209 protein-coding genes, 5 tRNA genes and 3 pseudogenes (1 of these 217 cut by a window edge) are annotated in these 230,686 nt (G+C 54.7%); 113 read left to right on the top strand and 104 right to left on the bottom strand.

Annotated features, from left to right (window positions below):
* Positions 1 to 145: 145 nt before the first annotated feature.
* From GVO84_RS14550 to shiA, 3 genes are all read right to left on the bottom strand, one after another.
* A complete protein-coding gene (locus GVO84_RS14550; RefSeq protein ID WP_159514509.1) occupies positions 146 to 1,918 on the bottom strand; it encodes an aminopeptidase P family protein in 1,773 nt (590 codons plus the stop codon).
* Positions 1,919 to 1,936: 18 nt separating this feature from the next.
* Positions 1,937 to 3,391, bottom strand: coding sequence for an AMP nucleosidase (locus GVO84_RS14545; RefSeq protein WP_159514508.1), 1,455 nt, complete (start codon positions 3,389 to 3,391; stop codon positions 1,937 to 1,939).
* Between the two features lie 73 nt (positions 3,392 to 3,464).
* Positions 3,465 to 4,778: a shikimate transporter gene (gene shiA / locus GVO84_RS14540; protein WP_159514507.1), complete on the bottom strand. Its 1,314-nt coding sequence runs from the start codon at positions 4,776 to 4,778 to the stop codon at positions 3,465 to 3,467.
* Between the two features lie 256 nt (positions 4,779 to 5,034).
* On the opposite strand from shiA, the gene pagP reads away from it, so the two are divergent.
* The gene (pagP, locus tag GVO84_RS14535; RefSeq protein ID WP_159514506.1) at positions 5,035 to 5,610 is read left to right on the top strand and encodes a lipid IV(A) palmitoyltransferase PagP; all 576 of its coding nucleotides are present in this window, start codon (positions 5,035 to 5,037) and stop codon (positions 5,608 to 5,610) included.
* On the opposite strand, the gene GVO84_RS14530 is transcribed toward pagP, so the two are convergent.
* From GVO84_RS14530 to GVO84_RS14520, 3 genes are read right to left on the bottom strand one after another with little or no spacing between them, the layout of a single operon-like run.
* Positions 5,607 to 6,572, bottom strand: coding sequence for an acyltransferase (locus GVO84_RS14530; RefSeq protein ID WP_121424352.1), 966 nt, complete (start codon positions 6,570 to 6,572; stop codon positions 5,607 to 5,609). The genes pagP and GVO84_RS14530 overlap by 4 nt on opposite strands.
* Positions 6,569 to 9,631 (bottom strand): efflux RND transporter permease subunit, encoded by a 3,063-nt coding sequence (locus GVO84_RS14525; RefSeq protein ID WP_159514505.1) that lies wholly within the window; start codon positions 9,629 to 9,631, stop codon positions 6,569 to 6,571. Before GVO84_RS14525 ends, GVO84_RS14530 begins: the two co-directional genes overlap by 4 nt.
* Positions 9,631 to 10,716, bottom strand: coding sequence for an efflux RND transporter periplasmic adaptor subunit (locus GVO84_RS14520; RefSeq protein WP_201283068.1), 1,086 nt, complete (start codon positions 10,714 to 10,716; stop codon positions 9,631 to 9,633). Before GVO84_RS14520 ends, GVO84_RS14525 begins: the two co-directional genes overlap by 1 nt.
* Positions 10,717 to 11,111: 395 nt before the next feature.
* Here GVO84_RS14520 and GVO84_RS14515 point away from each other — a divergent pair, with 395 nt between their 5' ends.
* From GVO84_RS14515 to GVO84_RS14480, 8 genes are all read left to right on the top strand, one after another.
* Positions 11,112 to 11,543 (top strand): universal stress protein, encoded by a 432-nt coding sequence (locus GVO84_RS14515; RefSeq protein WP_159514504.1) that lies wholly within the window; start codon positions 11,112 to 11,114, stop codon positions 11,541 to 11,543.
* Positions 11,544 to 11,590: 47 nt separating this feature from the next.
* On the top strand, positions 11,591 to 14,284 hold the full coding sequence (locus tag GVO84_RS14510; protein ID WP_023336221.1) for a cation-transporting P-type ATPase: 2,694 nt from the start codon (positions 11,591 to 11,593) through the stop codon (positions 14,282 to 14,284).
* Positions 14,285 to 14,481: 197 nt separating this feature from the next.
* Positions 14,482 to 15,699 (top strand): multidrug effflux MFS transporter, encoded by a 1,218-nt coding sequence (locus GVO84_RS14505; RefSeq protein ID WP_159514503.1) that lies wholly within the window; start codon positions 14,482 to 14,484, stop codon positions 15,697 to 15,699.
* On the top strand, positions 15,635 to 16,633 hold the full coding sequence (locus GVO84_RS14500) for a 3-hydroxy-3-methylglutaryl-CoA lyase (RefSeq protein WP_236545856.1): 999 nt from the start codon (positions 15,635 to 15,637) through the stop codon (positions 16,631 to 16,633). Before GVO84_RS14505 ends, GVO84_RS14500 begins: the two co-directional genes overlap by 65 nt.
* Positions 16,630 to 17,346: an alpha/beta fold hydrolase gene (locus GVO84_RS14495; RefSeq protein WP_159514502.1), complete on the top strand. Its 717-nt coding sequence runs from the start codon at positions 16,630 to 16,632 to the stop codon at positions 17,344 to 17,346. The genes GVO84_RS14500 and GVO84_RS14495 overlap by 4 nt, the downstream gene beginning before the upstream one ends.
* Positions 17,343 to 19,502: an isocitrate/isopropylmalate dehydrogenase family protein gene (locus GVO84_RS14490; protein WP_236545855.1), complete on the top strand. Its 2,160-nt coding sequence runs from the start codon at positions 17,343 to 17,345 to the stop codon at positions 19,500 to 19,502. Before GVO84_RS14495 ends, GVO84_RS14490 begins: the two co-directional genes overlap by 4 nt.
* Positions 19,503 to 19,509: 7 nt before the next feature.
* Positions 19,510 to 20,178, top strand: coding sequence for an RraA family protein (locus GVO84_RS14485; RefSeq protein ID WP_159514500.1), 669 nt, complete (start codon positions 19,510 to 19,512; stop codon positions 20,176 to 20,178).
* Positions 20,175 to 21,068, top strand: coding sequence for a DUF6282 family protein (locus GVO84_RS14480; RefSeq protein ID WP_159514499.1), 894 nt, complete (start codon positions 20,175 to 20,177; stop codon positions 21,066 to 21,068). The genes GVO84_RS14485 and GVO84_RS14480 overlap by 4 nt, the downstream gene beginning before the upstream one ends.
* On the opposite strand, the gene GVO84_RS14475 is transcribed toward GVO84_RS14480, so the two are convergent.
* Complete coding sequence (locus GVO84_RS14475; protein ID WP_159514498.1) at positions 21,034 to 21,927, bottom strand: LysR family transcriptional regulator; 894 nt, start codon at positions 21,925 to 21,927, stop codon at positions 21,034 to 21,036. The two genes, GVO84_RS14480 and GVO84_RS14475, sit on opposite strands and share 35 nt — an antisense overlap.
* A 166-nt stretch (positions 21,928 to 22,093) precedes the next feature.
* Between GVO84_RS14475 and ldtA the strand changes: the two genes are divergently transcribed.
* The gene (ldtA, locus tag GVO84_RS14470; RefSeq protein WP_159514497.1) at positions 22,094 to 22,990 is read left to right on the top strand and encodes a L,D-transpeptidase; all 897 of its coding nucleotides are present in this window, start codon (positions 22,094 to 22,096) and stop codon (positions 22,988 to 22,990) included.
* 145 nt (positions 22,991 to 23,135) lie between these two features.
* On the opposite strand, the gene GVO84_RS14465 is transcribed toward ldtA, so the two are convergent.
* A tRNA-Asn gene (locus tag GVO84_RS14465) sits at positions 23,136 to 23,211 on the bottom strand.
* A 320-nt stretch (positions 23,212 to 23,531) separates the two neighbouring features.
* Here GVO84_RS14465 and nac point away from each other — a divergent pair.
* Both nac and cbl read left to right on the top strand, forming a co-directional pair.
* The gene (nac, locus tag GVO84_RS14460) at positions 23,532 to 24,449 is read left to right on the top strand and encodes a nitrogen assimilation transcriptional regulator NAC (RefSeq protein WP_008499475.1); all 918 of its coding nucleotides are present in this window, start codon (positions 23,532 to 23,534) and stop codon (positions 24,447 to 24,449) included.
* Positions 24,450 to 24,545: 96 nt separating this feature from the next.
* Positions 24,546 to 25,496, top strand: coding sequence for an HTH-type transcriptional regulator Cbl (gene cbl / locus GVO84_RS14455; RefSeq protein ID WP_159514496.1), 951 nt, complete (start codon positions 24,546 to 24,548; stop codon positions 25,494 to 25,496).
* A gap of 42 nt (positions 25,497 to 25,538) precedes the next feature.
* On the opposite strand, the gene GVO84_RS14450 is transcribed toward cbl, so the two are convergent.
* A complete protein-coding gene (locus GVO84_RS14450) occupies positions 25,539 to 26,147 on the bottom strand; it encodes a glutathione S-transferase family protein (RefSeq protein ID WP_159514495.1) in 609 nt (202 codons plus the stop codon).
* 170 nt (positions 26,148 to 26,317) lie between these two features.
* Between GVO84_RS14450 and GVO84_RS14445 the strand changes: the two genes are divergently transcribed.
* On the top strand, positions 26,318 to 27,211 hold the full coding sequence (locus tag GVO84_RS14445) for a LysR substrate-binding domain-containing protein (protein ID WP_159514494.1): 894 nt from the start codon (positions 26,318 to 26,320) through the stop codon (positions 27,209 to 27,211).
* Between the two features lie 8 nt (positions 27,212 to 27,219).
* Here the strand turns inward: GVO84_RS14445 and GVO84_RS14440 are convergent, their stop codons facing one another.
* The 5 genes from GVO84_RS14440 to GVO84_RS14420 all read right to left on the bottom strand — a co-directional run bounded on the left by GVO84_RS14440 (position 27,220) and on the right by GVO84_RS14420 (position 34,140).
* Positions 27,220 to 28,125 carry a radical SAM protein gene (locus GVO84_RS14440; protein WP_236545853.1) on the bottom strand — a complete coding sequence of 302 codons (906 nt, stop codon included), beginning with the start codon at positions 28,123 to 28,125 and terminating at the stop codon, positions 27,220 to 27,222.
* Between the two features lie 162 nt (positions 28,126 to 28,287).
* A complete protein-coding gene (locus GVO84_RS14435; RefSeq protein WP_159514492.1) occupies positions 28,288 to 29,898 on the bottom strand; it encodes a bifunctional metallophosphatase/5'-nucleotidase in 1,611 nt (536 codons plus the stop codon).
* Between the two features lie 22 nt (positions 29,899 to 29,920).
* Entirely contained in the window at positions 29,921 to 30,802 is an 882-nt protein-coding gene (locus GVO84_RS14430; protein ID WP_159514491.1) for a nucleoside-specific channel-forming protein Tsx, read from the bottom strand.
* A gap of 84 nt (positions 30,803 to 30,886) precedes the next feature.
* Positions 30,887 to 32,449 carry a bifunctional metallophosphatase/5'-nucleotidase gene (locus GVO84_RS14425; protein ID WP_159514490.1) on the bottom strand — a complete coding sequence of 521 codons (1,563 nt, stop codon included), beginning with the start codon at positions 32,447 to 32,449 and terminating at the stop codon, positions 30,887 to 30,889.
* 137 nt (positions 32,450 to 32,586) lie between these two features.
* Positions 32,587 to 34,140 (bottom strand): bifunctional metallophosphatase/5'-nucleotidase, encoded by a 1,554-nt coding sequence (locus GVO84_RS14420; RefSeq protein WP_159515653.1) that lies wholly within the window; start codon positions 34,138 to 34,140, stop codon positions 32,587 to 32,589.
* Between the two features lie 132 nt (positions 34,141 to 34,272).
* Between GVO84_RS14420 and GVO84_RS14415 the strand changes: the two genes are divergently transcribed.
* Positions 34,273 to 35,436: a cytoplasmic protein gene (locus GVO84_RS14415; RefSeq protein ID WP_159515652.1), complete on the top strand. Its 1,164-nt coding sequence runs from the start codon at positions 34,273 to 34,275 to the stop codon at positions 35,434 to 35,436.
* A gap of 124 nt (positions 35,437 to 35,560) precedes the next feature.
* On the opposite strand, the gene GVO84_RS14410 is transcribed toward GVO84_RS14415, so the two are convergent.
* The 4 genes from GVO84_RS14410 to GVO84_RS14395 form a co-directional block, all read right to left on the bottom strand.
* The gene (locus GVO84_RS14410; RefSeq protein ID WP_159514489.1) at positions 35,561 to 37,087 is read right to left on the bottom strand and encodes an aryl-sulfate sulfotransferase; all 1,527 of its coding nucleotides are present in this window, start codon (positions 37,085 to 37,087) and stop codon (positions 35,561 to 35,563) included.
* A 247-nt stretch (positions 37,088 to 37,334) separates the two neighbouring features.
* Positions 37,335 to 37,724 (bottom strand): M15 family metallopeptidase, encoded by a 390-nt coding sequence (locus tag GVO84_RS14405; protein WP_159514488.1) that lies wholly within the window; start codon positions 37,722 to 37,724, stop codon positions 37,335 to 37,337.
* Complete coding sequence (locus tag GVO84_RS14400) at positions 37,711 to 38,022, bottom strand: phage holin family protein (RefSeq protein ID WP_228057695.1); 312 nt, start codon at positions 38,020 to 38,022, stop codon at positions 37,711 to 37,713. Before GVO84_RS14400 ends, GVO84_RS14405 begins: the two co-directional genes overlap by 14 nt.
* A 300-nt stretch (positions 38,023 to 38,322) precedes the next feature.
* On the bottom strand, positions 38,323 to 39,249 hold the full coding sequence (locus tag GVO84_RS14395) for a LysR family transcriptional regulator (RefSeq protein ID WP_159514486.1): 927 nt from the start codon (positions 39,247 to 39,249) through the stop codon (positions 38,323 to 38,325).
* 141 nt (positions 39,250 to 39,390) lie between these two features.
* Here GVO84_RS14395 and GVO84_RS14390 point away from each other — a divergent pair, with 141 nt between their 5' ends.
* Both GVO84_RS14390 and GVO84_RS14385 read left to right on the top strand, forming a co-directional pair.
* Positions 39,391 to 39,780 carry a RidA family protein gene (locus tag GVO84_RS14390; protein ID WP_159514485.1) on the top strand — a complete coding sequence of 130 codons (390 nt, stop codon included), beginning with the start codon at positions 39,391 to 39,393 and terminating at the stop codon, positions 39,778 to 39,780.
* Between the two features lie 45 nt (positions 39,781 to 39,825).
* A complete protein-coding gene (locus tag GVO84_RS14385; RefSeq protein WP_159514484.1) occupies positions 39,826 to 40,785 on the top strand; it encodes a quinone oxidoreductase family protein in 960 nt (319 codons plus the stop codon).
* Between the two features lie 655 nt (positions 40,786 to 41,440).
* Here GVO84_RS14385 and GVO84_RS14380 read toward each other — a convergent pair.
* The 10 genes from GVO84_RS14380 to GVO84_RS14335 all read right to left on the bottom strand — a co-directional run bounded on the left by GVO84_RS14380 (position 41,441) and on the right by GVO84_RS14335 (position 58,938).
* Positions 41,441 to 42,322: a hypothetical protein gene (locus tag GVO84_RS14380; protein ID WP_159514483.1), complete on the bottom strand. Its 882-nt coding sequence runs from the start codon at positions 42,320 to 42,322 to the stop codon at positions 41,441 to 41,443.
* Positions 42,323 to 42,958: 636 nt separating this feature from the next.
* Positions 42,959 to 44,821 (bottom strand): UvrD-helicase domain-containing protein, encoded by a 1,863-nt coding sequence (locus tag GVO84_RS14375; protein WP_159514482.1) that lies wholly within the window; start codon positions 44,819 to 44,821, stop codon positions 42,959 to 42,961.
* Positions 44,811 to 46,682 (bottom strand): ATP-dependent nuclease, encoded by a 1,872-nt coding sequence (locus GVO84_RS14370; RefSeq protein WP_159514481.1) that lies wholly within the window; start codon positions 46,680 to 46,682, stop codon positions 44,811 to 44,813. The genes GVO84_RS14375 and GVO84_RS14370 overlap by 11 nt, the downstream gene beginning before the upstream one ends.
* Before the next feature lie 159 nt (positions 46,683 to 46,841).
* The gene (locus tag GVO84_RS14365) at positions 46,842 to 50,447 is read right to left on the bottom strand and encodes an AAA domain-containing protein (RefSeq protein WP_236545851.1); all 3,606 of its coding nucleotides are present in this window, start codon (positions 50,445 to 50,447) and stop codon (positions 46,842 to 46,844) included.
* A 284-nt stretch (positions 50,448 to 50,731) separates the two neighbouring features.
* Positions 50,732 to 50,807, bottom strand: a tRNA-Asn gene (locus GVO84_RS14360).
* Positions 50,808 to 50,971: 164 nt separating this feature from the next.
* Positions 50,972 to 53,161, bottom strand: coding sequence for a TonB-dependent siderophore receptor (locus tag GVO84_RS14355; RefSeq protein WP_121424334.1), 2,190 nt, complete (start codon positions 53,159 to 53,161; stop codon positions 50,972 to 50,974).
* Positions 53,162 to 53,187: 26 nt separating this feature from the next.
* On the bottom strand, positions 53,188 to 54,513 hold the full coding sequence (locus tag GVO84_RS14350; RefSeq protein WP_121424333.1) for a lysine N(6)-hydroxylase/L-ornithine N(5)-oxygenase family protein: 1,326 nt from the start codon (positions 54,511 to 54,513) through the stop codon (positions 53,188 to 53,190).
* Complete coding sequence (gene iucC, locus GVO84_RS14345) at positions 54,510 to 56,252, bottom strand: IucA/IucC family protein (RefSeq protein ID WP_159514480.1); 1,743 nt, start codon at positions 56,250 to 56,252, stop codon at positions 54,510 to 54,512. The genes GVO84_RS14350 and iucC overlap by 4 nt, the downstream gene beginning before the upstream one ends.
* Entirely contained in the window at positions 56,249 to 57,196 is a 948-nt protein-coding gene (locus GVO84_RS14340; RefSeq protein WP_159514479.1) for a GNAT family N-acetyltransferase, read from the bottom strand. Before GVO84_RS14340 ends, iucC begins: the two co-directional genes overlap by 4 nt.
* Positions 57,196 to 58,938 (bottom strand): IucA/IucC family protein, encoded by a 1,743-nt coding sequence (locus GVO84_RS14335; RefSeq protein ID WP_159514478.1) that lies wholly within the window; start codon positions 58,936 to 58,938, stop codon positions 57,196 to 57,198. Before GVO84_RS14335 ends, GVO84_RS14340 begins: the two co-directional genes overlap by 1 nt.
* Positions 58,939 to 59,076: 138 nt before the next feature.
* Here GVO84_RS14335 and GVO84_RS14330 point away from each other — a divergent pair, with 138 nt between their 5' ends.
* Positions 59,077 to 60,288: an MFS transporter gene (locus GVO84_RS14330; protein ID WP_159514477.1), complete on the top strand. Its 1,212-nt coding sequence runs from the start codon at positions 59,077 to 59,079 to the stop codon at positions 60,286 to 60,288.
* Here GVO84_RS14330 and mtfA read toward each other — a convergent pair.
* Positions 60,285 to 61,082, bottom strand: a complete 798-nt coding sequence (gene mtfA, locus GVO84_RS14325) for a DgsA anti-repressor MtfA (protein WP_032658707.1) — start codon at positions 61,080 to 61,082, stop codon at positions 60,285 to 60,287. The genes GVO84_RS14330 and mtfA overlap by 4 nt on opposite strands.
* Before the next feature lie 345 nt (positions 61,083 to 61,427).
* Between mtfA and GVO84_RS14320 the strand changes: the two genes are divergently transcribed.
* Complete coding sequence (locus tag GVO84_RS14320) at positions 61,428 to 62,327, top strand: LysR family transcriptional regulator (protein WP_121424322.1); 900 nt, start codon at positions 61,428 to 61,430, stop codon at positions 62,325 to 62,327.
* Here the strand turns inward: GVO84_RS14320 and GVO84_RS14315 are convergent.
* The 3 genes from GVO84_RS14315 to GVO84_RS14305 all read right to left on the bottom strand — a co-directional run bounded on the left by GVO84_RS14315 (position 62,302) and on the right by GVO84_RS14305 (position 65,979).
* The gene (locus GVO84_RS14315) at positions 62,302 to 63,090 is read right to left on the bottom strand and encodes a substrate-binding domain-containing protein (protein ID WP_159514476.1); all 789 of its coding nucleotides are present in this window, start codon (positions 63,088 to 63,090) and stop codon (positions 62,302 to 62,304) included. The two genes, GVO84_RS14320 and GVO84_RS14315, sit on opposite strands and share 26 nt — an antisense overlap.
* Positions 63,087 to 64,400, bottom strand: a complete 1,314-nt coding sequence (locus tag GVO84_RS14310; RefSeq protein ID WP_023336204.1) for an MFS transporter — start codon at positions 64,398 to 64,400, stop codon at positions 63,087 to 63,089. Before GVO84_RS14310 ends, GVO84_RS14315 begins: the two co-directional genes overlap by 4 nt.
* Positions 64,401 to 64,680: 280 nt before the next feature.
* Positions 64,681 to 65,979: a serine hydrolase domain-containing protein gene (locus GVO84_RS14305; RefSeq protein WP_159514475.1), complete on the bottom strand. Its 1,299-nt coding sequence runs from the start codon at positions 65,977 to 65,979 to the stop codon at positions 64,681 to 64,683.
* A gap of 101 nt (positions 65,980 to 66,080) precedes the next feature.
* Between GVO84_RS14305 and GVO84_RS14300 the strand changes: the two genes are divergently transcribed.
* A complete protein-coding gene (locus GVO84_RS14300) occupies positions 66,081 to 66,974 on the top strand; it encodes a LysR family transcriptional regulator (protein ID WP_159514474.1) in 894 nt (297 codons plus the stop codon).
* Here the strand turns inward: GVO84_RS14300 and fumA are convergent.
* Entirely contained in the window at positions 66,963 to 68,612 is a 1,650-nt protein-coding gene (gene fumA / locus GVO84_RS14295; RefSeq protein WP_159514473.1) for a class I fumarate hydratase FumA, read from the bottom strand. The two genes, GVO84_RS14300 and fumA, sit on opposite strands and share 12 nt — an antisense overlap.
* Positions 68,613 to 68,793: 181 nt before the next feature.
* Positions 68,794 to 70,302, bottom strand: coding sequence for an anion permease (locus tag GVO84_RS14290; RefSeq protein ID WP_159514472.1), 1,509 nt, complete (start codon positions 70,300 to 70,302; stop codon positions 68,794 to 68,796).
* Between the two features lie 609 nt (positions 70,303 to 70,911).
* Between GVO84_RS14290 and GVO84_RS14285 the strand changes: the two genes are divergently transcribed.
* Positions 70,912 to 73,692 carry a flavocytochrome c gene (locus tag GVO84_RS14285; RefSeq protein WP_159514471.1) on the top strand — a complete coding sequence of 927 codons (2,781 nt, stop codon included), beginning with the start codon at positions 70,912 to 70,914 and terminating at the stop codon, positions 73,690 to 73,692.
* Positions 73,693 to 73,786: 94 nt separating this feature from the next.
* The gene (locus GVO84_RS14280; protein WP_159514470.1) at positions 73,787 to 74,749 is read left to right on the top strand and encodes an FAD:protein FMN transferase; all 963 of its coding nucleotides are present in this window, start codon (positions 73,787 to 73,789) and stop codon (positions 74,747 to 74,749) included.
* Here GVO84_RS14280 and dcuR read toward each other — a convergent pair.
* Together dcuR and GVO84_RS14270 are read right to left on the bottom strand one after the other, a co-directional pair.
* Positions 74,730 to 75,449 (bottom strand): two-component system response regulator DcuR, encoded by a 720-nt coding sequence (gene dcuR, locus GVO84_RS14275; RefSeq protein WP_159514469.1) that lies wholly within the window; start codon positions 75,447 to 75,449, stop codon positions 74,730 to 74,732. The two genes, GVO84_RS14280 and dcuR, sit on opposite strands and share 20 nt — an antisense overlap.
* Positions 75,446 to 77,062, bottom strand: coding sequence for a sensor histidine kinase (locus GVO84_RS14270; protein WP_159514468.1), 1,617 nt, complete (start codon positions 77,060 to 77,062; stop codon positions 75,446 to 75,448). The genes dcuR and GVO84_RS14270 overlap by 4 nt, the downstream gene beginning before the upstream one ends.
* Positions 77,063 to 77,226: 164 nt before the next feature.
* On the opposite strand from GVO84_RS14270, the gene GVO84_RS14265 reads away from it, so the two are divergent.
* Positions 77,227 to 78,090, top strand: a complete 864-nt coding sequence (locus GVO84_RS14265) for an N-acetylmuramic acid 6-phosphate etherase (RefSeq protein WP_159514467.1) — start codon at positions 77,227 to 77,229, stop codon at positions 78,088 to 78,090.
* A gap of 56 nt (positions 78,091 to 78,146) precedes the next feature.
* Here the strand turns inward: GVO84_RS14265 and ompC are convergent, their stop codons facing one another.
* Positions 78,147 to 79,310 carry a porin OmpC gene (gene ompC / locus GVO84_RS14260; RefSeq protein ID WP_159514466.1) on the bottom strand — a complete coding sequence of 388 codons (1,164 nt, stop codon included), beginning with the start codon at positions 79,308 to 79,310 and terminating at the stop codon, positions 78,147 to 78,149.
* Positions 79,311 to 79,594: 284 nt separating this feature from the next.
* Here ompC and GVO84_RS14255 point away from each other — a divergent pair, with 284 nt between their 5' ends.
* The 3 genes from GVO84_RS14255 to GVO84_RS14245 all read left to right on the top strand — a co-directional run bounded on the left by GVO84_RS14255 (position 79,595) and on the right by GVO84_RS14245 (position 82,245).
* A complete protein-coding gene (locus GVO84_RS14255; protein ID WP_159514465.1) occupies positions 79,595 to 80,296 on the top strand; it encodes a phosphohydrolase in 702 nt (233 codons plus the stop codon).
* Between the two features lie 61 nt (positions 80,297 to 80,357).
* Positions 80,358 to 81,773 carry a DNA cytosine methyltransferase gene (locus tag GVO84_RS14250; protein WP_159514464.1) on the top strand — a complete coding sequence of 472 codons (1,416 nt, stop codon included), beginning with the start codon at positions 80,358 to 80,360 and terminating at the stop codon, positions 81,771 to 81,773.
* Positions 81,754 to 82,245: a very short patch repair endonuclease gene (locus GVO84_RS14245; RefSeq protein ID WP_159514463.1), complete on the top strand. Its 492-nt coding sequence runs from the start codon at positions 81,754 to 81,756 to the stop codon at positions 82,243 to 82,245. The genes GVO84_RS14250 and GVO84_RS14245 overlap by 20 nt, the downstream gene beginning before the upstream one ends.
* On the opposite strand, the gene yedA is transcribed toward GVO84_RS14245, so the two are convergent.
* Positions 82,217 to 83,131, bottom strand: a complete 915-nt coding sequence (gene yedA, locus GVO84_RS14240) for a drug/metabolite exporter YedA (RefSeq protein ID WP_159514462.1) — start codon at positions 83,129 to 83,131, stop codon at positions 82,217 to 82,219. The genes GVO84_RS14245 and yedA overlap by 29 nt on opposite strands.
* Before the next feature lie 178 nt (positions 83,132 to 83,309).
* Between yedA and GVO84_RS14235 the strand changes: the two genes are divergently transcribed.
* From GVO84_RS14235 to dgcQ, 3 genes are all read left to right on the top strand, one after another.
* The gene (locus tag GVO84_RS14235; RefSeq protein ID WP_148242020.1) at positions 83,310 to 84,221 is read left to right on the top strand and encodes a DUF808 domain-containing protein; all 912 of its coding nucleotides are present in this window, start codon (positions 83,310 to 83,312) and stop codon (positions 84,219 to 84,221) included.
* 78 nt (positions 84,222 to 84,299) lie between these two features.
* Entirely contained in the window at positions 84,300 to 84,482 is a 183-nt protein-coding gene (locus GVO84_RS14230) for a YodC family protein (protein WP_008500307.1), read from the top strand.
* A gap of 73 nt (positions 84,483 to 84,555) precedes the next feature.
* Positions 84,556 to 86,244, top strand: a complete 1,689-nt coding sequence (gene dgcQ / locus GVO84_RS14225) for a cellulose biosynthesis regulator diguanylate cyclase DgcQ (protein WP_121424292.1) — start codon at positions 84,556 to 84,558, stop codon at positions 86,242 to 86,244.
* Here the strand turns inward: dgcQ and GVO84_RS14220 are convergent.
* Both GVO84_RS14220 and yodD read right to left on the bottom strand, forming a co-directional pair.
* Complete coding sequence (locus GVO84_RS14220) at positions 86,241 to 87,041, bottom strand: mannosyl-3-phosphoglycerate phosphatase-related protein (RefSeq protein WP_159514461.1); 801 nt, start codon at positions 87,039 to 87,041, stop codon at positions 86,241 to 86,243. The two genes, dgcQ and GVO84_RS14220, sit on opposite strands and share 4 nt — an antisense overlap.
* A gap of 301 nt (positions 87,042 to 87,342) precedes the next feature.
* Complete coding sequence (gene yodD, locus GVO84_RS14215) at positions 87,343 to 87,570, bottom strand: YodD family peroxide/acid resistance protein (protein WP_013097742.1); 228 nt, start codon at positions 87,568 to 87,570, stop codon at positions 87,343 to 87,345.
* Positions 87,571 to 87,699: 129 nt separating this feature from the next.
* On the opposite strand from yodD, the gene dsrB reads away from it, so the two are divergent.
* Positions 87,700 to 87,888 (top strand): protein DsrB, encoded by a 189-nt coding sequence (gene dsrB / locus GVO84_RS14210; protein WP_008500312.1) that lies wholly within the window; start codon positions 87,700 to 87,702, stop codon positions 87,886 to 87,888.
* 100 nt (positions 87,889 to 87,988) lie between these two features.
* Here the strand turns inward: dsrB and rcsA are convergent, their stop codons facing one another.
* The 14 genes and pseudogenes from rcsA to fliF form a co-directional block, all read right to left on the bottom strand.
* Positions 87,989 to 88,612: a transcriptional regulator RcsA gene (rcsA, locus tag GVO84_RS14205; protein ID WP_008500313.1), complete on the bottom strand. Its 624-nt coding sequence runs from the start codon at positions 88,610 to 88,612 to the stop codon at positions 87,989 to 87,991.
* A gap of 287 nt (positions 88,613 to 88,899) precedes the next feature.
* Positions 88,900 to 89,692: pseudogene (gene fliR / locus GVO84_RS14200) on the bottom strand (flagellar biosynthetic protein FliR); the annotation flags it as partial.
* A 7-nt stretch (positions 89,693 to 89,699) separates the two neighbouring features.
* Positions 89,700 to 89,969, bottom strand: a complete 270-nt coding sequence (gene fliQ, locus GVO84_RS14195) for a flagellar biosynthesis protein FliQ (protein ID WP_008500315.1) — start codon at positions 89,967 to 89,969, stop codon at positions 89,700 to 89,702.
* A 9-nt stretch (positions 89,970 to 89,978) separates the two neighbouring features.
* Complete coding sequence (gene fliP / locus GVO84_RS14190) at positions 89,979 to 90,716, bottom strand: flagellar type III secretion system pore protein FliP (protein ID WP_159514460.1); 738 nt, start codon at positions 90,714 to 90,716, stop codon at positions 89,979 to 89,981.
* Positions 90,716 to 91,090, bottom strand: a complete 375-nt coding sequence (fliO, locus tag GVO84_RS14185) for a flagellar biosynthetic protein FliO (RefSeq protein WP_159514459.1) — start codon at positions 91,088 to 91,090, stop codon at positions 90,716 to 90,718. The genes fliP and fliO overlap by 1 nt, the downstream gene beginning before the upstream one ends.
* Positions 91,091 to 91,092: 2 nt before the next feature.
* Positions 91,093 to 91,506, bottom strand: coding sequence for a flagellar motor switch protein FliN (fliN, locus tag GVO84_RS14180; RefSeq protein WP_023312308.1), 414 nt, complete (start codon positions 91,504 to 91,506; stop codon positions 91,093 to 91,095).
* Entirely contained in the window at positions 91,503 to 92,507 is a 1,005-nt protein-coding gene (gene fliM, locus GVO84_RS14175; RefSeq protein ID WP_121424283.1) for a flagellar motor switch protein FliM, read from the bottom strand. The genes fliN and fliM overlap by 4 nt, the downstream gene beginning before the upstream one ends.
* Positions 92,508 to 92,511: 4 nt before the next feature.
* Complete coding sequence (gene fliL / locus GVO84_RS14170; protein WP_023312306.1) at positions 92,512 to 92,982, bottom strand: flagellar basal body-associated protein FliL; 471 nt, start codon at positions 92,980 to 92,982, stop codon at positions 92,512 to 92,514.
* Positions 92,983 to 93,088: 106 nt separating this feature from the next.
* Positions 93,089 to 94,321: a flagellar hook length control protein FliK gene (gene fliK, locus GVO84_RS14165; protein WP_159514458.1), complete on the bottom strand. Its 1,233-nt coding sequence runs from the start codon at positions 94,319 to 94,321 to the stop codon at positions 93,089 to 93,091.
* On the bottom strand, positions 94,318 to 94,761 hold the full coding sequence (gene fliJ / locus GVO84_RS14160; protein ID WP_023312304.1) for a flagellar export protein FliJ: 444 nt from the start codon (positions 94,759 to 94,761) through the stop codon (positions 94,318 to 94,320). Before fliJ ends, fliK begins: the two co-directional genes overlap by 4 nt.
* 21 nt (positions 94,762 to 94,782) lie before the next feature.
* Complete coding sequence (gene fliI / locus GVO84_RS14155) at positions 94,783 to 96,153, bottom strand: flagellar protein export ATPase FliI (RefSeq protein ID WP_023336182.1); 1,371 nt, start codon at positions 96,151 to 96,153, stop codon at positions 94,783 to 94,785.
* Positions 96,153 to 96,860, bottom strand: a complete 708-nt coding sequence (gene fliH, locus GVO84_RS14150) for a flagellar assembly protein FliH (protein WP_148242014.1) — start codon at positions 96,858 to 96,860, stop codon at positions 96,153 to 96,155. Before fliH ends, fliI begins: the two co-directional genes overlap by 1 nt.
* Complete coding sequence (gene fliG, locus GVO84_RS14145; protein WP_008500327.1) at positions 96,853 to 97,851, bottom strand: flagellar motor switch protein FliG; 999 nt, start codon at positions 97,849 to 97,851, stop codon at positions 96,853 to 96,855. Before fliG ends, fliH begins: the two co-directional genes overlap by 8 nt.
* Positions 97,844 to 99,520 (bottom strand): flagellar basal-body MS-ring/collar protein FliF, encoded by a 1,677-nt coding sequence (gene fliF, locus GVO84_RS14140; RefSeq protein ID WP_121424276.1) that lies wholly within the window; start codon positions 99,518 to 99,520, stop codon positions 97,844 to 97,846. The genes fliG and fliF overlap by 8 nt, the downstream gene beginning before the upstream one ends.
* Before the next feature lie 228 nt (positions 99,521 to 99,748).
* Between fliF and fliE the strand changes: the two genes are divergently transcribed.
* Entirely contained in the window at positions 99,749 to 100,063 is a 315-nt protein-coding gene (gene fliE / locus GVO84_RS14135) for a flagellar hook-basal body complex protein FliE (RefSeq protein WP_008500329.1), read from the top strand.
* 74 nt (positions 100,064 to 100,137) lie between these two features.
* Positions 100,138 to 100,551 carry a lipoprotein YedD gene (gene yedD / locus GVO84_RS14130; RefSeq protein ID WP_121424271.1) on the top strand — a complete coding sequence of 138 codons (414 nt, stop codon included), beginning with the start codon at positions 100,138 to 100,140 and terminating at the stop codon, positions 100,549 to 100,551.
* A gap of 93 nt (positions 100,552 to 100,644) precedes the next feature.
* Here the strand turns inward: yedD and amyA are convergent, their stop codons facing one another.
* The 4 genes from amyA to fliD are packed head-to-tail and all read right to left on the bottom strand — an operon-like array spanning position 100,645 to position 104,416.
* Positions 100,645 to 102,132: an alpha-amylase gene (gene amyA, locus GVO84_RS14125; protein WP_121424402.1), complete on the bottom strand. Its 1,488-nt coding sequence runs from the start codon at positions 102,130 to 102,132 to the stop codon at positions 100,645 to 100,647.
* A gap of 52 nt (positions 102,133 to 102,184) precedes the next feature.
* Entirely contained in the window at positions 102,185 to 102,559 is a 375-nt protein-coding gene (gene fliT, locus GVO84_RS14120) for a flagella biosynthesis regulatory protein FliT (protein ID WP_008500332.1), read from the bottom strand.
* Positions 102,560 to 102,565: 6 nt separating this feature from the next.
* On the bottom strand, positions 102,566 to 102,970 hold the full coding sequence (fliS, locus tag GVO84_RS14115; RefSeq protein WP_159514457.1) for a flagellar export chaperone FliS: 405 nt from the start codon (positions 102,968 to 102,970) through the stop codon (positions 102,566 to 102,568).
* A gap of 21 nt (positions 102,971 to 102,991) precedes the next feature.
* Positions 102,992 to 104,416 carry a flagellar filament capping protein FliD gene (gene fliD / locus GVO84_RS14110; protein WP_159514456.1) on the bottom strand — a complete coding sequence of 475 codons (1,425 nt, stop codon included), beginning with the start codon at positions 104,414 to 104,416 and terminating at the stop codon, positions 102,992 to 102,994.
* Between the two features lie 401 nt (positions 104,417 to 104,817).
* On the opposite strand from fliD, the gene GVO84_RS14105 reads away from it, so the two are divergent.
* From GVO84_RS14105 to sdiA, 9 genes are all read left to right on the top strand, one after another.
* Positions 104,818 to 105,642: a flagellin gene (locus GVO84_RS14105; protein ID WP_159514455.1), complete on the top strand. Its 825-nt coding sequence runs from the start codon at positions 104,818 to 104,820 to the stop codon at positions 105,640 to 105,642.
* A 62-nt stretch (positions 105,643 to 105,704) separates the two neighbouring features.
* Complete coding sequence (gene fliB / locus GVO84_RS14100; RefSeq protein ID WP_159514454.1) at positions 105,705 to 106,910, top strand: flagellin lysine-N-methylase; 1,206 nt, start codon at positions 105,705 to 105,707, stop codon at positions 106,908 to 106,910.
* Between the two features lie 129 nt (positions 106,911 to 107,039).
* Complete coding sequence (locus tag GVO84_RS14095; protein ID WP_014170714.1) at positions 107,040 to 107,759, top strand: RNA polymerase sigma factor FliA; 720 nt, start codon at positions 107,040 to 107,042, stop codon at positions 107,757 to 107,759.
* A gap of 54 nt (positions 107,760 to 107,813) precedes the next feature.
* Positions 107,814 to 108,365, top strand: coding sequence for a flagella biosynthesis regulatory protein FliZ (gene fliZ / locus GVO84_RS14090; RefSeq protein ID WP_063143663.1), 552 nt, complete (start codon positions 107,814 to 107,816; stop codon positions 108,363 to 108,365).
* An 86-nt stretch (positions 108,366 to 108,451) separates the two neighbouring features.
* Entirely contained in the window at positions 108,452 to 109,252 is an 801-nt protein-coding gene (gene tcyJ / locus GVO84_RS14085; RefSeq protein WP_023336163.1) for a cystine ABC transporter substrate-binding protein, read from the top strand.
* Between the two features lie 106 nt (positions 109,253 to 109,358).
* Complete coding sequence (gene dcyD, locus GVO84_RS14080) at positions 109,359 to 110,345, top strand: D-cysteine desulfhydrase (protein ID WP_159514453.1); 987 nt, start codon at positions 109,359 to 109,361, stop codon at positions 110,343 to 110,345.
* Positions 110,346 to 110,366: 21 nt separating this feature from the next.
* Positions 110,367 to 111,035, top strand: coding sequence for a cystine ABC transporter permease (gene tcyL / locus GVO84_RS14075; protein ID WP_028019576.1), 669 nt, complete (start codon positions 110,367 to 110,369; stop codon positions 111,033 to 111,035).
* Positions 111,032 to 111,784, top strand: coding sequence for an L-cystine ABC transporter ATP-binding protein TcyN (gene tcyN, locus GVO84_RS14070; protein ID WP_023336161.1), 753 nt, complete (start codon positions 111,032 to 111,034; stop codon positions 111,782 to 111,784). Before tcyL ends, tcyN begins: the two co-directional genes overlap by 4 nt.
* Positions 111,785 to 112,005: 221 nt before the next feature.
* A complete protein-coding gene (gene sdiA / locus GVO84_RS14065; RefSeq protein WP_121424262.1) occupies positions 112,006 to 112,728 on the top strand; it encodes a transcriptional regulator SdiA in 723 nt (240 codons plus the stop codon).
* Between the two features lie 66 nt (positions 112,729 to 112,794).
* Here the strand turns inward: sdiA and GVO84_RS14060 are convergent, their stop codons facing one another.
* Both GVO84_RS14060 and GVO84_RS14055 read right to left on the bottom strand, forming a co-directional pair.
* Complete coding sequence (locus GVO84_RS14060; RefSeq protein ID WP_008500345.1) at positions 112,795 to 113,019, bottom strand: DUF2594 family protein; 225 nt, start codon at positions 113,017 to 113,019, stop codon at positions 112,795 to 112,797.
* A gap of 25 nt (positions 113,020 to 113,044) precedes the next feature.
* Positions 113,045 to 113,113: pseudogene (locus GVO84_RS14055) on the bottom strand (hypothetical protein); the annotation flags it as partial.
* A 372-nt stretch (positions 113,114 to 113,485) separates the two neighbouring features.
* Here GVO84_RS14055 and uvrY point away from each other — a divergent pair.
* The 6 genes from uvrY (at position 113,486) to GVO84_RS14025 (ending at position 117,022) form a co-directional block, all read left to right on the top strand.
* Positions 113,486 to 114,142 (top strand): UvrY/SirA/GacA family response regulator transcription factor, encoded by a 657-nt coding sequence (gene uvrY / locus GVO84_RS14050; protein ID WP_013096026.1) that lies wholly within the window; start codon positions 113,486 to 113,488, stop codon positions 114,140 to 114,142.
* Positions 114,139 to 115,971: an excinuclease ABC subunit UvrC gene (uvrC, locus tag GVO84_RS14045; RefSeq protein WP_063143667.1), complete on the top strand. Its 1,833-nt coding sequence runs from the start codon at positions 114,139 to 114,141 to the stop codon at positions 115,969 to 115,971. Before uvrY ends, uvrC begins: the two co-directional genes overlap by 4 nt.
* 56 nt (positions 115,972 to 116,027) lie before the next feature.
* Positions 116,028 to 116,576, top strand: a complete 549-nt coding sequence (gene pgsA, locus GVO84_RS14040; protein ID WP_159514452.1) for a CDP-diacylglycerol--glycerol-3-phosphate 3-phosphatidyltransferase — start codon at positions 116,028 to 116,030, stop codon at positions 116,574 to 116,576.
* 152 nt (positions 116,577 to 116,728) lie between these two features.
* A tRNA-Gly gene (locus GVO84_RS14035) sits at positions 116,729 to 116,804 on the top strand.
* 46 nt (positions 116,805 to 116,850) lie between these two features.
* Positions 116,851 to 116,924 (top strand) — tRNA-Cys (locus GVO84_RS14030).
* A gap of 11 nt (positions 116,925 to 116,935) precedes the next feature.
* A tRNA-Leu gene (locus tag GVO84_RS14025) sits at positions 116,936 to 117,022 on the top strand.
* Positions 117,023 to 117,331: 309 nt separating this feature from the next.
* On the opposite strand, the gene GVO84_RS14020 is transcribed toward GVO84_RS14025, so the two are convergent.
* From GVO84_RS14020 to GVO84_RS14000, 5 genes are all read right to left on the bottom strand, one after another.
* Positions 117,332 to 118,048, bottom strand: a complete 717-nt coding sequence (locus tag GVO84_RS14020; protein ID WP_121424257.1) for an ABC transporter ATP-binding protein — start codon at positions 118,046 to 118,048, stop codon at positions 117,332 to 117,334.
* Positions 118,045 to 118,920, bottom strand: coding sequence for an ABC transporter ATP-binding protein (locus tag GVO84_RS14015; protein ID WP_121424255.1), 876 nt, complete (start codon positions 118,918 to 118,920; stop codon positions 118,045 to 118,047). Before GVO84_RS14015 ends, GVO84_RS14020 begins: the two co-directional genes overlap by 4 nt.
* On the bottom strand, positions 118,917 to 120,191 hold the full coding sequence (livM, locus tag GVO84_RS14010) for a high-affinity branched-chain amino acid ABC transporter permease LivM (RefSeq protein WP_121424254.1): 1,275 nt from the start codon (positions 120,189 to 120,191) through the stop codon (positions 118,917 to 118,919). The genes GVO84_RS14015 and livM overlap by 4 nt, the downstream gene beginning before the upstream one ends.
* An 11-nt stretch (positions 120,192 to 120,202) precedes the next feature.
* Positions 120,203 to 121,117 (bottom strand): ABC transporter permease subunit, encoded by a 915-nt coding sequence (locus tag GVO84_RS14005; protein WP_159514451.1) that lies wholly within the window; start codon positions 121,115 to 121,117, stop codon positions 120,203 to 120,205.
* Positions 121,118 to 121,216: 99 nt separating this feature from the next.
* Positions 121,217 to 122,338 (bottom strand): branched-chain amino acid ABC transporter substrate-binding protein, encoded by a 1,122-nt coding sequence (locus GVO84_RS14000; protein ID WP_159514450.1) that lies wholly within the window; start codon positions 122,336 to 122,338, stop codon positions 121,217 to 121,219.
* 425 nt (positions 122,339 to 122,763) lie between these two features.
* On the opposite strand from GVO84_RS14000, the gene GVO84_RS13995 reads away from it, so the two are divergent.
* Positions 122,764 to 123,432: a YecA family protein gene (locus tag GVO84_RS13995; RefSeq protein ID WP_023336148.1), complete on the top strand. Its 669-nt coding sequence runs from the start codon at positions 122,764 to 122,766 to the stop codon at positions 123,430 to 123,432.
* A gap of 35 nt (positions 123,433 to 123,467) precedes the next feature.
* On the opposite strand, the gene tyrP is transcribed toward GVO84_RS13995, so the two are convergent.
* Entirely contained in the window at positions 123,468 to 124,679 is a 1,212-nt protein-coding gene (gene tyrP / locus GVO84_RS13990) for a tyrosine transporter TyrP (protein WP_048979950.1), read from the bottom strand.
* A gap of 229 nt (positions 124,680 to 124,908) precedes the next feature.
* On the opposite strand from tyrP, the gene GVO84_RS13985 reads away from it, so the two are divergent.
* The gene (locus GVO84_RS13985; RefSeq protein ID WP_159514449.1) at positions 124,909 to 125,250 is read left to right on the top strand and encodes a hypothetical protein; all 342 of its coding nucleotides are present in this window, start codon (positions 124,909 to 124,911) and stop codon (positions 125,248 to 125,250) included.
* Between the two features lie 36 nt (positions 125,251 to 125,286).
* Here GVO84_RS13985 and ftnA read toward each other — a convergent pair whose 3' ends face one another.
* The gene (gene ftnA / locus GVO84_RS13980) at positions 125,287 to 125,784 is read right to left on the bottom strand and encodes a non-heme ferritin (protein WP_023336146.1); all 498 of its coding nucleotides are present in this window, start codon (positions 125,782 to 125,784) and stop codon (positions 125,287 to 125,289) included.
* A 204-nt stretch (positions 125,785 to 125,988) separates the two neighbouring features.
* Positions 125,989 to 126,327, bottom strand: coding sequence for a YecR family lipoprotein (gene yecR, locus GVO84_RS13975; RefSeq protein ID WP_023336145.1), 339 nt, complete (start codon positions 126,325 to 126,327; stop codon positions 125,989 to 125,991).
* Positions 126,328 to 126,561: 234 nt separating this feature from the next.
* On the opposite strand from yecR, the gene azuC reads away from it, so the two are divergent.
* Together azuC and GVO84_RS13965 are read left to right on the top strand one after the other, a co-directional pair.
* Entirely contained in the window at positions 126,562 to 126,645 is an 84-nt protein-coding gene (gene azuC / locus GVO84_RS13970) for a stress response protein AzuC (protein WP_014884364.1), read from the top strand.
* 110 nt (positions 126,646 to 126,755) lie between these two features.
* Positions 126,756 to 127,007 carry a DUF2766 family protein gene (locus tag GVO84_RS13965; RefSeq protein ID WP_008500405.1) on the top strand — a complete coding sequence of 84 codons (252 nt, stop codon included), beginning with the start codon at positions 126,756 to 126,758 and terminating at the stop codon, positions 127,005 to 127,007.
* A gap of 42 nt (positions 127,008 to 127,049) precedes the next feature.
* Here the strand turns inward: GVO84_RS13965 and GVO84_RS13960 are convergent, their stop codons facing one another.
* On the bottom strand, positions 127,050 to 128,393 hold the full coding sequence (locus GVO84_RS13960; protein WP_063143674.1) for an anaerobic C4-dicarboxylate transporter: 1,344 nt from the start codon (positions 128,391 to 128,393) through the stop codon (positions 127,050 to 127,052).
* Positions 128,394 to 128,951: 558 nt separating this feature from the next.
* The gene (locus tag GVO84_RS13955) at positions 128,952 to 129,455 is read right to left on the bottom strand and encodes a non-heme ferritin-like protein (protein ID WP_159514448.1); all 504 of its coding nucleotides are present in this window, start codon (positions 129,453 to 129,455) and stop codon (positions 128,952 to 128,954) included.
* A gap of 778 nt (positions 129,456 to 130,233) precedes the next feature.
* Here GVO84_RS13955 and araF point away from each other — a divergent pair.
* The 5 genes from araF to otsA all read left to right on the top strand — a co-directional run bounded on the left by araF (position 130,234) and on the right by otsA (position 136,189).
* Complete coding sequence (gene araF / locus GVO84_RS13950) at positions 130,234 to 131,223, top strand: arabinose ABC transporter substrate-binding protein AraF (RefSeq protein WP_003859687.1); 990 nt, start codon at positions 130,234 to 130,236, stop codon at positions 131,221 to 131,223.
* Between the two features lie 71 nt (positions 131,224 to 131,294).
* A complete protein-coding gene (gene araG / locus GVO84_RS13945) occupies positions 131,295 to 132,809 on the top strand; it encodes an L-arabinose ABC transporter ATP-binding protein AraG (protein ID WP_121424244.1) in 1,515 nt (504 codons plus the stop codon).
* A gap of 14 nt (positions 132,810 to 132,823) precedes the next feature.
* Positions 132,824 to 133,810, top strand: coding sequence for an L-arabinose ABC transporter permease AraH (gene araH, locus GVO84_RS13940; RefSeq protein ID WP_121424242.1), 987 nt, complete (start codon positions 132,824 to 132,826; stop codon positions 133,808 to 133,810).
* A gap of 176 nt (positions 133,811 to 133,986) precedes the next feature.
* Positions 133,987 to 134,790, top strand: coding sequence for a trehalose-phosphatase (gene otsB / locus GVO84_RS13935; RefSeq protein ID WP_159514447.1), 804 nt, complete (start codon positions 133,987 to 133,989; stop codon positions 134,788 to 134,790).
* Positions 134,765 to 136,189, top strand: coding sequence for an alpha,alpha-trehalose-phosphate synthase (gene otsA / locus GVO84_RS13930; RefSeq protein WP_121424238.1), 1,425 nt, complete (start codon positions 134,765 to 134,767; stop codon positions 136,187 to 136,189). The genes otsB and otsA overlap by 26 nt, the downstream gene beginning before the upstream one ends.
* A 15-nt stretch (positions 136,190 to 136,204) precedes the next feature.
* Here the strand turns inward: otsA and uspC are convergent, their stop codons facing one another.
* The gene (uspC, locus tag GVO84_RS13925) at positions 136,205 to 136,633 is read right to left on the bottom strand and encodes a universal stress protein UspC (protein ID WP_159514446.1); all 429 of its coding nucleotides are present in this window, start codon (positions 136,631 to 136,633) and stop codon (positions 136,205 to 136,207) included.
* A 794-nt stretch (positions 136,634 to 137,427) separates the two neighbouring features.
* Between uspC and flhD the strand changes: the two genes are divergently transcribed.
* The 6 genes from flhD to cheW all read left to right on the top strand — a co-directional run bounded on the left by flhD (position 137,428) and on the right by cheW (position 142,860).
* Entirely contained in the window at positions 137,428 to 137,778 is a 351-nt protein-coding gene (gene flhD / locus GVO84_RS13920; protein ID WP_023336137.1) for a flagellar transcriptional regulator FlhD, read from the top strand.
* A 2-nt stretch (positions 137,779 to 137,780) separates the two neighbouring features.
* The gene (flhC, locus tag GVO84_RS13915; protein ID WP_013096051.1) at positions 137,781 to 138,359 is read left to right on the top strand and encodes a flagellar transcriptional regulator FlhC; all 579 of its coding nucleotides are present in this window, start codon (positions 137,781 to 137,783) and stop codon (positions 138,357 to 138,359) included.
* Between the two features lie 123 nt (positions 138,360 to 138,482).
* Positions 138,483 to 139,370 (top strand): flagellar motor stator protein MotA, encoded by an 888-nt coding sequence (gene motA / locus GVO84_RS13910; protein ID WP_008500417.1) that lies wholly within the window; start codon positions 138,483 to 138,485, stop codon positions 139,368 to 139,370.
* The gene (motB, locus tag GVO84_RS13905) at positions 139,367 to 140,296 is read left to right on the top strand and encodes a flagellar motor protein MotB (protein ID WP_032658606.1); all 930 of its coding nucleotides are present in this window, start codon (positions 139,367 to 139,369) and stop codon (positions 140,294 to 140,296) included. Before motA ends, motB begins: the two co-directional genes overlap by 4 nt.
* Positions 140,297 to 140,300: 4 nt before the next feature.
* Positions 140,301 to 142,337, top strand: coding sequence for a chemotaxis protein CheA (cheA, locus tag GVO84_RS13900; protein ID WP_159514445.1), 2,037 nt, complete (start codon positions 140,301 to 140,303; stop codon positions 142,335 to 142,337).
* 19 nt (positions 142,338 to 142,356) lie between these two features.
* Positions 142,357 to 142,860, top strand: coding sequence for a chemotaxis protein CheW (cheW, locus tag GVO84_RS13895; protein ID WP_008500420.1), 504 nt, complete (start codon positions 142,357 to 142,359; stop codon positions 142,858 to 142,860).
* Positions 142,861 to 142,956: 96 nt separating this feature from the next.
* On the opposite strand, the gene GVO84_RS13890 is transcribed toward cheW, so the two are convergent.
* A complete protein-coding gene (locus tag GVO84_RS13890; RefSeq protein ID WP_159514444.1) occupies positions 142,957 to 144,216 on the bottom strand; it encodes a dicarboxylate/amino acid:cation symporter in 1,260 nt (419 codons plus the stop codon).
* Between the two features lie 429 nt (positions 144,217 to 144,645).
* Between GVO84_RS13890 and GVO84_RS13885 the strand changes: the two genes are divergently transcribed.
* From GVO84_RS13885 to GVO84_RS13810, 16 genes are all read left to right on the top strand, one after another.
* Positions 144,646 to 145,218 (top strand): Csu type fimbrial protein, encoded by a 573-nt coding sequence (locus tag GVO84_RS13885; protein WP_121424229.1) that lies wholly within the window; start codon positions 144,646 to 144,648, stop codon positions 145,216 to 145,218.
* 93 nt (positions 145,219 to 145,311) lie between these two features.
* Positions 145,312 to 145,779 (top strand): Csu type fimbrial protein, encoded by a 468-nt coding sequence (locus tag GVO84_RS13880; protein ID WP_423257813.1) that lies wholly within the window; start codon positions 145,312 to 145,314, stop codon positions 145,777 to 145,779.
* A gap of 16 nt (positions 145,780 to 145,795) precedes the next feature.
* Positions 145,796 to 146,551 (top strand): fimbrial biogenesis chaperone, encoded by a 756-nt coding sequence (locus GVO84_RS13875; RefSeq protein WP_159514443.1) that lies wholly within the window; start codon positions 145,796 to 145,798, stop codon positions 146,549 to 146,551.
* Complete coding sequence (locus GVO84_RS13870) at positions 146,527 to 148,911, top strand: fimbria/pilus outer membrane usher protein (RefSeq protein ID WP_159514442.1); 2,385 nt, start codon at positions 146,527 to 146,529, stop codon at positions 148,909 to 148,911. The genes GVO84_RS13875 and GVO84_RS13870 overlap by 25 nt, the downstream gene beginning before the upstream one ends.
* On the top strand, positions 148,908 to 149,870 hold the full coding sequence (locus GVO84_RS13865) for a Csu type fimbrial protein (RefSeq protein WP_159514441.1): 963 nt from the start codon (positions 148,908 to 148,910) through the stop codon (positions 149,868 to 149,870). The genes GVO84_RS13870 and GVO84_RS13865 overlap by 4 nt, the downstream gene beginning before the upstream one ends.
* Before the next feature lie 84 nt (positions 149,871 to 149,954).
* A complete protein-coding gene (gene tar, locus GVO84_RS13860) occupies positions 149,955 to 151,622 on the top strand; it encodes a methyl-accepting chemotaxis protein II (RefSeq protein WP_159514440.1) in 1,668 nt (555 codons plus the stop codon).
* Positions 151,623 to 151,666: 44 nt separating this feature from the next.
* Positions 151,667 to 153,268, top strand: a complete 1,602-nt coding sequence (gene tap, locus GVO84_RS13855; RefSeq protein ID WP_159514439.1) for a methyl-accepting chemotaxis protein IV — start codon at positions 151,667 to 151,669, stop codon at positions 153,266 to 153,268.
* A 19-nt stretch (positions 153,269 to 153,287) separates the two neighbouring features.
* Positions 153,288 to 154,154: a protein-glutamate O-methyltransferase CheR gene (gene cheR / locus GVO84_RS13850; RefSeq protein WP_159514438.1), complete on the top strand. Its 867-nt coding sequence runs from the start codon at positions 153,288 to 153,290 to the stop codon at positions 154,152 to 154,154.
* Positions 154,151 to 155,200, top strand: coding sequence for a protein-glutamate methylesterase/protein-glutamine glutaminase (locus GVO84_RS13845; RefSeq protein WP_029741783.1), 1,050 nt, complete (start codon positions 154,151 to 154,153; stop codon positions 155,198 to 155,200). Before cheR ends, GVO84_RS13845 begins: the two co-directional genes overlap by 4 nt.
* 17 nt (positions 155,201 to 155,217) lie before the next feature.
* The gene (gene cheY, locus GVO84_RS13840; RefSeq protein WP_008500431.1) at positions 155,218 to 155,607 is read left to right on the top strand and encodes a chemotaxis response regulator CheY; all 390 of its coding nucleotides are present in this window, start codon (positions 155,218 to 155,220) and stop codon (positions 155,605 to 155,607) included.
* Between the two features lie 10 nt (positions 155,608 to 155,617).
* Positions 155,618 to 156,262, top strand: a complete 645-nt coding sequence (cheZ, locus tag GVO84_RS13835; protein ID WP_023312251.1) for a protein phosphatase CheZ — start codon at positions 155,618 to 155,620, stop codon at positions 156,260 to 156,262.
* Positions 156,263 to 156,410: 148 nt separating this feature from the next.
* Complete coding sequence (flhB, locus tag GVO84_RS13830; RefSeq protein WP_024909679.1) at positions 156,411 to 157,559, top strand: flagellar biosynthesis protein FlhB; 1,149 nt, start codon at positions 156,411 to 156,413, stop codon at positions 157,557 to 157,559.
* Positions 157,552 to 159,630 carry a flagellar biosynthesis protein FlhA gene (gene flhA, locus GVO84_RS13825; RefSeq protein WP_063143694.1) on the top strand — a complete coding sequence of 693 codons (2,079 nt, stop codon included), beginning with the start codon at positions 157,552 to 157,554 and terminating at the stop codon, positions 159,628 to 159,630. Before flhB ends, flhA begins: the two co-directional genes overlap by 8 nt.
* Positions 159,630 to 160,022, top strand: coding sequence for a flagellar protein FlhE (gene flhE, locus GVO84_RS13820; protein WP_121424215.1), 393 nt, complete (start codon positions 159,630 to 159,632; stop codon positions 160,020 to 160,022). The genes flhA and flhE overlap by 1 nt, the downstream gene beginning before the upstream one ends.
* Before the next feature lie 262 nt (positions 160,023 to 160,284).
* Positions 160,285 to 161,868 carry an MFS transporter gene (locus GVO84_RS13815; RefSeq protein WP_159514437.1) on the top strand — a complete coding sequence of 528 codons (1,584 nt, stop codon included), beginning with the start codon at positions 160,285 to 160,287 and terminating at the stop codon, positions 161,866 to 161,868.
* 4 nt (positions 161,869 to 161,872) lie between these two features.
* Positions 161,873 to 163,012: a glycoside hydrolase family 88/105 protein gene (locus GVO84_RS13810; RefSeq protein ID WP_159515650.1), complete on the top strand. Its 1,140-nt coding sequence runs from the start codon at positions 161,873 to 161,875 to the stop codon at positions 163,010 to 163,012.
* A 76-nt stretch (positions 163,013 to 163,088) separates the two neighbouring features.
* Here the strand turns inward: GVO84_RS13810 and argS are convergent, their stop codons facing one another.
* The gene (argS, locus tag GVO84_RS13805; protein ID WP_024909682.1) at positions 163,089 to 164,822 is read right to left on the bottom strand and encodes an arginine--tRNA ligase; all 1,734 of its coding nucleotides are present in this window, start codon (positions 164,820 to 164,822) and stop codon (positions 163,089 to 163,091) included.
* Positions 164,823 to 165,061: 239 nt separating this feature from the next.
* Here argS and GVO84_RS13800 point away from each other — a divergent pair, with 239 nt between their 5' ends.
* Both GVO84_RS13800 and cutC read left to right on the top strand, forming a co-directional pair.
* Entirely contained in the window at positions 165,062 to 165,622 is a 561-nt protein-coding gene (locus tag GVO84_RS13800) for a VOC family protein (RefSeq protein ID WP_063143698.1), read from the top strand.
* A 78-nt stretch (positions 165,623 to 165,700) separates the two neighbouring features.
* A complete protein-coding gene (cutC, locus tag GVO84_RS13795; RefSeq protein ID WP_159514436.1) occupies positions 165,701 to 166,444 on the top strand; it encodes a copper homeostasis protein CutC in 744 nt (247 codons plus the stop codon).
* 175 nt (positions 166,445 to 166,619) lie between these two features.
* On the opposite strand, the gene cmoB is transcribed toward cutC, so the two are convergent.
* The 5 genes from cmoB to GVO84_RS13770 are packed head-to-tail and all read right to left on the bottom strand — an operon-like array spanning position 166,620 to position 170,200.
* Positions 166,620 to 167,591, bottom strand: a complete 972-nt coding sequence (gene cmoB / locus GVO84_RS13790; RefSeq protein ID WP_121424203.1) for a tRNA 5-methoxyuridine(34)/uridine 5-oxyacetic acid(34) synthase CmoB — start codon at positions 167,589 to 167,591, stop codon at positions 166,620 to 166,622.
* Positions 167,588 to 168,331, bottom strand: coding sequence for a carboxy-S-adenosyl-L-methionine synthase CmoA (cmoA, locus tag GVO84_RS13785; protein ID WP_121424202.1), 744 nt, complete (start codon positions 168,329 to 168,331; stop codon positions 167,588 to 167,590). Before cmoA ends, cmoB begins: the two co-directional genes overlap by 4 nt.
* A 40-nt stretch (positions 168,332 to 168,371) precedes the next feature.
* Positions 168,372 to 168,767: an MAPEG family protein gene (locus GVO84_RS13780; RefSeq protein WP_021240443.1), complete on the bottom strand. Its 396-nt coding sequence runs from the start codon at positions 168,765 to 168,767 to the stop codon at positions 168,372 to 168,374.
* Positions 168,768 to 168,818: 51 nt separating this feature from the next.
* On the bottom strand, positions 168,819 to 169,637 hold the full coding sequence (locus GVO84_RS13775) for a DUF72 domain-containing protein (protein ID WP_159514435.1): 819 nt from the start codon (positions 169,635 to 169,637) through the stop codon (positions 168,819 to 168,821).
* Positions 169,634 to 170,200, bottom strand: coding sequence for a hydrolase (locus GVO84_RS13770; RefSeq protein ID WP_159514434.1), 567 nt, complete (start codon positions 170,198 to 170,200; stop codon positions 169,634 to 169,636). The genes GVO84_RS13775 and GVO84_RS13770 overlap by 4 nt, the downstream gene beginning before the upstream one ends.
* Before the next feature lie 263 nt (positions 170,201 to 170,463).
* On the opposite strand from GVO84_RS13770, the gene aspS reads away from it, so the two are divergent.
* From aspS to ruvB, 6 genes are all read left to right on the top strand, one after another.
* The gene (gene aspS / locus GVO84_RS13765) at positions 170,464 to 172,236 is read left to right on the top strand and encodes an aspartate--tRNA ligase (protein ID WP_069303005.1); all 1,773 of its coding nucleotides are present in this window, start codon (positions 170,464 to 170,466) and stop codon (positions 172,234 to 172,236) included.
* Between the two features lies 1 nt (position 172,237).
* On the top strand, positions 172,238 to 172,681 hold the full coding sequence (nudB, locus tag GVO84_RS13760; RefSeq protein ID WP_033145850.1) for a dihydroneopterin triphosphate diphosphatase: 444 nt from the start codon (positions 172,238 to 172,240) through the stop codon (positions 172,679 to 172,681).
* A 27-nt stretch (positions 172,682 to 172,708) separates the two neighbouring features.
* Positions 172,709 to 173,449 (top strand): YebC/PmpR family DNA-binding transcriptional regulator, encoded by a 741-nt coding sequence (locus tag GVO84_RS13755; protein WP_008500447.1) that lies wholly within the window; start codon positions 172,709 to 172,711, stop codon positions 173,447 to 173,449.
* Between the two features lie 34 nt (positions 173,450 to 173,483).
* Positions 173,484 to 174,005 carry a crossover junction endodeoxyribonuclease RuvC gene (gene ruvC / locus GVO84_RS13750; protein WP_003859749.1) on the top strand — a complete coding sequence of 174 codons (522 nt, stop codon included), beginning with the start codon at positions 173,484 to 173,486 and terminating at the stop codon, positions 174,003 to 174,005.
* Between the two features lie 80 nt (positions 174,006 to 174,085).
* The gene (ruvA, locus tag GVO84_RS13745; RefSeq protein WP_023312236.1) at positions 174,086 to 174,700 is read left to right on the top strand and encodes a Holliday junction branch migration protein RuvA; all 615 of its coding nucleotides are present in this window, start codon (positions 174,086 to 174,088) and stop codon (positions 174,698 to 174,700) included.
* Positions 174,701 to 174,708: 8 nt separating this feature from the next.
* A complete protein-coding gene (gene ruvB, locus GVO84_RS13740; RefSeq protein ID WP_023312235.1) occupies positions 174,709 to 175,719 on the top strand; it encodes a Holliday junction branch migration DNA helicase RuvB in 1,011 nt (336 codons plus the stop codon).
* A gap of 70 nt (positions 175,720 to 175,789) precedes the next feature.
* Here the strand turns inward: ruvB and znuB are convergent, their stop codons facing one another.
* Positions 175,790 to 176,575, bottom strand: coding sequence for a zinc ABC transporter permease subunit ZnuB (gene znuB / locus GVO84_RS13735; RefSeq protein ID WP_032658554.1), 786 nt, complete (start codon positions 176,573 to 176,575; stop codon positions 175,790 to 175,792).
* Positions 176,572 to 177,327, bottom strand: coding sequence for a zinc ABC transporter ATP-binding protein ZnuC (znuC, locus tag GVO84_RS13730; protein ID WP_045326743.1), 756 nt, complete (start codon positions 177,325 to 177,327; stop codon positions 176,572 to 176,574). Before znuC ends, znuB begins: the two co-directional genes overlap by 4 nt.
* A 77-nt stretch (positions 177,328 to 177,404) precedes the next feature.
* Between znuC and znuA the strand changes: the two genes are divergently transcribed.
* The 3 genes from znuA (at position 177,405) to lpxM (ending at position 180,777) form a co-directional block, all read left to right on the top strand.
* Positions 177,405 to 178,349 (top strand): zinc ABC transporter substrate-binding protein ZnuA, encoded by a 945-nt coding sequence (gene znuA / locus GVO84_RS13725; protein WP_159515649.1) that lies wholly within the window; start codon positions 177,405 to 177,407, stop codon positions 178,347 to 178,349.
* Positions 178,350 to 178,364: 15 nt separating this feature from the next.
* Positions 178,365 to 179,684, top strand: coding sequence for a murein DD-endopeptidase MepM (gene mepM / locus GVO84_RS13720; protein WP_023312231.1), 1,320 nt, complete (start codon positions 178,365 to 178,367; stop codon positions 179,682 to 179,684).
* 121 nt (positions 179,685 to 179,805) lie between these two features.
* The gene (gene lpxM / locus GVO84_RS13715; protein ID WP_159514433.1) at positions 179,806 to 180,777 is read left to right on the top strand and encodes a lauroyl-Kdo(2)-lipid IV(A) myristoyltransferase; all 972 of its coding nucleotides are present in this window, start codon (positions 179,806 to 179,808) and stop codon (positions 180,775 to 180,777) included.
* Between the two features lie 44 nt (positions 180,778 to 180,821).
* On the opposite strand, the gene pyk is transcribed toward lpxM, so the two are convergent.
* Positions 180,822 to 182,264 (bottom strand): pyruvate kinase, encoded by a 1,443-nt coding sequence (gene pyk / locus GVO84_RS13710; protein WP_159514432.1) that lies wholly within the window; start codon positions 182,262 to 182,264, stop codon positions 180,822 to 180,824.
* A 140-nt stretch (positions 182,265 to 182,404) separates the two neighbouring features.
* Entirely contained in the window at positions 182,405 to 183,274 is an 870-nt protein-coding gene (locus GVO84_RS13705; RefSeq protein ID WP_023312229.1) for a MurR/RpiR family transcriptional regulator, read from the bottom strand.
* A gap of 356 nt (positions 183,275 to 183,630) precedes the next feature.
* Between GVO84_RS13705 and zwf the strand changes: the two genes are divergently transcribed.
* From zwf to kdgA, 3 genes are all read left to right on the top strand, one after another.
* Entirely contained in the window at positions 183,631 to 185,106 is a 1,476-nt protein-coding gene (gene zwf, locus GVO84_RS13700) for a glucose-6-phosphate dehydrogenase (protein ID WP_023312228.1), read from the top strand.
* Between the two features lie 233 nt (positions 185,107 to 185,339).
* On the top strand, positions 185,340 to 187,151 hold the full coding sequence (gene edd / locus GVO84_RS13695; RefSeq protein ID WP_159514431.1) for a phosphogluconate dehydratase: 1,812 nt from the start codon (positions 185,340 to 185,342) through the stop codon (positions 187,149 to 187,151).
* Positions 187,152 to 187,190: 39 nt separating this feature from the next.
* Positions 187,191 to 187,832, top strand: a complete 642-nt coding sequence (kdgA, locus tag GVO84_RS13690; RefSeq protein WP_121424187.1) for a bifunctional 4-hydroxy-2-oxoglutarate aldolase/2-dehydro-3-deoxy-phosphogluconate aldolase — start codon at positions 187,191 to 187,193, stop codon at positions 187,830 to 187,832.
* A gap of 41 nt (positions 187,833 to 187,873) precedes the next feature.
* Here the strand turns inward: kdgA and purT are convergent, their stop codons facing one another.
* On the bottom strand, positions 187,874 to 189,052 hold the full coding sequence (gene purT, locus GVO84_RS13685; protein WP_159514430.1) for a formate-dependent phosphoribosylglycinamide formyltransferase: 1,179 nt from the start codon (positions 189,050 to 189,052) through the stop codon (positions 187,874 to 187,876).
* Positions 189,053 to 189,222: 170 nt separating this feature from the next.
* Here purT and GVO84_RS13680 point away from each other — a divergent pair, with 170 nt between their 5' ends.
* Positions 189,223 to 189,870 carry a tellurite resistance TerB family protein gene (locus tag GVO84_RS13680; protein ID WP_023312225.1) on the top strand — a complete coding sequence of 216 codons (648 nt, stop codon included), beginning with the start codon at positions 189,223 to 189,225 and terminating at the stop codon, positions 189,868 to 189,870.
* A gap of 85 nt (positions 189,871 to 189,955) precedes the next feature.
* On the top strand, positions 189,956 to 192,016 hold the full coding sequence (ptrB, locus tag GVO84_RS13675) for an oligopeptidase B (protein ID WP_159514429.1): 2,061 nt from the start codon (positions 189,956 to 189,958) through the stop codon (positions 192,014 to 192,016).
* Here ptrB and exoX read toward each other — a convergent pair.
* The 3 genes from exoX to GVO84_RS13660 form a co-directional block, all read right to left on the bottom strand.
* Positions 192,013 to 192,675 carry an exodeoxyribonuclease X gene (gene exoX / locus GVO84_RS13670; RefSeq protein WP_121424179.1) on the bottom strand — a complete coding sequence of 221 codons (663 nt, stop codon included), beginning with the start codon at positions 192,673 to 192,675 and terminating at the stop codon, positions 192,013 to 192,015. The genes ptrB and exoX overlap by 4 nt on opposite strands.
* 24 nt (positions 192,676 to 192,699) lie before the next feature.
* On the bottom strand, positions 192,700 to 193,350 hold the full coding sequence (locus GVO84_RS13665; protein ID WP_121424177.1) for a carbon-nitrogen hydrolase family protein: 651 nt from the start codon (positions 193,348 to 193,350) through the stop codon (positions 192,700 to 192,702).
* A 110-nt stretch (positions 193,351 to 193,460) separates the two neighbouring features.
* A complete protein-coding gene (locus GVO84_RS13660) occupies positions 193,461 to 193,691 on the bottom strand; it encodes a DNA polymerase III subunit theta (protein WP_159514428.1) in 231 nt (76 codons plus the stop codon).
* A 137-nt stretch (positions 193,692 to 193,828) separates the two neighbouring features.
* Here GVO84_RS13660 and yobA point away from each other — a divergent pair, with 137 nt between their 5' ends.
* Genes yobA through GVO84_RS13645 form a run of 3 tightly spaced genes read left to right on the top strand, consistent with a single transcriptional unit; the run spans position 193,829 to position 195,426 of the window.
* Positions 193,829 to 194,200, top strand: coding sequence for a CopC domain-containing protein YobA (gene yobA / locus GVO84_RS13655; protein ID WP_159514427.1), 372 nt, complete (start codon positions 193,829 to 193,831; stop codon positions 194,198 to 194,200).
* A gap of 1 nt (position 194,201) precedes the next feature.
* Positions 194,202 to 195,071 carry a copper homeostasis membrane protein CopD gene (gene copD, locus GVO84_RS13650; RefSeq protein WP_159514426.1) on the top strand — a complete coding sequence of 290 codons (870 nt, stop codon included), beginning with the start codon at positions 194,202 to 194,204 and terminating at the stop codon, positions 195,069 to 195,071.
* 16 nt (positions 195,072 to 195,087) lie between these two features.
* Positions 195,088 to 195,426 carry a YebY family protein gene (locus GVO84_RS13645; RefSeq protein WP_159514425.1) on the top strand — a complete coding sequence of 113 codons (339 nt, stop codon included), beginning with the start codon at positions 195,088 to 195,090 and terminating at the stop codon, positions 195,424 to 195,426.
* A gap of 440 nt (positions 195,427 to 195,866) precedes the next feature.
* Here GVO84_RS13645 and GVO84_RS13640 read toward each other — a convergent pair whose 3' ends face one another.
* Both GVO84_RS13640 and GVO84_RS13635 read right to left on the bottom strand, forming a co-directional pair.
* Entirely contained in the window at positions 195,867 to 196,763 is an 897-nt protein-coding gene (locus GVO84_RS13640) for a benzoate transporter (protein WP_159514424.1), read from the bottom strand.
* A 174-nt stretch (positions 196,764 to 196,937) separates the two neighbouring features.
* Positions 196,938 to 197,879, bottom strand: coding sequence for a VirK/YbjX family protein (locus tag GVO84_RS13635; protein WP_159514423.1), 942 nt, complete (start codon positions 197,877 to 197,879; stop codon positions 196,938 to 196,940).
* 166 nt (positions 197,880 to 198,045) lie between these two features.
* On the opposite strand from GVO84_RS13635, the gene pphA reads away from it, so the two are divergent.
* The gene (pphA, locus tag GVO84_RS13630) at positions 198,046 to 198,690 is read left to right on the top strand and encodes a protein-serine/threonine phosphatase (protein WP_121424167.1); all 645 of its coding nucleotides are present in this window, start codon (positions 198,046 to 198,048) and stop codon (positions 198,688 to 198,690) included.
* Positions 198,691 to 198,724: 34 nt separating this feature from the next.
* On the opposite strand, the gene GVO84_RS13625 is transcribed toward pphA, so the two are convergent.
* From GVO84_RS13625 to yebS, 4 genes are all read right to left on the bottom strand, one after another.
* Positions 198,725 to 198,964, bottom strand: coding sequence for a YebV family protein (locus tag GVO84_RS13625; protein ID WP_008500472.1), 240 nt, complete (start codon positions 198,962 to 198,964; stop codon positions 198,725 to 198,727).
* A gap of 105 nt (positions 198,965 to 199,069) precedes the next feature.
* On the bottom strand, positions 199,070 to 200,512 hold the full coding sequence (gene rsmF / locus GVO84_RS13620) for a 16S rRNA (cytosine(1407)-C(5))-methyltransferase RsmF (RefSeq protein ID WP_159514422.1): 1,443 nt from the start codon (positions 200,510 to 200,512) through the stop codon (positions 199,070 to 199,072).
* 77 nt (positions 200,513 to 200,589) lie between these two features.
* On the bottom strand, positions 200,590 to 203,223 hold the full coding sequence (locus GVO84_RS13615) for a PqiB family protein (protein ID WP_159514421.1): 2,634 nt from the start codon (positions 203,221 to 203,223) through the stop codon (positions 200,590 to 200,592).
* Positions 203,192 to 204,475 carry a membrane integrity lipid transport subunit YebS gene (yebS, locus tag GVO84_RS13610; protein WP_159514420.1) on the bottom strand — a complete coding sequence of 428 codons (1,284 nt, stop codon included), beginning with the start codon at positions 204,473 to 204,475 and terminating at the stop codon, positions 203,192 to 203,194. Before yebS ends, GVO84_RS13615 begins: the two co-directional genes overlap by 32 nt.
* A 132-nt stretch (positions 204,476 to 204,607) precedes the next feature.
* On the opposite strand from yebS, the gene GVO84_RS13605 reads away from it, so the two are divergent.
* The 4 genes from GVO84_RS13605 (at position 204,608) to htpX (ending at position 209,031) form a co-directional block, all read left to right on the top strand.
* Positions 204,608 to 205,105 carry a GAF domain-containing protein gene (locus GVO84_RS13605; protein WP_008500476.1) on the top strand — a complete coding sequence of 166 codons (498 nt, stop codon included), beginning with the start codon at positions 204,608 to 204,610 and terminating at the stop codon, positions 205,103 to 205,105.
* 96 nt (positions 205,106 to 205,201) lie between these two features.
* On the top strand, positions 205,202 to 205,888 hold the full coding sequence (gene proQ / locus GVO84_RS13600; RefSeq protein WP_023336085.1) for an RNA chaperone ProQ: 687 nt from the start codon (positions 205,202 to 205,204) through the stop codon (positions 205,886 to 205,888).
* Positions 205,889 to 205,907: 19 nt separating this feature from the next.
* Positions 205,908 to 207,956, top strand: a complete 2,049-nt coding sequence (gene prc, locus GVO84_RS13595; protein WP_063143722.1) for a carboxy terminal-processing peptidase — start codon at positions 205,908 to 205,910, stop codon at positions 207,954 to 207,956.
* A gap of 193 nt (positions 207,957 to 208,149) precedes the next feature.
* On the top strand, positions 208,150 to 209,031 hold the full coding sequence (gene htpX / locus GVO84_RS13590; protein ID WP_014884290.1) for a protease HtpX: 882 nt from the start codon (positions 208,150 to 208,152) through the stop codon (positions 209,029 to 209,031).
* 50 nt (positions 209,032 to 209,081) lie between these two features.
* Here htpX and GVO84_RS13585 read toward each other — a convergent pair whose 3' ends face one another.
* A complete protein-coding gene (locus tag GVO84_RS13585; RefSeq protein WP_159514419.1) occupies positions 209,082 to 210,455 on the bottom strand; it encodes an MFS transporter in 1,374 nt (457 codons plus the stop codon).
* 179 nt (positions 210,456 to 210,634) lie between these two features.
* Here GVO84_RS13585 and kdgR point away from each other — a divergent pair, with 179 nt between their 5' ends.
* On the top strand, positions 210,635 to 211,426 hold the full coding sequence (gene kdgR / locus GVO84_RS13580) for a DNA-binding transcriptional regulator KdgR (RefSeq protein ID WP_023312208.1): 792 nt from the start codon (positions 210,635 to 210,637) through the stop codon (positions 211,424 to 211,426).
* A gap of 66 nt (positions 211,427 to 211,492) precedes the next feature.
* Here kdgR and GVO84_RS13575 read toward each other — a convergent pair whose 3' ends face one another.
* Positions 211,493 to 211,732, bottom strand: a complete 240-nt coding sequence (locus GVO84_RS13575) for a YobH family protein (protein WP_121424153.1) — start codon at positions 211,730 to 211,732, stop codon at positions 211,493 to 211,495.
* A gap of 160 nt (positions 211,733 to 211,892) precedes the next feature.
* On the opposite strand from GVO84_RS13575, the gene mgrB reads away from it, so the two are divergent.
* The 7 genes and pseudogenes from mgrB (at position 211,893) to rlmA (ending at position 217,125) form a co-directional block, all read left to right on the top strand.
* Positions 211,893 to 212,036, top strand: coding sequence for a PhoP/PhoQ regulator MgrB (mgrB, locus tag GVO84_RS13570; protein WP_006175995.1), 144 nt, complete (start codon positions 211,893 to 211,895; stop codon positions 212,034 to 212,036).
* Between the two features lie 74 nt (positions 212,037 to 212,110).
* Positions 212,111 to 212,401, top strand: coding sequence for a YebO family protein (locus tag GVO84_RS13565; RefSeq protein WP_121424152.1), 291 nt, complete (start codon positions 212,111 to 212,113; stop codon positions 212,399 to 212,401).
* Between the two features lie 22 nt (positions 212,402 to 212,423).
* Entirely contained in the window at positions 212,424 to 213,413 is a 990-nt protein-coding gene (locus GVO84_RS13560) for an MBL fold metallo-hydrolase (RefSeq protein ID WP_159514418.1), read from the top strand.
* Between the two features lie 525 nt (positions 213,414 to 213,938).
* Positions 213,939 to 214,083 (top strand): annotated as a pseudogene (locus tag GVO84_RS13555) (DUF2627 domain-containing protein).
* Positions 214,084 to 214,096: 13 nt separating this feature from the next.
* Positions 214,097 to 214,306: a transcription antiterminator/RNA stability regulator CspE gene (gene cspE / locus GVO84_RS13550; protein WP_001062678.1), complete on the top strand. Its 210-nt coding sequence runs from the start codon at positions 214,097 to 214,099 to the stop codon at positions 214,304 to 214,306.
* Positions 214,307 to 214,525: 219 nt separating this feature from the next.
* Positions 214,526 to 216,244 carry a peptidoglycan glycosyltransferase FtsI gene (ftsI, locus tag GVO84_RS13545; RefSeq protein ID WP_159514417.1) on the top strand — a complete coding sequence of 573 codons (1,719 nt, stop codon included), beginning with the start codon at positions 214,526 to 214,528 and terminating at the stop codon, positions 216,242 to 216,244.
* A gap of 65 nt (positions 216,245 to 216,309) precedes the next feature.
* Positions 216,310 to 217,125: a 23S rRNA (guanine(745)-N(1))-methyltransferase gene (rlmA, locus tag GVO84_RS13540; RefSeq protein WP_159514416.1), complete on the top strand. Its 816-nt coding sequence runs from the start codon at positions 216,310 to 216,312 to the stop codon at positions 217,123 to 217,125.
* Here the strand turns inward: rlmA and mntP are convergent.
* From mntP to manX, 5 genes are all read right to left on the bottom strand, one after another.
* A complete protein-coding gene (gene mntP, locus GVO84_RS13535) occupies positions 217,122 to 217,688 on the bottom strand; it encodes a manganese efflux pump MntP (RefSeq protein WP_032642447.1) in 567 nt (188 codons plus the stop codon). The genes rlmA and mntP overlap by 4 nt on opposite strands.
* Positions 217,689 to 218,086: 398 nt before the next feature.
* Entirely contained in the window at positions 218,087 to 218,545 is a 459-nt protein-coding gene (locus GVO84_RS13530) for a DUF986 family protein (RefSeq protein WP_054829575.1), read from the bottom strand.
* Between the two features lie 55 nt (positions 218,546 to 218,600).
* Positions 218,601 to 219,452, bottom strand: coding sequence for a PTS mannose transporter subunit IID (locus GVO84_RS13525; RefSeq protein WP_006810994.1), 852 nt, complete (start codon positions 219,450 to 219,452; stop codon positions 218,601 to 218,603).
* Between the two features lie 12 nt (positions 219,453 to 219,464).
* Positions 219,465 to 220,265 carry a PTS mannose transporter subunit IIC gene (gene manY, locus GVO84_RS13520; RefSeq protein ID WP_008500490.1) on the bottom strand — a complete coding sequence of 267 codons (801 nt, stop codon included), beginning with the start codon at positions 220,263 to 220,265 and terminating at the stop codon, positions 219,465 to 219,467.
* 46 nt (positions 220,266 to 220,311) lie between these two features.
* On the bottom strand, positions 220,312 to 221,277 hold the full coding sequence (gene manX, locus GVO84_RS13515) for a PTS mannose transporter subunit IIAB (protein WP_032658500.1): 966 nt from the start codon (positions 221,275 to 221,277) through the stop codon (positions 220,312 to 220,314).
* A 266-nt stretch (positions 221,278 to 221,543) separates the two neighbouring features.
* Here manX and GVO84_RS13510 point away from each other — a divergent pair, with 266 nt between their 5' ends.
* Positions 221,544 to 221,753, top strand: a complete 210-nt coding sequence (locus tag GVO84_RS13510; protein WP_423257739.1) for a protein YoaL — start codon at positions 221,544 to 221,546, stop codon at positions 221,751 to 221,753.
* Positions 221,741 to 223,300, top strand: coding sequence for a CNNM family cation transport protein YoaE (gene yoaE / locus GVO84_RS13505; RefSeq protein ID WP_159514415.1), 1,560 nt, complete (start codon positions 221,741 to 221,743; stop codon positions 223,298 to 223,300). The genes GVO84_RS13510 and yoaE overlap by 13 nt, the downstream gene beginning before the upstream one ends.
* A 6-nt stretch (positions 223,301 to 223,306) precedes the next feature.
* On the opposite strand, the gene GVO84_RS13500 is transcribed toward yoaE, so the two are convergent.
* The 4 genes from GVO84_RS13500 to pabB form a co-directional block, all read right to left on the bottom strand.
* A complete protein-coding gene (locus GVO84_RS13500; protein WP_159514414.1) occupies positions 223,307 to 224,905 on the bottom strand; it encodes an EAL domain-containing protein in 1,599 nt (532 codons plus the stop codon).
* 130 nt (positions 224,906 to 225,035) lie between these two features.
* Positions 225,036 to 226,400, bottom strand: coding sequence for an L-serine ammonia-lyase (gene sdaA / locus GVO84_RS13495; protein ID WP_023336071.1), 1,365 nt, complete (start codon positions 226,398 to 226,400; stop codon positions 225,036 to 225,038).
* A gap of 185 nt (positions 226,401 to 226,585) precedes the next feature.
* Positions 226,586 to 227,164: a CoA pyrophosphatase gene (locus GVO84_RS13490; protein WP_159514413.1), complete on the bottom strand. Its 579-nt coding sequence runs from the start codon at positions 227,162 to 227,164 to the stop codon at positions 226,586 to 226,588.
* A gap of 6 nt (positions 227,165 to 227,170) precedes the next feature.
* On the bottom strand, positions 227,171 to 228,496 hold the full coding sequence (gene pabB / locus GVO84_RS13485) for an aminodeoxychorismate synthase component 1 (RefSeq protein ID WP_159515648.1): 1,326 nt from the start codon (positions 228,494 to 228,496) through the stop codon (positions 227,171 to 227,173).
* Positions 228,497 to 228,557: 61 nt separating this feature from the next.
* On the opposite strand from pabB, the gene GVO84_RS13480 reads away from it, so the two are divergent.
* Positions 228,558 to 228,749 (top strand): YoaH family protein, encoded by a 192-nt coding sequence (locus GVO84_RS13480; protein ID WP_033145823.1) that lies wholly within the window; start codon positions 228,558 to 228,560, stop codon positions 228,747 to 228,749.
* A 6-nt stretch (positions 228,750 to 228,755) separates the two neighbouring features.
* Here GVO84_RS13480 and GVO84_RS13475 read toward each other — a convergent pair whose 3' ends face one another.
* Entirely contained in the window at positions 228,756 to 229,100 is a 345-nt protein-coding gene (locus GVO84_RS13475) for a RidA family protein (protein WP_008500498.1), read from the bottom strand.
* 133 nt (positions 229,101 to 229,233) lie between these two features.
* Here GVO84_RS13475 and GVO84_RS13470 point away from each other — a divergent pair, with 133 nt between their 5' ends.
* Positions 229,234 to 230,686, top strand: partial view of an ATP-dependent DNA helicase gene (locus tag GVO84_RS13470; protein ID WP_100166045.1) — the 5' portion only. 458 nt of this gene lie beyond the right edge of the window; only the first 1,453 of its 1,911 coding nucleotides appear in the window; its start codon is at positions 229,234 to 229,236; its stop codon lies off the right edge, out of view.

Genomic DNA, 230,686 nt, shown 5'->3' with positions numbered 1-230,686 from the left:
CATTTAGAAAAGCCTGCTTACGAGCGGGCTTTTTGCTTTTCTGCATCTGGTAAAAATGTCGGGTGGCGGCTTCGCCTTACCCGACCTACAAAAACCTCGAATCGTAGGCCGGGTAAGGCGAAGCCGCCATCCGGCTAAAGCCGCACTATCGATCCAGGCTAATCGGTGCCGTCGCCTCTTCCAGCCACGAACGCGCCTCGCTATTCACCAGAGGTAACAGCGCCTCACGTACCTGCCGGTGATACGCATCCAGCCACTGCTTTTCCTGCTCGCTCAACAGATGCAGCTCAGCCTGACTTAAGTCGATCGGGATCAGCGTCAGCGAGGAAAACGAGCAGAACCCCGGACGGCTCTCCACAATCTCCACCTGGTTTTCAATACGAATACCGTGGCTATCACCCAGATAGTAGCCCGGCTCGATAGTCATGATATTGCCTGCCACTAGCGGCCACGGGTTGACCTTTTTGGCGATGCGATGCGGGTTCTCATGGATCAGCAGCTGGTGCCCCACGCCGTGCCCCGTGCCGTGATCGTAATCCAGTCCCATCTCCCACAGCGGGCGACGCGCAAACGCATCCAGCTGATGCCCCTGAGTCCCGGAAGGGAACTGCAGGGTAATGAGCGACAGGAAGCCTCTCAGCACGGCAGTGTAGTGCAGGCGCTGTTGCGGATCGACTTTCCCCCACGCCAGCGTACGCGTGGCGTCGGTGGTGCCGTTAACATACTGGCCGCCGGAATCGTTGAGGTAAAAATGGTCATGGCCGATGGGCTTATTGCTGGCCTCGCTCGAATGGTAGTGGCACATCGCCGCATTGCTCGAAGAGGCGGAGATGGTCGCAAAACTCTGCTCGAAGAACCCAGGCTGCTGTTGACGGAACGCAAGCTGCTGCGCCTGCGCGTCCAGCTCGGTGAGCGGTTGCCCAGCCGCCGAGCGCAGCGGCACTTCGTGGCTCAGCCAGGCAAGGAAGTTGACCCATGCGGCCCCGTCCTGGTGATGGCACTCGCGATAGCCTGCCAGCTCGACCGGGTTTTTAGTCGCTTTCATCAGGGTGATGGGGTCGGTCCGCCAGACGATTTCTCCCCGTGGCTCAATGGCGAAGCGCAGGGCCACCGGCGCGGAATCGGCATCAATCATCACCCGTTTGCCTTCAGCAATCTGCTGGCAGCGTTCAATAAAGGTATCCTGCGGCGCAATGGTGAACGCACTGCGCACATCGTCAGGCAGGGCGCTGAGCTTATTGTCGTTAACAAACCACTCAACGTGACCGTCACGACCAAGAAGGGCAAAGGAGAGCGGTACCGGGCTGTAAGGGATATCCGCGCCACGCACGTTTAACAGCCAGGCGATGTTATCCGGCAGGGTGACGGCGAGATAATCGGCACTGTTTGCGGCCAGCACGGCGGCGACGCGCTGACGTTTGTCCGCGCTGCGTTCGCCGCTGTGTTCAACCGGCATTTCACGGATAAGTCCCGCCGGTGCGGCAGGGCGGTCAGTCCATAAGGTGTCAAACGGCGAGGCCTTCAGAGGCACCAGCTCGCACGGCGTGGCAGACAGTTGCTCAAACTCCGAGTTGGTCATCAGCAGCGCGTCAAAACCGATGCGTGTTCCGGCCTCAACGTTTTCTGCAAGCCATTCAGCCAGCGGCTCGTTGTGCAGGTGGTGGATCTCAACCTCATCCGTATTGACCTGTACGCGGGCCTGAACCTGATAGCGACCGTCGACGAACAGCAGCGCTTTGTTTTTCAGCACCAGCGCCACGCCGGCCGAGCCGTCAAAGCCCGTCAGCCAGGCCAGCTTTTCGTCGTAGGGCGCGCAGTATTCGCTCTGCCAGGCATCCGCCCGCGGGACGATCATCCCGTCGAGATGGCTGGCCTCAAGCCAGTGGCGAAGGGCAGAGAGCGGTGATGTGCTGGACATTGTTTTTCCTTATCGTTATTAGCGGAACGGCGGCTCGTTGAAGGTGCGCAGCTTGCGGGAATGGAGCTTGTCGCCTTCTGCCCGCAGCAAATCAATGGCGCGAATACCAATCTGCAGATGCTCTGAGATAGCCCCTTCATAGAAACGGTTGGCCTGGCCCGGCAGCTTAATTTCGCCGTGCAGCGGCTTATCGGAGACGCACAGCAGCGTGCCGTAAGGGACGCGGAAGCGATACCCCTGTGCGGCGATGGTGGCGCTCTCCATATCAATCGCCACCGCGCGGCTCAGGTTGAAGCGCAGCGCGGAGGCGGAGTAGCGCAGCTCCCAGTTGCGGTCATCCGTTGTGACGACCGTACCGGTGCGCAGGCGCTGTTTAACCTCTTCACCCGGCATGCCGCTGACCTCTTTGGTAGCGTCATACAGCGCGCGCTGTACTTCGGCGATGCTCGGGATTGGGATGTCCGGCGGCAGCACCGCATCAAGCACGTGGTCATCACGCAGATAGGCGTGGGCCAGCACGTAGTCGCCAATCAGCTGGCTTTCACGCAGGCCGCCGCAGTGGCCAATCATCAGCCACACGTCCGGGCGCAGGACCGCCAGATGGTCACAAATGGTTTTGGCATTTGACGGGCCAACGCCGATGTTGATCAGGGTGATGCCCTGACCGTCGGCGGTGATCAGGTGCCAGGCGGGCATCTGGTGCTTTTTCCATGCCAGGTCGGAAATGGCCTGCTCGGGCGCTTCGGTCTCCGCGGTGATCCAGATCCCGCCCGCGCAGGACAGCGCGATGTACGGGCTTTCCGGATCGAGAATTTGGCTACAGCCCCAGCGGACAAACTCATCCACGTAGCGGGTGTAGTTGGTAAAGAGCACGAACGGCTGGAAATGTTCGACTGGCGTACCGGTGTAGTGGCGCAGGCGCGCCAGGGAGAAATCGACCCGGCGGGCATCAAAGTGCGACAGGGGAGAAAATTCTGCCGGGTGATAAATCCCGTCGGCCGTCTCATCGCCAATCTGCGAAAGTTCCGTCGTCGGGAAGTGGCGGGTCAGCCCCGCGCTCATGGAGCGGTCAAGCGTTAATGCCGAACCGTCAATCACGTAGGGATACGGGATCTCATGCCGCGAGGGCTCAACGTGAATGTGCGCGCCGTAATCCTGGTACAACAGCGTGAGTTGTTCTTCAAGATACGGTCGGAACAGTGCAGGGCGGGTGACGGTGGTGCTGTAGCAGCCGGAGTGGGTAAAGCGCGCGTAGGCGCGGGTTTTGGGATTACTGCTGGCGCTGCCGTCCCAGGTCACAGAGAGCGATGGATAAACAAAAAGGCCCTCGGTTCTGGCCTTTTCATCGGGAAGTTTCCCTGTTTCGATATATTCGCTGATGGCGCTGCGCAGCGCGTTGACGGACTGTTCGTACAGCGCGTCGAGTTTTTCCAGCGCCTGAGCCGGGGTCAGGCTGGAGCCCTTATTATTCATCTCTGTCTCCTTGTTCCACAGGTGTGCGACTCTACCCGATAGTATGTCACACGCCTGTGAAACAAAAGGGAGATCAGCTGTGGCGCGTCTCTTTCATCAGCAGCGCCGTCGCCGCCGACAGCAGGCAGCCGGCCAGCAGATAAATCGCCACGCTGTGCCAGTTGCCGCCGGAGAAGGTCACCAGCGCGGCGGCAATAAACGGCGTAAATCCGCCGCCGACCACGCTTGCGACCTGGTAGCCCACGCCCGCGCCGCTGTAGCGGTAGCTTGCGCCGAACAGTTCAGTAAACATCGGCTGCTGAACGCACACCACCATATCGTGAGCGATGTTGGCGAGCATGATGGCGAAGAAGACAATCCAGAAGATCGACTGCGCCTCGAGCGCCATAAAGAACGGCCAGGCGCTGAGGGTGCCAATCAGCGCCCCGGTGATGTAAACGCGACGGCGACCAAACCGGTCCGCCAGCCAGGCGAAGCAGGGGATTGTCAGGCAGCTGATCCCGCCGACCAGCAGGCCAATATTCAGGAACAGCTCGCGGGGAAGACCGAGGTTCTGCGTCGAGTAGTTCAGGGCAAACGCGGTGACGATATACATCGTCAGCAGTTCACAGAGGCGCAGGGCGATAATTTTCAGAAAAGCGCCAGGGTGTCGGACGAGGGCTTCCATGACCGGAAGACGCTTGCTCGTGGCCGGTTTTTCCTGCTGCTTTTCGAACTCTGCCGACTCCTCCATCCCGTTACGGATCCACAGCGCGGCGATGACCAGCACGATGCTGAAGATGAACGGAATGCGCCAGCCCCAGCTCAGGAACTGCTCGTCGGTGGTGAGCTGGCTGATTAGCGATACCAGCCCGGTGGAAAGCAGCAGGCCTACGCCGTACCCGACCTGTACGCCGCTGCTGTAAAACGCTTTCCGGTGCTTCGGCGCGCTCTCAACGGATAACAACGCCGCACCGCCCCATTCGCCGCCGACGGCGAAGCCCTGGATGGCGCGCAGGGTGACCAGCAGTACCGGCGCCCACCAGCCGATAGAGGCAAACGAGGGGAGAATACCAATCAGCGCGGTGGCGATCCCCATCATCCAGACGGTGAGCATCAGCATGCGCTTGCGGCCAAGACGGTCGCCGAAGTGGCCGAAGATCACCCCGCCCAGCGGGCGAAACAGAAAGCCGACGCCGAAGGTGGCAAATGCGGCGAGCGTGCCCATCGCGGGGCTGACCTGCGGAAAAAACTCGCGGTTAAACACCAGGGCGGCAGTGATGCCGTAAAGCAGAAAATCATACCAGTCGACGACGGCACCCGCGAAGCTGCCTAAGGCCGCGCGGCGGGCACGATTGAGCGAAGGTGTCTCCTCGTTGGGACGATCGGAGATGAGGGTGGAGTCCATAGTTGTCCTGTCCGTACTGATTTTTAATTATTGGTATAAGAAAAGGTCACTCACATTGCGTCCGTCATATAAACGGAACCTATGAGACTACCGCGACAAAACGCCTGAGAAAACGTTTTTATCTTTCCGGAAGGCGCTGAATAAATAAATTTCATCTTCCCCTACCTCGAGATAAATCAGTCTGTTTGGCTCCGGTTAGTGCTGAATGGATTACAGTTATAGATACCGCTGCGTGGCCTAAGCTGAGGGAGTAACGATGCAACGCACCTTTTTGGCATTCTGGATGGTCCTGTTTTTATTCGTCGCACCGCTTAACGCGGAGCCCAACGTCTACGGTGAGCAACGCATCAGCGGCTGGTGGAATGCGCTGACGGATGATATCTCCCGGACCTGGGAAGAGCCTCAACGTTACGACCTGTACCTGCCGTTCCTGAGCTGGCACGCTCGCTTTATGTACGACAAAGAAAAAACGGACAATTACAATGAAATGCCGTGGGGCGGCGGGCTGGGCGTTTCCCGCTATAACGAAGAGGGCAACTGGAGCGCGCTGTTCGCGATGATGTTCAAGGACTCGCACAACGAATGGCAGCCCGCGATGGGCTATGGCTGGGAGAAGGGCTGGTATCTGGATAATGCCAAAGATTTCCGCCTTGGGCTCGGCGCTGCGGCGGGCATCACGGCGCGAGATGATTTTGCAAACTATGTCCCGCTACCGTTCATCTTCCCGCTGTTTTCCGCCGGGTATAAGCGCGTTACCGTCCAGTTCACCTATATTCCAGGAACCTATAACAACGGCAACGTGCTCTTTGCCTGGCTGCGCTTAGGCTTCTAAAGGGTGATCACCTTTTTTGCCACGGCGTTAGACAATACCAGCATGGAGAAGAGAACAGAGGTAATGAAAGTGAGCACAATCAGCGCCAGCTTCATACCGAGAGAGGTCACCGGTATCAGCGCCGTCAGCAGATGAAACACCGAGTAGTGCACAATGTACACGCCGGTCATCGTTTTGCTGATGGCGGCCAGAATGGACTCCTTAAATTCAGCGTTGCGGCGAAAGCGCACGCCGTTCGCCGCAATCACCAGGGCAATAATCAGGATGTAGATCTGCGAGCCGGTGAGAATAAAGGCGTTTCTGTCCGCCTTGAACAGCGCGAAGAAGAAGTGGCGCTCGTAAAACCAGGTGAAGAGGTAGATAAACGGGATGGCGATAACCGCTGCCCGGACCACCTTTTTGCGGCTAATCCACTCGGCGACTTTCGGGTCGCAGAAGAGTTGCCCCGTCAGATAAAACAGCAGCCACGTCCACAGCCGATACTGCGGTGACAGGGAAAGGACGTGCGTTTCAGGATAGAGCGCCGATAGCAGATCGTATCCGTAGGAAAAGAGCAGCAGGGCGGCAATCGCGCCGCAAAACAGCGCTCGCCGCTGGCTCAGCCATTCCACAACCGGGTGGAAGGTGTAAATCACCACAAACGCGAACACGAACCAGGGCTGGATTAAATACCCGCGCTGATAGGGCTCCCACAGGTAGTAGATCGTTATCCAGAACAGAAAAACAATCACCAGACTTTTAATTTTACCCAGCTGCCAGCGGGTGTCGTGACGTGACTGTCCGTCGAGATAACCCGCAACGACAAAAAACAGCGGCGTGGCAATCGTCGAGATAAAGGTTAAAAACCCCAGGATCCAGTGATAGTCATAATCATAATGATCCCAGGTGTTGTAAATGGTAAAGAAGGTCACCGCCGTCATACAGCCCAGCGTCTTGATAATGTTCAGCCCTGTCGCATTCATTGTTGTTTGGCTTCGTCCTTACGATGGAAACACGCGTAGATAACGGGGAGTACCAGCAGCGTCAGGATTGTAGCAAACCCCAGTCCAAACATAATCACAACGGCCATGCTCTGGAAGAAAACGTCCAGCAGCAGCGGAGCCAGGCCAAGTACGGTCGTAAACGCGGTGAGTAGGATGGGGCGCAGGCGCGAGGTGGCGGCGTACACGATCGCGCTGCGCTGATCCTTTTGCGTTTTCTGCTGTTCGATCTCTTCCACCAGCACGATGCCGTTGCGGATCAGCATGCCGCTCAGGCTCAGCAGACCAATTAGCGCCATAAAGCCAAAGGGAATGCCGGTAAGTAAAAATCCCGGCGTCACGCCAATCAGCGCCAGCGGTACGGTCAGCCAGATGGCGACCGCATTTTTCACCGAGCTGAACATCAGCACCGTAATAACAAACATCACCAGATACCCGAGAGGTAGCGTTGTGAAAAGCCCCTGCTGCGCTTCACTCGAGTTTTCCGCGTCGCCCCCCCACTCGATGCTGTAGCCGTGTGGCAGGGGAAGTGCATCAATCTGCGGCTTCACGCGGGCGAGAATGTCCACGGAGGTTTGCTGGCTCAGCGGATCGGGATCGGTCTGCACCGTCAGCACTCGCGAGCGGTCGCGTCGAAGTATCAGCGGATCTTCCCACTCCAGCGAGAAGCGGCTGACGACGTTACTCAGCGGGATATACTGCTGCCGCGTCTGGCTCCACACCAGCACGTTGTTCAGGTGATTGGCGTCCAGCCTTTCGCTTTCCGGGGGCCTCACCACCACGGGCAGCAGATCGCTGCCTTCCCGGTACAGCCCCGCCCGGCTGCCGGAGAAGTTCATCTCCAGCGCGTTATCAACGTCCTGCTTATCTACGCCAAGCTCGCGGCCCAGGGCGGCAACGTACTGTGGGCGGATCACCTTGCTGCGGTTTTGCCAGTCGTTCCTGACGCTGCCCGTGGCAGGATCGCGGGTGAGAATGTCGTCCACCTGGCTGGCAATCAGGCGCAGCCGGTCAGGGTCCGGGCCTTTAATGCGCACCTCAATGGCGCTGTCGCCGGAGGGGCCAAACATCACGCGTTTGGTGCTGGCGTTGACCTGGGGATAGTTTCGCGCGATGTACTCGTCCACGTGGCGCGTCAGGGCAGAGATGTTGCGCTGGTCGTCCATGCGCACCATGATCTGCGCATAGTTGCCGTACTGCCGCTGCCCGCTGTAGGTCAGAATAAACCGCATACTTCCCTGACCGATGGTTGAGACGGTGGTTTCCACCCCCGGCTGGCCGTTAATGGTTTTTTCGATATCGCCGGTCATTTTCTCGGTCCATTTAATATCGGTACCGTAGGGTAGCCAGAGATCGACAAAGAAAATCGGCGTATTAGACGACGGGAAAAAATTTTGCCGCACGGCACCGAAGCCCCAGATGGACGCTGCCAGCAGCGCAGCCATCACAATGAGCGTCGGTGCCTTATGGTGCAGTAGCGTGTTAAGCAGGCGCTGGTAGGCGCGGTAGAGTCGTTTATCGTAAGGATCTGACTCGTCGGTTTTATCGGGCGCGCTGTCGTTTTTAAACAACCACCACTTAATCAGCACCGGGGTGAGGGTGAGCGCCGAAAACCAGCTCAGCATGAGGGAAATTAGCAGCACCTGGAACAGGGATTTACAGTATTCCCCGGTGGAATCCTGCGACAGCCCGATTGGGGCAAACGCCAGGATGGCAATCACCGTCGCCCCAAGCAGCGGCAGGGCGGAGCGGCGGATGATGTAGTTCACGGCGGTAAGCAGCGGGGAGCCCTGCTGTCGGGCAATCAACACCCCTTCGACAATCACGATGGCGTTATCCACTAGCATGCTGAGGGCGATAATCAGCGCCCCGAGCGAGATGCGCTGCAGCTCAATGCCCCACAGATACATAATCAGCAGCGTGCCGAGCACGTTAAGCGCGAGGGAGAACGCGATGATGATCCCGCTGCGTACGCCCATAAAGATCAGCAGCACGCCGATGACAATCGCCAGCGCCATCAGGAAGTTAATAATAAAACCGTTAACGGAGTGGCCCACTTCGGCTGCCTGATCGTAAAACAGGTCTATCTGTATGCCTGCCGGTTTTTCCGCCGACATCTGGTTTAGCTTCGCCTCCAGCGCGTGCCCCACGTCGATAACGTTCACGCCGGGAATAAACGAGACGCCCATGGTAACGGCTTTTTTACCGTTGGCATGGTAGATACTGGCCGGCGATTCGTTCAGCCCGCGCGACAGCGTGGCAATATCCCGCAGACGCGTCGCCGCCCCGGTGCCGGAAGGCGTGATGATGATATCCGCCAGTTCATCAAGATTCTCGAACTCACCGGTCGGGTGCAGGCGAATGGATTCGGTGCCGGAGGTGATTTCTCCGGCGCTGGAAACGACGTTAAGTCTGCTGAGCAGGGCGGAAAGCTGGTTCAGCGTAATGCCGCGCGCGGCCATTTTGGTCAGGGAGATATCGATGTTGACCTGTTGGCTAATGGCCCCGCCGATGGCGACCTTCGCGACGCCGGGGATCAGAATCAACTCCCGGCGCAGCTGCTCCGCATATCGCACCAGCTCAGGATTACTGAATTCATCTCCGGAAATGGCGAAGAAGAAGCCGAACACGTCGCCGAAATCGTCATTTACAAAGGGCGTGACGACGCCGGGCGGGAACAGACGCGATGCATCGCCCACGCGGCGGCGCAGTTCATCCCAAATCTGCGGCAGCTCGTTCGAGTGATAGCGAGAAGCGATGTTAACGGTGATTTGCGACAGACCGTTTGAAGAGATGGAGCTCACGTTGTCCAGATAAGGCAGCTGCTGAAGAGCATTCTCCAGCGGAAGCGTCACCTCCTCTTCAACCTGCTGAGCGGATGCGCCGGGGTAGTGGGTGACCACCACTGCGGTTTTGATGGTAAAGGCGGGATCTTCCAGCCTGCCGATATTCAACAGGGCGAAAATACCCCCGATGCCCAGCAGCAGGATCGTTAGCCAGACGCGAACAGGGTTATTGATAAATTGACGAGAGATATCCATTACAGTCCCCGTTCACGCGTCCAGATACGCACCGGCTGGTTAGCATGGAGCTCACCAACGCCCGCAGCCACCACGCGTTCGCCCGCCTTAAGCCCGCTGGTAATCACCACGCCTTCGGTACTCACTTGCCCCACGCTGACCTTGCGGTCTTCCAGATGCAGCGCATCGCCTTCGCCCGTTACGACCCAGACGTGCGGCTCGTTGCGCGGGCTGTTGTCCGGGTTAAAGACTGCTTCAACCGGTACGACCAGCGCCTGAGCGTCCGCGCCCGCCGGGAGGTTGGTTAGATTAATGGTCACCGTACCGCTTACGCCGCCGACAGCGGGAAAATCATCTGGCCGCGGCATGGTCAGTATCACCTGCCAGGTCAGGGTATTGCTGTCGCTGCTGCCGGAGTGCTCTTTGTAGACGGCGGTAAATTCCCGATCCGGCATGGCGTTAATTCTCACCACGGGGCGATACTGCGCGTTGCGGATATCGAAGGTCTTAAACAGGTTTTCAGGGATGCTAAACACCACGTCCAGCAGGTCGGTGCGGGTTAACGTCGCGATGGGCTGACCGGGGGACACCACCTGATGGTTCCGTACGTGTACGCTGGCCGCCGTCCCACTGAAGGGGGCGACGAGCGTCATCTGATTCAGCTCTTCCCGGGCAATCTGTAGCGCCGCATTCGCCGAATCGCGGTTCGCGCGCTGCACGTCCATTTCTGCTTTCGAAATCGCCTGGCGGCCCGCCAGGGTCTGGAAGCGATCGAACTGCCTCTGGGCCAGCGTCGCCGCCGTTTGTCTGTCGTTAACCCGCTGCTGGGCTTCACGGGCATTCAGTCTGGCAAGCTGTTGCCCCTGTTTGATGGCTGCACCCTGACGCACATCGAGCGCTTCAATTTGACCTGCGCGCTTGAAAGAAAGGTCTGTGGCATCGCCCGATTCAATGCGGGCGGGAAAAACGCGCTGCTGGGCGTGACCGGGAACCGTCACCTCCGCCACTTTTACCATCCTGGGCAGGGAGGCGGCTTGCTTGGGCTTCGGGTCGCACGCCGTGAGCGTTAACAAAACGAACGGTAAAAGAGAGAGATAGCGGTTCACTGTATTCCCCTAATAAATAACTGTTTTATTTATTCCATAACCTGGACAGGGGTGACACTATTCTGCCAGAACAGTGACGACCATATAGGTAAATAAACCAATCGCCGTGCTGGCGATAATGGCAAGCGCAATAAACATACCCAGACGGATCAGGCTTAAACCATACATACATTCCTCCATGAGCAGGAAGCGGTAGCTGACTATGAGCATAGTCGGCGAAAAGATAAATGTTAAATAACCATTATCAGTGGGGAAGCGCTAAACCTGATATTCCTGTGCTACGTTTAATGTTATCCATCTTTTTTTACCGTAACTGGCATTAAGGGCAACCCCCTGCATTTAATGCGTTTTTTGCTTCACTCACTCTCGTGTTGGTTATAAAAAGGATGCTCGATATGTATAAAAACATTCTCGTTCCGGTGGATGTCTACGAGACAAGCCTGGCGGATAAAGCGTTGCAGCATGCACAGTTTCTGGCGCAAAGCGCATCGGGTGACATTCATTTGCTGCACGTCATGCCCAAATTTTCAGCCGAGCTGACGCGTGGTTTTATTTCAGATGCGCGCAAAATGGATGAATATATGATTAATAATTCGAAAGAAAAGCTGTCTGAGCTGGTCAAAAAAGTGAATCTGCCAGAAGAGCGTGTTCATCTCCACGTCCGTAGCGGGAATGTTCGTGATGAGGTTATTAAGCTGGCGGATGAACTTACCGTCGGCGCGATTATTGTCGGCTCGCGAAATCCAAATATTCAAACCCATTTGTTAGGATCGGAGGCGGCAAGTATTGTTCGTTACGCTCATGTTCCTGTTTTCGTTATTCGTTAATTACAGAGAAGCAAGGTGATTTCTGAATAGAATCTGAGGAAGGAACGATGAAAACAGGAAAACCTGAACGTCCGTATTATCAACAAACCGTTGACGAAACCCTGTCGAATATCCACTCCACCCTGGAAGGCCTTAGCGGCACTGAGGCATCAGCCCGACTTCAGCAGCACGGTGAGAATGCGTTACCGCAAAAAAAGGGCAAACCCGCCTGGCTGCGCTTCCTGGCGCATTTTAACGACGTATTGATTTACGTTCTGCTGGTGGCCGCGTTGCTTAAGCTCTTTATGGGCCACTGGGTAGACATGTTTGTGATCCTTGGGGTTGCCATCATTAACGCGCTGATTGGCCATATCCAGGAGAGCAATGCTGAAAAATCGTTGCAGAGTATTCGCAATATGCTCTCCAGCGAGGCCGTGGTGGTACGACAGGGGAATCATGAAACGATCCCCACTACGGCGCTGGTCCCGGGAGATATCGTGGTGATCCGCGCCGGGGATCGTATCCCTGCGGACCTGCGCGTGATTGAAGCGCATAACCTTCGCGTGGAGGAGGCCATCCTGACCGGCGAATCCACCGTTGTTGAGAAAAACAGCGATGCGTTAAGCGGGGAACTGCCCTTAGGTGACCGGTATAATCTGCTCTACTCAGGCACCACTGTCAGCTCCGGCGGCGGTAAAGGCGTGGTGGTGGCAACCGGGGGCGAGACCGAGCTGGGCCACATCAATCAGATGATGTCCGACATCGAAAAGCACCGCACGCCGCTGATGGTGCAGATGGACAAGCTCGGTAAGACCATCTTCATCACTATCCTGGTGATGATGGTGGCGCTGTTTGTCTTTAGCCTCCTGTTCCGGGATATGCCGGTTTCAGAACTGGTGCTGTCGCTTATCAGCCTCGCCGTTGCCGCCGTGCCGGAAGGCCTGCCGGCCATCATTTCCATCATCCTTTCGCTTGGCGTACAGGCCATGGCGCGTCGCAAGGCCATCATTCGCAAGCTGCCTACGGTGGAAACGCTGGGCGCAATGACGGTCATCTGCTCGGATAAAACCGGCACCCTGACGATGAATGAAATGACGGTCAAAGCGGTGATTACCGCTGACACGACCTATCGCGTGGAGGGCGACAGCTACGAACCGGTGGGGAATATTCACCCCGTAGATGATCCGACGCCCGTCAGCGTGACGCAGGGTTCTCTGCTGGAACGCTATCTGCGCACTATTGACCTCTGCAATGACAGCCAGCTGATCAAAGACGAGCAGGGGCTGTGGAAAATTACCGGGGGCCCAACCGAGGGCGCGCTGAAGGTCCTGGCGGCGAAAATTCCGCTCCCACCGCTCGATACCGAAATGCGCAGCAAAATCCCGTTTGATTCGCAGTATAAATACATGTCCACGTTGTACCGGCTGGGCGATGAAGAGGTGATTTTGATCACCGGCGCGCCGGACGTCCTGTTCCGCCTCTGCCAGTACCAGCAGACGAATGACGGACTGCAGCCGTTCGATCAGCCTTACTGGGAAGGGAAGATTGAAGAGTATGCCCGGGAAGGGTTGCGCATGGTGGCCGCGGCCTGGAAACCTGCCCGCGAGGGGCAACGCGAGCTGGATCACCCGGACCTGCACGATGGCGTGATCCTGCTGGGCATTGCTGGAATGATGGATCCGCCGCGTCCGGAGGCGATTACCGCCATTGCCGACTGTCTGCAGGCCGGGATCCGCGTGAAAATGATCACCGGCGACCACCCGCAAACGGCAATGAGCATTGGGCAAATGTTGGGGATTGGTAACGCCGCAAGCGCTATCACCGGCCGTGAGCTGGAGGCGATGGACGATCGTCAGCTGAGCGACGCCGCGCAGCAGTACGATATTTTCGCCCGAACCAGCCCGGAGGATAAATTCCGCCTTGTGCAGGCCCTGCAAAGTAAACAGGAAGTCGTGGGCATGACCGGGGATGGCGTAAATGACGCCCCGGCGCTCAAGCGGGCGGATGTGGGTATCGCCATGGGGATTAAGGGGACGGAAGTCACCAAGGAAGCCGCCGACATGGTGTTAACGGATGACAACTTTGCCACCATTGCCAGCGCGGTGCACGAGGGGCGTCGGGTTTACGATAACCTGAAAAAGACCATTCTGTTCGTTATCCCCAGCAACATCGCGCAGGCCCTGCTGATCATCATCGCGCTGCTTGCGGGGAACCTGATCCCGCTGACGCCGGTCCTGATCCTGTGGATGAACATGGCGACGTCGGCAACGCTGTCGTTTGGCCTGGCGTTTGAAGCGGGTGAGAAGGACATCATGAACCGGCCGCCGCGCAAGGCGAATCTCCATGTGATGGACGGCTATGCCATCTGGCGCGTGGTGTTTGTCGGTCTGATGATTGCCATCAGCGCCTTCGTGCTGGAAGCCTGGCTACAGCCGCGCGGCTACTCGGCGGAGTTTATCCGCACCGTACTGCTGCAAACCCTGGTAACGGCGCAGTGGTTCTACATGCTCAACTGTCGCGTGAATGACGGCTTCTCGCTGAGCAAAGGCCTGCTGGCGAACAAAGGGATTTGGATCGTCAGCGGCGTGCTGCTGGCGCTACAGCTTCTTATCATTTACGCCCCCTTCATGCAGATGCTGTTTGGCACCGAAGCGCTGCCGTTCCGCTACTGGGTCATCACCTTGCTGATTGGTTTTGTGATGTTCCTTATCGTCGAGGCGGAAAAAGTACTGACGCGCCGGTGGCGCAAAACCGAGGCGTGATAGCGTAAACTGAGAAAGCCTGAGCCCAGGCTTTCTCTTTTCCGCCGCATACGGTTGATGGTTGCGCCGCTATCGTTATCTTATCGACAGAAAACGTTCGTTTACTAATGTGCAACAGACCGTTTAGTTTATTATTGTTCTCATTGTGAAGCGCTTTCGATAAATTCGTATTACCCCAATTCCTGGTTTATACGAATATGAATAAAACGCTATCTATGCCCCTGGTGGTATTAATTGCATGCCTGTCCGTGGGCGGATTAATATCTACCGATATCTTTTTGCCTGCGCTGAGCGAAATGCAGTTGTTTTATAAGGTCACGGAGGCGCAAATACAGGATGCTATCGCCCTGTTTTTATTTGGTGTTGCGTTTTCACAGCTGGTGTATGGGCCGTTAAGCGACAGCCTGGGGAGAAAGAAAACGCTTATTGCGGGGCTGTTAATCTGGTTGGTTTCGACGGTCGGCGTTATTTACTCTACTCATATTAATGAGCTGCTTATTTTACGCTTATTACAGGGCATCGGCTCCTGCGCCGGTATCACCATCAGCCGGGCGATTATTAATGACATGTTGGATAAGAAGTCTTCGGCCCAGCTGTATCTTGTCATATTTCCCTTTGTCGGGATGTCACCGGCTATTGCGCCCATGATCGGCGGCGTTTTAACCCAACACTTCGGCTGGAAATCCTGTTTTATCTTTTTGACCTTGTTTATCGTCATGACGCTGGGACTCTGTCTCACCGCGCTGCGCGAAACGTTACCGCCTGAAAAAAGGCAAAGGCTGAGCGTGATGGCGGCCATGGTCAACACCCTTGTGGTGTTAAGAAACAGGCAGTTTTTGTTTTATGCCGCCATTCCCTGTTTTGCTTACGCGGCCTATTTTTCCTATATCGTCGAGTCGCCCTTTTTGCTGGGCAAGCTTGGGCTTTCACCGCTTTATATCGGTTACACCTATATTTTGCTTTCCGTAAGCTACGTGGCGGGGAATCTTATCGCTAAAAAAAGATCTCGCCTGGTGGGTATTGAAGAGACCATTCGCCGTGGGTATCGCATTTTTGTCATCGGCGGCATCGTCTTTGCGCTTCAGATGTACTTAAGCCCAGTGCCTTTGTTCACCAGCATTATCTCCATCGGCATTCTGACTTTTGGCAATGGCTTCCTGCTGCCGTTGGGCACGGCGTCTGCCATCGCGGCACATCCGCAGGCGTCAGGAACGGCCTCGGGGGTGATGGGCGCATTACAGCTTGGAAGCGCAGCGCTCGCAACCTTCCTTATTGGAAAACTCTCCGCTCATGCTCCCGTCATGACCGCGCTGATTATTGCCTGCGTCTGCGTTGTAGGTTTCCTTGTATATGTTTTTGGTCAATATGGGTTTATGGAATTTATCTCCAGTAAAGAGAGTAATATCAATGATTAATAATATAGATGTCACATTAAGGGATGGCGGGTATCAAAACAATTTTAGCTTCCCCGTAGACTACGCAATTAAGCATGTGCGCGCACTGGTGGGCAGTGGCGTTGAATGGATAGAAATAGGTTACCGAAACGGTTCGTTTAAACCCATCGCGGATATTGGTTTAACCGGAATGTCTCCCGATAATTATATCCAGGCGATTCATGATGCCGTGCCCGAAGCAAAATTAGTGGTCATTGCCCACCCTCATAATATTAACCGACAAGATATTATTAGCCTCCGAAAAAGCGGCGTTGCGCTGCTGCGGATCTGTATCAAAACAGATAATCCCCAACCCGCGCTGGAAATGTGTGAGGTGGCGAAAGAGAACGGTCTGCGCGTGAGTATGAACTTTACGCGAGCCAGCCAAATTAACGCGAAGACGCTTGTTGACGTGGCATTGCAGTGTGAGAAAGCCGGGGCCGATATTATTTGCATTGCGGACTCTAACGGCAGCTTGCGGCCAGAGCAGACCGCGCGTCTGGTCAACCTGCTTAAATGCACCACCCCGCTTGAGGTGGGATTCCATGCCCACGATAACCTGGGGCTGGCAATGGCAAACTCCATTGAAGCCGTAAAGGCTGGCGCGACCTTTATTGATAGTTCCCTGACCGGCATGGGAAAAGGGGCGGGAAACCTGGCGATGGAAACCTGGCTGTCGCTGTGTAATTTCAACGAAGGCAAAGACCGTTATCACACGGAGTGGATATTTAATCAGGTGCATCAGCTGGTATCGAAGGAATTCTACAACGCCTCTTACCGCAGCGTGGTGGATATGATCCTTGGGGTGAAAAATCTCAGCGTCGAAAACCGGAAGATGGTGGAAGAGACGCTGACGACAGAAAGCCAGAGAACCTTCAGCGCTATTGATAACGTGATCACAGGAACGGCAGCATGAAATTACAGGATGCAGTAATACTGGCGCCGGTCATGCCCGCCTGGGACGGGGGGGCGTTTTGCGCTCCGCTGGTTACCTTGCTCGAAGAGAAAGGATTTTCCGTCACGATCGTTGATACGTTGAACCTGATTACACACGACGATCCGCAGAGCGCGATTGACGTGCTTTGCCAGACGCTAAATGCCCAAGTCAAACGCCCCTGGCTGCTGGTGGGGTTTGCAATGGCAGGCACGCTGGTGCAGCTGCTGGCGCACCGTTTACGCGGCGTAGCGGGCGTCTTGAGCGTGAGCGCCCCCGGTTTTGCCGACGAAAAATTAACGCAGCGGCTGGTTCGTCTCATCTCTCTACTTGAAAAAGGTGAACTCGGTTCGTCCATGGATATTCTGCATCACTATGTCCTGCCCGAAGGTTCGCCTGCGCCGCGGGAGAAATTTACCCTGCCAGATACCGAGAAAATGTCGGCGATTAAGAGAATGCTCACCGGATTCTCACTGCTGTTAAAGATGGATGCCCGCGCGGATATTGCCGCCTATGACGGTAACTACCTGGCGATTGTGGGTGAAAAATCCCAGCTGGCCTCATGGGAAAACCAGACCCACAGCCCCCGAACCCAGCACTATTACAAACGCATTCCCGGCGCGGGGATGCGTCCGTGGAATGACAATCCGGCTGCGGTGAATGCGCTGCTCAACGAATGGATCGATACCTTATGAAAAATGTTCTGGTATTGCCGGGAGACGGTATTGGTCAGGAAGTGTGCGACGCCGCGTTACCCGTCATCGGTGCGCTGGATCTTCCCATCCACCTGACCTTTGGGGAAATAGGCTGGTCCTGCTGGGAACGTGAGGGTAATCCTGTGCCAGCCCGTACCTGGGATCAGATTGCGGAGGCTGATGCAGTGCTGCTGGGGGCCATCACCAGCAAGGGAAAATTGCAGGCTCAGCAGGCGCTACCTTTAGCGCTCCGGCAGAAAGGCATTGAGTACGTCTCACCGGTGATTCAACTCCGGCAGAGGCTTGGGCTCTTTGCCAACATCCGTCCGGTGAAATATGTAACAGGGGAGCGACGTCCTTTCCGCTGCTGTGTGATCCGGGAAAATACCGAGGGGTTGTACGCCGGAATGGATTTTAAAGGCGTCGGCGCGAACGTGGCCAGCTGGCTTAAGCACCCGAACCTCGAAAAATATGGCCCGGACGAGGCGGCATGGTCAGTCCGCCTGCAAACGCGCTATGGCCTGGAGCGCCTGTTTCAGACGGCCTTCGACTATGCCCGCAAAAACCACTTTTCGCGCGTCACGTTTGCCGATAAACCCAACGTCATGCGCGAAAGCGGCCATTTCGCAGCAACCATTTTTCATGAAGTGGCCGCGCGCTTTCCTGACATTCGGGCAGATATTCATAACGTTGATGCGATTGCCCTCTGGCTGGTACGCAAGCCTCACGAGTTTGGCGTGATTGTCGCAGAAAATATGTTTGGCGATATCCTGTCGGATCTGGCTGCCGGCGTGATGGGGGGACTTGGCCTGGCACCCAGCGCCAATATTGGCAGTGAGGTAGCCTATTTTGAACCCGTACACGGCAGCGCGCCGGGGATGGCGGGGCAGGGAAAAGCCAATCCGTGTGCGATGTTCTACACGATTGCGCTCATGCTGGAGTACCTGGGCTTTGAGGCGCAGGCGGAAAAACTGCAGCAGGCTGTCGATCGCGTTGTTCGTGACGGGAAGGTGGCCACCTACGATTTAGGCGGCTCGGCGACAACGCAGGAGATGGCAAAGGCAATAATCGACGCCCTGGTTCAGCCAGCCATCGCGAAAACGGCCAGCGTGATCGCGATTGGTGATGAGCTCCTTTCCGGGCAATGCCTTAACACAAACCAGCAGACTATCAGTCAATGCCTTGAAAAGGCGCATTACCGGGTCAGATTTCAGGCGACCTGTGCAGACAATATCCCGCAGATACGCTCGGTAGTGACGGGGCGTATCGGGCAGGACGATCTCATTGTGGTATGCGGCGGACTTGGCCCAACCTCTGACGATAAAACCCGCGAGGCGATTGCTCAGGTCCTGAATAAACCGCTGGTACACGACGAAGAGACGTGGAAAACCATTGAACGCCGTCTCGTGACGTTCGGGGTGAAGAACGATCCTTCGAATCGTCTTCAGGCGCGTTTCCCCGAAGGCGCTTCCATTCTGGATAACGCTTCCGGCACCGCACCAGGGTTCAGCGCATGCGTGGCGGGCAGCCAGCTGGTGGTTCTGCCTGGGCCGCCCTCCCAGGCGTTACCGATGCTGGAAGAGACGCTGGCAAACAGCGTGGAAACCGGGCCTGAAAGGAAAAAGCACAGCTGGACCCTGCTCGGCATCAGCGAGAGCGAGGTTGGTTCTATCGTCAGTGCGCTGGTTACCTCCACGGACTGGGACAGCCATTTCTTATGGAAAAGCCCTTACGTCATCGTCCAGATTGTGACGCCTGAACATCGGCCTCTGCCGCTTTCGGTGAGGCAAAGTCTGGACAGCGCGCTGCGTCCATATCTTGTGAGTAAACGGAATAAAACGGCGGGAGAAATACTGCAGGAGGCGTGCAGTATTCGCTGGCATACGTCAGATGCAGACCTCCCGGCTTACCTGCCCGCAGGATCCCAGCACCGAAAAGGAGAGCCAGCGGTCAGGATGGATGTGACGGTTAGCCCCTCGCTCCACGAGCTTCCGATCGGCGAAGCCCATCTGGGGCAAATGACAATATCGGTTCGTCACCAGAATGGTCAGGCGCATCAGATGACGTTTCCGATGAACAGAATACTGCTTGCGCAAACCCTGCCGGAATATGCCGCCTGGTGCGCCTTAAAAACCCTGACAACACAACATGGATAATTCGACAATGACGACTCACCCGACGCTTCAGTCGCGCCTGCTGGCGCTGGATACGGCAGCCATTTCGGATGCGCTGGACAGTTTATACATTGCGGGTGGCCTTGCGGGCATTAAGCTGCAGGCCGGGGGCGGAAAGCTGGCAGGGCCTGCCTGGACCGTCAAGTATGAAGCCTGCGTGGTGGAGAAAAACCAGTTTATGAATGCGGGGAACTATATCGATCAGGTTCCGGCTGGCGCGGTCATCGTTGTGGACAATGGTGGCCGTACGGACTGCACCAACTGGGGCAATATTCTGACCACCAAAGCCGTGCTTAAAGGCATCGCCGGTTCCGTCATCTACGGCTCAGCCAGGGACATTGCAGACATTCGTCAGATGAATTACCCGCTGTTCGCCAGCAATATCTATATGGTTTCCGGCAAGAACCGTGCGCGGGTCAGCGCGGTACAGTGTGCGCTGCAGATTGAAGGGGTAACGGTCTGCCCCGGCGACTGGATTTTCGGCGATGAGAATGGCGTTCTGGCGATCCCCGCTGAGCAGCTGGAGGAGGTGATCCGTCGGGCTGAAAATGTTGAAAAGACGGAGCGTGAAATCATTAATGCTGTTCGTGAAGGCACCTCGCTCGACGAAGCCCGACAAACGCTTGGCTACCATGTGCCCTGGGAAGCAAAAGCATGACGCGCCCGTTTTATGACTACTGGGCGTCCCGCCTGCGCTTTCTGGACGTGCACTATCACGCGCGCCCGGACAGCTATCAGCGGCGTTACTCCGCAATGGAGGCCGGGGAACGTTACGCGCAGCTTCAGGGGGGCGTGGTGCTTAAGAACCACCTGGGGAGCGTCAGTGCGCTGGCATCGGCAATGCAGGAGAGGGGGCTGCCCGTCTTTGGCTCGGTTGTACTGAATGCCGCCGCCGGGGGAATAAACCTTAACGTTGTCCGCCAGGCGCTGAGTCAGTATCAGTTTGACGGCGCGCCCAGGCTGCTTGTGCACTTGCCAACCGTGGTTCCAACGGCGCATAAAAGCGGGTTATCCCGGACGTTCAGTAACGAGTATGCCCGGCATTTCGCCGGGCAGCCGCTCTCGATTGCTGACGATGGGGGTGAATTACGTTCTGGCGTAAAAACGCTCATTCATTTTGCCCGGCATCATGACATTGTGCTCTCCTCAGGACATGCAACGAAAGACCAAACGCTGCGTCTGATTGAGGCCGTTGAGCGAGTGGGTGGATGCAGGCTGATGCTGAACCAGCCGGCGAATCCGATGACGGGATTTACCGCCCGTGAACTGCGCGCGCTCGGCGAACACGAGTGGCTCTTTGTTGAGCAGTGCGCCCTGACGGTCTATTTAGGCTATCAGCCCCTCGACGATCTCTATGAGGTGCTGACGGGAGTCCATAACCTGGTTTACAGCTCGGATCTGGGCCAGCCGGGCCAGCCCGACATCGGCGAGTGGCTGGAGGATAGCCACCGCTGGTTCAGAGAGGCCGGACTGGATGCGGCGCGCATCGATGAGATCGCGCTGCTGAACCCGCTCAGGATGTTGGCGCCGGGGCCGTTGCAAGGTTAAGCGTGCGGAGGAAATCAATAAATGCCTGTTCCTTGGGCGAGGGATGAGGATTGATATGCACCACGTACATGGGAAGAGGGGCAGGCATATAGGCATCAAGGGCGGTGATGATTTCTCCTGACTCCATTCCCGCTCTCACGGTGAATTCCGGCAGGTAACAGATCCCTAACCCGTGATGCACCATATTGCACAGGTCGAGGCTGTTGCTCACTCTGGAGACGTAATGAGGGCGGATTTCAACCAGCTCATCGTCAATAACAAATTTCCAGCTGCGGCGGTGGTTATCAAAATGCAGAAGGCAGGTATGCTGGCGCAGCTCGTCAGGATGTTGCGGAATACCGTGCTGCTGCGCGTAGGAGCGTGAAAGACAGGTATATTTTCGCCAGTAGCCAATCAGCGTGTAATAAAGGTTGCTGTCGGGGAGTGGCCCGCACTGAAGCGCCAGATCGAAGCCGTGGCTGAACAGCTCCATGCAGTGATTGCCGGTCACGATGTCCAGCCTCAGATTGGGATAGCGCTCCAGGAAGGCGCCAAGGTGCGGAATAACGTGCTGGTTGCTGATTGAATGGGGTATACCCACTTTGAGATTGCCGCCAATTTCGTTACTGAGGCTTTTGACATCCCTGAGGCAGGACTCATATTCATCAATAATGAGCAGGCAGCGCTGGTAAAATTGCTCTCCAGCCGTCGTCAGTGAAATGCGGCGCGAATTGCGTTTAATCAGTTGCGCATTTACCTCGCTTTCCAGCTTTTCAATTCTGCGGCTGATCATGGCCGGGGAGAGTTTCATGGCCATCGCGGCGGCACGGAACCCCTGACACTCTACGACCATTCTGAAGGCTTTCATATTTTCCAGCATTGTGTCCTCCTGACGCTGGTCTGGTATCGCTATTCTCGCATTATTTCATCAGCATGTTGTGCTGGTTTTTATTGCAAACCGTTATCGCAGCGTGACTATTCTGACAAATTTCGCAGCGGGCAGTTATAGTTAGCCTGTGACTATCAGGTTTAAGATCAGGGAAACTATGATTCGCTTATTCTCGCTCGCGTTAATGCTTGCTGCCATAACTCCCGGTGCGCTGGCCGTTACGTACCCACTTCCCCCTGAAGGCAGTCGTCTTGTTGGCGCTCCCGTTACGGTTGTGGTCCCCCAGGGGAATACCCGGCCGCTGGAGTATTTTGCGGCGCAGTACGGGCAGGGGCTGAGCAACATGCTGGAAGCAAACCCGGGCGTGGATCCTTTTTTGCCAAAAGCCGGAACGACCTTAACCATCCCTCAGCAGCTGATTTTGCCTGACACCGTCCGCGAGGGCATTATCGTGAATGCGGCAGAAATGCGCCTCTACTACTACCCGCCGGGTGGCAATACCGTTGAAGTGCTGCCCATCGGCATCGGTCAGGCCGGGCGTGAAACCCCGCGTAACTGGGTGACGGCCGTTGAGCGTAAGCAGGAGGGGCCAACCTGGTCTCCGACGCCAAATACGCGGCGTGCCTATGCGGCAGAAGGGAAAACGCTTCCGGCGTTCGTGCCCGCCGGGCCGGATAACCCGATGGGGCTGTATGCGATTTATATCGGCAGGCTCTATGCCATTCACGGCACAAACTCGAATTTCGGCATCGGGCTGCGGGTGAGCCAGGGCTGTATTCGTCTGCGTAATAACGATATCAAATACCTTTTCGATAACGTTCCCGTGGGAACCCGCGTGCAGCTTATCGATCGGCCCGTTAAAGTCACCACCGAGCCGGACGGCAGCCGCTGGGTGGAGGTTCACGAGCCATTATCACGTAACCGCGCGGAATTTGAGTCAACCCGGAAAGTGCCTCTGCCTATTTCAGCCGCGCAGCGAACGCAGCTGATAAACGAGGGCGCGGGCGCTGAACTGGAGCGGCGATCGGGGATGCCGGTTAAGATCGGCATGTGAGGTGATTTTCGCCGGGTGGCGGCTGCGCCTTACCCGGCCTACGATTCGAGGTTTTTGTAGGTCGGGTAAGGCGCAGCCGCCACCCGACAATTTTACCAGATGCCGAAAAGCAAAAAGCCTGCTTTTAAAGCAGGCTTTTTAAATTTGGCTCCTCTGACTGGACTCGAACCAGTGACATACGGATTAACAGTCCGCCGTTCTACCGACTGAACTACAGAGGAATCGTGTGAACGGGGCGCATATTATCGACCTGCGTTCGCCTTGTCAAAGGGTGGATCAACGCCTTTTGATCGTTTGCTGACAAAATCGGCAAAGTGATGTTTTTGGCAGCAGAATGCACCGTCATGGTGCGGGTATACCCCTAATGGGGCAGATCATAAACTGCTGTATCGGTAATAAAACCCCCCTCCATGATTAGGTTTCCTTATTTTCAGGCGCTTAGCGAACAATTTAGACCGCCTGGTAAAAGTGGCATTCATATTGCAAAACCTGTTCAACAACGACAGCCGGTTCCGGCACAGCATTTCGAACAGGGGGCAAAATGAACTTAAGACGACTGAAATACTTCGTAAAAATCGTCGATATCGGCAGCCTGACTCAAGCGGCAGAAGTGCTGCATATCGCGCAGCCCGCGCTGAGCCAGCAGGTGGCTACTCTGGAAGGCGAGATGGATCAGCAGCTGTTGATTCGCACCAAACGCGGCGTCACACCAACGGAAGCAGGCAAAATCCTTTATACCCATGCGCGCACCATCCTTCGCCAGTGTGAACAGGCGCAGCTGGCGGTGAATAACGTGGGGCAGACCCTGAGCGGGCACGTGTCTATCGGCCTGGCGCCGGGAACGGCCGCGTCCTCTATTACCATGCCGCTGCTGCAGGCCGTTCGCGCCGAGCTGCCTGAAGTGCTGGTCTACCTGCACGAAAACAGCGGTTCCGTCCTGAATGACAAACTGCTCAATGGCCAGCTGGACATGGCGGTCCTATACGATCGCTCCCCGGTCGCCGGCATCACCAGCCAGCCGCTGCTGAAAGAAGATCTCTACCTCGTGGGGACTCGGGACTGTCCGGGCCAGAGCGTAGACCTTACCGCCGTGGCAGAGATGAACCTCTATCTGCCGCGCGACTATAGCGCCGTGCGCGTGCGCGTGGACGAAGCGTTCTCCCTGCGCCGCCTGACGGCCAAAATCATCGGTGAAATTGACTCAATCTCCACGCTCACCGCGGCCATTGCCAGCGGAATGGGCGTGACGGTTCTGCCGGAGTCCGCAGCACGCTCGCTGTGCAGCGCGGCAAACGGCTGGATGGCGCGGATCACCACGCCTTCGATGAGTCTGCCGCTGTCGCTGAACATGTCTGCGCGCGGTTCGCTGTCGCCTCAGGCACAGGCGGTAAAAGAGATTTTGATGTCGCTGGTCAGCAAGCCGTCGCTTGAGAACCGTGAACTCCAGCTCGTGAGCTGATATTCCATAAAAGCATAAGATGCTGGTTTTTATTATTTGTTCTGCAGCTCGGCTGACTCTAACAATAGAGCTATGTCAGATGCGCCGGAGTGAATCGTGAATTTCCAGCAACTTAAAATTATCCGTGAGGCGGCCAGGCGGGACTACAACCTGACCGAGGTCGCCAATATGCTTTATACCTCTCAGTCCGGCGTCAGCCGCCATATCCGCGAGCTGGAAGAGGAACTGGGTATAGAGATCTTTATCCGTCGCGGCAAGCGGCTGCTCGGCATGACGGAGCCGGGTAAGGCTTTGCTCATCATCGCAGAGCGGATCCTCAACGAGGCCAGCAACGTGCGTCGTCTGGCGGATCTCTTCACCAATGACGCCTCGGGCGTACTCACCATCGCCACCACCCACACCCAGGCGCGCTACAGCCTGCCGCCGGTGATAAAAGCCTTCCGCGAACTTTTCCCTGACGTCCGTCTGGAGCTCATCCAGGGCACGCCGCAGGAAATTGAAGTGCTGCTGCAAAACGGTGGGGCGGATATCGGCATTGCCAGCGAGCGCCTGAGCAACGACCCGCTGCTGGTGGCGTTCCCCTGGTTTCGCTGGTACCACAGCTTATTGCTCCCGGTCGATCATCCGCTGAATCAGGTCTCTCCTCTGACGCTGGAAGACGTTGCGAAATGGCCGCTGATCACATACCGCCAGGGGATCACCGGACGTTCGCGCATTGATGAAGCCTTCAACCGTAAAGGGCTAACGCCGGATGTGGTGCTGAGCGCGCAGGATTCTGATGTGATCAAAACCTACGTTGAGCTTGGCCTGGGCATTGGTCTGGTTGCGGAACAGTCCAGCGGAGAACGCGAGGACGGGAATCTGGTGCGTCTTGATACGCGACATCTGTTTGACGCCAATACCGTATGGCTTGGCCTGAAGCGCGGGCAACTGCAGCGCAACTATGTGTGGCGCTTTATAGAGCTCTGCAACGCCGGGCTGTCGGTGGATGAGATTAAACGCCAGGTGATGGAGCCGGAAGAAGTGGCGATTGATTATCAGATTTAGCTGCTGGCCTGCCCGGTAGCGCTGCGCTACCGGGCTCATCGCTTAGTTGAACGGATATTTTTTAAAGACCGCCTGTGATTCGAATGATTCGGCAAATGCCTGAATCTCTCTGAAATCCGCTGCGTTAACGACGTGCGGGATCATCGACTGAATAAACGTCCAGACAACCGTGCTCGTGACGGCAACCTGATCGGGAACGGTGGTGGCGGGGCGCCCCTCCAGTAAGGTATTCCATTCCCTGCAGGCCGCCAGCAGCTGGGTTGTAATGCGTTCGACCCATGCAGCGTGCTGCTTTTCCACCGGGCGCTGGTGGTGTTCATACACATTTTGCACGGCCTTCTCAGCGGCGGCGAGAATAAAGCCCAGCGTCTGAAGATCCTTTGCCTGCGCATCCGGCGCGACGGGCAGGAGTCTCCGCTCGGGGGTGGCCTGAGACTCAAAATAGTTCAGTATCAGCGACGAGTCCATCAGCCGTATTCCGTTATCCAGAATCAACGTTGGCGCTTTTACCGCGGGGTTGATCCGGGAGAACGCTTCGAAGGTGCTAAAGACTGACAGCGGCTGGCTTTCAAACTTAACGCCATAAAGCTCAAGAGAGATCGCCACGCGCCGTACATAAGGCGAATCCATCATGCCAATAAGCTTAATCATAATTCCCGTTTTCCTGTCTCTGTGAAATAACGCGTCATTGAAAAGGATGAACTGACATTACAATACAAACTTCCTGGCGAATATCTTCAGTATCTTACCGTAAAGGTTAGTATTACTGACATGTGGGCAAGCTGTCGTTATAGATCCAGTGCAGATAAGGGAGTGTTTTCATGTCCGATTTTCCACCCATTGCCAGTTTGCGAAGCTTCGAAGCCGTCGCCCGTCTTGGCAGCGTGACGCTGGCGGCGAAAGAACTCCACGTTACCCATTCCGCTATCAGCCAGCAGATCAAAGTGCTGGAGGAGATGGTGGGCGTGAAGCTCTTCATCCGGAACGGGCGAGGGGTGCAGCTCAACGAAGAAGGGCGGCTCTATGCCCTACAGGTACGCGAGGCGCTGAACCATATCGCAGATGCCACCCGGCTCGTGCAGGTGAAGCCGAGAAAACAGGAGCTGACGCTGGCGATGGTGCCGTCTTTTGGATGCCACTGGCTGTTGCCGTGCCTGGAACGCTTTCGGGTGAAATATCCACTTATCACCCTGCGGATCCAGGCCAGCCTGACGGTCACCAGCCTGCAACAGGAGGGGATAGACATCGCCATACGGATGGGGAAGGGAAACTGGGAGGGGAGTGAAAGCCATTACCTTTTTTCCGATGAGCTCATCGTGGTGGCCGCTCCTGGCTATAACGACGGCGTGCTGCCCGCTACGCCGGCTGAGATTGCAAAGAGTCATATTATTTTTTCCATGGAGTCCTGGAAAACGTGGTGCGTGAATGCGGGGCTGGAGAAAGAGATCGTGCCTGGCGGTTTATGTATTAACGACTCCAATATCATTATCGAAGCCGTTCGGCTCGGGAAAGGCATCGCGCTGGAGCGTCGCTCTCTGGTTCAGGATGCCATCACCAGAGGTGAACTGGTCCAGCTAACCTCCATCACCGCGCCGTATCCCTGGCCTTACTGGCTGGTGACAGCGCAGCCAAAGGAGGCGAAGCCGGAGGTGGCTCTTTTTGTCGCGTGGCTGAACGAAGAAGTGCGGATCTGGCTTCAGCAGACGGCGCCCTGAGAACGATGTCAGGCCAAATACTTTCGAATATCGGAAGGCGCATAGTTTTGTTCCCACAAAGCCTTCATCATCAACATATAGGGTTCCGCATAAGTAAAAAAAGCCTGATAGCTTTCGCAAAAATAATTAAGCTGCGGCTCACCGGATTGGGAAAGCGCTATGCGGTCTTTTGCACAACCGCCGCGGCAGGCGAATTCCATTTTGCAACTCGTACATTCTTTTGCCAGTTTCGCTGTGAAATGTGGATTGCTGTCATCACAGGATGCATAAACGCAGGTTGGCACAGATAACCCGCACCACGCAGCAAATGCATGCTCAAAGATAGGGATTTTAATCGTTCCAATGTCCAGGCGTATCCAGGTATAAAAAATCGTTTTCAAAAAAATCCCCAGTGCGGCGGGCGCAAGGCTTTGCGCGTCCACACCACCTTGTTCAAGCGGTTTAAGTAAGGGGATAAACAACATATGGCGACTGCCAAGACTCTTCAAATAATGATAGACCCGCAGCGGCTGCTGGCTATTTATGTTGTTAAGGACGGTAAGCGTACTGAATGCAATGTCGTGCTTATGCAGTAGCCTCACGTTTACTTCAATCATATTAGCCACTGGGCTTTGAGAAATCGTTTTGCTGAACGTGTCGCTTTGCTGACTATCACCATCTACCGAAATGCAAATAAGAAAATCATTCTTTTTGATGAATTCACACCAGCCGTCATCTAACGTAATACCGCTGATGAGCAATGTATTAATAATAGTTTTACCTTGTGCAAACCGCAGCTGTAAGTCAATGACGCGTTTTAAAAAAATTAATCCGTCAGACGTTAATTCTTCATCTTGCCAGGAAAAATGCACATCGCCAGTTTCCCATGATTCAATTTTCTGACGAATATATTGCTTAAGCGTCGTATCATCCATACAACCCGTTTGGCATTCCGGGTGCAGTCGCATTTTATGGAGATGAGAGCATTCTGTACAATGTAAATTACAGAATGTAGTTAAGTGTTTTTCCGTCATAGGGCAACTTTCCATCTTTATAAAAAGTGATGCCATCCACAAATGAATGGCATCATTATTTTATTATTTACTGACTTCAACGCGCATTTCATTAACTTGTGCAGGAACGATTTTGTGCCCTGACTTCAGATAGTCAATGACCACATCGGACATATTGTGTCCGGCACGGACTTGAACATTTTTCCCTTCTTTAAATGCCAGAAAACCATCGCCTCCTAAAGCAAGGAATGTCGTCGTAGCAACATGGTAAGTCTCCGTATCGGCAATCTCTTTGCCGTTAATTGTGAAAGATACGACGCGCTTACCTGCTGGTTTCTGCGGCATATAATGCATTTCAGCCCCCTGTGACATTTGAAGTATGCCATTCGTGAGCGATGCGCCATGCTCCATCAGATTACGCAGATCCTTGCCGCTGAGATCCATCTCTGTAAGCTCATTCTTGAAGGGGAATGTGCTGGTGATATCACCAAAAGTAACAGGGCCTGCGTTGAGATCGGCCCGTAAGCTACCAGAATTAATCAGCGCTATCTGTGCCTTCGGCGCGGCGGCAAGCATTGCATCCGTAAACAAGTTCCCAAGTTGTGATGACTCGCCATAGGCACGGGTTAACGCGATGGGGGATTCACCGACCGGCTGGCGCACGATATCCGCGAGTTTTTTATTCCAGCCATTAATAACCTTCTGCGTTGTTGGATCAGGTTTCCATTCATCAACGTAAAGCGTTTTAAGCTCGAAGCTTTTCACTTCATGGGTATGCGTGGCAGGTTTAACATCGAGTACCAATTTACCGACATCGATACCGCCGCTGTCAGTTGAGAGGATTAACGTATTCCCCACTTTGATCGGTTCTGGCGTTCCTGTGTGAGCATGTCCGGTGATAAGAATATCAAGTCCTGTGACCTGGCTTGCCGTCTGAATATCTTTATCCAGTGCACGTCGGACATCGGTATTCCCAATGCTGGACTGACGCGCCGGAACACCTTCATGAATCAGCGCGACGGTAACGTCAACTTTGCCCCGCAGCTCATCCAGGTAGTGCTGCAGATACTTCACCTCATCGCGAGCCTCAATCCCCTGGTTCTTAAGGGCCGCTGCTGATTTATCAAAGCGGTTGTTATTATCATTATCGAGACCCTGGAGCGAGAGTTCTGAGACAGTGTCATTAAACGCAAACACGCCGTGCAGCCCAATAACGCCAATCTTTACGCCATCTTTTTCCAGAATGGTATACGGTTTGTTCCAGAAAGGTTTTTCGCTGTCCTTATGGAATACATTCCCTAACAGAACAGGGAAGTTTGCCTTGCTTAACTGGCGCAGGAGATTATCCCAGCCATGGTCAAATTCATGATTGCCAATTGATACCGCATCAAAGGGCATAGTATTCATAATATCAATTATTGCCTCCCCCTTTGTCAGACTGCTGATATAGGGGCCGGTAAAGTAGTCACCGGCATCAAAATAAAAGGTGGCTTTATTTTTTGCTTTTTCCTGTTTTACTAAGGTCGTGATATTAGCGAATCCGCCAATATCCCTTGTGCCGTTGGCGACATAAGGAAGTTTGTAAGTATCGACATGCGCGTGGAGATCGTTGGTATAGATAATAGTGACATCTTTGGCACCTGCCCAAAATGGCAACGTCAACAGAACACTTGCAGCAATTATTCTTTTCTTCATGGCCAATTCCTTTTAGTCATATTTAAAAAGTGTATCCGGCGGTTAAATAGTAGGCCCACCCCGTTGAGTCTATACGCGTGATCTGCCCTTTGCTGTTGTATGCTTTACTGCCTTCTTCAAATTGCCCACCATGATAGAAATAACGAAGGGTCGCGCCATAACTCCAGTGAGAGTAAACTAAGCTGAGGATATGGGTGGAAACGATTGAGTCATTTGTACGTGAGTAAAATGGCTGCGCGCCTCCTGATTCGTCTTTTAAGTCTGAGCCGAAATCAAAGTTGGTGAAACCGACGTAATTTAGCTTGCCGCCAAACAGCGTAGTGAGCGGAACAGCATATTTTACTTTAAATCGATACCCATCCCATTCGTTTTCGTTGGCGGCGTTATAATTATTCCCCTGGTATTTAGCGTAGATGTTCGCAGATAACGTCATCGGTAATCCCGTATCGATATCTGTCCCAAGCCCCATATACCAGGTACTCTGACGCTGTCCTTCATTAGTGCCCGCATCATAAATATAGTTGTGAGCAAAATACCATTCTTTAAATGGACCAAAACTCAGGTCGAGCCCCGTTAATTTGTCGATGCTAAAGCGTGGTTCTATTTCCATGAAGAATGGCGAGCCATTATCCCAAATGCCGATATCGTTATCATTTCCTAAACCAAAAAATTTAGGTAAATCGGCGTAGCCGTAGAAATCAAACCAATCCACATGTGCCCACGCACGATATTCTGGATATAAGTCTGCTCTTTTTTGTGGCCCGAAGCGGGTAGAGTTGCTGCCGACAATATTAATGCTTTGATGCCACCAGTCTGATAGGTATTCATCATTTCCAGAGTCTGCAAACGCAACCACAGGTAGCAATATCAATGCGCCTGGCAAAAGAAATTTCATTTTTTTCATGCGTATAATTCCTTCTATGGAAGTCTGTTGAAAAACGAGTGTTATTTGAAATACGCGTCAGTATTTCACCACTTCTTGTTGAATCTATTTAGCAGCGCTTACATCAGTCACCCTCATTTCAAGATCGGGTTTTACTGGGCTATGCGCCTTAACGTAATCAATAATTGACTCGGCAGAGGTAGTACTGTTGATGGTTTTGATGTTTTTCCCTTTTAAAAACGCTTCAAATCCATCGCCACCTGTCGCGCAAAATGAGTGTGTAGCAACCCGATATGTTCTGGCTGGATCTATAGGCTGATTATTAACAGTGAATTTAATAAGACGTTCACCCAGCGGTTTTTTACTGTCATATTCAACATGAACGCTTTTTGACACTTGCAAAATACCATTGGTGAGATTAGTTGCATGGATCATTAAATCGGTGAGATCTTTACCGGTGAGATCCATTTCAACCAGATCGTTATTAAATGGGAAGGTAGTAATGACATCGCCGTAGGTTAAGTTCCCCTGTGGGAAATCAGCACGTATTCCGCCGCTATTTTGTAATCCAACGACGGCATCCGGCACTTTTGCCATCATGGCGTCGATAATTAAATTACCGACAGGTGATGATTCACCATAAGAACGTGTGAAGGGCGCCGTTGTCGATCCAATAACCTGGCCAGTGATTTTTTTCAGCCTGGCATTCCATTCATCAATTCTGGCTTGTACTTTTGGATCTGGCTTATATTCGTCAGCAAATACAGTGATTAATTTACCATTATAACCCTCAATTTTTTTAGTCTGAGGGTTATAATCCAATACTAATTTACCAATATCAGTGCCATAGGCATCCGTTGAAACAATGAGAGTGTCATTGACTTTAATTGGCTCTGGCGTACCTACATGGGCATGACCCGTGATTAATACATCAATACCCTTAAATTTCTTTGCGGTATCGATATCAGCTTGCAGCATTCTGGCTACGTCTTTGTTTCCATAACTTGATTGACGCGCTGGCGTACCTTCATGGATAAGCAGCACGATGATATCCACTTTACCTTTTAACGCATCAAGCGCTTGTTGAATATAAGGCACTTCATCACGCGCCTCTGAGCCTGCGTAAGCTTTAGCGGCAATCGTGTCATAAAATGCAAATTTCTGATGCACCCCGATTACACCAATTTTAATGCCATTTTTTTCGACGATCGTCCAGGGGTTATTCCAGACGGGCTTATCACTGTTGGTATAAAAAACATTGCCTAACAAAATGGGGAAGTTTGCTTTTGATAACTGCTTAACCATATTATCAACGCCATGGTCAAATTCGTGGTTCCCCACCGACACAGCGTCAAAAGGCATGGTGTTCATGATATCAATAATTGCTTCACCTTTGGTCAGGGTGCTTATATAGGGTCCGGTAAAGTAATCACCTGCATCAAAGAAAAAGATATCTTTACTTTTTTTCTTAGCATCATTAACGATGGTCGCTATATTAGCAAAACCCCCTACCAGACGTTCTTTGTCAACGGTGGGGACTTTCCCCGGAGAGACATGCGCATGCAGATCGTTGGTATAGTAAATTGTCACATCTTTCGCATTAACTGATGCAGTAAGCGTTGCGGACAAGCACAACGTAATCAGACTCAGCTTTATATTTTTCTTCATAATCAATTCCCTTGAAAAAACGATAGTTTGAAAAAGGGTTCATGTAGATATATGAACCCTTAAACGGTTATTTCATTACATTCATTTCAATGCATTCATCACCAATGCGGCACCGAAAGCATGTATGGCAGGGACCTTTATTTTTTTACATCAGCAACGCGCATGCCGTTGATCTGCTCATCCGTAATGGTATTGCCCGCCTTGAAGTAATCGATCACAGCGTTAGAAACGTAGTAACCGCCTGTTGTATTGCGTGCTTTACCTTCGGTAAAGGTGGTAAAACCATCCCCACCGTCAGCAAGGAAGCTCTGGGTGGCAATGTGGTAGACGGTCGCGTCTTCAATTGGCTTGCCGTTAAGTGTAAATACGACGACTCGCTGACCGATCGGTTTACTGCTGTCATACTTCATCTCCAGGCCTTTTGATACCTGCAAGACGCCATTGCTTAAACTTGCGGCATGCTCCATCAGCGTGCGTAATTGTTTCCCCGTGAGGTCCATCGTGGCCAGCTCGTTAGGGAAGGGGAACGTACTAATGACACCACCCATCGTAATCGCGCCAGACGGGATTTCATTGCGAATCCCACCGGAGTTGGTCAAGGCCAACTGGGTATTTTTACCCGCTGCCGCCAGCAAAGCGTCAGCAGCCAGATTTCCCAGCGAGGCTGATTCACCATACGCACGCGTCAATTCAACCGGCGACTGCGCTACGGTTTGTTGAACCACTTCATCAAGTTGCTTATTCCAGCCGTCTATGACCTTTTTCGTTTGCGGATCGGGCTTCCACTCATCGGCGTAAATGGTTTTAAGCTCGAAATTTTTCACCGTAAACTGATGCGGCTTCGTGTAGTCCAGTACCAGTTTCCCCACATCAATGCCGCCGCTGTCGGTCGAGAGGATCAACGTATTGCCTACTTTAATCGGTTCCGGGGTACCAACATGCGCATGTCCCGTAATCAGAATATCCAGGCCTTTTACCTGGCTTGCGGTTTGAATATCTTTATCCAGCGCACGGCGTACGTCGGTCCCCCCCACACTGGACTGACGCGCCGGCGTGCCTTCATGAACCAGCAATACGGTTAAGTCGACTTTTCCTTTGAGTTCATCTAAATAGCTCTGCAGCCACTTAATTTCATCCCGCGCTTCAATACCTACGCGTGTTGCCGCTGAAACGGTATCATTGAAGGCAAAGACGCCGTGCAAACCAATGACGCCAATTTTCACACCCTCTTTTTCGATGATGGTATATGGCTTATCCCAGAATAACTTGCTGCTGTTCTGATAGAATATGTTGCCCTGTACAATAGGGAATTTCGCCTGGCTTAACTGTAATAACGTATTATCCCAGCCGTGATCGAATTCATGATTACCTATCGTGACTGCGTCAAACGGCATGGTATTCATTATATCAATAATAGCTTTTCCCTTAGTTAAGCTACTAATATAAGGACCCGTAAAATAATCACCTGCATCAAAAAACCATGTTGCTTTACTTTTTTGCTTTTCCTCTTTCACCATGGTGGTGATATTCGCCCAACCACCGACATCGCGTTTGCCTTCAGCGATCCATGGAACCTTATAAGGCTCCACATGAGCGTGGAGATCGTTGGTATAAATAAATGTGACATCCTTGGCACAGGCCCAAAATGGTAATGTCAACAGAATGCCTGCGCTAATCGCTTTTATATTCATCATCAGTTCCTTTCAGTTATATAAAGGTTCGTTACTTTACGTTCTGAAAGAATCTTTTATGCGAGTCTGCTCACACAATCAATCAGGAGTTATGAGGCAAAATCAGCGACCTCTTGAAATCGTTGGTAACACATATTGACTCTATTTACGATTAATACCTGCAAATCGTTTGGTTGCCGCAATTTAGGGCTACCTGTATCGGCATGTTCAGATTACAGTTGGCCAGATTACAGGCTGGGGTTTCCGGCATTACACTGTCGGGCTTGCGGGAGTTATCCCCCGCTGTTTGATGAACAACAATTTAATGAATGGCTATCTGCTCACTTAAAAGCATATGCCTCAGAAAACGGTTATTTTTGTCCTGAATGTTATAGCCTGAAAACTATTTGTTATGGTTATAACCCACAGAGAACGCAGCGGGTGCAGTGCCGAGCCTGCAGAAAAGTCTGGACGCCCAAACGGCAAACAAAAAGAAAAATTGTCCCCCCGGAGCGAATTGAAACTATTTCACTCATTGTGCCTTTTCAGGGGAGTAGTACAGAACAGAAGCTGTACGTGCTACTCAGTTTCGACGCCGACCGCGGTAGTGTTCTTCATATCTCTACAAATTTTACGCCGCATGCCAGCGGTGAAACGTTAAGGTATCACTGGCGTGGGAATAGTGAGCCTGATTTGCGCCATAGTGATATCGTAAATCGCGTTGATATGCGCGAGATGCAGTTTCTACATCGGAGCCAGTTTGATGAAATTCAGTATGGAAGTGCAGCTCTCAAACGTAACGCCAGAGGTGCGATTCTGCGTCCCGTTATCGCGGCTCACGGGCATTTTCGTTTGCTGAACATCCTTTTCCCTCAGGTAAAGACACACGTTATTTCACATGAATGCTTTCTTCGAGGCGCCGTTATTACCGCGTGGGCAGATCTGTTTCGCCAGCGGCAAGGTGAGCTTTGGTTTATAGAAGAGGAAATCACTGAAGATGAGAGCGATATACCCTGGGCTTTACTGAGAACAACACAGCACGGCTGGTGGCAAACTCAGTGGCAGCTCTGGGGGCAGGGGAAAAACCGCAGGATGGTATGCCCTTTGACAGGGGGGGATAAGCGTAACGCTAAAATACTCTCTTTAAGGGCCAGCAGGCACTTTAGCCACTGGCTATACCAGCAAGCTGAATTTACGAAAAGTGCCAAACTCTCCGCTGGGCGCGTAACGCAGATTCTCCTTTCTCTGGCGGATGAGTATAACGATAAACTTACACAACCGTTGTCTGGCACGAGCACCGGCTCAATCTATTCGTGATAAAATTATGCCCTGCATTCTTGAGATATAACGTCAAGGGTTCATGTAGATACATGAACCCTTTTAACATTTGCAGTACGATTAATAGGTAATCAAACCTGCCGATCGATTGCTAATCTTTTTATTAATTTGCATGAAGGGATGCCGCAGTGATGACATCAGTAAGCTCCGTTTCGTTAAAAAATCTTGCACGATAGGCCTCACCAGGGAATTGAGGTGCGCCATCAGGTAATGAAATGACATCGTAGATAGAAGCAATCATATTGCCGTCCACATCACTGATAAAGAATGAACGCGCATGGCAGGTGAAAATAACGAAATAATCACCATGATCAAACACGCTGCCCATAAAGTCAGTCCATTGGATGATAGGCGTCGTTGGAAGTTCAATAGGTGCATGAATTTCCACCGCTGTTTTGGCTGCTAAGTCTACCGCATAGAAAAGAATGCGTGCTGGATCGGTTTGGTAGGCATCCGTTGTTGCTTCGTCATTCATCGGGCGAATAACAGGGTTTCCATTTGCATCAACGCAAGATCTGTTATCAAAAACTGATAAGACAAATTTGCCTACGGTAGGATCGATATTTGCTGCAAATGCACTATTATTAGTGATGCACACCGTATGGGCACCATTTTCATAGTGAGTAATACCAGTGTTATCAATATGAACAGTCGTTTGTTTAGCCGGGAACTGAGGGTTGAAATTACCGGTGTCGATTGCCCACAAGATACTACCATCAACGATAGAAATACCAAAAGTGGTGCTCGTTGTGCGAGAGTGGACAATAACGGCTTCTTCGTTGTTTGGACTGCTTGCAATCCATGTGAGTGAGTTAAAATGGACATCATTAGGGGTATTATTATTCAAGATTTGAGAGCCACTATACTCACTGGTATAGTTTTTCGCCCAAATCATTTTCCCTGTCTGATCGTTGAATTTTAGCACCACGGCATCTTGCGCCATCGTATTGGTGAGTCGGTTAGGGCTATCGGTGCCAAACATATAAATGTCGCCCGCTGAGTCCCAGACTACATCGTGAGTATTTGCATAATGATTGCCATCAGCATCGCGCAGGTCGAATTCCAGAACGACATTACCCATAATGTCAATTTTGAAGAAGCGACGTCCGTACCAGGACATATCTTCATCGCTACCGGTATAGAGGTAGCCATTATGGATTCGCAGCGGCTGGAGATGATAAACCGATACGAAGTTAAAACGCAGGTCACCATTCTGGTCATAACCACGGCCAGTGGATTCCATTAACCAGCTGTTTCCCCATACAGAGGTAAACAGTGCAGGATCGGTTTGTTCAATATCGAGATGGAAGATGACAGAGGTATCATATATCTGATCTTCGGTGCTAATAGTGAATGCCTGATTGAAAACTTCAGCTCCCGTTTCATCCTTAAACACGACCTGCACGCTGTTTGCATATTGTGCATAAAGACCAATAACAGGAATTTTTATGGTTTGAGAAACGCCATAAATCAGATCCGATTCATAGGTGAAATCTACGCTGGTTGGGCTGGTCGTCCGTTTTGATACGGTGTAAGAGTAGCTTACTGGCGTATCAGAGGTAAAATAAATATATGCAGCGAGCTGGTTGTCGGCTGGTGCAAGTTCAGTTTTAACATAAGTAATAGTCATGATTGTATTCCTTTTTGTTTCGTTCAATGAAATATATATTTTTTGCCAGCGCAATAAGGTATCGCTAAAATAAATAGCGAACAAATAAACGCCTGGCGGATAATTTGATGCTGTGGTAATTAAAAATAGTTTTGTATTGTAATTCTCCTCTTGTAAAATAGTTGAATAAGCATGGCATGGTTTATCATCCAGCAAATGCTGGTGTACAGTATTATCGGCCAGAATAGACCTGCCAAATATTTAGCTGCTATTCAGGATACATCTTTCGTGAGAGCTGAAAATGAACCCCATCCTTTATTTCCGTCCAGTTTCCGCCCCATTCAACATCAACAGATAACTCCTTAGCAGCCTGAAAAACAGCCGTTGCAATTGTCTGGTAATGTTTAAACTCCCAGGATGCTGTGCCGTTTATGACTGCGAATACATCGACGGCGTGTCCCGTTAAATGCCTGCTTTTTGAGGTTAATGATTTTCCTGCTGCCAATAGCTCAAGCTGCCGCTTCTGGTTTCTTACCCCTTCTGAAATGCCGAAATCAATAGGCGATAATTTCAACGCTTTTCTCATTACATCAGAAAGGTCCTTATGTACGCCTTTAAGGTTCTTTTCAGTCGTTTTACTAAATTCATGATTTATCATTGCTGTCTCCAGAGATTTTTTTCCAGTAATAATTAAGGGCAACAACGCCCATAGCACCTGATATACCGCTGACGGCAAGTGAAGTGTGAAATACTGTTCCCAGGCTTTGGGACATCAATCCAGCAAGTACACCGGTGAATCCTGACACAATAATTTGTGCTACTGCCGAAAATAAATTTCTTCCCGACTGGCCCGACTTAACGTCAAGGAGATATCTAACAAGACCTCCCCACGCGCCGAATAATATTATGTAAACCCAGCTAAAAAATGCATTTGATGATGGGTCTTTCCATGGCAAAACAATTACCTCCATAGGTGAGTTAATAACGAACTTTACCTCATGATGAGATTATTTTTTCCTGACCGAAAAATATGTTTTTGCTATGCGGTAAATAATAAACGTTGAGCGACCCTGTTTTGTGATGAATGTCACACGGAATGTAATTAATAGATTTTGTCGATCAATTAATGCTGAATGATAGTTATGTGTTATTGATATTAATAATTATATTTAGCAGTGGAATACATAAGAGGAACCAGTAGGAGAATGGCGTATTCTGGTAACGGCAGGAGATAAACCAATACCCTGATGAGCGAATCAGGGACTGGTATTATTGGAATTAGGGACATGCTGCTGCATCAATTCAACAATCCAATCAATAAAAACGCGCAGCCTGGCGTTGACATGGCGGTTCGGCGGAAATGCCAGGTATAGGGGCATTGGGTTAATACGCCATTGCTCAAATAGCGGAATTAAGGAGCCACAAGCCTGATGTGCCGCCGCCATATAGACGGGTAGCGCAATCACGCCTAATCCCGCCAGCCCAGCTTCGAGGTAGGCGTTGCCATCATCCACTGCAAGAACATAGCTGCTCTTGATTTCAATATGTTCACTCTCACCGTGCAGTACCAGAGGATCAATCTTACCTGTGCGTGAGGACAAGAATCCCACTATGCGATGGTCCGTGTTTTCCAGCTCTCGCGGGTGTGCAGGGGCGCCGAGGCGTTCCACATAGCTCGGTGCGACGTAAACACCGATTTGCAAATCACCGACATGGCGTGCGATCAGGGACTGGTCGTTGATTTCGCCACCCCGCAGGACGCAATCCACGTTGTCGCCGATCAGATCCACCACCCGGTCACTTACGCCCATATCGAACTGGATATCCGGGTAGCGCGCGTGAAAAGCCGGTAGCGCGGGCACCAGCACCAGGCGGGCGAGAGGCGTGGGCACGTCTACCCGTAGCCGCCCCCTGGGCGTCATCGCCGAACTGGACAGGCTGTTTTCAGCATCCTCCATGTCCGCCAGCAGGCGGATGACGCGCTCGTAGTAGACCGCGCCATCAGGAGTGACGCCGAGCCTGCGGGTGGTGCGATGGAGCAGCTTGACGCGCAGGCGCGCTTCCAGCTGCTGAATAAGCTGCGTCACCGTGGTTTTGCTCATATGAAGCGTCTGGGCAGCCTTTGTGAAACTGCCTGCTTCCACCACGCGAGCAAAGGCGCGCATCGCATCGAAACGATCCATCCCTTGTCCTCTCTTTTTACCGATTGTTTGGATATTACAAACAATGATGGACAAAGTCGCTTGTTTATCCGCCGGATCCTGCGCCTGTAAAGTGTCTTTATGTTCAGCGGGCAGATTTCGCCCCATTACACAGGTACTAACATGACAACACGCGAAGCAGTTTTTCCCTTCGGACGCCAGGCGCTCTATGAGCGCAATCGCTATTCACCCGCCATCAAATCTAACGGCTTCCTGTTTGTTTCGGGGCAGGTTGGTAGCCGGGAGGATGGTTCGCCTGAAGAGGATCTCAACGCGCAGATCCGGCTGGCATTCGAAAACCTTAACGCTGTTCTTAAGGCTGCGGGCTGCACGTTCGATGACGTGGTTGACGTTACCCTTTTTGTCGTCGATCCCGAGTCAAACCTCGACGCTATCTGGAATATCCTGCCAGAATATTGGGGGGAAGCGCCTTATCCTACGTTGACCGGGATCGGCGTGACGTGGCTGTACGGGTTCCAGTTTGAGATTAAGGTGATTGCCAGGCTGCCCTAGGGTTACGGGGCTTTGCGCCGGTCGAAAAAAGACAGAGGAAAACTGATGAAAGCAGCGGTTTATGACGTGGAAGGCGCTCCCGGCGTCCTGCAGCATGTCGACGTCCCGGATCCGGTCGCCGGGCCTGACGACGTCCTGATTTCTGTCGAGGCTATCTCTATTGAAGGGGGAGATCTGATCAACCGGCGCTCAACTCCGCCGCCTCTTCCTTCATGGATCGTCGGCTACGCGGCCGCGGGCACGGTTGTTGCCGTCGGTTCAAAAGTCCGTAGCCGAAAGGTTGGGGACAGAGTGACTGCTTTTAGCATGCAGGGATCGCATGCGGAACGTTGGGCTGTGCCTGCGGAACGCACCTGGCTTATACCGGACGGGGTGGATGCAGCAGAAGCGGCGGTGGTACCGATCTCTTTTGGAACCGCACATCACTGCCTTTTCACGCGAGGGATACTTCGGCGCGGAGAAACCGTCCTGATCCAGGCTGCAGCGGGGGGCGTGGGGCTCGCGGCCGTTCAGCTTGCCTCACAGGCAGGCGCGAGGGTCATCGCCGCGGCAAGCGGAACGCAGCGAAGAAGCCGGTTGCTTGAATTGGGTGCCGATCATGTCGTGGATCGTGTAGAGAATAACGTCGTGAACAGTGTCCGAGAGTATACCCGTGGTGCCGGTGTTGACCTCGTCATCGATCCGGTAGGGACGACGTTGCAAGCTTCGCTTTCTGCTCTCGCTCCGGAAGGGCGTCTCGTCTTCGTCGGTAATGCGGGCGGCGGAAGCCTGACTGTCGACCTGTGGCCGCCAATGCAGTCTAACCAGACGCTCATGGGGGTATTTATGGGGCCCCTTTTTGAAAGGCCCGGCGTTCGGACAAGTGTGGACGACATGTTGCAGGCTGTGGCAGTAGGGCGCATCAGGGTTGTGATTGACCGTGTCTTCCCTCTGGCTAACGCCGCCGCGGCCCATGAATACGCGGAGACAGCGAAACCGCTTGGCCGCATTGTTATGAAGCCTTGAGAGGGATTGGCCGCAACTTGACGCCAAACTCACCCGATGCGGATGAGAAAATGAAAATAAAAAAGCCTGCTTCAAAAGTAGGCTTTTCAAATTTGGCGCCTCTGACTGGGTGCGCCTGTACCATTAACTGTCTGATTAGTAAGCTAAAGCAGATATTCCTTTCTGACAAGACCACCAGAATGACCACCAAATGCTGAAATACAACAGACCATAAAATGGCCCCTCGCCAGTCGGCTAGCGAGTTAGTTTCTCTGACCATGAACGCCGCATATTAATGACCTGCTCAACATCGACTAAATAGCTGCGCAGAATAGTAGATCACTTTGAGGGAACCCAGCCCGGATTGTGCGATCTGATCAATCGCCAAATCAAAACAAATCACCAACCTATTGTGAAGATCTCCGCACTTATTTTGCGGATGGTGGTTTGGTTGCTAACAATCCCAACTATATCGGTCTGCGGAAGTTTTCAGGGACATGAAGTTTGTTTTTCCTGATGTTACTCATAAAGTCATTGTATGTATCGTAATAGGTGATGCTTTGTTTCCACATTTTCACCAACTGCACACTTTGTATCTCTTTCTGCGAACATAACCCGGATGCACTGGTTCACGCTGAAGTATCCGATGCACTCGTGCATCGGGCCTATAGAAAGGTTACTGTGTTTGAAACTCCCAGGCATCAATCTCACCGAAAGTGATCTTTTTGCGATGGTTTACCGCTTCCGAAGGTACTAAATAGAATTTGTCTTCCATTTGGAAAAAATAATAACGATTGCCAATGATGATTTTTTCTTCAGGATCTGGATATTTTTCCTTAAATATTTCATTTTCATCGTAGAAACATTTTGCAGGATAAGAGACTCGATCGATAAGGAGGTCAGTGGAAGTCATGGGGGCGTTGATAGGGTGCAAATCGCGAGCTTCATAGGGGGTTATGAACAAGTAGTCGGACATCAACTCTACTCGTTGAACAAACTCATGTTCACTATCGTTATTTTTTTTAAGAATATCAACTAACCCGGAATAGAGAGCGTTTTTTTCAAAGAGTGATTTACCGGTCTTCGAGAATTTTACATATTGGTAAATCAGTTCATTGATAACTCTGAACTGCGGAATGGTGACAGTGGTCTCGCTGGCTGTCACTTCGGCACCGTCATACTTGAGCCGATGGTGAAGCATTTTATTTCTAATCTGAGAACACATTTTGTACAGCGTATGAAGGAACAAATCATCAATTGAATCTTTATCAATATTGGATTCGAGAATGAGGTTCTTTTTGTTGAAGCTTTCGTTGACACAGTCAAAACGAAGATCAACATAGCTATCCAGATAATCAAAGAAAATAGGAAATAAGACAAATTTTGCGTAATCGTTTTGCAAACTGCTATTCCATGAGAAAAAACCTATGCAGTTTAATGGGTATTTTGTAGTTGAGCTGCCATTAGTCTTGCTGTATAAAAATATATTGTTTGCCATATTGTTCATAAAGCAGTTAACGATAATAGCATGAACAATTTCAAAATGTTTTTGCATCATACTGTGACTCCATGTCTGTAAGACATAAAAAAAATCAGATAAGAGGGGAATACTTAAATTTTCGCCAATGATCCTAACATTGTGGTGTTGAGAAAAAGCAATGATTGGTAACTGATGTCCGCCATTTTACCAAGAGTGTGATATGGGTATCGTCTTGTTAATAGGTATACAGAACGCAGAAAAGCAAAAAACCTGCTTAAGTATCCTCAAGCGGACTTTTCTGAATATTGCTCCTTTGACGGGGATCGACTTAGCCATTAACTGGCTGAAGATTAAGCTAAATCATAAATCTGGTTCTGTCAAGAACACCAAAATGATCACTTATTTGGTTCATGGGAGCATTCAATGAGTTAGCTTAATAGGTTCAAAGATTCTACGTATTCTTAGCATGACGAGACTTGTTTGGTATCAAGACTGATACTATCAGTAATGACTGAATAAGAAACTATATTTGGGCCTTTCCTGTTTTGACTGAATGATGTACGATATGTGAAGATATCATTTTTTTAAAATGATATCCTCTCTCTGAGGGATAAATTGATTTTTTTAAGAGATATGGTTAACAAAATAATAGTTCCCTATGAATGTTGCTGTTGCTATAGGTTATTTGTAGCAACAGCTTCGTTATACTAAATATCAATATTGAGTTAAGTCGCAAATATTCCAACCTGCAAGTTCATGCTTAGAAATATGCTCGGCCGGAAACCCTGATTTATTCATTGCAATACACAATAAGTATCTAGGTCTTGTGAGTGCAACATATACTTGCTTCATGAATTTCTTTTTTCTGGCTTCTGTCGGTTGTGTTAGATTCTCTAAAAGTATGTAGTCAATTAAGGTTGTTATATCATTAGTATGATATTTTGTTTCTAGAAGTAAAGTTGCAGCATGCGTCTCCCCTTTTACAGAATGAATTGTTGCAATTTGATTGTCTATAACTCTTCCTTCAATTTCAAAAGAGATAATATTTCTAGTTGGACTATCATGGGGTTCGTTTATTAGATTGCGCTCAAAAGATAAAAAAATGTGATTTTGATTAGATATATTAATACCTAAGTAAAACAATAATAAGGTGACAGAATTCCCCCAAGTTTCTTCGGATATTTCATTTGTCATTAAGGACATCGCTAACAAGTTAAAATCAACTAAAAGTGAAGATAACTTAAGGTGTTTTTTTATGTTTGCGACTGATATATCAGATTGTGAACCATCTTGCATTGTGATCTGAAAATTAGATACTCTCCCAAAATGAATAATCCCATCAAGGATTGTTCGGTAAGATTCACTGTTACGATTTTGTTGGCGGGCAACATATATATATTGAATTAACTTAGTGTTTTTGAATCCTACCGTAGAATCAGTTTTTTCAAAATTCTCATAATAACTGCAAATCGTTAAAGAGTTTTCACTTTTTTTACCAACTGCACCAACAGATTTTATTGGGTATTCACAGTTAATCGGAACTGCTTGCGAGCATAAATTAGCGAAATGCTCAAATACATTAGTGCGAGAACTATCATCGACAAGAAATATTGTATGTAGTGATTGATTGGGATGAGAAATTTCTGATGTTAAATTTATGCGATTATAACTTAGATTTCTAGCAATTGATGCTATAGAGCTATTAAAGCGATGACTATTTTTTACTTTTTCTAACTCTGCTTGATTATAGGTTTGGTTCTCTTCCTCATTAGTCCCATAAATAGCTTGGTCAGGATCGCCAAACCGTTGCATCTTAACTTGATTATTATCATTTCGAAAGATTGTATTTAAAAATTCATCTTGAAATTTTTGGGTGTCTTGCATTTCGTCGATAAAAACGATAGGAAAACGAGATTGAATTGCTTTTATAATATCAGGGTTGTGGTGGATATAGTCTTTTGATATTTCATACATTTCGTGATAAAAGAAATAACCTTCTGTCATAAGTGTATTTTTAGCATTTATCAAATCTTGATAACTGTTCGACTGTGATTCTCTACGGAAACCAGGGATGTTAAGGTCAAGGCATCCATCTATAAATTTATATTGCATCTCTTGAATGGATTTTATTCTATTTCTTTCAAGGTAATTTTTCGTTCCTCTATTAAGAAAACTCCAGCCTCTTGCACAACATATTTCATCATCGATGTGAGTTATTTTAAATCCTTGAGAACGAAGGTAAGGTATTGCAAGAAATTTATTAACGAATTCTTGAATAGTGCCGATGAAATGTGGTGAAGTTAACAATTTTCCACCATGTATACTCGTTTGGAGACGCTCAATAATTTCTTTTTTAGCTACATTAGTATGCGTTAGGACGCATATACCTTGATGTAAACTCATCCATTTTTTTGCGATAATTAACAACTTAGCCGCTACCATTGTTGTTTTGCCGCTACCTGGACAAGCTTGGACATCATTATATGATTGTATTATTTCGCGTCTTGTATCATCAAATGACAAGTTTAACTCTTGCTCTACATCGTTGATGTCTCTTTCACTAATTTCAATGTTCATTCGATGTCTCCCCGTCATTAGAAAATTCTTCTGTTACGTATTCGATGGCTTCTATAATATAAGGAGGTAGTTTGGATCTTAACTCAGAAGGTCGTTCACTATATTTCGATAAGATCTTTGCAAGAAGATAACTTACTTCGCTTTTTCCATCACCTTTATTTTCTATTTCTCCATATAATTGCACAGCCCTTATTTGTGCATCAGTACTAAGATTTTCATAGCCTATAAGGTTACCATGAAGGGCCTCATATAATTCTTCACTTAGCCCATATTTAGCAAGGCAAAATTCAAATGTCCAGTCATTTGATATAAATGTTTTAACAAGTTCTCCATCAAACTCGGCTTTACTATTTTTTTTCTGGTTTATTTGTTCTGATGTCAACTCATTCAGCCAATGTTGAAGGTTTCCCCCTCGGCCGGTGGTTTCATTAGGCTGTATTTTTTGTTTAAACCCATAACTGTTTGAGGTTGTTGCCTCCGCTTCATCTGGCCATAGGTCTAAATCAGTAATACACCCAACTTTAATTGGGAGATGAGAGGGGGACATTGAAGCGGTGTTAGAACGATAAACTTTAGCGTACCTCTTTCTGGGTAAACCATTGACATTAACCAATGACACAGCATAATCTTCTAGTGGTCGCCCTAGTAATTCAGCTATTTTAGGTATTAACACCATCTCCGCAATACCCTCAACAATCAATATACCTCTTGCAAAAAACATATTTGCCTTAGTTGAGTCTAAGAATTTCTCAAGAAATATATAGTCATCACCACTTAGAGCGGTGCATTCCTTTCTTAAAGGAAAAGCCTTACCATCTTGCATTAAAATTAAGCTTTCCAATGGGGCTTTTGATGAAAGCACTGGACTGTGAGTGGATAAAATACATTGCAATTTACTATTTTCAGTCCTGAGGTAATTAATGAATTTCAACTGTAGTTGGGGATGAAGATGAGCCTCTGGTTCCTCAACAAGTAAAAGTGAATACTGATCTTCTTCCTGGCGAATTAACATTAGTTCTGTAGCCATAAACAATAGACTGTTATAACCTAATCCATGCTTAATTCCTGAAGAGTTGAGTTCGAGGGATAATTTCTCTAAAATTGATTTGAGAGCAAACGCTTTCTCCGGGGCACTCATTTCAGTATATTCTTTACTCCCCAATAAACTTAAAAAAGGTGTGAAGATATTGGATTTGAATGTTAAAGAGTTCAAAAGAGTTGAAATTTTCTCTTGAGTCATTTGAATCGAAGAGTCATTTTGAATTGCCTGTGTGGCGTGTATTAGTAACTCAATAATCCGCTGAGTCGCCCCTTCATCTCCAGCTAAACTGACATTACTTCCTAAAATCTGTGAGAGCCTTGAGGTTCGCCCTGCCGATAGTTCAACCTCAGCATCGCGTAGCGGTTTTAAATATGTTGTAGCAAGATATTCTCGGATATCTCTTTCTATGATGGGGCCATCGTTACTCAAACCAGATCGAACTTCCGTCTTGATGAATTGAGTTTTTTTGAATGGATTAATTGTTATGCTTGCTGAGAGATTTATATATAAACAGCTCTTATTAACACCCGTTGTTATTTCTTCGTTGGTTAAATATTCTAGAAATAACCCTAGTTCACGGGCTGACAGATCTTCAAATTTTAATTGGATATATAGTTCATTCTTACCGCTGAGGAAATCAGTATTTTTTATACTCACCCATTCTACAGACGTAGTATCAAGAACAATCCGGACGGCATCAATGACGGAACTCTTTCCTGCATTATTTTCACCAACAAGTAAATTAAGTCCTTTATTTAACTCTAAGGAAAAATCTTCAAATTGTCTGAAATTGTTCATTTTTAGATTTGATAAATACATAATTCCCACCAATGTGTTTTAACTGTGTATAATTTTACTTGCTTCGGAGTAATCCATTTTTATATATTTAGATATACTAAAAGATAGAACTGAGAACTGAATCGTCGCAATGTCGAGGATTCAGTTGACATCAGTTTATCAGCTTTAGTTCTTTGTCAGTTATTCCAGCCGCAACCTCTCCCTAAGCTCCTTCACCAGCGACGCATCATCCAGCTCTGCACTAATCTCATGGCGAATCGCATTAGTGAACTGTTCACTGCGCTCGCAGCTATGGTGATAACCATGAGATAGCCAGTTCCAACTCCCGAGAACAATGTAGCGGCCATCGATCATCATTACCTTTTCATGTGTCCCTTCCGTCAACCGGATAATATTCTCTTTTCCTAATTGTTCACGGTACTCGGCAACCAGAGTCTCATCATTATCATCCGCACGATCCATGCGCTGATGATAGTAGCCGTAATAAACTTTAACCCTGACACCACGCCGCTGCGTGGCTACCAACTGCGCCAGCTCCGGCCTCTGATAATTCTTACCTCCTCGACGGATCCACGGAGCGATGATAACCAGCTCCTGTTCACACTGGCTGGCCAGCGCGCTAAATGCGGCAATATGTTCGCAGTCGCGATAATAACGCTGTAGACGGGGGGTCTGGCTAAGGCTGGCAAAATTCGGATGCTGGCTACCTTGTTCAAGAAGGAAGCTTTCGGCAACGCTATCCGCAAGGACTTTCAGGTATCCACCTGCTTGCCGCAATCGATGATGGTTACCTACGACGATAAATTGCTGCTTTGCGCGTGAAACCACGACATTCAGCATGTTTGGTGCGTCGTTTTGAAAATTCGGATTATCAAGAGGATGAAAAATAACCGGACTATAAATGATGACCTCAAAGCCTACGCCCTGAAACTGATGCACTGTACCAATGCAGTTTTTCTGCCAGTGATTCATTCGTTGCGCAAGACGTTTAATCAACAATGACTTCTGATTGCTATAGGGAGTGACGATGCCAACATCGGCAGTCAGATCGTAACCAGCTTCTTCCAGCTTATTCAGCAATAGCTCAATAGCATCAACTTCATCCAGATTAGTGTTAACCATATCGCCTTTCTGGCCTTCTACGCTGTAGAACATCAAATGATGTCCGCCTGATTTCTCAAACGCGCTGGCAATACGGCTGGAAGGGGGGGCCGTTTCCACGCTGACGCCATGATAGTTCGCCAGTCGGATGAAAAGGTCGGCAATAGGTTGCTGGCACCGGCGATGCTCATCGAGAATGATGCCATTACCCGTATCGTCTACCTTGCCGGAAAGCGTACCTGCAGCACGGTGCCAGCCTGTGACGCTTGCAGGTGAGACACGCTCATACAACGTATTGTTGCTGGCGAAATGACGCTCACGCAACTGTGTTTGGAGGTTTTCTGACAGGTTTCTGATGGGTTCAATTTGCAGAGGATCGCCAACAATCATCGCTTTCTCACTGCGACTCAATAGAGGCACCAGGGATTCAAGCGAAATCATGCCCGCTTCGTCGCACAGTGCCAGGTGCCACGGTTTATGCCCCTTGAGGTCATCGAGCTTACGATAACCCGCAACCTTCCACGCGGAAACCAGCGTGGTCGCCATTACCGGATATACAAGAGACAGTGCGCGATAGAAATCATCAAGCTTATCCAGCCAGCGATAATAGCCCGCACTGAGGCGCTTACTCATCAACGCTCGCCAGTGAGTCAGTACCTCTTCCAGCTCAATTTTCCGCTTCAGTTGCTCTTGCCAGAGATAACCGATAGCGGCTTCGAACATTTCCCTGTGTTGCCTGATAAAGCGTTTACGCAAAATGTCGCACCAGTTACCTTCCGGATAAAGCTGTTGATACTGTGCCGTTAGCTGTTGCGCCTGGATGACCTGACGCCATTGAGCCTGCAATTGTGCTACTTCAGTATTAAGAGCCTGCAGGTCAACTTCCTGTTGAGCTTCGGGTTCTGCATGCAGGAGCAGCGCCAGTAGCGCTAAGCTATCTACCTGCTGTGAAAGCATTTCTCCAGCATCAGCCAGAGCAGCCAGCTGATGATGGGGAAGGGAAGAAAGACTGAATTTGCGAAAGTCCTCCGGTGCAGCCAGGCTCATCTGTTGCAACCTTGCTGGATATTTCCTCTCGAAAAAACGAGCCAGATAACGCTTTATCCCTTTACGCGGATAGTCGCGGTAATGCAGTTCCAGAGCCGGGCGTAGCGGTGAATCCATCCAGCTAAGTATCTGCTCCAGACTATGCTGTTGTGGCCATGTCGCCTGCAACGTCTGGTAAATTCTGCTGGCCTGTAGACGCTGCGTTTTTATCTCCCTAAATTCCTGCAGGCGCTGTTCTAACTGATTGGCTAAGGTATCCAGGTCGTCGGGGTGATGAAGCGAAACATCAATGCCGAGTACCTGTGCATGAACGGCGAGCGGGGGAATTTTTTCCATGAAACGAGCCGGTAGCTCTTTTGCTAGTCGGGTGTCCAGACCACAATCCACAACAGATTGTATCGCGACTGCCTTTTCATTCAGATACGCCCGGTAACAAGCGTTTATCTCGTCGCGATGCTTGAGTAAAACCGCTAGAAAATCGTGCTGCTGCTGTTGGTCATAGCTTTCCTGTCGCCAGCGACTAATCAGTTTCTCAAGCCGGGTAAGCTCATGCTGAACCTGTTCGTTCGAGCCGCTATGAAACCATAACCAGTCAAGATCCTGAGTTGCAGGGTCACTGCGCAGATCGTCAATGATATTTTCCACCGCTTTTATTGCAGTGGACGTGACCAGCATGCCGAAGTTCTGGTCCTTTCCATCAGCAATAGCCAGTGCTCTGGCAACCAGTTGTTGTGCGATGAGTGACTTGAATAGCGTGGTTTTACCCGTACCCGGCGCACCTTGTACGGCAATCAGGCGCTCATCCTGATTAATCGCCTGTATTGCCGCCATCTGCCCATGGCCCAGAGGATATTGCGTTTCAAACAAACCGCCAGTCACCACTTCGTGGAAATGCGGGGCCTTCTCGTCACTATGAATATGGCTGAGATACTGCTCCAGCAACGGGAAATCATCAACCGCGTTATCACAAAGCCAGGTGAAATCTTCCGCATCACGCTTGAGGTTGTAATCCTCATTATGCAGCGGAGCCACCAGGGCATTAAACGCATTTTCCAGCCCCTGATATTTACTGTTTGATTGCTGAGTAACCCATTTCAGAAGAGCCTTAAACGCCTCAAGGAACGTGTCATATTTACATCCTGTGAGCGCGCTAACGATACTCATCATATGACGATTTTCACCGAGCTCATCCAACTGAACACCAAACATTTCGCGAAAAGCGAAGGGGAATGCGCTAACAAGTTGTCCATCTTTGACGGGAACTAGCAGGGTGTTTTCGTTCTGTTCAAAAAATGATTTTGGGAGGGGGAAAGAGAAGAGCGGAAGGTATTTTACATTGGCCTTACCTCGCTCATTTTCGATACAACGGAGTACCGGAAATAGCAGGTTAACAGGTTCAACATGGGTAATTTTACCCTTTTCGTCATATTTGACGAAACGCCGGCGCCAGTGGTTGCGCATTTCAGGCGTAACACGTAGCACTACTCCACTCTGGTTTTCTTCACAGTTATTTATACCGAGCATGAGTTGTTGGTACTCATGTACCTTGCTGGCCGGTATTTTACTCTTTTCTGCGCCACTGAATTTCACATAATCATGCCACGCTGAAAGGATATCTTTAGACGAGTTTTGCATCATGCTAAAAGAGCCTTAACCTGAGTATCTCCCTGAAATTAATGGTTAGAGAATAACACAGAGGCAGATATTTTAACCCTACCAATGGGGACATCTTTGTATGAAGACATAATATGAGTTACAGCGGCTAATAAGTTTTCCAGTTTGACTGATAGGAGTTAGCGTTCAAACAACTGGAACGCATTCTTATGGCGCTGCAAATGAAGGGCCTGCCAGGAAGCTATCTTGAGCTAGCGGGGGAATGATGAAAAGCAAAAAGCCTGCTTCAAAAGCAGGCTTTTCAAATTTGGCTCCTCTGACTGGACTCGAACCAGTGACATACGGATTAACAGTCCGCCGTTCTACCGACTGAACTACAGAGGAATCGTGTGAACGGGGCGCATAGTATCGACCTGCGTTCACCTTGTCAAAGGGGGAAATTAAACTTTTCGTTCGTTTGCCGACAATTTCAGCAAATTGCTGATTTTATGGCAAATTTGCGTTGAAATTACACAGCAAAAAGCGCCGCCCGCAGGCGGCGCGCAGGATCAGAACAGTACGGAGTAGTTCAGACCAAAGGTTCGTCCGCGGCCTTTATAGGTATACAGGCCCGGTGCGCCGTAGGTTGGGCTATACAGCCCCGGCGCGCGCTGGCCCCAGGCGGTGGTGTAGTCTTTGTCCAGCAGGTTTTCCACGCTGAAGCTGACCTTACCCACCGGCAGGGCGTAGCTGCCCAGGAAGTCGACCGTGTTATAGCCATCGATCTTCTTGCCGTCGGAGTCTGACACGTCAAAGGTCTGCGTGCTCTGCACGCGCAGGGTCCAGTCGCCCGGTGCCCAGTTGACCCATGCGCTGGCCTTCGACGGGCTGGCGCTGTCGACCGTCAGCTTCTCCCATTTGCCGTTTTCGCGGGTTTCAGACTTAATGGCGTTAAAGTTCGCACCGGTGCTCCAGTCGCTGTCGGTGAAGAAATAGTCCACCTGACCTTCTACCCCGTAGATACGACGCTTGTCGTCTTCCAGGTTGATGGTCATATCCGTCTTGTTGATGGTGATGGTTTTATCCGAGAGCGAGTAATACGCCGCGACCTGCGTGCGCAGGTTATCGCCGGTGTAGCGCCAGCCCAGCTCATAAGCGTTGACCTTGATGCCGTCCAGCTTCGAGTCGTTCACGTTGACGCTGTTCAGCAGGCGGTAGTGACCGTTGCTGAGCTGATAGGTGCCCGAGCCGTAGTACTTCGCCAGGTCCGGAATTTCGAAGCCCTGGGAGAAGTTAAACCACACCTGCTGCTGTTCGGTCAGGCGACCGAGGATCCCGGCGTTAAACAGGAAGTTGTTGTAATCGGTTTTCCCGCCCGGCACCGCGTCTGCGGAGGTGGCTTTCCCGGTGGCGATGGCCTGCTGCTGGGTGTAACCGACAAAGTCGTCCACCTTGTTTTCGGTGTACTGATAACGCACGCCGCCGCTCAGGGTGATGGCGTCAATGTCGTAGCTGGCCTGCAGGAACGGGGCGAGGTTGGTGATGCTGTAGCCCGGGTAACGGCCCACGTTGTAGGCGTTATCCAGCTCCATGCCGCCGCTCGCCGCGGCCTTGCTCAGGTTAAAGAACTGCTGGTTGGCATCGAAGGTTTCGTGGTCGGCATCCACACCCCAGGTCAGCGTTAAATCGTCCACCGGCTTGCTGTTCAGCGTCAGCTTGCCGCCGTAAAAATCGGTTTTCTGCTGGGACGCGCCGATGCTGCTCACCACCCCTTTGGTCAGAGTCGGGAACGGATAATAGGTCAGGCTCTCGTCGCGATAGTAAATCTGCGCGACCAGATCCTGGCCCCAGAAGTCGGTATTGGAATACTGCAGGTTAATCAGATGGCGCTCGGTACCCGGTACGCGGTCAGAATCAAGATTACCTTTGTTGTAGGCGGTCGCATCCCCTGTTACCGCCGAGAAATTCTTCCCGAGGTACAGCCCGTGCTTGCCGTCGGACTCGCTCTTGTAGTACTGCGTCGTCAGCTGCAGCTGCTGATGATCGTCGATGTTGATGGTGCCCGTGCCCATCACATCAATACGGTCGGAATACTGGAGGCCGGTCTGGGTGTTATCGATAATCACCTCGTCGCCGTTGCCGTCATACCAGCCGCCGTAGCGCTGATACGACACCGACAGACGACCGGAGGCGTTGTCATTGCCGCCGCTTACGGCCGCCGACACGTTCTCATCGTGGTCGTTGTGGCTGTTAAATCCGCTCTTTGTCCCGGTCTGGAACTCAACTTCGGTCTCCGGCTGGCCCTTTTTGGTAACGATGTTCACCAGGCCGCCGGTGCTGCCGCCGCCGTAGAGTGAGGTGGCGCCGGAGATAACCTCGATACGGTCAATGTTGAACGGATCGATAGAGTCCAGCTGGCGGCTGTCGCTGCGGGACGAGTTCAGGCGAACGCCGTCCACCATCACCATCATGGAGCGGCCTCGCAGGTTCATGCCGTAGTTGGTACGTCCCTGGCTGCTGACGTCCATGCCCGGGATCAGCTGTGCCAGCACTTCTTTAATCTCTTTCCCGCCCTGAACCTGCTGCTCAATTTCAGCCCGCTCAATGACCCAGGTGGTCTGCGCCATCTCCGCCACGCTGCGGTGCGCGCGGCTGGCGGAGACAACGATATTTTCTTCCTTTTGTTCTTCCGCCCACGCAGAGGTAGAAAGCATTGCAAGCAAGCAAGGATTTAAAACCCAAAGATGAGAACGTTTCATTGTTATGTTGATCCTGATTGTGTGTGTCAGTACTCGGTGGTTTTTGCTAATGATTTAAAAACCTGGCTGCTGTCCGGGCTGGCTGTGGTGCGCCAGTGGATAACGCCGGGGGTGGTGGCCAGCTCAAACGGCTCGTCGGCGTGCGCGCGATTCAAGATCCGCGCCGCGCGCCAGGCCATCAGGCTGAGCTGGGGTTCGGCAATGCCGAGACGGTGCATCCCGGCATTCACGGCGAACAGGCGGTTGCTCTGCGGGCCGTCCCATTCGAGAGTGAAATCGTTGTTGATGCAGAAGGCTTCGTCCGTATCCAGATGCAGGCGATGAGACAGCGGCGCGAGGAACGCGGGCTGAACGGCGCGGTAGCCGGTGGCGAAAATCACCACGTCGCTCTCCAGCTGCTCGCGGCCGCCGTCGAGGTGATGCTGAATGCTCAGACGATGTCCGTTTTCCTGGCGCGTCAGGGACGTCACCGAGCGGGACGGCAGGAGATGCGCCCAGGGTTTTTCACGCAGCACTTCGAAGCGGTGGTACATCGCGCGGTAAATCGCCAGCAGGGACTCGGTGGTGATGCCGTCGGACGTCATCTTCTGCTCGTGCAGCATCTGACGACGGGCCTCTTCGCCCAGCGTGGAGAAGCTGTCCACGTACTCCGGCGTGAAATACTCGTTGGCAAAGGCGGCTTCATCCAGCGCGTTGTAGTTATTGCGGCGCGATACCCAGTTCAGGCTCAGCGGCTGGCCCCATTCGCCGCGGAAGATATTCAAAAACAGGTCGGCTCCGCTCTGGCCGCCGCCGACGACGGTGACGCGCTTGCCCGCAAGATCCGGCGTGCGCAGCATCATCTCGCTGGCGTGGAAGCAGGTATCGTCCTGAACGGTGACGCAGTCAGGCAGGTTGATCTGTTTGCCAATCCCCACGCAGACGTGGCGCGCCAGGAAGCGGTCGCGCTGGGTCACCACTTCAAACAGGCCGCTTTTCTCATCAAAGCTCACCTGCTGCACCTGCTGGCTGAAGGCGAGGTTGGTAAGGTTTTCCGCCGCCCAGCACAGGTAGTCCGCAAACTCCTCGCGGGAGACGGTGCGCTGCTCGGTGGTCAGGAAGCGGTAGAACTTTTTGCGCTGCACCAGGTAGTTCAGAAAGCTGTGGCGGTTGGTCGGCTCCACGGCGCTGACCAGATCCTTCAGGAAGCTGGTCTGCATGTGGCAGTCCGGCACCATCATTCCCGGGTGCCAGGAGAAGTGCGGTTTACGCTCAAGGAACAGCGAGCTAAAACCGTCCAGCCCTTCGGCCAGAGCGGCGATGCTGAGGTTAAACGGGCCAATACCAATGCCGATGAAATCATAGGTTTTCATTGCGCTGACTCCCGGGAGGCGAGAAAAAGAGGGTTATCGAGGTCGGTAACGTAGTTCGGCAGCATGCGGCTGCCGCCGTCGTGTTCGGAGAAGGTCAGTTTGACCGGGTTGAGGATCACGCGAATAATTTGCGGCTTGAACAGGTCGAACGTCGCAAAGCGCTCCGCAAGCTCCGGGTGCGCGGCCATATAGCGGTGTAAAACCTGCGCCAGGATCTGATAGAAACGGGGTTCGCTCACGCCGCATTGCAGGGTGAGGCGCGAGATAAAGCGCAGCACCGTCACAAAGTTGCCGGTTTGCAGGTCGTGAATGATGTAATCCGCGCTGAGGCGCGCCGTGACGGCCTTCACCTGCTCCGGCAGGCTCTGCGCCTGCGGGAAATCCTCATCCACCAGGCGCATATCGCCCTGGAAATCCTTCAGCAGGATGCGCTGCGGGACGTAATCCTTCATCACCAGCGTTACGTTCTGGCCGTGGGCAATCAGCGCCACGCCGTAGCGGCAGAGCAGGTGGTAGAACGGGATCACCGTTGCCTCAAACAGCTTTTCCAGCCACGCGTCGGCGCTTAGCCCCGAGCGTTTAATCCACGCGTCGATCAGCGGGCGCCCTGCATTGTCGGTTTCCATCAGCGCCGCCATCAGCACCGCCTGTTCACCGTCTTCTAAATAACAGGATGGGTTCTCGCGCCAGATCACCCCCAGCATCTCCTGATAGCGGTAGGGCGCTTGCGGCAACGCGGCATAGCCCGGATGCGACAGATAGCCGGCGGCGGGTTCGCCCAGCACCTGCGCGCCAGAGCGGGCAAGCGTGGCGTCGGTGGCAAACTGTTGCTGTAGCCAGCGCGAGGCCAGCGGCCCGGCGGCAATGTACTTGCCCGGAATGCCGCGATAGCAGGAGGTGTTGTAGATAGTCAGCGGAAGCTTGATGTCAAACGGCGCGCGACGGCTGGCGTTGGTGAGCGTTCGCAGGGACTGCTGCGCCAGATACTCATCGCCAAATTCGCCCAGCTCAACCATCTCTCCGCGCGCCAGCTGCGCCAGGAAATGAATGGCAATTTTCTGCTGCCACTGCCACGGGTGCAGCGGCACCGGCAGCCAGCCGTCGTCGAGCCCCAGCGCCTGCCAGCGGGCGTCAAAGCGGGCGCGCTCGGCGTTGTCCATAGCGCTCGCCAGCAGAGCGTTGATATCGCAATCGACGTCGCTGCTCCAGACCAGATGCTCCCGCTGAACGGCAACCCAGTGCAGACGAAAACGTCCGCGATACTCCGGCGCGTACTGACGGAGCGCGTCCAGCCCCCAGCCGCGGCGGCCTTTGTTGAAAATAAACTTCGGGTGACCGCTCATCAGACACTGTAATTCGTCCGGGTCGAGGTGGATCAGCGCGTCCGCGTCCAGCGCTTCACGCGCCTGCAGCAGCTGAATGTCGCCGCGCAGCGTGGCGTAGAGATCTTCCATGTGCTCTGCCGTTTGCGCGTCGCTCATCTCCAGCACCGCCGCCAGCTGCAGCAGCGCGCGTTCCGCTTCGACGGCTTCGCCGCTGTCGGCGATCAGGCTGTCCGGGTCGATATGCAGCCAGCCCCAGATCCCGCGCGCGGCGCGAAACTGCCAGGACTCGTTGCCCATGGTGATGCGCCAGCCGTCCGACGAAACCGGCTCAGCGCGCAGGGTGCGTTCGTATTCCAGCTCGGCGAGGATCTTCGCCACCATCTCGCGGTTCACTTTCTGCCAGAGCGCGTTCACAGTTCCACCTCGCTGAAGAAGCGGTGACGCTGGCTCACGATCAGGCGCGAGCGCTTGTGCGGGAAGTCGAACTCTTTCATCGTCTCGAAACCGGCGGAGGCCAGATGGCGGAACAGGCGCTGGTTGTCGAAGCGCGGCTCGGCGACAATGCGCGCGGTGCGCGGTTCATCGAGATACAGATAATGGCTTAACCCGCGCAGCCAGCTGCGGATGTAGTGCGCGCCGCGCCAGTTCTCTTCGCCCACCAGCATGTGCAGGCCGCGGTCAAACGGCTGCCAGCGGTAGTGGCGGCCAATGCGGTCTTCCGCCGCCCAGTAGAGCTCAAAATAGCCGAACGGCTGGTCGTCGAAGCAGCCGATAACCGGGTAGCAGTACGTCGAGTCAAGCTGGCGGCGCAGGTAGTTTTCCTGCTCGGCCTGCGGGCCCGCCATCTCCCAGAAGGCGTTCACGCGCGGGTTGTTCATCCATTGGGTAAAGCGTTCGCCGTCCAGCGCCACGTCGGCCACGCGGAAGCTGAGGGTACGCTTAATTTGCGGATCGTAACGACGGTACACTTCGCCCTGCGGGCGATGAGGACGCAGCGGGAAATACAGCTGACGGCTCTCATCAAATTGCATCCCGCCGCTGGCCCGTGATTGTTCGCCTTTCAGCCACAGCGGCAGCTGCCAGAAGGTTTCGCGTGCCAGATAGTCCCCGTGGGCCAGGCTAAACAGCGCCTGCGCCAGGGGTTCATCCTGCCAGGTCGCCCAGGGCAGGGTAATGCCGGTTAGCGCGGGTGCGGCAACAAACAGCTGATCCAGGGCTTCGACCAGCCAGCCGTCCGGGATCCCATTCAGACGCTCCAGCACCGCGCTGCCGTCAAGACCCAACGTCAGCGGCAGCGCGCGATCCGTGGCGGTGCAGCGAAAGCCATAGCCGGAATGGACGATATTCGCGATTGCCATCACGCCTTCTCCTTGTAAAACGGGTTGCTAAAGTCGAAATAGATCACCGCCGGATCGGCGATGGTGTTTTCATTGCGATCGTGCAGGTAGCAGAAGAAGTTGCCTTTGCAGTTCCAGGTCGGGCTGTCGAGCACGTAGTCGAGGCAGCGGGTCTGCTTTGCCGTGCGGCGCAGTTCAGCCAGCGCGTCGCGCACCCGGGACATCAGGCTCTCCTCGCTGTCGAAACCGGCGGCGGCAAGGGCGGCGGTGACGGCAAGGGTAGAGTTCAGCAGCAGGTAATAAGGGAAGTAGCGCAGCAGCTGGCTCTCACCGAAGCGGTTTTCCACCTCCGTTTCGCCCGCCTCTTTCAGCCACGCGTCGGCCCCTTCGGTCCACGCGCTGCCCTGGCAGTCGCGGTAGATCAGCCCGACGGGGAAATCCTGCTGCATCTCAACGAGGATATTTTGCTGGTGCGCCAGCAGGACCAGACCGTAGTCCGCCTCGGCGCTGAACAGCGGAAGTAATACGCGGTCGCAATAGGCGTCCAGCCAGCAGCGGGCGGCCTGGGCGAGCGGTAATTCCAGACGCTGACTCAGACGGCGCACCGCGGAGGCCAGCAGGCTATCACCGCCGTCCGGCGCGGCCTGGGTCAGGCTCACCAGCACGTTGGTTTGTGTTTCAGGGGTATCGAACAGCAGGTTGACGCGCAGGGCCATCAGGCTCTCTTCCTGAATAGTGCCGCTTTCGTCACGCAGCCCCGCCCAGCCGTCTTCCTGCATCACGCGCATGGTCGGGTAACGTGACTGTAATTCTTGCCAGCGTTCCGTTTTCGCCAGGCGCGCCAGGCGCATGCCGCGCTTAACTTCTTTGACCGACAGCGTACGCACGGAGTTGGTCAGGCGCACGCTGAGGGAGAACTTAATCATGTCGCCGTTGGTTTCGCTGTACAGCGAGCGTGACGAGCTGGTGGGCAGCCACTGCGCGCCCGCTTCACCCAGGTCCTGCAATGAACCGTTTTTCGCCAGACGCTGGCACCAGTCCTGCTCCAGCAGATAGTCGGCCTGCCACGGATGCATCGGCAGCAGCCAGCGGGTGTCGGTGAAATGGCCGAGCAGCTCAGGCGCGCTCTGGGCCGCGAAGCGCAGCAGACGCTCGCGCAGCGAGACGTTCAGGCTGTCGCCAGCAACGAGCGTGCTCTCAACGGCAAACCAGCGCAGCGGGAAGCGGGAGGCGAAATCGGGCAGATAGCGACGCGCCTCGGTTTCGTTGAACGGCTCGTGCGACTTCGGTGCAGGGTGAAACGCGTGGCCGACCAGCAGCGCCTGTTCCGCCTCGGCAAACGTCAGCGGCTTATCGCGCAGGGTTGCCCAGCCGTGGCGCAGATCGATCGCCTGCCAGGTGTGCGCATGGCTTTCGAGAACGCGCTGCTTAAAACGCGCCAGCGTATCGGCATCAAGCGAGCCTTTTACTGACGGTTTTTCAAGAATTAAATCAACCAGTTGATAAAATGTGACGGCGTCACCGTCATCACTGTTGCTTTGAATAAGCGTTGCCGGGAAACGGTACTGATGATGCTGGGTAGGAGAGAAATAGCGTACCGGAACCCGAAGAGCCTGGGTTTGTGACAGCGGGATATGAATGTCCGGTAACGCATCCGCAGCGGTAGCGGGGAGATAGCGCCAGTCCTTCGTTTCGCGCAACAGGGCGTTTAAAAAACACTGGGCTGCAACGTCTGTACCGGCAGAGCGGGGCAGAGCACGCATAGATGTACCTCATTCCATGATTGATAATAATTCTCGTTATGATATTCATTCTGTTTACAGTCGCAACCATTTTTGCAATATTTGTTTTCATAAACTTCATAATTTCCACACATTTATTGACACTATGTTCACATTCTCATGCGCACTGACTCTGAAATATTGACCGAAAACGTCACCTCAAAAGCCAACTGGCCCCTGGCGCTATGTGCGGGTTTATTAGGTATCGGGCAAAACGGCCTGCTGGTGATGCTCCCGCAGCTGGTGACCCTGACCGGGCTGTCGCTCTCGGTCTGGGCCGGTCTGCTGATGTTCGGATCCATGCTCTTTTTACCGGCATCGCCATGGTGGGGACGCCAGAGCGAGCGGCGAGGGTGTAAGGCCGTGATGGTGGCCTCGCTGAGCGGCTATCTGGCCAGTTTCGTCGTCATGGCACTGGTGGTCTGGGCGATGGCGGCCGGAAGGCTGGATACTTACTGGGGACTGGCGGGGCTGATCCTCTCGCGCCTGCTCTACGGACTGACGGTCTCGGGGCTGGTGCCTGCGGCCCAGACGTGGGCTATTCAGCGTGCGGGGCTGGAGAAGAGAATGGCGGCGCTGGCGACGATAAGCTCCGGCCTCAGCTGCGGACGTCTGCTCGGCCCGCCGCTGGCGGCGCTGATGCTCAGCGTCAGCCCGGTGGCGCCGCTCTGGCTGATGGCGATCGCGCCGTTAATCGCCCTGCTGCTGGTGCTTCGCGAAGTCGCGGACCCGCCGCTGCCGCCGGTGGCGCACCAGGCGACCCGCCTGCAGGCCTCCATGCTGCCGTTCCTGCTGCTGGCGCTGCTGCTGGCGGCGCTGGTCAGCCTGATGCAGCTTGGGCTGTCACCGCATCTTAGCCCCCTGCTGGAGGGCAATGCCCGGGACATCAGCCATCATGTTGCGCTTCTGCTGAGCCTGGCTGCCCTGGCCACGCTCGCGGCGCAGTTTCTGGTGGTCCGCCCGCAGCATTTCACCCCGGTGACGTTACTCTGCATCGCGGCGGTGTTAATGGTGGCCGGGCTTGGGCTGATGTCCGTCGCGGGTTTAACGCTGTTCTACGTGGGGATTGTTATCACGTCACTCGGGGCGGCGATGGCCACGCCGGGCTACCAGCTGCTGCTAAACGACAGGCTGACCACCGGGAAAGGGGCGGGCGTCATCGCCACCAGCCACACGTTAGGCTACGGCGTCAGCGCGCTGCTGGTGCCGGTAGTGACGCGCTTTTACGGCGAGCAGTCTTTAACGGTGGCTGCATGGGGAATGGCATTGCTGTTTTTAGCGTTGAGTATAGGGGTACGGTCAACCGAGCGTACCCCTGCTGAAAAACCTTAATGGATCTGGCGGGAGGAATGGCCGCCAGACTCCTCATTTTGCCGCAGACGCTGCAGGGGATCCTGCTGATAAAACTGGCAGAAACGCTGCCACAGCGCCGGGAAGCGGGGCGCGAAGAGCTCGGGCGCGCTGAAGAAATACTCCGAGAGTACCGCAAAGCATTCGGCCGGGTCGGTTGCCGCATAGGCGTCAATGCTGGCCGCGCTTTCGCCGACCAGGTCTATTTCATCCTGGATGTTATCCATCGCCGCGTGCAGATCGTGCTCCCAGCCCGCCACCTCGCGAAGCGGGATAAGCGGTACTCCGCTGGCGCGATCGCCGTTGCGGGTATCGAGCTTGTGCGCCACTTCATGAATAATCAGATTAAAACCGGACGCATCGAACGAGTCCTGAATGTCGAGCCAGTTCAGGATAATTGGCCCCTGCTGCCAGCTTTGTCCGGACTGCACCACGCGCTGGTTGTGCACCAGCCCGATATCGTCCTGCCATTCGTCATCCACCACGAACGGCGCGGGATAGATAAGCACTTCGTGGAAACCGTCCAGCCACTCAATGCCGAGCTCAAGCACCGGCAGACAGAAAAGCAGGGCGATGCGCGCGTTTTTGAGGGGATCGAGTTCGAAACCCTGCAGTGGAACCAGGCGTTTTTGCTGTAAAAAACGATCCGCCAGCTGAACCAGTTTCGCTTGTTCATCCGGCTTAAGATTAGCCAGAACAGGGATCGTCAGCGCGTCATCCCATGGCAGCGCCATATCCCGGCCAGCCTCATTCGTTTTCCAGGGCCACTTTATCATCGCTTTGCTCGCAAACTCGTCACTTGAACAAAAATGGGAAAGTCAGGTTCGGTTAAGATGCCAGAAAATCGCTCACTGCGACAATTCCAGCCTGAATAAACTATCATTCGTACGTAGCGGTGGGTAGCGGTTTGCGGGCATCACCTTCATTTTGTGAAGTCTGTCGTAGCCTTGTCTGTAGTCCCAGTGAATTTATCATTACAGCACTGACAAAGAGAAACTATCGGCGCCTGGAGCACAATGAACGTTAATCTGAATTTCAACACTGCGCCGGTTGCGGTAGGTCAATAAGACGCTATTATTTTGGACTTTGTTGCGTATTCCCTGACAGGACATCCAGACGCTATGCCCGTGAATTTTGACCTTAACGATCTTTATGCTTTCAGAGCGTTAGTGGAATACGGTAACTTCCGTGTCGCTGCGGAATCTATCTGCTTATCCCAGTCGGCGCTGAGCCGCAGGATTGAAAAGCTGGAAGCCGCGCTGGGAAACCGGCTGTTTGACCGTACCACCCGCCGCGTGGCCTTAACCTTATACGGGCAAAACTTTGCTGAACGCTCCGCGCAGCTGCTCGACAACGTTGAGTCAATGCTGGCGGATGTTGATAAAGTCAGTGAAGAGCGGACGGGGCTGATCACTGTTGCCACGGTGCCGTCCGCCGCCTGTTACTTTATGCCTGATGTGATCCGTCGTTTCCAGTCTCGCTATCCGCGGGTTCGCATTAAGCTCATTGACAGCAGCGCAGGGAACGTGATTGACGCCGTGGCCCGAAGCCAGGCAGATTTTGGCATCTCCTTTGCAGGAAACTTGCCGTCTGACATCGAATTTTTCCCGCTGGTGGAGGATATCTATGTTGCGGCGTGCCGAAAGGATCACCCGCTGGCGCAGAAGCGTCACCTGACGTGGCAGGAATTTTACCAGCAGGATTATATCTCCCTCGATAAAACCTCAGGTAACCGTAACCTGCTCGATCGGATGCTGGGGGATATCATTCCCGAACGCCCCAGCGTCTGCGAAACGCGCCACGTTACCACGATGCTCGGCATGGTAGAGGCGGGGATCGGCATCGCTGCCGTTCCCGCCATGTCGATGCCGACGTCAGCGCACACGCTGCTGACGCATCTGCCGCTGGTGGCGCCGGAAGTGAAACGCACCGTGGGGCTTATCCGGCGCCGGGGGCGCATCCAGTCCTACATTGCGGCTGAACTGGAAAAGCAGATCACCGAGCAGTATCGACGGACGTAACGGGGATCATCCCCGTCTCCTGGATGACGGCCCTTGAGGGCGGTGAGGCGAGATAGGTCAGCAGCGCTTTCCCCTCCGCGGGATGTTCGGCATGGCGGGTGACCGCACCCGCGAAGCGCGTGATGTACTGCAGATTATCCGGGATTTTCCCGATAAAGGTGACGCCCTGAACCGGCAGCAGCTCGCTGACCTGCTGGAAGCCCACGGCGTATTTCCCTTTCGCCACCTCTGAGGCGACCGGAATACGCTCGACCATTGTCGCTTTGCCCGCCACGTCCTTTTCAATCCCCAGCTTTTTGAACAACGCCTGGCTGACATACCTGCCGCTGGCGCTGTCAGAGTAGGCGATGGAGCTGGCCTGCAGCAGCGTGTTACGCAGACTCGCCTCGCTGCTGATATCAGGAACATCCGCACCTTTTTTCACCACCATGCCAACGGGAGAATCCGCGAGTTCAGTTCGTGAACCCGGCTGGGTCTGGCTGGCTTTTTCGAGCTTCTCCAGCGCATCCCCGACCATAATCACCACGTCGGCTTTTTCACCGCGCGCCAGTCGGTTTGGGATCGCCTGCGGCGTCGTGCCCATTGAGGGGCCGGGGATGATCACGATTTTATCCCCGGTCCGGCGTTCATATTCCGGGGCCAGCTTTTCAAGGGCGGCTTTGAAGCCGCCTGAGATCATGACCTTCACGTCCTGGGCGCAGGCATTGACGCTCAGGAGCGTCAGCACCAGCGCGCTGGCGGTATAGCGATAAGTGCGTTTCATACTGCCCCCTGTGACTTGACGGTGTTTTGCAGCGATACCGCGCGGCGGCGGTAGAGGTAGAGCGTGGCCAGCAGGGCACACACGGCAGCGAAGCTCATCCAGTAGCCAGGCGATGCTTTGTCACCGGTGTATTCAATCAGCGCGGTAGACATTACCGGCGTAAAGCCGCCAAAGACCGCCGTTGCCAGGCTGTAGGCCAGAGAGAACCCCGCCACGCGCACTTCAGCAGGCATAATCTCCGTCAGGGCCGGGATCATCGCGCCGTTATACAGGCCGTAGAGGAAGGAGAGCCACAGCAGCACGCTCAGCATCATGGAGAAGCTGGGGGCGCTCGCCAGCAGCGTCAGGGCAGGATAGCTGGTCGCCAGCGCCAGCAGGGCCATGGCAATCAGCACCGGCTTGCGTCCGAAGCGGTCCGACAGCGCGCCACCCACCGGCAGCCAGATGAAGTTAGAAATCGCCACCAGCAGCGTGACCAGCAGGCTGTCCGAGGCGCTGAGCATCAGCACCTTTTTGCCAAAGGTGGGGGCGTAGACGGTGATCAGGTAGAACGCGGTGGTGGTCATCGCCACCATCAGCATGCCCGCGACCACCACCTGCCAGTTGCCGAGCAGCGTTTTAAAGACCTGACGCATCTCCAGATGATGGCGGCGCGCGCTGAACTCTTCCGTCTCCTCCAGCTTGCGGCGCAGGAAGAAGATAAACGGCACGATTAAACAGCCGAACAGGAACGGGATGCGCCAGCCCCATTCGCGAATGGCGCTCTCCTCCATCAGGGCATTCAGGGCAAAGCCCATCGCCGCGGCGACCATAATGGCGACCTGCTGGCTGCCGGACTGCCAGCTGGTGTAAAACCCTTTGCGGCCCGGCGTGGCGATTTCAGCCAGATAGACCGAGACGCCTCCAAGCTCCGCACCGGCGGAAAAGCCCTGCAGCAGACGGCCCGTCAGCACCAGCAGCGGCGCCCACAGACCGATGCTTTGATAAGAGGGGATAAGCACAATCAGGAACGTCCCCGCCGCCATGATGGAAAGCGTGACGATCAGACCCTTTCTGCGCCCAACCTTGTCAATATACGCGCCAAGCACAATGGCCCCGATGGGCCGCATCAAAAAGCCCGCGCCGAAGACGGCGAAGGTCATCATCAGCGACGCAAATTCACTGCTCGCCGGGAAGAACGTGTGGGCGATGTAGGTGGCATAGAAGCCAAAAAGAAAGAAATCGAACTGTTCGAGAAAGTTGCCGGACGTCACGCGAAGTATCGCGCCCGCCTTAGACCGTACGGTTGCAGGTGAGGTTGAGGAAAACATGGTTATCTCCAGTTTATTGTTGACGTTTTACGCGTCTGTTTCTGAAAACTGGATCAGGACGAGGAAATAGATAAGCGCAAATGCCGCATCGGCTGATGCATTTTTTGCATGAATATCATTTACTGTGTAAATACAATTAATGGCAACAACAACTTAACAAGTCGTTGTCTTTTTATTCACCAATATTCTGTAAGTCTCTGATAATGCGATTTTGTGATGTGGCGCAGAGGGGCGCTTCAGAAAGCGCCGGGTAACCGTTTCATTACCCGGCGGGTACAATTTATCGCAGCGCCCGAGCAATCGCGCTGAACATCAGAGAGGCCTCCAGCGGCTGGGCGCTAAAGGACGGCTCCGCCTGCGGCCAGGTAGACCACTGGACGATAACCAGCTTTTGCTTCTGGTTCACCACGATCATTTGCCCAAAAATGCCCAGCGCCCAGAGTGAACCTTTCAGCGAATCTTGCGCTGCTGGCTCAACGCCGGTGGCGTTGGCGGGCACGGCGTTATTCCACCACTGATAGCCGTACAGTCCGTCTGGATGGGCGTCTGATACCGAGCCTTTCGCCTTTGTCCAGTCTGACGACTGCCGGATCCAGTTATCCGGCAGGATCGTCTTACCGTTCGGCAGCGTACCGTTGTTCAGGATAAATTGCCCGAAGCGACCCCAGTCCTCCAGCGTGGCGTTAAAGCCGTGCGCGCCGACGTCGTGCTGACCTTTGCTGTAGGCATGCCACACGCCGTCGCTCGCCATGCCGTACGGCTGCCAGATGCTTTTCTCCAGATAGGCTGCGAGCGTCATGCCGGTGGCGCGCTCCAGCACGTCACCCAGCAGCCAGGCGCCGCCCGATGAGTAAGACCAGCTCTCTCCGGCCGGGTGAACCCTGCGTAGTCCCTTCACCAGCTTGCGCACGCAGTCGTAGGTACCCGGCTTCGCCTCGCACTCCGTGAGCTGCGCGAAATCGGAGTTCGGGTTGGTGTAGTCCTCGTTCCACGCCACGCCCGAGGTGTGGGTGATAAGCTGTTTGAGCGTCACGCCGTCCCACGCGGTGCCTTTCAGATCGGGTTCATACTGCGTGACCAGGTCGTTGAGCGAGTGAATTTTTCCCTCTTTGAGGGCAACGCCCACCAGGGCCGAAACGACTGATTTACCTACCGAGCGCGAGGTCCAGAGCGTGGAGTCGGTATTGCCCTGTGCGAGATACTTCCAGGCGATTTTGCCGTCCTTCAGCACTAGCATGCCGCTGACGTTCTGGCGCTTAAGGTACTCCTCCAGGCCGTAGCGCCTGCCGTTGATCTGATAGTGGGCGTCCTTGAGCGGCTTGTCCGACACCCGCAGCGGCACGGCGCTACCGTGGCGGAAAATATCCCCGGCGTAGTTGCGGTAGTCATTGCGAAAGCCCACCACGCGTTCAGCCTGGCTCCAGGTGAGCATCTTATGGGTGTCCGGCAGCGCGGCGTCAAAGGGGGCGGGGCAGGCGCTGAGGCCGGTGCCTTCGCAGGCGGCCATTGCCGCAGGGGAGAGCAGGCTGCTGAAGACAAGACCCGCCAGCAGAGCCTGGTTTACTTTTTTGTTTTTCATATCCGTCTCGTATGGGTTAAGAACGGCTTCAGTTTAAAAAGCCCGGCGCTATAATAAAAAACGCATAATGGGGGAAAATCCCCCTAAATAACGGAGGAAACGTGGCGGGCCTACTCTATTCCTTTGCACAGCTTGAGGCATTTACCGCCGTGGCTGAGAACGGCAGCCTGAGTAAAGCGGCGGTGGCGCTGAAAAAAGACCGAACAACGCTTCGCGATCTGATTGATTTTCTTGAGGACGGGTTGGGCTATGCGCTGTTTATTCGCGACGGGCGTACCCTGCGCCTTACGGCGGAAGGAGAGCAGCTTCAGCGCCAGGCGCATCTGCTGATGCGGCAGGTAAAAGCCTTTGAGGCCTTTGCCAGAGAAGTGCCCCAGGGTGCCACGCAGGATCTGACGCTGGTCTACGATCCTTTTACGCCCAGAGCCTTTCTGCACGAGGTCATCGCTGAAATGGTGGCGCGAAAAGTCCGGCTGAGCCTCATCTGCGCCTCGCGCGATGAATCTGAACGCCTGCTGACGAGCGGCCGCGCGGATCTGGCCATCTGCCAGGCGCGCAACCGCAGCGTGGGCAACGACATGGAGTGGCGGGCCCTGGGGGCAATCGATATGGATTTTTACGCCTCCCGCACTCTGTTTGCGGATATTTCATCCCCGCTGTCGCTGCTTGACCTCTCCCTGGTACCCCAGATCGTTATGCACCCTGCCTCGGACGAGCCGGTCGCGCGTCGCCTGCAGATTTCCGGGCATACCCTTTTTACGAACGAGCCGGAAATGCTACGCGGCCTGCTGGAACGCGGATGCGGCTGGGGATTCTTACCGACCCATTTTCATGCCGCGCGGTGGCAAAACGTAAAAAGGCTGCGCACCGAAGTGGGCAGCCAGGGGATTAGTCAGACGATGGTCACCATCTGGAAGCCGGGGAGGGACAAGCGCGCCATCATTGCTGACGCGCTGGCGCTACTGCCGGACGTGTGGAAGCACTCAGCGCTGTGAACAGCCTTTGCACTGTTTGTTCTGGATCTGCTGGAAGAAATCGTTGCCTTTGTCATCCACCAGGATAAACGCCGGGAAGTTCTCGACTTCAATTTTCCAGATGGCTTCCATTCCCAGCTCCGGATACGCGACGCATTCCAGGCTCTTAATGCTGTTTTGCGCCAGTACCGCCGCCGGGCCGCCAATGCTGCCCAGGTAGAAGCCGCCGTGCTTATGGCAGGCGTCGGTTACCTGCTGGCTGCGATTGCCTTTTGCCAGCATGATCATGCTCGCGCCGTGGGATTGCAGTAAGTCCACATACGAGTCCATACGTCCCGCCGTGGTCGGGCCGAGTGAGCCAGACGCGTAGCCTTCCGGCGTTTTGGCCGGGCCTGCGTAGTAAATCGGATGATCTTTAACGTACTGCGGCAGTTCTTCACCGTTGTCGAGCAGCTCTTTCAGCTTCGCGTGGGCGATGTCGCGCGCCACGATGATGGTTCCGTTCAGCGACAGGCGGGTAGAGACCGGATGCGCGGAAAGCTGCGCCAGGATCTCATTCATCGGCTTGTCCAGATTGATGCTCACCACGTCGCCTTCGCCCTGCTGGCGCAATGACTCCGGAATGTACTGACCCGGGTTGTGCTCCAGTTTCTCAATCCAGATCCCGTCGCGGTTGATTTTTGCTTTGATGTTGCGGTCCGCGGAGCAGGAGACGCCCATGCCGATCGGGCAGGACGCGCCGTGGCGCGGCAGACGGATCACGCGGATATCGTGGGCGAAGTATTTACCGCCAAACTGCGCGCCGAGGCCGAGGTTCTGGGCTTCCTGGAGCAGTTCCTGTTCGAGCTGAACGTCGCGGAACGCCTGGCCGTGTTCGTTGCCTTCGGTTGGCAGCGCGTCGTAGTAGCGCGTGGAGGCCAGCTTCACGGTTTTCAGCGTGCTTTCGGCAGAGGTTCCGCCAATCACAAACGCGATATGGTAAGGCGGACAGGCCGCAGTGCCCAGGGTGCGCATCTTCTCAACCAGGTAGTTTTTCAGCTTCGCCGGGGTGATCAGCGCTTTGGTTTCCTGATAGAGATAGGTTTTGTTGGCAGAACCGCCGCCTTTTGCCATGCACAGGAATTTGTATTCGTCGCCGTCCACGCTGTAGAGATCGATCTGCGCGGGCAGGTTGGTGCCGGTATTGACCTCTTTATACATATCCAGCGCCGCATTCTGTGAGTAGCGCAGGTTATCTTCAATGTAGGTGTTATACACGCCCTGGCTCAGCGCCGCTTCGTCACCGCCGCCGGTCCAGACGCGCTGGCCTTTTTTACCCATGATGATCGCGGTGCCGGTATCCTGACAGGTTGGCAGCACGCCTTTTGCGGCAATTTCAGAGTTACGCAGGAACTGCAGGGCAACGTACTTGTCGTTCTGGCTGGCTTCCGGGTCGTTGAGAATGGCGGCAACCTGCTTCTGATGGGAAGGACGCAGCATAAATGCGGCATCGTGGAAGGCCTGCTGAGCCAGCAGGGTCAGCGCTTCTGGCTCGACTTTCAGCACTTCCTGACCGTCGAATTCGGCAACGGAAACGTGCTCTTTGGTTAGCAGATAGTATTCGGTGTCATCGTGCGCGAGAGGGAAGGGGTTCTGGTAGATAAAGGGTTTGTTTGACATAGCGTATTGCTCCACATCCCCGTCATACTTCAAGTTGCAGGTGCGTTGGCTGCGCTCGTTCACCCCAGTCACTTACTTTTGTAAGCTCCTGGGGATTCACTCTCTTGCCGCCTTCCTGCACCTCGAATTATTTAGGGTATAAAAAATAAAACCGCCGGAGGAGAAGTCCGGCGGTCAGGAATCAGAACATCATGGACATCCACGGATAACCAATCAGCAGCAGGGCCGCCAGGAAGATGGCACCGAAGATGGTGCCGAGGCGCCAGTAGTCTTTGGTTGGCAGGTAGCCGCTGCCGTAGTAAATCGGGCTTGGGCCAGTACCGTACGGGGTGATGATCCCCATCACGCCCAGCGAGGTCACCATCAGCAGGACAAACACTTCCATATTCATGCCCGGAATGGTGGAGGCGATGGTCAGCATCGCTGGCAGCAGCGCTGTAGTGTGCGCGGTGGTGCTGGCAAACAGGTAGTGCAGCAGGTAGAACGCCAGCAGCAGGACGATGGTCGCCACGCCCGGAGAGATACCGCTCATTAACAGACCGCCTTCTTTACCTAACCAGCTGATAAAGCCGGTAGAAGAGAGGCCATCCGCCAGCGCAACCAGGGTGGCGAACCAGACGAAGGTGTTCCATGCGGCTTTGTTACCGGTGATATCGTTCCACTCCAGCACGCCGGTCCACAGCATCAGACCGACGATGAGCAGGGCAGCCATGGCAGGCTCAATCCACGCGGCGGCGAAGATCCACATCAGCAGCGCACAGCATACGAACACCAGCAGCAGAATTTCATTGCGGGACAGTTTGCCGAGTTTTTCCAGCTCGCGGGTCGCCCACAGCGGCACTTCGTTATTCACTTTGACTTCAGGTGGGTAGAACCAGTAGGCCAGCAGCGGCATGGCCAGAATCAGCAGGATACCCAGCGGCAGGAAGGCGAGGAACCAGGTGCCCCAGGAGATATCAATCCCAACCGTGCTTTTCACCAGCGCCAGGGCCAGCAGGTTTGGCGCGAGGGCGGAGAGGAACATTGAGCTGGTGATACAGGCCGCGGTGATCGCCACCCACATCAGGTACGAACCAATCTTACGCGCGCTTGGGTCATTCGGTTTTGAACCGTACAGCGGCGGCAGGTTAGCGATAATCGGGTAGATGGTCCCGCCGCTGCGCGCGGTGTTGGACGGGGTGAACGGTGCCAGCAGCAGGTCCGCAAACGTAATGGCGTAACCGAGCGTCAGGCTGCGACGGCCAAGATACTTCACCAGAATCAGCGCCAGACGGCGGCCGAAGCGGGTTTTGTCATAGCCTGCGGCGAACATAAAGGCACCGAAGATCAGCCAGACGGTAGAGTTACCAAACCCGCTCACCGCCCATTTAAAGGAGGCGCCCGCCAGCTTGAATTTCGGGTCAGCCAGCTGCTCAGGGCTGAACAGCACCCACTGACTGCACAGGGCAATGGCGACGACGCCGGTCAGGCCGATCACCGCGCCCGGCAGGGGTTCGAAGATCAGACCGACGATCACGCCGACAAAGATGGCGAAGTAGTGCCATGCGTAAGGCGGCAAGCCTTCAGGAACGGGAACAAACAGCAGCAGTACGGCGACGACGATGGGTAACGCCATCATCAGCAGTCGTTTTGCGTTTCCATTTGATGCCTGGTTCGCCACTGAGGGCGTTACAGCAGTTTTTGTATTCATAGTTTCACGTCTTAAGTTGTCAAAAATTCGGTCGCACTGAAAAACGAAATCACTTTTTTAAGTTTCTTTGCTTTTTTTAGTTATTAAAGGTGCTTTCTTGTGTTTTCAGTAATAGCGATTCAACGCGTTTTTGTGTGCGCTAAATTAAAAAATGATGATGTTTTTATATTGCGCTTTTGAATGCCATAACTATTGATCGCGATCAAAAAAATAGAATTGCAGCGTTATTTTTATGCTTTTATTAATAACCACTCTGGCGTATGTGGGTATTGCATATTTTTTGCGTGTTATTTATCATTTCATTAACAATATTGATTTCGGTTTGATTGTATCTTGTTGTTTTTATAAGGTTTAATCGTGTATAGGTGAATTGGTTTTACCATTAATCATTTAACGAATTTTAAATTATTGTGAATGGCTGAATTACAATCGCTAACACCAATGTGTTATTTGTGTTATTGCAGGGATTAAATAGTTTTTTAACTAACGTAATAACTTTAGAAACTAAAAAAATCATTATATTAATATCATGACATCGGCAAATAACGACGAAATAAAAAATCAATCCGATAACGAATTCTTAATTTTTAAAAGTTTGGAGTTTCAATTATGAGCACTAACGAACGTATTCTAAGCCCCTTCACATTACCGAATGGTACTGAACTGAAAAACCGTTTGTTAATGGCCCCGATGACAACCTGTACCGGCTATTTTGACGGCACCGTCACCAGCGAGCTGGTGGAGTACTATCGGGCCCGTTCCGGCAGCATTGGTACCATCATTGTGGAGTGCTGCTTCGTCGACGATCTCGGTCTCGCCTTCCCGGGTGCCATCGGTATTGATAATGACGAGAAAATTGCGGGGCTGGCGAAAATCGCAGAGGCCATTAAGTCCAAAGGGTCTAAGGCGCTGCTGCAGATCTACCACGGCGGCCGCATGGTCGACCCAAAACTGATTGGTGGCCGTACCCCGGTTGGCCCGAGCGCCGTAGCCGCGCCGCGTGAAGGTGCCGCAACGCCGGTTGCGCTGACCGCTGAAGAAGTGGAAGGCATGATCGGCAAGTTTGGTGAAGCCGTGCGCCGCGCCATCCAGGCCGGTTTCGACGGCGTGGAGATCCACGGGGCGAACACCTATCTGATTCAGCAGTTCTACTCACCGAATTCAAACCAGCGCGATGACGAGTGGGGCGGCAGCCGCGATAATCGCGCGAAGTTCCCGCTGGCTGTGCTGGACATTACCCATAAAATGGTGCGCCAGTACGCGGACGACGCGTTTATTATTGGCTACCGCTTCTCCCCTGAAGAGATGGAGGTCCCGGGTATTCGCTTTGACGACACCATGTACCTGCTGGAAAAACTGGCGGCGCGCGGCGTGGACTATCTGCACTTCTCCGTCGGCGCGACCCTGCGTCCTTCCATTGTCGACACCCAGGACCCGACTCCGCTTATCGAAAAATACTGCGCGATGCGTTCTGAAACGCTGGCGCAGGTTCCGGTCATGGGCGTGGGCGGCGTGGTAAATGCTTCAGACGTGAATGAAGCGCTGGACCACGGTTACGACCTGATTGCCGTTGGTCGCGCGACTATCGCTTACCCGGACTGGACCGACCGCATCGCGGCTGGCGAAAGCCTTGAGCTGTTTATGGACAGCAGCAAACGCGAAGAGTTGAGCATTCCGGAACCGCTGTGGCGCTTCTCGCTGGTAGAAGCGATGATCCGCGACATGAGCATGGGCGAATCCAAATTCAAACCGGGTACCTTTGCTGAGAAAGTGCAGGATGACGCTAACGAACTGGTAATTAACGTCAGCCTGGAAACTGACCGCATTGCGGACATCGAGCTGGCCTCCGGCCCGAGTGAAGACGTTGAGTTTGTGACCAGCTTTGAAGAGATCCGTACCCGCATTCTGGATGCCAACACCCCGCACGTGGATGCCATCACCGGCGCAACCAGCCAGAGTGAAGCGGTGAAGAAAGCGGTCTCTAAAGCGATGCTGAAATCCAGCAAAGCGCTGGCCGCGGAAGAGGGCGTTGATCCGAACGAAACCCGCAGCGTGGACGTGGTCGTTGTCGGCAGCGGCGGCGCCGGTTTGGCGGCGGCGATCCAGGCTCACGACGAAGGCGCGAGCGTGCTGATTGTCGAGAAAATGCCGACCATCGGCGGGAACACCATTAAAGCCTCTGCCGGTATGAACGCCGCCGAAACCCGCTTCCAGCGCGTGAAGGGCATTCAGGACAGCAAAGAGCTGTTCTATCAGGAAAGCCTGAAAGGCGGCGGCAACAAGAACAACCCGGAACTGCTGCGTCGCTTTGTCGAGAACGCGCCGCAGGCGATTGAGTGGCTGGCAACGCGCGGCATCATGCTGAACGACATCACCACCACCGGTGGGATGAGCATCGACCGTACTCACCGTCCAAAAGACGGTTCTGCGGTGGGGGGCTACCTGATCAGCGGCCTGGTGCGTAACGTCAACAAACGCAACATCGAGGTGATGCTGGATACCTCCGTCAGCGACATTATCTTCGAGAACGGCGAAGTGACCGGCGTACGTCTGACCACCGAAGAGAACGAAACCGTCACCGTGGCAACCAAAAGCGTGATTGTTGCCACCGGTGGTTTCAGCGCCAACAGCCAGATGGTAGTGAAATACCGTCCGGATCTGGAAGGGTTCGTCACCACCAACCACAAAGGGGCAACCGGCGGCGGCATCGCGCTGCTGGAGCGCATCGGGGCGGGTACCGTGGATATGGGCGAAATCCAAATTCACCCAACCGTCGAGCAGAACACCTCGTACCTGATTTCCGAATCCATTCGCGGCGGCGGGGCGATTCTGGTGAACCAGAAAGGGGAGCGCTTCTACAACGAAATGTCGACCCGCGATAAGGTCTCGGCGTCAATCATCGCGCTGCCGGAGAAATACGCATACATCGTCTTTGACGAGCACGTACGTGCCAAAAACAAAGCCGCGGATGAGTACATCGCGAAAGGTTTCGTGACCAGCGCCAGCTCGCCAAAAGCCCTGGCTGAGGCGCTGGGGATGGATTACCACGCTTTCCTCGCGACGCTGGAACGTTACAACGGTTTCGTTGAGAAACAGCACGATGACGATTTTGGCCGTACCACCGCGCTGCGTGCGCCAATCAACGAAGGGCCGTTCTACGCCATTCAGATTGCGCCGGGCGTGCACCACACCATGGGCGGCGTGACCATCAACACCGAAACCTGCGTGCTGGACAGCAACCACAACGTGCTGCCAGGCGCGTTTGCGGCCGGTGAAGTGGTTGGCGGGATCCACGGCGGTAACCGTATCGGCGGTAACGCAGTGGCAGATATCATTATTTTTGGTACGCTTGCAGGACATCAGGCGGCTATGCGTTCGAAAAAGCAGTAAGACCCCTGTGTTGTAGGCCGGATACGCGCAGCGCGATCCGGCATTTTCCCCGGCGGCGCGGTGCCTGCCGGGGCTACATCTGAGGACTCATGCTATGCCTGATAGCCATCGCGTTTACAGCTACTCCGCCGTTCTGATGGGCTCACCCATTCTCCTGAAACTCTTCTCCCACGATGAAGCCCTCGCGTCCCGCGTGTTTCGCCTGATCAAACAGTATGAAGATCTGCTTACCGTCAACCGCGCGCACTCGCAGGTGATGGACATCAACCATGCCGCTGGCCAGCATCCGGTTACCGTCAGCCGGCCGGTTTTTGAGCTGATCCGCTGTGCAAAAGCGGCAAGCCTGCTCAAGGACAGCGCTTTTAACCTGGCGATAGGTCCGCTGGTGAAGCGCTGGAAAATTGGTTTTCAGGGGGACAGCGTTCCGCCTGCCGATGAAATCGCGTCGCTGCTGGCGATTACCCGTCCTGAGGATGTCCTTCTTGACGAGGCCAGCAGCAGCGTGTTTCTGACCAGAGCGGGGATGGAGATCGATCTGGGGGCTATCGCCAAAGGCTATATCGCCGACAGGGTGCGTGATCACCTTCGTAAAGAGGGCGCAGAGCTGGGGCTGATCAACCTCGGCGGGAACATTCAGACGTTAGGCTCGCCGGAAGCGGGATGGGGCGTGGGGCTGAAAAAACCGTTCGCCGGTGATGCGCTGATCGGCACAATGACCGTAGAGAACCTGTCCGTCGTGACGTCGGGAACCTACGAGCGCTACTTTGAGCAAAACGGCAAACGCTATCACCATATTCTCGACCCGCGCACCGGGTATCCGCTGGACAACGAGCTGGACAGCGTGACGATTATTTCGAAAGACTCCATCGACGGCGATATCTGGACCACGCTGATGTACGGCATGGGGATAGAAAAGGGCTGTGCCGTCCTGCGCGCGCGCCCCAATATTGAAGCAATCTTTGTGACCAAAACAAAAGAAGTGGTGATCTCATCGATGCACCACTTCCGCTTTACCCTGCTGGATAACGACTTCCGCGTTACTGACAGTATTGCTTGAGCAGGCCGGTCTGCTCCGGCTGGAGACGGTAGCGATACACCGGACGACCGGTGGCGCCGTAGTGAATGCTGGTGAAGAGAATGTTGATTTGCGCGAGCCAAATCAGGTATTTACGGCAGGACACGCGGGAGATATTGACGGCGTTTGCCAGGTCATCGGTGGAAAACTCCGTCTCCGGGTGAGCGTCAATCCACTGGCAAATCGTGCGCAGCGTTTGCGGCGTTAACCCCTTCGGCAGCTTTTTACTGTCCGCCAGTTCCGGCGCCCCGCCGTGGATCAGCCGGTCGACGTCGGCCTGCTCATAGTACTGGTGTGAACCCATCAGGTTGTGCTTTGCCTTCCAGCCGTTCAGCGCCTCTTCAAAGCGCGGGAACTGGAACGGCTTGATCAGATAATCCACCACGCCGTAGTGGATGGAGGTCTGGATCGTGGCGGCGTCGGCAGCGGACGAGATCATAATCACATCGATTGGGCGGCCGGATGCGCGGATAACGGGCAGCAGATCCAGCCCGTTATCCTGCTGCATATAGACATCCAGCAGCACCAGATCGACAGGCTGCGCGGGGTTATTAATGATGGCCTCGGCCTGGTTTAGCGTGGAGGCGACGCCGCAGCAGCTAAAACCTTCAACACGGTTGACATACAGACGGTTGAGGTCGGCTACCATGGCGTCATCATCGACAATTAATACATTTATCACGCGATATTCCTCTCGCTATCCCAGGGGATGTGAACAAAAAATTGGGTAAATACGCCTGGCTCAGACTCGACGCTGATATCGCCGCCGAGGTTCTGAATTTGCTGGCGAGCAAGGAACAGCCCAACGCCACGGTTTTCACCTTTTGTTGAGAAGCCCTTTGTAAAAATAGCCTCCAGCTGCGCGGGATCAATGCCGGGGCCATCGTCGCTGACTTCGCAGCTGAGCCAGCCATTCTGATAATGCAGCAGCAGGCCGATCTCACCTTCCTGCTGTCCTTCCATCGCGTCGAGCGCGTTTTCAATGAGGTTACCCAGCGCAGTGATCAGCACCGCGACCTGCTCTTCACTCGCGGTATCCGGTATCTGGCATTCATCCGCCAGCGTCAGGGTGACGCCCGCTTCTTTCGCCCGGTTGATTTTACCCAGCAGGAACCCGGCGATAACCGGGGATTTTACCTTGCTCTGTATCGTACCGATATCCGTCTGGTAATTTTGTGCCGTCTGAATGATGTACTCTTCCAGCTTGTCGTAGCGCTTCATGTGCAGCAGGCCCAGGATCACATGCAGTTTATTCATAAACTCGTGGGTATGGCTGCGCAGGGCGTCGACGTAGTTGACCATGCCATCAATACGCTGCATAAGCTGGCTGATTTCCGTTTTATCACGGAAGGTGGTGATGGCGCCGATCACCCGATCCTGACTCTTAACGGGCACCATATTGCACAGCAACAGACGCCCGTTACAGCTGATCTCCTGATCCTGGCGCGCAACGCCCGTCTTTGAGACTTCACGCAGGCTGGCCAGCAGGGGCGCGCTGGCGTTTTCGGTCTGCTTGTCGGAGGGGAGGAGCAATATTTCTCTGGCGGTCTGGTTGATCATCGTCACGCGCCCGTGAATATCGACGGCCAGCACCCCCTCGCGAAGCGACTGCAGCATCGCCTGGCGCTGCTCAAACAAGGCGGAAATTTCGTAAGGTTCGAGTCCAAACAGGATGCGTTTCAGGACCCGCACCAGACCCCAAATCGCCATCGAACTCATAAAAATACTGAATAAAATGGTCCAGACGGCGTTTAGCCGCCCGCGGGCAATCTGCTCTTCAACCTTATTCAGGGAGATACCGACCGCCACCACGCCGATCTGCTCGTGCTGGCCGTCGTAGACGGGCGTGAAAACGCGCAGCGCTTCGGCGAGCGCGCCCCGGTTAACCGATACGTTCTCTTTGCCTTCCAGCGCGGGGGTTAAATCATCACCGATGAAATGCAGCCCCAGCAGCGCCTCGTTCGGGTGTGAATAGCGGATCCCGCGCATATCGGTGACCACGGTGAACAGCAGATCGTTTCGTTTCGTCACCGCCTGGGCGATGGGCTGAATAATATTCTCCTGCGGTGCCTGCATCAGGCCGCGCTGTATCTCGGGGCTGTCGGCGAGGGTGCGGGCAATGCCGAGCGCGGTGTCTTTAACATCATCGCGGGTCGCCCGGGTGATTTGTACGGAGTAGAGCGCAAAGACCACCAGCAGCACAGAGGCAATAATCGCGCCCACCATCAGCGTGACCAGGGTGTTCAGCTTCATGGGGCGCTTGCGCGTCGGAAGGAAAGGCTGCAAATCGCTCATCAACACTCCGCGATGATTAAGAAAGGGGTAATTATCGCTGATGACGGGCTTTTCTTAAAGCCATGTAAAGGCGTGGATTTGGTCCTCTTTTCGTGACCCTCCTCGCAGGTCATCTATATAAAACACTTTATAGTGTGTGGGTACTCATAATAAGGAGGCTGTTTATGAGCATTATGCTTACCGGTTCGGTCAAGGAAAGACGGCACGCCAGCACGATGAATATTGATAGATTGTCCACGCTGGACATGCTGAAAGTCATTCACCAGGATGATGCACTCATTTCTGCTGCTATTATCCCCTGTTTAGATACTATTGCCCGCGTGGTGGATAACGCCGCCGCAACGCTAAGCCATGGCGGTCGCCTGGTCATCGTTGGCGCGGGGCCGTCGGGGCGTGTTGCGAAACAGGTTGCCGATGAATATGCGCCGGGCAAAAGCCCTGTGATGGCCGTTACGGCGCAAGAAGGGGAAGGGAGCTACGAGCGCGGCGTTGCCGATCTGCAGGCCATCAAATTTGGCGAACACGATATGATGCTGGCCGTGACCGTCAGCGGAAAAACGCCGTGGGTCTGGGGGGCAATGCGTCACGCGTGGTCGCTGGGTTCACCGGTCGCCATTATTACCGGTGATGCGCAAAGTGAAGCCGCACAGCTGGCAAGCATGGTTATCGCGCCGGAACTGGGGGCCGACGTCGTCGCAGGCTACATCAACACCAAAGCGGGGATTGCGCAGAAAATGATCCTCTCAATGATCGCCACCGGGCTGGCCGTCCGAACCGGACGGGTTTTCAGCAACCTGCGCGTGGATCTTGAAGCAGGCACGACCAAATGGGCTGAACGGCAAATCGCCATTGTGATGGAAGCGGGGGGATGCAGCCGGGCGGAGGCAAAAGCCGCGCTGGAGAGCTGTAACCATAACTGTAAAACGGCGGTATTAATGGTGCTGACAGGGCTGGATGCGTGGAAAGCCCATGAGCTGCTGGCGCAGAATAACGGGTTTATCCGCGTGGCGCTGCAGGAAGCGCCATAATATACACCGTGAAGACGTAAAAAAGGCCGCAATTGCGGCCTTTGGTATTTTGGAGATTAGAACTGGTAGGTCATGCCGATGCCAACGATATCATCGGTGGAAATACCGTATGCGTCATACAGCGCTTCGTCCTGATCCAGCATGTTGATCTTGTAATCAACATAGGTGGAGAAGTTTTTGTTGAAGCTGTAGGTCATGCCCAGGTCGACGTAGTTAACCAGATCCTGATCGAATCCTTTACCGTCCAGGTCTTTACCTTTTGAGTAGACCCATGCCAGGGAAGGGCGCAGACCGAAGTCGAACTGGTACTGAGCAACCGCTTCAAAGTTCTGAGTCTGGTTGGCGATACCAAAGTTGCCGATTGGCGTCATGTTGCGGGTTTCCGCATACATCATCGCCAGGTAGACGCTGTGAGCATCGTATTTCGCGCCCACGGTCCAGGCTTCAGCTTTATCACCAGCTGCATAGCCGATGCCTTCCGCGGCTTTGCCATAAGCAACCTGCTCGTTAGTACGATCGGAAGACGAGTACGCCGCACCCAGGCTCAGGCCGGAGAGATCGCCAGAGAAGTCATAGGTGGTAGACATACCGAAACCGTCGCCATTCTGGAAACGAACATCGTTATGACCGTTTTTAGTGCCTTCCTGCACATCAATATAATTGCCGAATTGATCTTCGTGCGGACCGCCTTCGTTATTACTCTGATACTGCAGCGCGAAATTCAGACCCTCAACCAGACCGAAGAAATCCTGGTTACGATACGTTGCCAGACCGTTAGCACGGCCGTTCATGAAGTTATCGGTCCAGGTGTAAGAGTCACCGCCAAATACAGGCAGCATATCGGTCCAGGCTTCTACGTCGTACACGACGCCGTAATTACGGCCATAATCAAATGAACCGTATTCGCCATATTTCAGGCCAGCGTATGCCAGACGGTTAAATGATTTGTCACCCGCGCCTTCGGTATCGTTAGCGTAGGTTTTGTATTCCCACTGGCCGTAACCGATCAGGTCGTTAGCGATCTGGGTTTCGCCTTTGAAACCAATCTGCACATAGGTTTCGTCGCCGTCGTCGCCAGCGTTGTCAGAGAAGGTGTGACGCGCATCGACTTTGCCGTACAGGTCAACTTTGTTGCCGTTTTTGTTGTACATCTCAGCCGCATTTGCTGCGCCTGCCATTAATAACGCGGGTACCAGAATTGCCAGAACTTTTCTTTTCATTATATATTCCCTTAAAAGATAATTTATATGAATATATGTAATCACGCTCCGTAATTACAGGCTCGATACTATTCCAGGAGATGTCATTTAGTTTCAAAAATAAATGTAATTAAATTCGATGAAATATTGCTAAATATTTCTATTGATCTCTTTATTTTTCTAGTGAATTAATTCATTGAATTTATATGATGTAATTATTATTAAGTATTTCGCAATTCTATTTTTTAATTGGTTTGATTCGGCTGTGTTATAATTCACGCTCTTTTAAACAACAGGATATGACGATGGAACTTGCCCAGTGGCAGCACAGATTTGAGCGCTGGCTCGAGGAAAACCACAGCACCGACGATACCGCACATGATATTTCGCATTTCCGTCGGGTCTGGATGACGGCGCAAAAAATCATGGTTAATGAAACGGTGGAGCCGCTGGTGATCCTGACCGCATGCTATTTCCACGATATTGTCAGCCTGCCGAAAAACCATCCCGAACGCAGCCGGTCGTCACAGCTGGCGGCGCGCAAGACGGGTGATATTTTGCGCCGCGACTTCCCGGACTTTCCGCCAGAGCACGCAACCGCCGTCGCGCACGCGATTGAAGCGCACAGCTTCAGCGCCGGGATTGCGCCGCAGAGCATGGAGGCCAAAATCGTGCAGGACGCAGACCGACTGGAAGCGTTAGGCGCTATCGGCCTGGCGCGCGTCTTTGCCGTCTCGGGCGCGCTGGGCGTGCCGCTTTTTAATGCCGACGATCCCTTTGCCGATGCGCGTACCCTTGACGACCGTGCGTTTGCCCTCGACCATTTTCAGACCAAGCTGCTGCGATTGCCTGATACAATGCAAACGGAAATGGGCCGCGAGATGGCACGTCACAATGCCGATTTCCTGATCCAGTTTATGGCGAAACTCAGTGCCGAATTACGCGGCGACTGCATCGGGCTGGATAGCCAGGTGTTGAACCGCTTCCGTCGCAGTTTGCGCAACTGAACTGTGGTAATCTGTTTCCAGTCTTTATTCTCCGGTTAAAAGAATGCAGGAAAATCGATCAGTGACAGAGCCCGCGCCTGAGCAGGCTGAGAAATCAACGGCAACGGTGCAGGCGTTACTGCGCCAGCTGTTGGATATCTATGATGCTAAAACGCTGGCCAATCTGCTGGTGGCGCACGGCGAGAGCCACTGGAGCCCGGCGATCCTTAAACGTCTGCTGACCAGCGAGCGCGCAGGGCGTCGCCTGAGTGAAGGCGAGTTTCGTTATCTGCAAAACCTGCTTCCGCGTCCTTCTGCCGCGCACCCGAACTATGCCTTCCGTTTTATCGATCTGTTTGCCGGTATCGGCGGCATCCGACACGGTTTTGAAGCTATCGGCGGACAGTGCGTGTTTACCAGTGAGTGGAACAAACATGCCGTAAGGACCTACAAGGCCAACTGGTACTGCGATCCGCACGAGCATCATTTCAACGCGGATATCCGCGATGTGACCCTGAGCCATAAAAGCGGCGTAACGGATGAACACGCCGCCGAGCACATTCGCCAGACGATCCCGGCGCATGACGTGCTCCTCGCAGGCTTCCCGTGTCAGCCCTTCTCGCTGGCCGGTGTCTCCAAAAAGAATGCCCTCGGACGCGCCCACGGTTTTGCCTGCGATACCCAGGGAACGCTGTTTTTTGATGTGGCGCGCATCATCGATGCCTGCCGTCCAGCCATCTTTGTGCTGGAAAACGTCAAAAATCTAAAGAGCCACGACGGTGGAAAAACCTTCCGCATTATCATGCAAACCCTGGATGAATTGGGTTATGACGTGGCCGATTCACAGGACATGGGCGCGGACGATCCCAAAATCATTGATGGGAAACATTTCCTGCCCCAGCATCGTGAACGTATCGTGCTGGTAGGTTTCCGCCGCGATCTCAATCTCAAGGGGAATTTCACCCTTCGGGATATCCCGTCTCTGTATCCCGAGCGGCGTCCAACCGTGGCCGACCTGCTGGAACCTGTCGTTGACGCGAAATTTATCCTGACCCCGGTGCTGTGGAAATACCTCTACCGCTACGCCAAGAAACATCAGGCGAAGGGCAACGGCTTCGGTTTTGGGATGGTAAACCCCAACGATCCCCACAGCGTGACCCGCACGCTGTCTGCTCGCTACTACAAAGACGGCGCGGAAATCCTGATCGACAGGGGCTGGGACAAGGCGCTGGGTGAAACAGATTTCGACGATCCGCATAATCAACGTCACCGTCCGCGACGCTTAACGCCGCGGGAATGCGCCCGGCTGATGGGATTTGAGACCCCGCAGGGCTACCGCTTCCGCATTCCGGTTTCGGATACCCAGGCGTACCGCCAGTTCGGTAATTCGGTGGTGGTTCCCGCGTTCACGGCGGTGGCCAAACTGCTGGCCTCGCGCATCAGACAGGCGGTGGCACTCCGTCAGGGCGAGGCCGTCAATGACGGATGTTCACGATAAGGCGACGCGCAGCAAAAACATGCGTGCCATCGGCACGCGTGACACCGCCATCGAAAAGCGCCTGGCCGGGCTGCTGGCGCAGGCGGGCTTTGATTTCCGCGTGCAGGATCCCGCGCTTGCGGGCCGGCCGGATTTCGTCATCGACGCCTGGCAATGCATCATCTTTACCCACGGCTGTTTCTGGCATCACCACGACTGCTACCTGTTTAAAGTCCCCGCAACGCGCACCGATTTCTGGCTGGATAAAATTGGCAAGAACGTCGAGCGCGACAGTCGGGACCTGAGCGCGCTGATTGTGCAGGGCTGGCGGGTGATGATCGTCTGGGAGTGCGCGCTGAGAGGCAGATTAAAACTGAACGATGCCGATCTGACCGAACGGCTGGAAGAGTGGATCTGCGGCGGCGGCCAGACCGCGCAGATCGACACGCAGGGAATTCACCAGCTTACGGTTTCTCCACCCCGCAAGGCGTGACCACCGGTTTGGCGGGCAGTAAATATTTGCCCAGGGTGACCAGCACGACGGCAAAAACAATCACTCCTAATGCCAGCCATTCAACGGAAGAGAGCGTTTCTCCCCCCAATCCCGTTCCGAGCAACACGGCCACGACCGGATTGACGTAGGCATAGCTGGTGGCGACAGCCGGGGAGACGTTGCGGATCAGGAACATGTAGGCGTTAATAGCGATGATGGAGCCAAACAGCGCCAGGTAGCCTACCGCCAGAAAGCCCGACAATGGCGGCAGGGTCGTCAGCTTTTCTCCCGTCAGCGTGGAGGCGAGCAGCAGCACGATTCCGGCGGCAAGCATCTCAATCGCCCCAGCCATCATGCCGGCTGGCAGTTCGATACGCGAACCGTAGACGGAACCAAACGCCCAGCTCATCGAGCCAATCAGGATGATGACGGCACCCCACGGATTCCCGCTCAGGTTGCCGCCGCTGTTCAGCAGAATAATACCGGCAAGGCCAATGCCAATCCCCAGCCATTCCAGCTTGCGGGTTCGGATACCGAAAAGACGACTAAAGCAGAGGGTAAACAGCGGTACGGTGGCAACGACCACGGCGGCGATCCCGGACGGTACGTTCTGGTGCTCGGCAATCGTGACAAACCCATTTCCCACCGCCAGCAGCAGCAGGCCGATGAGGGCGGCATTCAGCATCGGGCGCAGCGGGGGAAGCTTGTGCCCGCGCAGCAGCAGGAAGGCCAGCAGCAGCACGCCAGCCGACAGGAAGCGGATGCCCGCCATCATCAGTGGCGGCCAGCTTTCCACGCCGATGCGAATGACAAAGTAGGTTGAACCCCAGATGATGTACAGCGAAAAGAGTGCCCCAATGAGCGGTAGCAATTGCCGGAAACGCATAATCCCTCACGACGAAATAAAAAGGTCGCTGATAGTAAACGCGAAAACTATCGTGCTGGCGAGCCCTTTAATTGTGTAGCTGATGTGAATTTTTTGTTGACGTGAGGTGCCTGTTTCCGGGTTTGCGCTTTTGCTCCATACTATTCACCTAATTACCAAAAAATGAAGGATTAAGATTTTGGCAGGAAGTAGCTTATTAACATTGCTGGATGATATTGCGACCTTACTGGATGACATTTCAGTGATGGGTAAACTGGCGGCGAAAAAAACCGCAGGTGTGCTGGGAGATGATTTATCGCTTAACGCCCAGCAGGTGAGTGGGGTAAGGGCTAACCGTGAACTGCCGGTGGTGTGGGGGGTAGCAAAAGGCTCCTTCCTGAATAAGGTGATTCTGGTGCCGCTGGCGCTGCTGATCAGCGCGTTTATTCCCTGGGCCATCACGCCATTGCTGATGATTGGCGGGGCATTTCTCTGCTTCGAGGGCGTGGAGAAGGTTCTGCACTCCTTCAGCGCGCGCAAGGAGAGCGATACGCCGGAGATGCGCCAGCAGCGTCTGGAAGCGCTGGCCGCGCAGGACCCGAAAACCTTCGAGCGCGATAAGGTCAAAGGCGCCATTCGAACCGACTTTATCCTGTCCGCGGAGATTGTCGCCATTACGCTGGGGATCGTGTCTGACGCGCCGCTCCTGAATCAGGTTCTGATCCTCTCCGGCATCGCCATTCTGGTCACCGTCGGCGTCTACGGCCTGGTGGGACTGATCGTGAAGCTGGATGATATCGGCTACTGGCTGGAGGAGAAATCGAGCGCGGTGGCAAGAGGCATCGGCAAAAGCCTGCTGGTGCTGGCCCCGTGGCTGATGAAGAGTTTGTCGGTGGTGGGCACGCTGGCGATGTTCCTCGTGGGCGGCGGGATCGTGGTTCACGGTATCGCTCCGCTGCACCATGCAATCGAACATTTCTCCTCGGCGCAGGGGGCCGTTGTCGCGGCGATTCTGCCGACGCTGCTGAATCTGGTGCTGGGCTTTATCATTGGCGCTATCGTGGTCGCGGCGGTGAAGCTGGTTGAAAAAATACGCGGCACGTCGCACTAATTGTTACCCGCTGTGGGATGCAAAAAGACCGTTCCTCGTCTAAATTGAAACAGTTTCACCCTGATACAGGAGGCAGGTATGGTCTTTTTGGTCAGTGATGAAGTTAAGCCTAAGAAGGGCGGCCCACGTATGATTGTCACCGGGTATTCCAGCGGAATGGTGGAATGTCGGTGGCACGATGGCTATAGCATCAAGCGGGAAGCATTTCGTGAAGATGAGCTTCAGCCGGGGGACGGGCAGCACAAGCGGGACAAGGCTTAATCACATAACGCCCGGCTTTGCCGGGCGTTTTTATCTCAAGTACCGGGTGTAAGGCAGTCATCATGGAGTGTGTGTGCAGCGCGATACCTTTGTTGTAAGACGATCATTTTTGCAATGGCTGCATAAGCGTAGCAATCCGGGGTTGATTGTTAATCTCTGTTTTCTGGTCGTTCTGGTGTTTTCCACTCTCCTGACCTGGCGTGAGGTGGTGGTCCTCGAAGAGGCGTATATCTCCAGCCAGCGTAACCATCTGGATACGGTGGCCAGTTCGCTGGACAGGCAGCTGCAGAACAGCGTGGACAGGATGCTGTTGTTCCGTCAGGGCATGCGTGATGCGATCCAGACGCCGCTGGCCTTTGATGTATTACAGAATGCGGTGTCACGCTTTAACACCCTCCGCATGCTCCCCACCTGGCAGCTTGCCGTTGATAAAAAACGTACCCTCCCCATTAACGGCGTTTCGGATGCGTTCGTCGACAAAACCACGCTACTGAATCGTGACGCTGAGCGTCTCAGCCACGAAATTTCCGCCGCGCTCGAAGTGGGGTATCTGCTCAGGCTGGCGTCGTCGAGAGCGCAAACGGAAGCGCGCGTGATCTACGTGTCCCGCGCCGGATTTTTCATTTCCACGGATACGCCGGACCAGGCGGGGGATATTACCTCCCGCTATTACCATCTGGTCACGCAGTCCTGGTTTACCCAGCAGTCAGAACGGAACAATCGCGCGCGCGCGGTGCGCTGGTTTATCTCTACCCCTTCATCCTGGACCAATGATGAACGTACGATCACCGCCAGCGTTCCCATCTATTTCGATCATTACTGGTATGGCGTCGTGGCGATGGATTTTACGCTGAGCACGATGCAGCGTCTGCTGGCCGATGCGACGGAAGACCGAACGGAAGGGGAGTATCAGCTGTACGATACCCGGCTCAATATGATTGCCACCTCAGTCCACGCGGAAAACGCGGTTAACCATTTTGACGAACGCGAAACGGCGCAGATTGCGCAGGCGATTGAGCACGCGACCGGCGGCGGGATCCGCCTCGGAAGCCGGTTTGTTAGCTGGGAGCGGCTCGATCACTTCGACGGCGTTGTCCTGCGGATCCACACCCTGCACGAAGGGGTACAGGACGATTTCGGCAGCATCAGCATCGTGCTGGCGCTGCTGTGGGCGCTCTTTACCGCCATGCTATTGATTTCGTGGCTGGTGATCCGTCGGATGGTGAGCAACATGTACACGCTTCAGCACTCGCTCCAGTGGCAGGCCTGGCATGACCCGCTTACCCGGCTGAATAACCGCGGCGCGCTGTTCGACCGCGCAAAATTGCTGGCGGAAACCTGTCGCCAGCAGTCGCTGCCGTTCTCGGTGATTCAGATCGATCTCGACCATTTTAAAAACATCAACGACCGTTTCGGCCATCAGGCCGGTGATAAAGTCCTCTCCCACACGGCGGGGCTGATTGCCAGCGCGCTACGCAAGAATGACGTGGCAGGGCGCGTAGGCGGGGAAGAGTTTTGCGTTGTCCTGCCGGGGATCGGTCTGGAGGAGGCGAGAAGCGTCGCGGATCGCATTCGCTGCCGGATCGACAGCAAGGAGATTCTGGTGAAGAAGAGCACGACTCTGCGCATCAGCGCGTCGCTGGGGGTCAGCAGCGCGGATGAAGCGGGTAACTACGAGTTTGAACAGCTGCAGTCCGTGGCGGACGCCCGGCTGTACCAGGCCAAACAGTGCGGCCGTAACCGGGTCGTCTGGCGGGATTAGGACAGGAAGTGATCCAGCCCCTCCTGCCAGCCCGCGGGGCCTGTTTGCCGGGTGTGATAAACCCGGGCGGGGTTATCATCCCGTAGCGTGATGCCCTGGCGGTTAATGCCCTTAATCACCACCGCGAAGTCAACGCTGTCGAGCAGCGGCGCATCGTTAGGGCCGTCGCCGAGCCCCAGCGTGGTGGGTTCGATCTCTTCCTGCTCGCGGTATTGCGCAATCAGCCAGTTAACCGCAACGTCCTTGCCACAGCGGGCGTCCAGAATATGCCAGAAGCGCGCCCCCTGCAGACATTTCAGGCCGCTGTGCGCCAGCTCCTCTTCAAACTGGACCATTTTCTCGTCGGTATCGCGCCAGATGAGCGTGACGGAGGCTTCATGCTTGCGGGCAAGCGCCGAACGGTAGCGCGTCAGTCCGGTCCACTCGCTGATGACATGCTCATCCACGTCGTCAAAGGTGGTGAATTTAAAGCCCGTCTGCAGGCGAATTTGCTCGATCCGCGGGCGAATATCCCGGTGCGTCATCCCCCTGATCTGGCGCTGAACCTTCTCCCAACGCACGTCGGGCTGAATCACCGCGCCGTTCTCGGCAATAAAAGGCAAGCCTTCCAGCCCCAGTTCCTGCTGGATATCCAGCATCTCTGCCGCGGTCTTGCTGCTGCAGAGAATGACCGGGATCTGGTTATCCAGCAGCCTGTCCAGCCAGGGCATGGCGGGTTGCCACTCATAGGTATGAATATCCAGCAGCGAGCCGTCCAGGTCCGAAAAAATCAGCAATGTGTCCCGCAGTGAAGGCATAGTGACTCCTGGTAACGGCTTCGTCTCTTTCTAAGAAAAATCCTAAAAAATAGCCGAATTGTTAACAGGAGAAATGAGAGTATTCCCTGGCAAACCCGCATTCGGCGTGTGTTAATGCTCATAACAAAAAGCATTATGTTAAAAATATTATATTCATCATAAGAATATATGCTTGTCAGACAAATTCGTTGGGGATAGTGTGGCATGTACATCAGATTTCCTGGTGTAACGAATTTTCAAGTGCTTCTTGCATAAGCAAGTTTTGATCCCGGTCATCCCCATGACCGGGATTTTTTTCGCCCTACCGATTGGCTTCAGACACGCTAAAGTCGTGAATATCAAGCTCGAAGGCCTCGGCCAGCTCACGATAGGTGTGATAATCCCTTCCGTTGACAATGACGCGGTCCGAATTGTCGTCCGTCCTACGGACTTCCGACTCACTGATCTCATTGATGGCGGCCAGCAGGGCATCGACATCCACCTCAACCTCGCGCTTGATGGTGTCGCTGTACTCTTTATCGGTCTTCATTACGGGGTTCCTCATTCAACCGTGTCCAACGGTAAGTATAGACTGTGCATAAAAACGCCATTCACACCGGGCGGCGATGTGCGTTTTTGCGTTTTGTTCTACACTGGCTCAAAACCAGAGGAGGAATGTATGAAGGTCAACGATCGGGTAACGGTTAAAACGGACGGTGGGCCGCGCCGCCCGGGTGTGGTGCTGGCAATTGAAGAGTTTAGCGAAGGCACAATGTATCTGGTATCACTCGAAGACTACCCGCTCGGCATCTGGTTTTTTAACGAACTGGGGCATCCGGACGGCATTTTTGTAGAGAAAGCAGATTAGCACGGCGTCGGGTAGCACAGCGTGTGCCCGACAACCTCACAGAAGCAAAAATCTCTGGCCAGGCCAGAGATCAAAGGTAGGGTGCACAGGTCTTAAGCGACTAACGCATGTTGACGAAAATCCCGTTCGTCACATTATCGGTCAGGCGTACCACGTGGTAGATCACTTGCTTATTATGCGTTTTAATTTTCCTTTTAATATTTCCTTTGTGTGACGAAACGGTTTTCGCTTTAATATTCATCTGGTCCGAGATCTGAATAGTTCCTTGTCCCGCCATCCACATTCGCAGCATACTTGATTCAGTCCTGCTTAATGATAGGGTGGGTAAGTTAACCGCTCCTACATTCTTAACTTCTTTATTCAAATAATCACCCAGAATGTCATCCAGCGACTCGGGTTTAATCGATTTAGAACTAATCAATAAATTTTTACGGACCAACAAATACTCATCGAAATGGATATTCGCGATCGCCATAAAAACAATAAACAGGGTTTTTGGATGCTGATTAATGATTTGCTTAATGTGCTGACTGTTGGCTGGATCGTGAATGAAACAGTCCTCATTAATAAACACCACGCCTGGTTTTAGTTCGTCACAAGCGGCTGCGAGTTCGTCAACGGTGTGTGCATCGTTGATGTCTCTCTTTCTTACCCCTCTGCTTGCCAGGTACCCGGTTAACCCTAGCCGGGTGTAGCTGCATAAATCCATAATGATCGTTGACATGGCATACCCTCACTCAATGCGTAACGATAATTCACCATCTGCCTGAGAGCTCAAAACAGCCATACGGGATGGAAAAAAATAATAAACCTGTGAGCATGACAAAGACTTTCAGGCGGACTCACTATCCCGTAAAGTTACGTATAATTTGCCAGGAATCTTCTTAAAGTAAAGTAAATATTAAGTATTGTGAGATGGTTAGAAACAATTAAACCGCGTCAGATATATCCTGGAAGATGTTTTTCACGTTTTATTTTAGGAATATCCTCAGAAAGACAATAGCAACAGTGCGGGCTATTATTTACGTGGCAACTCACTGACAATATCCGCTAACAGGTTGAATATCTCGCCGAATAAATGTTCACAGAAGGGAGCGATAAGTGGCATCAGCAATGACATTAATAAAATTCCCACCGTCAGCGTCAGCGGAAAACCGATGACAAACACCGAAAGCTGCGGTGCCATTCGGTTGAGTAAACCTAATGCCAGGTTGACGGTCAGCAGCAGGGTGATGATCGGCAGCGCCAGCATCAGCCCGTTCAGGAATATCAGCCCCGCAGCGCGAGTGAGCGCCAGAAAGGCGTTGCTGTTTACCGGATTTTCACCAATCGGCAGCGTATGGAACGTATCCACCAGCATGGAGATAAGCCACAGATGGCCGTTCAACGACAGGAACAGCAGCATGGCGAGCAGATCGATAATGCGCGCCAGCACGGGCATGTTGAGATGACTGCCGGGATCAACAAACGTGGCGAACGATAGCCCCATCTGCAGGCCGATCAGTTCCCCTGCGGTGCGCACCGCGGCAAAGGCGAGCTGCATGGTAAAGCCGACGGCGACGCCAATCATCACCTGCTGCAGAGCCACCCACACCGCGTTCGCCGAGAAGATCGGAATATCCACGGGGGGGAGAGAGGGCGCAACGATAATGGAGATGATAATGCCCAGCCCCACCTTCACGCGCTTGGGTATCGATTTCTCACTGAGAATGGGGGCAGTGGATATCAGCGCCATGATGCGCAGCATCGGCCAGAAATAGACGCCGAGCCACTGAACCCACTGGTCGCTGGTGAAGTGCAGCATCGTCAGGTCAGCCGATGATGTACGGCAGATTGGTAAACAGGTTGCGCATATAGTCCAGCAACAGGTTCAGCATCCACGGCCCGGCGACGATAATCGCCACGAACACGGCGATGATTTTCGGGATGAACGACAGCGTCATTTCGTTAATCTGCGTGGCGGCCTGCAGGATACTGATAATCAGACCGGTAACCAGCGCGACAAGCAGCAGCGGCGCGGCAACGGCAATCGCGATTTTCATCGCTTCCGTGCCCATCATCATGACCGATTCGGGTGTCATTACCGTTCCTTAACTGTAGAAACTCTGCGCCAAAGAACTGACCAGCAGCTGCCAGCCGTCGACCAGAACAAAGAGCATGATCTTAAAGGGCAGGGCAATGGTCGCGGGCGGCACCATCATCATCCCGAGCGCCATCAGGACGCTGGCGATCACCAGGTCGATAATCAGGAACGGAATAAAGATGGTAAAGCCAATCTGGAACGCGGTTTTCAGCTCGCTGGTGACATAGGCTGGCAGAAGAATACGCATTGGCACTGATTCCGGTCCCTGCAGCTCGCCGGTGTTGGACAGGCGGGCAAAGAGGGCCAGGTCGGCTTCGCGCGTCTGGCGCAGCATAAATTCTCGCAGCGGCTGAGCGCCTTTATCCAGCGCCTCCTGCATGGAGATTTTGTCTTCGCTGAACGGCTGGTAGGCGTCGGTATAAATCTTATCAATAACCGGCGACATAATGAAAAAAGTCAAAAACAGCGACAGCCCAAGCAGAACCTGGTTTGGCGGTGCGGAAGGGGTTCCCAGCGCGTTTCGCAGCAGACCAAAGACGATGATAATGCGGGTGAAGCTGGTCATCATCAGCAGTATGGCCGGAATAAACGTCAGCGAGGTGATGAAAACCAGCGTCTGGACCGGAAGGGACCAGCTTTGTCCGCCGCCCGCGAGAGGGGTTGAGACCAGACCGGGCAGTTGGGCATAAACCGCGGGAGCGAACAGGCCAACGCCCGCAAGCGTCAGGGATAACAAACGGCGCATCAGGATCTCCCGGAACGCTTAAGCAAACTCTTCATGACGGACTGAAAATCCGCGGGGGCGTCTGCGCGCTCGTCCACCACTACAGGGGCGGGCGGCAGCTTATGTAATACGCTGATGTTTGAGGCCGTGACGCCCAGGACCAGGCGCGCATCGTCCACCTCGACGATGACCACGCGTTCGCGTGGTCCCAGCGTGGTGCTGGCGCTGACCTTCAGGCCGTGGGCACCGGCGGTTTTACCCGCCAGGCCAAAGCGCTTCGCCAGCCAGGCGGCGATAAGGATAAAGGCAATAATACCGAACAATGCCCCGCTCACCTGGAGCAGAGGCGAGCCGGGAACGGCAGAAGGCTGTGATATTGTTGCCTGGGTTTTCATGCTTAACGGCTCAGACGACGCATACGTTCAGACGGGGTAATGATGTCGGTGATACGTACGCCGTATTTATCGGCAACCACCACCACTTCACCCTGGGCAATCAGATAGCCGTTGATCAGAATATCCAGCGGCTCGCCGGCCAGACCGTCAAGGGCCACCACGGAACCCTGCGTCAGGCGCAGCAGCTCTTTAATGGTCATACGGGTGCGTCCCAGCTCAACGGTCAGCTTAACCGGGATATCCATAATCAGGTCAATGTCCTGCAGCGTGCCGCTGACATCACCGCCGCCGAGCTGCTGGAATACGGCATCCGCAGCACTTTTGGCCGGGGGTGCTTTTTGCTCGTTTAACGCGTCAGCCCACAGATCGTCCAGTGCTCCGCTGTTTTCATCGGACGGATTGTTCATGTCACTCATTTGGGCTGTTCCTCATTCAGCGAATTCAAAATCGGGTTGATCAAGTGCTCAACGCGTAACGCATACTGACCGTTAATCGTGCCGTACTGGCTTGTCAGCACGGGGACACCATCCACATGGGCAATAATGCGGTCGGGTTTTTCTATCGGCAAAACATCGCCGGGTTGTAATTTCAGGATCTGAGATAACCGCAGCGGGATATCGGCGAAGCTCGCCACCAGCTCAAGCTGCGAGTGCTGGACCTGGCGGACCAGGTTTTCACGCCAGTTCTGGTCTTCGTTGCGGGAGTTCTCCAGCGGCGGGTTAACCAGCAGCTCGCGCAGCGGTTCGATCATGCTGAACGGCAGGCAGATGTTGAACTCGCCGGTCAGGTTACCGATCTCCACGTGGAACGGGGTGTTAACGACGATATCGTTCGGGGAGGTGGTGATATTGGTAAATTTCACCTGCATCTCAGAACGGACGTACTCCACTTCAAGCGGGTTAATCGCTTTCCACGCGTCGCTGTAAGACTCCAGCGCCAGCTTCAGCATGCGGTTAATGACGCGCTGTTCGGTGTGGGTGAATTCACGACCTTCTACTTTGGTCGGGAAACGCCCGTCGCCGCCGAACAGGTTATCCACCGCGATGAACACCAGGCTTGGCGAAAACACCACCAGACCGGTGCCGCGCAGCGGCTTCAGATGAATCAGGTTAAGGTTGGTTGGCACCGGCAGGTTGCGGGCAAACTCATGATACGGCTGAATGCGGATTGCACCGACCGTGATATCCGGGCTACGACGCAGCAGGTTAAACAGCCCCATACGGAACTGACGTGCAAAACGTTCGTTAATGATCTCCAGCGCCTGCAGACGTTCACGTACCACGCGACGCTGGGTATTGGGATCGTAAGGACGAATATTATCGTCGCCGGTGAGACCCGGTTGCGGGTCGTCACTCTTATCGCTGTCGCCGTTGAGCAGCGCATCGATTTCTGCCTGAGAAAGAATACTGTCGCCCATGTCGTTACCGCAGAATGAATGCTGTATACAGAACGTCAGTGACTTCCTGCTTAGGTTGGCCGTTTACCAGCGGGGTCGCCAGCGTTTGTTTAATGGCGTCGACCAGCTTTTGCTTACCCACATCGGTGGCCAGCGCCGAAGCGTCCTGACGAGAGAACAGCAGCAGAAGTCGGCTGCGCACTTCTGGAAGGTAATCGTTCAGACGAGAACGGGTGGCTTCATCTTTCAGGCGCAGCGTAATGCCAACATAAAGCACGCGATCCGCATCACCCAGGTTGACGGTGAAGGTATCCAGCGGGAAGAAGACTGGAGCCGGCGGAGGTGGCGCTTCAGCTTTGGCTGCAGCGGTGGTAGGTTCCTGCTGCATACGCCAGTAACTATAGCCCGCGGTAGCGCAGGCGGCGAGCGTGATCAACACCAGCAGCGGGATCCAGATGGAACGCTTACTTTTTTTGGTGATAGCGGAGTCAGTCATCTGATACGAGCTTCCTGTTTCGGTACAGCTTAATAAGGTGATTATCCCGTGTCCTGCTGTCGTCAAAGCGTGGAAAAGACGGGGATAATCACGCTACCTCTGGCGTTTAGGCGAAGATGTCTACGGCACTGTTACCGCGCGCTGCGGATTGCAGGGCGGCAGGGACAGGCAGTAGTTCATCGCTCTCTTCATTAAAACCGCCGGTGTTGCCGGAACGCGAAGCCTGGTGCTGCTGCTGGGAAGAGGACTGCTGCTGCCCGGCAAAGCTCTCGCTGCTGACGCTGCTCTGTGCAAGCTGAATGCCGTTCTCCGCCAGCGAGGTCCGCAGTACCGGCAGCGCGGCTTCCAGTGCCGCACGAACATGGCTGTGCGCAGAGACCATCTGCAGCTGCGCCTGGTTATCATCCAGCTTGAGCGAAATTTGCACCTGACCCAGATCTTCCGGGTGCAGACGCAGCTCTGCCGTCTGCTGGCCCTGCTTAGTGAACAGGGTGATGTGCTGGCTCAGGGATTGCTGCCATTCGTGGGTCCCCAGAGGCTGGCTTAACACCGGCGCAGTGGCGACGGTGGCGGCCGTCTGGCTGGTCGCATGGCTGGACATAATCGGTGCCAGGGTGGCCGTTGGGGAGGCTGAAGAGGAAGAGCTGGCGAGCTCCTGCTTCTCTGCCACCGCGGCCACGGCCGGGGTTGCCGGCGCGTTGCCCGACAGGGCCGGATCGTTGTTTTTCACCTGGCTCTGATAAGGCACAGAACTCTGCGCTTTATCATGGCTTCCCGGAAGCGCGTTCAGGGACGGTTGACCCGCGCCATTGTGCGAAAGCGCCGCGGAATTCAGCGTTGAGGTGGCGGATACGCCGTCACTGCCTGCCGCGCGAGAGGCGGTAGTTTGCTGGTGCGGAAGCATCGCCATCAGCGCGCTTAATCCGGCCAGATCTTCTTCGCTCAGCTCGCTTTTACCGTCATCCTTGCTGTTTGCCGCATTGAGCGTCTTCAGCGCGTCGCCCTTAGACAGCGGCACCAGCCCGGAAACCAGCGTATCAAGCGGCGTGACGGGCGAGGTTTCATCGCCATTCAGCGCGGTTTGGCGCGAAAGCAGGTCGGCAATTTTGGCCTGCAGGGTGGTATCCTCTTTGGCATCCTGAGCCACCTTTGACAGTTTACTGCCTGCGGCTTTCAGGTCAGCCAGGGTCAGCGGCGCATCTTTGCCCTTGCCCGTTGCGTCCGACAGGGCGCCCGCCAGCAGAGAGAGAAAGTCCTGTGCACCGTCGGTGCCTTTCCCCGTTTGCGTGCCGCCTGACAGGTCGCTGTCGCTCATCAGCAGTTGTTGCAGTGTGATCATTCCGGTTTCCTCATTGATGCGCGCTGGGCAAACTCATCCATTTTCTTCTGATCCAGACGGTTTTCCGCCAGGGTCGTTGCCGCGATCTGTCGGTCCTGTAAAGTCTGCCAGGCCTGCAGCCGCTGCTTCTTCTCACGCCAGAAATTCAGCGCGGTATCGACTTTCTGGGTCCACTGGTTAAGCTGCTGGCGATGTTGATCTATCGCCTTCTCCAGCGTCTGGATAAACTGCTGATAGTTAATCCAGCGCTGGCTTCCAATGCCCTGTGTCATATCGGTATTGAGGTTGGTGCGATATTCATGCTGATAGTCGATCAACATCTTCAACTGTTCTTCAGCCTGCTGGCACCCGCGTCGCATTGCGCCTAGCTGCAATGCGGCATCATCAACTTCTTTTTCAGCCAGATCTTTCAGCGTTGATAACGCGCTGTTTTGCGCCATGACCTTCGCCCTCCACCTGTGTTACACCTGCGGGAATATCAGCTCCAGTGCCTGAATTGAATCTTCCCAGTCGGCGCGTTCAAAAATGCCTTGTTGCAAAAATGCCTCCAGCTGCGGCCACAGGCTAATCGCTTTGTCGAGCATCGGGTCGCTGCCTTTGGCATACGCCCCCACGCTGACCAGATCGCGGTTGCGCTGGAAGCTGGAGAGGAGTTGTTTGAAGTTACGCACGCGGGCGTAGTGCTTCTCGGTTATCAGCGCCGTCATTGCGCGGCTGATAGAGGCTTCAATATCAATGGCCGGGTAGTGTCCGGCTTCGGCCAGACGACGCGACAGCACAATATGACCGTCAAGGATTGCGCGAGCGGAGTCGGCAATCGGGTCCTGCTGGTCATCGCCTTCCGTCAGTACCGTATAGAACGCGGTGATGGAGCCGCCGCCGCTGATGCCGTTCCCCGCGCGCTCAACGAGGGCTGGGAGCTTGGCGAAGACCGAAGGCGGGTAGCCTTTGGTCGCCGGTGGCTCACCGATGGCCAGCGCGATTTCACGCTGCGCCATCGCGTAACGGGTCAGGGAATCCATGATCAGCAGCACGTGCTTGCCGCGGTCCCGGAAATCTTCGGCAATACGGGTGGCATAGGCGGCACCCTGCATACGCAGCAGCGGCGACACATCCGCCGGCGCGGCGATAACCACCGAACGGGCGCGGCCTTCCGCACCCAGAATGTTTTCAATAAAGTCTTTTACTTCACGACCACGTTCGCCGATCAGCCCCACGACGATCACATCGGCCTGGGTATAGCGTGCCATCATGCCGAGCAGGACGGATTTGCCCACGCCTGACCCGGCGAACAGGCCCATACGCTGCCCACGTCCCACGGTCAGCAGGGCGTTAATCGGGCGCACGCCGGTGTCCAGCACATGTTCGATAGGGGTACGCTGCAGGGGGTTAAACGGCTGGGTGATCAGCGCGCCGGTTTCGGTGGTGTCCGGGGAGGGCAGCCCGTCGAGCGGCTTGCCGCTGCCGTCCAGCACGCGGCCCAGCAGGGCAGGGCCAAGCGGCAGCTGTTTCCCGCTTTGCAGCCCGTCGCCAGAAATGTTTTTGGCATACACGCGCGCGCCGGGCAGAATGCCTTCCACCTCTTCAAGCGGCATCAGGAACAGACGCTGGCCGTTAAATCCGACCACTTCGCTTTCAACTTCACGCGTTTCCAGACCATCCTGACGCTCAATGACGCAGGTCGCGCCCAGCGGAAGCTGCAGGCCGGTGGCCTCCAGAACCAGACCGGTGGCGCGCGTCAGTCGCCCATAACGACGAACAGACGGCAGTTGCGCCATCTTCGTTTCAAAGTTGTCGAGCGTGGTGAGCCAGCGGGTGAGGCGCGCAGTCATCAGACGACTCCCGGTGCTGCCAGGCGGCACAGTTCCTGCCAGCGGGTGGCGACGCTGGCATCCAGGTCACCTTCGTCGGCAGAGACTTTGCAGCCGCCGTGATGTAACGACGGGTCGCCGCGCAGACGCCAGCCGTGCAGGTTTAGCGTCGCCCCCAGGCTTTCTTCAACGCGCTGCAGATCGTCCGGATGGACGCGCAGCTGAGGCTTCCCGCTGAACAGCGGCTCCTGCTGAAGCAGACCCTGAATTTGTTTTATCAACGCAGTGTTATCCACCACGGGCGTCTGGCCGATAACCTGACGCGCGGCTTCCAGCGCCATCTGCATCAGTCGCGAGGCAATCACGCTGTCCAGCGCGTCCAGCGTGTGCTGGAACTCGCTGACCAACTGCTGCATGCGGGCATGGATCGGCGCCTGCTGCTGGCGCGCCTGATCGATGCCGTGCTCTAGCCCTTTCGCCAGACCTTCCTGATAGCCAAGGTCGTGGCCTTTCTGTCGGCCTTCGTTCAGACCGGCATTATAGCCCTGCTCGTGCGCCTGCATTTGCAACTGAGCAAGCATCTGAGCCTGCTGCTCCTCTTCGCTCAGCTCGGGCTGCTCAACGTCCGGGTCAAGCTCCTCGGTTGCGATGACGGCTGGCGTGAACTCAGAGAGGGGAGGGGCCAGATCGTCAGGCGTCCAGCGCTTCCACGGCAGCTCATTAGACATAGGTGTCGTCTCCGCTGCCAATCACCATCTCGCCGGTTTCCGCCAGACGACGAACAATAAGCAGAATGGCTTTCTGTTCGTTTTCCACCTGAGACAGACGCACCGGGCCGCGGTTGGCAAGGTCGTCGCGCAGGATATCGGCCGCACGCTGAGACATGTTGCGCAGGAATTTCTCGCGCAGCGGCTGCTCGGCGCCTTTGAGGGCGATAAGCAGTGACTCGGAGTCCACTTCCTGGAGCAGGCGCTGGATGCTGCGGTCGTCCACTTCGACGAGGTTTTCGAACAGGAACATCTCGTCGATGATTTTCTGGGCCAGCTCGCCGTCGAATTCGCGAACCGCCGTAATGACGGCCTCTTCCTGCTGCGTTTTCATCAGGTTGATGATTTCCGCCGCCGTTCTCACGCCGCCCATCTTGCTGCGCTTGAGGTTCTGGCCGTCGAGCAGGTTGTTCAGCACTTCGGTCAGCTCCGCCAGCGCGGCTGGCTGGACGCCGCCGAAGGTCGCGATACGCAGCATCACATCGTGGCGCAGGCGTTCTTCGAACAGCGCCAGAATATCGGCCGCCTGGCCACGTTTGAGGTGGACAAGGATGGTGGCGATAATCTGCGGGTGCTCGTCGCGAATAAGGTCGGCGGCACTCTGCGGTTCCATAAAGTTGAGCGTTTCGATACCGCTGGCGGTATCGCGCGTTTCCAGAATATCTTCCAGCAGGCTGGCGGCACGCTCTTCGCCCAGCGCCTTGACCAGCACGGAACGCAGGTAGTCGTTGGCGTTGACGTTCAGCGCGGCAAACTGTTCGGCTTCCTGTTCAAATTCCGACAGCACTTCGGTCAGCTGTTTATTGGAAATTTGACGCACGTTGGCCATCGCCGCACTGAGAATCTGCACTTCACGCTGGGAGAGGTGTTTAAATACCTCTGCCGCGCGGTCCTCGCCAATGGTCATCAACAGGATGACGCTTTTATCGGTGCCCGTAAGCGTATTACTCATGTTCGTTACCCATCCACTGGCGGATGACCAGCGCTACGACGCGCGGATCGTTATCTGACATTTCGCGAATGCGCTGGCTCATGACCTCAGCGCCCATGCGCTGGTTAGCACGACGCTGCTGCATCTGTTCATCTTTACTGAGGCGAACTTCAACCGCTTCTTCCGTTTCCTGACGCGTAGACATCTGTTCGCGAGCCGCTTTTTCGGCTTCAGCACGACGCTGAAGCTGCGGACGAACGCCCTTACGCCACAGCAGCCACGCGACAATCAGCACCAGCAGCCAGCGTCCTGCAGACATCAGCTGATCGATAAACGCCTGCTGTTGCCAGAACGGCAGTTCACCGCCGGTCTCTTCAACCGAGTTGAACGGTGAGTTGACCACGTTGAGGGTATCGCCGCGCTTCTCGGAGTAACCCATCGCTTCACGGGTCAGGTTTTCAATCTGCTTCATCTGCTCGGCGGTCAGCGGCAACGGTTTGCCATCCGCCAGCGTTTTGTAGTTCACCACCACCGCAACGGAAAGACGCTGAATATCGCCCACGTTCAGTTTAGTGTGGCGAATCGTCCGATCCACTTCGTAGTTCGTGGTTTCGTTACGGCTGCTGGTACGCGGACCGGCGTTATTGGTTGTTGAGGTGGTCTGCTGATTTTGCTGACCGTTCTGCTGATTGGCCGGAGGCGTGGAAATCGGCGCCGCGTTAGCCGGGGCAGGCTGGTTAGACAGTGCGCCCGGCACGCCGCCCGGGTATGCACCGCCGACCTGCTCGTTCGAATTGATCTGGCGTGAACGCATCACCGCCTGAGCCGCATCGCCGTTCGGGCTGTATTGTTCTTCAGTTTGTTCTTTATTCGCGAAGTCGATCTGCGCGGTAACCTGCGCGTGCACGTTGCTGTTACCCACGACCGGGCCGAGGATGGCTTCAATACGGCGCTGGAGACGGCTTTCGACATCGGAGGCATACTTCAGTTGCGCATCATTCAGATCGCGACCGGCGGTATTGGATTGCGTCAGCAGGTGACCGCTTTGGTCAACCAGCGTCACGTTACCCGGCGGCAGACCAGCGACCGCGCTGGAGACGAGGTGCGTCACCGCGCTGATTTGCCCTTCGTCCAGCGCGCGGCCAGCCTGGAGGTTCACGGTAACGGAAGCCGAAGGTGATTTCTGTTCACGGACAAATAAAGAAGGTTTAGGCATCGCCAGGTGCACGCGGGCACTCTTCACCGGGCCTAATGTTTCAATGGTGCGGGCCAGCTCACCTTCCAGCGCACGCTGGTAGTTCACCTGCTCGCTGAACTGGCTGATACCGAATTTTTCCTGATCCAGCAGCTCAAAGCCAACGGCACCGCCCTTCGGCAGCCCCTGCTGAGCCAGACGCAGACGCAGTTCGTGCACCTTATCTGCCGGTACCTCAAGCGCACCGCCATTATCGGCAAAGCGATAAGGGATGTTCATCTGGGTAAGCTGGGTGACGATGGCGCCGCCATCCTGATCGGAAAGGTTACTGTAGAGCGTCCGGTAATCAGGGCTTTTCGCCCACAGGACCATCGCTACAAGGATCGCAATTGCGGCAGCGCCTGCCACGATCAACGGGATTTTAGGATTCGCGCGAAGGCGGTTCATCCACTCGAGTGATTTATTCTGCGGCGCTGTCGATGCTGTTGCACTCATTGCGCACCTCTTAAATCCTGGTGGTTTACGTTATTCGTGTAGAGAAACAAAACTGACTCCCGGGTCGGCAAACACGACAAAAGTTCCATATTGATGGCACTGCCATTATTTGATGATTCGTGATTTTCTATGCGTCAAATAACCTGGTTTTTTCACGCTATTTACCGCCATTATCTTATTGACAAGCTGTTAGTCTTGACCGCGTAAAAAACCATCCAGGGGAAAGTCATGGCTATACAGGGCATTGAAGGGGTAATCAGTCAGTTGCAGGCAACGGCGATGACGGCCCGTAATCAGAATGTGGCAGATCAGCAGCCGAGCATCAGCTTCGCAGGGCAACTGCATGCCGCTCTTGACCGTATCAGTGATACCCAGACCGCCGCGCGCACTCAGGCAGAAAAGTTCACCCTCGGTGAGCCGGGCGTGGCGCTGAATGATGTGATGACCGATTTGCAAAAAGCCTCGGTTTCCCTGCAGATGGGGATCCAGGTGCGTAACAAGCTTGTGTCGGCGTATCAGGAAGTGATGGGGATGCAGGTTTAAGACCTGTCGATCTTCGCTGGCAGCCGCAGCGCTTTAATGCCACAATATTTTTTTCTTCGAATGCAGGAAAGATGATGAAAAAAATAGCAATTGCTGGCGCGCTGCTGGCACTGACCGGGTGCGTTCAGGTCGATAACTATAACGACGTGATCAAGCATCCTGTCCCGGCAAATCTGGCGGGATACTGGCAGTCGAAAGGGCCGCAGAGCAACATGGTCAGCCCGAAGGCGATTGCCACGCTGGTGGTGACGGAGGAGGGCGATACGCTGGACTGCCGTCAGTGGCTGCGCGTAATTGCCGTGCCGGGGAAAATCATGCTGCGTTCAGACAGTTATTACAACGTGACGCGTAAGCTTGATATCTATCCGCTGGAGCGCGATGGATCTGTGCTTGAGTACGACGGGCTGGAGCTGCAGAAGGTCGACCGCCCAACGGTTGAGTGTGCGGATTACCTGAGTAAGCATCCGCTGGAGAGTAAACTACCGTAGCCGTTTGTTGCCGGGTGGCGCTGACGCTTACCCGGCTTACAGGACAGCACTTTTGTAGGCCGGGTAAGGCGAAGCCGCCACCCGGCATTGTTTCTACAGCCCATCCTCTATTACCCAAATGCTGACGCTCCCCCCATTACAGGTAAACGTCCCTTCGCCATCCGCCGCCGTGGTGATGGTTTCTTCGCGATTGCCGAGAAAATCCCGCCACGTTTTGTTGCCGTAGTTTTCCCCAAGACAAATCACCTTTTCACCGTCATCGCCGTTAGAAAGTACCACCACGCAGCCGGGATCGTCTTCCGTGCCGCTGCGGCTGAAGGCGATGCAGTTAGGATGGTCGAAAAACAGCGTCTGCACGCCGTGGGCAAAACGCTGGCGCGCGAGGATCAGCTCGTGAAGCTGCTCAATGACCGGCATATCAATATGGTAGGTTTCACCGTCGCCTCCCGTGTCGTCATAGCTGGCGCCGAAGAGATCCGGATAAAAGACGCTCGGCACGCCATTTTCCCGCAGCAGGATCAGCGCGTAGGCCAGCGGCTTAAACCAGGCTTCGACCGGCGCTTCGAGCGCCTGTAAAGGCTGGGTGTCATGGTTCGCGACGAGGGTGACCGCATGAAACGGATCGGCTTCCACCAGGGTACCGGTGAAGATTTGGCTCATGTCGTAATCCCGGCCCTGACGTGACGCCTCGTGGAATTTCATCTGCAGGGGGGCATCAAACAGCATGGTTTTGCCTTCGACCTGGTCGATATAGGCCTGAAGTTTATCCACCTCATGGGACCAGTATTCCGCCACGATAAACAGCGGCTGGTCGGCGACTTCCTGGACGTGCTCAATCCACTCTTTGTAAAACCAGGCGGGAATATGCTTAACGGCGTCCAGACGAAAACCGTCGCAGCGCGTCTGTTCCATAACCCAGCGGGCCCAGTATTTGATCTCCTCGGTCACGGCGTGATTGCGAAAGTCGATATTTTCGCCCATCAGGTAATCGAAGTTACCCATTTCATCATCAACCTGATCGTTCCAGCCTTCGCCGGTGTAGTCGTTGACGATTTTAAAGATGCCGTCTTCATCGGGGTTTTCAATATGGTCGACGCCGCTGAAGCATTTGTAATCCCAGATGAACTGCGAATACTGCCCGGCCCGGACGGGGAAGGTGTAGCGAGTCCAGGCTTCGCACTCAATGACCTCGTCATCGATTTGTGTGCGGTCCTGTTCGTTTACGCGCTGAACGCGCACAGGCTCCTTCTCATCGGCACCCATTTTGTGGTTGACCACCACGTCCAGCAGCACGGCAATGTCATTGCTTTTGAGGGCGTCGATGGCCTCCAGCAGTTGCGCTTTGTCGCCGTATTTCGTGGCAATACTGCCTTTCTGGTCAAACTCGCCGAGATCGAACAGGTCGTATGAGTCATAGCCGACAGAATACCCGCCGGACGCACCTTTATAGGCGGGCGGCAGCCAGATCATGTTGATGCCGATTTCATTAAGATTGGGAGCTAACGCCGTGACCTCTCGCCACAATTCACCGCCAGCAGGGTAATACCAGTGAAAACATTGTAACAGGGTGGGGTTTTTCATCATCCTTGCTCCAGAAGCCGGTTGGCAGACTTCTGGAGTATGGATGAAGAAATCATAGTTGTGTGTCGCGGGTAAAACTTTCTGGATAAAGAATATTCCCTGACAGCTTTCCATAGGTAGACGTGATGGATTGCTGTTTACCGGTTTGATCAATCAGATTGCGCAGTTCGTCCATGCGGACCTTCAGCAGTGCCTTTAGCGCATTCTCATTTTCAAGGATCATTTCCAGCAGCGCACGCGCTTGCTCAACCTGAGCCGGAGGGCATGACATGATGGGCGTTTGAGAAATCCTTTCCACCAGTTGTACGTAATGCATTTCCTGCTCGATAAGCGCATCCCATTGACCAGAATGTGCGAGATTTAGCATAGCAATGCTCTGAGCATGTAACGCCTGCCAGTGGCTAAGCGCTGCGCTGGGATTATTCATCAAAAATTATCCTGAAATAGAGGACGCATTGGGGCCGATTTGCTTCCACGCATCCGCAATGTTGTTTAATAAACCCTCGACTTCAACAATTGCGTCTACGTCGTTACTGACATTCGCCAGCAACAAACGTCGAACCATATATTCGTACAAGGAGGCAAGATTCTCGGACAAGTCGCTCTCAACCTCCATGTTCAGTCCTGCTTTTAAACCGTTGTCGATGATGTTGATGGCTTTGGATAGGGCTTCGCCTTTCTCACGAATTTGTCCGGCTTCCATGAACAAACGCGCGCGAACAAGGGCGCTATGCGCCCCGTCGAACAACATGACAATCAGCTGGTGTGGACTGGCATTCATGACTGCGCTTTCTACTCCTATCTGCTGATAGGATTGAACACCAGAGGTCTTATACATATCCACTCCTGAAGGCTACGACTATTTTTGTGAGAACTGTTGGGTCAGGTAGTTGGCCGTGCTGGTCATTTTGGTGACTAATACGTCCAGACTGGTGAACTGGGTTTTGTAACGCGCCATGGTGGCTTCAATTTGAGCATCCATGGCATCGTAACGTTCGCCCAGCGTTTTCAGCGTTTTGTTGATCCCGTCTTTCGCGTTCTGGATCACCCCGGCGCTGCCGGTACTGGTGCTGAGCATATTGGTCAGCGTATTGTTCATCTGGGTGGCCAGACCGGTAGTTTTCCCGTCACCAACAAAATACTGCTGTACGGCGCCAGGGTTGTCAGTAAGTACTTTTTTCAGCTTATCGGTATCGACTTTTAGGTTACCGACGGTACCGTCCGCGCCTTTTACCGGGTCCTGGGTAATCCCCAACTGGGCCATGATCTGAACCGAGCCGGTTTGTGCTTCGGTTAGCAGGCCGCGCAGCTGAGACTGAACTCCGCGCACGTTCGCATCACCGACCAGCGCGCCGTTGCTGGTAGACTGGCCGCCAGCGCCTGCATCGACAGGAACATACTTCGTCAGGCTGTTAATGGTGGACTGCAGCGAGTTGTACGCTGTAACCCAGTCCGTGATCGCCTTCTGGTTCGCATCCGTTGCGCGTGAAACCTCAAGGGTTTCATCGGCTTTGCTCTCGGCCTTCACCGAGAAGGTGACCCCAGGCAGCGCATCGGTAATGGTATTCGACTGACGCTCGATGGAGATGTTGTTCACCACCACAATCGCGTTCTGCGCGTCGGTGTTCACCGTCAGCGCGCCCGTTTTGGTGGTTGAATCATAACCAATGGCGCTTTGCAGCTTAGCGTCGCCGGTAACGCTTACCGTCATCGCACCATCCGTACCGGTGGTTTTGGATGACAGCATCAGGCGGTAATCACCGTCTTTCGCTTTAATGACGCTGGCGGTGACGTTGCCGTTTGCTTTATTAATGGCGCTCGCGATCCCGGCCAGCGACGTATCGCCATCTGCCAGGGTGACCTCTAAAGGCGTTTTCGTGCCCGGCTGGGTGATGGTGATTTTACGCGTTGTACCTGTCGTATCGCCCAGCAGGTCCGTGTTGTTAGCGTAGGAGCCGGTGGTGAGCGCCTGTGCCTTTGCAACCTGGTTGACGTTGACAACAAAAGAACCTACTGACGCGTCAGCCGTTGTTGTAGCTGTAAAGGCCGTGTTGGTGCTGCTAACGGACGTTGAGTTCCAGGTGGTTGCTTTACCCAGTGCAGCGGTCGCAGTCTGCAGCGATGTCATGGCGCTCTGCAGCTTGCCGTAAGCGCTTAACTGTGCGTTATACGTTGATTGCTGGGAAGTAATCGTCGTCAGCTTGGTTTTCTCTGCCGCTTCCAACTGATTATATAAATCCCCGAGTCCTGCAGAACCTATCCCGAGGTTACTGATAGTAGCCATGCATATTTTCCTTAAAATACGAAAGTAGTTCAGGACTCTTATCGGCCTCTCAGCGTAAAAGTTTACGATGGTGAGAAAAAAATAATCCGAAGAATAGACGCGTCCTGGCGGGGTAAATGAATGGATTGCACTTTAGGGACATTATCAGTGCATTAAAAACACGAGTAAGTGTGTGCCTTTTTTGTCATCTCTTTGAGCGTTAAAAAAGCGTAAAAAATAAACCTTTGACGGACCTTAATTGATTTTTTAAAAATAAAATCATTAATAATCAGTGTGTTGTAATTTTTTAAAAATTGATTCTAAAGTCTTTTGGGGACCCGTCGATAACCTTGTTGACGGTGAGAGACGCTGTGAGTGTTAGGCACCGGACCTAAAACCCAATTTTTGAAGGAAACAAAATTATGGCAGTTATCAATACTAACCTGATGTCCCTGACCACTCAGAACAACCTGAACAAATCTCAGTCTTCTCTGGGTACTGCTATCGAGCGTCTGTCTTCAGGTCTGCGTATTAACAGCGCGAAAGACGATGCTGCTGGCCAGGCAATTGCAAACCGCATGACCGCTCAGATCAAGGGTATGAACCAGGCCGCACGTAACGCCAACGACGGTATCTCCATGGCGCAGACTGCTGAAGGCTCTCTGAACGAAATCAACAACAACCTGCAGCGCGTACGTGAACTGGCTGTACAGGCGAGTACTGGTACTAACAGTACCTCTGACCTGGCTTCTCTGCAGGATGAAGTTACCGCTCGTCTGGCAGAAATCAACCGCGTTGCGGGCAAAACTGACTTCAACGGCATCAAACTGCTGGACGGTTCTGCTGGTGCAGCTGGTGTGGTTAAAATTCAGGTTGGCGTGAACGACGGCGACACCATCGATCTGGACCTGAGCGGTGCTAAAGCTGACACCACCACCCTGGGCGTGAACGCTATCGACCTGAAAAGCGTACAACCTACCGACCTGGCAACTATCGACGCAGCTATCGCTAAAGTTGATAAAGCACGTTCAGGCCTGGGTGCTGTGCAGAACCGTTTCACTTCTGCAATCAACAACCTGAACAACACCTCTAACAACCTGTCTGCTGCTCAGTCCCGTATCCAGGACGCTGACTACGCAACTGAAGTTTCCAACATGTCCCGCGCGCAGATCCTGCAGCAGGCTGGTACTTCTGTTCTGTCTCAGGCAAACCAGGTTCCACAGACCGTTCTGTCTCTGCTGCGTTAATTTTACGCGTGAAACCCCGCTTCGGCGGGGTTTTTTTATCTCTGCTATTTGAGAATCCGCCTGTGAAACAAATCAGTGTCACTCAACCAAAGCTGGTCGCAGATTTTTCATGTGTCGGTGGGGAATGCCGTGAACATTGTTGTCAGGGCTGGACCATCGCGTTTGATAAATCCTCCGTTAATCGCTATCTGAACAGTAAAAATGCCGCCATTCGCCAGACGGCGAAAACGGCGATAAAAGTCACTAAAAAGCAGTATGGCAACTGGGGCGAAGTGATTTTCCATACGGAAAGTAAAAACTGCCCGTTTATGGATACGGAAAAACTCTGTTCTATCCATAGCGCCATGGGCGTCCAGGCCTTAAGCCCCACCTGTTCGTCCTTTCCACGGACAAACCGGGTCTATAAAAATGAAATCGAAAAATCGCTGAACCTCTCGTGTCCGGAAGTGACCCGACTTCTGTTGAACGATCGGGAGTCTATGTCGATGATGGAATCCATCAGCGTCCAGCAGGACGTCAATAATGCGCCGATGATTGATTTGAAGGCAAAGGTCATCAATCTCTTCTGCCAGAATATTTTCAGCGTTGAGGCGGTCAGCGTTGAAGAACAGGTTTACGCCGTGGTGAAATTCCTCATGGTGGCTGAAAAGCTCGATAATCTCGAAGAGAATATCGGCACGCTCGAAACGGTCTATTTCTCGCTGGTTAACGAACTGGTGAGCGGTAAAATCAAAACGGAATTAGGCGGATTTAATCAGAACTACAGCCTGAAATTCGCGTTAATTTCACTCATCCAGAGCTACTTTACGAAGAAAGCGACAGCCCGCGGTGGTGCGGTATTAAACCGTTATTTTACTCAGCTTTATCAACAATTTGAGTCGGCTGGTGACACTGTGCCGGCAGAGAAGGTCATGGAGAACATCGAGTCCGTCTGGCGCGATGTTGCGGGCAGTTACCTGGCGACCAATGACCATTTATTTAAGAACTTTTTTAAATACAAACTGTGGGAGCAGGGCTTCCCGCAGAACAATGGCCGCAGCATGTTGAATAATCTTTATTTAATCGTCGCGGAGTTCTATTTCCTTAAAACGTTACTTGCCGGTCAGGCACTCGTGGCGGGAAAAATTGAACAAGATAATATCATTGATGTTATTTACAGCTTCCACTCCCTTAGCCAGCATAATCAGGAAGCGGGAAAGCTCTTTCATCAACATATAGATAGCGTCAAACTCGGCGACGATCTTTCATTGTTACAACTGTTAATTTAGGCAGAAAAGTTGCCCCTGTTGTGGGCAACCTCAGAATAACCTCACTTTATCCCCCTTTTTCATCCAATTGAACGCCCTGCAGAATCGGATAATCATGCCGATAACTCAACTAACGCAGGGCTGTTTATCGTGAATTCACTCTATACCGCTGAAGGTGTAATGGATAAACACTCGCTGTGGCAGCGTTATGTCCCGCTGGTGCGTCACGAAGCATTGCGCCTCCAGGTGCGCTTGCCGGCGAGCGTGGAACTCGACGATCTGCTACAGGCGGGCGGTATCGGGTTATTGAATGCAGTTGACCGATACGACGCTCTGCAAGGAACGGCATTTACGACTTACGCAGTTCAGCGTATTCGTGGTGCGATGCTGGACGAGCTGCGCAGCCGAGACTGGGTGCCGCGCAGTGTTCGCCGCAACGCGCGCGAAGTGGCGCATGCGATGGGGCAGCTGGAACAGGAGCTGGGACGTAACGCAACGGAAACCGAAGTGGCGGAACGTCTTGGCATTGCTGTTGAAGAGTATCGTCAGATGTTGCTCGATACCAATAATAGCCAACTCTTCTCTTATGACGAGTGGCGCGAAGAGCATGGCGATAGCATCGAGCTGGTGACGGATGAGCACCAGCAGGAAAACCCGTTACACCATTTAATGGAAGGGAATTTACGCCAGCGCGTCATGGAGGCTATTGAAGCTCTGCCTGAACGCGAACAGCTGGTATTGACCCTTTATTACCAGGAAGAGCTTAACCTCAAAGAGATTGGCGCTGTTCTGGAGGTGGGAGAGTCGCGGGTGAGCCAGCTGCACAGCCAGGCCATTAAACGCTTACGAACCAAGCTGGGTAAGTTATAGGTGATTGATTCACCTGAAAAATGCCGCACAACGTATTGACAACCAGGAGTTATCATGACGGTGCAGCAATCTAAAAGACGGCCTTTAAGCCGCTACCTGAAAGACTTTAAACACAGCCAGACGCATTGCGCCCACTGTAACAAGTTACTCGATCGTATCACGCTGGTTCGCCGGGGCGAAATCGTCAATAAGATTGCGATTTCGCGTCTCGACACGTTGATGGACGAATCAGCATGGCTCGAAGAGCAAAAAGAGTGGGTGGCGCTTTGCCGTTTCTGTGGCGATCTCCACTGCAAAGAGCAAAGCGACTTCTTCGACATTATCGGCTTCAAGCAGTTCCTGTTTGAACAAACGGAGATGAGCCACGGCACCGTTCGCGAATATGTGGTTCGCCTGCGTCGACTTGGGCAACATCTGACCGTAAACAATATCTCTCGCGATCTGCTGAAAACCGGTTATCTGGATGAAAATCTTGAGCCGTGGTTGCCTGCGACCAGCACCAACAACTACCGAATTGCGTTGCGCAAGTATGCGCAATACAAGGTACAAATGCCCGGTGCCATAAAGCAGAAAGCCCACGCCGGAACAACTTCTGATATATATTAAAAAAGAATAAGATGTAGCGCAGTCGCCTTTGACGTTGCAGGCGATTTCTCTACACTACGTAAAAATTCCACTATATCGGGGTATTTATGAAATTTGCACTTCTGGGTCGTCAGGCGCTGATGGGTGTTATGGCCGTTGCGCTGGTTGCGGGCATGAGCGTGAAAACGTTCGCCGCAGAAAACCTGCTGAATAAAGTAAAAGAGCGCGGTACGCTGCTGGTCGGGCTGGAAGGAACCTATCCTCCGTTCAGCTTCCAGGGCGATGACGGTAAGCTGACCGGTTTTGAAGTGGAGTTTGCTGAAGAGCTGGCGAAGCACCTCGGCGTGAAAGCGTCCCTGAAACCGACCAAATGGGACGGCATGTTGGCCTCGCTGGATTCCAAACGTATTGATGTGGTGATCAATCAGGTGACCATTTCTGACGAGCGTAAGAAGAAATATGACTTCTCTACGCCCTACACCGTGTCCGGTATTCAGGCGCTGGTGAAGAAAGGCAACGAAGGCGGGATTAAAACTGCCGCGGACCTGAAAGGGAAGAAAGTCGGTGTTGGTCTGGGGACCAACTACGAAGAGTGGCTGCGCCAGAACGTGCAGGGCGTGGATATCCGCACCTATGATGATGACCCGACAAAATACCAGGATCTGCGCGTGGGCCGTATCGACGCCATTCTGGTTGACCGTCTGGCAGCGCTGGATCTGGTGAAGAAAACCAACAATACCCTGGCCGTAGCGGGTGATGCGTTCTCTCGTCAGGAATCAGGCGTGGCCGTTCGTAAAGGTAACGAAGACCTGGTCAAAGCGATTGATTCCGCGATTGCTGACATGCAAAAAGACGGAAGCCTGAAAGCGCTCTCCGAGAAGTGGTTCGGTGCAGACGTCACGAAATAAGTTTCTGCCGTAAAAAAAGGCGCTTTTAAAAGCGCCTTTTTTATTTCTTTCGCGTCTGCGTGCATAATGAAAAATATCACATTTTGTCAGAGTTACCGGAGAACCCATGTCACTACAGAATTTAACGCGCTTTCCTCGCCTGGAGTTTATCGGCGCGCCGACGCCGCTGGAGTACCTGCCGCGATTTTCTGATTATTTAGGGCGCGATATTTTTATTAAGCGTGATGACGTGACGCCGATGGCGATGGGGGGCAACAAGCTGCGCAAGCTGGAGTTTCTGGCGGCTGACGCACTGCGCGAAGGCGCGGATACGCTCATTACTGCCGGGGCTATCCAGTCCAACCACGTTCGTCAGACGGCGGCAGTGGCGGCAAAGCTCGGGCTCCACTGCGTGGCATTGCTGGAAAACCCGATTGGCACGCGGGCCGAAAACTATCTGACCAACGGTAACCGCCTGCTGCTGGACCTGTTTAATGTCCAGGTCGAAATGGTGGATGCGTTGACCGACCCGGTCGCCCAGCTCGACGAGCTGGCCACGCGTCTGGAAGCGCAGGGCTTCCGCCCTTACGTTATCCCCGTCGGCGGTTCGAACGCGCTGGGCGCGCTGGGGTACGTGGAAAGCGCGCTGGAAATCGCGCAGCAGTGCGAGGGCGCGGTGAGTCTCTCCTCCGTAGTTGTCGCGTCCGGCAGTGCGGGCACGCATGCCGGGCTGGCGGTGGGGCTGGAGCAACTGCTGCCGGACGTCGAGCTGATTGGCGTGACGGTGTCCCGCAGCGTCGCGGATCAGAAGCCAAAAGTGGTGACTTTACAGCAGGCGGTAGCCGAGCAGCTGGAGCTGAAGGCAAAGGCCGATATTCTGCTCTGGGATGACTATTTTGCGCCGGGTTACGGCACGCCTAACGAAGAGGGCATGGAAGCGGTTAAGCTGCTGGCGCGCATCGAGGGGATACTGCTCGATCCGGTGTATACCGGCAAAGCGATGGCCGGACTGATTGACGGCATTGCGCAGAAACGCTTTAAGGATGAAGGGCCGATTTTATTTGTCCATACCGGCGGGGCCCCTGCGCTGTTTGCCTACCATCCTCATGTCTAAAAATCAGGTCGAAAAATAATAATGCAAGAAAGTATTCAACTGGTTATTGATTCTCTGCCGTATCTGCTGAAAGGTGCGGTATTTACGTTACAGCTCAGTATCGGAGGGATGTTCTTCGGGCTGGTGCTGGGATTTGTGCTGGCCTTAATGCGCATGTCACCCGTCCTGCCGGTACGCTGGCTGGCGCGCTTTTATATCTCCGTGTTTCGCGGTACGCCGCTTATCGCCCAGCTCTTTATGATCTACTACGGCTTACCGCAGTTTGGTATCGAGCTGGATCCGATCCCCGCAGCGATGATTGGTCTGTCGCTCAATACCGCCGCGTACACGTCAGAAACCCTGCGAGCAGCGATCTCCTCCATTGACAAAGGGCAGTGGGAGGCAGCGGCCAGTATCGGGATGACCCCCTGGCAGACGCTGCGCCGGGCCATTCTGCCGCAGGCGGCGCGCGTGGCGCTTCCACCGCTGAGCAACAGCTTCATCAGCCTGGTGAAAGATACTTCCCTGGCGGCAACGATTCAGGTGCCGGAGCTGTTCCGTCAGGCGCAGCTCATTACCTCGCGCACGCTTGAAGTCTTTACCATGTATTTGGCCGCCTCGCTGATTTACTGGGTGATGGCGACGGTGCTGTCTGCCCTGCAAAACTACTTCGAAAACCAGCTTAACCGCCAGGAGCGTGATCCAAAATGAGTGCTATCGACGTCAAAAACCTGGTGAAAAAATTCCACGGTCAAACGGTGCTCCACGGAATCGATCTTGAAGTCGAGCAGGGTGAAGTCGTGGCGATTATCGGACCGAGCGGTTCGGGAAAGACGACGCTGCTGCGCAGTATTAACCTGCTTGAACAGCCGGAAGGCGGCACTATTCGGGTAGGGGAGATAACAATTGATACCGGTAAATCAATCAGCCAGCAGAAAGGGTTGATTCGCCGCCTGCGCCAGCATGTCGGCTTCGTTTTCCAGAACTTCAATCTCTTCCCGCACCGTACGGTGCTGGAGAACATTATTGAAGGGCCGGTCATTGTAAAAGGTGAATCGAAAGAAGACGCAACGGCGCGGGCGCGCGAACTGCTCGCCAAAGTCGGGCTGGCGGGGAAAGAGACCAGCTATCCGCGCCGTCTGTCGGGAGGGCAACAGCAGCGCGTGGCGATAGCGCGCGCGCTGGCGATGCGCCCGGACGTGATCCTTTTTGATGAACCGACCTCTGCGCTCGATCCGGAACTGGTGGGTGAGGTACTGAACACCATTCGCCAGCTGGCACAGGAAAAACGGACGATGGTAATCGTAACGCATGAGATGAGCTTTGCACGCGATGTTGCTGACAGAGCCATCTTTATGGATCAGGGGCGGATTGTGGAGCAGGGGCCGGCGAAAAGCCTGTTCGCTAACCCTCAACAGCCGCGAACCCGTCAGTTCCTTGAAAAATTCCTGATGCAGTAGAATTTTTGCGCTAATTTGCTCCAGAAATTTAGCCTGGAGCAAATTATTCTCCCCCTGCACGCCGTCCTGTGTTTTTTTATTCCACCCAGCTCGGATAAACCTTATCAATAGTAAAGTTAATTGTGCTATTGCCGATATTTTGTAGTTAGAAAAAAGTTTTATGTGTTAGGTTATATTCACCATAATAATGATTATCTTTTCAGAGGCTTCATTTAGTAAGTATGAAGGATTCAGACTTTTTCACCTGGCGACGGGATTGCTCCCTCCGGTTTCAGGAATTGACCTGTGCCGACGAGGTATATCAGGAACTTCAGCGACAAACTCAGACGCTTGAATTTGATTATTTCGCGCTCTGCGTGCGCCATCCCGTGCCATTTACCCGGCCTAAGATCGCCGTGCATACCACTTATCCAAAGCAGTGGATGGCGCAATATCAATCCGCGAACTATTTCGCTATTGATCCCGTCTTAAAACCGGAGAATTTCATTCAGGGTCATTTACCCTGGACCGACGCATTATTCGCTGACGCGCAGGAATTATGGCATAGCGCGCAGGACCACGGTTTACGTGCGGGAATAACTCAGTGTCTGATGCTGCCTAATCACGCGCTCGGCTTCCTGTCGGTTTCCCGTACTAGTGTACTGGAAGGGCCGTTTGCCCGTGAGGAAATAGAACTGCGGCTGCAGATGCTGGTGCAAATGGCCTTAACTTCTCTGATACGCTTTGAAGATGAGATGGTCATGCCACCCGAAATGAAATTCAGCAAACGCGAACGCGAAATTCTGAAATGGACTGCGGAAGGGAAGACGTCTGCGGAAATAGCGATCATTCTCTCCATCTCCGAGAATACCGTTAACTTCCATCAGAAAAATATGCAGAAGAAATTCAACGCGCCTAACAAAACCCAGATCGCGTGCTACGCGGCGGCAACGGGACTGATCTGACTGGATAATACGTTCTGCGTGACAGACGAGCGAACGGCTGAATGCACTGCATCCAGCCGTTTTTTGTTACTGGCGGTAGGCTTGTTTGATTTGCTTAACGGTGTTAGCAAATACCGCAGATTCAGCCTGGTCTTCCATCTCCGCGATTTGTTTTTCCATTTTAATGATCACACGACCGGCGTCCGCCTGGCCCATCGCCTGCAGCATCAGCGTTAGCAGCGCTTTCAGGCAGTTTACTTCCTGTGCCAGTTCCTGGTTATTCTCAGCAGTGGCAAATTCAGGTGTGCTCATTTATTTTCCTCATTATTAAACGGCGCTAAAGTGCGACGACGAAAGTCAAGGCGGCGGAGTATACCACAAGCTGACGCAAAAAATGCAGCGGTTGTTTTTCGTACTTTTACGCGGATGTTTAATTGCGTAAACAGAACCTACCGGTAAACTGAAGCGCTGTTTAAGGCTATTAATTGTTTATGCCCGGTTCGCTTGCCGTTAATTATTGTTACAAAAATTTGAGATCTGTTTTTTTGCAGGGAAGGCCTGCAGGTTTTTTGTAACTTTTTGAATACAGATGCTTAAAAAAAGCTGCAAAAGCCCTGTGTGCACGGCCTTTCTTTCCACGGACTGTACAGCCTAATTTCCAAAAACGAGAGCAAAATCGAATAGCCGGTTTTTTAACGTTTTAATCTTGTGAGGAAAACCGTTAATATAAACCAAATTATCACTCAGTAGCGTTATCCCTATTCTGGAGACATTTCCTTTGATCAACGTCCTTCTTGTTGATGACCACGAACTGGTGCGCGCAGGGATACGACGCATTCTTGAAGATATTAAAGGTATTAAAGTTGCCGGTGAGGCGTGCTGTGGCGAAGATGCGGTCAAATGGTGCCGCACAAACTCGGCCGATGTGGTACTGATGGATATGAACATGCCCGGTATCGGCGGTCTTGAAGCAACACGCAAAATCGCGCGTACCTTTGTTGATACAAAAGTCATCATGCTGACCGTGCATACCGAAAACCCACTGCCCGCGAAAGTGATGCAGGCGGGCGCAGCGGGCTACCTGAGTAAAGGTGCTGCGCCGCAGGAAGTCGTCAATGCAATCCGTTCCGTGTTTGCCGGACAGCGTTACATTGCTTCCGACATCGCTCAGCAGATGGCGCTGAGTCAGATCGAGCCCGAGAAAACCGAATCACCGTTTGCGAGTTTGTCCGAGCGTGAATTGCAGATTATGCTGATGATCACCAAAGGTCAGAAGGTGAATGAGATCTCGGAACAGCTGAATCTCAGCCCGAAAACGGTGAACAGCTATCGTTATCGGATGTTCAGTAAACTAAACATTCATGGCGACGTCGAACTGACGCACCTGGCCATCCGGCATGGTTTGTGTAATGCGGAGACGTTGTTAAGTCAGTGAGTGATGTGTTCGATTCAAAAGCATTTCTGAAAACCGTAACCAGCCAGCCTGGCGTCTATCGTATGTATGACGCTGGCGGTACGGTTATCTATGTGGGGAAGGCAAAAGATCTTAAAAAACGTCTCTCCAGCTATTTTCGCAGCAACCTGGCCTCCCGTAAGACCGAAGCGCTGGTCTCACTCATTCAGAATATTGATGTCACCGTCACGCACACTGAGACAGAAGCGCTGCTGCTTGAGCACAACTATATAAAGCTCTACCAGCCGCGCTATAACGTTCTGCTGCGTGATGATAAATCCTACCCGTTTATTTTTCTGAGCGGCGACACCCATCCGCGCCTCGCCATGCACCGCGGTGCAAAACACGCCAAGGGCGAATACTTCGGGCCGTTCCCTAACGGCTATGCCGTGCGTGAAACGCTGGCGCTGCTGCAAAAAATCTTCCCGATCCGCCAGTGTGAGAACAGCGTTTACCGTAACCGCTCGCGCCCGTGCCTGCAGTACCAGATCGGACGCTGCCTGGGCCCCTGCGTGGCCGGGCTGGTGAGTGAAGAAGAGTATGCGCAGCAGGTGGATTATGTGCGCCTGTTCCTGGCCGGAAAAGACGATCAGGTCTTAACGCAGCTGATCGCGCGGATGGAAAAAGCCAGCGCCGCACTCGAGTTCGAAGAGGCCGCGCGGATCCGCGACCAAATCCAGGCGGTGCGCAGAGTCACTGAGAAACAGTTTGTTTCGAATACCGGTGACGATCTCGACGTCATCGGCGTAGCCTTTGACGCCGGGATGGCCTGCGTGCACGTGCTGTTTATTCGCCAGGGCAAAGTGCTCGGCAGCCGCAGCTATTTCCCGAAAGTGCCCGGCGGTACCGAACTGGGTGAAGTGGTGGAAACCTTTGTTGGGCAGTTCTATCTGCAGGGGAGCCAGATGCGCACGCTGCCTTCTGAGATCCTGCTCGATTTTAATCTTGACGATAAAACCCTGCTGGCCGATTCGCTCTCTGAACTGGCGGGCCGTCGGGTCAATGTTCAAACCAAACCGCGCGGCGATCGTGCGCGTTATCTGAAGCTGGCGCGAACCAACGCGGCGACGGCACTCACCACTAAGCTGTCGCAGCAGTCGACGGTGCACCAGCGTTTAACGGCCCTGGCGACGCTGCTGAAGCTTCCGGAAGTGAAACGGATGGAGTGTTTCGACATCAGTCATACGATGGGGGAACAGACGGTAGCGTCCTGCGTGGTGTTTGATGCGAATGGTCCACTCCGCGCCGAGTATCGCCGCTATAACATCACCGGGATCACGCCGGGTGATGACTATGCGGCCATGAATCAGGTGCTGCGTCGTCGCTATGGTAAAGCCATAGAAGAGAGCAAAATCCCGGATGTGATCCTGATTGACGGCGGTAAAGGGCAGCTCGGCCAGGCGAAAGCGGTATTTGAATCGCTTGATGTCAGCTGGGATAAAAACCATCCGCTGCTGCTGGGCGTCGCAAAAGGGGCCGATCGTAAGGCCGGTCTGGAGACATTGTTCTTCGAGCCGGAAGGTGAGGGCTTCAGCCTGCCGCCGGACTCACCGGCGCTGCACGTCATCCAGCATATTCGCGATGAATCGCACGATCATGCCATCAGCGGTCACCGCAAAAAACGGGCGAAGGTGAAAAACACCAGTAGCCTGGAAACGATCGAAGGCGTGGGGCCAAAACGTCGGCAGATGCTGCTGAAATATATGGGCGGATTGCAAGGATTACTCAACGCCAGCATGGAGGAAATTGCAAAAGTGCCGGGTATTTCGCAAGGGCTGGCAGAAAAGATCTACTACTCGTTGAAACATTGAGGGCTCTGTAGCAACATAGAGCTAAATTTTACTGACAACAAATAGTTACCGTCACTATGCAATATAATATCCCTACGTTGCTCACTCTCTTTCGTGTTGTACTCATCCCGTTCTTTGTACTGGCGTTTTACCTGCCGGTTATCTGGGCACCTTTCGCCTGCGCATTGCTCTTTCTGATCGCAGCGGTCACCGACTGGTTTGATGGCTATCTGGCCCGCCGCTGGAATCAAAGCACCCGTTTCGGTGCCTTCCTCGATCCGGTGGCAGACAAAGTGATGGTCGCTATCGCCATGGTGCTGGTGGCCGAGCACTATCATACCTGGTGGGTAACGCTGCCCGCGGCAACCATGATCGGCCGTGAGATCATCATCTCCGCGCTGCGCGAGTGGATGGCGGAGCTGGGGAAACGCAGCAGCGTGGCGGTCTCCTGGATTGGCAAAGTCAAAACAACGGCGCAGATGGCAGCGCTGGTCTGGATGCTCTGGCGTCCGAACGCCTGGGTTGAATGGGCGGGAATTGGTCTGCTGTGGGTAGCGGCAGTGCTGACGCTGTGGTCCATGCTGCAATATTTGAACGCTGCGCGCGGGGATTTGCTTGATCAGTGATCGTTTCGCCGTAATTTTCAGCAAACGATCCGGGGATGCAAAAAATAACGTTGACTCATAACGTCATATCAGTAGAATGCAACGCATCGAACGGCGGCACAGCAAGCCGGACGATAGTGAAATCAAGTGGTTAGGCGTTTACTTGATGACATGCGGGAATAGCTCAGTTGGTAGAGCACGACCTTGCCAAGGTCGGGGTCGCGAGTTCGAGTCTCGTTTCCCGCTCCAGATTAAAGACATGCGCAGTTGCGGGTGTCAGTTTGAAAAGTTTTACGGCGCGTTAGCAAAGCGGTTATGTAGCGGATTGCAAATCCGTCTAGTCCGGTTCGACTCCGGAACGCGCCTCCACTTTCTTCCCTGGCCGGATGGTGGAATCGGTAGACACAAGGGATTTAAAATCCCTCGGCGTTCGCGCTGTGTGGGTTCAAGTCCCACTCCGGCTACCATGGGAAACAAAGAATAATATCAATGATAAGCAGTGTCGTATAAACCACCGAAAGGTGGTTTTTTTATTTTCTGAATTTCACTCTTCCATCATTCCATCATTCCATCATTCCAGCTTTTCACAAGTACACCTTGCCGATTACATCATTGCATCTACACATTGGTATCTTGCCCAGATAATGCAACGCAATTGGTGTGTGGAGTGAGGGGTTATAGAAGCCTATCCGGTATCGATTAGAAGCATTATTGTGATATCACGAAAGGGTGGCTTCAGACTAAAGGTGGTTTGTTGGTGCATGGACATCGTGTAGTCACACCCCGCCCAAATACGCCTTCCTCACCTCCTGATTCCCCAGCAGCTCCTCACCGCTGCCGCTCAGCCGGATCTGCCCGTTAACCATCACATACCCGCGATCGGAAAGCTTCAATGCGTGGTGCGCATTCTGCTCCACCAGAAAGATGGTCATGCCGTTACGGGCCAGCTCGCGCAGCGTCTGGAAGATCTGTTTCACCACAATTGGCGCCAGCCCGAGGCTCGGTTCATCCAGCAGCAGCAGCTTCGGACGGCTCATCAGCGCCCGGGCGATCGCCAGCATCTGCTGTTCTCCGCCGGACATGGTCATCGCGCGCTGCTTGCGTCGCTCCTTGAGGCGGGGGAACAGGTCGAACATGGTTTGCATATCCTCTGTGGCAAACTGGCTGCCGATGGGGATGGTCCCCATCAGCAGGTTCTCTTCAACGGTCATATCCGGGAAGATGCGTCTGCCTTCCGGCGCCTGCGCAATGCCGCCGGACGCGACGTAGTGGGTGGATTTATGGCTGATATCTTCACCACCGAAAAGGATCTGCCCGTTGCGGATACGGGGCTGGCCAAAGATGGACATCAGCAATGTCGATTTACCCGCGCCGTTTGCGCCAATCAGCGCCACGGTTTCACCCTTATTGACCTCGAGGGAGACCTGCTTCAGCGCCTGAATGACGCCGTAAAACACATCCACCTCGCGAAATGCCAGCAGCGGTTCGCTCATAGGGTGACCTCGCTTTCATCCGTACCCAGGTAGGCGGCAATGACCTTTTCATCATGCTGGATCTGCTCGGGTTTTCCCCTGGCAATAACATCGCCGTGGTCGAGCACGATAATGTCGTCCGAAATCTCCATCACCATCCCCATATCATGCTCAATCAGTAATACCGTGATGTCATGGTGATCCCGCAGAAAGCGAATAATGCTGCTCAGCTTGTGCGTTTCAACCGGGTTCAGCCCGGCGGCGGGTTCATCCAGACAGATCATTTCCGGCCCGGTGCACATTGCCCGCGCAATTTCCAGACGCCGCTGCTGTCCGTAAGACATCTCTCCCGCCAGGCGATTGGCACACTCCACAAGATCCACCACTTCCAGCCAGTAGAAGGCTCTGTCCAGGGCATCACTTTCCGCCCGCCGGTACGCAGGCATATTTAAAATCCCGGCGAGCAGATTGCGGTTAACACGCATATGCTGCGCGACCAGCAGGTTTTCCACGACCGACATCTCGCGAAAAAGACGGATATTTTGAAACGTGCGGGCCAACCCTGCGCGGTTGACCAGATGCGTTCCGCCAAACATTTTGTAGAACAGACGCTGCCCGAGCTGGGCGGGGTTAATCCAGTCACCCGGCTGGAATTTTTGTCCGAGGACCTGAATAACGTTGGTCGTTTTATTGCGGGTATTAAATAGAATGTTGCCGCCGGAGGCCCTGTAGAAACCCGTCAGGCAGTTAAACACGGTTGTTTTCCCCGCACCGTTTGGCCCAATCAGGGCGGTAATAGAGCCACGCTGTACGTCCAGGTTGACGTCGTTTAGCGCCTTAATTCCGCCGAAGTGCATCATCAGATGTTCAACGCGTAATATCGTTTCGTTCATGGCGCGACGCCCTTACGCACGGCAAACCCGCTGCGGTTAATGCGGATCAAACCGCGTGGACGCCAGATCATCATCACCACCATGAGCATGCCAAACAGCAGGACGCGGTATTCGGCAAAACTGCGCAGCAGTTCCGGCGTTACCGTGAGCACAAAGGCGGCCAGCACCACGCCAAGCGTAGAACCCATACCGCCCAGCACCACAATGGCGAGGATCAGTGCCGATTCAAAAAAGGTAAAGGAGGTTGGATTCACGAACCCCTGGTAGGTGGCGAAGAACACCCCGGCAATGCCCGCGGTGGACGCGCCCAGCGTAAAGGCCGACAGCTTAACCAGAACGTGATTTAACCCCATCGAGCGGCACGCAATTTCGTCTTCACGCAGCGCCTCCCACGCCCGACCAATCGGCATCCGCGTCAGGCGGTGCTTGATGTAGAGCACCAGCATCACCACCAGGAACAGCACCGCGTAGATAAAAATAAACTTCATGTTCGGGTTGTAGGTCAGGTGGAAAAATTCGTGGAAGGGCACGCCGCCTTCTTTCGCGCGTCGCCCAAATTCCAGACCGAAAAAGGTGGGGGGAGGGGCCGAGACGCCGTTTGGTCCGCCGGTGAAGGTCAGCCAGTTGTTCAGTATCAGGCGAATGATCTCCCCGAACCCGAGGGTGACGATGGCGAGATAGTCACCGTGCATGCGCAGTACCGGAAAACCGAGCAGGGCACCTGCGGCGGCGGCCATGATTGCCGCCAGCGGCAGCATGCTCCAGAAGCCTAAGCCGAGATACTGGTATCCCAGCGCCAGACCATACGCCCCAATCGCGTAGAACGCGACATATCCCAGATCCAGCAGACCGGCCAGACCCACGACGATATTCAGCCCCAGGCCGAGAAGCACGTAGATCAGCCCGAGAATGGCGACGGTCAGCACATATTTAGTGGCGACAAACGGAAAGCAAATCGCAAGGGTAATCACCAGAGGAATAATCCAGCGCATGCGGCTTTTATATTCCGGTGGCCGAACATATACGCCCGCGCTATCGGCTTCGAAGCGCGCCTGGAAACGGGCGCCCGCGGCGGTACCTAAAAAGACGCTCAACAGAAAACGCCCGAGCATGACGATGCCAACCATCCAGGCCAGCCGCTGCCCGGCGAAGTTAAAGCTGTACCCGTCCAGCACCACGCCCGCTATGGGGCCGAAGATTATCAGCGCAATCAGCCCGGAAAAAATCGCGTCCAGAATGCAGCGTTTAAGTGAAAAACCCTGTGATGTCATCAGTCTCTCCCTCACACTTTAGCCACAATCGGGCGCCCAAGCAGGCCCTGGGGACGGAAAATCAGGATCATGACCAGCAGGCCGAACGAGAAGACGTCTTTATAATCCGAGTTCACCATGCCCGAGAACTGGGCTTCCGCCACGCCGAGGATAAGGCCACCGAGCATCGCGCCGGGGAGGGAGCCGATGCCGCCGAGTACCGCCGCAGTAAAGGCTTTAATGCCGATCACGAACCCGACGTAGAAATCAAAGGTGCCGTAATTCATGGTGATCAACACCCCCGCCAGACCGGCCATCGCCGCGCCGATGACAAAGACCAGCGAAATAATCCGATCGGTGTTAATGCCCAGAATGGAGGCCATCTTACGATCCTGCTGTACCGCGCGGCACATCCGGCCCAGCCGGGTATGGTTGATTACCCAGGTAAGCACCAGCATGCCGACAAACGAGGCAACCAGAATAAACACTTTGGTGTAGGTTATCTGCACGAACCCGTCGCCCAGATGCAGGCGAATCACGCCGTCCAGCATGGTCGGCACCCCTTGCTGACGCGGACCCTGGCTCAGCTGCGCGTAGTTTTGCAGGATAAGCGACATCCCGATGGCGGAGATCAGCGGCGCCAGGCGCGTGGAGTTGCGCAGCGGCTTGTAGGCGATACGCTCGATGGTCCAGCCGTACACCCCGGTTACCACAATGGTGAATACCAGCGTCCCGAGGATCAGCAGCGGGAACGACTGCAGACCGAAGAAAGAGAGCAGCGCCAGGCCAATGGCGCAGAGATAGGCGGAGATCATATACACTTCGCCGTGGGCGAAGTTGATCATGCCGATAATGCCGTACACCATGGTGTAGCCGATGGCGATCAGGCCGTAGACGGAGCCCAGCGTTAAGCCATTGATTAACTGTTGCAGGAAGAATGTACTCATCTTAGCGCGCTCGTTTTATAGGCTGCGCGAGCCGCGCAGCCTGATGTTTATTACGCGCCGACGGGCAACCCCGCCGACGTTGAGCGTGACTCCGTCCCGTTACTGCACTTCCTTATATTTTCCTTTGTCGTCCCACTGGTAAACCACGTAGTCAGACACTTTCAGATCGCCTTTGCTGTCCCAGGCTTTTTTGCCCATCACCGTGTCGACGGAATTGGCTTTCAGCCACTCGCTGGCTTTGGCGGAGTCCTTGCCACCAGTGGCCTTGAAGGCCGCGGCAATGGCCTGGACGGAGGCATAGGAGTAAAGGGTGTAACCTTCCGGTTCGAATTTACCGGCGCGGAATTTCTCGATAACCGCTTTACCGTCCTGGATAAGGCGCGGATCTTTACCGAAGGTCATGTAAATGCCGTTGGTGTATTGCGGGCCACCCGCGGCGGTCACCATCTCTTCGTTGACAATACAGTCGCCGGAGAAGAATTTCGCCTGCACGCCCTGTTCACGCATCTGGCGAACCAGCGGACCGGCTTCCGGGTGACAGCCACCGAAGAACACGACGTCCGGTTTCTGCGCGCCGATCTTCGTCACCAGCGCGTTAAAGTCTTTTTCACCGCGGGATAACCCCTCATACATCACATCCTGAACCCCGCGTTTCGCCAGCGCCGCTTTGGTGGCGTCAGCCAGGCCCTGACCATAGGTGTCTTTATCGTGAATAATTACCACGCGCCTGGCTTTCAGCTTGTCGATGATGAAGTCGCTGGCAACCTGACCCTGCTGATCGTCGCGACCGCACATGCGGAACATGTCGCTCATGCCGCGTTCAGTGATCAGCGGGTTAGTTGAGCCGGGGGTAATCGCAATGATGCCTGCGTCGCTATACACCTCGGAAGCGGGCATTGTGGAAGAGGAGCAGAAATGGCCGACCACGGCGTTGACTTTATCCTGGTCAACTAAACGGTTGGCGACGGCCACGGCCTGCTTGGGCTCGCAGGCATCATCCCCCTGAACCAGTTTGATCTTCTCGCCGTTAATGCCGCCTGCGGCATTAATGTCTTCAGCGGCCTGCGTTGCGCCGTGCCAGTACTGATCGCCATAGGTGGCATTCGGACCCGTAAACGGCCCGGCCACGCCGATCACTATATCCGCCCGGGCGGAGAACGCCGTCACCAGGCAACCGGCCAACACAAGAGAAAGAGGAGTTCTGATAAATTTCAGCGACATTATTATGTTCCTTAGCAAAGAGGTTTTTGCACCACGGCGTAAACCCGAACGCCCGACGGCGCAGCCAATCCGAAACACGAGCAAGAACAAAATGCACTAAACGAACAAGATACAGACGGCATCCTGCATATTACGGCGAGATTTCCCTGCGCAGGGACGCGCGAAGAACGTTAAGCAAAAACGTTGCCAGAATGGTTAACCCATTGACCAGCATGCGACATGTTTGAGTATAGAGCGCCGCGTTATGCCGCCTTGCGGAAGGAGAAGAAATTACAGCGGAGATCACATATCGTTAACAATAAAGCCCATAAGTTGTGCAAAGGTCACGATTTGCACGTTTTTGCAGCAATTAAGACCTAAACTTCAGCCCGGAGAGGGGTGAGATATGTGTTAGGATCGTTTCCTTTTTTGCAGGAGTATCAGCGATGACTGAAGGCCCATTGAATGAAAGCGAAATGGCGTGGCTTGAAGAGACGTTAATGTCTTACGGTCATGATGACGCGTCCGTGATTGACGTGTCCGAACTGGACGGCATGCTTACCGCAGTGCTTTCCGGTCCTGTTGTCGTTGAGCCAGATGCCTGGCTGGTGGCGGTGTGGGGTGGCGAAAAGTACATTCCGCGCTGGAAAAACGATCGTGAGATGAACCGTTTTATCGATCTCTGCTTTAAGCATATGAACGATATTGCCGAGCGCCTGAGCGAGTACCCGGATCAGTTTGAACCGATGTTCGGTTATAACGACGTTGACGGCGAGAGCTATACCGTGGTGGAAGAGTGGTGCTATGGCTATATGCGCGGCGTGGCGCTGACGGACTGGTCTGCCTTGCCGGAAGCCCTGAAGGCCGACCTTGAGGTGATTGCCCTGCACGGGACGGAAGAGAACAGCGAAAAGCTGGATGAACTGTCCGAAGAGGAGTATATCGCCAGCATCGAGAGCATCCAGCCTGCGGCACTGCGTTTATATCAATACTGGGTTAACAACCCGCAGCAGCCGGAAGTGAAGAAACCGACGGTGAACGGCACGAAGGTCGGGCGTAACGATCCGTGTCCTTGCGGCAGCGGGAAGAAGTTTAAGAGCTGTTGTTTGCACTGATAAAAAAAAGGGGCTAATGATAGCCCCTTTTTAATTTAACCCACTTCCGGCAGCATCCCGGCTGCAATCAACACCTGCACCAGAATAATCACCACCCCACAGCCAAACACAACGCACAGCAGCGGTTTTCCGCCCGCCACGCGATATCCCTGCTGAGGATGCTGCTGACGGCTTTTCCATGCCAGCAGGGAAGGGAGGAGGAGGGCAAGGATCGACAGCGCTACCCCTGCGTACCCCAGCGCCATCACAAATCCGCGTGGGTAAAACAGCGCGAACGCCAGCGGCGGCAGGAAGGTGATGGCACCCGTCTGTAACCGTCCGGCTGCGGTATTGCGACGCTGGAACAGGTCGGCCAGGTAATCAAACAGGCCGAGCGCCACGCCCAGGAACGAGGTTGCCAGCGCCAGGTCGGCAAACAGGTGGACCGCCAGCTCTACGTGCGGGGAGGTGACGACCTCGCGCAGTGCCAGCAGAAAACCGTTCAGGCCAGCGTGTTGCGCCATCAGCCCAATAAAGGTTGAAGAGTCAATGCTACCCAGCGTCACCAGCTGCCAGAAAATATAGGCGATCAGCGGGATCGCGCTGCCGATAACAAAGACGCGGCGCAGCTTGCGGATATCGCCGTTCATATAGCTGACGATGCTCGGCACGCTGCCGTGGAAGCCAAACGAGGTGAAAATGACCGGGATCGCGGAGAGCGCTAGCCCTTTTTCCAGCGGCAGCGTCAGCAGGTTGACCTTGTGCACGTGCGGCGCCAGCAGCACCAGCATGACGATCAGGAAGAGAATTTTGGCGCTGAACAGAAAACGGTTAAACAGATCGACCAGCGATGTGCCCACGCAGACCACGCCGCCGCCGATGAGCGCAAAGAAGATAGCCCCCGTCGCAGGGGTAATGTCAGAGCCAAACCAGTCATTGACGCTGGAGGCGATAAGCTCCCCGGCGCCGCTGATATAGGCGGCGGTCAGGGCGTACATCAGGAACATCATGCTAAAGCCGGTTATCCACTGGCCGTAGCGTCCCAGATAGCGCGCCGCAAGCGAACCCAGACCGGTATCGGCGGGCACGTGCTGGTAAACCTCAAGCAGCAACAGTGCGGTGTAACACATCAGCGCCCAGAGCGTGCCCAGCAGCAGCAGGGTCATGCCAAATCCCACACCCGCGGCTGCCAGGGGCATTGCCAGCATTCCTGCGCCAATTGTCGTTCCGGCGACGATAAAAATACTTCCCAGGGTTCTGTTTCTCACGCTTTCCTCTACAACGATGCTTAACCGCGACAAAATCTGCGGCGCAGAGTAAGGGAAAAGCCGTAATTCGTCAAATCACCGTTACATGTAGTGTAATGAATGGTTTACGAATTAATGACCCTCTGATCCTTTATAGGCTTATGCCTACTTCATAAGGGCAATGTTGCTGCGCGACATTCCGGCGTAACGTAAACAATAAATATAAATTATCAAATTAAGTGAGGGTTTTATGGCAGGGGAGAATCCCTTTACCGCGGCATGGAGCCGGGGAGGTAACCTGTTGTGCCATGGTCACTGGATAATCAGCTGGCAGAACCAACCCCTGATACTTCCCGAGTCCCGTCGCGAAAAGGATATGGGCACTTGGGCAATCTATTCGGTTATTGATCCTGAAGACGAAACCTTTGCACAAGGCTTACAGGAAGATGAGTGGATTATTGAGAATGTCGAGTGGTTAACGGATATGTTCTTCGAAGTGGGCATTCCGCTGGAGACCTCCAGCTACCGCTATTTTTACCAGGCCGTGAATCCCCATGACTGGCGCTGCACCAGCTGTGCGGGGTGTATGTAAATTAACGCGGTGCCGGAAAGCGGCACCGCGCTGAAATTAATTCTGCGTATCAAGAGTGGAAAGTTCTTTATCAATAAAGTAAAGACCTTCGCCGGATTTCCCCACCAGAGATAATTTGTCCAGCACGGATTTAAACAGTTTCTCTTCTTCGTGTTGCTCAGCGACGTACCACTGCAGGAAATTAAAGGTTGGATAATCCTGGCTGGTCATCGCCGCATGAACCAGTTCGTTAATTTTCTGCGTGATCAGCTGCTCGTGCTCATAGGTAGCGCGGAACAGTTCATCGAGAGAATTATACTCAGCAAAGGGTGACGTCACGGTTTCAATGCGCGGCAGGCTGCCCGTATCCGTCAGATAATCAAACAGACGCTGCATGTGGGTCATCTCTTCCTGAGCGTGACGACGCAGAAACGCGGCAGCGCCTTCGAAGCTGTGGTAGCTGCACCAGGCGCTCATTTGCTGGTAGAGCAGGGATGAAAAAAGCTCAAGGTTCATTTGTGCGTTGAGCTTGTCGATCATTTCAGTTTTCAGCATGGTGGCGCTCCGGATTATTATTTCTGGTTCACAATGAGCGACACTATAATTTGTTATTTAATTATTTGCAAAACGTAAAATTTTTATTTTATTTATTTAAAATACGAATGGGAATAAAACGCATTGGCAATTTTTAAAACTTATTAATGAGAATTATTTTTGTTCGTAATGAAATAAACTGCCAGCACGCGCTGGCAGCTTCGATTAATACCACGGATTATTTGACTTAGGATTAACGGCGTAACCCATACATTTATACTGGATGGTCACGCTCTCGTTCAGGCACAAAGAGCCGCTCGTCAGGGTGCAGGTTTTAATGGGCTGACCATAGGCTGAGGCAGTGGCATACCCCATGCTCTGACACGCTTTTGCCGCCGTGCCGTTATTTACATACTCATCGGAATACGCATTTTGCAGCGCTGCCTGGCCGTAGTCGAGGCGGACGATGCCGTTCGGCGCGTCGAGGCTGCTAACCTCAGCCTGGCGATTAATGCTACACCCCGCGAGCAGCAGGATTGTGCCAGCTACAATGACTCTTTTCATGGTTCGCTCTGAGTGGATGGAAATACGTTATCGTACCCGCAGATGCCCGCTGCAATGCCTGGAATAGCCGAACAATCTGCCCTCACTCTTCGCAACGGGTCAGCGTTGAGCGCTTTCAGTCCATACCGCAAGAAAAATGTGATATGAGTCACAAAAGTGTTGATTTTTGTGATGGTGGTCATATTATAGGCACGTTGATAATAAAGTTGTATAACAAGTTAATGGAGCATCATCGTGAAACTGCGCAAAATCCTGAAAAGTATGTGGGCCAATTACTGCCGCACGTTCAAAGACGTGCCGCCGGGCGCCATGTTCTGATAAAAAAAACCTGCTTCGGCGGGTTTTTTTGTACCTGCTGATGATGAAGGGAAGATGTCAGGGGGTGTGTTTTGATACTATGGCGGCCTTTAAATAAGGAGAAAGCCCCCATGTCACAAAACCTGAGCGCCGATCAGGAACTGGTCTCTGACGTTGTCGCCTGTCAGCTGGTTATCAAACAAATCCTCGATGTTCTGGACGTGATTGCGCCGGTTGAAGTGCGCGAGAAGATGTCTACGCAGCTGAAAAACATCGATTTCGCCAGCCATCCTGCTGCCGCTGACCCGGTTACGCTTCGTGCGATCCAGAAAGCCATCGCGCTGATTGAGCTGCGATTCACGCCGCAGGGTGAGTCCCACTAAAGCAGGGAAATGGGCGACGGCATGTGTCGCCCTTTGATGCGGTTAGAAGAACGTCTGGACTAGCAGATAGCTCGCCGCGCACGCGCAGCTTACCCCAATCAGCCCCGGCAGAATAAAGCTGTGGTTGATGATAAATTTGCCGATGCGTGTGGTGCCTGAACGGTCAAAGCCGATGCAGGCCAAATCGCTTGGATAGGTCGGCAGGACAAAATAGCCGTATGACGCCGGGAAAAAGGCGATCAGCATTTTCGGGTCGATGCCGAGCATCAGGCCCATAGGCGCAACGGCCGTCAGCGCAGCCGCCTGGCTGTTCACCAGTTTTGACACCAGAAACAGCACAATGGCATACGTCCACGGGTGGCTTTTCACCACGCCTTCCAGCGCCAGCTTCAACTCGTCGAGATGCGCCTGGAAGAAGGTATCGCTCATCCACGCCACGCCGAACACCGAGAAGATCGCCACCATACCGGCCTTGAACACCGCGCCGTTGGAAATCGCCGACGCGTTGACCTTACAGGCCATCAGCATCACGGCGCCCGCAATTAACATCATCATCTGAATGACAAGGTTCATCGACAGCGCCGTCATTTTGCCTTTCAGCTCAAAGGCGGGGCGCAGGTCAGGGAACGCCCCCAGCAAAACGACCACGGCAATACCAGCAAAGAAAATCCACGTGGACCAGTAGGCCTGTTTAGGGAAACGCTGATTCATTAACGTCTCCGTTCCACCGTAGATAAACTCGCGCTGCTTAGGATCTTTCAGCTTTTCCTGAAACTCCATGTCGTCAGCCAGATCTTTACCACGGCGTAAACTCCACAGGGCCGCAATGGCCACGCCGAAAAGCGAAGCGGGAACCGACACGGCAAGAATTTCCAGGATCCCCCATGCGTGGCCGATCCCATGCTGGGCCGCAAGGATGGACACCAGCGATACCACGGCAACGGAAACGGGGGAGGCCGTAATCGCCATCTGCGACGCGACCGATGCCACGGCCATGGGGCGCTCGGGGCGGATCCCTTTTTTCAGGGCGATATCCGCAATAATGGGGAACATGGTGTAGACCACGTGCCCGGTGCCGCACAGAAAGGTCAGCATCCAGGTGGTGAATGGGGCGAGCAGGGTGATGTGCTGTGGGTGTTTGCGCAGCAGACGTTCAGCAAACTGCATCATGACGTTGAGGCCGCCCGCAGTCTGCAGCGTAGCCGCACAACCAATCACCGCGAGGATGGTCAGCATAACGTCTACCGGCGGCTTACCCGGTTGCAGACCAAAAACAAAACATAAAATAAAAAGGCCAATACCGCTGATTAACCCAAGCCCCATACCGCCGAAACGCGTACCCGTCAGCAGGCAGAGGAGAATAACAACAAACTCAATGGTGATCATGATGCTCCCTCGTCAATGATTATGTAACTAAATAAATCATCACACGTTGTGTGGTTAATCATTGAGAGCCAGATCTGATTTGTTAAATTTCAGCAAAAGCAGAAGGTTGGAGATAGGAAGCAGACTTTATCTCGTATGGGACGTAAATCCACATTCAACAGCGATTCAAAGTGTTTTAATAATATTAAAAACTAACAGCGACAGCCCTGGTCCGGCTGTAAATCGCCGAAGCGTTTCCGTAAGGCCGGGTCGAGGCGCAGGGATGCGCCGAGAGGGCGAGGCCTGCAGGGATGCAGGCTCATGCCCGACCCGATAGCCTGAAGGAATAAGCTGAGGGTACCGCGAAGCGGCGATTTACCGCCGGGAGCCCGGGTTGCCAGGGTGGTGGCGATTGAGCCACCCTGGCACGTTCACCGGTCATGTCGTTACAGAGTAGCAAGGAACATAAAGTGAACGGAATGACCACTACAGCCGTATGTTCCCCTCACCCTAACCCTCTCCCCAGAGGGGCGAGGGGATTATTTCGTGCCTTAACCTGCGTAGGAGCAGATTAAAAACTCAGTGGTGCTGCACCGCCACAATGTCGAGCAGGTGGCGGTCAGTTTGCTCAGGACATAAACCCGCCTGCTGCGCATTATGGATCTCATCCGCCAGCGTCTTCAGCAGCATGCCATCCTGCTGCTGCTCTTTGTCCATATCACGTAAGAATTTGAGCGTCGTAATGTCCTGCTGCGCTTTGGCTTCATCGGCCAGCTTGCTGAGAGTGCTGCAGCGTTGTTCATACTCTTCAAGCGTTTTCTGAAACAGTTCTTCCAGGCAAGAGAAGTTCTCATTGATCCCATCAAGGGCTTTAACGACAGGATTTGCCCCCGCGGCTTTCAGGAAGTTAAAGACACGCATCATATGGGTGACGTTACTTTGCGCCTGAGAGCGAAAGAATGTCGCAGATCCCGTGAGGCTATTCTCGGCACACCACGCGCTTAAGTGAAGGTGCAGATTCGAGGCGTAGAACTCAAGGTTCATCTGCGCGTTAAGTTTTTGCATCATCGTTTGGGTAGCCATACTCATATCCTTATTGACTGTGGGACGTGATGTCCGTTGCTTAACCTGAGCGTCAGGCAAATACGAAGAAAAGAGCAGAAATACACATTCTGCCGTGACCGAAATTCACTTCCTGTGTTCGATATAAATAAGCATACCCTTGTCTATGGTCTAAGAAAACTCTTAATTAGGCTGTGTTTACCATACATTACAAAGTTTAATATAGTACAGAAATGCAATTAGCTCGCCATGAATTGAATCTTGGTTAATGCTCTAATAATTAACGATTTTTATTGCGTTGATACACTGTTACTCTTTCGAAAATATCAAGTTGGAATAATGCTCCGTGAAAATGAGAAATACGGATTAATCGTTTCGAATATATGATGTGCTAATAAAATTGCGTTAAATCAAATTCTGCTGAATAACGGTTTTCCAGGTGCCTGGTGCATTTTTGATGAAAAACATGTTGAACCCCTTTAACGCCAGGTGGCGTTTTGCCCGCTGAGCGGCATCAGGGATATCTTAGCTAATCTTATGGATAATTCTGCTTAACCCACTTTCATTTGTCTGACAAATCCTGCCTTTTTTATGTCATTTTTCGCTGAATTTATGTACGCAATTACTGTAATTCTGCGGTGTGATGGGGCTCTCTTATGGATGATTAATTTCCCGCTAAAACTATCACCAGCAATAACGCTTATGACGAGGTAAGCGCTAATGCCTTGTTTTAAGTCCGATTAAATAAGAAGCACGCACTTATTCCCTACAGAAAAGAATGCTAAAGCTGGAGTTTACCATGCACAAATTTACTAAAGCGCTGGCGGCCATCGGTCTGGCTGCCGTTATGTCACAATCCGCTATCGCTGAGAATTTAAAACTCGGTTTTCTGGTAAAACAGCCCGAAGAACCCTGGTTCCAGACTGAGTGGAAATTCGCCGATAAAGCCGGGAAAGATTTAGGTTTTGAAGTGATTAAAATCGCCGTGCCTGACGGTGAAAAAACCCTGAACGCCATCGACAGCCTGGCGGCCAGCGGCGCAAAAGGTTTCGTTATCTGTACCCCGGATCCAAAGCTGGGATCGGCAATTGCGGCGAAAGCGCGCGGTTACGACATGAAGGTCATCGCGGTTGACGATCAGTTCGTTAACGCCAAAGGCAAGCCGATGGACACCGTCCCGCTGGTCATGATGGCGGCGACCAAAATCGGCGAACGCCAGGGGCAGGAACTCTATAAAGAGATGCAAAAGCGCGGCTGGGATGTCAAAGAGACCGCGGTGATGGCCATCACGGCAGACGAACTGGATACGGCACGCCGTCGTACTACCGGTTCAATGGACGCGCTGAAGGCGGCCGGTTTCCCGGAAAAACAGATCTACAAAGTCCCAACCAAATCTAACGATATCCCGGGCGCTTTCGACGCCGCGAACTCTATGCTGGTCCAGCATCCGGAGGTCAAACACTGGCTGGTGGTCGGCATGAACGACAACACCGTGCTGGGTGGGGTACGCGCGACGGAAGGCCAGGGCTTCAAAGCGCCTGACGTGATCGGGATTGGCATCAACGGCGTTGACGCCGTCAGCGAGCTGTCCAAAGCGCAGGCGACCGGCTTCTACGGCTCTCTGCTGCCAAGTCCGGACGTTCACGGCTACAAATCCAGTGAGATGCTCTACAACTGGGTAACCAAAGGGGCTGAACCGCCGAAATTTACCGAAGTGACCGACGTGGTGCTGATTACCCGCGACAACTTCAAAGAGGAGCTGGCGAAAAAAGGACTGGGCGGTAAGTAATACGCTGTGATTGTGCCCCTCACGCACCGTGAGGGGCCAGACGTACACACTACAGGAATCACGGAGACGTTATGCGACAGTCTGATCCGTATCTCTCTTTTCGCGGCATCGGGAAAACCTTCCCCGGTGTTAACGCGCTGACCGATATCAGCTTCGACTGCTATGCCGGCCAGGTTCACGCCCTGATGGGGGAAAACGGCGCGGGAAAATCCACGCTGTTGAAGATCCTCAGCGGCAACTACGCGCCCACGACCGGCACGCTGGCCATTCGCGGCGAAGAGGTGGCGTTTGCCGATACCACGGCGGCGCTCAATGCCGGGGTGGCGATCATCTACCAGGAGCTGCACCTCATTCCTGAGATGACCGTGGCGGAAAACATCTATTTAGGACAGCTCCCGCACAAAGGCGGCGTGGTAAATCGTTCGCTACTTAATTATGAAGCGGGGCTGCAGCTTAAACACCTGGGTCTGGACGTCGATCCCCAGACGCCGCTGAAATATCTCTCCATCGGCCAGTGGCAGATGGTGGAAATTGCCAAAGCGCTGGCGCGTAACGCCAGAATTATTGCCTTCGATGAGCCCACCAGTTCGCTCTCCGCGCGCGAAATCGACAATCTGTTCCGCGTGATCCGCGAACTGCGTCAGGAAGGGCGTACGATTTTGTATGTCTCGCACCGCATGGAAGAGATATTTGCCCTGAGCGACGCCATCACCGTCTTTAAAGATGGGCGCTATGTGCGCACCTTTACCGACATGGCGCAGGTTAACCATGACCAGCTGGTTCAGGCGATGGTTGGCCGCGACCTGGGTGATATCTATCACTGGAAACCCCGGGAGTACGGCCCTGAGCGCCTGCGCCTGGACAACGTCAAAGCGCCGGGCGTGCGCACGCCCGTTTCGTTATCCGTACGCAGCGGCGAAATCGTCGGCCTGTTTGGTCTGGTAGGGGCAGGGCGCAGTGAATTGATGAAAGGCCTCTTCGGCGGTACCCGCATTACCGATGGGCAGGTCTCCATTGACGGCGAGCGGGTCGATATCCAGAAACCGGCCCACGCAATCAGGGCGGGCATGATGCTCTGCCCGGAAGACCGTAAAGCCGAGGGGATTATTCCGGTGCATTCGGTACGCGACAACATCAATATTTCCGCCCGCCGCAAGTTTATTCGCGCAGGCTGTCTGATAAACGATGGCTGGGAGTCGAGCAACGCCGACCACCATATTCGCTCGCTGAATATCAAAACGCCGGGTCCGGAACAGCTGATCATGAATCTGTCAGGCGGAAACCAGCAGAAGGCGATTTTAGGCCGCTGGCTGTCAGAAGATATGAAGGTCATTTTGCTGGACGAGCCGACGCGCGGTATCGATGTGGGGGCAAAACACGAGATTTATAACGTGATATATGAGCTGGCAAAACGCGGCGTGGCGGTGCTCTTCGCCTCCAGCGATCTGCCGGAGGTGCTTGGCGTGGCCGACCGCATTGTGGTGATGCGTGAAGGCGAAATTGCCGGTGAATTACTTCATGAACAGGCGAATGAACAACAGGCGTTGAACCTCGCCATGCCTAAAGTCAGCCAGGCTGTCGCCTGAGTAAGGAGTTAATGATGTCCTCTGTTACTACATCCGGAGTGCCGAAGTCGAAGTCGGCGCTGAGTTTTGGACGTATCTGGGATCAGTACGGCATGCTGGTGGTCTTTGCCGCACTGTTCCTTGCCTGCGCGATCTTTGTCCCTAATTTTGCCACCTTCATTAATATGAAGGGGCTGGGGCTGGCCATTTCCATGTCCGGGATGGTGGCCTGCGGGATGCTGTTCTGCCTGGCTTCCGGCGATTTTGACCTGTCGGTGGCGTCGGTGATTGCCTGTGCGGGCGTCACGACGGCAGTGGTGATCAACATGACGGAGAGCCTGTGGATTGGCGTTCTGGCCGGTCTGCTGCTCGGCGTCATCAGCGGTCTGGTGAACGGATTTGTCATCGCCCGCCTGAAGATCAACGCCCTGATCACAACGCTTGCGACGATGCAAATTGTCCGCGGGCTGGCCTATATCATCTCCGACGGTAAAGCGGTGGGGATTGAAGACGAGCGCTTCTTTACGCTGGGTTACGCCAACTGGCTGGGGCTGCCCGCGCCAATCTGGCTGACCGTGGCCTGCCTGATCCTGTTCGGCTTCCTGCTCAATCGGACCACCTTTGGCCGCAATACGCTGGCGATTGGCGGTAACGAAGAGGCCGCTCGTCTGGCCGGGGTGCCGGTGGTGCGAACCAAGATTATTATCTTTGTGCTCTCAGGACTGGTTTCTGCCGCCGCGGGGATTATCCTGGCCTCGCGTATGACCAGCGGCCAGCCGATGACCTCTATCGGTTACGAGCTGATCGTCATTTCGGCCTGCGTGTTAGGGGGCGTTTCCCTCAAGGGCGGCATCGGAAAAATCTCATATGTGGTGGCCGGTATCCTGATTTTAGGCACCGTAGAGAACGCCATGAACCTGCTTAATATTTCACCGTTCTCGCAGTACGTCGTGCGTGGTCTGATCCTGCTGGCAGCCGTGATTTTCGACCGTTACAAGCAAAAAGCGAAGCGTACCCTGTAACTCCAGCGCTGTATTTTTATTGCACAACTAATAACCTTAGTTGACCCCTGAACCGCCCCGCCAGTTTTGCTGGCGGGGCGGTTGTCAAATGGCGAGCCCCGTCACACTGTCTATACTTACATGGCTATGAAAGAGGTAAAGGCGTTTACCTCTCGTAAACCGTAAGGAGGATTAGGGTGGCTGACATGTTAACCGCACCGCCTGTACTGCCCGGAAAATATGCTTTCTTTTTTGACCTCGACGGGACACTCGCCGGGATCCAGCCGCATCCTGACGACGTGGTCGTACCGGATACGGTGCTAGAGAATTTGCAGCAGCTCTCCAGACTGAACGAGGGCGCATTGGCATTGATTTCAGGGCGCTCAATGGCCGAGCTGGACGTGCTCGCCAGTCCTTACCACTTTCCGCTAGCCGGTGTACACGGAGCGGAGCGCCGCGATATCCATGATCAACTGCACGTTGTATCACTTCCTGAGACTTTAATTAAGGCGTTACACACTCAACTCTCCTCGGCGCTGGCGTCGCTTCCGGGCACTGAACTGGAAGCGAAGGGCATGGCTTTCGCCTTGCACTATCGCCAGGCACCGCATCACGAGGCGGCAATCTTTGCGATTGCCCGCAGCGTGGCTGATGCACACCCGCAGCTCGCGCTGCAGCCGGGGAAGTGCGTCGTTGAGATAAAACCGGAAGGGATTAATAAAGGTGCTGCTATTGCGGCGTTTATGGCGGAACCGCCATTTAAGGGACGTACACCCGTATTTTTTGGCGATGACCTGACCGACGAGGCCGGGTTTCGCGTGGTGAATCAGGCCGGAGGGATCGCCGTCAAGGTGGGGCCTGGTGACACCGTTGCCGAATGGCGCCTGGCGGATGTCGCCAGCGTCTGGCAGTGGATATCTGACATCGCTAACCAGCAACAACAACAAATAGCGCAAAGCAAAGGGGGAAACCATTATGGGTCGCTTAGTCGTCGTCTCTAACCGAATCGCACCGCCTGATGATAAAAAAGCCAGTGCGGGTGGCCTGGCGGTAGGGGTGTTAGGTGCCTTAAAAGCCGCTGGCGGGCTGTGGTTTGGCTGGAGTGGGGAAATCAGTGAAGAGGAGAAACCGCTCAAAAAGGTGACGCGCGGAAACATTACGTGGGCTTCATTTGCATTGAAAGAGAAAGACTACGACGAGTATTACTCGCAGTTCTCGAATGCCGTCCTGTGGCCCGCGTTTCACTATCGTCTTGACCTGGTCAAATTCCAGCGTGAATCCTTCGAAGGCTATTCGCGCGTGAACGCGCTGCTGGCGGATAAACTGCTGCCATTAATAGAAGAAGACGATATTTTATGGATCCACGATTATCACCTGTTGCCCTTCGCGCGCGAGCTGCGAAAAAGAGGGGTGAATAATCGCATTGGCTTCTTCCTGCACATCCCGTTCCCGACGCCGGAAATTTTTACCGCGCTGCCGCCGCATGAAGAATTGCTGGAGGCGCTGTGTGATTACGATTTGCTGGGCTTCCAGACCGAAAATGACCGACTCGCGTTCCTGGACTCCGTGTCAGGTAAAGCGCGGCTGGTGACCAAAGGCGGTAAAACCCATACGGCGTGGGGGAAAACCTTCCACACCGAAGTGTATCCAATAGGGATTGAACCTGATGAAATCGCGGAGCAGGCTTCCGGCCCGCTGCCGCCGAAGCTGGCGCAGCTTAAGAATGAACTCAAACACGTGAAAAATATCTTCTCGGTTGAGCGTCTTGATTATTCCAAAGGGCTGCCGGAACGCTTCCTGGCTTATGAAACGCTGCTGGATAAATATCCGCAGCATCACGGTAAAATCCGCTATACCCAGATCGCGCCGACGTCGCGCGGTGAGGTTCAGGCTTATCAGGACATTCGCCACCAGCTGGAGACGGAAGCAGGGCGCATTAATGGCCGCTACGGGCAGTTGGGCTGGACGCCGCTGTTTTACCTGAACCAGCACTTTGACCGTAAGATCCTGATGAAGGTCTTCCGCTATGCGGACGTTGGCCTGGTCACGCCGCTGCGCGACGGGATGAACCTGGTGGCGAAAGAGTATGTGGCGGCCCAGGATCCTGCCGACCCGGGTGTTCTGGTGCTCTCCCAGTTTGCCGGCGCCGCAAATGAGCTCACGTCGGCGCTTATCGTTAACCCTTATGACAGGGACGACGTGGCGAACGCGCTGAATCGCGCCCTGACAATGCCGCTCACGGAACGTCTTTCCCGCCATGCTGACATGATGGAGACGATCCGTAAGAACGACATTAACCACTGGCAGGCACGTTTTATTCAGGATCTCCGGGATATCGCCCCGCAAAGTCATGAAGGCGATCTGCAAAAAAAGATCGCGACCTTCCCTAAACTCGCCTGATTTTCCGCTGGGGGGTTAATTCCCCCCAAGCGGCACTAACAGCACATCGACCTGGCTCGACGCGACAATGGATTTCGCCGCGCAGGCTGCCCGCGATATAAAGCTGTGGTTATGATTCCCGCAAATAACTAAATCAATATCCTGTTTACGACACATGTCGAGAATATGGGCGTTAAGCTCCCCGGTCGCAATAATTGTCTCATAAACCGGATATTGTGCCTTTTCCACCAGTTCACGCAGAAATTGCTGCGTTTCTTCCTGAAGGACCTCTCGAATATCCTCCAGCATGGGGGCAGCCAGCTGATTATACATCTCTGGCTCCGCGGCGAGCGTGATGAGGCTGATGCGGGCATTGTGGGGTCTGGCAATGGAAACTGCCCGGGCGACGAGCTGATGACTTTCGGGGGAAACTGCAACAGAAACAAGAAGATGGGAGTAACTCATGGCGCACTCCTTAGGTGTCTGAAAGACAGCGTATGATCACCTTTACCGCGATTTCCCAGGTTCTGCAAGAGCAGATTACGACATTAGTGTGAAGCTTATCATAATTATTCATTAATTATTCTTATAAGAAGAATAACTGAAAAATGCGCCTAAATGAAAAAAATTAACAACTTAACGTAAATCACACAAATTCACGCTTTCACTGTTAAATCGTTTTGACGCGTTACAAAATCATTTCGAATGATCACGTCCTGAAACATCTTTTTTGTGCTACCTGCATAACTATATGTTTTTTCACGGTAAGAAAAATGTTTCCCGAAGAGGGGATTGTTGTAAATGTTTCCGCGGGGTGCTTACGACGGTAAAAGCACGATACATGCCAGTTCGGATCACCCGTGTGCATGAGTATTCGTCAATTAAGAATACAAAACAGTACTGATTGGTTAAAAAATGAACAAATTACAAGTCATACTGATGGATTTATGGGTCATATTCACTTAAATTGTGTGACGTGGATCACATTTTTTTTAAATTTGAGGGTGGCTGGATTGTATGTGGCAAAACTGACGAGTAGAGTTTGCGTCGAATTAGGAAAAATCTTAGTTATTTGTAAGAAATGATAAATCTTGTAAGAGACGCATTCGCGGTTTCTCTCTTACGGTTTCAGTGAATACAAACCTAAATTCAACTATGCATTTAGCCTTTTCTTTTTTATACCGGGTGATTTCCCGGCGACATCACGGGGTGCGGTCTTTCCGCATAAAAATAATAGTTGGTTATTCGGGATGGGAACAATGCATACATCCGAGTTGCTAAAACATATCTATGACATCAATTTGTCGTATTTACTGCTCGCGCAGCGTTTGATTAGTCAGGACAAGGCGTCCGCGATGTTTCGTCTGGGTATTAACGAAGAGATGGCAACCATGCTGGGCGGTTTAACCCTCCCGCAGATGGTTAAACTGGCTGAAACGAATCAACTGGTTTGCCAGTTCCGTTTCGATGATTCGCAGACAATAACGCGTCTGACGCAGGATTCCCGTGTGGACGATCTTCAACAGATCCATACCGGTATTCTTCTCTCCACTCGCTTGCTTAACGAAATCAGCCAGCCTGATGACGCAGCCCGTAAGAAAAGGGCCTAGCAATGAGCGAGAAAAGCATTGTTCAGGAAGCGCGTGACATACAGTTGGCCATGGAGCTGATTACACTGGGTGCTCGTTTACAAATGCTGGAAAGCGAGACTCAGTTGAGCCGTGGCCGTCTCATCAAACTGTACAAAGAGTTACGTGGTAGTCCCCCGCCGAAAGGCATGCTGCCGTTTTCTACCGACTGGTTTATGACGTGGGAGCAGAATATTCACGCTTCCATGTTCTGTAATGCCTGGCAGTATCTTCTCAAAACCGGTTTGTGTAGCGGCGTTGACGCCGTGATCAAAGCGTACAAACTTTACCTTGAACAATGCCCACAGCAGGAAGAAGGTCCTCTGCTGGCGCTGACCCGCGCATGGACGCTGGTGCGTTTTGTTGAGAGCGGAATGCTTGAACTGTCGCGCTGCAACTGCTGCGACGGCAATTTTATTACCCATGCTCATCAGCCTGCAGGCAGCTTCGCCTGTAGTTTATGTCAGCCTCCATCCCGCGCAGTAAAAAGACGTAAACTTTCCCGGGATGCTGCCGATATTATTCCACAACTGCTGGATGAACAGATCGAACAAGCTGTTTAACCCGAACGTGTGGGAAAGATTCCAGCAGCGGTAAGCAATTACCGCTGCTTTTTTTTACCCCGCAAACGGTAAACGCTGCGAGCTGGACGTCCTTGCCATAGTCACTAGCGGAAGGATGATGTCGTGCTTATCTTATTAGGTTACCTGGTAGTTCTCGGTACAGTTTTCGGCGGTTACATGATGACCGGCGGGCACCTTGGAGCACTCTATCAACCGGCTGAACTTATTATCATCGGCGGTGCAGGGGTAGGGGCTTTTATCGTTGGCAACAACGGTAAATCGATCAAGGGCACGCTGAAAGCGATTCCGTTGCTGTTCCGTCGCTCGAAATACACCAAAAGTATGTATATGGATCTGCTGGCACTGCTCTATCGCCTGATGGCGAAGTCGCGTCAGCAGGGCATGTTCTCGCTTGAACGGGATATTGAAAACCCGAAAGAGAGCGAAATTTTTGCCAGCTATCCGCGAATTCTTGCTGACGCCATGATGCTGGATTTCATCGTCGACTATCTGCGACTGATCATCAGCGGCAACATGAATACCTTCGAAATCGAAGCGCTGATGGACGAAGAGATCGAAACCCACGAAAGCGAATCTGAAGTGCCGGCCAACAGCCTGGCGCTGGTCGGCGACTCGCTTCCGGCTTTCGGTATCGTTGCGGCGGTAATGGGGGTGGTTCACGCCCTGGCCTCGGCAGACCGTCCGGCAGCCGAGCTCGGCGCGCTGATTGCCCACGCGATGGTGGGGACTTTCCTCGGTATTTTGCTGGCGTACGGCTTCATCTCTCCGCTGGCAAGCGTTCTGCGCCAGAAGAGCGCGGAAACCACCAAAATGATGCAGTGCGTGAAGATCACGCTGCTCTCTAACCTCAACGGTTATGCGCCACCGATCGCGGTTGAGTTTGGCCGTAAAACGCTTTACTCCAGCGAGCGTCCGTCGTTTATCGAGCTTGAAGAACACGTGCGTGCGGTGAAAAACCCAAACCAACAGACGACAACTGAGGACGCATGAAAAACCAGTCCCATCCGATCGTCATCGTAAAAAAACGCAAGCACAAGGGCGGCGGGCATGGCGCACACGGCTCGTGGAAAATTGCGTACGCCGACTTTATGACCGCAATGATGGCGTTCTTTCTGGTGATGTGGCTGATCTCCATCTCCAGCCCAAAAGAACTGATCCAGATTGCCGAATATTTCCGAACGCCGCTGGCAACGGCGGTGGCCGGTGGGCCGCGTATCTCTAACAGCGAAAGCCCGATCCCGGGCGGCGGCGATGATTACACCCAGCAGAAGGGTGAAGTGAAAAAAGAGCCAAACATCGACGAGCTGAAAAGAAAGATGGAGCAGGCGCGTCTGAAGAAACTGCGTGGCGATCTCGATCAGCTGATTGAGGCGGATCCGAAGCTTCGCGCGCTGCGCCCGCATCTGAAGATCGACCTGGTGCAGGAAGGGCTGCGTATTCAGATTATCGACAGCCAGAACCGCCCCATGTTTAAAACCGGGAGTGCGGAAGTCGAACCGTACATGCGCGACATTTTGCGTGCCATTGCACCGGTGCTGAACGGCATTCCTAACCGAATCAGCCTGTCAGGACACACGGATGATTTCCCGTACGCCAGTGGGGAGAAGGGATACAGCAACTGGGAGCTTTCTGCCGATCGTGCCAACGCCTCGCGTCGCGAGCTGGTGGTAGGTGGGCTTGATGATGGCAAGGTACTGCGCGTAGTCGGCATGGCCGCAACCATGCGCGTTTCCGACCGCGGGCCGGATGATGCCATCAACCGTCGTATCAGTCTTTTAGTGCTGAACCAGCAGGCGGAGCAGGCCATCCTGCATGAAAACGCCGAAAGTCAGAATGAGTCACTGGACGATTTAAAACAGCCTGGGGCCGTTCCTTCGGCTGCCGTTCCAACATCGCCACCAGCCAATCCGAGGTGATAGCGTGAGCATGGATATTAGCGATTTTTACCAGACATTCTTTGATGAAGCCGACGAATTGTTGGCCGATATGGAGCAACACTTGCTCGATTTGGTGCCCGAAGCACCGGACTCCGAGCAGCTCAATGCCATCTTCCGTGCGGCGCACTCTATTAAAGGCGGAGCCGGAACGTTTGGATTTACCATCCTGCAGGAAACGACCCATTTAATGGAAAACCTGCTTGATGAAGCACGACGCGGTGAGATGCAGCTCAATACCGACATTATCAACCTGTTTTTGGAAACCAAAGATATTATGCAGGAACAGCTCGACGCCTATAAAAGTTCGGCAGAGCCTGATGCCGCCAGCTTTGAATACATCTGCAATGCGCTGCGCCAGCTCGCGCTGGAAGCAAAAGGTGAGGTTGCCGCCGCGGTTGTTCCGGCCGCAAAGCTGAGCGTTGTCGATGCGGTTGCGGCCGACGATGCCGCGCCAGCCGCTGCACAGGCGGGCAAACTGCGCGTTGTGCTGTCACGACTGAAAGAGAGTGAAGTTAACCTGCTGGAAGAAGAGCTGGGTAACCTGGCGAAATTAAGCAACGTGGTAAAAGGCAAAGACAGCCTGGCCGCGACGCTTGATGACGGTATTGGCCAGGACGATATCGTCGCGGTGCTGTGCTTTGTGATTGAAGCTGACCAGATCGCCTTCGAAACCGAAGAGGCTGCGGTTGACGCCCCTGCGGCAGTGGAAGAGGTGGCCGTTGTCGCTCAGGCCGCCGCACCGGCTGTGACGCCTGCGGCCCCGGCGCTGAAGGCGGTGCCAAAAGAGGCCGCTGCGCCTGGCCGTGGCGAAAAGCCTGCCGCGCGCTCCAGCGAGTCAACCAGCATCCGCGTTGCGGTTGAGAAGGTTGACCAGCTGATTAACCTGGTGGGGGAACTGGTGATCACCCAGTCGATGCTGGCACAACGTTCTAACGAACTGGACCCGGTCACGCACGGCGATCTGATTACCAGCATGGGCCAGCTGCAGCGTAACGCCCGCGACCTGCAGGAATCGGTGATGTCCATCCGTATGATGCCGATGGAATATGTCTTCAGCCGCTTCCCGCGTCTGGTCCGCGATCTCGCCAGCAAGCTGAACAAGCAGATTGAACTGACCCTGATGGGCAGCTCAACCGAACTGGATAAGAGCCTGATCGAGCGCATCATTGACCCGTTAACGCACCTGGTGCGTAACAGCCTCGACCACGGTATCGAACTGCCGGAAAACCGCATTGCCGCCGGGAAATCGCCGGTCGGCAACCTGATTCTCTCTGCGGAACACCAGGGCGGGAACATTTGTATCGAAGTGACCGATGACGGCGCCGGTCTGAACCGCGAGCGCATCCTGGCAAAAGCGATTTCGCAGGGGATGGCGGTCAATGAAAACATGACCGACGAAGAAGTGGGCATGCTGATCTTCGCGCCGGGCTTCTCTACCGCAGAGCAGGTGACCGACGTGTCCGGACGCGGCGTAGGCATGGACGTGGTGAAACGTAACATCCAGGAGATGGGCGGCCACGTTGAGATCCAGTCTAAACAGGGTTCCGGCACCACCATTCGCATTCTGCTGCCGCTGACGCTGGCGATCCTCGACGGCATGTCAGTCAAAGTGGCGGACGAAGTCTTTATCCTGCCGCTGAACGCCGTGATGGAATCCCTGCAGCCGCGTGAAGAAGATCTGCATCCGCTGGCGGGCGGCGAGCGCGTCCTCGAAGTGCGCGGTGAGTACCTGCCGCTGGTGGAACTGTGGAAAGTGTTCGAAGTGGACGGGGCGAAGACAGAGGCCACGCAGGGTATCGTTGTGATCCTGCAAAGCGCGGGCCGACGCTACGCGCTGCTGGTCGATCAGCTGATTGGTCAGCACCAGGTGGTGGTGAAGAACCTCGAAAGCAACTACCGCAAAGTGCCGGGTATTTCTGCCGCCACCATTCTGGGTGATGGTAGCGTGGCGCTGATCGTCGACGTGTCGGCGCTTCAGGGATTAAATCGTGAACAACGTGTGGCGTACACAGCCGCCTGATTAAGTAGAAGGTAATAACATGACCGGTATGAGTAATGTAACGAAGCTGGCGGGCGAGCCATCAGGGCAGGAATTCCTGGTATTCACTTTGGGCGATGAGGAGTACGGCATCGATATCCTGAAAGTGCAGGAGATCCGTGGTTACGACCAGGTTACCCGCATCGCTAACACGCCTGCTTTTATTAAAGGTGTCACCAACCTGCGTGGCGTTATTGTGCCAATCGTGGACCTGCGCGTGAAGTTCAGCCAGGGCGACGTTGACTACAACGACAACACCGTGGTGATCGTCCTCAACCTGGGGCAGCGCGTGGTCGGCATCGTGGTGGACGGCGTATCTGATGTGCTTTCTCTGACCTCTGACCAAATTCGTCCGGCGCCGGAGTTTGCGGTCACGCTGTCGACCGAATACCTGACCGGTCTGGGCGCGCTCGGCGAGCGTATGCTGATTCTGGTGAACATTGAGAAGCTGCTGAACAGCGATGAGATGGCGCTGCTGGATATCGCCGCGAGTCATGTAGCATAAAACAAAGCCGGGTGGCGCTGACGCTTACCCGGCCTACGTGTTCGAGCCATTTGTAGGCCGGGTAAGGCGAAGCCGCCACCCGGCTTTTTTACATCCTTAAACTTCCTGCTCTACCAGCTCAGCTTCCGCTTCCCGCGCACCTTCATTCTGCGACAGCATCGCGGTCGCAATACCATTCCCCAGGACGTTAATTGCGGAACGGCCCATATCCAGGAAGTGGTCGATCCCCATCAGCAGCAGAATACCCGCCACCGGAATGTTAAAGCTTGGGATCGTCGCTGCCAGCACCACCAGGGATGAACGCGGTACGCCCGCAATCCCTTTGGAGGCCAGCATCAGGGTCAGCATCAGAACCGTCACTTCCGAGAAGCTCAGGTGAATGTTGTACGCCTGAGCGATAAACATCGAGGCGAAAGAGCAGTACACCATCGAACCCACCAGGTTGAAGGAGTAGCCGATCGGCAGAACGAAAGAGGCGATGTTGCGCGAGCAGCCAAAACGCTCCAGCTGCTCCAGCGTTTTAGGGTAGGCGGCTTCAGAGCTGCTGGTGGTAAACGCCACCAGGACCGGATCTTTCAGCATGCTGACCAGGCGAAACACCTCTTTTTTCAGCACCATATAGCCCACGGCCAGCAGCACCATGCAGGTGAGAAGAATGGCAACATAGTAGCCGCCAATAAAGGAGGCGTAGTTCAGTAGAATGCCCAGACCCTGCGTGGCAATGACGGATGAAATTGCCGCAAAAATGGCCAGCGGAGCCACGTACATCACATAACCCGTGACCTTCAGCATGATATGGGAAACCACGTCCAGCGCAGCCACCAGTGGGGCATTGAATTTCTGCCCCAGCGACGCGCCGCCGATGCCGAAGAACATCGAGAACACCACAATCTGCAGGATCTCATTGTTCGACATCGCCCCCGCGATACTGGTCGGAATGGTGTGTGACAGGAACGCTTTCAGCGTCATGCCGCCAACGGCCAGACCGGTATCCACCGCCTCGGTCGGGACGGTCAGGTTCAGCCCGCTTCCCGGATGCTCCAGCGTGACGATAAACAGGCCAACCAGAATAGAGAGCACGGATGAGCTGATAAACCACACCATCGCTTTGCCGCCCACGCGGCCAATGGTAGAGGTTTCGCCCAGCTTCATAATGCCGACGGTGAGCGTACTGAACACCAGGGGGGCAATGACCATTTTGATCAGACGGAGGAAAATATCGGTCAGAAGGGTAATATTATCCGACCAGGCGGTGATGGCATCCGCAGATGCATATTCATGAATTGCTGCCCCTGAAAGAATACCCGCCAACATGAATATCACGATGAAGAGTGTGAGTTTGTTTGCACTTGCCACGAAAAAAGACCCTCTATGCGCTTCAGATGTAGCCCGCATCGATACATATAAATTTTTTATTACGATGCGGGAAATTATTCGGCACATAAATTGACGCAAAGTGTAGGGGGATACAACTCCTTTTTAAGTTTTATTAATTTTGTTGTTATTGATCTGATGATATATTGTGATCTGTGTCACACATTAGTGGATATATTCTCTGTGGAAAAAATAAAATCGCGGATTAAATGTATTTAACCCTCTGTTATTAATATGAAAATTAAGTCAATAAGACATATGGCTTATGCGTGGAGGGGCGGGTGGTCGAAGCGATATCCGTAAACTAAATTCACATTAACCCCCTCAGAGGAACCTTAAGCGGGGCTAACATCTTGAACGACAAAAATAAAATGTGGCAAGGGAACGGAGACGTCTTCTGGAGGGTGGTAAATGAAAAGAAAACTTCTTTTGATCTGCGCAGGCACCTTACTGACTGCAACAACGGCCCATCAGGCGCTGGCCGTCACCAGCAGCGGCACCATTGGGGCGACGCTGACGCTGACAAACGGCTGTCTGATAAACGGATCGCCCGCGCAAAGCGGCATTAACTTCGGTACGCTCGATTTCGGTACCCATCCGGCAACCTTTTCCACGCTTACGACGCAGCTGAGCGGTGCCAGCGGCGGAAACACCTTCACCATTCAATGTACGACCGCAAGCTATACGGTCGCGATCACCGGTAATACCCACTCTACCGCGCCCGGCTCCGTTGTCGGTTCGCCGGGTACGCCTGAACGCTATCTGGTTAATACGGCCAACGCGGCACAGGGCGTGGCTTACAGCCTGTACAGCGACAGCGGGTTTAACACCGTGATTGCCAATAACGCCGCGTTGCCGATCGCCTCTACGACCGGAGGCGTGGATAGTTACACCCTCTACGGGCGTATTACCGGCGGTGGTAACAGCGTGACGGTCGTCCCGGGAACCTACACCGACACGATTAACGTCAGCGTCACCTACTAGTCCCGAACCGCCATGAAGGCAACTCTTACAGGTCTGCGCAAACACGCAGAGGGACGCGTGCAGCCTTTTTTCGCGCTGATCGTGGGATTGCTCATGATGCCCACGGCGAATGCGGTGACCTCACAGTCCTTTAAGGTCAGCGCGACGATTGTACCGGGATGCGCGGTGGCCACCGGTAGCGGAGGGCTTCTCGGCACGCTGGATTTTGGCAGCCATAACGGCGTCGAAAGCGCGCCGGTTAGCACCAGCTTTGTGCCAAACGGGGCGTTGTCCATCGCCTGTACGCCGGGCGTGGCGCTGAGCATGAGCATTAATGGCGGGCAGAATTATTCATCCGTTCGTCGGATGAAGCGGTCCGGTGGAGCAGAACTGGTGCCGTACCGGCTCTACAGCAGCAGCTCGCTGGCCGCGAACAGCGAAATTGGCGTCAACCAGGCGATACCGGTGACCTATACCAACAGCAATAACATCGCGCTGCCGCTTTTTGGCGTGGCGCTACTGACCGGGTTTAGCCCGGCGGGAACCTATTCCGATCAGCTCACCGTGACCCTGTCATGGTAATAAAGGGAGAGTATTGATGAAGCCATTTTTCAGACCCGTTTGTCTGGCGGGCGCGTTGGGAATGGCGGTTGCTGGCCAGGTTCAGGCGGCGGCCACCATCCTGCTCTGGCCGATCGATCCGTGGCTCGCTGCGGACGCCAACGCCACGGAACTGTGGATCCAGAACCAGGGAAACAGCGCCACGACGATGCAGGTTCGCATCGTGCGCTGGAAGCAGGAGGACGGACACGAGCGTTATACCGCGCAGCAGGACGTGGTCGCCAGCCCGCCGATCGTCACGATTGGCACGGGCAGCAAGCAGCTTATTCGCCTTATCAAACAGGCTTCAGTTCCCGCTGGCGTCGAACAGGCCTACCGCATTATCGTCGATGAAATCCCCCAGCCTGTTGCCAAAGCCGAACCCGCTATCGGCCTGAAATTGCAGATGCGTTACTCCATCCCTCTGTTCGTGTATGGACAGGGGATCCCGACCATCAAAGAGGGGGCGCATCACGCGCTGGCGGAGACCCAAAACCTGAGCTGGCGGGTGACGCAGGCTGAGGGTAAGCCTGCGCTGGAGGTCAAAAATCGGGGTGATGTCCACGTCAGGCTGAGCCAGGTGGCGCTGGAGCAGGGAGGTCAGAAACGCACGGTGGCGGAGGGATTGCTGGGTTACGTCCTGCCGGGCAGCACCCGCAGCTGGCCTATACCCGCTGGCGTTCGTCAGCCAGAGCGGATGAGCGCGCAGATTAATGCCAGGGACGAGCAATGGCAGTCGACGCCCGTCAACTGAAGCCGGCGATGATGATACTGCTATGCGTCAGCTCCGCGACCCTGGCCGAGCCCGGTGACGACAGTTTACCGCCGCCTCCCCAGGCGCAGGCGATAAATGATGAAGCGGTTTTCCAGCTTTCTCTCGTGGTCAACCACTACGATACCGGCCTGGTGGTGCCCGTGACGCAGCGTAAAGGCGCTTTCTTTATCTCCAGCGCCGATTTGCTGCGCGCGGGGCTGCCCCCGTCGCATGTTCCCACCGGAGAGGTGAATCTCTCCTCGCTTGATCGGGTTCGGGTGGAGTACGACAGCGCCGCGCAGCGCCTGCTGCTGACCGTTCCCCGCGACTGGGTGACGGCCCGGGTAACCCCTTTCAGCGCGCAAACGGCGCAGGCCAAACCGCACTACGGGCGCGGGGCGCTGCTGAATTACGATCTCTACACCAACCACACGGAGCATATCGGCGGTCAGGCGTCGATCTGGCATGAGTTCCGCTACTTCAACGAGAACGGCTCCTTTTCCTCCACCGGCTACGCGCGGGAAAATTTCAGCGGTAACGACGGCCAGCAGGAAGGGTATGTTCGCTATGACACGACCCTGCTGTTCACTAACGAAGATGACGCGATGAGCTGGAGCGTCGGGGATGTGATCAGCGATGCCCTGAGCTGGAGCTCCAGCGTGCGGATGGGTGGAATCAGCGTCGGGCGGGATTTCTCCCTGCGCCCTGACCTGGTGACATGGCCGCTGCCCGAGTTCGCGGGGGAAGCCGCGGTACCCACCTCGGTCGATCTTTTTATCAACGGCTATCGTTCCGGCTCAACCCAGCTTCAGCCGGGCCCCTTCACCCTGACTAATCTGCCCTATATCAACGGCGCCGGGGATGCGGTGCTGGTCACGACGGATGCGCTGGGGCGTCAGGTGAGCACCACGCTACCGTTTTACGTCACCAGCGACCTGCTTAAACAAGGGCTGAGCGACGGCGCCGTGACGCTGGGCGGCCTGCGGCGAAATTACGGTATCAAGAATTTTGACTACGGTTCCGCGGCAGGCAGCGGCTCGTATCGCTACGGGATGACGGACTGGCTAACGCTGGAGGGCCACGCGGAAGGGGCGCAGGAGCTGGCGCTGGGCGGCGTGGGGACGGTGATAAAACTCGGACAGTTTGGCGTGGTGAACACCTCTTACTCGCAAAGCCGCATGCGCGGTGATGCGGGCGGGCAGATCAACTGGGGTTACCAGTACAGCACCAGCGCGTTTAGCGTCGCCACCCAGCACACGCGTCGCGACCGCGGCTTTGGCAACCTCGCCCTCTACGACCAGCCGACGGTGTATGACGAAAACGATAAACCCATCGCCAGCTTCAGCCGTAATACGGACCAGTATTCGCTGACCTTCAATCTGGGACAGTACGGCAACGTTGGTGCGGCCTGGATCGGCGTGGAGAGTTTTGACAGCCAAAAAACGGAGCTGCTGAATCTCTCCTGGAGCCGCAATCTGTGGGGGGCGAGCAGCATTTACCTGGCTGGCAGCCGGGACCAGCAGCGGGGAGACTGGACGGTCGCGCTGTCCCTGCAGGTGCCGCTGGGGGCGCGCGACAGCGCTGCCGTCACCTTTGAAAACACTCCGGATGCAGGCAGCACCCAGCGCATCAACTATAACCACTCTATGCCTTCCGACGGCGGCTTCAGCTGGAACATGGCCTGGGCCAACCAGTCACGATCCAGTGATTACCAGCAGGGGACGCTGGGCTGGCGCAATAACAACATAGAGCTGCAGGGCGGCGGCTATGGCGAAAGGGACACCATGACCTGGTGGGGCGAGGCGATGGGTTCCGTTGTGCTGATGGACGGCGAGCTGTTTGCGGCGAATAAGATCAACGATGCGTTCGTGGTCATCAGTACCGACGGCCACCCGGACGTTCCCGTCAGCTACGAGAATCAGCCCGTCGGTAAAACCAATAACAGCGGCTACCTGCTGGTGAGCGGGGTGTCGGCGTATTACCCGGCAAGCTACCGGATTGATACCCTCAATCTGCCAGCGGATACCCGTCTGAAAGAGACCGAGCGGCGGATCGCAATCCGCCGTCACAGCGGCTATCTGGTCGATTTCCCGATGGAGCAGGAGCGGGTGGCAAGCGTCATTCTGCATGACGCGCACGGGCAGTCGTTGCCGGTGGGAAGCCAGGTTCGACGCGCCTCGCGCAGCAATGCGGTGGTGGGGTATGACGGCATTGCCTGGCTGGAAAATCTCAGCGATGTGAACCCGCTTGAGGTGATTACACCTGACGGAAAACGCTGCAAGACTACTCTGACCGTGGGGGCCAATCCGGAGCACAAGCTGCAAACCTACGGTCCGCTGGTATGTCGGGAGGGGCCATGACGCGCCTGCTGCTGTTGATGCTGCTGCTTTTCTCCGGCGGCGGCTGGGCGGCGTGTACCGTCAGTACGGTTAATGCGTCGTTTGGCAGCGTCACCTCGTTCGCGCTCAGCGGAACCGGGGAGGTGGAAACCACCGGCAGGCTGGTGGTGGCGTGTGATACCGTGCTCAACGTCCTGACCAACGATTCGGTGACCCTGAGCTACACCGCGGCATCCGTGTCGGGCAACAGTCGCGCGACCATGAAACGTACGGATAATGCGGCCATTACGGACGTGATCCCCACCCGGCTGTGCGGATTATCGGCTTGCGCGAGCAGCAGCGAGGTACAGATAAGTAAAACGTATACCTGGAGCGGGAATACGCTGCTGGGGCTGCTGGGGACAAAGCAGTACAACATTCCGCTCTATTTTCGCACCGTCGCCGGACAAAACGTCACTGCCGGTCCCTATCAGGTGCAGTTGACCTTCAGCATCAGCTACAGCGTCTGCGCGTTAGGCGTGGGAAGCCTTTGTACGAACCCCCAGACGGGAACCGCGACAACCACCATACTGTTAGATATGACCGTCACCAACGACTGCAGCGCCATGACCACGCCAGATGTGAACTTCAACAGCGCGCCGCTGGTACAAAGTTTCCCCACCGTCTCACAGGCGATTGCCGTCACCTGTACCAAAGGAAGTTCGTATACCATCGGCATTAATAACGGTGCCAACGCGCTGAACAACGTGCGGCGGATGGTGAGCGGCAGCAACACCATGAGCTACGACATCTATAAGGAAGCTACTACTAACCGCTGGGGCAGCAGCGGCAGCGAGCGCTGGTCCAGCGCGGTGTCGTCCCAGGTCAGTACCGACGGCTTACTGCGCACCTACAACTACACCGCGAAAGTCCTGACCAATCAGGCCACACCGCCCGCCGGAACCTATACCGATACGCTAATTGTCGACGTGGCGTTTTAACCCCGCGCTTTTCCCTTTCTCAAATGTAAAGTTCCTGTGGGCAGTGCCGATAACACCGTTAATAAATCTATGAGAAGGTGTTGTATGTTGAACCGTATCCGCGTTGTCACAATGCTCATGATGGTGCTGGTCATTTTCGCACTTCTTCAGCTTATTTCCGGCGGGCTTTTTTTCTCGTCATTAAAACAGAACCAGGACAGCTTCGCGGCCTCGAACGATCTGCGCCTGCAGCAGAGTGAGCTCACGTCGACGTGGGATCTGATGCTGCAAACGCGTATCAACCTGAGCCGCTCGTCCGCGCGCATGATGATGGACCCTAACAATCAGCAGAGCAGCGCGAAAACCGATCTGTTGAAAAATGCCCGTGCCACCCTCGCTGACGCCGCTAAACACTACGACGCCTTCAAGAAGATCGCCCCGCAGCCTGCTATGGAGCAGGTGAGCCAGAACATCGATGAAAAATACAACGCCTACCATACCGGTCTGACGGAGCTGATTCAGTTCCTGGAGAGCGGCAACATGGACGCCTATTTCGCGCAGCCAACGCAGGGGATGCAAAACGCACTCGGCGCGGCGCTGGGGGAATACGCGAAGGCCAGCGGGGATCTCTATCACTCGGCCTTTACCGCAAGCCAGAATGACTACCGTTTTGCGAAATGGCAGATGGCCGTGCTGGCGCTGGCGCTGGTCATTGTGCTGGTGGCGGTCTGGTACGGCATTCGCCATATCCTGCTGAACCCTCTCGGTCGCGTCATTGCCCACATTCGTGAAATTGCCGGTGGGGACTTGACCAAAACGCTGACCGTTTCCGGGCGTAATGAGATCACCGAGCTGGCAAACAGCGTTGACCATATGCAGCGTTCGTTAATCGAAACCGTCGCCAACGTGCGCAACGGGTCGGAGGCTATTTATACCGGCACCAGCGAAATTGCGATGGGGAATAACGATCTCTCATCCCGTACCGAGCAGCAGGCGTCCGCCCTGGAAGAGACGGCCGCCAGCATGGAGCAGCTCACCGCAACCGTGAAGCAGAACGCCGATAACGCCCGCCAGGCGTCTCAGCTGGCAGAAAGCGCCTCCGAAACGGCGCAGCGCGGCGGTCGCGTGGTGGATGGCGTGGTGAAAACCATGCACGAAATCGCCGACAGCTCGAAGAAAATCGCCGACATCATCAGCGTCATCGACGGCATTGCCTTCCAGACCAACATTCTGGCGCTGAACGCCGCCGTGGAAGCGGCGCGTGCAGGCGAACAGGGACGCGGGTTTGCCGTGGTGGCCGGGGAAGTGCGCAACCTGGCCAGCCGCAGCGCCAACGCGGCAAAAGAGATCAAGTCGCTGATTGAAGATTCCGTCTCCCGCGTGGATACCGGCTCCGTGCTGGTGGAAAGCGCCGGGGAGACCATGAATGACATCGTGAATGCCGTCACCCGCGTGACGGACATCATGGGTGAAATCGCCTCTGCGTCTGATGAGCAGAGTCGTGGTATCGACCAGGTTGCCCTGGCGGTATCGGAAATGGATCGCGTGACACAGCAAAACGCCGCGCTGGTGCAGGAGTCCGCTGCGGCGGCCGCTGCCCTGGAAGACCAGGCGAGCCGTCTGAAGATGGCCGTCTCGGCGTTTCGTCTCGCTTCACTCGCTGGAAACACGGTCACCCCGCAGGCGACGTATCGCGCGCCAGCCGCTGAATCGGCTGCAAACCGTACGCGCGTCGCGACGACCGGACAAGATGAAAACTGGGAAACATTTTGACTGACAATTAAACCGCGGCTGCTTGCCGCTTGATGGGAGCGTGGATGTTAAATCGTATTCGTATCTCGACCACACTGTTTTTGATTTTGATCCTTTGCGGTGTGTTGCAGGTTGGCAGTAACGGGTTGTCTTTTTGGGCGTTTCGCGATGGCTATCAGAATTTGCAGGAAGTTGAGGCGAGTAATCAGCAGCGCTCCGCACTGGCACAAACGCGTGCCGTGCTGTTGCAGGCAAGCACTGCGCTGAACAAGGCGGGAACCTTAACCGCGCTGAGTTATCCGCCGGATGACATTAAAGCGCTGATGGCGACCGCGCGCGACAGCCTGAAGCAGGCTGACGCACAGTTTAAAGCCTTTACGGCACAGGCCGCCGACAGCGAGAAAGAGAAAGCGCTGAAGGCCGCCATGAAGACGAACTTTGAACAGTGGTACAGCGATCTGGACCACCAGGCGACGTGGCTTGAGAACAACCAGCTTTCGGACTTTATGACCGCACCGGTTCAGGCGTCTCAGGCGGCGTTTGACGGCAGCTTTAACGCGTGGCAGCAGGATATTAACCAGTCTGTTCAGCGTGCCGGTGACCAGAGCCGTCAAAGCTATCACATGTCGGGCGTCATCTTTGCCGTGGTGGTGTTCCTGGCAGGGCTGCTGACCGGCGGGGCACTGCTCTGGTCGCGCAGAATGATTGTGCAGCCGCTGGCGATTATCAGCAGCCACTTCGACAGCATTGCGAAAGGGGACCTGGCGCGTCCGGTCGCGGTGTTCGGCAAAAACGAAATTTCGGCGATCTTTGCCAGCCTGAAGGCGATGCAGGGATCGCTGCGGGAAACGGTGAGCGACGTGCGGCAGGGCAGCTATGCCATGCACACCGGGATCTCCGAGATTGCGGCGGGCAACAACGATCTCTCGTCCCGCACCGAGCAGCAGGCGGCCTCGCTGGCGCAGACGGCGGCCAGCATGGAGCAGTTGACCGCGACGGTAGGCCAGAACGCCGATAACGCGCGCCAGGCGTCTGACCTGTCAAAACAGGCGGCGATGACGGCGAAGAAAGGCGGCGACCAGGCCTCCCATGTCGCCAGCACCATGCAGGAGATTGCCACCAGCTCGCAGAAAATTGGTGACATCATCAGCGTGATTGACGGTATCGCGTTCCAGACCAACATTCTGGCGCTGAATGCCGCCGTTGAAGCGGCGCGTGCCGGTGAGCAAGGGCGCGGATTTGCGGTGGTGGCGGGGGAAGTGCGTAACCTGGCGAGCCGCAGCGCCAACGCGGCAAAAGAGATTAAGGTGCTGATCGAAGAGTCGGTGTCGCGCGTTCAGCAGGGCTCAACGCTGGTGGATACGGCAGCGAAAACCATGCACGAGATCGTCACCTCCGTCACGCGGGTGAACGACATCATGGGCGAGATTGCCTCGGCGTCGGACGAACAGCGTCGCGGCATTGAGCAGGTTGCCCAGGCCGTCAGCCAGATGGATCAGGTGACGCAACAGAACGCCTCGTTAGTTGAGGAAGCGGCAGCGGCAACCGATCAGCTGGCCAGCCAGGCCGACCGTCTGACCGGACTGGTCGCGGTATTTAATGTGAAAGAGCACGTTGAAGCAGTAACAGAAGCCGGGCGGTCGCAGGCCGTGCCAGTTGTATCCTGAATGTAATTAAGAAGGCGCTATGACATCACCAATGCCCCCTGGGCAAACGTCATTACTGTTGCAGATGACACAGCGCCTCGCGCTGTCCGACGCGCATTTTCGTCGGATATGTCAGTTAATCTACCAGCGTGCGGGGATCGTGCTTGCGGATCATAAGCGGGACATGGTCTACAACCGTCTGGTGCGGCGCTTGCGCACGCTGGGGCTGGACGATTTTGGCCGCTATCTGAGCATGCTTGAGGCGAACCAGAACAGCGCAGAGTGGCAGGCTTTTATTAACTCGTTAACCACCAACCTGACGGCGTTTTTCCGTGAAGCTCACCACTTCCCGGTCCTGGCCGAGCACGCCCGCCGTCGCACCGGGGAGTATCGCGTCTGGAGTGCCGCCGCCTCGACGGGGGAAGAGCCGTACTCGCTGGCGATCACCCTGGCTGACACCCTGGGGATGACGCCCGGACGATGGAAAGTCTACGCCAGCGATATCGATACCGAAGTGCTGGAGAAGGCGCGTAACGGCGTGTATCGCCAGGATGAACTGAAAACGCTGTCGCCGCAGCAGCTGCAGCGTTATTTCATGCGCGGCACGGGCCCGCATGAAGGCCTGGTACGCGTACGCCAGGAGCTGGCGAACTGCGTCGAATTCGCGCCGGTAAACCTGCTGGATAAGCAGTACAACATGCCGGGGCCGTTCGACGCCATTTTTTGCCGTAACGTCATGATCTATTTTGATAAAACGACGCAACAGGACATTCTGCGTCGGTTTGTTCCGTTGCTCAAGCCTGACGGTTTACTGTTTGCCGGGCACTCGGAAAACTTCAGCAACCTCGCGCGTGAGTTTAGCCTGCGTGGGCAAACGGTATATGCGCTGAGTAAGGAAAAAGCATGAGTAAAATCAGGGTGTTGTCTGTCGATGATTCAGCGCTGATGCGTCAGATCATGACTGAAATTATCAATAGCCACAGCGACATGGAGATGGTGGCCACTGCGCCCGATCCTCTGGTAGCGCGGGATTTAATTAAAAAATATAACCCCGACGTGCTAACGCTGGATGTCGAGATGCCGCGCATGGATGGCATCGATTTCCTCGAAAAATTAATGCGGCTTCGGCCCATGCCGGTGGTAATGGTCTCCTCCCTGACCGGAAAAGGATCGGAAATCACCCTGCGCGCGCTGGAGCTGGGGGCGGTGGATTTTGTCACCAAACCGCAGCTCGGCATTCGCGAAGGGATGCTGGCCTACAGCGAAATGATCGCGGAGAAGATCCGCACCGCGTCGCGTGCGAAGCTTGCTGCGCATACGCCATTGGCCGCGCCTGCGACCCTGAAGGCCGGTCCCTTACTCAGCTCGGAAAAACTGCTGGTGATTGGGGCGTCAACCGGAGGAACAGAGGCAATTCGTCATGTACTCCAGCCATTGCCGCTTTCAAGTCCGGGTATTCTGATCACTCAGCATATGCCGCCAGGCTTTACCCGTTCGTTCGCCGAACGCCTGAACAAGCTGTGCCAGATCAGCGTGAAAGAGGCGGAAGACGGCGAGCGCGTGCTCCCGGGACATGCCTATATCGCCCCAGGGGACAAGCATATGGAGCTGTCGCGCAGCGGCGCTAACTATCAAATCAAAATTCATGACGGGCCGCCGGTCAACCGGCACCGTCCGTCGGTGGATGTGCTGTTTCATTCGGTGGCGAAACATGCGGGGCGCAACGCCGTTGGGGTGATCCTGACGGGGATGGGCAACGACGGTGCCGCCGGAATGCTTGCAATGCACCAGGCTGGCGCCTGGACGATTGCGCAGAATGAAGCAAGTTGTGTGGTGTTCGGCATGCCGCGCGAGGCCATCAATATGGGTGGCGTGAGCGAAGTGGTCGATCTTAGCCAGGTAAGCCAGCAGATGCTGGCGAAAATCAGTGCCGGACAGGCAATACGTATTTGACTCAGGAGTATTATTTTATGGCGGATAAAGAGCTTAAGTTTTTGGTTGTGGATGACTTTTCCACCATGCGTCGCATCGTGCGCAACCTGCTGAAAGAGCTGGGCTTCAACAACGTTGAAGAAGCAGAAGACGGCGTTGATGCGCTGAACAAACTGCAGGCTGGCGGGTTTGGTTTTGTTATCTCCGACTGGAACATGCCTAACATGGACGGTCTGGAACTGCTGAAAACCATTCGCGCCGATGCGGGAATGGCGTCTATGCCGGTTCTGATGGTCACAGCAGAAGCGAAAAAAGAGAACATCATTGCCGCTGCACAGGCGGGCGCAAGCGGCTATGTGGTGAAGCCATTCACCGCGGCAACCCTGGAAGAGAAGCTCGGTAAGATCTTCGAGAAACTCGGCATGTGAGGTGATGGAAATGTTGCAACCTGCTATGAAACCCGTTGAAGAACACTCGCCGAGCGATATCATCGTCCGCATCGGCAGCCTGACGCGCATGCTGCGTGACAGCCTGCGCGAGCTGGGTCTGGATCAGGCGATTGCCGAAGCGGCGGAAGCCATTCCTGATGCCCGCGATCGTCTGGACTACGTTGTGCAGATGACTGCTCAGGCTGCTGAGCGTGCGCTGAACAGCGTTGAAGCGTCACAGCCGCACCAGGATGCGATGGAAAAGGGGGCGAAAGCGCTGAGCAAACGCTGGGACGAGTGGTTTGAGAACCCTATCGAGCTGGCGGATGCCCGCGAGCTGGTGACGGATACCCGTCAGTACCTGGGTGATGTGCCGGGCCACACCAGCTTCACCAACGCCCAACTGCTGGACATCATGATGGCGCAGGATTTCCAGGACCTGACCGGTCAGGTGATCAAGCGCATGATGGATGTTATCCAGGAGATTGAGCGTCAGCTGCTGATGGTTCTGCTGGAGAACATTCCGGAACCGGCAGCCCGTCCAAAACGCGAGAACGAAAGCTTGCTCAATGGTCCTCAGCTCGACGCCAGCAAGGCGGGCGTTGTGGCAAGCCAGGATCAGGTCGACGACCTGCTGGACAGCCTCGGCTTCTGATTGCCAATTCCGCCTCAGGAGGTTTACGCCACCTGAGGCGGTTTGTGACAAAATCACCGAAAAGAGCCCGAATAAACGGGCTTTTCCCGCCATTGGATTTCCGCTGCGCTGGCATGATACCCGTGACGTAATGGGCTGAGCATGCACTGTGGCAGAAGAGAACGACGACAAAACGGAAGCCCCCACACCCCACCGACTAGAAAAGGCGCGTGAGGAAGGGCAGATCCCCCGATCCCGAGAATTGACCTCCCTGCTGATCCTTATCGTAGGGGTGTGCATTATCTGGTGGGGCGGGGAGTCGCTCGCCCGCAAGCTGGCGGGAATGTTGTCCACCGGGTTACGCTTTGACCACAGCATGGTCAACGATCCGAATCTGATCCTCAGCCAGATTATTCAGCTTATTAAAGGGGCCATGGTCGCGCTGTTGCCCCTGATTACCGGTGTTGTGCTGGTCGCGCTGGTCTCTCCGGTGATGCTCGGCGGTCTGGTTTTTAGTGCCAAATCGCTGCAACCGAAATTTTCCAAACTGAACCCGCTGCCGGGCATTGCGAAAATGTTCTCTGCGCAGACCGGGGCTGAGCTGCTCAAAGCCGTTCTCAAATCGGTGCTGATGGGCAGTTCCGCGGGGTTTTACCTCTGGTACCACTGGCCGGAAATGATGCGTCTTATCAGCGAATCGCCGCTCACCGCAATGAGCAATGCGCTGAATCTGGTCGGGCTCTGCGCGCTGCTGGTGGTGCTCAGCATTATCCCGATGGTGGGTTTTGACGTGATCTTCCAGCTTTATACCCACTTCAAAAAACTGCGCATGTCACGGCAGGATATTCGTGACGAATATAAGCAGATGGAAGGTGACCCGCACGTAAAAGGGCGCATCCGCCAGATGCAGCGTGCCGCCGCCCGACGCCGCATGATGGAAGATGTGCCGAAGGCCGACGTCATTGTTACCAACCCGACGCACTATTCCGTTGCGCTGCGCTATGACGAAAACAAAATGAGCGCGCCGAAAGTCGTCGCGAAAGGGGCTGGACTGATCGCACTGCGCATCCGGGAAATTGGCACAGAACACCGCGTGCCGATCCTCGAAGCCCCTCCGCTGGCGCGTGCCCTGTACCGCCATGCGGATATTGGACAACAGATCCCGGGACAACTCTACGCCGCCGTGGCGGAAGTGCTGGCCTGGGTATGGCAGTTGAAGCGCTGGCGTCTGGCCGGCGGTCAACGGCCTGTGAAACCTGAGAACCTTCCGGTGCCTGCCGCGCTGGATTTTATGAACGAGAAGGACACTGATGGCTAATCTGGTGGCAATGTTGCGCCTGCCCGGCAACCTGAAATCGACCCAATGGCAGATCCTTGCCGGGCCGATTCTGATCCTGCTAATTCTGTCGATGATGGTACTGCCGCTCCCGGCGTTCATCCTCGATCTGCTTTTCACTTTCAATATTGCGCTGTCCATAATGGTGCTGCTGGTGGCGATGTTCACCCAGCGTACCCTGGAGTTCGCCGCGTTCCCGACCATTCTGCTGTTTACCACCTTGCTACGCCTGGCGCTGAACGTCGCGTCCACGCGTATCATCCTGATGGAAGGTCACACCGGTGCGGCAGCGGCAGGTAAAGTGGTGGAAGCGTTCGGCCACTTCCTGGTGGGCGGCAATTTCGCTATCGGTATCGTGGTGTTCGTTATCCTCGTTATCATCAACTTTATGGTTATCACCAAAGGTGCAGGGCGTATCGCGGAAGTGGGCGCGCGTTTTGTGCTGGACGGGATGCCGGGCAAGCAGATGGCGATCGACGCCGACCTGAACGCCGGTCTTATCGCTGAAGATGAAGCCAAAAAACGCCGTTCGGAAGTGACGCAGGAAGCGGACTTCTACGGCTCCATGGACGGTGCGAGTAAGTTTGTGCGCGGTGACGCCATCGCGGGCATTCTGATCATGGTGATTAACGTGGTCGGCGGCCTGCTGGTGGGGGTATTGCAGCACGGGATGGACATGGGCCACGCGGCGGAGAGCTATACGCTGCTGACCATTGGTGACGGTCTGGTTGCGCAGATCCCGGCGCTGGTTATCTCCACGGCGGCGGGTGTGATTGTGACCCGCGTGAGTACCGATCAGGACGTTGGCGAGCAGATGGTGGGCCAGCTCTTCAGTAACCCGCGCGTGATGCTGCTGGCCGCTGCCGTTCTGGGTTTGCTTGGCCTGGTGCCGGGTATGCCAAACCTGGTGTTCCTGCTGTTTACGGCGGGCCTGCTGGGGCTAGCCTGGTGGATGCGCGGTCGTGAAATCAAACCGGCGGCGGAGCCTGTTCCGGTAAAAATGCCGGAGAATACCCAGGCCGTCGAAGCGACCTGGAACGACGTTCAACTGGAAGACTCCCTGGGCATGGAAGTGGGCTATCGCCTGATTCCGATGGTCGATTTCCAGCAGGATGGCGAGCTGCTTGGCCGTATCCGCAGCATCCGTAAAAAATTCGCGCAGGATATGGGCTTCCTGCCGCCGGTTGTTCACATCCGCGACAATATGGACCTGCCGCCCGCGCGCTACCGTATTCTGATGAAAGGTGTTGAAATTGGCAGCGGTGATGCCTATCCGGGCCGCTGGCTGGCGATTAACCCCGGCACCGCCGCAGGCACATTGCCGGGCGAGCAAACCATCGATCCTGCCTTTGGCCTGGCCGCTATCTGGATTGAAAGTGCCCTGAAAGAGCAGGCGCAGATCCAGGGGTATACGGTTGTTGAGGCAAGTACCGTGGTGGCGACCCATCTTAATCACCTGATTGGGCAATTCTCGGCGGAGCTGTTTGGCCGTCAGGAAGCGCAGCAGCTGCTGGACCGCGTCACGCAGGAGATGCCGAAGCTGACGGAAGATCTGGTCCCGGGCGTGGTGACGCTGACGACGCTGCACAAGGTGCTGCAAAACCTGCTCGAAGAAAAGGTGCCGATCCGCGATATGCGCACCATTCTGGAAACGCTGGCAGAGCATGCGCCAATCCAGAGCGATCCGCACGAGCTGACGGCGGTGGTGCGCGTGGCGCTTGGCCGCGCGATCACCCAGCAGTGGTTCCCGGGAACCGGAGAAGTGCAGGTTATTGGCCTCGATACGCCGCTTGAACGTCTGCTGCTGCAGGCTCTGCAGGGCGGGGGCGGCCTGGAGCCGGGGCTGGCGGACCGTCTGCTGGCGCAAACGCAGGAGGCGCTGGCGCGTCAGGAGATGCTGGGCGCGCCGCCGGTGCTGCTGGTGAACCATGCGCTGCGTCCGCTGCTGTCGCGCTTCCTGCGTCGTAGCCTGAATCAGCTGGTCGTGCTGTCGAATCTGGAGCTGTCGGATAACCGTCATATCCGCATGACCGCGACGATTGGAGGAAAATAATGCGTAAATGGCTTTGGATTTTGCTCTTCCCGCTGGCGGCACAGGCTGGCGGGGAGGGGACCTGGCAGGCGAGCAGCATGGGCGTAACCCTCAGCAACCGGGGCGTCGCCATGTCCTCTAACCCGCTGTCGCCTTCCGAAGGGGTGTCCGGTCAGATGGGCCTTGTGGTCTGGAACTACCGGCTGATTGGCCCTACGCCAGCGGGCCTGCGGGTGCGCCTCTGCTCTCAGACACGCTGCACGGAAATCGACGGCGAAAACGGCACGACACAGGCGTTCAACGGCGTACCGGCTATTGAGCCTTTGCGTTTCATCTGGGAAGTACCGGGCGGTGGACGCTTAATCCCGGCGCTGAAGGTGCAGAGTAACTCTGTCATCGTGAACTACCGCTAACCCCCTCTCTTTTCACCAGCCATCAGGCAATTCTGATGGCTGGCTCTCAAAATTGCCCTCGCCTTTTGAATAAATAGAAACGCTGTTTTATAAATCAGTGACGCGCGTGACGATACTCTTTGCATTTTTGCCATTCACCCGCCTGGTGATGGCAGAAACAGAAAGGTATCAACAGGCCGATGCATTTACTGTAGCCGTATAAAAGCTCCCGGATGAAGCTTGCTTGCAGGGAGTCTCCCAAAACTGATTAGGGTTGACGGCAATGAAAACACGTAAAATTGGACTCGCAAATTATCTTGCTTACGGGTCAGGCGATTTCCTCGGGGCGGGTACCACCGCCCTGACGGCGGCCTGGCTTTTATATTTTTATACCACCTTCTGCGGGCTCTCACCGATCGAAGCAACGTTCATCTTTGCCGCGGCGAGAGTGCTGGATGCCGTTGTTAGCCCGTTAATGGGCTTTTTAACCGATAACTTTGGTACGACCTGGCTCGGTAAGCGCTTCGGCCGTCGTAAGTTCTTTATCCTGCTGGGAATTCCGTGCGTGTTCAGCTACTCGCTGATGTGGGTTGGGGACATGAGCTTCTGGTACTACCTGCTGACCTATCTGCTGTTTGATATTGTCTACACCATGATTCTGGTGCCGTACGAAACGCTGGTGCCGGAAATGACCGACGACTTTAAGCAGAAAACCAAGTTCTCCGGGGCGCGTATCTCGATGGCGCAGATGTCCGCCATTCTGGCCTCCTTCCTGCCGGGGATCCTGTTGACCCACTTCGGCAAAGACAACGCGGTTTCCTTCTTCTACGCAAGCCTGGTCTTCTCCGTGCTCTGCGCGCTGATGCTGACCTTCGTCTGGTTCTTCACCTGGGAACGCCCGCGCGAAGAGTGGTCTGAAGCGGCGCTGCGTGCTGAAGAAGAGAAGAAGAAGCTGACGCTGGGTCAGAGCCTCAACCGCCTGATCGTTGAGCTAAGCTCCACGCTGCGCATTAAGATTTTCCGTCAGCATCTGGGCATGTACCTCGGCGGCTATATCGCGCAGGACGTGTTTAATGCGGTATTCACCTACTACGTGGTGTTCGTGCTGATGCAGGAAGCGTCAATGGCGTCCAATCTGCTGGGCACGATGGCCATCTTCCAGTTCCTTGCGGTTATCGCCATGATCCCGCTGTGTATCCGCTTCGGGCCTGCGCCGTCCTACCGCATGGTGGTGGTGCTGTTTGGTCTGGCATCAATTTCCTACGCCGTGCTCTATTACGCGGGCCTGAGCGACGTTTACGCTCTGCTGTTGCTGATCTCTGCGGTGGCGGGCCTTGGTCGCGGCGGAATCAACTATGTGCCATGGAATACCTACACCTACATTGCTGACGTGGATGAAGTGATCACCGGCCAGCGCCGCGAAGGGATCTTCGCGGGCATCATGACCCTGACCCGTAAGGCGTCACAGGCCGGTGCGGTGATGCTGGTGGGCATTGTGATGCAGATGTCCGGCTTTGTCAGCGGTCAGAAAGTGCAGCCTGCGGAAGTGAGCCACACCATTTTGATGATCCTGAGCGTGGGCACCATCCTGGTGCTGTTCTGCGGCTTCCTCGTTTCCCTGCGCTTCAAGCTCAATTTGCAGACCCACAGCACCCTGCGCGAGGAGACCGCGAAAATGCGTGAGTGTGGTCATGCGATGCCTGAGTCAGCGACGCCACACGCCCGCGCCACCGTCGAGATGCTGGCCGGTATGCCTTATGAGTCACTGTGGGGCAATAACAACATCGGCTATCTGAATCGCAATAAGCCAGCGGCACCTTCGCTGAAGGATCGCGCGGTACTGAATTCGACATACAACAGAGGTTAAGATGATGAAAGTTTGGCCTGTCAAACATAGCCCGTTATTACGTCAGCCAGAGCGCTTTATCGCCCGGGACGAGCTGAAATCGCTGATTCAAAAGGTGACGCATAGCCTGGTCAATATCCACGACGAAACGGGTGAATTTTTGCTGCGGCTGGACGACGGACGCGTGATCGACACCAAAGGCTGGGCCGGATGGGAGTGGACGCACGGCGTCGGCCTGTACGGTATCTGGCAGTATTACTGCCAAACCGGTGACGAAGGTATGCGAGACATCATCGACAGCTGGTTTGCCGACCGCTTTGCGGAAGGCGCGACCACCAAAAACGTGAATACCATGTCGCCGTTCCTGACGCTGGCCTATCGCTACGAAGAGAGCAAAAATCAGGCCTGGCTGCCGTGGCTGGAAAGCTGGGCGGAATGGGCGATGGCCGAGATGCCGCGCACCGAACACGGCGGCATGCAGCACATCACCCTGGCGGAAGAGAACCATCAGCAGATGTGGGACGATACGCTGATGATGACGGTATTGCCGCTGGCGAAAATCGGCAAGCTGCTCAACAAACCGGAGTACGTTGAAGAGGCGGTGTATCAGTTCCTGCTGCACGTGCAGAACCTGATGGACCGGGAGACCGGGCTGTGGTTCCACGGCTGGAGCTACGACGGTAATCACAACTTCGCCAATGCCCGCTGGGCGCGCGGCAACAGCTGGCTCACCATCGTCATCCCGGACTTCCTCGAGCTTGTGGATTTGCCGGAAAACAACGCCGTGCGTCGCTACCTGGTGCAGGTATTGAATGCGCAGATTGCCGCGCTGGCGAAGTGTCAGGACGACAGCGGGCTATGGCATACGCTGCTCGACGATCCGCATTCGTATCTTGAGGCGTCCGCCACGGCAGGGTTTGCCTACGGCATTCTGAAAGCCGTGCGCAAGCGCTACGTTGGCGCGGAGTATGCCGAAGTGGCAGAAAAAGCGATTGGCGGTATCGTCAAAAATATTTCGCCGGAAGGCGAGCTGCTGCAAACCTCGTTCGGTACGGGGATGGGGAGCGATCTGGAGTTTTATCGCCAGATCCCGCTGACCTCGATGCCGTATGGGCAGGCGATGGCGATACTGTGTCTGACGGAGTATTTGCGGAAATACTTCTGAACCTGTGGAGATCCCCGGTGGCGCTGCGCTTACCGGGGCTACAAAACAAAACCCGGCTTGCGCCGGGTTTTTTGTATTACATGCGTTCTACGGTTTCGATACCCAGGGTATCCAGACCCAGCTTCAGGGTCTTCGCCGTGAGCTGCGCCAGCTTCAGGCGGCTGTTGCGGACCGATTCGTTTTCCGCAGACAGAATAGGGCAGTGCTCGTAGAAGCCGGAGAACAGACCCGCCAGATCGTACAGGTAAGCACACATCACGTGCGGCGTTCCGTCACGCGCGACAACCGTCAGCGTCTCTTCGAACTGCAGCAGACGCGCCGCCAGCTGCGCTTCACGATCTTCGGTGATGGTCACGGCTGCATTCGCCAGTACGCTTTCATCGATGTTTGCCTTACGGAATACGGAGAGCACGCGGGTGTAGGCATACTGCATGTAAGGCGCCGTGTTGCCTTCAAACGCCAGCATGTTATCCCAGTCGAAGATATAGTCGGTGGTGCGGTTCTTGGAGAGATCCGCGTATTTCACCGCACCGATACCCACGGCGTTGGCCAGTTTTTCCAGCTCATCGGCAGGCATGTCCGGGTTCTTCTCGGCCACCAGACGGCGGGCGCGTTCCAGCGCTTCGTCCAGCAGGTCGGACAGCTTCACGGTACCGCCAGCACGGGTTTTGAACGGCTTGCCGTCTTTACCCAGCATCATGCCGAACATGTGGTGTTCCAGCGGAACGCAATCCGGCACGTAACCGGCTTTGCGCACGATGGTCCACGCCTGCATCAGGTGCTGGTGCTGACGGGAGTCGATGTAGTACAGCACGCGGTCGGCATGCAGCGTTTCGTAACGGTATTTCGCGCAGGCGATATCTGTGGTGGTGTAGAGGTAGCCGCCATCCTTTTTCTGGATGATTACGCCCATCGGTTCACCTTCCTTGTTTTTGTACTCATCAAGGAACACCACCGTTGCGCCTTCGCTCTCTACCGCCAGGTTTTTGGCTTTCAGGTCGGCCACAATGCCCGGCAGCATTGGGTTGTACAGGCTTTCACCCATCACGTCGTCACGGGTCAGAGTGACGTTCAGGCGGTTATAGGTCAGCTGGTTCTGAGACATGGTGATGTCGACCAGCTTGCGCCACATCTCGAGGAAATATTGATCGCCGCCCTGCAGTTTTACCACGTAGCTGCGTGCGCGCTCGGCAAAGGCTTCGTCTTCGTCGTAGTGTTTTTTGGCTTCGCGGTAGAACCCTTCCAGGTCCGCCAGCGCCATTTCACCCGCGTTTTCCTGCTGCTGTTTTTCCAGGTAAGCAATCAGCATGCCGAACTGGGTACCCCAGTCGCCCACGTGGTTCGCGCGGATCACCTTGTGACCGAGGAACTCGAGCGTGCGCACTGCGGCATCACCGATGATGGTGGAGCGCAGGTGGCCAACGTGCATCTCTTTCGCCACGTTCGGGGCAGAGTAGTCGATCACGACGGTCTGCGCCTCCGGCTGGGAAACACCCAGACGGTCAGATTTCAGCGCCGCGTCAACGTGGCGTGCCAGGAACGCAGGCTCAAGGAAGATATTGATAAAGCCCGGACCGGCGATTTCGGTTTTGCTGGCAATGCCGGAAAGATCCAGATGCGTCAGTACCTGCTCAGCGAGCTGTCGCGGCGGCATGCCCAGTTTTTTAGCCACTGCCATCACGCCATTAGCCTGATAGTCGCCAAACTGTACTTTTGCTGACTGACGAACCTGCGGTTCGCAATCCGCAGGCGCGCCTGCGGCAATCAGTGCCTGACTGACTTTTTCGGAGAGAAGAGCCTGAATATTCACCTGGATACCTTACGTTTTTGATGCGGGCTTACAACCGCCCGCGCCAGTTAAAGAATTTAGGGCGGGAGTATACTGCAAATGCCTTCTGGCGTCAGCATCGCGGGGCCCGAAGATTGTTCAGAATCCAGGCAGTGAAGGAGTGCATAATCATGCAGCCGCAAAAAGCCGGATTCTGCGGTTGGTCAAAACAGGTCAACAGAGTAAATTAGCGGCTTTGCGACACGAAAAGAGAGTGAATTATGGCGAACTGGCAATCCATTGACGAACTGCATGATATTTCCGCAGATTTACCGCGCTTCACCCAGGCGTTCACAGAACTTGCCACCCGTCTGGGTCTGGATATCGCACCGCTTGAGGCCGATCACATCTCTTTGCGCTGTCATCAGAATGCCACCGCCGAGCGCTGGCGTCGTGGGTTTGAGCAGTGCGGTGAGTTACTGTCCGAGAACATCATCAACGGTCGCCCCATTTGCCTGTTTAAACTCCATGAACCGGTGAACGTGGCGCACTGGCAATTCACCGTGGTTGAACTGCCGTGGCCGGGTGAGAAACGCTATCCACACGAAGGCTGGGAACATATCGAAATTGTTCTGCCGGGAGAGCCGGAGACGTTAAACGCGCGCGCGCTGGCCCTGCTTTCTGACGAGGGCTTAAGCAAGCCGGGAATTTTTGTGAAGACGAGTTCACCCAAAGGCGAGCGCGAGCGGTTGCCTAACCCGACGCTGGCCGTCACTGACGGACAGGTTACGGTGAAGTTTCATCCGTGGACCATTGAGCAGATCGTTGCCAGCGAAGCGTAAGAGATGTGAGTTCACGCCGGGACAGAAAACGGACGGCGTGCCATGATGTTTCGTTTAGTGGAATTTCAGGAGGATTAAATGGCGCTGCTGGAGATTTGTTGTTACAGCGTGGAGTGTGCCGTGACCGCGCAAAAGCACGGGGCTGACCGCATTGAACTGTGCGCGGCACCCAAAGAGGGCGGCCTCACGCCGTCCTTCGGGGTGTTGAAGTCTGCCCGTCAGGCCGTCACCATTCCCGTTCACCCGATTATTCGTCCGCGCGGCGGTGATTTTTGTTACACGGCGGGCGAGTTCAGTGCCATGCTTGATGATATCGCGCTCGTTCGGGACCTGGGGTTTCCGGGGCTGGTGACCGGCCTGCTGGATGAAGACGGCAATATCGATCTACCGCGCATGCGTCAGATTATGAGCGCCGCGCAGGGGCTGGCCGTCACATTTCATCGCGCATTTGATATGTGTAAGGATCCGCTTCAGGCCTTTGAAACGCTTGGAGAACTTGGCGTAGCGCGCATTCTGACATCGGGCCAGCAGGCGTCAGCTGAAAAAGGACTGCAATTAATTACGGAACTAAAAGCACATTCCGGTGTTCCAATAATAATGGCGGGTGCGGGAGTCCGCGCCAGCAATCTGGAACGGTTTTTAAACGCCGGGGTAGAAGAGCTGCACAGCTCCGCGGGTAAATGGATACCTTCACCCATGCGTTATCGCAACACAGGATTGTCAATGTCGACGGACGCTGAAGCGGATGAGTATTCACGCTATGGCGTAGAGGGAGAGTCGGTTGCGGAAATGAAGTCGCTGATTGAGCGCCATCACGTGTAGCAACGTACCGATTTTTACCGCGCATCATGTCGCCCAATATGATGCTTGCTTGTACCAGGCCCCTGCAATTTCAACAGGGGCCTTTTTTTCTCCTGCGCCCGGTGGCGCTTCGCTTACCGGGCCTACAGCATCGGGAGTAGGCCGGGTAAGGCGTAGCCGCCACCCGGCTAAAGGGCTACGGCTTGGTCGCAATCAACACCGCACGCATCGGGGCCGGATAGCCTTCGATGGTTTTGCTGTGGTCGGCCGGGTCGAGGAACTGCTCCAGCGATTCGGTGATCATCCAGTCGGTGCGGCGCTGCTCTTCGATAGAGGTCACGCTGACGTCGGCAATGCGCACATCCACAAACCCGCACTTCTCCAGCCAGTTTTTCAGCGCCAGCGCGGAAGGGATGAAGTAAACGTTGCGCATCTGCGCGTAGCGATCGCCCGGCACCAGAACGGCATGCTCATCGCCTTCAATCACCAGCGTTTCCAGCACCAGTTCGCCGCCGCTGACCAGCTGATCTTTCAGTTGCCACAGGTGTTCAAGCGGAGAACGACGGTGATACAGCACGCCCATGGAGAAGACGGTATCAAACGCTTTCAGGGCAGGGAGTTGTTCGATGCCCAGCGGCAGCAGGTGCGCGCGCTGGTCGTTACCCAGCAGCTTGCGCACCGCTTCAAACTGGCACAGGAACAGCTGCATCGGGTCAATACCCACCGCCAGATGCGCGCCCGCGCCAATCATGCGCCACATGTGGTAACCGCTGCCGCAGCCCACGTCCAGAATGGTACGTCCGGTCAGGTCGGAAAGGTGGGGCAGAACGCGATCCCATTTCCAGTCAGAGCGCCATTCGGTATTGATGTTCACGCCGTAAAGTGAAAACGGCCCTTTGCGCCACGGCATCAGGTTACGCATCAGCGTTTCGATGCGGTTGATCTGCCCGGCCGGAAGCGGCTCTTCGCTCTCGGCGGTTACGCTGTGCAGAAGATCCAGACGATGCGGGGTCAGTTCGGGCAGAAACTCCACCGCGTTTGACCACTGCTTTAACAGGCCGTGCTGCTGATCGCGCTGCCAGGCGGCAATCTGCGCGGGCAAGGTTTCCAGCCAGTGGGAGAGCTGGTTTTTGGCAATAAGCTGATAGAAGTTACTGAATTCGATCATGCGGATTCTCCCGCTTTCAGCGCCACCAGAGAGCCAAAGTTAAAGCACTGGAACCACAGTTCGCTGTGCTCAAACCCGGCTTTGCTCAGACGCGCTTTGTGGGTTTCTACGGAATCCGTCAGCATCACGTTTTCGAGCATGCTGCGCTTCTGGCTGATCTCCAGCTCGCTGTAGCCGTTCGCCCGTTTGAAATCGTGGTGCATATTGAACAGCAGTTCGCCAACCTCGGCATCTTCGAAGCTGAATTTCTCCGAGAGCACCAGCGCGCCGCCGGGATTCAGCCCCTGATAAATTTTATCCAGCAGCAGCTGGCGGTCTTCAGGAACCAGGAACTGAAGGGTGAAATTCAGCACCACCATCGAGGCGTTATTGATCTCAATCTCGCGGATATCACCTTCCACCACCTCCACCGGGACAGGGGCTTTGTACGCGTCAATATGGCGACGGCAGCGCTCAACCATGGCCGGTGAGTTATCGACGGCAATGATTCGGCAGCCTTCCTGGTGAATATTACGACGAACCGACAGCGTTGCCGCGCCGAGCGAGCACCCCAGGTCATAGACCTGCGTGCCGGGTTGAACGAAGCGCTCAGCCAGCATGCCGATCATAGAGATAATATTGGAATAACCGGGAACAGAGCGCTGGATCATATCCGGGAAGACTTCGGCTACCCGTTCATCGAAGGTCCAGTCGCCCAGGCTGGCGATAGGCGCGGAAAAAAGCGTGTCGCGATCTGACATAACGTAAAAATCCGGGAAAAATAAAGTGGCGTATTGTGCGCTAATGGAGGGAGAAAACCAACTCCCACGGCATATACCACAGGTTAGCCAGCACCATCAGCAAAAGCGAACACCAGGTCGCACTCATGCCGGAACGACGCCAGCGGATTAAGCGATGGTGAAAACCGTAATAGTGCATCAGGCGGCCAGCAATAAGAAGCAGGCCACAGATGTGCACCATCCAGGTTTCTGCGCCATTCATCTCCATAAACAGCAGCAGGATTAAGGCTGCGGGGATGTATTCGACCGCGTTGCCATGAATGCGGATAGCGCTTTGTAGCTCTGAAAACCCGCCGTCACCGTAGGAGACTCGGTACAGCGTTCTGAGGCGCACAACATCAAATGAAAACTTAATCAGCAGTAATGCACCTAACACCGCATACAGCGCGCTGACCATACAAACTCCCTGTTTTTGGCAGATGGCACTTCACTATGATAGGGGCTGATATCAGAAAAGAGAAGATTGTTGTGGGATGCCAGGGGCGCTGCCCACGGACGGCACCGCAGCCTGCAAGGCCTGCCACAGAGCATCGACCAGTTCGGGCGCCTGGGCGATATCCGGCGTGTGCAAAAAGAGATACGGCGTGGTGGTGTGTTCCCATTTCGCTAACGTTTGCAGCCAGACGGCGAACATCGCCTGATTTTGCTGCATGTTATCGCTGCCGATAAATCTGACCATTGGGTTATGTGCGGTGACAATGGCGTGGACCGGCACTTTCGGTTTTTTACGCTGCGCTTCAACGATGGCTTCGCTATGGGGTACAGCGCTGTGCACCGGGCGGCTGTCGAGGATGACACGGTTTACGGAACGCTCAAGCAGGCCGCGATTGAGCGCTTTTTCTGCTTCGCCCTTCGCAAAAAATTCAGGATGCCTGACTTCAACGCCGTAGGTGAATTCGCGGGGCAGGGCATCGAGGAACTGCCACAGCGCAGGCATATCGCGCGGGCCAAACGTGGCGGGTAGCTGGATCCAGTACTGACCGATGCGGTTCGCCAGCGGCGACATGCGCGCGAAAAATTCTTCGGTCAAATCGCCGCAGTTACGCAGCGCGGCGTTGTGGGAAATGGTGGCTGGAAACTTAAAGCAGAAGCGGAAGTCGTCGGTCGTTTGTTCCCGCCAGCGCGCAACAATCTCGGCTTTGGGGAGCGCGTACAGGGTGGTGTTGCCCTCGACACAGTTGAAGTGTCGGGCATACTCCTCAAGGCTGGTGATGCCAAGGCGCACCCATTTCGGGTGCGACCACTGGGGCAGGCCCACGTACATCATAGCGCGCTGACAATCTCATCCGTGCTGCGCACGCGGCCAATGCGCGGGAAAATATGGGTCATGCTGCCCTGATGCTGTTCCGCGGAGGCCGCGCAGCAGGCATCTTCGGCGATCACCAGGTTAAAGCCCAGCTCCCACGCGTTGCGGGCGGTAGACTCCACGCCGATATTGGTGGAAATGCCGCACAGGATGATCGTGTCGATGCCTCGACGGCGGAGCTGCAGCTCGAGATCGGTACCGTAGAATGCGCCCCACTGGCGCTTGGTCACTTCAATATCGCCGTCGCGTTTGCCGAGTGAGACCGGGTACGTCCACCAGTTTTCCGGCAGGGCGCGTGCTGGAGCCTGGGCATCAACGGGCTGTTTTAACGCTTCGGCGTAATCCGCAGACCAGCCGACGCGCACCATGATAACAGGCGCGCCGCTGGCACGACATGTTTCCGCCAGGCGAGCGGCGCGGCTGACCACGTCATCCGCGGTATGCGGGCCACCGGCGAAGGGCAGAATGCCTTCCTGTAAATCAATCACGACAAGTGCGGTTTTACTGGCATCAAGTGTTAACATCGTTACTCCCGTTAAATTAGTCACTTCCAGACACCATACGACGTGATGGCCTGTTATTGGTCGGATAATTTTGTTAATTTTTGTGAGAATGCGCAATAAGAGTGCAGCAAACGACCGCCTGGCCGTGGTTCGCTCTTATCGTCCGGCGGAATTTCCAGTATAATAGCCGCCTTTTTTCATCCAGTTGTGACATACAGAAAGCTGCGACATAGTAGCCTGCATACCAGGCGACATTTAGCCTGCGGCTAATTAAGGGATATCTCATGCGTACAGAATATTGCGGGCAGCTGCGTCAGTCCCACGTCGGGCAGCAGGTCACCCTGTGTGGTTGGGTCAATCGTCGTCGTGATCTTGGTAGCCTTATCTTCATCGATATGCGCGACCGCGAAGGTATCGTTCAGGTGTTCTTCGACCCGGATCGCGCAGATGCGTTGAAGCTGGCCTCTGAGCTGCGTAATGAGTTCTGCATTCAGGTTACCGGCACCGTGCGTGCGCGTGACGAGAAAAACGTTAACGCCGACATGGCGACGGGCGCCATCGAAGTGCTGGCGTCCGATCTGGTGATTATCAACCGTGCAGAAGCGCTGCCGCTGGACTCCAACCACGTCAACACTGAAGAAGCGCGTCTGAAATACCGTTACCTGGATCTGCGTCGCCCGGAAATGGCTCAGCGCCTGAAAACCCGTGCGAAAATCACCAGCCTGGTGCGTCGCTTTATGGATGACCACGGTTTCCTCGACATCGAAACCCCGATGCTGACCAAAGCCACGCCGGAAGGCGCGCGCGATTACCTGGTCCCATCCCGCGTTCATAAAGGTAAATTCTACGCGCTGCCGCAGTCTCCACAGCTCTTCAAACAGCTGCTGATGATGTCCGGCTTCGATCGCTACTATCAGATCGTTAAATGCTTCCGCGACGAAGACCTGCGCGCTGACCGCCAGCCTGAATTTACCCAGATCGATGTGGAAACCTCCTTCATGACAGCCGAGCAGGTGCGTGAAGTGATGGAAGCTCTGGTGCGTAGCCTGTGGAACGACGTGAAAGGCGTTGAGCTGGGCGATTTCCCTATCATGACCTTCGCTGAAGCCGAGCGTCGCTACGGCTCCGACAAACCTGACCTGCGTAACCCGATGGAGCTGGTGGACGTTGCAGACCTGGTGAAAGGCGTTGAGTTTGCCGTATTCTCTGGCCCGGCTAACGATCCTAAAGGCCGCGTGGCGGCCCTGCGTGTACCGGGTGGTGCAGCACTGAGCCGCAAGCAGATCGACGACTACGGCAACTTCATCAAGATCTACGGCGCGAAAGGTCTGGCCTATATTAAAGTGACCGAGCGTGCGAAAGGCCTGGAAGGTATCACCAGCCCGGTAGCGAAGTTCCTGAACGCAGACATCGTGGAAGCGATCCTTGAGCGCACCGGCGCGCAGGACGGCGACATGATCTTCTTCGGCGCAGACAACAAGAAAGTCGTGGCGGATGCGATGGGCGCGCTGCGTCTGAAGCTCGGCAAAGACCTGAGCCTGACCGACGAAAATAAATGGGCGCCGCTGTGGGTTATCGACTTCCCAATGTTTGAAGACGATGGTGAAGGCGGCCTGACCGCAATGCACCACCCGTTCACCTCGCCGAAAGACATGACGGCAGCAGAGCTGAAAGCGGCACCGGAAGATGCGGTCGCGAACGCTTATGACATGGTTATCAACGGCTACGAAGTGGGCGGCGGTTCCGTGCGTATTCACAGCGGCGAAATGCAGCAGACCGTGTTCGGCATCCTGGGCATCAACGAGCAGGAGCAGCGCGAGAAGTTCGGCTTCCTGCTGGACGCCCTGAAATACGGCACGCCTCCGCACGCGGGTCTGGCCTTCGGTCTTGACCGCCTGACCATGCTGCTGACCGGCACCGATAACATTCGTGATGTTATTGCCTTCCCGAAAACCACTGCCGCAGCGTGTCTGATGACCGAAGCGCCAAGCTTTGCCAACCCGGCCTCTCTGGCCGAGCTGGGCATTGAAGTGGTGAAGAAGGAAGAGAAAAACTGATATGGCATATAAGCTTCCCGTTTCGGTCCTGGTGGTCATTTATGCAGAAGACACGAAGCGGGTGCTGATGTTGCAGCGGCGCGATGACCCTGATTTCTGGCAGTCGGTAACCGGCAGTCTGGAAGAGGGGGAAACCGCGTCGCAGGCCGCCGCGCGTGAAGTAAAGGAAGAGGTCACCATTGACGTTGCCCGCGAGCAACTGACCCTGAAGGACTGTCAGCGCACGGTGGAGTTTGAAATTTTTAGCCATTTACGTCATCGCTACGCGCCGGGTACCGAGCGCAATACGGAGTCGTGGTTCTGTCTCGCGCTCCCCCATGAACGGGAGATCGTGTTTACCGAACACCTGACCTACCGCTGGGTGAATGCGGCGGACGCCGCCGCACTGACCAAGTCGTGGAGCAACCGGCAGGCGATTGAAGAATTTGTAATTAACGCTGCCTGAAAAGGCGCGCTCTTTGAGGATATTTTTATGGCAGGTCATAGTAAGTGGGCCAACACCAAACACCGCAAAGCGGCACAGGATGCCAAGCGCGGTAAGATCTTTACCAAAATCATTCGCGAGCTGGTGACAGCAGCGCGTCTGGGCGGCGGCGACCCGGCTTCTAACCCGCGTCTGCGCGCGGCGGTAGATAAAGCGCTGTCTAACAACATGACGCGTGACACCCTGAACCGTGCAATCGCACGTGGCGTGGGCGGTGATGAAGACGCGAACATGGAAACCATCATTTATGAAGGTTACGGTCCTGGCGGTACAGCGGTAATGGTTGAGTGTCTGTCTGACAACCGTAACCGTACCGTTGCGGAAGTGCGTCACGCGTTCACCAAAACCGGCGGCAACCTGGGCACTGACGGTTCCGTGGCTTACCTGTTCAGCAAAAAAGGCGTCATCTCCTTCGAGAAAGGCGATGAAGATGCGATCATGGAAGCGGCGCTGGAAGCCGGTGCGGAAGACGTTGTGACCTTCGATGACGGTGCTATCGACGTTTACACCGCGTGGGAAGAGATGGGTGCCGTGCGCGACGCGCTGGAAGCGGCTGGCCTGAAAGCGGACAACGCTGAAGTCTCCATGATCCCGTCTACCAAAGCGGACATGGATGCGGAAACGGCACCAAAACTGCTGCGTCTGATCGACATGCTCGAAGACTGCGACGACGTGCAGGAAGTGTATCACAACGGTGAAATCTCTGATGAGGTTGCAGCGACTCTCTAATGAGAGCGTATAAATCCGTTACGGGAGACGCGTGATGTCGATTATTCTCGGGATTGACCCAGGCTCACGCGTCACCGGTTATGGCGTTATCCGTCAGGTGGGACGCCAGCTAACCTACCTGGGCAGCGGCTGTATTCGTACCAAAGTTGACGATCTGCCGTCGCGCCTGAAGCTCATTTATGCGGGCGTGTCGGAAATCATCACCCAGTTTCAGCCGGACTATTTCGCCATTGAGCAGGTCTTTATGGCGAAAAACGCCGATTCGGCGCTAAAGCTCGGTCAGGCGCGCGGCGTTGCCATCGTCGCTGCCGTGAACCAGGATTTGCCGGTATTCGAATACGCGGCGCGTCAGGTCAAGCAGACGGTGGTGGGCATTGGTAGCGCGGAGAAAAGCCAGGTGCAGCATATGGTGCGTACCCTGTTGAAGCTTCCCGCGAACCCGCAGGCCGACGCCGCCGATGCGCTGGCGATTGCGATTACCCACTGTCACGTCAGCCAGAACGCGATGCAAATGAGCGAGTCGCGGCTCAATCTGGCGCGAGGCAGGTTACGATAATGAGAAATCAGGCTGGATAAACATCCAGCCTTTTTTTATTATGTCGGCAGTTAATTTCTCCCAGAACGCAGGAGCGTCACGTGATAGGCAGACTCAGAGGCATCATCATTGAAAAACAACCCCCGTTAGTGCTGCTGGAAGTGGGTGGCGTGGGCTATGAAGTCCATATGCCGATGACCTGCTTCTACGAGCTGCCGGACGCGGGCAAAGAGGCGATTGTCTTTACTCAGTTTGTGGTGCGTGAAGATGCCCAGCTGCTTTACGGCTTCAATAACAAGCAGGAACGAACCCTGTTCCGCGAGCTGATTAAAACCAACGGCGTTGGCCCGAAGCTGGCGCTGGCGATTTTATCCGGCATGTCTGCACCACAGTTCGTGAATGCCGTTGAGCGCGAAGATCCTGCGGCGCTGATTAAGCTTCCGGGCATCGGCAAGAAAACCGCCGAGCGTCTGATTGTCGAAATGAAAGACCGCTTTAAAGGTCTGCATGGCGATCTGTTCACGCCGGCTGCCGATTTGGTACTGACCTCTCCTGGCGGCCCTGCCACGGATGATGACGCCGAGCAGGAAGCGGTTGCCGCGCTGGTGGCGCTGGGCTATAAACCTCAGGAGGCCAGCCGTATGGTGAGCAAAATTGCCAAACCGGACGCCAGCAGTGAAACCCTGATTCGTGAAGCGCTGCGCGCTGCATTGTGAGGTAAAGGATGATTGAAGCAGACCGCCTGGTATCGGCAGGCACAATTCAGGCAGATGACGTGGTGGATCGCGCGATCCGCCCTAAGCTGCTTGATGAGTATATCGGCCAGCCGCAGGTTCGTTCCCAGATGGAGATTTTCATCCAGGCGGCAAAGCTGCGCGGCGATGCGCTCGATCACCTGCTGATTTTTGGTCCTCCGGGTTTGGGGAAAACCACGCTGGCGAATATCGTCGCCAATGAAATGGGCGTCAACCTGCGCACCACCTCCGGCCCGGTGCTGGAGAAGGCGGGCGATCTCGCTGCGATGCTGACCAACCTCGAACCGCATGACGTGCTGTTTATCGATGAGATCCACCGCCTGTCACCGGTGGTGGAGGAAGTGCTCTATCCGGCGATGGAAGATTACCAGCTGGATATCATGATCGGCGAAGGCCCAGCCGCGCGCTCCATCAAAATCGATCTGCCGCCCTTTACCCTGATTGGCGCTACCACCCGCGCCGGGTCGTTGACCTCACCGCTGCGCGACCGTTTCGGCATCGTGCAGCGTCTTGAGTTTTACCAGGTGGCGGACCTCCAGCACATTGTTGGCCGTAGCGCCCGCTATATGGGGCTGGAAATGAGCGAAGAGGGCGCGTTTGAAGTGGCGAAACGTTCCCGCGGTACGCCGCGTATCGCCAACCGCCTGCTGCGCCGCGTGCGTGACTTTGCCGAAGTGAAGCACGATGGCTCGATTTCCGCCGAGATCGCCGCTCAGGCGCTGGATATGCTGAACGTCGATGCCGAAGGCTTTGACTATATGGACCGTAAACTGCTGCTGGCGGTGCTGGATAAGTTCTTTGGCGGCCCGGTCGGGCTGGATAACCTGGCGGCGGCAATTGGTGAAGAGCGTGAGACGATTGAAGATGTGCTGGAGCCGTATCTGATCCAGCAGGGCTTCTTACAGCGCACCCCGCGTGGACGTATGGCAACGGTGCGGGCGTGGAATCATTTCGGCATTACGCCACCGGCAATGCCGTAAATCGTGCCGGATGACGGTTTCGGATGGTTTTGTAGCCCCGGTAAGCGAAGCGCCACCGGGGACATACCCGCTACTGTGCGGTCTTCTTCATCATACTGAAGATAAACAGCACCGCCGCACTCAGCACCACGGACGGCCCCGCAGGCGTATCGTAGAACGCCGAGAAGGTTAGCCCACCCGTTACGGCAATCATCCCGATAATCACGGCCACACCGGCCATCTGCTCCGGCGTACGGGCAAAACGACGCGCCGTGGCGGCAGGGATGATCAGCAGCGACGTAATAATCAGCGCGCCGACAAACTTCATCGCTACACCAATCGTTAACGCCGTCACCAGCATCAGCAGCAGCTTCACGCGCTGCAGCTTCACGCCGTCGACAAATGCCAGATCCGGGCTGACGGTCATGGCCAGTAAATTCCGCCACTGCCAGAGCAGTATAGCGAGCACCACCACCACGCCAATGGCGATAGCGATAAGATCCTCCGGCGTCACAGCCAGCAGGTCACCGAAGAGGTAGGCCATCAGATCCACGCGGATGTTCGACATCAGGCTGACCACCACCAGACCCAGAGACAGGGCACTGTGCGCCATAATGCCAAGCAGCGTATCAATCGCGAGGTGAGGGCGCTTTTCCAGCCAGACCAGACCGGCGGCCAGCAGCAGCGTAACCACAATGACCGCGTAGAAGGGGTTCACATCCAGCAGCAGACCAAAGGCAACGCCCAGCAGAGACGCATGCGCCAGGGTATCGCCAAAATAGGACATTCTGCGCCAGACCACAAACGAGCCAAGCGGGCCCGCGGCGCAGGCAAGCATAATCCCGGCCAGCCAGCCGGGCAGTAACAGTTCAATCATGAGTGTCCATTTCCCCGACGCAGTACAATTCGTCCCTGTAAATCATGGCGATGATTATGATGATGGCGGTAAATGCCCAGCTGTTCGGCGCCGCGAGGGCCAAACATAGAGATAAATTCCGGATGCATTGACACCACTTCAGGCGTGCCGGAGCAGCAGATATGATGGTTGAGACACAGCACTTCGTCGGTTTTTGCCATCACCAGATGGAGATCGTGAGACACCATCAGCACTGCGCAATCAAGCTCTCGACGTAGCTGGTCGATCAGATCATAAAGCGCAACCTGACCATTCACGTCCACGCCCTGAGTCGGCTCATCCAGCACCAGCAGCTGCGGGCTGCTCAGCAGCGCGCGGGCAAGTAAGACTCGTTGCGTTTCACCGCCGGACAGTTTTTGCAGCGGCGCATCGATGAGATGGCCCGCCTGCACGCGTTTCAGCGCCGGGAGAATATCGGCTTTCCGTGTACCGGGGCGCAGACGCAGGAAACGGCTGACCGTCAGCGGCAGCGTGGCGTCGAGGTGAAGTTTTTGCGGCACATAGCCAATACGCAATTTTTCCTCGCGCTTGATCACGCCTTCATCGGGTGCGACCAGACCCAGCACCACGCGCACCAGGGTAGATTTGCCTGCGCCATTGGGACCGAGCAGCGTCAGAATTTTGCCGGGCTTCAGATCGAGCGACACGTCAGAGAGGACGCGGCGCTGGCCGAATGAGACCGAAATATTTTCAAGAGAAACCAATGTCGTCATGTCATTTTAAGCTTGAAGAAGTCAACGAATGTTATAATATCACATTCCACGCATTCACTACGATGATCAGTCGCATTATGTTACATAAAAATACGCTTCTTTTCGCAGCATTATCCGCTGCCCTTTGGGGTACAACCGCACAAGATGTTAACGCTGCGGTTGTCGCTTCGCTTAAGCCACTCGGATTCATCGCCTCGGCCATAGCAGACGGGGTAACGGAAACCCAGGTTCTGCTCCCTGATGGTGCATCCGAGCATGACTATTCCCTGCGCCCGTCAGATGTAAAACGCTTACAAAACGCGGACTTAGTCGTCTGGATTGGCCCGGAAATGGAAGCGTTCATGCAGAAGTCAGCAAAACAGGTTGCTGGCGAAAAGCAGGTCGCGATTGCTGCACTCCCTGGCGTGAAACCGTTGCTCATGAAAGGGGCGGACGACGACGGCGACGAGCATGACCATCATGCTGCAGACGGTGAAAAAGGTGATGGAGATCACCATCACGGCGAGTACAACATGCATCTTTGGTTATCCCCAGAGATAGCGCGGCTTTCAGCGGTTGCAATCCATGACAAATTAGTGGAACTTATGCCGCAAAGTCGAGCCAAACTAGACGCCAACCTGAAGGATTTTGAGGCACAATTAGCCGCAACCGATAAGCAGGTAGGTAATGAGCTCGCACCGTTGAAAGGAAAAGGGTATTTCGTTTTTCATGACGCCTACGGCTATTACGAAAAACATTACGGTTTGTCCCCGCTGGGTCACTTCACCGTCAACCCTGAAATTCAGCCTGGTGCGCAGCGTTTACATGAAATCAGAACACAGTTGGTTGAGCAAAAAGCGACATGCGTTTTTGCTGAGCCACAGTTCAGGCCAGCGGTCGTAGAAGCCGTGGCCAGGGGAACATCCGTGCGCATGGGAACCCTTGACCCGCTAGGTACGAATATCCAGTTGAGCAAAGCGAGCTATTCGCAGTTCCTCAGCCAACTGGCGAACCAGTATGCGAGCTGCCTGAAAGGAGATTAACGAGGAAGTGAATACGTGCAACAGATAGCCCGCTCTGTCGCCCTGGCATTTAACAATCTGCCTCGACCCCACCGCGTTATGCTGGGGTCGCTTACAGTACTCACCTTAGCGGTCGCCGTCTGGCGGCCCTATGTTTACCACCCGAGTTCTGCCCCTATCATCAAAACCATTGAGCTTGAAAAGAGCGAAATCCGTTCTTTGCTGCCTGAAGCCAGTGAGCCTATCGACCAGGCGGCTCAGGAAGATGAAGCCATCCCGCAGGATGAACTGGACGATAAAACCGAGAACGAAGCGGGTATCCACGAATATGTTGTGTCAACCGGGGACACGCTGAGCAGCGTGCTGAACCAGTACGGCATCGACATGGGTAATATTAGCCAGCTGGCGGCTGCGGATAAAGATCTTCGTAACCTGAAAATCGGACAACAGCTCTCCTGGACATTAACGGCGGATGGCGATCTCCAGCGTCTGACCTGGGAAATGTCCCGCCGCGAAACCCGCACCTACGATCGCACTGCAAACGGTTTCAAGATGACCAGCGAAATGCAGAAGGGCGACTGGGTTAACAGCGTTCTGAAAGGCACCGTGGGCGCGAGCTTTGTCTCCAGCGCGCGCGATGCAGGCTTGACCAGCGCTGAAATCAGCTCGGTGATCAAAGCCATGCAGTGGCAGATGGATTTCCGCAAGCTGAAGAAGGGCGATGAGTTCTCCGTCCTGATGTCCCGCGAAATGCTGGACGGCAAGCGCGAGCAAAGCCAGCTGCTGGGCGTACGTCTGCGCTCCGAGGGCAAAGATTACTATGCGATTCGTGCCGAAGACGGTAAGTTCTATGACCGTACCGGTACGGGCCTTGCGAAAGGCTTCCTGCGCTTCCCGACGGCAAAACAGTTCCGCGTCTCCTCGAACTTTAACCCGCGTCGTCTGAACCCGGTAACCGGGCGCGTCGCACCGCACCGTGGCGTTGACTTTGCCATGCCGCAGGGTACGCCGGTACTGGCGGTAGGGGATGGCGAAGTAGTGGTGGCCAAGCGTAGCGGTGCCGCCGGATATTATGTCGCGGTACGTCATGGTCGTACTTATACGACCCGCTATATGCACCTGCGTAAGCTACTGGTCAAACCGGGCCAGAAGGTGAAGCGCGGTGACCGTATCGCGATCTCCGGCAATACCGGACGCTCTACTGGCCCGCACCTGCACTATGAAGTGTGGATCAACCAGCAAGCAGTGAACCCGCTGACGGCGAAACTGCCGCGCACCGAAGGCCTGACAGGTAAAGATCGTACTGATTATCTGGCGCAGGTGAAAGAGGTGATGCCGCAGCTGAGCCTAAACTAAGCTCTCTGTTTTTGTTAAAAAAGCCGGCGCACACTGACGCCGGCTTTTTCTTTTGTGCGTGGACGACTGCCTCGCTACACTATCTGAATTAAATTTTGCGTCATCAGACCCTGGATCCAGCATGGAAACCAAAAAAAACAATATTGAATACATTCCTGAGTTTGAAAAATCCTTCCGCCATCCGCGCAACTGGGGCGCCTGGCTTGGTGTTTACGCCTTTGCGGGGATGGCGATGCTGCCTGCCTCTTTTCGCGATCCCGTTCTCGGTAAAATTGGCCGTCTGGCCGGGCGTTTAGGCAAGAGCGCCCGCCGCCGCGCGCAGATCAACCTGTACTACTGTTTTCCTGAGAAAAGCGACGCCGAGCGCGAGGCAATCATTGATGAGATGTATACCACCGCGCCGCAGGCAATGGCGATGATGGCGGAACTGGCGCTGAAAGGGCCGGATAAAATCGTCGATCGCGTTGACTGGAAAGGGCTGGACATTATCGAGGAGATGCGCCGCAACGACGAGAAAGTCATTTTCCTCGTCCCCCACGGCTGGGGCGTTGATATTCCGGCGATGCTCATGGCCTCTCAGGGGCAGAAAATGGCGGCGATGTTCCATAACCAGGGAAATAAAATCTACGATTTTGTCTGGAACACGGTGCGTCGTCGTTTTGGCGGACGTTTGCATGCGCGTAACGATGGCATTAAGCCCTTCATTCAGTCGGTACGTCAGGGGTACTGGGGCTACTATCTACCGGATCAGGACCACGGCCCCGAGCACAGCGAGTTTGTCGATTTCTTTGCAACCTATAAAGCAACGCTCCCCGCGATTGGCCGTCTGATGAAGGTCTGTCGTGCCCGCGTAATCCCGCTATTCCCGGTCTATGACGGCAATACGCATCGTCTGAGTATTGAGGTCCGTCCGCCGATGGACGATCTGCTCACCGCGGACGACCACACCATCGCGCGTCGAATGAACGAAGAGGTGGAAATACTGGTGGGGCCACATGCCGAACAGTACACGTGGATACTGAAGCTGCTTAAAACGCGGAAACCGGGTGAAACAGAGCCCTATAAACGCAAAGAGCTTTATCCGCGGAAATAAAAAAAGCCCTCTCCAGACGGAGAGGGCTTTTTAACACAGCGTTATTACTCGACGGTCATAACGCGCGTGGTGTTGGTTGAGCCGATGGTGCTCATCACATCGCCCTGGGTCACAATGACGATATCACCGGACACCAGATAGCCTTTGTCGCGCAGCAGGTTTACGGCATCGTGTGCCGCCGCTACGCCGTCATTGGTGCTGTCGAAGTGAACCGGCGTCACGCCGCGGTACAGCGCCGTCAGGTTCAGGGTACGCTCGTGACGGGACATGGCGAAGATCGGCAGACCAGAGCTGATACGAGAGGTCATCAGCGCGGTGCGGCCAGATTCGGTCATGGTGATGATCGCGGTAACGCCTTTCAGATGGTTTGCCGCGTACATCGCAGACATCGCAATCGCTTCTTCCACGTTGTCGAACTGCACGTCCAGACGGTGTTTAGAGACGTTAATGCTTGGGATCTTTTCAGCGCCCAGGCAGACGCGCGCCATGGCGGCCACGGTTTCTGCCGGATACTGGCCCGCAGCGGTTTCCGCAGAGAGCATCACCGCATCGGTACCGTCCAGCACGGCGTTAGCCACGTCCATGACTTCTGCACGGGTTGGCATTGGGTTGGTGATCATCGACTCCATCATCTGAGTGGCGGTGATCACCGCGCGGTTCAGCTGACGTGCGCGACGAATCAGCGCTTTCTGGATACCTACCAGCTCAGGGTCGCCGATTTCCACGCCCAGGTCACCGCGTGCAACCATTACCACGTCAGACGCGAGGATCACATCGTCCATGGCATCCTGATCGCAAACGGCCTCCGCGCGTTCAACTTTCGCGACGATTTTGGCATCGCAGCCTGCATCACGTGCCAGGCGACGCGCATAGTTCAAATCTTCGCCGCAGCGCGGGAAGGAGACGGCCAGGTAGTCAACGCCGATCAGCGCGGCAGTGACGATGTCCGCTTTGTCTTTATCGGTAAGCGCTTCAGCAGAGAGGCCGCCACCCAGTTTGTTGATGCCTTTATTGTTGGAGAGCGGGCCGCCGACGGTGACTTCGGTGAACACTTTCATGCCCTGAACTTCCAGCACCTTCAGCTGTACGCGACCGTCGTCGAGCAGCAAGATATCGCCAGGCACCACGTCAGCCGGCAGGCCTTTATAGTCGATACCGACTTTCTCTTTATCGCCTTCGCCTTTGCCCAGGTTGGCATCCAGCAGGAATTTGTCGCCGATATTGAGGAAAACTTTACCCTCTTTAAAGGTCGATACGCGGATTTTTGGACCCTGCAAATCGCCGAGGACGGCCACGTGGCGGCCCAGTTTTGCTGCGATTTCACGCACTTTGTCGGCACGTAATTTATGGTCTTCTGGCGTACCGTGAGAGAAGTTCATACGCACCACGTTGGCACCAGCGGCGATAATTTTCTCAAGATTGTTATCGCGATCGGTGGCCGGGCCTAAGGTGGTTACGATCTTGGTTCTGCGAAGCCTTCTGGACATGTAATACTCCGTTGACTGAAACAACTTTGGTGTTGCGTGAACATTGAATCGGTCTTCATCTGCTGCAAGGCAGCGGAGAGTGGACCGAATGCCGTAAATCGTTACATCGTAATTATTGGTTACGTCTTCGTTATCAACTATCAGGGAACATCGCTCTTTATAAGCAATTCTTTATCAAAACGCGATTCCTTCAGCGCTTCCTTGACCCGCTTCAAGTTATCCCGGAATTTTGCGCCCCGACGTAAGGTAAAACCGGTCGCCAGCACGTCAATCACGGTAAGCTGCGCCAGCCGGGAAACCATCGGCATATAAATGTCGGTGTCTTCCGGCACGTCAAGGGTGATCGCCAGCGTCGCCTCACGCGCCAGCGGCGTGCCTGCCGTGGTGAGGGCAATCACCATGGCATCGTTTTCACGGGCCAGCTGCGCCAGCTCTACCTGACTCTTGGTGCGGCCGGTATGCGAAATCAGTACCACGACGTCATCTTCACTGCAATTCATACAGCTCATGCGTTGCAGCACAATGTCATCGGAATAAATAACCGGGACGTTAAAGCGGAAAAATTTGTTCATCGCGTCATGCGCTACGGCCGCCGACGACCCGAGACCAAAGAACGCAATCCGCTTGGCCTGGGTGAGTAAATCCACCGCGCGATTCACGGAACTCATGTCCAGAGACTGGCGGACGTGGTCGAGCGAAGCCATAGCCGATTCAAAAATTTTCGCGGTATAGGCATCAACGCTGTCGTCTTCATCCACATTACGATTAACATAAGGGGTGCCGTTAGCCAGACTTTGTGCCAGATGCAGTTTAAAATCAGGAAAGCCGCGCGTTTCCAGGCTGCGGCAAAAGCGGTTGACCGTCGGTTCGCTAACACCCGCTTCCTGTGCCAGAGCGGCGATGCTCGAATGAATCGCCTGAGCGGGGGAGGCGAGAATGACCTCGGCCACTTTTCGCTCGGATTTGCTAAGGTGTTCCAGTTGAAACTGGATTTTTTCCAGCATGTTCATGTTAACAGGACGCTCATGGGTGTAAACGATTTCATAAATTGATGAAATCGTGATTCGATTTAGCCGATATTACCCTTGTGGCTTCCCTAAAGGGTAATAATCGACAAGATAATGTTGTTGTTTTTTTTCATTACTTGATCGGTGTCGGGTTTTGCCGTGACCCTGTTGCGCAAAGAAACGGCGGTTGTTGCGTCATTGCGCCGTCGTAATCCTCCAGAGAGGGAAAAATCGCGTTATCGCACGCGACGATAAGCGCTAATGGTTTCGGGAATGACGTAAAAGCAGTACAGTGCATTGTAATAAAATTACAACGATACCTGGCAGAAGTACCAGGTGATCCAACTGAGGAGAATGACATGGCGGTAACGCAAACAGCCCAGGCATGTGACCTGGTCATTTTCGGCGCGAAAGGCGATCTTGCACGCCGAAAATTGCTGCCTTCCCTGTATCAACTGGAGAAAGCGGGCCAAATTCATCCGGATACCCGTATCCTGGGTGTAGGGCGCGCCGACTGGGACAAAGACGCTTATACCAAAGTCGTCCGTGAGGCGCTCGAAACTTTCATGAAGGAAAAAATTGATGAAAGTTTGTGGGATACCCTGAGTGGACGTCTCGATTTCTGCAACCTGGACGTCAATGACGTCAGCGCGTTTACCCGTTTAGGCGCGATGCTGGATCAGAAAAACCGTGTCACCATTAACTATTTCGCCATGCCGCCAAGCACCTTCGGCGCCATCTGCAAAGGTCTGGGCGAAGCCAAACTGAACGCCAAACCGGCGCGCGTCGTGATGGAGAAGCCGCTGGGTACGTCGCTGGCAACCTCGCGTGAAATCAACGACCAGGTGGGCGAGTTCTTTGAAGAGTGCCAGGTCTACCGTATCGACCACTATCTCGGTAAAGAGACGGTACTGAACCTGCTGGCGCTGCGTTTCGCTAACTCCCTGTTTGTGAATAACTGGGACAACCGCACTATCGACCACGTGGAAATCACCGTGGCGGAAGAGGTGGGGATTGAAGGCCGCTGGGGTTACTTTGACCAGGCCGGCCAGATGCGCGACATGATCCAGAACCACCTGCTGCAGATTCTGTGCATGATTGCCATGTCTCCACCGTCTGACCTGACGGCTGACAGCATCCGTGACGCAAAAGTGAAGGTGCTGAAGTCACTGCGCCGCATCGACCGCTCCAACGTGCGTGAGAAGACCGTTCGCGGCCAGTACACCGCCGGGTTTGCGCAAGGCAAAAAAGTGCCTGGCTACCTGGAAGAAGAGGGCGCGAACAAGTCCAGCAACACCGAGACGTTCGTGGCCATCCGCGTGGATATCGACGACTGGCGCTGGGCGGGGGTTCCGTTCTACCTGCGCACCGGTAAACGTCTGCCAGCCAAATGTTCCGAAGTGGTGGTTTACTTCAAAAACCCGGAACTGAACCTGTTCAAAGAGTCCTGGCAGGAGCTGCCGCAGAACAAACTGACCATTCGTCTGCAGCCGGACGAGGGCGTGGATATCCAGATCCTGAACAAAGTGCCGGGCCTGGATCACAAACACAACCTGCAGACCACCAAGCTGGATCTGAGCTACTCCGAAACCTTCAACCAGACGCACCTGGCCGATGCTTACGAGCGTCTGCTGCTGGAAACCATGCGCGGTATCCAGGCACTGTTCGTGCGCCGCGACGAAGTGGAAGAAGCGTGGAAATGGGTCGACTCCATCACCGAAGCCTGGGCTGCCGATCAGGATGCGCCAAAACCGTATCAGGCGGGGACCTGGGGACCTGTCGCGTCGGTTGCGATGATCACCCGCGATGGCCGCTCCTGGAACGAGTTTGAGTAAGATAATCCTCTAGCCCGTAAGTGTTATTTTACCGGTAACATGATCTAACACAGCTAGTGGCACAATTTTCAACTTTTAAGCTCCGCGTGGATTCACCCGCGGAGCTTTTTTTATTACACTGCCGGAAGTGATTTTGCCCCTGAGCTCCGGACAGCAAGCGTTTCAGCGTTGTTAACAACTGCCAGCGACTTTGTAAACTCCCGAGCCCGGACAGATAAATTAGAGGAGCTTTTATGAATCCGACATTGTTACGCGTAACACAGCGCATTACTGAGCGCTCGAAAGAGACCCGCTCGGCCTACCTCGCCCGGATTGAACAGGCAAAGAGCAACACCGTCCACCGATCTCAGCTGGCCTGCGGGAACCTGGCGCACGGCTTCGCCGCCTGCCAGCCTGATGATAAAGCGTCGCTGAAAAGCATGTTGCGTAACAATATCGCCATCATTACTTCCTATAACGATATGCTTTCCGCACACCAGCCGTATGAGGTCTATCCCGCTATCATCCGTAACGCGCTGCACAGTGTGAATGCCGTGGGCCAGGTGGCGGGCGGCGTACCTGCCATGTGCGACGGCGTGACGCAGGGGCAGGACGGCATGGAGTTGTCCCTGCTGAGCCGCGAAGTGATTGCGATGTCCGCGGCGGTGGGTCTGTCACACAACATGTTTGATGGCGCGCTGTATCTCGGCGTGTGCGACAAGATTGTTCCGGGCCTGGTAATGGCGGCGCTGTCGTTTGGGCACCTGCCTGCGATCTTCGTGCCGTCAGGCCCAATGGCGAGCGGTCTGCCGAACAAAGAAAAAGTGCGTATTCGCCAACTGTACGCGGAAGGGAAAGCAGACCGTCAGGCGCTGCTGGAGGCGGAAGCAGCGTCCTATCATGCGCCGGGCACCTGTACGTTCTACGGTACGGCTAACACCAACCAGATGGTGGTGGAGTTTATGGGAATGCAGCTTCCGGGCTCGTCCTTTATCCAGCCGGATGCGCCGCTGCGCAAGGCGCTGACCGAGGCCGCGGCCCGTCAGGTCACGCGCCTGACCGGCAACGGCAACGAATGGATGCCGATGGGCAAAATGGTCGACGAAAAAGTCATCGTCAACGGGATTGTCGCGCTGCTGGCAACCGGGGGGTCAACCAACCACACCATGCACCTGGTGGCTATGGCGCGTGCGGCGGGCATTCTGATTAACTGGGATGACTTCTCCGAGATCTCTTCCGTGGTGCCGCTGATGGCACGCCTGTACCCGAACGGTCCGGCGGATATTAACCACTTCCAGGCCGCAGGCGGCGTACCGTTGCTGATGCGCGAGCTGCTGAAAGGCGGACTGCTGCATGAAGACGTGAATACCGTGGCGGGCTTTGGCCTTCAGCGCTACACCCAGGAGCCGTGGCTGAACAACGGCGAGCTGGACTGGCGTGAAGGGGCGAGCGCGTCTCTTGATGCGCAGGTGATCGCCACCATCGACAAACCGTTCTCTCCTCACGGCGGCACCAAAGTGCTGAGCGGCAACCTCGGTCGCGCGGTAATGAAGACCTCTGCCGTACCGGAAGAGAACCAGATTATCGAAGCGCCGGCGGTGGTGTTTGAAAGCCAGCACGACGTGTTACCCGCCTTTGACGCCGGTCTGCTCGATAAAGACTGCGTGGTGGTGGTGCGTCACCAGGGGCCTAAAGCGAACGGGATGCCAGAATTACATAAACTTATGCCACCACTTGGTGTATTATTGGACCGCCGTTTCAAAATTGCGTTAGTCACCGATGGACGCCTCTCTGGGGCATCCGGTAAAGTGCCTTCAGCCATCCACGTAACGCCGGAAGCCTACGACGGCGGTTTACTGGCGAAAGTGCGCGACGGTGACATGATCCGCGTTAACGGCCAGACGGGCGAGTTAACCCTGCTGGTCGATGACGCCGAGCTGGCGGCACGTCAGCCCCATATTCCTGACCTGAGCGCATCGCGCGTGGGGACCGGACGCGAAATGTTCAGCGCGCTGCGTGAGAAACTCTCCGGTGCGGAGCAGGGCGCAACCTGTATTACGTTTTAAGACGACTTGATTTTAACGATCTGGCGAGAGAAAACTCTGATGAAAAACTGGAAAACAAGTGCAGAAGCAATCCTGACCACTGGCCCTGTCGTGCCGGTTATCGTGGTAAACAAGCTGGAGCACGCTGTACCGATGGCGAAAGCGCTGGTTGCGGGCGGCGTTCGCGTTCTGGAAGTCACCCTGCGTACCGCCTGCGCGATGGACGCTATCCGCGCTATCGCCAAAGAAGTGCCGGACGCCATCATCGGTGCGGGCACCGTTCTCAACGCGCAGCAGCTGGCGGAAGTGACCGACGCGGGCGCGCAGTTCGCCATCAGCCCTGGCCTGACCGAGCCGCTGCTGAAAGCCGCTACTGAAGGTACCATTCCGCTGATCCCGGGCATCAGCACCGTCTCTGAACTGATGCTGGGCATGGACTACGGTCTGAAAGAGTTCAAATTCTTCCCGGCTGAAGCGAACGGCGGCACCAAAGCGCTGCAGGCGATTGCGGGTCCATTCTCTCAGGTACGCTTCTGCCCGACGGGCGGTATCTCTCCTGCCAACTACCGTGACTACCTGGCGCTGAAAAGCGTGCTGTGCATCGGTGGTTCATGGCTGGTTCCGGCGGATGCGCTGGAAGCGGGCGACTGGGATCGCATCACCAAACTGGCTCGCGAAGCGGTTGAAGGTGCGAAGCAGTAAGCCATTCGCCGCATGAAAAACGGGCCTTACGGCCCGTTTTTTTATCCTGCAACCTTGACGCTCGCAGCGGCCGCTTTCGCTCTCGCCACGGCGTCGTCAACGTTATCCCCGGTGGCTAATGCCACGCCAAGACGGCGGGTTCCGTCGATCTCCGGCTTGCCGAACAAACGTACCTGCAATCCGACACCCACCGCCCCGTCGACGTTATCAAACGTGACGTTCTGGCTGGTTAACTGCGGCAGGATCACCGCCGAGGCGGCCGGGCCATACTGACGGATACCGCCGACGGGCAGGCCGAGGAATGCGCGCACGTGCAGGGCGAACTCGGAGAGATCCTGCGAAATTAGCGTGACCATGCCGGTGTCATGCGGACGAGGGGAGACTTCGCTGAAAATCACCTCATCACCGCACACAAACAGCTCCACGCCGAACAGGCCATAGCCGCCCAGCGCGAGTACGGTTTTACGGGCGATCTCCTGAGCACGCTCCAGCGCCAGGGCGCTCATCTGCTGCGGCTGCCAGGATTCGCGGTAATCGCCATCCTCCTGACGGTGGCCAATCGGGTCGCAGAAATGGACCCCGTCAACGGCGCTGACGGTCAGAAGGGTGATTTCGAAATCAAACTTTACGACGCCTTCGACGATGACGCGACCGGCTCCGGCACGGCCACCCTGCTGGGCATAATCCCACGCGTTATCCAGGGTGCTGCTGTCGCGAATAAAGCTCTGTCCTTTTCCGGAGGAACTCATCACCGGCTTAACGATGCACGGGTAGCCAATCTCCTCGACGGCCTTCAGGAATGCGGCCTTATCGCCCGCAAAACGGTAGCTCGAGGTGGGCAACCCCAGCTCTTCCGCCGCCAGGCGACGAATGCCTTCGCGGTTCATGGTCAGCTTTGCGGCTTTCGCGCAGGGCACCACGCGCTGGCCTTCCTGCTCGAGGGCGATCAGCGTATCGGTGGCAATGGCTTCAATTTCCGGTACGACAAAATCGGGTTTCTCGCGCGTAATCAGTTCGCGAAGGGCATCGCCATCCAGCATGTTAATCACATAAGAACGGTGGGCGACGTGCATGGCGGGTGCGTCGGCGTAACGGTCTACGGCAATGACTTCCACACCTAAACGCTGGCACTCAATGGCGACCTCTTTCCCCAGCTCGCCCGATCCCAACAGCATCACTCGCGTCGCCGCAGGTCGCAGCGCAGTTCCTAAACGAATCATAACAATCCCCCTAAAAAAGTTGCGCGCAGTATAAACGAAAACGTTTGCGTCTGTCTTGTGCAGGGCTAAACGAGGGGGCAGAAATTTGCGCTTCTTTAGCCCGGCCAGACGTTTCCTGACGCCCGCTCGCTTACGCTGTGGAACATGTTCACCGTTAAGTGAGGGAAACCATGTCTGGCTGGTTAAATCAACTGCAATCCCTGTTAGGGCAGAAAACATCGTCTGGCGAGCGGGACCTTAGCAAGCTGCTGGTACCCGGGGCGCTCGGCGGGCTGGCTGGCCTGCTGGTCGCGAATAAATCCTCACGCAAGCTGCTGGCAAAGTATGGCACAGGCGCGCTGCTGGCCGGCGGCGGCGCTATCGCGGGCACCGTGCTGTGGAATAAATACAAGGACAGGGTACGGACCGCGCACAGCGATGAGCCGCATTATGGCGAGCACACCTCGCCGCTGGATCTGCGTACCGAACGGCTCATTCTTGCGCTGGTTTTTGCCGCGAAAAGTGACGGGCATATTGATGATAAAGAACGTTCGGCGATCGAGCAGCAGCTGCGCGAAGCCGGGGTCGAAGAGAAGGGAAGAGTGCTGGTGGCGCAGGCGATAGAACAGCCGCTCGAGCCGCAGCGTCTTGCGCAAAGTGTGAAAAATGAGGAAGAGGCGCTGGAGCTCTATTTCCTCAGCTGCGCCGCCATCGATATCGATCACTTTATGGAGCGCAGCTACCTTAACGCCCTGGGCGATGCGTTAAAGATCCCTCAGGACGTGCGCGAGGGCATTGAGCGGGATATCCGGGAACAAAAACAGGCGTTACAGGGATAGTCGTCGCCGTCGCGACGCGGTTTCGCTTGCATCATGCGTGGGTTTTGCCAACCTTATAGGGTGTAAAACTTAAAAGAATGATGACATGCCACCGAAAGCCCGACGTACTCCTTATGCGATCACCACGCATGGCGATACGCGTATAGACAACTATTACTGGCTGCGGGACGATTCGCGCTCCCGGCCAGAGGTACTCGACTACCTGCACGAGGAAAACGACTATGGCCGCAAGGTCATGTCCAGCCAGCAGGCGCTTCAGAACCAGCTGCTGAATGAAATGGTGCAGCGTATTCCTCAGCACGATATCTCCGCGCCCTGGACCAAAAACGGCTATCGCTATCGCCACATCTACGAGCCCGGCAATGAGTATCCCATCTACCAGCGTCAGTCGGTGTTAAGCGCCGAATGGGATGAGTGGGATATCCTGCTGGATGCCAACCAGCGCGCCGCCCACAGCGAGTTTTATACCCTGGGCGGCATGTCCATTTCGCCTGATAACGCGGTAATGGCGCTGGCGGAGGATTATCTCTCCCGTCGCCAGTACGGCCTGCGGTTTCGCAATCTGGACACCGGCAACTGGTATCCGGAAATGCTGGAAAACGTCTCCCCGGATTTTGTCTGGGCAAATGATTCCGAGACGGTTTACTACGTCAAAAAGCACGCGTCGACGCTACTGCCTTATCAGGTGTGGCGACATACGGTGGGAACGGACTCCGCTGACGACGAGCTGGTTTATGAAGAGAAAGACGAAACGTTTTATGTCAGCCTGCATAAAACCTCCTCCCGCCACTATGTGATTATCTTCCTTTCCAGCGCGACGACCTCGGAGGTTCTGCTGCTGGATGCCGAACTGCCCGATGCCCAGCCGCTCTGTTTCCTGCCGCGCCGTAAGGATCACGAGTACAGCCTGGATCACTTCCAGCACAGCTTTTATTTGCGCTCCAATCGCGAGGGCAAAAACTTTGGTCTCTATAAAACCAAAGTGCGCGATGAGCGCAAATGGGAGGTGCTTATCCCCGCGCGGGATCAGGTGATGCTGGAAGGGTTCACCCTGTTTACCGACTGGCTGGTGGTGGAAGAGCGTCAGCGCGGGCTGACCAGTATCCGGCAAATCAACCGTAAAACCCGGGAAGTGGTGGGGATTGCGTTCGACGACCCGGCCTACGTGACGTGGATTGGTTTCAACCCTGAACCCGAATCGTCGCGGTTGCGCTACGGCTACTCATCCATGACCACGCCGGACACCCTGTTTGAGCTTAATATGGATACCGGGCAGCGCCAGGTGATTAAACAGACCGAGGTAAAAGGGTTTGAGTCCGAAAACTACCGCAGCGAGCACCTGTGGGTCACCGCCCGTGATGGCGTAGAGGTGCCGGTCTCTCTCGTTTACCATCGGGCGCATTTCCAGAAAGGCAAAAACCCGATCCTGGTGTACGGCTACGGCTCGTATGGCTCAAGCATGGACGCCGATTTCAGCAGCAGCCGGTTAAGCCTGCTCGATCGCGGTTTTGTTTTCGCCATCGCCCATATTCGCGGCGGCGGTGAGCTGGGACAACACTGGTATGAAGACGGGAAATTCCTGAAAAAGAAAAACACCTTCAATGACTACCTCGACGTCTGCGATGCGCTGATTGAGCAGGGCTACGGGGATCCGCAGCTTTGCTTTGGAATGGGGGGCAGCGCGGGCGGCATGCTGATGGGGGCGGCGATCAACCAGCGTCCCGATCGCTTTAAGGGGATTGTCGCGCAGGTTCCGTTTGTCGATGTGGTCACGACCATGCTCGATGAATCCATTCCTCTTACCACCGGGGAGTTTGAAGAGTGGGGGAATCCGCAGGATGAGATGTACTACCGCTATATGAAAGAGTACAGCCCGTACGATAACGTGGAGGCGAAAGCCTACCCGCATATGCTGGTCACCACCGGCTTGCATGATTCTCAGGTGCAATACTGGGAGCCGGCAAAATGGGTGGCGAAGCTGCGGGAGTTGAAAACCGATGACAACCTGCTGCTGCTGTGTACCGATATGGATTCCGGGCACGGGGGGAAATCGGGACGGTTTAAATCGTACGAAGGGGTTGCCCTGGAATATGCCTTCCTGATAGGCCTGGCGCAGGACACGCTGCCAGGCCGTGCGGAGCGCTAAGCGTCGCCCAGATAGTGTTTCAGCGTTAAGCGCAGTTCCGGGCTCATTCTGTCGAGGTTGTTATACAGCCAGCGCAAATAGCCCGGGTCTTTATCCGCCACCTCGGACACCGGCTTCCCGCGATATTTCCCAAAGGTAAACGTGGTCAGTAGCGCGGGGCGTCCGGTGATGGTTGCCATGTCATCCGGCGTCCAGCCGGAGATATTCATAATATCAATCAGCAGCGCGGCGGTGATATAGCAGTCATACAGGGCGCGGTGATGGTGAAGCCCCTCAGGGGTACGGACGCTGAGCTTACGGGACTTGTACAGCGCCATGTTGCTGTATTTAATCCCCGGCCAGAGGCGACGCGCCAGTTTCATGGTACAAATCCATTCACCCGGCATCTCAGGTAACACCCGGCGGTCAAAGTTGGCGTTATGCGCGACATACCATGGGCTACCGTAGTAGTGCGGAATAATCTCTTCGATCCACGGCTTATCCGCCACCATCGATTCGGTAATGCGATGGATAGCCATCGCCTGAGGGCTGATGGGGCGATCGGGACGCACCAGATGGCTCATTGGGTTGACGATTTTACCGTCAACCACGTCGACAGAGGCCACTTCCACAATTCCGCCCTGAAGATCGCAAGTTTCGGTATCGATGACGCGCAGCATTGAAAACTCCTGAGCTTAAAACGCCTAGCCTAAAGGAATGATATCGCCTTGCCAACCCCGTCTGCTGAGCGTACCGGTCACCAGAAGCTCGCCTTTATCCGCGCGCACGATCAGCTGGCCTTTTTCATCCCACAGCGCGCTGCCGCCGCAGGCGTTTGCCATCAGTACCGCAATGGCATATTTATGCGCGAAGCGCTGCAGGGTACCGATGGACTGCCGCCAGCGGTTATCCCTTACTGACTGGCAGCTGGTGACAAGCGTGGCCCTGGGATCGAGATTGGGGGAATCGCCATGCGCATCAATGATGGTAAGGTGTTTATCCCCCGGCACCAGGCTGGCACCGTGACCTTGCGGGTAGCAAAGGATGCGGTGGCGAGCGGGCGTAAACAGCGCGAGGCCTTTCTGGCGCTGACCATTCCGCTCCAGGGGAATTCCGGCAATAACGGTAATTTGGTAAAAATGTGCTGCGTTAAGCAGCGGTTCCAGCTGCGCGTCATCGGGCGGGGGAGGTAGCGTCGGCGCGCCTGAGCCCGTTAATGAGAGTTCAGGGAAGACCAGCAAATCACACCGCTGCCGTGCTGCTTCGGAGATGAAGCGCAGGTGGTGCGTAACATGGTCATCCACGCTCTGGTGCTGACCGCCATACTGGGCTGCCGCTATATTCCAATGTGACATCGTGACTTCCTTATACACTGAGTCGCAGAGATTTAAGAATACACCTAAATTTATCAGGGTTTTCTTATCCTGCCAGATTCCGCGTAAGGAAGTGTAACGACTCGTTAAGCTTATTTAACTTTTGGCTCGTACGGTAAACGGGAGAGGTTAACCGAGGCGAGACGGTGGGCGATTAATCTTTGGCGAAACCAGTCGCGCAGATGGGCGGGTTGTTCCCGCTCAACGACTTCAGCCACGATGGGCATGTTGTAACGCTCTTTAAACGCGACGCCAGCGGCAGCGAGATCGACATTCACTTTATCCATCTCGTCCTGCGGAAGGGCGGCCAGATTGATCTTCATTACCTTCTCCTTTTTATGCGGCGGCAACGTTACCGCGATTGCACGATGATGACAAGCGGAGGCAGGATGATCCTCGACTCGTTTATTATACAGCGTTATTCTTTAGCTTACAGACATAACAAAAAGGAATGATTGCGATGGGTTTCTCCGCCTCCCGCGCGGTATGCGCACTGGTTTTTGTGGCCTCGACAATGATGACGCCCTCCGTGCTGGCACATGCACATCTCGAACAGCAGATCCCGGCAGCAGACAGCGTGGTGACCGCACCGCAGGCACTTACGCTGAATTTTTCGGAAGGTATCGAACCTGGGTTTAGCGGTGTGCTGGTAACGGATGCGCAAAAGCAGGTCATCAAAACCGGAACCGCTACGCGAGACGAAAAGAACAAGGCTCAGCTCACCGTTCCGCTGGAACAAACGCTGGCGTCAGGGACTTACCAGGTGGACTGGCACGTGGTCTCCGTAGACGGCCATAAAACCAAAGGCAGCTATCACTTTAGCGTGAAATAGCATGCTGGCGCTGTGTTATATCGGGGTACGCTTTATCCATTTTGGGGCGCTGATGCTGGTTTTTGGCAATGCGCTTTACAGCGTCTGGTTTGCGCCTTCCTCTCTCCACCGTCTGATGTCCCGGCGATTCCAGTCGCAGCAGAAAGTGGCGGCCTTAGTGGGCCTGGCGGCAGCATTCCTGATGTTTATGCTGCAGGGCGGATTGATGGGTAACGGCTGGGGGGATGTGTTTGCTCCGCAGGTCTGGTTCAGCGTGATGGGGACCCGGTTTGGTGGCGTCTGGCTGTGGCAAATGATCCTCGCGGCGATAACGGTCGGTGCGGCATGGCTTGCGCCGCTGAAAGGTTCGCGGCTGCTGCTGCTTGCAATGGGCCAGCTTATCCTGCTGGCTGGGGTTGGGCATGCGGCGATGAACGACGGTCCTATGGGGGCGTTGCAGCGTCTTAATTATGCTTTTCACCTGATCTGTGCCGCAACCTGGCTTGGCGGATTGCTGCCTCTGCTGTTCTGCATGCGGCTGGCGAAAGGGCGGTGGCAGAATGCCGCCATCTTTACCATGATGCGATTCTCGCGCGTGGGGCATTACGCCGTCGCGGGCGTGCTGCTCACCGGCGTGATAAATACGCTCATGATACTGGGCGTCCATATTCCCTGGCAGGCTGGCTACGTGCGGTTTTTGTTGTTTAAATGTGCGCTGGTGGCGTTGATGGTGGTAATTGCGCTGGCAAATCGGTATTTTCTGGTGCCACGGTTTCGTCCGGAGACCGGGCGAGCACAACAGATTTTTATCAGGATGACACAGGCAGAAGTGGTGCTGGGAGCGCTGGTACTGGCAACGGTCAGTCTGTTCGCCACCTGGGAACCCTTCTGACAAGGTTAAATATCATATGAAAAAGACAGTACTTTCTCTCATATTGCTGGCCTGCACGGGGAGCGCGATTGCCGCGCCGCAGGTTATCACCGTTAGCCGTTTTGAAGTGGGTAAGGACAAATGGGCGTTCAATCGCGAAGAGGTGATGCTGACCTGCCGTCCGGGCCATGCGCTGTATGCGATCAACCCGAGCACGCTGGTGCAATACCCGTTAAATGATACCGCAGAGCAGCAGGTAGCCAGCGGTAAGAGCAGCGGCCAGCCGATTAGCATTATTCAGATCGATGACCCGGCGCATCCGGGACAAAAAATGAGCCTGGCACCGTTTATCGAGCGCGCCGACAAGCTCTGCTAACGCTCAGGTTTCCAATAAAAAACCGCAGATGCTGGCGAAAGCACTGCGGTTTTTCACATTTTATGATGCTCTGGCGCTTTTTTTCCGACCGCTTTAGCTGTGGACTGGAAAACCTGGCGTCGTCATCTATTCTTAAAAGGCAAGGCGACTTAGCCTGCATTAATGCCAACTTTTAGCGCACGGCTCTCTCCCAAGAGCCATTTCCCTGGACCGAATACAGGAATCGTATTCGGTCTCTTTTTATCTGTATGTTTTTCAAACCATTGTTCGGTGTTAACTCGAAATCACCCGAAACTTTCTCGAACATTCCATATCCTGTCTAAACCATAACATACTCAGGACCGCGTGCGTCCAGGGTTTTTTGGGATCTTTGTTAAAATTTTGTGTCCGAGCGATCGCTGAGCAAAAGTCTTCTGGCCAGCAAAAGGGCAGCCCGTAAGTTAAATAATGAACGCGCTGAATTTGTCTTTGTTGCGGACAATGTACTCCGGAAAGTTTTCAACCGTCAGCGCTTGCCTGGTTAACGTCCTGTCGCGTCCCCAGATATCTTCCGCATTTTTAATGACCTTCATGATGTGTTCCGGGTTGTTAAACTCAGGAAGATCGTATTCAGTATGGGAAATGGTAGACATTTTTTCTGAGATGCGCTCAGGGGTCATCACCCATGAGAAATGCCAGCCACCATTTTCAATGATGCTGTTGTTAACCTTGAACCAGTTCCATTTTAGCCAGGACCAGCTTTTGACGCTTCGGGTGCGTTTAAGATTCCTGAATGATTCAGGTTCACCACCAAAGAAATTAACGAGATTCTTATATTGGGTGGCTCTCGGTAATTTACATTTTCTTGGCGTGTTGTCAGTATTAAAAACCTGCAGGTTAAACTGATAATTATAGAAATTCTGATAGATAGTGGTGCACAGCTTTTTGGGATTTATCGATGCGACCACCCGAGGGGAAAATATCTCATCCACATCGGAAACTAAAATCAAATCATCATCGTTGGCCTGCGTCAAACCCTGCATGATCGCATTCCTCTGCGCGGCTTCATTTGCCCACGCATCCACTACCATGCCGTCTGGCAGCCCCGGAATGAGCTCCCGAGCCGGATGAGATTCTTCAGCGGCTTTCGTAATTGGTTCTTTATCATGAACAACGTAGATAATTTTATCTTTAAATTGACTGTATTTATTTACGTCAAAATGCAGCTGCCTCTTTTTACCGGTAAAGGTATGCGTTGACTCAACGATAACGAAGCGATCGACAACGTCCGCTAGCGTGTTTAGCCTGATTTCGAGAAGCATATCTTCATCGTAATATAAGAAGCAGTCATAGATCATTACCGAAGTCCCTCATTTTTGCGCCCGCATTGCGCTTTTCCCAACGCATTCGTCAGTTTCATTTCGCGCAATGCTAACTGAGCGCCCTCGCCCTGTGCAATAGTGGGCTGCTTTATCATTCCTCTTTTAAACAGAATGCATCCACTACGCAGTGAGCGAAAACGCCAGCCGGGCTTAAAAGTGGGACTTAACGGATGCCTCTATTTCATCGAGCAGCTCAAAGCGACGGCGGTATTCGGCACGTTTTTTACTGGCAATCTCTTCCAGGGATTTACGCTCCATTTGCAGCGGCAGCTGCCAGCAGAAGGCCGAAAGCTTTTTACCGTCCAGAGATCCCCAAAACTCATCGTAGCTTGCATGGAAATGGCGGCCTTTGCTCAGGCGATATCGCAACGCGCGGAAAACGTGTCCCTCGTCGCTGACGGCAAAAATCGCCCGGACAGAGGAGTGCGCAGCCAGCTGGAAGAGGACTTCCATCAACACCCGTTTGGGGAACAGGCCGTGGCAGGCGCGGGTAGCCTGTTTAATGACGTCTCGCGATACGCAGCGACGAGGTCCCTGAAGCCCGCCGATGACCATCACTTGCTGACCATTGCTGCGCGCGACGCTGAAGGTCAGGCTGGCCAGCAGCGTATCCTCGTTGTCGCGTAGCCACAAGGTGCTTTCGCCCTCGCGCTCGGCTTTCCCCGCAGAGGATGCATTGACCGTATAGGTTACACCGTCTTTAGCGTGGAACTGTACGACAGTTTGCTCCTGCGGGCTGGTCAGGGCCTGAGCGAGACCGCTCTCTTTCAGGCTATCAACCCAGTAGTAATGGTTGACGATAGCGTCGGCGCGATCGTTAGGCGTCAGGCCGCGCATCAGATACTGCCGGTGGGTCTTGCTGGGCAACGTAATCTGTGAGGCCAACAGCCTGTCGAAATCGTCGCGCCCGGAAAGGGCTTCCAGCATGCGATGGGTGGAAGACCAGAACAGAAGCGAGCGTAAAAGGAACTTCAGGCGATATTCGCGTTTCCGCCAGATTGGCCCCGGCACGCGTTTGCCGTTCACCAGCTCGGAAATAATATTTGTGCGATGCGGATAAAAAACATCGTTATGCAGGTGCGTATTAGACACGTGAAGACCCCTCTTTTTTTCTACCCTTATTCTAAAGAGCCAACAAAAAGGGATTAATAGCGCGAGGATCTTTATTTCCGTTTGGTTTACCGTTTGTTTCACTTCGTGAGGACCGCGCCTGTCTGTCGCCTTTTCTGCGGTGGCTATACTGTTAAAAGGAGGTCCTATGTATCAGCGAATTGAAGGTGGGATGTGGCGTCATGTCTGGGTTGTCAGCGATATACACGGTTGTTACCAGTGGCTTATGGAGGAGCTTAAACGTCGTCACTTTAACCCGTATGAGGATTTGCTTATTTCTGTCGGGGATATGATCGATCGTGGCCCTGATAGCGTGAAATGCCTGCAGTTAATTCATGAAAAATGGTTTCGCGCCGTGCGGGGCAACCATGAGCAAATGGCTCTCGACAGTCTGGATAATAACGATTTTTCGCTCTGGACGATGAATGGCGGAATATGGTTTTCGCAGCTTGAACGTGACCAGCAACAGCTTACGCTGTCGTTACTCGAGGCCTGTCGGGAATTACCGCATATCATCGAGATAACCTGTGCGAACGGTCTGAATGTAATTGCCCATGCTGATTATCCGGCTGCGGAATACCAATGGCAAAAACCGGTTAGCGCCCAGCGCGTCTTATGGAACCGCGACAGACTGATGGGATTTATGGTGGGCAAAGGGCAGGGCATTAGCGGCGCGGATCATTTTTGGTTTGGCCATACGCCCCTCGACAGAAGGTATGATTTTAATAATCTCCACTACATTGATACGGGGGCTGTTTTTGACGGTTACTTTACGCTGGCGCAGCTGCAGTAATAAATAACCCGCCTTCGGGCGGGTTCTCTTTAGGTCAGGCAAGACGCATGACCCAGGCATCGGTTTTGCTATCGTAATGCTCACGGTAAAGGACAGAATGTTCGCCATCAAGTATTGCCGGGACGCTGGTGTCTGCATCCCATGCATCGAGCTGCATGCACAAATCCGGGTCGGATTTGCAGGGAATACTTAACGTTCGATCGCCCTGTGCTTCGCCGCGCAGCTCTGCGTCGTCGATTTCAAAAGCGCCAATACGCACGCTGGTTTTCGTCATAGTGCTCTCCGGGTCGGTTGTCAAAATCTGGTATGACCAGTGCGGTCACCCATTTTTGATCGTAGACAAGGAGAGCAAAATCGCCAGTAAAAAAATGCGCTTTTTTTAGTCCGTGCGATCGTTACCGGTAAACAAACGGCCGTCCCGAACCAGCTCGCGCGGATAGCTGTTTTTCAGCCTTGAGCCAACCTTTTTTGCCAGGCCCAGCGGGTATCCCTGATACGTCACTATCACTTCATCACCTGATGGCGTGCTGTCCGGATAGACATCGCGACCACGGTACCACTCTTCGGCTTCCTGATGCGTCAGAGCAAAGGTATTCTCGCGTCCGGCAAGGGCGATAACGGCCTCATGCTGCCAGCGATACCCTTTGTTATGCACTTCCGCCAGGCGGATCCCGATTCGCGAAAAACGGACCTTTCCGATGAGCGGTTCGATCTCAGCCGGGAACAGCCATATCTCTTTATCACGCACCCAGAGATGCAGGCTCTCATCCCAGACCAGCCCAACCTTTTTGGCTGCAGCTTCAAGCTGCGCTGCATCGCGACCTTTAAGGGGGGCAAACGGGAAGTTGCCGACCTTGAATTTAGGTGCGGGTAGGGGAGCAACCGCCTGCGTTTTACGCAGACGCGCCACAAAGAACCCTTCGCAGTCGTAAATCTGCGGGAACACGTGAAGGAAACCCTCGGGGGTTACCGCCTCTTGTGCCGAGGCAAACAGATCCTTAAGCGGCAGAAACTCGACTGCTTCCGGATACTGCGCTTTCAGCCACAGACAGACGTCTTCGTTTTCATCGCGGTTTAGGGTACACGTTGAATAGACCAGCGTGCCGCCAGGGCGCAACGCGTGAAAGGCGCTCTCGATCAGCTCTCGCTGCGTGGCGGCGATCTCAAGGTTGCTTTCCACGGACCAGTTCTTTAATGCATCGGGATCTTTACGCACCACCCCTTCGCCGGAGCAAGGGGCGTCCAGCAGAATGGCATCGAAGGCTTCCGGTAAGGCGGCGCCAAACACGCGTCCGTCGAAGTGCGTCAGGGCAACATTATGAATACCGCAGCGGCTGATGTTGGCATGCAGCACCTTCACGCGGCTGGCGGAAAACTCGTTGGCGAGGATCGCCCCGTGATTACCCATCCGGGCGGCAATTTGCGTGGTTTTTGAGCCGGGCGCCGCCGCAACATCCATCACGCGCTCAGGCGCGTTGCCATCGGCAAACAGGGCGGCAACCGGCAGCATCGAGCTGGCTTCCTGAATATAGAACAGACCACTCAGATGTTCAGCGGTACTGCCCAGCGGCAGCGAGGCTTCATCATCGCGTTCTATCCAGAACCCCTCAGCGCACCACGGTACCGGCTTAAGCTGCCAGCCGTACGGCGAGACCAGCGCCAGAAAATCATCGACGCTGATTTTCAGCGTGTTGACGCGAATGCTTCGGCGTAACGGACGCAGGCAGGCGGCGATAAAATCGTCTAACGACAGGTGAGAAGGAAGCGCCTCGCGCATCTGCGCCAGGAATTGTTCAGGAAGAAATACGGAGTTTTGAGCCACGGGCACACCACAGGGAAAAGTTCAGGCGCGCAGTGTAACATAAAGGCTCCGGTGCGTTGACACCGGAGCCTGTCGGATTAACGCGGCAGGGCGGTTCCCCATTCACGCCACTCTTTCGGTTCGCTTTCGAGCAGCAGGAAGTGTTTACCCGGCTGCGCTTTTGGCGCCAGCGGCGTTCCCGGCGGCGTGGCAAACGCGATACCGCCGCGAATGAACTGGTTGAAGGTGCCGGTTTTCACCACACCTCCCGTCAGGCCAAAGTCCAGCGAATATCCGGATGCCAGCCAGAATACCGAGTTATTACGTACCAGGTGCTGATAGCGTTCGCTGATACGCAACGCCACCATCACGCGGTCGGAGAGCGTACCGAGCGTCAGGCCCGTGACCGTACCCACTTCAATACCGCGGAACAGTACCGGGGTGCCGATGCTCAGCGAGCCCGCTTCCGGCACTTCCACCACGATGCTCAGGCCGCCAAGGTAGCGCGAGTCGGTGATCGTGGCTTCCTGCAGCTCAAAATCACGACGGGCATTGCCCTGGCCTGGCTCAACGTTGATGTACGGCTGCAGGATGGTGTCGAGATGCTCAACGCCCGCGGCCGAGATCTGCGGCGTGACCACCGAGAAGCGCGAACCCATCCGGGCAAAGGTCTGCACATATTCCGGGTAAAGCACGGCGGTAGCCTGCACCTCGTTACGCGAGGTAATTAGCGTCAGCTTCTGGATCTGCCCGATATCAATACCCAGATAGCGGATTGGCATGCCTTCCGCCAGCTTACCGGCATCAAACGCGTGCAGGGTAATCTGTCCACCCACGGCACGTGCGGCGGTTTCGGACGGGAAGAGAATACGCTTGTCACCTTTACGCAGATTCGCGCCCGCGCCGCTGAGGTTATCGAAGCTAATCGCCCCGCGCAGCGCGCGTGAGAGCGGGGAGGCCTGCACGGTCAGCCCGTTACCGTTAAGCTGAACTTTCGCGCCGCCTTCGGCCCAGAAGACGCTGTTTGGCGTCAGCAGCTTGCGGTACTCCGGCTTGATATGCAGTTCGATATCGAACGCGTCCGCACGCGGGCGAACGGTGATCACTTCCCCAACTTCAAACTTGCGATACAGCACCACAGATCCCGCCTGTACGTCCGGCAGCGTCTCGGCGCTTAGCGTCAGCGTGGTGGTAGGAAGATCGCTCAGGCTGTTTTCAATCGCTTTCTCCAGGTTGGCATACAGCGGATAGCTGTCGCGCACGGGGCCTTTATCGCCGGGCAGAATGCGGATACCGCCGTTAACCCATTCGCTGGCGCTGGCGCCGAGGAACTCCACGCCGTCCAGACCCACCTTCACGTCGACGCGACTGTTCACCACGAATTTGCTGTCACCGTGCACCAGGTCGCTGTACTGCGGATCGATGGCGACCGAGAAGGTCACGCCATCCGCGGAGAGCTTACGCTCCAGCACCTGACCGACCTGCACGCCGTGTAAAATTAACGGCTGTCCGGCTTCGATACCGTAACTTTCTGGCGCATTCAGCGTGACCGTCACCACGCCCGGCTTTTGCAGCAGGGCTTTATCCGCCGGGGCAATCACGAAGCTATTGCTGGGCTCGCCTTCACCGGGGATGAGCTCAAACGTATTGCCGGTCAACAGCGTGCTGAGGCTGGCATCGTTCAGAGAGAGCTTTGGACTGCGCATTTCGATGCGCGTTTTCTCGCGCAGGAGATCGACCACGCTCGGGTCGACGGTCATTTCGCCGGTGACCGAGCCGCCCGGGTTGAGCGTCATTTTGGTGAGCTGACCAACCTGCAATCCCTGATACATCAGCGGCGTTGAACCCGCTTTTAGCCCTTTAGCATCGGGCAAGGCGAGTTTGACGATCACGCCGCGCTGGCTGTGCGCCAGGTCAGCATACAATCCAAATGAATCATCAGCGGTGGCAGGGCTTGAGTTTTCCGGTGAGTCAAAGGCAATGGCGCCATTCACCAGCGCAGCCAGACTCTCCAGCTTCACTTTCGCACCGCTCAGGCTGAGGTCAGCATCCACGCCGGAGACGTTCCAGAAGCGGCTGCCTTTTTTCACCAGATTGGTGAAACGGCGCTCGATCAGCACGTCGATGGTGACGCCCTGTTTATTCGGGTTGATCGCGTAATCGTACACGCGGCCAACCGGGATTTTGCGGAAATAGACCAGCGAACCGCTGTTCAGAGAACCGAGGTCCGGCGCCTGGAGATGGATCATCAAATCGCCGTTATTGAGGCGGTACTTGGGCTGTGTATCCAGGGCAACAAAGTGATCCTGCGGCTCCCCTTTGCCCGGCATCATGCCGATATAGTTACCGCCCACGAGCGCATCCAGCCCGGACACGCCGGCCAGAGAGGCTTTCGGCGTCACCAGCCAGAACTGCGTTTCGCTGCGCAGGGCATCCTGCATGTCAGATTTAATACTGACCCGCACCTGAATCTTGTTCAGCCCTTTTCCAAGGGAGATGTCCTGAACCGTACCCACTTCAACGCCCTGGAAGCGAACGGGCGTTCGTCCGGCGACGATGCCGTCGGCGGTCTGGAAATCAATGGTGACGGTACTCCCGCGATCTTCATAGCTCGTCCAGATAAGCCAGCCTGCAATCATCAGGGCGATGACGGGCAGCAACCAGAATGGCGAAATGCGGCGTTTTGTTTTAATTCTCGCTTCAGTCGGCGAAGCGGGGGTTTCCTGACTCATGTGCATCCCAAAGTAAGCGGCTATCCAGCCATTCCACAGCAAGAATAGTCAATATCACCGCAGAGCCGAAATAAAAAGCCGCGGGTCCCATTGTAAAAGCAAGTAGCTGGTCGCGATTGATGAGCGACATCATCAGCGAAATCACGAACAGATCTAACATTGACCAGCGGCCAATCCAGGTGACGAACCGCAGCAGCAGAATGCGGGTCCGTAAGCCTTGTTCACACTTAAAGTGAATGCTGATGAGCAGGGTAAACATCACCACCACTTTGGTAAAGGGAACCAGGATACTGGCAATAAAGACGATCGCCGCCACCCCGACGTTGCTGTGCGCAAGGGAGATAATCCCGGAGAGGATAGTATCCTCCTGACGCCCGCCATTCACGTAAATGATGGAAATCGGCAGCATATTGGCTGGGATCAGAAACACCAGGGAGGCGATCAGCGCGGCCCAGCATTTTTGCAGGCTGTTGTTGCGCCGCAGTCTCAACGGAATGTGGCACCGCGGGCAGCGTCCTCGCGCGTCGGGCAAGCCGGTATAGTGGCATCCCAGACAGACGCGCAGATTGTCATCGGGACGCGTGGCGGGGCGCTGAGGGTAAAACCGTTCCCAGAGCTGCTCGACGTTCAGATGGATCAGCGTCAGGATACTCAGCAATACCAGGCAGATGAAAGCAAAGAGCCCGATGCCGGGCTGCAAAAAGGCATAGTCCTGTACCTTTATTGACGCAACGCCCACGCCCACCAGGTAAATATCCAGCATCACCCACTCTTTGAGCTTGTCCAGCATCAACAGCACCGGGCGAAGGTTCATGCCGAGAATATTGCCAAACCAAAGATAGGCAATGGCGGCGACCAGCACCAGCGGCGCGCCAACGGTGCAGAACAGCACCATCGCAGCGGTAATGGGATCGCCCTGACGGGTCATCTGCCAGATACCCTGCAGCACGTTTGCGTCAATGCGTACCCCAAGCAGGTAGAGTTTCAGCAGCGGTTCGCTCCAGGCGAAGGGCATCAGCAGCAGCATGGTGACGGCCATGGCGGCGAGTCGGGTTAGCGACCAGTCGCGACCATCACGAATTTTGGCGTCGCAGCGGGGACAAAAGGCACTTTGGTGCGATTTCATCTTCGGCAACATAAAAAGCGTATCGCACTGGGGGCAACGCTGATAATGTGCACGTGGCAAAGCTTCGCTTACCGTATGGACAGTTATCTTTCTTGCCGGCGTAATTTTGGTTGTTTTTAAGGCCATCAGCTGCGCACAAATAAGTATTGTTGAAAGTTATAATAACTCATGAACGGATTCATCTTGAGCATGAGCGCATTTAATGCTTATTTTAATAGGCTATGCGGTAAATTTGTAAGACAACTAAGTGATTGAATAATGAACAAAACAGAATTCTACGCGGATCTAAACCGCGATTTTAAGGCATTGATGGCGGGTGAGACCAGCTTCTTAGCCACTCTGGCAAATACTAGCGCATTGCTGTTTGAACGTCTCTCTGACGTGAACTGGGCCGGCTTTTACCTCCTGGAAGGTGAAACGCTGGTGCTTGGCCCGTTCCAGGGCAAACTGGCCTGCGTGCGTATACCGGTAGGGCGCGGCGTATGCGGCACGGCGGTGGCCGAGAATCAGGTCCAGCGTGTGGAAGACGTTCATGCGTTTGACGGGCACATTGCCTGTGATGCCGCCAGTAACTCTGAAATCGTTCTGCCGCTGGTGGTCAAAAATCAGATTATTGGCGTTCTGGATATCGACAGCACGGTCTTCAGTCGCTTTACAACCGAGGACGAACAGGGGCTGCGCGAGCTGGTGGCTAATCTGGAAAACGTACTCGCTGCAACCGATTATCAAAAATTCTTTGCGAGCGTCGCAGGATAATCAACGGATAACGTAGCATTTACTGATAGCGTCATTATAATGACGCCTGTTCATGCCTGCGCTTGTTGGCAACGTCCGTTGTAATCAGGAAATTTCATGGAAAATCAACCTAAGTTGAATAGCAGTAAAGAAGTTATCGCATTTCTGGCCGAGCGTTTCCCGCAGTGCTTCAGCGCGGAAGGTGAAGCTCGTCCCCTGAAAGTCGGTATTTTTCAGGATCTGGTGGCGCGTGTTGAAGGGGAAATGAACCTCAGCAAAACTCAGCTGCGTTCCGCCTTACGTCTTTATACTTCGAGCTGGCGTTACCTGTACGGTATCAAAGCTGGCGCGACCCGCGTGGATCTCGACGGCAACCCGTGTGGTGAGCTGGACGAGCAGCACGTTGAGCACGCGCGCAAGCAGCTTGAAGAAGCCAAAGCACGCGTTCAGGCACAACGTGCAGAACAGCAGGCGAAAAAACGCGAAGCCGCAGCGGCAAACGGCCAGGAAGAAGCGCCTCGTCGTGAGCGTAAACCACGCCCTGCGCCGCGCCGTCACGATAATAACGATCGCAAACCGCGTGCAGACAAACCAGCAGCAAAAGCCCCGCGTGCCCCTCGCGAAGAGCCGCGCCATACGCCGGTTTCTGACATTAACGCTCTGAGCGTAGGTCAGGCGCTGAAGGTAAAAGCGGGTAACAATGCTATGGACGCCACCGTACTGGAAATCACCAAAGATGGCGTTCGTGTACAGCTGACTTCTGGTATGTCAATGATTGTACGCGCAGAACACTTGTTGTTCTGAAACGGAGGCCAAGCCTGGCATGAACACTTTTTTTAAGCTCACCGCGCTGGCGGGCCTGTTTGCTATAACAGGTCACGCTTTTGCAGTGGACGATATCACGCGTGTTGATCAAATTCCGGTACTCAAGGAAGAGACGCAGCACGCGACGGTGAGCGAGCGCGTGACCTCACGTTTTACCCGCTCGCACTATCGTCAGTTCGATCTCGATCAGGCCTTTTCGGCCAAAATCTTTGACCGCTATCTGAACTTGCTGGATTACAGCCATAACGTTTTGCTCGCCAGCGATGTCGAGCAGTTCGCTAAGCGCAAATCCGAGGTGGGTGACGAGTTGCGTTCAGGCAAGCTGGATCTGTTCTACGATCTCTACAACCTGTCGCAAAAGCGCCGTTTCGAACGCTATCAGTACGCGCTGAAAGTGCTGGAACGTCCGATGGACTTCACCGGCACTGACACCTTTAATCTGGATCGCAGTAAAGCACCCTGGCCGAAAGATGAAGCCGAGTTGAATGCGCTGTGGGACGGTAAAGTTAAATACGACGAACTGAGCCTTAAGCTGACCGGTAAAGACGAAAAAGAGATCCGTGACACGCTGACGCGTCGTTACAAATTCGCCATTCGTCGTCTGGCCCAGACCAACAGTGAGGATGTCTTCTCGCTGGCCATGACCGCCTTTGCTCACGAAATCGATCCGCACACCAACTATCTCTCTCCGCGCAACACCGAACAGTTCAATACCGAGATGAGCCTGTCTCTGGAAGGTATCGGCGCGGTGCTGCAGATGGACGATGATTACACGGTGATCAATTCGATGGTCGCGGGTGGCCCGGCATCCAAAAGCAAAGCGATTAGCGTAGGCGATCGTATTGTGGGTGTAGGACAAACCGGCCAGAACATGGTCGACGTGATCGGCTGGCGCCTTGATGACGTGGTTGCGCTGATCAAAGGTCCGAAAGGCAGCAAGGTTCGTCTGGAAGTTCTCCCGGCAGGAAAAGGCACCAAAACCCGTATCGTTACTCTGACCCGCGAGCGTATCCGTCTTGAAGACCGCGCGGTGAAAATGTCGGTGAAAACCGTGGGTAAAGAGAAGGTTGGTGTTCTGGATATTCCTGGCTTCTACGTAGGGCTGACTGACGATGTGAAAGTTCAGCTGCAGAAGCTTGAAAAGCAGAACGTCAGCAGCATTATCATCGACCTGCGCAGTAACGGCGGCGGTGCGCTGACGGAAGCGGTTTCACTCTCTGGTCTGTTCATTCCATCGGGTCCTGTGGTTCAGGTGCGCGATAACAACGGTAAAGTGCGTGAAGATGCCGACAACGACGGTGTGGTCTACTACAAAGGCCCGCTGGTGGTCCTCGTTGACCGCTTCAGTGCTTCCGCGTCTGAGATCTTTGCCGCTGCAATGCAGGACTATGGCCGCGCGCTGATCGTCGGTGAGCCAACCTTCGGGAAAGGCACCGTTCAGCAGTATCGCTCTCTGAATCGTATTTACGATCAAATGCTGCGTCCGGAATGGCCTGCACTGGGCTCGGTTCAGTACACCATTCAGAAATTCTACCGCGTGAACGGCGGCAGTACACAGCGTAAGGGCGTAACGCCGGACATCATGATGCCGACAGGCACGGAAGAGACGGAAACCGGCGAGAAGTTTGAAGATAACGCGTTGCCGTGGGACAGCATCAATGCTGCGACCTACGTGAAAGCGGGTGATATGACGCAATTTGGCCCTGAACTGCTGAAAGCGCATAACGACCGCATCGCGAAAGATCCGGAGTTCCAGTACATCATGAAGGACATTGCACGGTTCAATGCCCTGAAAGATAAGCGGAATATCGTTTCTCTGAACTACGCACAGCGTGAGAAAGAGAACAACGAAGACGATGCAACCCGCCTGGCGCGTATCAACGATCGCTTCAAGCGTGAAGGTAAGCCTCTGCTCAAAAAACTGGACGATCTGCCAAAAGATTACCAGGAGCCGGATCCGTATCTGGACGAGACAGTGCATATCGCTCTCGACCTGGCGAATCAGGAAAAAGAGAAACCTGCCGTACAGCCTGCTCCGGCAAAATAATCTCCCAACAGGCACAAGAAATTGTGCCTGTTTCTTTTTGTTCTTCATCCTTCCGTCAGCCAGATTTCCAATTGTGTAAAGTTGTGTCTTTCTGGTGACTTACGCCCGCCGGATGCTTGAAAATAGCCGCAATACCCATACGATGTGGGTTATCGCATAGTGCGTTTTGTTAAACTGAGGTAAAAAGAAAATTATGATGCGAATCGCGCTCTTCCTGCTCACCAACCTGGCGGTCATGGTGGTTTTCGGGCTCGTGCTAAGCCTGACAGGAATTCAGTCGAGCAGCGTTCAGGGTCTGTTGATTATGGCGCTGCTGTTTGGTTTTGGTGGCTCGTTCATCTCCCTGCTGATGTCGAAGTGGATGGCACTGAAATCGGTGGGTGGTGAGGTTATTGAACAGCCGCGTAACGATATGGAACAGTGGCTGATGAATACGGTGGCTCAGCAATCCCGTCAGGCCGGGATCGCCATGCCGCAGGTGGCGATTTATCATGCCCCGGACATCAACGCTTTCGCCACGGGCGCCCGTCGCGATGCGTCACTGGTTGCCGTCAGCACCGGATTGCTGCAGAACATGAGCCGTGATGAAGCCGAAGCGGTTATTGCCCACGAAATCAGCCATATCGCCAACGGTGACATGGTGACCATGACCCTGATTCAGGGCGTGGTGAACACCTTCGTGATCTTCATCTCCCGTATTCTGGCGCAGATTGCGGCAGGCTTTATGGGCGGCAACCGCGACGAAGGTGAAGAGAGCAACGGCAACCCGCTGATCTACTTCGCCGTTTCGATGGTTCTGGAACTGGTATTCGGTATTCTGGCCAGCATCATCACCATGTGGTTCTCCCGCCACCGTGAATTCCATGCGGATGCTGGCTCGGCGAAACTGGTTGGTCGTGAGAAGATGATTGCTGCGCTGCAGCGTCTGAAAACCAGCTACGAGCCGCAGGAAGCGAACAGCATGATGGCCTTCTGCATTAACGGTAAGTCCAAATCGCTGAGCGAGCTGTTTATGTCTCATCCGCCGCTGGATAAACGTATCGAAGCGCTGCGCAGTGGGGAATACCTGAAGTAACGCTAAGAACCCTAATAAGCCGGGCAGGAGAACTCTCCGCCCGGCTTTTTTTATGCCTGAACCCTGGGCTGGGTCACGCGAAGGCCGCTGACGATCGCCGCGAGAGAGGCAAGGGCACCTGCGGTGAGAAGCGCAACATGGTTGCCGTTTTGTCCGGCGAGGTTAAACATCAGGGCGACCAGCGCCGCACCGCTGCTTTGCCCCAGAAGGCGCGCGGTCCCCAGCATGCCGCTTGCACCTCCGCTGCGATGGCGCGGCGCGGAGGTGATAATGGTGTGATTGTTAGGCGACTGGAACAGGCCAAACCCTGCGCCGCACAGGATCATGCGCCAGATGATGTCCAGATCGGTTGGCGATGACGGTAGCAGAGCCAGCGCGAAAAGGCCTGTCGCCATCACCGCCAGCCCCAGTGCTCCCAATAAACCGGCATGGACGCGTTCAATCAGGTAACCTGCCAGCGGCGCCATCACCATTGTCGCCAGCGGCCAGGGAGTTAACAGCAGGCCGGTCTCCACTTCTGAACGTCCCAGCACGCTCTGCAGAAAGAAGGGCAGAGAAACCAAGGCCAGCATCTGGGCGCAGAACGAGCAGACTGACGTGCAAATGGAGAGGGAAAAGAGGGGAATACGCAGCAGATCGACCGGCAGTAAAGGCACAGGGAGTGTGAGCTGGCGGCGAACAAAGAAGAAACCGATCGCCAGCAGGGCGACGAGCTCCGCGCCGGTAAGCATCAGAGACTGTCCCTGCGCAAAGCCGCTCAGCGCCGTAATCAGCAGGCCAAAGGTCAGGGCATTCATCACCGCACTCGCCACGTCGAAGCGCGGCATGGTGCTTTTAGGGCCGTTAGCGGGAAGAAAGCGCAGGGCGAAGAATATGGCGACGATACCCAGCGGCACGTTAATGGCGAACAGCCATTGCCATGACGCAATGGAAAGGATCGCCGCCGCAATGGTTGGTCCGGCGGCGGAAGAGACGGCGACAATAAACGAGTTTATCCCCATGCCGCGCCCCAGATGACGCTGCGGATAAATTAAGCGGATCAACGCCGTGTTTACGCTCATCAGTGCCGCGCCGCCAAACCCCTGCGCAATGCGGGCAAGCGTCAGGGTATGCAGTGAATCTGAAAGGGCGCATAGCAAGGACGTGAAGGTGAAAACCACCAGACCGCACTGATACACCCGACGGTAACCGAACATATCGCCCAGGAAAGAGAACGAGAGCAGGGAAACCACAATCGCAATCTGATAGGCGTTAACAATCCATATCGAACTGGCGGGAGAGGCGTGCAGGTCGCTGGCGATGGTTGGCAGGGCGACGTTCGCGATTGCGCCGTCAAGGACGGCCATTGAGATACCGATAATGATGGTTGCTATAGCGCCATACCGCTGGGGTAAAGGCAGGCCATCGGAAAGGGTCTTTTCCATTAGGATTAAAAAAGCTCAGCGTGAAATTATTCTCAGGGTAACTATTTTAGCATTGTTACAGCCGCGATATGTCGCAGATTTGTAACGAAGTAAACGCGGATTGATTGCAGGTGACATGACGGGAACTTATAATAAAAACCGGTTCTGATTTTTATAAAACACTCTCTATGAGGTGGTAAATGGCTATTGCGGATTTGGATAAACAGCCAGATTCTGTTTCTTCCGTGCTGAAGGTGTTTGGCATCTTACAGGCGCTGGGAGAAGAGCGTGAAATAGGTATTACAGAGTTGTCGCAGCGCGTGATGATGTCAAAAAGCACCGTTTATCGCTTTTTGCAAACCATGAAGTCGCTGGGCTACGTTGCCCAGGAAGGCGAATCTGAAAAATACTCTCTGACGCTGAAGCTGTTTGAGCTGGGTGCCCGTGCGCTACAAAATGTTGACCTGATCCGCAGCGCCGATATTCAGATGCGTGAAATCTCTCGCCTGACCAAAGAGACCATCCATCTCGGCGCGCTGGATGAAGACAGCATTGTTTACATCCATAAAATCGACTCCATGTACAATCTGCGCATGTATTCGCGCATTGGTCGTCGCAACCCGCTCTACAGTACCGCCATTGGTAAGGTTCTGCTGGCGTGGCGCGATCGTGAGGAAGTGAAGCAGATCCTCGAAGGCGTGGAATACAAGCAAAGTACCTCACGAACCATTACCAGCACGGACGCGCTGTTAACGGTGCTCGATCGCGTACGCGAGCAGGGGTATGGCGAAGATAACGAAGAGCAGGAAGAAGGGCTGCGCTGCATCGGCGTTCCGGTGTTTGACCGTTTTGGCGTGGTGATCGCGGGCTTAAGTATCTCCTTCCCAACTTTACGCTTCTCCGAAGAGCGTCTGCATGAGTATGTGGCTATTCTGCACACTGCCGCACGTAAGATTTCTGAACAGATGGGGTATCACGACTACCCGTTCTAATCTCTGTTCCCATAAAAAAACGCCGCAACAGATGCGGCGTTTTTTGTCGGTCATTTACCCGGCTGATTAACCATTATCAATCACGACGGATGTCTTACGCAGGACCGGACAGTGGGTTAAGCCCACGATCCCGCTTTCAGTATGCAGATATTGCGCAGTGCTCACGCCCTGTGCCGTTAAATATTTACACTGAATTCCTAACCCGGCTGCGTTCTCGGTGCTTCCCACAAGCACGCCATAACCCGTTAGCAGAAGGCCAATCCAGACAATGGCCAGTGCAACAATTGTTCGAATGATTAACCGCATCATTTCCTCTTTTATCGTTGTTATCATAATGCTAGCGTAAACGGTTTACGCGGCGAAACAAGTGCAGGAATCTGAAAAAAGCGCGATGGAGGCACAGTTAGTCCTTGTTTAAGATAAGCGTGATAACCTCGTTACATCAGGTCATTAGACGGAGTGTGGAGTGAAAAAAATACGCTGGGTAATTCTGATTATCGTGCTGATAGCGTGCGTGGTGTTATGGACGCAGACGATCAATGTGATGTGCGATCAGGATGTACAGTTTTTTAGCGGCGTTTGCGCAATCAATAAATTTATTCCGTGGTAACACGCATTTTTTCTCAAGGTGATTTCCTTCCTTCGCGCCAGTGGTAAAATAGACGTTTTTATTGAGGTGGTGAAATGGGTGAGTTACTGAATTCAGGGCTGCTGAATATAGCATCCCTGATGATTTCTTTGGTTGTTCTGCTGGTGGGGCTGGTCATTTGGTTTTTCGTGAACCGCGCCAGTTCCCGTACTAACGAGCAGATTGAACTGCTGGAAGCGCTGCTCGATCAGCAAAAACGTCAGAATGCGCTGCTGCGTCGTCTGTGTGAGGCTAACGAACCGGAAGAGAAAGACGCGCCGAAAGCCCCGGTCGCTGAAGATAACAAAGACGAAGACGACTTTATCCGCCTGGTGGCTGAGCGTTAATCTTTTTGTCTGGGAGGTGGCTGTGGTCTGGAAAAATCCCTGGTATGACCCCTCCCTGAAACATCACACCCCGAACGGTTTTTGTAATACCGATCCTGTCGGACATCAACCCGGCGATCTTGACCGCTGGCGTAAAGCGCGTAAAGAGGCCGGTTTACCGAAGCCGCCCGCGCTGGGTTATGAAGACTTTATCCACCAGTGGTGGCAACCGGTTGAGCTTACGCAATCTCATGAAGATGGGGTGTGGTGGCTCGGACACGCGAGTGTGTTGCTGCAGCTGGACGGCAATATCATCCTTACCGATCCGGTGTTTTCACGCCGCGCTTCTCCGCTTCCTTTCCTGGGACCACAGCGTAAAACGCCTCCCGCGCTGTCACTCGATCAACTTCATCAGCTTGATGCGGTCGTCATCTCCCATAATCATTACGATCATCTTGATGACGCGACCATTCGCCGTATCCTCAAGCGCTTCCCCGACGTCAGTTTTTTTGTTCCGCTGGGCCTGGCCGACTGGTTTCGCCGCCGGGGGGCAAAACGCGTGGTTGAGCTCGACTGGTGGCAGAGTTTCACCTGGCAGGGGATGACGCTGACCGCCGTACCGGCACAGCACTGGAGTATGCGCACGCCATGGAACCGCAATCGCTCATTATGGTGCGGCTGGGTTATGGAAGGGCGACATCATCGTTTCTGGTTCAGCGGTGATACGGGGTATTCGCCCGAGCTGCTGTTGATACCTCAACGCCTGGGCCATATCGATGCTGCCGCGTTACCGATAGGTGCCTACGCCCCACGATGGTTCATGGCTGTCCACCATATGGATCCGCAATCCGCGGTGGCATTGTGGCAGCAGTTGGGTTGTCCGCTGGCGTTTCCCATTCACTGGGGCGTGTTTGAACTGGCAGATGAAGCTCTTGATGAACCTGTGCGGGAGTTAACTGACGCGCTAGATAATTTAGCACCAGTTAATCATTCTTTCAGGATACTGAAAATTGGCGAATATTTATCCTTATAAACGAAGCGATTAATTGTTGCATATATTCTGTATGTAGACGCGCGTAGAAATGTTTTATTTCTATCGAAACGTTTTGCTTGCCTTCTTTTGATGCAGGTTCATAAAAATTTCATTATTTTGGTGCATAACACCGTTTATTAACTGGTGCATTTTAATACAGTCGGGCGTGGGTTATTAACGGTGTTTTTTCTCTGAAACAATTTGGTCGCGTTACAATGATTTAAGCATAAGTTTTCACAAATTGTTCTAACTCAATCAAGACGTAAGATTTCTTTTCCCGGTTGCTGGACGCTTCGTTATGATTGAGCTATGTTAAAAAAGTCTTAGATTACAGCGGTTGTGAAAGCAACGCCGGGTCTTTGTTACGCAGCAGAGCTGTCTGTACGTGATGCGCATAATTGTGCAAAACCTGACAGGCACTGTTCGAATTTGTGCGGCGGATCGAGACATGTTTAAAAATGGCTTGCCATATTAAACATAGTGTGTGATAACACGTTTTGGGTCAAACGAGGTACAGTTCTGTTTATGTGTGGCATTTTCAGTAAAGAAGTCCTGAGTAAACACGTTGTCGTTGAATACCGCTTCTCTGCCGAACCTTATATTAGTGCCTCATGCAGTAATGTCTCAGTTTTATCTCAGTTAATGCCTGCGGGCTAAGAAAACACTCTAAGGAATTTTGCAAAATGGCAAAGATTAAAGGTCAAGTTAAGTGGTTCAACGAGTCTAAAGGTTTTGGTTTCATTACTCCTGCTGACGGCAGCAAAGACGTGTTCGTACACTTCTCTGCAATCCAGGGTAACGGCTTCAAAACTCTGGCTGAAGGCCAGAACGTTGAGTTCGAAATTCAGGACGGCCAGAAAGGCCCAGCTGCAGTTAACGTAACTGCTATCTGATCGAACCGCTGCTGACTGAAGCGCTTAGCACTTCAATCTCAGACATAAAGCCTCGCATAACGCGGGGCTTTTTTATGCCCCTTATCTTTCAAAATATTACTATTCGCGGTCTTGTTAGTAACTTGTTGCAAAGCTGCGAGGTTAGTAGCACTGTTTTGCCACCCTAAACCCATTTTTTCCCGTTAAATCAGGGCGTTGTTTTACAGTCCCGGGGTTCAGGTGAAGAAGAAATTGATAACGACCGCTGGCAATTTCACGCCAGCGCGTTTTGTGCTGCTCTGTTTAGCTATTTTTTGTAGTCTGGCTTTTTTGCTGGGCCGCGTTGCCTGGCTGCAAATCATCAAGCCTGACAATCTGGTGAAGCAGGAAGATATGCGCTCCCTCCGCCAGCTGGCGATTGATGCGCCGCGCGGCATGATAGTGGATCGCGAAGGTCGCCCCCTGGCGGTGAGCGTGCCTGTCCGGGCCGTGTGGGCCGATCCTAAAACGGTGCTGGCAAAAGGAGGCGTTGGCGTTGACGAGCGCTGGCAGGCGTTGGCAAATGCGCTGCATCTCTCCCTGGACACACTCTCGGCGCGAATCAACGCCAACCCGCAGGGCCGTTTTATTTATCTTGCCCGTCAGGTCGATCCTGCACAGGCAAAGTGGATCGATAAGCTCAATCTGCCCGGCATCAATTTACGCGATGAATCCCGCCGTTTTTATCCTGCCGGCCATGTGGCAGCGAACCTGATTGGCTTCACCAATATTGACGGGCAGGGCATTGAAGGCGTGGAAAAAAGCTTTAACGCGCAGCTGACAGGCAAGGCGGGTGTGCGACAGGTAAGGGAAGACCGCTACGGACGCGTGGTTGAAAACCTGACGGAAGTGGCGCCCGCTCCGGCGCATAACATCCAGTTAAGTATCGACGAGCGTCTGCAAACCATCACCGAAGATGCGCTCGATAATGCCGTGGCCTGGAACAAGGCCGAGTCTGGGGCATCGGTGCTAATTAATATCCCAACCGGGGAAATCCTCGCCATGGCGAGCTATCCGGATTTCAACCCCAATAACCGGGAAGGCGCGACGATAAACGATTTTCGCAACCGTGCGATCAGCGATACGTTTGAACCGGGTTCCACGGTCAAGCCGCTGGTGCTGATGACGGCCCTGCAGCAGGGGCTGGTCCAGCCGGACAGCGTGATTGACACGCACCCGTATACTCTTGACGGGCATCGTATCCGCGATGTGGGCTACTATCCTGAACTGACAATGACCGGGATCCTGCAAAAATCGAGCGACACCGGCGTGTCCCGACTGTCCCTGGCAATGCCTGTCCAGCATCTTATTGATACCTATCGAAACTTTGGTTTTGGCACGAATACGGGGCTTGGCTTAACGGGGGAGAGCGCGGGACTGCTGCCCCAGCGTAAATACTGGAGCCAGCTCGACCGCGCGACCTTTGCCTTCGGCTACGGGCTGATGGTGACGCCGCTCCAGCTGGCGCACGTCTACGCCACTATTGGCGGCTTCGGGCTTGAGCGACCTCTCTCGATTACGCGTATCGATCCACCCGTTATTGGGCACCGCGTCATGCCGGAAGAGATTGCGCACGAGGTGGAGCACATGATGGAGAGCGTTGCGCTGCCCGGCGGCGGCGGGGTTAAGGCTGCTGTGCGTGATTACCGGGTGGCGGTGAAAACCGGTACGGCGAAGAAAATTGACGACAGCGGGAAGTACGTCGATAAATACGTCGCCTATACGGCCGGCGTTGCGCCTGCCAGCGATCCGCGCTTTGCCCTGGTGGTGGTCATTAACGATCCGCAAAATGGCGCCTACTACGGCGGTGCCGTTTCCGCGCCTGTCTTCAGCGAGATTATGGGCAACGTGCTGCGTCTGGAGAATGTGAAACCTGACGGGTTACCGGCGGGTTCCGATCACCTTATCGTTATGCGTTAACCGGGCGTTTATAACCAGGGCGAATAGCGGTACACTTCGCCCTTTGATTATGCTCCGGAGTCACCATGTCCTTCAGTTGTCCCCTTTGCCACGCCCCCCTGACGCATTCAGATAAAAGTTATACCTGTCCGCAGGGGCATCAGTTTGATATGGCAAAAGAAGGCTACGTGAATCTTCTGCCGGTGCAGCATAAGCGCTCCCGCGATCCTGGCGACAGTGCAGAGATGATGCAGGCGCGTCGCGCTTTTCTGGATGCCGGGCACTATCTGCCGCTGCGGGAGACCGTCGCGCAGATGCTGAATGACATTCTGCCGGATTCTGCCACCGCCATGCTCGATATTGGCTGCGGGGAAGGGTACTACACCGCACGGTTTGCCGGGATTGCCCGTGACAAGGGCGCGCTGACATTCGGTCTGGACGTGTCGAAAGTGGCCATTCGCGCGGCGGCAAAGCGTTACGCGGACGTGACGTTCTGCGTGGCATCCAGCCACCGGCTGCCGTTTGACGATGCCAGCATGGACGCTGTTATCCGCATTTACGCGCCCTGCAAGGCGGAAGAGCTGGCTCGCGTGGTGAAGCCGGGCGGATGGGTCGTCACCGTGACGCCGGGCCCGCGTCATCTGATGGAGCTGAAAGGCCTGATCTACGACGAAGTGCGTCTCCATGCCCCTCATTCTGAACAGCTGGCCGGTTTTAGCCTGAAGCAGGAGCAAAGCGTGGCGTATGAAATGACGCTGAAAGGGGAAGAGGCCACCGCGTTGCTGCAGATGACGCCGTTCGCGTGGCGGGCAAAACCGGAAGTATGGGAAGCGCTAGCTGCACACTCAACATTTCGCTGCCAGACGGATTTCAGTATCCACGTCTGGCAGCGCGAAGATTAACCGGCGAAGTGTGCCCAGAGGATCTGGGCACCAATGCCAATCAACACAATTCCCCCCAGGATCTCGGCGCGTTTACCCAGCAGCGGGCCGATAAACCGTCCAACCATCATGCCCAGCGTGGACATAATCAGCGTTGCGCAGCCGATGGCCAGCGCGGTGGCGATAATATTGACCTGAAGGAATGCCAGACCGACGCCGACGGCCATCGCATCAAGGCTGGTGGCAATGGCCGTGGTGACCAGCAGCCAGAACCCGTGGCGATGCTGCGGCTCCTCGTCTTCTTCATCGCCGCCGCGAAAACCTTCAATCACCATTCGGCCACCGAGAAAGACCAGCAGGACGAACGCAATCCAGTGGTTCCACTCCAGCACGAACTGGCTGGCGAGCATGCCAAGACCCCAGCCGATAAGCGGCGTCAGCGTTTCGATAGCACCGAAAATCAGGCCGGTACGCAGGGCTTCTGAGAACTTAGGTTTATGGAGCGTGGCGCCTTTTCCGATGGAAGCAGCAAACGCGTCCATGGACATGCCAAAAGCGAGGAGGATCGTAGCGGAGATATTCATAACAGCGTCCAGACCGGGGATATCCATATGACACATCACTGCCCCCAGTAAACAGCAGTTGATGTATCTATGGTCTCGCCTGATCGCGCCGCACATAAGATGTGCTGTCAGCGAACCGTACGCGCCACGTTTTTCAACGAGTATGTTGACACGTACATTTCCTGCGAGCAGGAAATCGGCTACTCCCCAACGACGGGCGCAACCTTAACATATTTTGAGAATATAAAACAACAATGAAGAGGCATTATTTAAAATGCTTATTGATAACGATTTTCATTTGTCTTTAAGCGTGAAGATATCGTTAACAAATAGAGATCAAATTAACGAAGGGGATATAGCTTTGGCTATATTTCTTGCGCACGATAAACGCAATATATAGCCATTGCTATATATATAACTCATTGAGTTTTAACGAGTAAATTGTATATCTTTTCCAGGTCGTCAATATTCTTCACCCGAACAAGCAGGCGGCGTTGTTCTAATTGCATTACCAGCACACCGTCTTCGGATAAATTCATCTCTTTAATACGGTTATATTCTATCCACACATTGGCGAAGAAAAACCCGCGGGATTTAAAAATGATTTTCGGCGTGCGGATCCAGAACAGATAAACAGCCATTAATGCCAGCGCACATAATAACCATGTGGTTAATATTGCACCATGCCCGGTGACGTTATTGTAAATAAGAATAGCGATGAGACCCGCGAAGATAAACGCATCCACGCGCCCGCGTCGCAGAAGGGGAAGGGAGAGCAGCGTCTCGCCGTGACGGCGGGGCATGATGAACTCGTCATAGATCGCGTAAGCCAGAAGGGCAGCAATAAATAAAACCAGTACGATGTCCGTGACAGTCATTCATCCTCCAGATAAAAAAAACCGGGGGCAAGCCCCCGGCCTATAGCATTGAAACTTACAGACCCAGCAGGCCGACAGCGTAGCCCGCGATACCGATGACGAAGAAGCCAACGATAATCCACAGCGGGTTCACTTTCTTACGCAGCAGCCACATGCAGGCGAAGGTCAACAGCAGCGGTACCAGTCCAGGCATCAGCTGGTCCAGAATCGTCTGCACGGTGGTGACGCGCGTCTGACCATCCTGCCCGGTGATGGTCGAGACCACCAGCGGGATGTTCACGTGCGTCCACTTGTTAACCAGCGCCCCCATGACAAACAGGCCGAGGATAGACGCCCCCTCAGTCAGTTTCTGCAGGAAGCCGCCGCCCATGTCCTTAACGATATCCACCCCTTTACGGTAGCCGTAGGCCACACCGTAGTAGCGGGTCAGCAGGCGCACGGCGTTGAACAGGATGAAGAACAGCAGCGGGCCAAGCAGGCTGCCGCTCATCGCGATACCGGCACCCAGCGCCGCGAAGACCGGACGCACGGTACCCCAGAAGATTGGGTCACCGACACCGGCCAGCGGACCCATCAGGCCGACTTTGATACCGTTGATGGCACCATCGTCAATTTCTGCGCCGTTCGCACGCTGTTCTTCCATCGCCAGCGTTACGCCCAGTACGGGGGCCGCAACGTAAGGATGGGTGTTAAAGAATTCCAGGTGACGCTTGATCGCCTGACGGCGCGCTTCGTTGTTTTCCGGGTACAGGCGTTTGATCGCCGGTACCATGGAGAAGCAGAAGCCCAGCGCCTGCATACGTTCGAAGTTCCATGAACCCTGAAACAGGTTAGAACGGATGAACACGCCACGAATATCACCCGGAGTGAGTTTTTTCTCGGTGGTAGTTTTTGTCATATCAACCATTTCGCTCACCTGTTAGTCCAGTTCGTTATCGAGATCGTTGTTACCAGCAGCCTGCGCTGGGGCACCCGCGACGCGGTTGTATTTCGGGCTGAGCTGGATGTAGAGGATCGCCATCACCGCACCAATCACGCCCAGTGCAACCAGGTTGAAGTTGGTGAAGGCAGCGGTCACGAAGCCGAGGTAGAAGAACGGCATCAGGTAGCCTGCGCGCATCATGTTGATGACCATCGCATAACCGACCACCACGATCATACCGCCCGCGATGTTCAGACCGCCGGTGACCACTTCTGGAATGGCGTTCAGCATGCTCTGGACTTCACTGGTACCGACGGAGATCGCCACGATAACCGCCGGGATCGCGATGCGCATCGCCTGCAGGAACAGGGATGAAACGTGGATCCACGACAGGGCCGTGAGGTTGCCGTTTTCGGCCGCCTTATCCGCCGCGTGCTGGAAGGCAACGGTGATAGTACGAACGATGATGGTCAGAACCTGGCCTGCGGCTGCCAGCGGGATCGCCAGGGCGATACCGGCACCAATACTCTGGTGACCAGCAATAACCAGAACGGTCGAAATGATAGAGGCCAGCGCGGCATCGGGCGCAACCGCCGCGCCGATGTTCATCCAGCCCAGGGCGATCATTTCCAGGGTACCACCGATGATGATACCGGTTTTCATGTCACCCAGAACGGCCCCAATCAGCGTACAGGCCACCAGAGGGCGGTGGAACTGAAATTCATCAAGTACGGATTCCATACCCGCAATACATGCGACGACGAACACCAGCACAATCTGAAGAGTGGTAATCTCCATTGCACTTCTCCTATTACATAAGCTTTATGTGAGAACCGGCGCGGGCTTATTTCCCAACTTTGCCGATCAAATCCATCATTTTCAGTTTTTGATCCGTAGAAACCTTACGGGCTTCCAGCTCAATACCGCGTGCATTCAGCTTGTTGAATGCCTCGATATCTTTCGCATCGACTGAAATGGCGTTGTTGACCTGCGTTTTGCCCTGACGGAATGCCATACCACCAATGTTCACGGAGGTGATTTTCACGCCGCCTTCAACAATGCGCTCAACGTCTGTCGGGTTAGTGAACAGGAGCATCACGCGTTCACCCGCGTATTTCGGGTTGTTGTACACGCGGATCATCTTGGCGACATCCACGACGTGCGCGGTAACGCCAGGAGGAGCAACCTGAGTCAGAAGGGTTTTACGTACGGTATCGGCGGCCACTTCGTCGCTGACCACGATAATGCGTCGAACGTTGGTCTCTTTGGTCCAGCGCGTGGCAACCTGGCCGTGGATTAAGCGGTCATCAATACGCGCAAGGCCGATAACCATGTAATCGTTCGGGCCCATCGGTTTTGCTGGTGCTGCCGCTTTTGGTGCCGCAGCAGGCGCAGGGGCGGGTTTTTCAACCGGCTGCGCTTTCAGGGCTTTTACCCCTTCGCGACCGGTTTCAACGGCCAGTGCCACCAGCTCATCAAACGCCGGATTGTCGTCGCGCGCCATGAAGGTTTCCACCAGCATGGGAATATTCACCCCGGCGACAACTTCATAGTGCTCTTTATCGACGACAATGCGGCTGGCGGCATTGAACGGGCTGCCGCCCCATGTATCAACGAGAAACAGCACGCCTTTGCTGGTATCCAGCTTCGCGAGTTGAGCGTTGTACTTCTCTATCAGCGTCTCGGCGTTTTCACCGGGAACGAAATCGATCCAGCCGACGTTTTCCTGCTCGCCCAACAGCATCTCTGCCGTTTTGAGTAGCTGCTCAGCAGCCCAACCATGTGTGCCTATGACAATAGCAATGGTCACTTGCTACCTCCTTTTATTATCATTAATACGCCTGCCAGGCAGTCGTACTGAGAATCGTATTGGCGAACCGAATCGATTCAGATAAGGGTTAGAGTTCAAAAAAACTAAGACTTCCGCGAATTATTTTAGATAGTGAAAAAATAATTTATGTGATGAAGATCCGTAATTTAGCCACGCGTTACAGATTTATCTGTAGAGTAAAGCCGCTGTGTTACAGAACTTTGCAAAGGAACGTAAATCTTTGCTAAAAACACATTGTCTCTGATATGTTTAGCCTCCGTTTAATCGTTCAGGAGTATGGGGCTACAGCCCACTATATGGACCGTCACCGACGTCAGTCATCTTCCAGGCCATTTCGCGCCTTATTCACCGGCGATCCTCGCCACGTATCGACTCTGTTTACCTCTGTTTTGCCCACGTTGAGTGGGGCACCGTTTCGTCATTCCTTTAGCAGGAGCTTGTCATGGAATTCTTAATGGACCCGTCAATCTGGGTGGGATTGCTCACGCTGGTGGTGCTCGAGATTGTTCTCGGCATTGATAACCTGGTGTTTATCGCCATCCTTGCGGACAAACTGCCGCCAAAACAGCGTGATAAAGCGCGCCTGATTGGTCTCTCGCTGGCGCTGGTCATGCGACTGGGGCTGCTCTCCGTCATCTCCTGGATGGTCACGCTGACCAAACCGCTGTTCTCCGTCATGGATTACACCTTCTCCGGGCGTGATTTAATCATGCTGATCGGGGGGATATTCCTGCTTTTCAAAGCGACGACAGAGCTACATGAGCGGCTGGAAAACCGCCAGCACGATGACGGGCACGGTAAAGGCTATGCCAGCTTCTGGGTGGTAGTGCTGCAGATCGTGGTGCTTGATGCGGTCTTCTCGCTGGATGCGGTGATCACGGCGGTCGGCATGGTGAATCATCTGCCGGTAATGATGGCGGCTGTCGTTATTGCGATGGCGGTAATGCTGCTGGCCTCGAAGCCGCTTACGCGCTTCGTCAACCAGCATCCGACGGTGGTCGTGCTGTGTCTGAGCTTCCTGCTGATGATTGGCCTGAGCCTGGTGGCGGAAGGTTTTGGCTTCCATATTCCGAAAGGCTACCTGTACGCCGCGATTGGCTTCTCGATCCTGATTGAGCTGTTCAACCAGATTGCGCGCCGTAACTTTATTAAGCAGCAGTCGAATCAGCCGCTGCGCGCCCGTACCGCAGATGCCATTCTGCGCCTGATGGGCGGTCGTCGTCAGGTGAACGTCCAGTCTGACTCCGACAACCATAATCCGGTTCCGGTCCCGGAAGGGGCGTTTGTGGAACAAGAGCGCTACATGATCAACGGCGTGCTCTCCCTGGCCTCCCGTTCGCTGCGCGGCATCATGACGCCGCGCGGGGAAATCAGCTGGGTCGATGCTAACCTGAGCGTGGATGAAATTCGCCAGCAGCTGCTCTCTTCACCGCACAGCCTGTTCCCGGTGTGTCGCGGTGAGCTGGATGAGATCATCGGCGTTGTGCGGGCGAAAGAGATGCTGGTGGCACTGGAAGAGGGCGTTAACGTGGAAGCTGTTGCTGCCGCGTCGCCTGCGATTGTCGTGCCGGAAACGTTGGATCCTATCAACCTGCTCGGCGTGCTGCGTCGCGCTCGCGGTAGCTTTGTTATCGTCACCAACGAGTTTGGCGTGGTGCAGGGGTTGGTTACGCCGCTGGACGTGCTGGAAGCGATTGCCGGTGAATTCCCGGATGCCGACGAAACGCCAGAGATCGTAGCCGACGGTGAAGGCTGGCTGGTTAAAGGTACCACCGACCTACACGCGCTCTCGCACACGCTGGGGCTGGAAAACGTGATCAACGATGAAGAAGACATCGCGACCGTTGCCGGTCTGGTGATCGCCGTTAACGGGCAAATCCCACGCGTAGGCGATGTGATCGAGCTTGCGCCGCTGCACATTACGATCGTTGAAGCCAACGACTATCGCGTTGATATGGTTCGTATTGTTAAAGAACAATCAACCCACGATGAAGATGAATAAGCCGGCTTAGCGCAGCGGCATTAAGGGCACGATGTGCCCGTTATGATGCGCTGGCGGGGGCGCGCTTCCCGCCAGCCACTTCGGAAAATCCCGTAGCGGCATGGGCCGCGCATAGAAAAAGCCCTGCAGAACAGGTACGCCATGGCGGCGTAAGTAACGCGCCTGCTCCTCTGTCTCGACCCCCTCAGCAACCAGTTCAATATTCAGCCGCTGACCTAGCGCAATAATCATATCCGTCACCGTCGAGTTCACGGCGTCGGTACCGATGGCGGTGGTAAACGACTGGTCAATTTTCAGCACGTCCGGGTGGAGCTTTTCAAGCCAGGAGAGGGAGCTGTTCCCGGTTCCAAAATCGTCGATGGCCAGCTTCACCCCTTTGCGATGCAGCTCGCGTACGATGCGATAATCCGCATCCAGCAGCGCATCCCGTTCCGTGAGTTCAATCACCAGCTGCTGGCGCGGACTTGCGCTGAACCAGAGGCGGTTCAGGTCCTGTATCAACATCGCGTGACGGAAATGGCTGGCGGCAACGTTAATACCGATGTGAAAACCGGCGTTGGAAGGGAAGTAGCCTATCTGGCGCACCGTTTCGGCGATGACGTAGCGGGTCAGGGGGACTATCTGGTTATGTTCTTCTGCCAGCGGGATAAACACCTCCGGGGTGATCCAACCCTGACGCGGATTATTCCAGCGCAGCAGGATCTCCACGCCGGTGCACGCCTGGGTACGGGCATTCACCAGCGGCTGGCAGAAAAGCTCAAACTCCCGCGCCGCAATGCCCATATCAATCTCCCACGTGAAGCTCATCCGGTTTGCCGTTGCCAGCCAGGCGAGATAGCCCAGCAGCAGGCTGAGCATCAGCCCCAGCGGCAGCTGGGCTGGCAGGCTTTTTAAGGCTAACTCTCCAGGGCCTGGCCCGCTGACCGTAATGGTGAAAGGATTTCGGGTCGATGACTGCCGGAAAAGAGAGCCCTCCTCATCAAAGGTCAGGCTGTCGCTGACGCGTTGTCCATAGCGCAGAAAGCGATCGCCCACGGTCAGCGCCACGTCATTAATAAGCGGGCGCTGGGGCTCGAGGATCATTTTGGCGATCAGATCGATATTGATGATTTCGATAACGCCAGCTTCACCGTCCTGAGAGACGGGATACCACTGGACCAATATCGGGCTATCTTTAAGCAGCCACTGATCGGTCGATAAAATCAGCTTCGCCGTGCTGGCGGGGAGTTCTTTCAGGAAGTCGCGAACGGGCACGTTGCGGCTCCCGAAAATACTTGAGCAATACAGGATACCCTCGTTAATCAGGGCGATGGAGCGTACCGTCTGCAAAATGGCGGCCTGCTTTCGCAGCGCCAGGTGCGCCTGCGGACAGGGCTGCCCCACCAGGGGCTGCAGCACGCTGCGGCGGTTCTCTAAAGAAAGCAGGACGTTATCAAGGGCGCGAACGGTGTGGCTGGTAAAATCGAGGATCCGCTGTTGGTTAACATTGCGCTGTGAAATAAAGCGAATGCCTAACGTCAGGATGAGCGTGAGGAGCGCAACCGTGACACAGACGATAACGCGTTTTCGGCGATAGTTTTTAATGATCGTTTGTGCAGTTTGCATGAACGGTCGCCTGATAAGCCACCAGCCACAAAAGCCGGACGCAGCAGTAAAAGTGTAGTGGGGAAAGCAGAAGGAGACGAGAAAGAAGAGGGAAATTCGCCCATCCGTTGCAGATGGGCGAAAGGCAGTATTAGTCGCACTGCACCTTAATGGCCAGGCCACCGCGGGACGTCTCGCGGTATTTCGCGTTCATGTCCTTGCCGGTTTCGTACATGGTTTCAATCACCTTATCCAGCGATACGCGAGGTTCGCTGGTACGGCGCATCGCCATGCGTGAGGCGTTGATGGCTTTCACCGATGCAATCGCGTTACGCTCGATGCACGGCACCTGCACCTGGCCCGCGACCGGGTCACAGGTCAGACCGAGGTTATGTTCCATACCGATTTCCGCCGCCACGCAGACCTGCTCAGGGCTTGCGCCCAGCAGCTCTGCCAGACCGGCCGCCGCCATGGAGCAGGCAACGCCCACTTCACCCTGACAGCCCACTTCCGCACCGGAGATGGAGGCGTTCATTTTGTACAGCGCACCAATGGCACCTGCCGCCAGGAAATAACGGATATAGATGTCCGGCGTCACGGGCTCAATAAAGTGATCGTAGTAGGCCAGCACTGCCGGAACGATGCCGCAGGCACCGTTGGTTGGCGCCGTCACAACGCGGCCACCGGCGGCGTTCTCTTCGTTAACCGCCAGGGCAAACATGTTTACCCAGTCGACCACGTTCATCGGGTCGTTGGAGAACTTGTCCGTGGTCACCAGCATACGGCGCAGGGCGGAGGCACGACGCGGTACGCGCAGTGGACCCGGCAGAACGCCTTCGGTGTTCATCCCGCGATCGATACAGGCGCGCATGGTTTGCCAGACGTTCGCAAAATAGTCTTCAATCTCTTTTTTGCTGTGCAGGGCCAGTTCGTTCTGCATCACCATACCGGACAGGGAAAGACCGGTCTCTTTGCAGTAGCCCAGCATTTCGGTAGCCGATTTGAACGGGTACGGTACGTTGACGTCGCCGACGCTGTCTTTGCCAAAATGCTCTTCATCCACGATGAAGCCACCGCCGATGGAGTAGTACGTTTTGCTGTAAATCTCTTTTTCACCGCTATAAGCGTGAATGGTCATGCCGTTTTCGTGCAGCGGCAGGTTGTCGCTGCGGAAACGCATGCCGTCATCCTGCGGGAAATCGACTTCCTGCTGGCCGTTTGCCAGCAGCAGGCGGCCGCGTGTTTCCACGTCGCGGATGAATGCCGGGATGGCATCAATATCAACGGTATCCGGCATATTGCCTGCCAGACCCATAATAATGGCGATATCGGTGTGGTGGCCTTTACCCGTTAATGACAGCGAGCCGTAAACATCCACGGCGACACGGGTAACGCTTTCCAGTAATCCTTTTTCGACCAGATCATCGACGAACTGTTTACCGGCCTTCATCGGGCCAACAGTATGGGAAGACGAAGGGCCAATTCCCACTTTGAACATGTCGAATATACTAATCACTTTCACACTCCTGACAGGGTTACCGGGGTTCCAGTAACGATGTTATAACTGCGCATAGTGTAAGAGGGAACACCGACCTCGGCTTAACTATTCACATGAATTAAACTAATGGTTAACGATGGGTTTTGCTAATAGCGCGACGCAGATCGCAAACCTGGCAGAAGAGGGCGGAATGTAAAGTATAGTCAAGGTTTCAGGCCGATCTGCAGCGCCAGTTCACGAATGATGCCCGCCGTCATGCCCCAGACAAAATAATGCTGATACCAGGACAACCAGACCCGATGGTCATGCCCGCGACGCTGAATATCCAGCGGATGATAGCGGCTTAGCCGGAGCGCCTCTTCAAGCGGCATTTCAAACACCGCAGAGACTTCATCGACGCTGGCGTGATACTGCAGGCCCGGCGGGATAATGCCCACCACCGGCGTGACCTGAAAACCGGTAACGCTGTCGACGGGCGGCAGCACGCCGATGACCTCAACGGCCTCCGGCGGAATGGCAACCTCTTCCTGCGCTTCCCGCAGCGCGGCGGCAATCAGCGAGGCGTCGGAGCTGTCTACTGCGCCACCCGGAAAGGCGACCTGACCCGCGTGCTTACGTAAATGGGGAGAACGCTGGGTGAGCAGCAGGCCCGGCTGCGTGCGACGCACGACCGGGATCAGCACTGCCGCCTGTCGCTGATTCATCGCCTCGCGGTTGACCTGCGGTCGTAATAACTGAAAGCGAGATAAAAAGTCATCCAGCGTCAGGTTCTCTTTTTCCACCCGTGATTACTCCAGTTGTTTCAGGATACGGTTAACTTTATCAAAGGTTTCCTGATATTCCGCATCGACCTGACTATCGGCAACAATGCCGCCCCCTGCCGAACAGTAAAGGTTTCCGTCGCAGGCAGTCAGCGTGCGAATGGTAATGCTGGTATCCAGCGTGCCGCACAGGCTGATATAGCCGATGCTGCCGCACCAGGCGTTGCGGCGCTGCGGCTCCAGCTCATCAATGATCTCCATCGCCCGCACCTTTGGCGCTCCGGTGATGGAGCCGCCCGGGAACGCGGCGCGGAGCAGATCGCAGGCGGTGCGAGAGGTAGGGAGACGCGCGATAATGGTACTGACCAGGTGATGCACCGCCGGGAAAGGCTCGACGATAAACAGTTCCGGCACGCGCACGCTGCCCGGTTCGGCGACGCGGCCAATGTCGTTACGCATCAGATCGACAATCATCAGGTTCTCGGCGCGGTCTTTCGGCGAGGCGGCCAGCTTTTCCGCCTGCCGGCGATCGGCGTCGGGATCGGCAAGACGCGGCAGGGTGCCTTTAATCGGACGGGTTTGGATCGTACCCTCGGCCAGATGAATAAAGCGCTCCGGAGACAGGCTGAGTATGGCCCCCTGTTCCAGACGGACAAACGCGCTGAACGGCGCCTTATTGCTGGCATTTAGGCGGGTAAACGCCTGCCACTCATCTCCCCGGTATGTCGCCTGGAAGCGCTGGGCGAGGTTAACCTGGTAGCAGTCACCGCTTTGCAGATACGCCTGAACGCGCGCGAATTTTTCGGCATACTCCGCTGCGCTCATATTTGAGCGCCAGCCGGAGGTCAGCGTGAACGTCTGTGCCGGGGCAGGCTGCTGTGCCTCAAGCCACGCCAGACGCGCCTGCACGTCACGATGGCTCAGCAGGGAAACCGTTTTTTTCTGGTGATCAACGATTAACGCCCAGTCGTACAGCCCCACGGCCATGTCTGGCAGGGAAATATCAGCCTGCGCATGCTCCGGCAGCGTTTCGAAACGGCGGCCCAGGTCATAACCAAACAGGCCCAGCGCGCCCCCCTGAAAGGGGAGGTCCGGGTTCGGCGTGGCAGATAAGCCCAGCGCGTTAATGGCCTGCTGAAGCTGCACCAGCGGGTCGTCCGTTAACGACAGGTCATCGGTTGTCAGCGTCTTTAGCGGATCGGCTACCAGAATATCGAAGCGGCTATAGGGATGGTCCGCATGGCCGGAATGCAGCAGCATCGCAAACGGAAGATGGCTCAGGCGGGCAAACCAGAATTCAGCGGCGTCTGTACGCCAGGGCAAGGTAATAACAGTGGGGAAGCGCATGTTCATGTGTGGCATACTACCGGGCAGCGTGAAATAATTAGCGCGAATAATTTAGCAGGAGTTGACGATGTTTGCAGGTTTACCTTCTCTGAGCCATGAACAGCAGCAGAAAGCGGTTGAGCGAATTCAGGAACTGATGTCCCAGGGGATGAGCAGCGGACAGGCGATTACGGTTGTCGCCGAGGAGATTCGCGCCAGTCATTCCGGCGAGCGGATTGTGGCGCGATTCGAAGATGAAGATGAAGATCCAGAAGAGTAATCGGGCTTACACCGCCGCGATAATCTTGATCTCAACCTTATACTCCGGTTTCATCAGCGTGGCCTGTACGGTGCAGCGTACAGGCGCGTGACCCGCCACTACCCATGCATCCCAGGCTTTGTTCATCGCCGCGAAATCGTCTTTGTTTGCCAGGAAAATCGTCGCATCCAGAATGCGGGATTTGTCGCTGCCCTGTTTTTCCAGCACCGCATCAATCTGCGCCAGGGTGTTAGCCGTCTGCTCGAACGCATCCGCGTCCAGGTTAGCCGGTACGCCGGTGTAGTAGAGCGTCTGGTTATGGATCACTACATCAGACCAGCGGGCTTCGGCATCAATGCGCACAATTGTCATAAACGTTTCCTCGTTATTTTTCGTCGTCAGGCGGCAAGACTGCCATATTGTTCTCCTGTCGTCACTATTTGGGGTGGCACAGGAGAGGATGGGCTGACATAATCCCTGTGCAAAAATACAGTGAGAGAGCACCGTGGCAGACGATTTTTCCCCTGAAGGTCAATTAGCGCAGGCTATCCCCGGCTTCAAACCCCGTGAGCCTCAGCGTCAGATGGCGCACGCCGTTGCGCACGCCATCGATAAGGCTCAGCCGCTGGTGGTCGAAGCCGGAACCGGCACGGGTAAAACCTATGCTTACCTTGCTCCGGCGCTGCGCGCGAAGAAGAAGGTGATTATTTCCACCGGATCGAAGGCGCTGCAGGATCAGCTCTACAGCCGCGATTTGCCCACGGTGGCTAAGGCGCTGAAATACAAGGGGCGTCTGGCCTTGCTGAAGGGGCGCTCCAACTATCTCTGCCTGGAACGACTTGAGCAGCAGGCGCTGGCGGGCGGCGACCTGCCGGTGCAAACCCTCAGCGACGTCATTATCCTTCGGTCGTGGGCGAACCAGACCGAAGAGGGCGATATCAGCACCTGCGCGAGCGTGCCGGAAGATTCCCCGGCCTGGCCGCTGGTGACCAGCACCAACGACAACTGCCTCGGCAGCGACTGTCCGCTGTATAAAGACTGCTTCGTGGTGAAAGCGCGCAAAACGGCGATGGACGCGGACGTGGTGGTGGTGAACCATCACCTGTTTCTCGCGGATATGGTCGTCAAGGACAGCGGTTTCGGCGAGCTGATCCCGGAGGCTGACGTGATGATCTTCGACGAAGCCCACCAGCTTCCTGACATCGCCAGCCAGTATTTCGGCCAGTCGCTCTCCAGCCGCCAGCTGCAGGATCTGGCGAAAGATTTCACCATCGCTTACCGGACCGAACTCAAAGATACCCAGCAGCTGCAGAAGTGCGCCGACCGTCTGGCCCAAAGCGCACAGGATTTCCGCTTACAGCTCGGCGAGCCGGGCTATCGCGGCAACCTGCGCGAGCTGCTGGCAGACAAAAACATCCAGCGCGCGCTGCTGCTGCTCGATGATGCCCTGGAACTCTGCTACGACGTGGCAAAACTGTCCCTCGGCCGCTCTGCGCTGCTGGATGCGGCCTTCGAACGCGCCACGCTCTATCGCGGGCGGCTCAAACGGCTGAAAGAAATTAACCAGCCGGGGTTCAGCTACTGGTATGAGTGCACCTCGCGGCACTTCACGCTGGCGCTCACGCCGCTGACGGTGGCGGATAAATTTAAAGAGGTGATGGCGCAAAAACCGGGAAGCTGGATCTTCACCTCGGCAACCCTGTCGGTGAATGACGATCTGCATCACTTCACGGAACGTCTTGGCATTGAGGAGGCGGAATCGCTGCTCCTGCCCAGCCCGTTCGATTACGAAAAACAGGCGCTGCTCTGCGTTCCCCGTAATCTGCCGCTGCCAAACCAGCCGGGTGCGGCGCGCCATCTGGCGGCGATGTTAAAACCGATGATCGAGGCCAACAACGGCCGCTGTTTTATGCTCTGCACCTCTCACGCCATGATGCGTGACCTCGCCGAGCAGTTCC

It is taken from the genome of Enterobacter sp. SM3 (assembly GCF_009811935.2).
In the GTDB taxonomy this organism is placed as follows: domain Bacteria; phylum Pseudomonadota; class Gammaproteobacteria; order Enterobacterales; family Enterobacteriaceae; genus Enterobacter; species Enterobacter asburiae_D.
Note: the sequence above shows the minus strand (reverse complement) of the source record. Positions and strands in the feature narration are given on the sequence as shown.

Bases quoted from the DNA above. Each gene is read 5' to 3' on its own strand.
- GVO84_RS14305 (WP_159514475.1), bottom strand. From the start codon at position 65,979: ATGAAAAACAAAAAAGTAAACCAGGCTCTGCTGGCGGGTCTTGTCTTC.
- GVO84_RS13845 (WP_029741783.1), top strand. From the start codon at position 154,151: ATGAGTAAAATCAGGGTGTTGTCTGTCGATGATTCAGCGCTGATGCGT.
- GVO84_RS13960 (WP_063143674.1), bottom strand. From the start codon at position 128,393: ATGATCACCATTGAGTTTGTTGTTATTCTCCTCTGCCTGCTGACGGGT.
- GVO84_RS14315 (WP_159514476.1), bottom strand. From the start codon at position 63,090: ATGAAACGCACTTATCGCTATACCGCCAGCGCGCTGGTGCTGACGCTC.
- tcyJ (WP_023336163.1), top strand. From the start codon at position 108,452: ATGAAATTTGCACTTCTGGGTCGTCAGGCGCTGATGGGTGTTATGGCC.
- pabB (WP_159515648.1), bottom strand. From the start codon at position 228,496: ATGAACATGCGCTTCCCCACTGTTATTACCTTGCCCTGGCGTACAGAC.
- otsA (WP_121424238.1), top strand. From the start codon at position 134,765: ATGGGTCGCTTAGTCGTCGTCTCTAACCGAATCGCACCGCCTGATGAT.
- GVO84_RS13525 (WP_006810994.1), bottom strand. From the start codon at position 219,452: ATGGTTGATATGACAAAAACTACCACCGAGAAAAAACTCACTCCGGGT.
- GVO84_RS14510 (WP_023336221.1), top strand. From the start codon at position 11,591: ATGAAAACAGGAAAACCTGAACGTCCGTATTATCAACAAACCGTTGAC.
- nac (WP_008499475.1), top strand. From the start codon at position 23,532: ATGAACTTAAGACGACTGAAATACTTCGTAAAAATCGTCGATATCGGC.
- ompC (WP_159514466.1), bottom strand. From the start codon at position 79,310: ATGAAAAGAAAAGTTCTGGCAATTCTGGTACCCGCGTTATTAATGGCA.
- mtfA (WP_032658707.1), bottom strand. From the start codon at position 61,082: ATGATAAAGTGGCCCTGGAAAACGAATGAGGCTGGCCGGGATATGGCG.
- GVO84_RS13870 (WP_159514442.1), top strand. From the start codon at position 146,527: ATGGCAGTCGACGCCCGTCAACTGAAGCCGGCGATGATGATACTGCTA.
- GVO84_RS14410 (WP_159514489.1), bottom strand. From the start codon at position 37,087: ATGACTATTACTTATGTTAAAACTGAACTTGCACCAGCCGACAACCAG.
- GVO84_RS14330 (WP_159514477.1), top strand. From the start codon at position 59,077: ATGCGCACTGACTCTGAAATATTGACCGAAAACGTCACCTCAAAAGCC.
- fliZ (WP_063143663.1), top strand. From the start codon at position 107,814: ATGACGGTGCAGCAATCTAAAAGACGGCCTTTAAGCCGCTACCTGAAA.
- GVO84_RS13770 (WP_159514434.1), bottom strand. From the start codon at position 170,200: ATGTTAACACTTGATGCCAGTAAAACCGCACTTGTCGTGATTGATTTA.
- GVO84_RS14220 (WP_159514461.1), bottom strand. From the start codon at position 87,041: ATGCCTTCACTGCGGGACACATTGCTGATTTTTTCGGACCTGGACGGC.
- GVO84_RS14105 (WP_159514455.1), top strand. From the start codon at position 104,818: ATGGCAGTTATCAATACTAACCTGATGTCCCTGACCACTCAGAACAAC.
- GVO84_RS14365 (WP_236545851.1), bottom strand. From the start codon at position 50,447: ATGATGCAAAACTCGTCTAAAGATATCCTTTCAGCGTGGCATGATTAT.
- GVO84_RS14385 (WP_159514484.1), top strand. From the start codon at position 39,826: ATGAAAGCAGCGGTTTATGACGTGGAAGGCGCTCCCGGCGTCCTGCAG.
- fliM (WP_121424283.1), bottom strand. From the start codon at position 92,507: ATGGGCGACAGTATTCTTTCTCAGGCAGAAATCGATGCGCTGCTCAAC.
- GVO84_RS13575 (WP_121424153.1), bottom strand. From the start codon at position 211,732: ATGCGGTTAATCATTCGAACAATTGTTGCACTGGCCATTGTCTGGATT.
- motB (WP_032658606.1), top strand. From the start codon at position 139,367: ATGAAAAACCAGTCCCATCCGATCGTCATCGTAAAAAAACGCAAGCAC.
- GVO84_RS14020 (WP_121424257.1), bottom strand. From the start codon at position 118,048: ATGAGCGAACCGCTGCTGGCATTTCGCGAGGTGGATGTGTTTTACGGC.
- copD (WP_159514426.1), top strand. From the start codon at position 194,202: ATGCTGGCGCTGTGTTATATCGGGGTACGCTTTATCCATTTTGGGGCG.
- GVO84_RS14280 (WP_159514470.1), top strand. From the start codon at position 73,787: ATGCCTGATAGCCATCGCGTTTACAGCTACTCCGCCGTTCTGATGGGC.
- GVO84_RS14425 (WP_159514490.1), bottom strand. From the start codon at position 32,449: ATGAAGAAAAATATAAAGCTGAGTCTGATTACGTTGTGCTTGTCCGCA.
- cheY (WP_008500431.1), top strand. From the start codon at position 155,218: ATGGCGGATAAAGAGCTTAAGTTTTTGGTTGTGGATGACTTTTCCACC.
- GVO84_RS14485 (WP_159514500.1), top strand. From the start codon at position 19,510: ATGACGACTCACCCGACGCTTCAGTCGCGCCTGCTGGCGCTGGATACG.
- dsrB (WP_008500312.1), top strand. From the start codon at position 87,700: ATGAAGGTCAACGATCGGGTAACGGTTAAAACGGACGGTGGGCCGCGC.
- flhC (WP_013096051.1), top strand. From the start codon at position 137,781: ATGAGCGAGAAAAGCATTGTTCAGGAAGCGCGTGACATACAGTTGGCC.
- ruvC (WP_003859749.1), top strand. From the start codon at position 173,484: ATGTCGATTATTCTCGGGATTGACCCAGGCTCACGCGTCACCGGTTAT.
- GVO84_RS14440 (WP_236545853.1), bottom strand. From the start codon at position 28,125: ATGGATGATACGACGCTTAAGCAATATATTCGTCAGAAAATTGAATCA.
- cheW (WP_008500420.1), top strand. From the start codon at position 142,357: ATGACCGGTATGAGTAATGTAACGAAGCTGGCGGGCGAGCCATCAGGG.
- GVO84_RS13705 (WP_023312229.1), bottom strand. From the start codon at position 183,274: ATGAACATGCTGGAAAAAATCCAGTTTCAACTGGAACACCTTAGCAAA.
- amyA (WP_121424402.1), bottom strand. From the start codon at position 102,132: ATGAAAAACCCCACCCTGTTACAATGTTTTCACTGGTATTACCCTGCT.
- GVO84_RS14395 (WP_159514486.1), bottom strand. From the start codon at position 39,249: ATGGATCGTTTCGATGCGATGCGCGCCTTTGCTCGCGTGGTGGAAGCA.
- GVO84_RS14515 (WP_159514504.1), top strand. From the start codon at position 11,112: ATGTATAAAAACATTCTCGTTCCGGTGGATGTCTACGAGACAAGCCTG.
- GVO84_RS14255 (WP_159514465.1), top strand. From the start codon at position 79,595: ATGGAACTTGCCCAGTGGCAGCACAGATTTGAGCGCTGGCTCGAGGAA.
- GVO84_RS14285 (WP_159514471.1), top strand. From the start codon at position 70,912: ATGAGCACTAACGAACGTATTCTAAGCCCCTTCACATTACCGAATGGT.
- GVO84_RS14390 (WP_159514485.1), top strand. From the start codon at position 39,391: ATGACAACACGCGAAGCAGTTTTTCCCTTCGGACGCCAGGCGCTCTAT.
- pgsA (WP_159514452.1), top strand. From the start codon at position 116,028: ATGCAATATAATATCCCTACGTTGCTCACTCTCTTTCGTGTTGTACTC.
- GVO84_RS14245 (WP_159514463.1), top strand. From the start codon at position 81,754: ATGACGGATGTTCACGATAAGGCGACGCGCAGCAAAAACATGCGTGCC.
- GVO84_RS13995 (WP_023336148.1), top strand. From the start codon at position 122,764: ATGACTGAAGGCCCATTGAATGAAAGCGAAATGGCGTGGCTTGAAGAG.
- fliO (WP_159514459.1), bottom strand. From the start codon at position 91,090: ATGAAAACCCAGGCAACAATATCACAGCCTTCTGCCGTTCCCGGCTCG.
- fliI (WP_023336182.1), bottom strand. From the start codon at position 96,153: ATGACTGCGCGCCTCACCCGCTGGCTCACCACGCTCGACAACTTTGAA.
- rcsA (WP_008500313.1), bottom strand. From the start codon at position 88,612: ATGTCAACGATCATTATGGATTTATGCAGCTACACCCGGCTAGGGTTA.
- GVO84_RS14405 (WP_159514488.1), bottom strand. From the start codon at position 37,724: ATGATAAATCATGAATTTAGTAAAACGACTGAAAAGAACCTTAAAGGC.
- GVO84_RS14495 (WP_159514502.1), top strand. From the start codon at position 16,630: ATGAAATTACAGGATGCAGTAATACTGGCGCCGGTCATGCCCGCCTGG.
- GVO84_RS14450 (WP_159514495.1), bottom strand. From the start codon at position 26,147: ATGATTAAGCTTATTGGCATGATGGATTCGCCTTATGTACGGCGCGTG.
- GVO84_RS14480 (WP_159514499.1), top strand. From the start codon at position 20,175: ATGACGCGCCCGTTTTATGACTACTGGGCGTCCCGCCTGCGCTTTCTG.
- exoX (WP_121424179.1), bottom strand. From the start codon at position 192,675: ATGCTGCGCGTCATCGATACCGAAACTTGCGATCTTCAGGGCGGAATT.
- ruvB (WP_023312235.1), top strand. From the start codon at position 174,709: ATGATTGAAGCAGACCGCCTGGTATCGGCAGGCACAATTCAGGCAGAT.
- fliG (WP_008500327.1), bottom strand. From the start codon at position 97,851: ATGAGTAATACGCTTACGGGCACCGATAAAAGCGTCATCCTGTTGATG.
- GVO84_RS13645 (WP_159514425.1), top strand. From the start codon at position 195,088: ATGAAAAAGACAGTACTTTCTCTCATATTGCTGGCCTGCACGGGGAGC.
- GVO84_RS14000 (WP_159514450.1), bottom strand. From the start codon at position 122,338: ATGTCGCTGAAATTTATCAGAACTCCTCTTTCTCTTGTGTTGGCCGGT.
- GVO84_RS13815 (WP_159514437.1), top strand. From the start codon at position 160,285: ATGAAAACACGTAAAATTGGACTCGCAAATTATCTTGCTTACGGGTCA.
- flhD (WP_023336137.1), top strand. From the start codon at position 137,428: ATGCATACATCCGAGTTGCTAAAACATATCTATGACATCAATTTGTCG.
- aspS (WP_069303005.1), top strand. From the start codon at position 170,464: ATGCGTACAGAATATTGCGGGCAGCTGCGTCAGTCCCACGTCGGGCAG.
- GVO84_RS14340 (WP_159514479.1), bottom strand. From the start codon at position 57,196: ATGGCAATCGCGAATATCGTCCATTCCGGCTATGGCTTTCGCTGCACC.
- zwf (WP_023312228.1), top strand. From the start codon at position 183,631: ATGGCGGTAACGCAAACAGCCCAGGCATGTGACCTGGTCATTTTCGGC.
- GVO84_RS13680 (WP_023312225.1), top strand. From the start codon at position 189,223: ATGTCTGGCTGGTTAAATCAACTGCAATCCCTGTTAGGGCAGAAAACA.
- GVO84_RS14505 (WP_159514503.1), top strand. From the start codon at position 14,482: ATGAATAAAACGCTATCTATGCCCCTGGTGGTATTAATTGCATGCCTG.
- GVO84_RS14375 (WP_159514482.1), bottom strand. From the start codon at position 44,821: ATGAACATTGAAATTAGTGAAAGAGACATCAACGATGTAGAGCAAGAG.
- dcyD (WP_159514453.1), top strand. From the start codon at position 109,359: ATGTCACTACAGAATTTAACGCGCTTTCCTCGCCTGGAGTTTATCGGC.
- GVO84_RS13985 (WP_159514449.1), top strand. From the start codon at position 124,909: ATGGCAGGGGAGAATCCCTTTACCGCGGCATGGAGCCGGGGAGGTAAC.
- GVO84_RS13660 (WP_159514428.1), bottom strand. From the start codon at position 193,691: ATGAAGATCAATCTGGCCGCCCTTCCGCAGGACGAGATGGATAAAGTG.
- GVO84_RS14230 (WP_008500307.1), top strand. From the start codon at position 84,300: ATGGTCTTTTTGGTCAGTGATGAAGTTAAGCCTAAGAAGGGCGGCCCA.
- fliK (WP_159514458.1), bottom strand. From the start codon at position 94,321: ATGATCACACTGCAACAACTGCTGATGAGCGACAGCGACCTGTCAGGC.
- cheR (WP_159514438.1), top strand. From the start codon at position 153,288: ATGACATCACCAATGCCCCCTGGGCAAACGTCATTACTGTTGCAGATG.
- cspE (WP_001062678.1), top strand. From the start codon at position 214,097: ATGGCAAAGATTAAAGGTCAAGTTAAGTGGTTCAACGAGTCTAAAGGT.
- GVO84_RS13955 (WP_159514448.1), bottom strand. From the start codon at position 129,455: ATGGCTACCCAAACGATGATGCAAAAACTTAACGCGCAGATGAACCTT.
- tcyN (WP_023336161.1), top strand. From the start codon at position 111,032: ATGAGTGCTATCGACGTCAAAAACCTGGTGAAAAAATTCCACGGTCAA.
- prc (WP_063143722.1), top strand. From the start codon at position 205,908: ATGAACACTTTTTTTAAGCTCACCGCGCTGGCGGGCCTGTTTGCTATA.
- GVO84_RS14005 (WP_159514451.1), bottom strand. From the start codon at position 121,117: ATGAGTACATTCTTCCTGCAACAGTTAATCAATGGCTTAACGCTGGGC.
- GVO84_RS14475 (WP_159514498.1), bottom strand. From the start codon at position 21,927: ATGCTGGAAAATATGAAAGCCTTCAGAATGGTCGTAGAGTGTCAGGGG.
- yedD (WP_121424271.1), top strand. From the start codon at position 100,138: ATGAAAAAAATAGCAATTGCTGGCGCGCTGCTGGCACTGACCGGGTGC.
- GVO84_RS14350 (WP_121424333.1), bottom strand. From the start codon at position 54,513: ATGAAAACCTATGATTTCATCGGCATTGGTATTGGCCCGTTTAACCTC.
- GVO84_RS14270 (WP_159514468.1), bottom strand. From the start codon at position 77,062: ATGAGCGATTTGCAGCCTTTCCTTCCGACGCGCAAGCGCCCCATGAAG.
- flhE (WP_121424215.1), top strand. From the start codon at position 159,630: ATGCGTAAATGGCTTTGGATTTTGCTCTTCCCGCTGGCGGCACAGGCT.
- GVO84_RS13625 (WP_008500472.1), bottom strand. From the start codon at position 198,964: ATGACGAAAACCAGCGTGCGTATTGGCGCTTTTGAAATCGACGACGCA.
- GVO84_RS14420 (WP_159515653.1), bottom strand. From the start codon at position 34,140: ATGAATATAAAAGCGATTAGCGCAGGCATTCTGTTGACATTACCATTT.
- GVO84_RS13800 (WP_063143698.1), top strand. From the start codon at position 165,062: ATGGCGAACTGGCAATCCATTGACGAACTGCATGATATTTCCGCAGAT.
- GVO84_RS13880 (WP_423257813.1), top strand. From the start codon at position 145,312: ATGATGCCCACGGCGAATGCGGTGACCTCACAGTCCTTTAAGGTCAGC.
- ftnA (WP_023336146.1), bottom strand. From the start codon at position 125,784: ATGCTGAAAACTGAAATGATCGACAAGCTCAACGCACAAATGAACCTT.
- GVO84_RS13585 (WP_159514419.1), bottom strand. From the start codon at position 210,455: ATGGAAAAGACCCTTTCCGATGGCCTGCCTTTACCCCAGCGGTATGGC.
- yobA (WP_159514427.1), top strand. From the start codon at position 193,829: ATGGGTTTCTCCGCCTCCCGCGCGGTATGCGCACTGGTTTTTGTGGCC.
- GVO84_RS13875 (WP_159514443.1), top strand. From the start codon at position 145,796: ATGAAGCCATTTTTCAGACCCGTTTGTCTGGCGGGCGCGTTGGGAATG.
- rlmA (WP_159514416.1), top strand. From the start codon at position 216,310: ATGTCCTTCAGTTGTCCCCTTTGCCACGCCCCCCTGACGCATTCAGAT.
- GVO84_RS13775 (WP_159514435.1), bottom strand. From the start codon at position 169,637: ATGATGTACGTGGGCCTGCCCCAGTGGTCGCACCCGAAATGGGTGCGC.
- lpxM (WP_159514433.1), top strand. From the start codon at position 179,806: ATGGAAACCAAAAAAAACAATATTGAATACATTCCTGAGTTTGAAAAA.
- tcyL (WP_028019576.1), top strand. From the start codon at position 110,367: ATGCAAGAAAGTATTCAACTGGTTATTGATTCTCTGCCGTATCTGCTG.
- GVO84_RS13530 (WP_054829575.1), bottom strand. From the start codon at position 218,545: ATGACTGTCACGGACATCGTACTGGTTTTATTTATTGCTGCCCTTCTG.
- GVO84_RS13480 (WP_033145823.1), top strand. From the start codon at position 228,558: ATGTTTGCAGGTTTACCTTCTCTGAGCCATGAACAGCAGCAGAAAGCG.
- znuC (WP_045326743.1), bottom strand. From the start codon at position 177,327: ATGACGACATTGGTTTCTCTTGAAAATATTTCGGTCTCATTCGGCCAG.
- proQ (WP_023336085.1), top strand. From the start codon at position 205,202: ATGGAAAATCAACCTAAGTTGAATAGCAGTAAAGAAGTTATCGCATTT.
- flhA (WP_063143694.1), top strand. From the start codon at position 157,552: ATGGCTAATCTGGTGGCAATGTTGCGCCTGCCCGGCAACCTGAAATCG.
- purT (WP_159514430.1), bottom strand. From the start codon at position 189,052: ATGATTCGTTTAGGAACTGCGCTGCGACCTGCGGCGACGCGAGTGATG.
- GVO84_RS14490 (WP_236545855.1), top strand. From the start codon at position 17,343: ATGAAAAATGTTCTGGTATTGCCGGGAGACGGTATTGGTCAGGAAGTG.
- GVO84_RS14310 (WP_023336204.1), bottom strand. From the start codon at position 64,400: ATGTTTTCCTCAACCTCACCTGCAACCGTACGGTCTAAGGCGGGCGCG.
- GVO84_RS13565 (WP_121424152.1), top strand. From the start codon at position 212,111: ATGGGTGAGTTACTGAATTCAGGGCTGCTGAATATAGCATCCCTGATG.
- GVO84_RS14015 (WP_121424255.1), bottom strand. From the start codon at position 118,920: ATGAACGAAACGATATTACGCGTTGAACATCTGATGATGCACTTCGGC.
- fliP (WP_159514460.1), bottom strand. From the start codon at position 90,716: ATGCGCCGTTTGTTATCCCTGACGCTTGCGGGCGTTGGCCTGTTCGCT.
- GVO84_RS14545 (WP_159514508.1), bottom strand. From the start codon at position 3,391: ATGAATAATAAGGGCTCCAGCCTGACCCCGGCTCAGGCGCTGGAAAAA.
- ptrB (WP_159514429.1), top strand. From the start codon at position 189,956: ATGCCACCGAAAGCCCGACGTACTCCTTATGCGATCACCACGCATGGC.
- GVO84_RS13865 (WP_159514441.1), top strand. From the start codon at position 148,908: ATGACGCGCCTGCTGCTGTTGATGCTGCTGCTTTTCTCCGGCGGCGGC.
- cmoA (WP_121424202.1), bottom strand. From the start codon at position 168,331: ATGTCAGATCGCGACACGCTTTTTTCCGCGCCTATCGCCAGCCTGGGC.
- kdgA (WP_121424187.1), top strand. From the start codon at position 187,191: ATGAAAAACTGGAAAACAAGTGCAGAAGCAATCCTGACCACTGGCCCT.
- GVO84_RS13605 (WP_008500476.1), top strand. From the start codon at position 204,608: ATGAACAAAACAGAATTCTACGCGGATCTAAACCGCGATTTTAAGGCA.
- GVO84_RS14060 (WP_008500345.1), bottom strand. From the start codon at position 113,019: ATGAGCACACCTGAATTTGCCACTGCTGAGAATAACCAGGAACTGGCA.
- yodD (WP_013097742.1), bottom strand. From the start codon at position 87,570: ATGAAGACCGATAAAGAGTACAGCGACACCATCAAGCGCGAGGTTGAG.
- GVO84_RS14530 (WP_121424352.1), bottom strand. From the start codon at position 6,572: ATGAATGCGACAGGGCTGAACATTATCAAGACGCTGGGCTGTATGACG.
- yecR (WP_023336145.1), bottom strand. From the start codon at position 126,327: ATGAAAAGAGTCATTGTAGCTGGCACAATCCTGCTGCTCGCGGGGTGT.
- fliD (WP_159514456.1), bottom strand. From the start codon at position 104,416: ATGGCTACTATCAGTAACCTCGGGATAGGTTCTGCAGGACTCGGGGAT.
- GVO84_RS13780 (WP_021240443.1), bottom strand. From the start codon at position 168,767: ATGGTCAGCGCGCTGTATGCGGTGTTAGGTGCATTACTGCTGATTAAG.
- GVO84_RS13640 (WP_159514424.1), bottom strand. From the start codon at position 196,763: ATGATCTATGACTGCTTCTTATATTACGATGAAGATATGCTTCTCGAA.
- cmoB (WP_121424203.1), bottom strand. From the start codon at position 167,591: ATGATCGAATTCAGTAACTTCTATCAGCTTATTGCCAAAAACCAGCTC.
- shiA (WP_159514507.1), bottom strand. From the start codon at position 4,778: ATGGACTCCACCCTCATCTCCGATCGTCCCAACGAGGAGACACCTTCG.
- fliH (WP_148242014.1), bottom strand. From the start codon at position 96,860: ATGTCTAATGAGCTGCCGTGGAAGCGCTGGACGCCTGACGATCTGGCC.
- fumA (WP_159514473.1), bottom strand. From the start codon at position 68,612: ATGTCAAACAAACCCTTTATCTACCAGAACCCCTTCCCTCTCGCGCAC.
- GVO84_RS14290 (WP_159514472.1), bottom strand. From the start codon at position 70,302: ATGAATACAAAAACTGCTGTAACGCCCTCAGTGGCGAACCAGGCATCA.
- GVO84_RS13665 (WP_121424177.1), bottom strand. From the start codon at position 193,350: ATGTCACATTGGAATATAGCGGCAGCCCAGTATGGCGGTCAGCACCAG.
- fliF (WP_121424276.1), bottom strand. From the start codon at position 99,520: ATGAGTGCAACAGCATCGACAGCGCCGCAGAATAAATCACTCGAGTGG.
- GVO84_RS14430 (WP_159514491.1), bottom strand. From the start codon at position 30,802: ATGAAAAAAATGAAATTTCTTTTGCCAGGCGCATTGATATTGCTACCT.
- yoaE (WP_159514415.1), top strand. From the start codon at position 221,741: ATGGAATTCTTAATGGACCCGTCAATCTGGGTGGGATTGCTCACGCTG.
- GVO84_RS14335 (WP_159514478.1), bottom strand. From the start codon at position 58,938: ATGCGTGCTCTGCCCCGCTCTGCCGGTACAGACGTTGCAGCCCAGTGT.
- edd (WP_159514431.1), top strand. From the start codon at position 185,340: ATGAATCCGACATTGTTACGCGTAACACAGCGCATTACTGAGCGCTCG.
- sdiA (WP_121424262.1), top strand. From the start codon at position 112,006: ATGAAGGATTCAGACTTTTTCACCTGGCGACGGGATTGCTCCCTCCGG.
- GVO84_RS14550 (WP_159514509.1), bottom strand. From the start codon at position 1,918: ATGTCCAGCACATCACCGCTCTCTGCCCTTCGCCACTGGCTTGAGGCC.
- livM (WP_121424254.1), bottom strand. From the start codon at position 120,191: ATGACATCACAGGGTTTTTCACTTAAACGCTGCATTCTGGACGCGATT.
- GVO84_RS14500 (WP_236545856.1), top strand. From the start codon at position 15,635: ATGTTTTTGGTCAATATGGGTTTATGGAATTTATCTCCAGTAAAGAGA.
- GVO84_RS14380 (WP_159514483.1), bottom strand. From the start codon at position 42,322: ATGATGCAAAAACATTTTGAAATTGTTCATGCTATTATCGTTAACTGC.
- araF (WP_003859687.1), top strand. From the start codon at position 130,234: ATGCACAAATTTACTAAAGCGCTGGCGGCCATCGGTCTGGCTGCCGTT.
- pphA (WP_121424167.1), top strand. From the start codon at position 198,046: ATGTATCAGCGAATTGAAGGTGGGATGTGGCGTCATGTCTGGGTTGTC.
- fliQ (WP_008500315.1), bottom strand. From the start codon at position 89,969: ATGACACCCGAATCGGTCATGATGATGGGCACGGAAGCGATGAAAATC.
- GVO84_RS13965 (WP_008500405.1), top strand. From the start codon at position 126,756: ATGTCACAAAACCTGAGCGCCGATCAGGAACTGGTCTCTGACGTTGTC.
- GVO84_RS14445 (WP_159514494.1), top strand. From the start codon at position 26,318: ATGTCCGATTTTCCACCCATTGCCAGTTTGCGAAGCTTCGAAGCCGTC.
- fliS (WP_159514457.1), bottom strand. From the start codon at position 102,970: ATGTATAAGACCTCTGGTGTTCAATCCTATCAGCAGATAGGAGTAGAA.
- pyk (WP_159514432.1), bottom strand. From the start codon at position 182,264: ATGTCCAGAAGGCTTCGCAGAACCAAGATCGTAACCACCTTAGGCCCG.
- uspC (WP_159514446.1), bottom strand. From the start codon at position 136,633: ATGAGTTACTCCCATCTTCTTGTTTCTGTTGCAGTTTCCCCCGAAAGT.
- znuA (WP_159515649.1), top strand. From the start codon at position 177,405: ATGTTACATAAAAATACGCTTCTTTTCGCAGCATTATCCGCTGCCCTT.
- pagP (WP_159514506.1), top strand. From the start codon at position 5,035: ATGCAACGCACCTTTTTGGCATTCTGGATGGTCCTGTTTTTATTCGTC.
- GVO84_RS14265 (WP_159514467.1), top strand. From the start codon at position 77,227: ATGAGCATTATGCTTACCGGTTCGGTCAAGGAAAGACGGCACGCCAGC.
- manY (WP_008500490.1), bottom strand. From the start codon at position 220,265: ATGGAGATTACCACTCTTCAGATTGTGCTGGTGTTCGTCGTCGCATGT.
- GVO84_RS13615 (WP_159514421.1), bottom strand. From the start codon at position 203,223: ATGAGTCAGGAAACCCCCGCTTCGCCGACTGAAGCGAGAATTAAAACA.
- tap (WP_159514439.1), top strand. From the start codon at position 151,667: ATGTTAAATCGTATTCGTATCTCGACCACACTGTTTTTGATTTTGATC.
- GVO84_RS14320 (WP_121424322.1), top strand. From the start codon at position 61,428: ATGCCCGTGAATTTTGACCTTAACGATCTTTATGCTTTCAGAGCGTTA.
- araH (WP_121424242.1), top strand. From the start codon at position 132,824: ATGTCCTCTGTTACTACATCCGGAGTGCCGAAGTCGAAGTCGGCGCTG.
- fliL (WP_023312306.1), bottom strand. From the start codon at position 92,982: ATGACTGACTCCGCTATCACCAAAAAAAGTAAGCGTTCCATCTGGATC.
- mntP (WP_032642447.1), bottom strand. From the start codon at position 217,688: ATGAATATCTCCGCTACGATCCTCCTCGCTTTTGGCATGTCCATGGAC.
- yedA (WP_159514462.1), bottom strand. From the start codon at position 83,131: ATGCGTTTCCGGCAATTGCTACCGCTCATTGGGGCACTCTTTTCGCTG.
- GVO84_RS14370 (WP_159514481.1), bottom strand. From the start codon at position 46,682: ATGTATTTATCAAATCTAAAAATGAACAATTTCAGACAATTTGAAGAT.
- cheZ (WP_023312251.1), top strand. From the start codon at position 155,618: ATGTTGCAACCTGCTATGAAACCCGTTGAAGAACACTCGCCGAGCGAT.
- GVO84_RS14435 (WP_159514492.1), bottom strand. From the start codon at position 29,898: ATGAAGAAAAGAATAATTGCTGCAAGTGTTCTGTTGACGTTGCCATTT.
- yebS (WP_159514420.1), bottom strand. From the start codon at position 204,475: ATGGCCTTAAAAACAACCAAAATTACGCCGGCAAGAAAGATAACTGTC.
- znuB (WP_032658554.1), bottom strand. From the start codon at position 176,575: ATGATTGAACTGTTACTGCCCGGCTGGCTGGCCGGGATTATGCTTGCC.
- tar (WP_159514440.1), top strand. From the start codon at position 149,955: ATGTTGAACCGTATCCGCGTTGTCACAATGCTCATGATGGTGCTGGTC.
- fliT (WP_008500332.1), bottom strand. From the start codon at position 102,559: ATGAATAATCCCAGCGCAGCGCTTAGCCACTGGCAGGCGTTACATGCT.
- fliE (WP_008500329.1), top strand. From the start codon at position 99,749: ATGGCTATACAGGGCATTGAAGGGGTAATCAGTCAGTTGCAGGCAACG.
- cutC (WP_159514436.1), top strand. From the start codon at position 165,701: ATGGCGCTGCTGGAGATTTGTTGTTACAGCGTGGAGTGTGCCGTGACC.
- GVO84_RS13510 (WP_423257739.1), top strand. From the start codon at position 221,544: ATGTTTAGCCTCCGTTTAATCGTTCAGGAGTATGGGGCTACAGCCCAC.
- GVO84_RS13885 (WP_121424229.1), top strand. From the start codon at position 144,646: ATGAAAAGAAAACTTCTTTTGATCTGCGCAGGCACCTTACTGACTGCA.
- GVO84_RS14525 (WP_159514505.1), bottom strand. From the start codon at position 9,631: ATGGATATCTCTCGTCAATTTATCAATAACCCTGTTCGCGTCTGGCTA.
- htpX (WP_014884290.1), top strand. From the start codon at position 208,150: ATGATGCGAATCGCGCTCTTCCTGCTCACCAACCTGGCGGTCATGGTG.
- fliJ (WP_023312304.1), bottom strand. From the start codon at position 94,761: ATGGCGCAAAACAGCGCGTTATCAACGCTGAAAGATCTGGCTGAAAAA.
- ldtA (WP_159514497.1), top strand. From the start codon at position 22,094: ATGATTCGCTTATTCTCGCTCGCGTTAATGCTTGCTGCCATAACTCCC.
- GVO84_RS13475 (WP_008500498.1), bottom strand. From the start codon at position 229,100: ATGACAATTGTGCGCATTGATGCCGAAGCCCGCTGGTCTGATGTAGTG.
- GVO84_RS13755 (WP_008500447.1), top strand. From the start codon at position 172,709: ATGGCAGGTCATAGTAAGTGGGCCAACACCAAACACCGCAAAGCGGCA.
- GVO84_RS13500 (WP_159514414.1), bottom strand. From the start codon at position 224,905: ATGCAAACTGCACAAACGATCATTAAAAACTATCGCCGAAAACGCGTT.
- nudB (WP_033145850.1), top strand. From the start codon at position 172,238: ATGGCATATAAGCTTCCCGTTTCGGTCCTGGTGGTCATTTATGCAGAA.
- GVO84_RS14355 (WP_121424334.1), bottom strand. From the start codon at position 53,161: ATGAAACGTTCTCATCTTTGGGTTTTAAATCCTTGCTTGCTTGCAATG.
- kdgR (WP_023312208.1), top strand. From the start codon at position 210,635: ATGGCTATTGCGGATTTGGATAAACAGCCAGATTCTGTTTCTTCCGTG.
- fliN (WP_023312308.1), bottom strand. From the start codon at position 91,506: ATGAGTGACATGAACAATCCGTCCGATGAAAACAGCGGAGCACTGGAC.
- araG (WP_121424244.1), top strand. From the start codon at position 131,295: ATGCGACAGTCTGATCCGTATCTCTCTTTTCGCGGCATCGGGAAAACC.
- GVO84_RS13810 (WP_159515650.1), top strand. From the start codon at position 161,873: ATGAAAGTTTGGCCTGTCAAACATAGCCCGTTATTACGTCAGCCAGAG.